We start from the raw sequence: 225,973 nt of genomic DNA on the forward strand, positions 1-225,973 counted from the left end.
TGTCGGCGCTGCGCATCCTGCGCGAGTACGAGCGCGGTGTGGTGTTCCAGCTCGGGCGCTTCTGGCAGGTCAAGGGCCCTGGGTTGATCATCCTGATTCCCGGCATCCAGCAGATGGTCCGCGTCGATCTGCGCACCGTGGTGCTCGATGTGCCGCCCCAGGACGTGATCACCCGCGACAACGTCTCGGTCAAGGTCAACGCCGTGCTGTACTTTCGCGTACTCGACCCACAGAAGGCGATCATCCAGGTCGAGGACTTCCTCGCCGCCACCAGCCAGCTGGCCCAGACCACCTTGCGTGCGGTGCTCGGCAAGCACGAGCTGGACGAACTGCTGGCCGAGCGCGAACAGCTCAACTCGGATATCCGCGAAGTGCTGGACGCGCAAACCGACGCCTGGGGTATCAAGGTGGCCAACGTCGAGATCAAGCACGTCGACCTCAACGAGTCGATGATCCGCGCCATCGCCCGCCAGGCCGAGGCCGAGCGTGAACGACGGGCCAAGGTGATCCATGCCGAAGGTGAGCTGCAGGCATCCGAAAAACTCATGCAGGCGGCGCAGATGCTGGGCAAGGAGCCGGGGGCGATGCAGCTGCGCTACATGCAGACGCTGGGCTCGATTGCCGGGGACAAGAGCTCGACCATCGTGTTTCCGATGCCGATGGATCTGCTCAAGGGGCTGGTGGACAAGCAGCGCTGACGGGGCTGCAGAGCAGCCCCCCAGCACTCGTCAAAGTGGCGCGCGACGCAAGGTAGCGAGAAACGTCGCCGCGCCAATGAACAGTCCGGCAAAGGTACGGTTCAGGCGCTTCTGCTGCTTCGGCGTGCGCAACAGACGCAGCACCCGCGAAGCCAGGCCGGTGTAACCCGCCATCACCAGCAAGTCGACGCTGATCATGGTCACGGTGATCGCCACGTACTGCGGCAGCAACGCCTCGTGCGGGTTGATGAACTGCGGCAGCACCGCAAGCATGAACACCAGCGCCTTGGGGTTGCTGACGTTGACCAGGAAACCACGGAACACCAGGCTCAGCGGCTTGCCGATAGGCCGCACACCGGACTCGTCGCTCATGTCCATCGGCAGGGCTTGCCATTGCTTGTAGGCAAGGTAGACCAGGTAGGCGACGCCGAACCACTTGATGACCTGGAAGGCCGTGGCGGAAGCGGCGAGGATGGCGCCGACACCGGCGGCGATGACGGCGATCTGCACGATCAGGCCCAGTTGCAGGCCCAGGGCGTTCCAGTAACCACGCCAGAAACCGTACTGCAGCCCGCTGGACATCGAGGCGATCGCCCCGGCACCCGGCGACAGGCTGATCACCCAGCACGCGGCAAAGAAGGCCAACCACGTTTCCATCGACATCGCACACCTCGCTCGAACAGCTTTTGCAAACCGCTAAGCTACGGTGCTGGCGAAAAAATGACCAGCGGTTTTTCTGCTTGAAACGATCGCGGGGCAAGCCCGCTCCCACGCCAGCCATCCAATAGGACCCGGGCGTGGGAGCGGGCTTGCCCCGCGATTGCAATAAGCAGCGCCCTGTCAGTCGCTCTCGACAGGCGCCTCTTGCAAGGCCACTGAAGCCTCGGCGCCACGCCAACGGCGCACGGCTTTCTGGAAGAACTGGCTATTGGGCACCTGCACCAGCGCGCCACCCGCTTCCGGCGTTTCCATCAGCGTGGTGTACAGCAGGTTGATGGCGATCACTCGACCCTTCACCCCTGGCTTGTCGAGGGTGTCGACCAGCTCGACCACATCGCCGATACGAAACGGCCCGACGGTGAAGATCAGCACCGCGCACAGCAGGTTGGACAGCACGCTCCAGATAGCGAAGAACGCTACCGCCGCCACCGCGACGAAGCCCGACAGCGCGGTCCACAGCACCGTGGCCGATACTCCCAGGCGCTCGAGCACGAACAGCAGCGCGCTGCCCATGATCAGCCAGCGCAAGGCGCCGCGCACCGGCACCATCAGCTCGTGCGGCAACGGGTAGCGTTCGCCCAGGCTTCTCAACCCGCGAGCGACCATGCGCTGCAGGACGAACGCGGCGATCAGGATCAGCAGAATCTGCAACCCCAGCCACATCGAGTCCATCCACTGCCCCGGCAACAGCGAGCGCAGCTCCTCCATCAGGACAGCGCCTCGAGTTCGGCCTGCATGCTTTCGAGGGTTTCCAGGGCCTCCATCCAGGCCTCCTCAAGCTCGCCTTCGCGTTGCTTGAGCTTGGTCTGGCGGGCCAGCAGGTCGCGCAGTTCGTCCTTGCGCGCGGCCTCGTACACGCCACCGTCGCCCAGCGCGCTCTCGACCTCGGCCAGGTCCTTGTGTACCTGGTTGAGCTCGGCCTCCAGCTTGTCGGCGGCCTTCTTGTGCGGCGCCAACTGCTGGCGCAGGGCCGCGGCCGCCTGGCGCTGGGCTTTCTTGTCGGTCTTGTCCGGGTTGGCCGGCGTGCTGCTCACCGGCGCGTTGCGCTGGCGGAACTCGACCAGCCAACGGCTGTAGTCATCCAGGTCGCCATCGAAGGTGTCGACCTTGCCATCGGCCACCAGCAGGAAGTCGTTGGTGGTGCTCTTGAGCAGGTGACGGTCGTGGGAGACCACCACCACGGCACCCGCGAACTCCTGCAACGCCATGGTCAACGCCAGGCGCATCTCGAGGTCCAGGTGGTTGGTCGGCTCGTCGAGCAGCAACAGGTTCGGCCGCTCCCAGGCGATCAGCGCCAGGGCCAGGCGGGCCTTCTCGCCACCGGAGAAGTTGACCACCGGCTCGTCGACACGGTTGCCGTGGAAGTCGAAGCCGCCGAGGAAGTCACGCAGGGTCTGCTCACGCTCGCCCGGTGCAATGCGTTGCAGGTGCAGCAACGGGCTGGCCTTGTCGTCCAGCGAGTCGAGCTGATGCTGGGCGAAGTAGCCGACGGCGAGGTTTTCGCCACGCACCAGGCGCCCGGACAATGGCTGCAGCTCACCGGCGAGGTTCTTGATCAGGGTCGACTTGCCCGCGCCGTTGGGGCCGAGCAGGCCGATGCGCGCGCCCGGCGCCAACTGCAGCTTGACCTTCTCGAGGATGGCCTTGTCGCCATAGCCCAGGCGGCCTTCGGACAGGTCGAGCAAGGGGCTGGAGATCTTCTCCGACTCACGGAAGACGAAGTCGAAGGGCGAGTCGACGTGGGCCGCCGACAGCTCCTCCATGCGCTCCAGGGCCTTGATCCGGCTCTGCGCCTGGCGGGCCTTGGTGGCCTGGGCCTTGAAGCGGGCGATGTACTTTTCCATGTGCGCGCGCTGCGCCTGCTGCTTCTCGTAGGCTTGCTGCTGTTGCGCCAGACGTTCGGCGCGGGTGCGCTCGAAGGCACTGTAGCCGCCCTTGTAGAGATTGAGCTTGCGCTGCTCGACGTGCAGCACATGGTCGACCACGGCATCGAGGAAGTCGCGGTCGTGGGAGATCAGCAGCAGCGTGCCCGGGTAACCCTTGAGCCAATCCTCCAGCCAGAGGATGGCGTCGAGATCGAGGTGGTTGGTGGGCTCGTCGAGCAGCAGCAGGTCGGACGGGCACATCAGTGCCTGGGCCAGGTTCAGGCGCATCCGCCAGCCACCTGAGAAGTCGCCGACGCGGCGGTCCATCTGCTCGTTGCTGAAGCCAAGGCCGGCCAGCAGTTTGCGCGCGCGGGCGTCGGCGGTGTAGCCGTCGGCACTGTCCAGTTCACTGTGCAGGCGCGCCAGGGCAGTGCCATCGTGGGCCAGTTCGGCGGCGGCCAGTTCGGCCTGGACCTTGCGCAGGCGCACGTCGCCATCGAGGACATAGTCCACGGCGATACGGTCGAGGGTATCGACCTCCTGGCGCATATGAGCGATGCGCCAGTCGCCGGGCAGCTGGCAGTCACCGGCATCGGGCGACAGCTCACCACGCAGCAAGGCGAACAGGCTGGATTTGCCGGCGCCGTTGGCGCCGATCAGGCCGGCCTTGTGGCCGGTGTGCAGGGTCATCTCGGCGCCTTCTAGCAGGCGCTGGGGACCACGCTGTAAAGTGAGGTTCGATAGTCTGATCATGATGGTCGCGGAGTCTACCAGCTTCCCCGATCACTGGCGCGAGTGAAACCATGCACACCGACCTGTGGAATCATGCCCTGGCCCTGTATGCCCGGCCGGGTGTCGAGGCGGCCTGTCTGGCCCTTCAGGAACTGGGCGGCGATGTCTGCCTGCTGCTCTGCGGGACTTGGCTGCAGGCCCGCGGCATAGCCCCCGACGAACAACGGATTGCCACCCTGCAGGCGCTGGCCCGGCCCTGGCAGCGCGACGTTGTGGCGCCGCTACGCGCCCTGCGCCGGCAATGGCGCGAACACGCGCTGGCCGACCCGCAACTGAGCGTGATGCGTGAGCAGGTGAAAGCGCTGGAACTGCAGGCTGAACGCACCTTGCTGGAACGCCTGGAGGCGTTGGCGCGAGAATGGCCGGCGCAAGCGGGCGCGGCGCCGGACTGGCTGGCCTGGCTGGTGCCAGGCCCGGCCAGGAACCACGACGCGCTGCATCAGCTGCGCGCCGCGGCCCGTGGGCTTCAGGACGCCGAAGTCGGCGACTGAGTCGGAGTGCCGGTGGTCGCAGGCATGGTCGCGCTGGCCGCAGACGCCGGGGTGGCGTTGGCGGCCGGAGTGGCTGGCTTGCTTTCGGCAGGCTTGGCTGGGGCTTTGGCAGCGGCTGGTTTGGCTGCTGGCTTGGCTGCCGGTTTCGCGGCGGCCCGGGTTGCTGCTGGCTTGGCCGGGGCCTTGGCGGCAGCAGGCTTGGCTGCTGGTTTTGCCGCTGGTTTGGCGGCAGCGGTCTTCACGGGTGCCTTGGCAGCAACCGGTTTGGCTGCAGGCTTCGCGGCGGCGGCTTTCGCCGGTGCCTTGGCGGCAGCCGGTTTAGCCGCTGGCTTGGCGGCAGGTTTCGCGGCGGCAGTCTTCGCGGGTGCCTTGGCGGCAACCGGTTTGGTCGCTGGCTTGGCGGCAGGCTTCGCAGCTGCAGCCTTCACCGGTGCCTTGGCGGCAGCCGGTTTAGCCGCTGGCCTGGCGGCAGGTTTCGCGGCGGCAGCCTTAGCCGGTGCCTTGGCGGCAGCCGGTTTGGCCGCTGGCTTGGCGGCAGGTTTCGCGGCGGCGGTCTTCGCCGGCGCCTTGGCGGCAGCAGGTCTGGTTGCGGGTTTGGCTGCAGGTTTCGCGGCGGCTTTCGGTGCCGCAGTACGCGAGTCCAGAGCCTTGGCGGCCGCCTCGCGCACCTTGCCGACACCCTGTGCCAACTTCAGGCTTTCCTGGGCATCGCGCTTGAGTTGCTGGATATAAGTACGGGTTTGGCTCTGGCGATCCTTGAGCGAGTCGAGCAAGTCTTCAAGTTCGCCAGCGGCTTTTTGTGCCTTGCCTTGTGCCTTGGCTTTACCGGCCTTGGCGGCGTCCTGCAACTTCAGGCGGGCGTTGTGCAGTTTCTCCTGGGCCTTGCCACGTTGTTTTTCCAACTTGGCCAAGAGTTTCTCGGCATCCGCCAGCGCTTGGGAGCAGGCATCTTCCAAATGTTCGAGCAGGCTGCCCGAAAGTTGCTGGAGCAGGTGCAACGGCGTACTTACTGGCTTCTTTTTGGCCGACATGGTTTACCTCCTGGCTGACGAGAGTGCGGCTCATACTATGCTTCTGCTGCTACCGCCGCTAGGGCATGTTGACAGTCTCAGTAGCGCCGCGTTGCATGCCTGGGCAAAGTTGTTGTCTTGCAGCTGGAAACAAGTGTAGTTGCCCATTAGTGCAGTGCCGATATTTACACATCTCTGGCCAACAACGCTGGCATACTTCGCGCTCATTGCCGCAGGAGACGTCCATGCCTCGTTATCTGATTCTCGGCCTGTGCCTGGTGACGCCGCTCTCCCTGGCCAATGCCGAGACCGCCCCCGCCAACGACAGCGACCTGGCCTATAGCCTGGGCGCCAGCCTCGGTGAACGGCTGCGCCAGGAAGTACCCGGCCTGCAGCTCGACGCACTGGTCGAAGGGCTACGCCAGGCCTACCAGGGCGAGCCGCCACGGATCGCCAAGTCACGCATGCAGGCCATCCTCGAACAGCACGAAACACAAGCCAACGCCGCCGCCGAACAGGCACAGGTGGACAAGCTGGTGGAAGCGGAAAAACGCTTCATCGCCGGCGAGCGGGCCAAGGCCGGAGTACGCGAGCTGCCCGAGGGCATCCTCTACAGCGAACTGGCCAGCGGCAACGGCGCGCAACCCAAGGCCAGCGATCGCGTACAGGTGCGTTATGTGGGGAAACTGCCGGATGGCACGGTGTTCGACCAGAACCTGCAACCGCAGTGGTTCAAGCTGGACTCGGTGATCGAGGGCTGGCAGGTGGCGCTGCCACGAATGAAAGCGGGGGCCAAATGGCGCCTGGTGATCCCGTCGGCGCAAGCCTATGGCGCCGACGGTGCGGGTGACCTGATCGCACCCTATACCCCACTGGTGTTCGAGATCGAACTGCTGGACGTGGCCGACTGAATCAGGCCTGCAGCGCGTCCTCTTCCTTGTGCGCGGTATGCAGCACTTCGATGAGGCAGTCCTCCAGCTCGAAGCGTTCTCGCAACAGGCCGCCCAGCTTGCCCAGCTTGTCCGCGAAGCGCTCGGGGTCGGTGCACTCGCCCTTCTCGCAATGGTCGTTGAAAGCCAGCGCGATCTGGGTGCTGTCATCGATACGCGGGTTGATCTGTGTGGCAAGCTCCAGGGCCTTGGTATCGCCAAAGGCCTTGGCTTCGCTGACCAGCTGCTCGCTGACTTCGAAGTGCCAGGCCGAGACATAGTCGACCAGGAGCGCGCAAAAATCGCGGTTCTTGTCCTTGTCGGCAAAGGCCGGCTTGGCATCGCGCAAGGCGCGGAAGGCATGCACCAACTCCTGGCGCTCCTCCAGCCAACGATCGATCAGCTTGTGAACACCGCCCCAGCGTTCCTGGGCGTTCTGGCAACTATCGAGCATGGCGATCTCTTCCCTTCTGGGTAGATGCCGTTGCACCTCGCGACACAACACCGTGACACAAAGGTGACATCAGCAAACGGCATCGAGCAGTTGTATTTTCGGTATGCGTGCTGGGAGATTATTCCCGCGCGACCTGCCCATCAAGGTACGCAGCAGACTAAGTTCATACAAGCGTTTAATCCCTCTGCCGGCCACCACTGGTCGCGCAATCCCCGGCGCGTTGCGCTGGATCAAGCCACCGCGCCGTGGCGCAATCGATACACCACCAGCCACGACAGCGGTTGCGCGGCCAGCAACAGGAACGCCAGCAGGCTCCATTCAGGCAGGGTCAGGTCGAGAAAGCTCCAGTTGATCGACACACAGTCCGGGCTGCCCAGCAGGAAGGTTCGCAGGATCTCGCCCCATGGGCGCTCCATCAGGTGCGCCAGCGGCAGATGGCAACCGCTGACCGGCAACGGCTCGGCCTGCAACCAGACATGCCGGCCGGCCAGCAAGGCGCCGGCAACCGAGAACCCCAAGGCCAGCCAGGCATGCAAGCGCTGCTGACCGGCGTGGATGACCGCCGCCAGGCAAGCCAGTGCATAGAGCCCCAGCATCAGCCGCTGACTGAAGCACAGCGCGCAAGGGTCTAGGCCAACCACGTTCTCGAGGCGAAACGACGCCACCAGCACAGCGACGGCGGCCAGGAAGGCGGGAAAGAAAAAGCTGCGCAGGCAGGCCAGCGACATGGGCGAAGGTGATCCGAAAAGAGGAGATGTGGTTTGGAACGGTAGAGGAAAGGAGCGCTTTGTATCAAGTCGCTACAGCACAGACAAGTCGCTGAATGGATAGGGAATCATTTTCACAGAAAGTGGGAGTATTCCGACACGAGCGAAGGAAAATTCAGCACCCTTTACCTGCACATCCCAAGGCAACGCCCCACGAGGGCAATGTGCTCTGCGTGGGGCGAAATGCAGGCCCCTCAGGCCCGAACCCCCTCCGGCAACGGCAACGCTAGCAGACGTTCATCCAGCAGCCCCAAGCCTTCCTGGAACAGCTGGTTGCTGCGCTCGGTCTCGCCAAGCCCGGCCAGCAGCCGCGCCAGCTCCGCGCAAGCCTCTGGATTACGCTCCATGCGCAGGCTGCTCTCCAGGTAGTCACGGGCCTTGCCCCACAGGCGATTCTGCAGGCTCAGGCGTCCCAGGGTAAGCAACAGGCTAGGGTCCTGCGGATGCTCCTTCAGCCAGCCCTCGGCCGCCTGCAACTGGCGCGCAGGATCTTCACCGCGTACCAGCCCGTACAAACGGGCCAGATGGCTTTCGTAGCCGCGCTTGAGCGCGCCGCGCAACACCTGCTCGGCCTCACCCTGGGCGCCGACCTGACGCAGCTGCTCGGCATAGGCCGACACCAGCTGCGGCTCCTGGCGCTGGGCGTTGGTCAACTGCTGCCAGGCGCGCTCGAGCGCCTGACGCGCCGCCTGCGGGTCCTCGTCACGGGTCGCCGCCAGGCCCAGGTTCTGGCCCCATGCACGCTGCTCCAGGTCGGCCAGTTCGGCCGCTGGCAGCACCTTGTGCTTGCGCAGGTCAGGCAGCAGGCGGATAAGCGCCGGCCAGTCGCCACGTTCCAGGTGCAGGCGGTGCAGCAGGCGCAGCACCTGCGCATTATGCGGATGGCGCTCCTGCATGGCCTGCAGGGCCTCCAGCGCCCCGTCGCCTTCGCCGCGGTCCATCTGCAACTGGGCATGGGTCAGGGCCACGGCAAGCTCTGCCTGGGGCTGGCGTTCCAGGGCGCGCTCGAGCAACTGGTCACGCTCCTCGACCCGGCCCAGTTCGTTGGCGGCACGGGCGGCGCCGAGGTAGTAAAGCAGTGGCTGGCGATCGGATTCGGCGGCACGCTGCAGGTGGCGCTGGGCACTCGCCCAGCGCCCCTCGGCCAGATCCAGCTGCCCCTGCTCGACGGCGATGCGCTTGCGCCGGCTGCGGTTGCGCCGCGACCACGGGTTGACCACCCCCGAGGACGTCAGCACCAGCCCGATCAGGTAACGCACCAGCAGCAACAGCAGGACGATCCCGACCAGCGCGCCCAGTGCCGCCCACAGCCCCGACTGGTAGCGGAAGCCACCGTAGGCGATCAGCACGTAGCCGCTGTGCTTGGCGATCGCGATGCCCAGCGCCGCGGCGATGACGATCGCCAGCACCGCCAGCAGGTAGACGCGCTTCATGGTTTGGCCCCTTCGGCGGAGGCCGGCAGATGGCGACGCTGAATATAGGCCTGCACCGCGGCCAGACTCTCGCTCAGGTCAGGCGTGACCACCGATACCGGCTGGTCGGCGAGCTGGTTGAGGTTGTCGAGCATTGCCTTGCTCTGCGGATTGTCCGGGTTGAAGTTGGCCAGCAACACACTGCGCGCATCGTCCAAGGCCTGGGTGTAGACCTTGGCTTCGCCATTGAGCGCCGCCCACTGCGCCTGTTCGATGGTCAGGCTCAGCGCCAGGCGCAGCTGGTTGAGCGACTGGCCGGACAGCAGCGGGCGAACGTTGTCGTCGGCATTGAACTCGATCTGGAAGTACTTGGAGATCTCGGCCCACCACTGCGACCAGCGGCTGGCGCCGTCGCCATCGGCGGTCAGCGCGCCCATGGCGTCGGCCTTGCTGTCGAATTCCGGCGACTGGGCACTGAGCTGCTGCACCAGCTCACGCTGCGCTGCGAGCTTGAGGAACAGGCCGGTACGGTCCGGCTGCTGGGTACTGGAAAGCGTCGCCAGGCTGCGTGCCAACTGCTCGCGGGCAGCGAAGGCGCCCGGGTCGCTCTGCTCACGCAGAATTTCATCGGCGCCTTCGACCAACGCCTTGGCGCTGGTGATGTCCTGCAACGCCGACAGGCGCAGGGTGGCCAGGCGCAGCAAGTGCTCGGCCTCGGCCAGGCGCCATTCCTTGCGGCTTTCGCCCAGAACGGTCTCCAGGCGCTGGCTCAGGCGCTGCTGGTCGCCCTGCAGTTGCGCCACCAGGCGGCGGCGGTCTTCCAGTTCACTGGCCGCCGGCAGGCTGGCCAACTGCGCGCTGAGCTGCTGCTCGCGCTGCTGCAGCGCGTCGGCGCGCTGGTTGAGGGCTTGCAAGTGTTCGCCCTGGCCTTGCTCGCTGCCTTGCAGCTGGCGAACCTGCCAGACGCCCCAGCCGCCGACCGCGACGCCGGCGGCGCCCAGCAGCAGGGCCAGCAGCGCCAAGCCGTTGCCGGAGCGTCGGGCGGGCTTGGCGGAGGTGGGTTCCGGCGCTTCGGGCGCCGAGGGCTGTTCGGTGTTGGACAAGACAGTTTCGCTCACGTATCCATCCTTTGCATGGTGGCGCATCGCTCTCTAGCTTAGCGCCTTAAGAGGCAGGCGCAGCGGTTCGCTGCACGGCTGCCAGCAAGGCCGCGGCGCTGGCGCCACGGCAATCCACAATATCCAGCGCCCCGAGTGCCCGGGCCTGTTCGGCTACCCGTGGGCTGGGCACGAACAGCGGCAATCGGGAAAACCGCGACCAGTCCGCAGCCGCGAGTCGATGCAAGTGTTCCAGACCCTGCCCACTGCTGACCACCAGGCCATTGAGGCGTTCCCCATCGATGCGTCGGGCGAGGGTTCCGGCAGGGTAGTCGGGCAGGCAGCGGCGATACAATTGCAGATAATCGACACTAGCACCTTGCTCGGCAAGACGCTCTGCCAGCAGTTCACGACCTCCGACGCCGCGCACGATCAGGACGCGAGGCCTCGCTGAGGCGGCAATAGCCTCGCGCAAGGCGGGCAGCCCGAGCAAGGCTTCGCTGTCGTCACCGGCCGCTGGAAAGGCCACTTGCAGCCCATGGTCCTGAAGAATTCGCGCCGTCGCCTCACCTACCGTGAACCAGCCTGCGCACGGCGGCGTCACTCCCGCCTGGGCGAACCGGTCCAGCAGCAGGCGGGCCGCCGGTTTGCTGACCACGATGATGGCCTGAGCCTCGGCGATCGTCCGCAGCTGCTGCATCTGCGCCGGGGTCGGCGCGAGCGCCTCGATCACCAACAACGGCAGGCTGGCGCTGGCGATACCCGCGTCGGCCAGCGTCTGCGCCAGTGCCGCACAGTCCTCTTCAGGGCGGGTCAGCAGCAGGCGCCAGGGGCTCACGGGTGGCCGGCCTCGCCGTAGACTTCCTTGAGGATCGCCTCGGCGCCCTGCCCGAGCAGGTCTTCGGCGACCTGCACGCCCAGGCGCTCGGCATCGCCACGCGGCGCCCGGGCCTCAGCCACCAACAAGGTGCCGCCGGAGGGCTGGCCGACCAGGCCGCGCAGCCACAGTTGCTCGCCTTCAAGCACCGCGTAGCAGGCGATCGGCACCTGGCAGCCGCCATTGAGGCGCTTGTTCAGGGCACGCTCGGCCACCACCCGGTCAGCGGTGTCGGCATGGTGCAGTGGTGCCAGCAAGGCATGGATCTCGGCATCGGCGCTGCGGCATTCGATGCCAACCGCGCCCTGGCCACCGGCCGGAAGGCTGTCGTCGACGCTGATGGAGGCCGTGATACGGTCTTCGAAACCGAGGCGGATCAGGCCGGCGGCGGCGAGGATGATGGCGTCATACTCGCCGGCATCGAGCTTGGCCAGGCGGGTGTTGACGTTGCCCCGCAGAAACTGAATTTTCAGATCGGGCCGACGCGCCAGCAATTGCGCCTGGCGGCGCAGGCTCGAAGTGCCGACGACACTGCCGGCCGGCAGGGCTTCGAGGCTTGCGAAGGTGTTGGAAACAAAGGCATCGCGTGGGTCTTCACGTTCACAGATGCAGTACAGGCCCAGGCCTTCGGGGAAGTCCATGGGCACGTCTTTCATCGAATGCACGGCGATGTCGGCTTCGTTGTCGAGCAGGGCGGTTTCCAGCTCCTTGACGAACAGGCCCTTGCCGCCGATCTTCGCCAGCGGCGCGTCGAGCAGCTTGTCGCCACGGCTGACCATGGGCACCAGGGTCACGACGAGGCCTGGGTGCGCCTGTTCCAGGCGGGCTTTGACGTATTCGGCCTGCCACAGGGCCAAGGCACTTTTACGGGTGGCAATGCGGATTTCGCGAGTGGACATGAAACGCCCCGAACCAGAGAAATGCCGCCGATGATAACAGCTCTGCCGAGGGGCAAGCAGATGTGGATCAATCGCGGGGCAAGCCCGCTCCCACGGGCCCGACCCGGCTTGTCAGAGTGCCTGCATCATCTTGCGCACACCGGCCACATGGCGCCGGCTGACGGTCAGCGCGTCACCGTCCAGGCCTTTGAGATAGAGCTGGAAATGCCCCAGCGGCGTACGCTGCAGCCGCTCGATGCGCTCGCGGGCGACCAGGGCATTGCGGTGGATACGCACGAAACGCTCGCCGAATTCGTCTTCCAGGGCCTTGAGCGGTTCGTCGAGCAGCACCTCGCCTGCCTCGTGGCGCAAGGTGACGTACTTGTGGTCGGCGATGAAATAGATGACCTGGGGAATGGGGATCAACTCGATGCCCTTGCGCGTGCGGGCACTGATATGGCTGCGTGGGCCGCCGCCGGTGTCGCCTGCGGGGCGGGTCAGTGCCGCCAGCTGGGCGCGGTTGGGCTTTTCGGCGCGACGCAGGGCATCGCGCAGCGCCGGGGGCTGGATGGGTTTCTCGACATGGCTCAGGGTGCTGTCCCTGAACGCTTCGCTGCCGTATTCGTCGTCGCCGGTACAGAACACCACCGCCGGCGGCGACTCGCGCTCGCACAGCCGGGCGGCGACCTGCAGGCCATCGAGGCCCGGCATGCCGATATCCAGCACCACCACGTCGGGCTTGAGGCTTTCGATCAGGGTCAGGGCCTCCTCGCCGTTGGTGGCGCTGGGCTCCATCACGGTGTAACCCTCCAGCTCGCCAAGCAGCCGGCTCAGGCGCTCGCGGGCCAGGGGTTCATCATCAACGATCAGGACATTCATAATTGCGCTGGATTCCTGAGTGAGTCTCGCACGGGTATAGCGTAGACAAGTGTGGGGCGACCGAAACGCGGTCACGCTACAGACCGGTGCGAAGGCCAAAGATTCACTGGCCTGGCAGATTCACCGCCAGTCCTTTGTCCAACTGTAGACGCTCCGTGGAACACTGCCGTTCAATCGTTGAATATGCCGCACCCCCTTGTTACCGGACGATTCTCGCGACCGGCGCCCTGCGGCGGCGGGCGCAACCCTGCTATGATCGCGGCACTTTTTCCGTTCACGCCTTCAACGAGTGAATCCATGAGCACCGACAAGACCAATCAGTCCTGGGGCGGCCGCTTCAGTGAACCCGTCGACGCCTTCGTCGCCCGTTTCACCGCCTCGGTCGATTTCGACAAGCGCCTGTACCGCCACGACATCATGGGTTCGATCGCCCACGCCACCATGCTGGCGCAGGTCGGCGTACTCAGCGACGCCGAGCGCGACACCATCATCGATGGCCTGAAGACCATCCAGGGCGAGATCGAGGCCGGCAGCTTCGACTGGCGTGTCGACCTCGAAGACGTGCACATGAACATCGAGGCGCGCCTGACCGATCGCATCGGCATCACCGGCAAGAAGCTGCACACCGGTCGCAGCCGCAACGACCAGGTGGCCACCGACATTCGCCTGTGGCTGCGCGACGAGATCGACCTGATCCTGGCCGAGATCACCCGCCTGCAAAAGGGGCTGCTGGAACAGGCCGAGCGTGAAGCAGAGACCATCATGCCCGGCTTCACCCACCTGCAGACCGCGCAGCCGGTGACCTTCGGCCACCACCTGCTGGCCTGGTTCGAAATGCTCAGCCGCGACTACGAGCGCCTGGTCGACTGCCGCAAGCGCGCCAACCGCATGCCCCTGGGCAGCGCCGCGCTGGCCGGCACCACCTACCCGATCGACCGCGAGCTGACTTGCAAGCTGCTGGGCTTCGAGGCCGTGGCCGGCAACTCGCTGGACGGCGTCTCGGACCGCGACTTCGCCATCGAATTCTGCGCGGCCGCCAGCATCGCCATGATGCACCTGTCGCGCTTCTCCGAAGAGCTGGTGCTGTGGACCAGCGCTCAGTTCCAGTTCATCGACTTGCCTGATCGTTTCTGCACCGGCAGCTCGATCATGCCGCAGAAGAAAAACCCGGACGTGCCGGAGCTGGTGCGTGGCAAGAGCGGCCGCGTGTTCGGCGCCCTGACCGGCCTGCTGACCCTGATGAAAGGCCAGCCGCTGGCCTACAACAAGGACAACCAGGAAGATAAAGAGCCGCTGTTCGACGCCGCCGACACCCTGCGCGACTCGCTGCGCGCCTTTGCCGACATGATCCCGGCGATCAAGCCCAAGCACGCGATCATGCGCGAAGCGGCGCTGCGCGGTTTCTCCACCGCCACGGACCTCGCCGACTACCTGGTGCGCCGCGGCCTGCCGTTCCGTGACTGCCACGAGATCGTCGGCCACGCGGTGAAATATGGCGTCGACACCGGCAAGGACCTGGCCGAGATGAGCCTGGACGAACTGCGCCAGTTCAGCGACCAGATCGAGCAGGACGTGTTTGCCGTGCTGACCCTGGAAGGTTCGGTGAATGCCCGCAACCACATCGGTGGCACCGCGCCGGCCCAGGTGCGCGCGGCAGTGGCTCGCGGCCAGGCACTGCTGGCTTCGCGCTAAGCAATCTGGGGCCGCTTTGCGGCCCCGACTCCAGTCAGCGCTTGCTCTTGATCATTTCGAGGAACGCTGGCATCGCCGCATCCTTGTCCGCCACGATCCGCGCCATGTGCGGGTTCTCTCCCAGCAACTGCAACAGCGCCTTCGCTTCCGGGAAGTCCGCCAGGAAGTCGACGTTCAGCACCTTCTTGCCCACCGCGCAGGCCAGGTCTACCGAGAAACAGAACATCAGGTCGGCGATGGTCAGCTGCTCACCGGCCACATAAGGCGCGAACTTGCCATTGCGCTTGAGGGTGGCAAAACCCGCCAGCAGGTCGGCCCGCGCCCGCTCCTTGATCAACGGCTCGACCGCAGCGCCAAAGAACGCCTCGGCGTAGCAGGTACGCGCTGGCAGCTCGATATACAGCTCGATTTCCCGCAGCAGCTCGCGCACCTTGGCCTGCCCGAAGGCATCGGCCGGCAGCAGCGCCTTGCCCGACTGGGTCTGCTCGATGTAGTCGAGGATGACACCGGTCTCGCTGATGAAACCGTGCTCGGTCTGCAGCACTGGCACCTTGCCGCGGGGGCTGATGGCCAGGGCTTGAGGCAACTGGCCGCCGAAGAACGGCACCTCTTCGAAGGGCACGCCTTTCTCCAGCAAGGCCAGCTTGACCATGTTGTAGTAGTTGCTGACCGCGAATCCATGAAGCTTGAGCATTGAGACAGCCTCCAAGGCCGTATGGGGTTGGCCCGGCTGTTATAGCGCCCTTGCCCACCCTTGGCCAGTGCCATGCCCGGCGCTGATGGCCGGGCATTGCCAGCGCAGGCGTGGCACACTGTGCGCCTCACCACAGGAGCACCGCCATGAGCGAACCCCAAGACATCGACAGCAATGATGAAGAAGACTTCGCCGAGGCCACCCTGACCCAGGCGATCGAGAACCAGATCGAAAGCGGCGAGCCGCCAGCCGCCAAGGCCACCTTCAACAAGCTGACCCTGGTCGGCTACGAGCGTGAAGACATCCTCAACCTCATGGCCCACGTGCTGGCCATCGAGATCGACGCCATGCTCGACGAAGATCGCCCGTTCGATACCGAGTGGTACGAAACCGCCCTGCGCGCCTTGCCGGAGCTGCCACCTGAGGCGGATCAAGGCGACATCGAATAAGTCTGACTACACTCCTGACTTCCATCCTTGTCTCGAAGTCAGGAGTTGCCCATGCCTTTTACCCCCGAACTGATCGCCGAACTGGAAGTCCTTTCCCAGTTCAACCTGGACAACCACCAGGAAGGCATCAAGGTTAGCAGCGACGCCTCCCCCGCCCTGGTCGCTGCCGCCCAGCGCCTGCATGACAAAGGGCTCACCGACCAACCCGATGGTGGTTACCTGACCAGCCTCGGTAACGATGCCGCTGAAAGCGTCCAGCTTTTGCTGAACATCCTCAAATCGAAAGCCGCCCAGCCGGCCTGAACTCCTGCTCCCGCTCCTGCAGCTCGGCAGACCTGCAGGAGCGGGCTTAGCGTCGATGGCTTGCGCAGGCGTTGCGAATCTGACGTCAAAAAGCCAGCAACCCCTTATCCGACCGCGCCACTCAGGCTAAACTCGCCAGTGCTTCCCCCGGCCTGCCTGAGCGCGCAATGAACCACCCCCACGAAATCCGCCCCGACCTGGAACAAGGCATCGACCGCAAGGAGCTGGCCAAGCTGCGCGCGCGCTTCCTGAAGATCAACCAAGGCCGCCTGGCACGGGCGATGGAAGGGTTATCCACACGCCAGCAGCAGGTCCTCACGCTGCTGCCGCTGTTCTTCCACGTCAATCATCCGCTGCTACCCGGCTATGTTTCCGGCACCACCCCCGCCGGCGTCTCCGGTTTCGAGCCCGACGACGAACTGCTCGCCGAAGCCCAGCGCCTGACCCGCTCGTTCACCTACAAGCCACGCCACGGCAAGCCGCCGCAGCCGATCCACGGCCTGTTCCTGATGGGCAGCCTCGGCACGCTGGCCCAGGCCGAACAGAGCGACATGGACCTGTGGGTGTGCCATGCACCGGACCTGGACGAACAAGCCGTGGCCGACCTGCGACGCAAGTGCCAGTTGCTCGAAACCTGGGCGGCCGGCCAGGGCGCCGAAGCGCATTTCTTCCTGATCGAACCGCGGGGCTTCGTCCAGGGCGAGCGCGATGGCCAGCTCAGCTCCGACGACTGCGGCACCACCCAGCATTACCTGCTGCTCGACGAGTTCTACCGCACCGCCATCTGGCTGGCCGGGCGCACGCCACTGTGGTGGCTGGTGCCGGTGTACCAGGAGCACAACTACCGCGACTACACCCAGACCCTGCTGTCCAAGCGCTTCATCCGTGCCCAGGACGACCTCGACCTGGGGAACCTGGCGCATATCCCGTCAGGCGAGTTCGTCGGCGCCGGGCTGTGGCAGCTGTTCAAGGGCATCGACTCACCCTACAAGTCGCTGCTCAAGCTGCTGCTTACCGAGGCCTACGCCAGCGAACATCCACAAGTGCGCTGCCTGAGCCTGGACTACAAGCAGGCCGTGTTCGCCAACCAGCTGGACCTGGATGAGCTCGACCCCTATGTGATGGTCTACCGCCGCATCGAGCGCTACCTGCTCCTGCGTGGCGAGCCGGCACGCCTGGAGCTGGTGCGGCGCAGCCTGTACCTGAAGGTGAACAAGAAAATCGGCGACTTGGGTCGCAGCCGAAGCGGGGGCTGGCAGCGCCAGTTGCTGGGGCGCCTGACCGAGCAATGGGGCTGGGACGAGCGCCAGCTGGCGCTGCTGGATAGCCGCAGCCAGTGGAAAGTCCGCCAGGTGGCCGTCGAGCGCCGCGAACTGGTGGCCGAGCTGAACCACAGCTACCGCTTCCTGACCCAGTTCGCCCGCCAGCAGAACGCCAACAGCCGGGCCGACCAGCGTGACCTCAATGTGCTTGGCCGCCGCCTCTACGCCGCCTTCGAGCGCCGGGCCGGCAAGATCGAGGTGATCAACCCGGGAATCGCCCCGGACCTGGCCGAGGACACCCTCACCCTGGTGCAATCACCCAACCGCAAGGAACCGGGCACACACCACTGGGGGCTGTACAACGGCAACCTGGGCGTACATGAGTGGGAGCACTTCAGCCCGATCAAGCGCTGCCGCGAACTGCTCGAGCTGCTCACCTGGGCCCACCGCAATGGCGTGATCGACAGCAGCACGCGCCTGGCCTTGCACCCGGGCGCCAGCGACCTGAGCGAGTTCGAGCTGTTCAACCTGATCGGCAGCCTGCAGCAGAGCATTCCCCTGCCTCTGGAGACAGTCAGCGAGGTGCGCCTGCTGCAGCCGAGCGTGGCCGACGAGATCCTGCTGCTGGTGAATGTCGGCGTCGACCCGCTGCGCCATCACCGCGACCTGAACATCCTGATGACCACCGAGCGTACCGACTCGCTGAGCTACGCCGGGGTGCGCGAGAACCTGGTACTGACCCTCGACCAGATCACCCTCAACAGCTGGAACGAGGTGCTGGTCCAGCGCTACGACGGCGAGCACGCACTGGTGCGCTGCCTGCGCGACTTCCTCAACAGCCTGGGCCTGCGCAGCCACCGCCCGCGGGTACGGGTGCGTTGCTATTGCCACAACCGCGCCCAAGCCATCAGCCAGCGGGTCGAGGAAATCTTCGACACCGTGCAACTGCTGCTCGATCAAGGCCTGAATCACCGTTACTTGCTACAGGTGGCCCAGCACACCCACATCCTTGACCTGCAGCCCGGGCAGGTCACCCTGGCCAGCCTCGCCCACCACGACGCCGTGCTGGCGGCACTCGGCGAGGAACGCAGCAGCTACAGCCCATTGCACCTGGACACCCACGCCCTGCAGGACCACGACCTGCCACTGGTCCTGGCCCAGGGCCAACCCGGCTGCATCCAGGTGTTCTACCGTCTGCTCGAAGGCTGGGCCGACCTGTATGTGCTCGACGAGCACAACGCACTCTGGCAGCAGCGGCTGCCGCAACAGGACGAGCCGCACCTGCTGCTGCCGTTGCAGCGCTTCCTGCAAGCGATGGTGATGCGCCGCGATGCCCTGCTGCCCTTGGACAGCCTGCAACAAGCATCGCTGGACATCCTCTACTACCAGTTGCTGCCATCCGGCCCAGGCAAGGCGCGCAGCCTGGAACCCAGGCCGGCACCCGCGGACAGCCAGAACCAGGCCTGTTTCGAAGTCCAGGCGATCCTCCAGGCCGGCACGGGCGATGAGGTGCACGTCACCCTTTACTGCGACCAGCAGGAGTTTTCTGAACTGGAGCATGGCGACCAGCTGTATGCCGTGGTCGCGCGACAGATCCTGCGCCAGCGCCGCGGCAGCGGCAGTTACCGCTGCTACATCACCGACCTCGACCTGTCCGAACTGCTGGAGGACGAGCAAGGGTCCACCAGCCTCTGCCTGCGCTACAAACGCGAGCTGGAACAGGCACTCAACGAAGGGCTGCAACAGCTGCAGGCGCGGCTGGAGCCCTGATCACCTCAGAGATCGAAGTCCCCTGCCGCTTCCGGCTGGTACTCCACTTCCAGCAGCTCGAGCTTGAGCGTCTTGCCGCCCGGCGCCGGCCAGTCGATCTGATCTCCCACCGACAGGCCGAGCAGTGCGCAGCCGATCGGCGCGAGGATCGAGACGTTGCCTTCAGGGCCAGCGTCCTGCGGATACACCAGGGTCAGGTGGTAATCCTTGCCACTGGCAATCTCGCGGCAGTGCACGCGGGAGTTCATGGTCACCACGCCGGCCGGGACTTCCTCGTGACCCACCACGTTCTCGGCGCGGTCCAGCTCGTCCTGCAGGGCGAGCACACCCGGGGTGCTTTCATCGAGGCTGTCGAGCAGACGCTCGAGACGCTGCACGTCCAGTCGGGTGAGGATGAGGGAAGGCTTGGTGCTCATGATCCAGTCAGACTCCTTTGAACAGGCAATTTACTAAAGGCAGATAAAGCAAAACCCCGCCCAAGGGCGGGGTTTGTGAAATGCTTGGCGTCACCGACGCAGACCCTGACACTACCACAGCGGGGCAAATACTCAAGCCCACACCGCCGTTGTGGCTATGCCTGGGCCCCTGCTTTCAGGGCCAGCGCCTCGCGGCAGATCTGCCGGCGCCGTTCGTCATCGGCCGCACGCCACTCGCGGATATGCTCGACGTGGCGGTGGCAACCGGTACACACCTTGCGCTCATCCAGCCGACATATGCTGATACAAGGTGACGGCACCGCCGGGCTCACATTGCTGTAGAGCGGCTTTGGCGGCCTGGGCTGTTCGCTCATTTCAGATCTCGTCGAAGTCCAGCTTCTCGCCGGCCCGCTCCCAGACGATGCGCTCGAGCATTTCGCCGAGCAGTTCTTCGCTCTTCTCGCACACCCACTTGCCGCTCTCTGCGTCGTAGTCGAAGTGGAAGCCACCGGACTTGTCCGCCAGCCACAGTTGGCGCAGCGGCTCCTGGCGGCTGAAGATCAGCTGGCTGCCGTTGTCGAACTTGATGGTCAGGACGCCGGCGGAGTTCTCCATGTCCAGGTCCATGCCGCTTTCATCGAACAGGTCTTCCAGGGCCTGTTGGGTCGCATCGACCAGGTCGTGGAAACGCGCTTCGCTCAAACTCATTGCAGGGACCTCTAAAAATGGCTGTACACACGCAAGCCGGGCACGATAAGGGCGAAAGCTTCAAGCTACAAGCTAATAGCTGTAAGAAAAAGCCGCATGTCCTTCGGTCGCCTACGCCCGCCGAGCGGGGGCGCCCCTTGCATAGGCAATCAGGTGGTCGCTCGGTATACTCGGCCGCAATACTGCATATTTCCAAGGATTTCACCCATGAAACGCCTGATTTCCTCCCTCGCGGCAGTGGTCGCGGTTGCCTGCCTCGTTTCGGCCTGCGGTCAGAAAGGCCCCCTGTACCTGCCGGAAGACGGCAAAGACGGCAAAGGCCCGCGCAAGTCGCACCAGCATGCCAAGCCTGTCCAGCCGCAACCGGTGCTGGAGCAGCAGCAAGAGCAGCCTGAAGAGTCGCCCGCGCAGTAAGGAAATCCCATGGATGCATTCAACTACCGCGGCGGCGAGCTGTTCGCGGAAGGGGTGGCCCTGTCGGCGCTCGCCGAACGCTTCGGCACGCCCACCTACGTGTACTCGCGTGCCCATATCGAGGCGCAGTACCGCAGCTACACCGATGCCTTGCACGGGGTGGATCACCTGGTCTGCTTCGCGGTCAAGGCCAACTCCAACCTGGGCGTGCTGAACCTGCTGGCGCGCCTGGGCGCGGGCTTCGACATCGTCTCCGGCGGTGAACTGGAGCGCGTCCTGGCCGCCGGTGGCCGCGCCGATCGCGTGGTGTTCTCCGGAGTCGGCAAGACCCGTGAAGACATGCGCCGCGCCCTGGAAGTGGGTGTGCACTGCTTCAACGTCGAATCCACCGACGAGCTCGAGCGCCTGCAAGTAGTGGCCGCCGAGATGGGCAAGGTCGCGCCGGTGTCGCTGCGCGTGAACCCGGATGTCGACGCCGGCACCCACCCGTACATCTCCACGGGCCTCAAGGAAAACAAGTTCGGCATCGCCATTGCCGACGCCGAGGCCATCTACGTGCGCGCCGCGCAGTTGCCGAACCTCGACGTGGTCGGCGTCGACTGCCACATCGGCTCGCAGCTGACCACCGTTGAGCCGTTCCTCGATGCCCTCGACCGCCTGCTGGTACTGGTCGATCGCCTGGCCGAGTGCGGCATCCACCTGCGCCACCTGGACCTGGGTGGCGGTGTCGGCGTGCGCTATCGCGACGAACAGCCGCCGGAACTGGCCGACTATATCCAGGCCATTCGCGAACGCGTCGGCGAGCGCGACCTGGCGCTGGTGTTCGAGCCGGGCCGCTACATCGTCGCCAACGGCGGCGTGCTGCTGACCCGCGTGGAGTACCTCAAGCATACCGAGCACAAGGACTTCGCCATCATCGACGCGGCCATGAACGACCTGATCCGCCCGGCCCTGTACCAGGCCTGGATGGACGTCAGCGCGGTCAAACCCCGTGACGGCGAAGGCCGGGCCTACGACCTGGTCGGCCCGATCTGCGAGACCGGCGACTTCCTGTGCAAGGACCGGGTGCTGGACCTGGTCGAGGGCGACCTGCTGGCCGTGCGCTCCGCGGGCGCCTATGGTTTCGTCATGAGCTCCAACTACAACACCCGTGGCCGCTGCGCCGAAGTGCTGGTCGATGGCGACCAGGCCTTCGAAGTGCGTCGCCGCGAGACCGTCACCGAACTGTTCGCCGGCGAAAGCCTGCTGCCGGAGTGAACCCATGCTGCTGCGTTTTACCAAGATGCACGGGCTGGGCAACGACTTCATGGTCCTCGACCTGGTCAGCCAGCACGCACACATCCAACCCAAGCACGCCAAGCAATGGGGTGACCGCAACACCGGCATCGGCTTCGACCAGCTGCTGATCGTCGAGGCGCCGAACAACCCGGATGTCGACTTCCGCTACCGCATCTTCAACGCCGACGGCTCCGAGGTCGAACAATGCGGCAACGGCGCGCGCTGCTTCGCCCGTTTCGTCCTGGACAAGCGCCTGACCGCGAAGAAGCGCATTCGCGTCGAGACCAAGGGCGGCATCATCGTCCTCGATGTGCGCAACGACGGGCAGATCTGCGTCGACATGGGCCCGCCACGCTTCACACCGGCCGAGATCCCGTTCATCGCCGATGAGCAGGCGACCAGCTATGCACTCGAAGTCGACGGCCAGGTGCACCAGATCGCCGCGGTGTCCATGGGCAACCCGCATTCGGTGCTGCGCGTGGACGATGTGCGCAGCGCGCCGGTGCATGAGCTGGGCCCGAAGATCGAGCATCACCCGCGCTTTCCACAACGGGTCAATGCCGGCTTCATCCAGGTAGTCGACCGCCACCGCGCCAACCTACGCGTGTGGGAGCGTGGCGCGGGCGAAACCCAGGCCTGCGGCACAGGCGCCTGCGCCGCCGCCGTGGCGGCGATCAGCCAGGGCTGGATGGACTCGCCGGTGACCATCGACCTGCCGGGCGGGCGCCTGAGCATCGAGTGGGCCGGCCCCGGCAAGCCGGTACTGATGACCGGCCCCGCCGTTCGTGTGTTCGAAGGACAAGTTCGTCTCTAAGCGAGTATCCGCCATGACCGATCAGCCTAACGTTGCATCCCCGCAGGCCAGTGAGCTCGATGCCGAAGCGGTGGTCGCCTACCTGCGCGCCCACCCGACCTTCTTCGCCGAGCACGACGAGCTGCTGGTCGAGCAGCGCATTCCCCACCAGCGCGGCGACAGCGTGTCGCTGGTGGAACGCCAGCTCAAGCTGCTGCGCGACCGCAACATCGAGATGCGCCATCGCCTGTCGCAGCTGATGGACGTGGCCCGCGACAACGACCGGCTGTTCGACAAGACCCGCCGGCTGATCCTCGACCTGCTCGACGCCGGCACCCTCGAGGAAGTGGTGATGGCGGTTGAGGACAGCCTGCGCCAGGAGTTCCAGGTGCCCTTCGTCAGCCTGATCCTGTTCGGTGAAAACGCGGCGCCCGTGGGGCGCTGGGTTTCCGGCGCCGAGGCGCAGCAGGCCATCGGTGGCCTGATCGGCGGCGGCAAGACCATCAGCGGTAGCCTGCGCGAGCACGAGCTGGCATTCCTGTTCGGCAACGATCAGCACAAGGAAGTCGGCTCCAGCGCCGTGGCCACCCTGGAGTACCAGGGCCTGCATGGCGTGCTGGCGATCGGCAGCCGCGACCCGCAGCACTACAAGAGCAGTGTCGGCACCCTGTTCCTCAGCTACATCGCCGAAGTGCTCGGCCGCGTGGTCCCACGCTTCACCCAGACCCTGCGCTCGGTGCGCTGATGGAGCGCCAGCTGGAGGCTTATTGCGCACACCTGCGCAATGAGCGCCAGGTGTCCGAGCACACCCTGCTGGCCTACCGCCGTGACCTCGAGAAGGTCATCGAATTCTGCAACACCCAGGGCATCGTCGGCTGGGGCGCCCTGCAGGTCCAGCAACTGCGTCAGCTGGTCGCCCGCCAGCACCATCACGGCCAGTCCTCGCGCAGCCTGGCGCGCCTGCTCTCGGCGGTGCGCGGGCTATACCGCTACCTCAACCGCGAAGGCCATTGCCAGCACGACCCGGCCAATGGCCTGACGCCGCCCAAGGGTGAGCGGCGCCTGCCCAAGGTGCTGGACACCGACCGCGCCTTGCAGTTGCTCGATGGCGGCGTCGACGACGAATTCATCGCCCGCCGTGACCAGGCGATCCTCGAACTGTTCTACTCGTCCGGCCTGCGCCTGTCGGAGCTGACCGGGCTCGACCTGGAGCACCTGGACCTGACCGCCGGGCTGGTGCAGGTGCAGGGCAAGGGCGGCAAGAGCCGCGTGTTGCCGGTCGGCCGCAAGGCCCGCGAGGCGATACAGGCGTGGCTCAAGCAACGCGGCATCGCCGGCCCGCGGGACTCTGCGGTGTTCCTCAGCCGCCAGGGCAAGCGCCTCGGCCCCCGAGCCATCCAGCTGCGGGTCAAGGCCGCCGGCGAGCGCGAGCTCGGCCAGCACCTGCACCCGCACATGCTTCGCCATTCCTTCGCCAGCCACCTGCTGGAGTCGTCCCAGGACCTGCGCGCGGTGCAGGAAATGCTCGGCCACGCCGACATCAGCACCACGCAGATCTACACCCACCTGGACTTCCAGCACCTGGCCGCGGTGTACGACAGCGCCCATCCCCGGGCCAAACGCAGCAAGGACACGGACTCATGAGCATCAAGCTGATCACCTTCGACCTCGACGACACCCTCTGGGATACCGCGCCGGTCATCGCCAGCGCCGAAGTCGTCCTGCGCGACTGGCTCGAAGCCAACGCGCCCATCCTTGGCGGCGTGCCAGTGGAGCACCTGTTCGCCATCCGCGAGCGCCTGGTGCAGGCCGAGCCGGGCCTCAAGCACCGCATCAGCGCCCTGCGCCGGCGGGTGCTGTTCCACGCCCTGGAAGAGGTCGGCTACAGCGAGAAACACGCCCAGGAGCTGGCCAACGAAGGTTTTGAAGTGTTCCTGCATGCCCGGCACCAGGTCGAGGTGTTCCCCGAGGTACAGCCGGTGCTGGAGATCCTGCGCCATCATTACACCCTCGGCGTGGTCACCAACGGTAATGCCGACGTGCGCAGGCTCGGCCTGGCGGACTACTTCCGCTTCGCCCTGTGCGCGGAGGACCTCGGGATAGGCAAGCCGGACCCTGCGCCCTTCCTCGAAGCGCTGAAACGTGGCGAAGTGGATGCCGGAGCCGCAGTGCACGTCGGCGACCACCCGGGCGACGACATCGCCGGCGCCCAACGCGCCGGGCTGCGGGCGGTGTGGTTCAACCCACAGCACAAGCCCTGGAGCGGCGAACAGGCGCCGGATGCGGAGATCCAGCGGCTGTCGCAGTTGCCCGACGTGCTCGCGCGCTGGCGCTGACATTGAGGAAGCGGCACAAAACCGAAAGGCACAAAAAAGCCCGCAGCGACGGCGGGCTTTTTTGCGTTCAGCCACTCAGATAGGGCGGCTGCCGTACTTGTTGTCCGGCTTCTTGGGCGGATCGGCGACCACGTTGGCCTCCACCTCCTGCACCTTGCCTCCGCGCGAAAGGAACTCTTCCATCGCCTTGGCCAGCGCATCGCGCTCTTTCTGCTTGGCTTCCATGCTCGGCATCTCGTCTACCGAGACCGCCGCCTTGGACTTGCCCTTGGCCGCCGGAGCCGGGCTGCTGTCGTCGTCGCCGGAGTCTTCCGCGCCGTCGTCAGCCGCAGCTTCAAGGCCTTCATCAGCCTCGTCTTCGTCGCCTACCTCGAGGTCATCATTTTCCAGATCGTCGTCGCTCATGTTCTACCTCATGACTTGCGAAAAGCAGGTTAGTTATAGACCGGTGCAGCCGTAGACCGGCAGCCACCAGTGAAAATTCAACTGGCCGTGGATTGGCCACTGCCCTGGGTGTCCACCCCCTCATGGGGGGCCTGGCACCCTGCAGGCCTTGCTCCTGGCAAGGCCTGACAAAATACTTTGAACCCTTGCTGGCCACAGGCTATTGGCAAGCCTAGCAAAGGGTGGCGAAGTGTGTGGACTACTCGTCCAGCTCCCTTCGGCGCGCATTCTAGCGCGCCCGCAGAAAAAGCAAAGCACCAGAAACGCCCAATGACTTGTAAGTTTTCTACCTACGTCGCGATCAAGACAGAGAAACCGTTTGCCCGGCGCGAATCGGCAAACCACAGGCAAAAAAATGCCCGGCGAACCGGGCAAGTTTTCCAGCGTGGCGGTTACAGGTTGTAGCCGCGCTCGTTGTGCTGAGCCAGGTCGAGGCCGACCGACTCTTCTTCTTCGCTGACCCGCAGGCCCATCACCAGGTCCAGGACCTTGAGGATCACATAGGTGACGATGGCGGTGTAGACCACGGTGAAGATCACGCCCTTGGCCTGGATCCAGAACTGTGCGGCGATGTCGGTTACCGCGCCGAAGCCGCCCAGGGCAGGCGCCGCGAACACACCGGTGAGCAGGGCGCCGATGATGCCGCCGATACCGTGCACGCCGAAGGCGTCGAGGGAGTCGTCATAACCCAGCTTGCGCTTGAGGCTGGTGGCGCAGAAGTAGCAGACCACGCCGGACACCAGGCCGATCACCAGCGCGCCCATCGGGCCGACAGTGCCGGCGGCCGGGGTGATGGCGACCAGGCCGGCGACCACGCCCGAGGCGATGCCCAGGGCGCTTGGCTTACCGTGGAAGATCCACTCGGCGAACATCCAGCCCAGGGCCGCGGCGGCGGTGGCGATCTGGGTCACCAGCATGGCCATGCCGGCGGTGCCGTTGGCCGCCGCGGCGGAACCTGCGTTGAAGCCGAACCAGCCGATCCACAGCATGGCCGCGCCCATCAGGGTGTAGCCCAGGTTGTGCGGGGCCATCGGCGTGGTCGGGTAGCCCTTGCGCTTGCCCAGCACCAGGCAGCAGACCAGGCCGGCGATACCGGCGTTGATATGCACCACGGTGCCGCCGGCGAAGTCCAGCACGCCCCAGTCCCACATCAGCGCGCCGTCACCGCTCCAGACCATGTGCGCGATCGGCGCATAGACCAGGGTGAACCACACGCCCATGAAGATCAGCATGGCCGAGAACTTCATGCGTTCGGCGAAGGCTCCGACGATCAGCGCCGGGGTGATGATGGCGAAGGTCATCTGGAAGGTGATGAACACTGCCTCAGGGAACAGCGCGGTGGCCGAGGTCAGGCCCGACGGCGTGACGCCGCTGAGGAAGGCCTTGGAGAAGCCACCGATGAAGGAATTGAAGTTGAGCACGCCCTTTTCCATACCGGCGGTATCGAAAGCCAGGCTGTAGCCGTAGATGACCCAGAGGACGCTGATCAGGCCGGTGATGGCAAAGCACTGCATCATCACCGACAGCACGTTCTTCGAGCGCACCATGCCGCCGTAGAACAGCGCCAGGCCCGGAATGGTCATGAACAGGACCAGTGCCGTCGCGGTGAGCATCCAGGCGGTGTCGCCGGAGTTCAGCACAGGGGCGGCAGTTTCCTCGGCCAGGGCCAGCCCTGGCATTACGAGGGACAATAGGGCTCCTAGCCCTGCGATCTTGCGCAGAGTCATGTTGTTTTCTCCTGGGGCGTTGGGTTTGGTGAGGCTTTGCTTGGCGCTTAGATCGCGTCGGTATCGGTTTCGCCGGTACGGATGCGGATCGCCTGCTCCAGATTGACCACGAAGATCTTGCCGTCGCCGATCTTGCCGGTGTTGGCTGCCTTGGTGATGGCTTCGATCACCCGATCAAGGTCCTTGTCGTCGATGGCGACATCGATCTTCACCTTGGGCAGGAAATCGACCACGTATTCAGCGCCGCGATACAGCTCGGTGTGACCCTTCTGCCGGCCGAAACCTTTGACCTCGGTCACGGTGATGCCCTGCACGCCGATTTCCGACAGCGACTCGCGCACGTCGTCCAGCTTGAACGGCTTGATGATGGCAGTGACTAGCTTCATGAAACTCTCTCCCGATTTGATGGACTTGCCCCAGGAAAACAAACCCGTCTCAAGTCTAAGCGCAGCGCCTGGCTTTGTAACGCGTCGTCGGCTCCATTCTCCCCGCCGACACACGATCCGCCTGTGACGAAGGACCTTGCGGCTCCGCCTGCGCACTGCCTGGTCACAAGGGACTGCATCAGTGCATGGCTCACTCGGATCTTTGCAGAAACCTTGCCAGTTCGCAGAACAAGCTAGAAAACAGTGAGTTGCGTGAATCGGTAGGGATTGGCCAGTTGCCAGCAACGAAAAAGCGCACAAAATCGGTGCGCGACCTTTGGCCGCCCTGCGCGAAAAGCGTGCAGGGCAAGCGGGCAAAAGCCCCGTGCTACACTGCTGCCCTTTCAGTGATCAGCGGATACCAGACATGCTCGCGCCCAAAGCCTTCCTCGATGCCCTGAGCGACCAGGCCTCGCGCCTGTTCAGCGGTGACACCGCCGCGCCCCGCGCCGAACTGGAAAGCCAGTTCAAGGTGCTGATGCAGGGCGCCTTCAGCAAGCTCGACCTGGTCAGCCGCGAGGAGTTCGACAGCCAGATGGTGGTGCTGGCCCGCACCCGCGCCCGCCTCGAAGCCCTCGAGCAGCAATTCGCCGAGCTGGAAGCCAGGATGGCGCCGTCCGCCAAGGAATAACGATCGACACACGGAGTGTTTGCCATGAAAGTCAGTGCCCGTAATGTCTTCGAAGGTACCGTCAGCGCCGTCCAGCCTGGCGCGGTGAATGCCGAGGTCGAGCTGACCCTCGGCGGCGGCGAGAAACTGGTGGCGGTGGTCACCATGGCCAGCCTGCACAACCTCAATATCAACGTCGGCAAGCAGGCCGTGGCGCTGGTCAAGGCACCGTGGGTGGTGCTGATGACCGATGCCGCCGGCTACAGGCTGTCAGCACGCAACAGCCTCGAAGGCGAAGTGCTGCGGGTCGGCGACGGCGCGGTGAATGCCGAGGTGGTGCTGAAGCTGTCCGGCGGCACCGAGGTGTATGCCATCGTCACCCGCGAAGCGGTGCAGGAACTTGGCCTGAAGCCGGGTGTGAAGGCCACCGCGCTGATCAAGGCCTCGCACATCATCCTGGGTGCCAAGCCCTGAGCGAATGCCCGCTTCTACCTTGTTCAGGTAGAAGCGGGATTGCCCCAGATGGCATTACAAGCGCTGCACAGCATTAATTCCCCTCCCAGCAGATGAAACTTGTTTAAGTTACGCCTTCCCGGTTGACTTCCCCGCTATGCTTTGCATAAAGTTCACCCGCCCCGAAAAGCGGGCCTTTATTTCAACTCACGAAGAATTCAATGGACACAGTATCTAGTCGCTGTCTGGCAGCCTTTGCTCGCCAGGCACTTGAACCGGAACTCCGGGCCCGCCCCTAGGTCGGGCAAGCCGCGCCAGAGCCTGCTGCTCCGCCGTAGCTTGCCACCCCGGGTGCCCGCCCGGTCGGAGGCAAGCTCATGAACCTCGTTAGCACTATCCCTCGCCTGCGCGCCTTTGCGCACGAGGCCCCGCACCGTCCTGTCCTTGGCTGGGGCCTGTCCTCATCCCTGGAACCGCCCAGTCGATAGCGCGCCCGTTGCTGCCTGCAGTGACGCGCGCGATGCTGTCCGCTCGCTGAACGGACGCCATTTAAATCGTCAGAAACTTCCGAACTTTAAATAATTAAAGTTTGTTGAAGTTCTATTGCCCGCCATTTAGCAAAGGAATTAACCAACCATGGACTCAGCCAGTAGAAAGTTCGCTGCCGATCTTATTTCCGGCATTCGCCAGCGAACACGTAAACGTCGGAAAAACCACGCCTTTCATTGTTCGAATGATTGCGACACGGGACACGTTCACTCACCTTCCCTACCGTGAGTCGACTGTGTGTCGTGCCGCCTCCTGCGGCAGGAGCACAGCCAAATGACCGTAAAAGACCGCAACCCCCGCAGCAAAGCCGGCGAAGACACCCGCCTGTCCATGCTCGCCGCCCGCGAAGCACGTAATGGCCTGGCGGTGACCCTGGCCAACCTCGACGCCAGCGAGCTGGGCCTGACCGAACACGAAGCCGCCAAGCGCCTGCAGCGCGACGGCGCCAACCAAGTCGCCCATGACAAGCCGCAACCGGCCCTGGTGCAACTGCTCAAGGCCTTGCACAACCCCTTCATCTACGTGCTGCTCACCCTTGCCGGCATCAGCTTCGTCACCGACTACTGGCTGCCGGTACGCGCAGGCAACTTGGAGGAAGCGGACCTGACCAAGGTCATCATCATCATGACCATGGTCAGCCTCAGCAGCCTGCTGCGCTTCTGGCAGGAGTACCGTTCGGGCAAGGCCGCCGACGCCCTCAAGGCCATGGTCCGCACCACCGCCACCGTGCTGCGCCGCGAACGCCACGACCAACCGGCACGCCTGCGCGAAGTGCCGATGAACGAGCTGGTGGCCGGCGATATCGTGCAACTGGCCGCAGGCGACATGATCCCCGCCGATATCCGCCTGATCGAGTCCCGCGACCTGTTCATCAGCCAGGCGGTACTGACCGGCGAGGCGCTGCCGGTGGAGAAGTACGACACCCTCGGCCACGTCGCGCAAAAGTCCGCCGCAGGCAGCGCCAGCGATGAAAGCGGCCTGCTCGACCTGCCCAACATCGGCTTCATGGGCACCAACGTAGTCAGCGGCCGCGCCCGCGCCGTGGTGGTGGCCACCGGCAAGCGCACCTACTTCGGCTCGCTGGCCAAGGCCATCGTCGGCTCGCGCAGCCAGACCGCCTTCGACCGTGGCGTGAACAGCGTCAGCCGCCTGTTGATCCGCTTCATGCTGGTGATGGTGCCGGTGGTGTTCATGCTCAACGGCGTGGTCAAGGGCGACTGGAGCGACGCCTTCCTGTTCGCCCTGGCCGTGGCCGTGGGCCTGACCCCGGAAATGCTGCCGATGATCGTCAGCGCCAACCTGGCCAAGGGCGCCGTGGCCATGGCCCGGCGCAAGGTGGTGGTCAAGCGCCTGAACGCCATCCAGAACTTCGGCTCGATGGACGTGCTGTGCACCGACAAGACCGGTACCTTGACCCAGGACCGCATCATCCTCGAACACCACGTCGACCCCAGCGGCCGCAAGGACCCGCGCCTGCTGCAACTGGCCTGGCTCAACAGCCACCACCAGAGCGGCGTGAAGAACCTGATGGACCAGGCCGTGCTGCGCTTTGCCGGCGAAGACCAGGGCTTCCAGCCACCCTATGCCTACGCCAAGGTCGACGAATTGCCCTTCGACTTCATCCGCCGGCGCCTGTCGGTGATCGTCAAGGATGCCCTGGGCGACCATCTGCTGGTGAGCAAAGGTGCCGTCGAGGAAATGCTGGCCATCGCCACCCATGTGGAAGAAGGCGGCCAGCGGGTCGCCCTGGATGCCGCGCGACGCCAGCAGCTGCTGGCCACCGCCAGCGCCTACAACCAGGAAGGTTTCCGCGTGCTGCTGGTCGGTACCCGTGAGATCCCGGCCGTTGACGGCAAACCCCAGTACCACACCGATGACGAGCGCGAACTGGTGATCCGAGGCTTCCTGACCTTCCTCGACCCGCCCAAGGAAACCGCCGGCCCGGCCATCGCCGCCCTGCGCGAGATGGGGGTGAAGGTCAAGGTGCTGACCGGCGACAACCCGGTGGTCACCTGCAAGGTCTGCCGCGAAGTGGGCCTTGCGCCCGGCCAGCCGCTGCTCGGCCAGGACATCGAGCGCCTGGACGACACCCAGCTCAAGGCCCTGGTCGAAGAGCGCACGGTGTTCGCCAAGCTCACCCCGTTGCAGAAGTCGCGGGTGCTCAAGGCGCTGCAAGCCAATGGCCACACCGTCGGCTTCCTCGGTGACGGCATCAACGACGCCCCGGCGTTGCGCGATGCCGACGTGGGCATCTCGGTGGACAGCGGCACCGATATCGCCAAGGAATCGGCCGACATCATCCTCCTGGAAAAGAGCCTGATGGTGCTGGAGGAAGGCGTGCTCAAGGGCCGCGAAACCTTCGGCAACATCATGAAGTATCTGTGCATGACCGCCAGCTCCAACTTCGGCAACGTGTTCTCGGTGCTGGTGGCCAGCGCGTTCATCCCGTTCATGCCGATGCTGGCGATCCACCTGCTGCTGCAGAACCTGATGTACGACTTCTCCCAGCTGTCGCTGCCGTGGGACCGCATGGACAAGGAGTTCCTGCGCGAGCCACGCAAATGGGATGCCCGCAACATCGGCCGTTTCATGCTGTGGATCGGTCCCACTTCGTCGATCTTCGACATCACCACCTTCGCCCTGATGTGGTACGTGTTCGCCGCCAACAGTGTGGAGATGCAGGCGCTGTTCCAGTCCGGCTGGTTCATCGAGGGGTTGTTGTCGCAGACCCTGGTGGTGCACATGCTGCGCACCCGCAAGGTGCCGTTCTTGCAGAGCACCGCGGCGCTGCCGGTGATCCTGGCCACCGGCCTGGTGATGTGCCTGGGCATCTACATCCCCTTCTCGCCACTGGGGGCGATGGTCGGGCTGGTACCGCTGCCGTGGGAATACTTCCCATGGCTGGCCGCTACCCTGCTGGGCTACTGCCTGGTGGCCCAGGGCATGAAGACCCTGTACATCCGCCGCTTCGGCCAATGGTTCTGAGGGGGTGGGCATGCGCGTACTGATCTGCGCGGGGCGCAACTACACCGACAACCAACGCTGCCGCCAGGCGCTGGACACCCTCCAGCGCCAGCAACCGATCCAGGTGCTGATCCACGGCGGCAGCCAGCACCTGGGCGGCGAGATCGAAGGCTGGGCCCGCGAGCAGGGCGCCGACATCGTGCGCTACCCGCCCAACTGGCAGTTGCACGGCAAACTGGCCGAGCGCCTGCGCAACGTCTTCATGCTGCGCGACAGCCGGCCTGACGTGGTGCTGGCGCTGCCGGGTGGCGACGATACCGAGGAGTTGCTGGCCCGGGCGCGGGGTTCGGGGATTCCGGTGATCTGCGCCAGGCAGCCACGGACGGCGAGCGCCCACAGTCCTGGGGGCCAGGCCGGACAAGATTCGACGCACTCTTCTCGTCCTCCCACCCAGGGACACTACTAAGCTCTGCCGGGCCGCAGGACGCGGCCCCTCACACGCAAACACGGAGTGCCCATGTCCCTCGCCCTCGTCCACAGCCGCGCCCAGGTCGGGGTGCAGGCCCCCGCCGTCAGCGTCGAAACCCACCTGGCCAACGGCCTGCCCACGCTCACCCTGGTCGGCCTGCCGGAGACCACGGTCAGGGAGAGCAAGGACCGGGTACGCAGCGCCATCGTCAATTCCGGGCTGGACTACCCGGCCCGGCGCATCACCCAGAGCCTCGCCCCCGCCGACCTGCCCAAGGACGGTGGCCGCTACGACCTGGCGATCGCGCTGGGCATCCTGGCCGCCAATGGCCAGGTGCCGGTTGCCGCCCTCGACGCCATCGAATGCCTGGGCGAACTGGCGCTGTCGGGGGCATTGCGCCCGGTGCAAGGCGTGCTGCCCGCGGCACTGGCGGCGCGAGACGCGGGCCGAGCGCTGGTGGTGCCTCGGGAGAACGCCGAGGAAGCCAGCCTGGCCAGCGGCCTGGTGGTGTACGCAGTGGGGCATCTGCGAGAGCTGGTGGCCCACCTGAACGCACAACCGGCGCTGCCACCCTACGCCGCGAATGGCCTGCTGCTGGAGCAACGCCCTTACCCGGACCTCAGTGACGTACAAGGCCAGATCGCCGCCAAGCGGGCTCTGCTGGTGGCCGCGGCCGGCGCGCACAACCTGCTGTTCTCCGGCCCGCCGGGCACCGGCAAGACCCTGCTCGCCAGCCGTCTGCCCGGGCTGCTGCCGCCGCTGGACGAGCGCGAGGCACTGGAGGTGGCGGCGATCCGCTCGGTCAGTGGCCATGCCCCGCTCGACTGCTGGCCACAGCGGCCGTTTCGCCATCCACACCACTCCGCCTCAGGTCCCGCGCTGGTAGGCGGTGGCAGCCGGCCGCAACCTGGGGAGATCACCCTGGCGCACCATGGCGTGCTGTTTCTCGACGAGCTGCCCGAGTTCGAACGACGGGTGTTGGAGGTGCTGCGCGAGCCGCTGGAGTCCGGCGAGATCGTGGTGGCCCGGGCCAAGGACCGGGTGCGCTTCCCGGCGCGCTTTCAGCTGGTGGCGGCCATGAACCCCTGTCCCTGCGGCTACCTGGGCGACCCCACCGGCCGTTGTCGGTGCAGCAGCGAGCAGATCCAGCGCTACCGCAACAAATTGTCCGGCCCCTTGCTCGACCGCATCGACCTGCACCTCACCGTGGCCCGGGAAAGTACCGTGCTGACCCACCAGCCCAGCGGCGAAACCAGCGCCAACGTCGGCCAGCGGGTGGCCGAGGCACGGGCGCTGCAGCAGCGCAGGCAGGGCTGCGCCAACGCCTTCCTCGACCTCAAGGGGCTGCGTCGGCATTGCCCGCTGGAGCCGGTCGACCAGGCCTGGCTGGAGCAGGCCTGCGAACGGCTGACGCTGTCGTTGCGGGCCGCGCACCGACTGCTGAAGGTGGCCCGCACCCTGGCTGACCTAGAAGGCGCGCAATCCATCGCCAGAGCGCACCTGGCGGAAGCGTTGCAGTACCGACCCAGCGCCTGAGACTGCCTCGCAAACGCAGCCCACTCCCACAGAAGCTAGCCAAGACGCACTCAATCAGCGTCATAGCGGAAATATATTTTGCGCACTAAATATTTGCGCGCAATATTCACCTCAAGCAGCAAGCAGTCGCCAAGCCCACTCAGCAGAACCCGGAGAACGATCATGACCCTTCGCAAAGCCTTTGCCGTCACCGTCACCACCCTGGCCCTCGGCACCAGCGTCAGCAGCTTCGCCAGCGAAGCCACCCCGTACCGCTACGGCATGGACCTGGACATCGCCAAGGTCGTCAGCGTCGATGCCCCCGCCGGCACCCAAGGCCAGACCAGCACCGCCACCCTGACCTACCGCGACAGCAGCGGCCAGCTGCGCGCCGTGAGCTACGTGCAACCCAGCGTCCTCGCCAACCAGAACTGAGCCTGCGCTCGCCCACCAAAGGAGCTAGAACATGAAACTGTCCCACACCCTGACCGCCGGCCTGCTGGCCCTCGCCGTGAACAGCGCCTTCGCCGCCGGCAGCCCCGGTGTCGAACACACCACCCAGGGCTTCCTCGACGCCCTGGCCGCCGGGGGCGGCAAGCCGCTGGAAACCCTCGCGCCCAAGGATGCCCGGGCAGTGTTGAGCGGCGCCCAGGCCGGGGTGAAGGTCGACCTGTCGGGGATCCGCGTCGAACGCAGGACCATCCAGGCGGACGGCCAGCCGCTGGAAATCCGCGTGGTGCGGCCCGAAGGGTCCAAGGGTGAGTTGCCAGTGTTCATGTTCTTCCACGGCGGCGGCTGGGTGCTGGGCGACTACCCCACCCACGAACGCCTGATCCGTGACCTGGTGGTGGGCTCTGGTGCCGCGGCGGTGTACGTCGACTACACGCCATCGCCGGAAGCCAGGTTCCCCACCGCGATCAACCAGGCCTACGCCGCCACCCGCTGGGTCGCCGAGCATGGCCAGGAGATCGGCGTGGATGGCAGCCGCCTGGCGGTGGCCGGCAACAGCGTCGGCGGCAACATGGCGGCGGTGGTGGCACTGAAGGCCAAGGAGGCCGGCACGCCGAAGCTGCGCTTCCAGGCCCTGCTGTGGCCGGTGACCGACGCCAACTTCAACAATGCGTCCTACAACCAGTTCGCCGAAGGCCACTTCCTGACTCGCAACATGATGCAGTGGTTCTGGAACAACTACACCACCGACCCGCGCCAGCGCGACGACATCCATGCCTCGCCACTGCGCGCCAGCCTCGAGCAGTTGCAAGGCCTGCCGCCGGCCCTGGTGCAGACCGCCGAGATGGACGTGCTGCGCGACGAAGGCGAAGCCTACGCCCGCAAGTTGGGCGCCGCCGGGGTACCGGTGACCGCCGTGCGCTACAACGGCATGATCCATGACTACGGCCTGCTCAACGTGCTGAGCACCGTGCCCAGTGTGCGCAGTGCAATGGATCAGGCGGCGCAGGCGCTGAAAGTCCATCTGCAGTAAGCAGTTGATCGCGGGGCAAGTCGGGCGGCGGCCCGACTTGCCCCGCGATTGATTCAGCAAAGGTTCTACTTTCAGAACGCTGCTTCCTGTGATCCCAGGATTGTCCTGTTTCCCTCCCTACCCGAAAATGCCCGCCTCTTTCATCGATGGCATAAGCTGTTGCATCAAACGCTGCCGCACGCAGTTCAAGGAGTCCGAGCAATGCCACACGAAGGCAGCCTGCTACAAACCGCCGTCATCTTCCTCCTCGCCGCCGTGGTCGCCGTACCGCTAGCCAAGCGCCTGCAACTGGGCGCCGTGCTCGGCTACCTGCTGGCCGGCGTCGCCATCGGCCCGCAGGCCCTGGGGCTGATCCGCGATACCGAGAGCGTCGCGCACATCTCCGAACTGGGCGTTGTCCTGCTGCTGTTCATCATCGGCCTGGAACTGTCGCCACGGCGCCTGTGGTTGATGCGCAAGTCGGTGTTCGGCGTGGGTACCGCGCAAGTGGTCCTGACCGGCGCGGTACTTGGCGCAATCGCCCTGTTCGGCTTCAGCCAGACGCTGCCGGCGGCCATCGTGCTCGGCCTTGGCCTGGCCCTGTCGTCCACCGCCCTGGGCCTGCAGAGCCTGGCCGAGAGCAAGCAGCTCAACGCGCCCCATGGCCGCCTGGCCTTTGCCATCCTGCTGTTCCAGGACATCGCCGCGATCCCGCTGATCGCCCTGGTGCCGCTGCTGGCCGCCAGCGGCCCGGACACCAGCCACGGCGACAGCTTCGAACATGGCCTGAGGGTGTTCGCCAGCATCGCCATCGTCATCGTCGGCGGCCGCTACCTGCTGCGCCCGTTGTTCCGTATCGTCGCCCGCACCGGTTTGCCGGAAGTGTCCACCGCCACCGCGCTGCTGGTGGTGATCGGCACAGCCTGGCTGATGGAAGAAGCCGGCGTGTCCATGGCCCTGGGCGCCTTCCTCGCCGGCCTGCTGCTGGCCGACTCCGAATACCGCCATGAGCTGGAGTCGCAGATCGAACCGTTCAAGGGCCTGCTGCTGGGCCTGTTCTTCATCAGCGTCGGCATGGGCGCCAACCTGCGTCTGCTGCTGGAAATGCCGCTGCTGCTGCTGGGCCTGACACTGTTGCTGATCGGCGTGAAGCTTACGTTGCTGGTCGGCGTCGGCCGCCTGGCCGGCGGCCTGAACAGCGCCAGCGCCCTGCGCCTAGGCATGGTGCTGGCGGCCGGTGGCGAGTTCGCCTTCGTGGTGTTCAAGCTGGGCAAGGACCAGGGCCTGTTCGACACCCAGACCTACGACCTGCTGCTGATGACCATCACTCTGTCGATGGCTGTCACGCCGCTGCTGATGCTCGGTTGCGCCCGCGCCCTCAAGCGCCCGCAGCCTGCCCGCGAGGTGCCCGAGCAGTACAAGGCCATCGCCGCCGGCACCCCGCGCGTGGTGATCGCTGGCATGGGCCGCATGGGCCAGATCGTTGCGCGCATCCTGCGGGCGCAGAAGATCCCGTTCATTGCGTTGGAGACCTCGGTGGACGCCATCGAGATGACCCGCATGTTCGAACAGGTGCCGGTGTTCTATGGCGACCCACTGCGCCCCGAAGTGCTGCACGCGGCCAAGGTCGGCGAGGCCGAGTATTTCATCATCACCATCGACGACCCCGAGGTGGCCATTCACACCGCGGAGCGGGCCAAGCGCCTGTACCCGCACCTGAAGGTGATCGCCCGGGCACGTAACCGCCAGCATGTACACAAGCTGATGGACGTTGGTGCCGACCCGATCCGCGAGACGTTCTATTCCAGCCTGGAGATGAGCCGGCGCGCGCTGGTCGGGCTGGGGCTCACCGAAGCACAGGCAACAGACCGCATCGCCCGGTTCACCGAGCATGACGAGCAGGTGCTCGAAGCCCAGGGGCAGGTACGCGATGACCGCGCCAAGGTGATGCAGACGGCCAAGGAAGCGCGGGTGGAGCTGGAGCGGTTGTTTGCGTCGGATGAGGATTGAGGCTCAGGCGAACGCCAACCGCTCGATAGGTGGATGCTCGCGGTGCGCGGCCTGCCACAGGTCGTAGGCCGCCTGCTCGGCCAGGTACTGACGGGCACTGCCAAGCCCGGCCAGTTCGAGGCGATAGGCCAGGTCGGCTGAAATGGCTGCGTGGCCATTGAGCACTGTGGATAACTGACCACGTGAATAGCCCAGGTGGCGGGCCAGGGAGGAGACGTTCATGCCGATGGCGGGCAGGACGTCTTCGCGCAGGGCTTCGCCAGGATGGGGAGGGTTGTGCATAGGCATGGTTTCAGCCCCTTAGTGATAGTCCAGGTAATTGACCAGTTCGACATCAGTACCGATAAAACGGAACACCAAACGCCAGTTGCCCGAAACATTCACGGCCCAGAAGGTGTTCAACTGCCCCCGCAACGGATGAAGACGGTTGCCTGGACGGTCCAGGTCCGCAGGGCTTTGCGCGACATCCAGCGATGCAAGTAAACGCCGCAGACGTGCTACGTGATCAAATCGGACACCCGAGGTATCACCCCGCAGGTGAAGTGACTTCAGGCCTTTGTGCCTGAAACTCCGAATCATGGTTGAAGAAGCGTAAGGCCACGCCTTACACATATCAAGGCTGCTTGAGTCATGATGCGTCCCTGTGGAATGGAAAGAACGCAGTTTGCTCTCTCAGGCCAACTCGATGAGAGCCCCCGCTCTCTGGGGTTCTTGTCAGATCGTTCCTGAGCTGCTGCGAGTGGCTGGCAACCTCAAATTAGAAAAGCCTCAACCACTTCCTACGAGCTATGCGGACCTTTCCCACTGGGCAGCCTACAGCCCCAAGAAATACCCTACAAAGTCTGTCGATACCCTTCTGATTGTCCGGGGAAATCATGCCCTCTAGGCTGACCGGGTCGCTGTCGGTTCAGCGATCGGGCGTGGAAACCCGGTAGTCCTGAGAAGGTGCCGTAATGGCAGTTGTATGCGGGAGGCCTCTGGCCTACCGGGTGACCTTCTTTCCGGATTTCCACCCCGTGTACAACTGCCGCCCTCTGCGTGGAAACGGACGGTTGCAGTCAAACCTGAAGAAGGAATCTGCAATGAAAAAGATCGTCCCCGACCCACCCCTCCCCGACACCCGCCACCACCCCTTCGGCCAATGCGACGCCGGCCACCCACCGCTGTTCTCGGTCAATCCAGATATCAACGCCCACGACGCCCTGGTGCATGTCGCCGAATACCTGCGCAGCGCCTACAACGTCGGCTACAAGGCGCTGGAGCATATGGATGAAACCGGCAGGAGCCTGCTGTGGGCCAGCCTGCATGGTATCGAGATGGCCGAAGGCCTGACGGAGGCGATGCTGGAGGGAATCGAGTCGTCCTGAGCGACATTGCCTTGAAGGGAATTGGATGAGGGCCACCATCGCCCGGTAGACTGCGCCCCACTACCCCGGCGCGCTGTGGAGATCGCCCCCTTTGGAAGACCTCAACTCCCTCTACTACTTCACCCAGGTGGTCGAGCACGGCGGCTTTGCCCCCGCCGGGCGGGCGCTGGACATGCCCAAGTCCAAGCTCAGCCGGCGCATCGCCGACCTCGAAGAGCGCCTCGGCGTACGCCTGCTGCACCGCACCAGCCGGCACTGCTCGCTGACCGAGATCGGCCAGGCCTACTACAACCGCTGCCTGGCCATGCGCGTGGAGGCCGAGGGCGCCGCCGAGATCATCGAGCGCAACCGCAGCGAGCCACGCGGGCTGGTGCGCATCAGCTGCCCGACCACCCTGCTCAACTCCTGGGTCGGGCCGATGCTCACCCGCTACATGCTCAAATACCCACAGGTAGAACTGTTCATCGAGAGCACCAACCGCCGCGTCGACCTGCTGCACGAAGGCTTCGACGTGGCGCTGCGGGTACGCTTTCCGCCACTGGAGAACACCGACATGGTGATGAAGGTGCTGAGCAACAGCACCCAGTGCCTGGTCGGGCACCCGTCGTTTCTCGAGCAGCTTGCCGAAGGCTTCGACCCGCAGCAGCTCAGCGAGCTGCCCAGTGTGCATTGGGGCAGCGCCCAGCGTGAGTACCAGTGGGAGCTGTTCCAGGGCGAGGACATGAGCCGCAGCCTGGTGATCCCGCACACGCCGCGGATGGTCACCGATGATCTGTTTGCCTTGCGACACTTCGTGGTGGCGGGCGTGGGGATCGCGCACCTGCCCAGGGTGGCGGTGCGCGAGGACCTGGCAGCGGGGCGGCTGGTGGAGATGCTGCCGGACTGGCATCCGCGTTGCGGCATCGTGCATGCGATCTTTCCGTCGCGGCGCGGGTTGCTGCCGTCGGTGCGGTCGTTGATCGATCATCTGGCGGAGGAATTCGCCATCAGCGACATGGCGTAGCACGCCATCGTGGGGCAAGCCCGCTCCCACGTAACCCTACGGTCTCGATGGGAGCGGGCTTGCCCCGCGATCAGGCCATCAGAAGGCGAAGCAGGAACAGCCCAATGCGCCCCAGAAGCCCTGGTAATCGCTCACCGGCACACTGGAATGCCGCGCCTTCTCATGGCTGTGGGCATGCACGCCACAAGGCCCGACACACTGGTGCAGCGCCGCCGCCATCGGCGCACCGGCGCGCCAGTGCCCCGGCACCTTGGCCACCGGCGACCACTCGGGCAACACCGGCACCTGCGCCGGGCCCAGCTTGTCGAACTCGGCAGCGCCGTACACCACCTTGCCGTCGACGATGGTCAGCACCGACTCGATGCCCTTGATCGCCTCTTCATCGACGCTGAAGAAGTCCAGCGACAGCGCCGCCAGGTCCGCCAGCTGGCCGACCTTGATCTGCCCCTTCTTGCCCTGCTCGCTGGAGAACCAGGCGCTGCCATGGGTGAACAGCTGCAGCGCGGTCTCGCGGCTCAGGCCTTGCGGATACAGTTCCAGCCCGCCGACGGTCTTGCCGCTGACCATCCAGTACAGCGACGTCCACGGGTTGTAGCTGGACACCCGGGTCGCGTCGGTACCGGCCCCCACCGGCACACCCATGTCGAGCATGCGCTTGATCGGCGGGGTGTGCTCGGCGGCCTTGGCGCCGTAGCGATCGACGAAGTATTCACCCTGGAAGGCCATGCGATCCTGGATGGCGATACCGCCGCCCAGTGCTCGGACGCGCTCGATGTTCTGTGGGGTGATGGTTTCGGCATGGTCGAAGAACCACGGCAGGCCATTGAACGGGATGTCGCGATTGACCTTCTCGAACACGTCGAGCATGCGCGAGATGGACTCGTTGTAGGTGGCGTGCAGGCGGAACGGCCAGCGTTGTTCGACCAGGTGGCGGACCACCGGTTCGAGCTCTGCTTCCATGGTCTGCGGCAGGTCCGGACGCGGTTCGAGGAAGTCCTCGAAGTCGGCGGCGGAGAACACCAGCATTTCGCCGGCGCCGTTGTGGCGGAAGAAGTCGCTGCCATCGCCCGGCTTGACCTTCTGCGTCCAGTTCTTGAAGTCGGTGAGCTCTTCCTTGGGCTTCTGGGTGAACAGGTTGTAGGCGATGCGCACCGTCAGCTGGTCGTTGTCGGCCAGTTCCTGGATCACCTGGTAGTCGTCCGGGTAGTTCTGGTAGCCGCCGCCGGCATCAATGGCGCTGGTCAGGCCCAGGCGGTTGAGCTCGCGCATGAACTGGCGGGTGGAGTTGACCTGGTACTCCAGCGGCAGCTTCGGCCCCTTGGCCAGGGTGGCGTAGAGGATGGTGGCGTTGGGCCGGGCGATGAGCATGCCGGTGGGGTTGCCGAACTTGTCGCGCTGGATCTCGCCACCTGGCGGATTGGGCGTGTCCTTGGTGTAGCCAACGGCCTTGAGCGCGGCACGGTTGAGCAAGGCGCGGTCGTACAGGTGCAGCAGGAATACTGGAGTGTCCGGTGCGGCCTGGTTGATCTCTTGCAAGGTGGGCATGCGCTTTTCGGCGAACTGGAATTCGTTCCAGCCACCGACCACGCGCACCCACTGCGGGCTCGGCGTGCGCTCGGCCTGGTCCTTGAGCATGCGCAGGGCGTCGGCCAGCGACGGCACGCCCTCCCAACGCAGTTCGAGGTTGTAGTTCAGGCCGCCGCGGATCAGGTGCAGGTGCGAGTCGTTGAGGCCCGGAATCACCGTGCGCTGCTTGAGGTCGATGATCTGCGTGGCGGCGCCCTTGTGGGCCATGGCTTCGGCGTCGCTGCCCACGGCGAGGAACTTGCCGTCCTTGATGGCGACGGCAGTGGCGGTGGGCTTCTCGCGATCAACGGTGTGCAGTTTGCCGTTGATCAGGATGAGGTCGGCGGTCATGGGCGATCCTTGGGTGGCTGCGTGGGCGGAACCGGCGGCGCCGGTGAAGGGTAACGCGGACCAGATGGCGCCTGCCGCACCAAGCACGGTACTGGCGGCGAGGAACTGGCGGCGGCTCTTGTCGTTCGGGTCCTGGGACATGGTGTTCTCCATCGGGATGCGGCAGGCGTCACGGCAGAGCATGCCGGTTGACGCCGGGCCAAGGATTGGATGGATGTGCCGTGGGGCTGATTGAGGTTAGCAACCCCTGGGGCTCGTGCAGGCCGTCCCGCGGAGCAAGCCGGCACCGACAGGCAATGCGCGGGACCTGCAGGACGCTTTGACCGCGAGTGCCATGCACCTTTACCGCTGCACAAACGCCAGCAGGTCTTCGTTCAACTGCTGCGCATGGGTCACCGCGAACCCGTGCGGCGCGCCGGCGTACACCTTCAGTTCAGCCCCACGGATCAGTTCGGCGGCCCGCTTGCCGGTGGTTTCGAACGGCACGATCTGGTCATCGTCGCCATGGATCACCAGGGTCGGCACGTCGATTCGAGCCATGTCCGGGCGGAAGTCGGTCTCGCTGAACGCAGTCACGCAATCCAGGGTGCCCTTGAACGACGCCATCAGGGCGATGTTCAAGGTCTGGGCCTGGACACCCTGGGACACCTGCTGCCCATGGTTGATGCCGTAGAACGGCGCCGCGAAGTCAGCGATGAACTGCGCACGGTCGGCGCGCAGGCCGGCCTTGATGCCGTCGAATACCGCAGTATCGACACCGTCCGGGTTGTCGCCGCGCTTGCCGAACATCGGCGTCACCGCGCCCAGCAGCACCAGGCCAGCCACGCGTTCGCTACCATGGCGGGCTATGTAGCGGCTGACATCGCCACCGCCCATCGAGAAGCCCACCAAGGTCACTTCGCGCAGGTCGAGGTGTTCGATCAGCTGGGCGATGTCATCCGCGAAGGTGTCGTAGTCGTAACCTTCCCATGGCTGGCTGGAGCGGCCAAAACCGCGACGGTCGAAGGCGATGGCGCGCATACCACGACTGGCCAGGTACTCCATCTGCGAATCCCACATGTCGGCGTCCAGTGGCCAGCCGTGGCTGAACAGCACGGGTTTGCCGCTGCCCCAGTCCTTGTAGTAGATCGAGGTGCCATCGCGGGTGACGAGCGTGCTCATATCGGTATCTCCTGAAAGTGGATTTGGCGGTTCGCAAGATTCAGCCACGCAGCCAGGCGGCGCAGCGGCGGGTCACCCAAGGCATGATGTAGAACACCACGGGCAGGATGACGAACAGGTTGGTGATCAAGTTGCCGGTGATCTGGCCACCCAGCAGCGGGTAGCGGGCAAACAGCGGCGCCAGCAGCTGGGGAATGACCAGAGTCATCGGGCAGATCACCAGGTAGGTCAGCAGGGCCTGCTTCCAGCGCGGCGGTTGCGCGGCGCCGACGCTGGGCGGGGTGAACCAGAACTCCGGGTCATCGTGCACCTGGGTCTGGTCGCCGTCCTCCAACAGTGGCAGCACTTCAGTGATCAACGCCTGGCGCTCGGCAGAGTTGACCCAGGCCTGCAGCAGGCCGGCGTCGGCGAAGCGCACCACGGTGGTGAAGTGGCGGCCACCATCGTCCGGGCGGATGACATTGACGTCCAGATGACCGGGCTGTTGCCGAGCGGTGGTCACGGCGCGCTTGAGCCAGGTTTCGTAGTGCGCCAGCGCCTGGGCACGGACCTTGTGCTGGATCACCAGGGTGACGACGCTGCGGTTGCCTTCGGTTGCGCTGTTCATCGCTGACATTCCCTGGAGATGAGTTGGCCTGCATCCACTGTGCAACAGCAGACGGGCGCTGGATTGGATGGGTGTGCTGCCTTGCCTGGCACCTCGCGGGTGCCAGGCTTTCGGCGGCTTACTTGCCGGCGGTCAGGGCGTTATAGCTGGTGATCAGGTTGCGGTAGTCGGGGATGTGGTTGGAGAACAGCGCCGCCAGCCCTTCGACATCGTTGCGCCAGTCGCGGTGCAGTTCACAAGCCACGCCGAACCAGGTCATCAGTTGCGCGCCAGCCTGGCTCATGCGGTCGTGGGCGGCATCGCGGGTCATCTCGTTGAAGGTGCCGGAGGCATCGGTGACCACGAACACGTCGAACTCTTCCTCCAGGGCCGCCAGCGCCGGGAAGGCCACGCACACTTCGGTCACCACGCCGGCGATGATCAGTTGCTTCTTGCCGGTGGCCTTCACTGCCTTGACGAAGTCTTCGTTGTCCCAGGCGTTGATCTGGCCGGGGCGGGCGATGTACGGGGCATCCGGGAACAGTTCTTTGAGTTCCGGCACCAGCGGGCCGTTGGGGCCTTGCTCGAAGCTGGTGGTGAGGATGGTCGGCAGGTTGAAGTACTTGGCCAGGTCCGCCAGGGCCAGCACGTTGTTCTTGAAGCGGTCCGGCTCGATGTCGCGGACCAGGGACAGCAGGCCGGCCTGGTGGTCGACCAGCAGTACGGCGGCGTCGTCTTTGTTCAGGCGGTTGTATTTGAAGTTGTTCATTGCCGGTGCTCCTTGGGTTTCGATCTTCAGTGAGTTGGGTGTTTCGCGTTGATGGGAGAAGATTAAAACCAGGACCTTTGCAGCGGTAGATAGTGAAATTTGGCTATAGCGTTCTATTTTGCGAACGATAGATTGGCGTTGCCTGATCTGGCCTTATCGCGGGGCAAGCCCGCTCCCACGCAGACAGCGATTGCGATACCTCGCATCCAGTCATTGCCCGCCACCCCAACCTGCTCTATTACTACCCACAGCCCTCCCCCCGCACCGAGACCACCATGCTGGCGTTCATCCAGTCGTACCCGCTGTTGCTCGGCACCTTGCTGATCTTTCTCGACCTCCTGTTCTGGCAGTTGATCGCGCTGCACCACAGGGCCTGGCGCATCGCCACGCGGCTGGTGATCTTCCTGCTGTTCAGCGCGGTGTTGCTGACGGCGGGCATGAGCCCGCTGCAACCCGCGCCCTGGGCCGACGACGTGGCACGCAACCTGATGGCCACGGTGCTGGCGATCGGCTGGTGGCTGTTCGGCGCGCGCACGGTAACCGTGGTGTTCGGCCAGCTGCTGGTGGCCCGCGGCAGCCACGGCGGGCGCCTGCTGCAGGATGTGCTCGGGGCGCTGATCTTCCTCGCCGCGGTGGTGGCCGCGGCGGCCTATGTGATGCAACTGCCGGTGAAGGGCCTGCTGGCAACCTCCGGGGTGATGGCCATCGTCATCGGCCTGGCGCTGCAGAGCACGCTGGCCGACGTGTTCTCAGGCATCGTGCTGAACACCACGCGGCCCTACCAGATCGGCGACTCGATCTCCATCGACGGCACCGAGGGCAAGGTGGTCGACATCGACTGGCGCGCTACCCGGCTGATCACCGGCAACAGCAGCCTGGCGGTCATCCCCAACTCGGTGGCGGCCAAGGCCAAGATCCTCAACTTCAGCCGCCCGGCCGAGGTGCACGGCGTGTCGATCAGCGTGGTGGTGCCGGCCAAGGTGCGCCCGCAACGGGTGTTCGACGCGCTGGAGAAGACCCTGCAAGGCACCAGCACCCTGCTCGACAAGCCGGCGCCCAAGGTCACGGTGAAGGCTTCGACGCTGGAGTCGGTGGAGTACGAGGCCAGTGGCTTCGTCGCCGACATGTCGCGCAAGACCGAGGTACGCAACCAGCTCTTCGACCTGGCCCACCGCCACCTGGAAGCCAGCGGCGTGACATGGAACCTGGAGCTTGGCGTGCCACCGCGCAGCCGCCAACGCGAGTTGCTGGAAGAGGTGCGGGTGTTCCGCTCGTTGACCAGCGAGGAACGCGACAGCTTGAGCCAGCGCATGACCACGGTGGAGTACCCGGCCGATCAGGTGATCCTCGGCATCGGCGAACGCTCGGAGCATGTGCTGCTGATCAGCCGCGGCGTGGTATCGGCCGCGGTGCGCGATGGCGAGCGGCTGATCGAAGGTGGGCGCATGGGGCCGGGGGAAGTGTTGGCGCTCGAGGGCCTGGTGGATGACGAGGCCTCGCCTGTCGAGTTTCGTGCCCTGACCGGCTGCGTACTCTATCGCATCGACAAGGAGCAGGTGCGCGGCTGCCTGACCCAGAGCGGCGATGTGAAGTCGGCCTTGGCCAAGCTGCAGCGGTTCCGGCGGCAGAAGCGCGAGTCACTGCTGCTGCAGAAACCGGCAGCGGTGAAGAAAGGCGGGTTCCTGAGCTGGCTGCATAAGTGAGCCTATCGCGGTGGCCCGACTTGCCCCGCGCTAGCAATTACAGCACCACCCGCAAGCACTGCCCCGCGTGATACAGCGAGAAACCCGACTCATAAAACGCCGTGCGCAACGACGGCGCGCTCACCGGCCTCATCGGCGAGAACGGAATCGGCAGGCTGTCCGGGTCATCCTTGAGCAGGAACTCGGCAAACGCCCGGCCGATCACCGTGCCGGTGGTGTTGCCGCGACCGTTGTAGCCGGTCACCGCCACCAGCCCCGGCGCTGGCTCGAACAGGCGCATCAGGTGATCGGGGGTGAAATCGATGCAGCCGGTCCAGTGCATCTCCCACTCGACCTTGCCCAGCTGCGGGTAGTAGTGGCTCTGGATACGGTCGGCCCAACTGCGCACGAACCATGCCGGCTTGTTGTCGACCCGACCAAGGCTGCCGAGCAGCAGGCGACCCTGGTCGTCGCGGCGGATGCTGCTGAGCACGGTGCGGGTGTCCCACGAGCCCTGGCCATGGGACAGGACCTTGTCGGCGGCGGCGCCGTGCAGGGGCTTGGAGGCGACCTGGTAGTAATAGCCGCGGAAAAAGTGCTTCTGCAGGTTGCTCCAGTCGCCTTCGGTGTAGGCACCGGTAGAGATCACCACCTTGTCGGCACGCACCGCACCCTGTGCGGTGCGCACCCGCCAGGCATCGCCGTCGCGCTCCAGCCCCTCGACCGAGGACTGCTGGAACAGCTTGCCCCCCAGCCGGGTCACGGCAGCGGCAAGGCCCTGGGTGTATCCCATGGGGTTGATGGTGCCAGCGCGGCGGTCGAGCAGCGCGGCGGAAATCTTGTCGGTACCGCAGTATTCCTGGCATTGCGCACCGGTCAGCAGCTCGACGTCGGCGCCGCGCCGGGTCCATTGCTGGTGGCGGGCTTCGAGGTCGGCGATGCCGGTGGCATTGTGTGCCATGTGCAGCGTGCCCTGGTGCCGGGCCTGGCAGTCGATACCCAATCGTTCGATCATGGCGAACACTTCGCCCGGCGCCTCGCCAAGCACCTTGTTCAGGCGGCCGCCCTGCTTGTGGCCGAGGGTGGCCTCGACGTCATCGGGGCGGATCCAGGTGCCGGCGTTGACCAGGCCGACGTTGCGCCCAGAGCCGCCATGGCCAATCTTCCAGGCCTCCAGCAGGATCACCGTCTTGCCCTGCTCCAGCAGGTGAATCGCCGCCGACAGGCCGGTGATGCCGCCACCGATCACGCAGACATCGGCCTTGTGCTCGCCGGCCAGGGCCTGGGCGGCAACGGTCGGCTGGGTGACGTGTTCCCACAAGCATTCTTGACGCAGTTCGGACATGACCGGCTCCAGCGATATTATTCTTGTTGCAGGTGAAGCAGCGTGAAGCGGCCTTCGTGGGAGCGGGCTTGCCCCGCGATGGCGTCGTCTGATCGTACGCTATCGCGGGGCAAGCCCGCTCCCACAAGGTTCAATCGAAGACGATACCTTGGGCCAGCGGCAACTCCCGCGAATAGTTCACGGTGTTGGTCTGGCGACGCATGTAGCCTTTCCAGGCATCCGACCCGGACTCACGCCCACCTCCGGTCTCCTTCTCGCCCCCGAACGCCCCGCCGATCTCCGCGCCGCTGGTGCCGATGTTGACGTTGGCGATGCCGCAGTCGCTGCCCGCGGCGCTCTGGAAGCGTTCGGCCTCGCGGATGTCGGTGGTGAAGATGCACGATGACAGGCCTTGCGGTACTTCGTTGTTCAGGCGCAGGGCCTCTTCGAAGTCGTCGTAGGCCAGCACGTAGAGAATCGGCGCGAAGGTCTCGTGGCGCACCACCTCGCTCTGGGCCGGCATCTCGGCAATAGCTGGCGACACGTAGTAGGCGTTCGGGTACTGCTCGGCCAGCTGGCGCTCGCCACCGAATACCTGCCCGCCTTCGTCGCGGGCCTTGGCCAGCGCGCCCTGCATGGCATCGAACGACTGCTTGTCGATCAGCGGGCCGACCAGGTTGTCTTTGCGCGGGTCACCAATGCGCACCTTGCCGTAGGCGGCTTTGACGCGGGCGACCACGTCGTCCTTGATCGAACGGTGCACGATCAGGCGTCGCAGGGTGGTGCAACGCTGACCGGCGGTCCCGACTGCGGAGAACAGGATGCCGCGCACGGCCAGGTCGAGGTCGGCGCTCGGAGCCAGGATCATCGCGTTGTTGCCGCCCAGCTCGAGGATGCTGCGGCCAAAGCGCGCCGCTACCCGTGGGCCGACTTCACGGCCCATGCGGGTGCTGCCGGTGGCGCTGACCAGCGCCACGCGTGGATCGTCGACCAGGGCTTCACCGGCATCGCGGCCGCCGATCACCAACTGCGCCACACCTGCCGGTGCCTCGCCGAACGCTTTCAGGGCTTTGTCGAACAGCGCCTGGCAAGCCAGCGCAGTGAGCGGGGTTTTCTCGGACGGTTTCCACACCACGGCGTTACCCGCCACCAGCGCCAGCGCGGTGTTCCACGCCCACACTGCAACCGGGAAGTTGAAGGCGCTGATCACCCCGACCACGCCCAGCGGGTGCCAGGTTTCACGCATGTGGTGGCCCGGGCGCTCGGAGGCAATGGTCAGGCCGTACAGCTGGCGCGACAGGCCGACGGCGAAATCGCAGATATCGATCATCTCCTGCACTTCGCCCAGGCCTTCCTGGGTGATCTTGCCGGCTTCGATGGATACCAACTCGCCGAGGTCGGCCTTGTGTGTGCGCAACACCTCGCCGAACAGGCGCACCAGCTCGCCGCGGCGTGGCGCCGGCACGCTGCGCCAGGCTTCGAAGGCCTGATGCGCCTGGTCGATGCGAGCAACGGTGTCGGCCTTGCCGAGCAACTTCACCGAGGCGATCTGGCTGCCGTCGATGGGGGTATGGACAGGGTAATCGCCCTGGGTGTGAGCCGCGGCGGCGACGCCAAGGCGCTCGAGCAATCCAGCAACCATCGTGCTTCTCCTTACATCGGGTGAAGGGGTTGAAAATGTCGTGGGTCAGTATTAATCCGATTACTCGGGTGCAACAAACGACCTTTATTCCGCATATCATTCCACCAGGTAATGATTTCAGCCGCCGAGACCGCTTATGTCCAAACGCCTGGTACCGTCCATGACCGCCCTGCAGTGCTTCGAGGCCGCAGCCCGCCACCTGAGCTTCACCCGCGCCGCCGAGGAGCTGCACCTGACGCAGAGCGCGGTGAGCAAGCAGGTGGCGCAGCTCGAGGAGATGCTGCGCCACCACCTGTTCCTGCGCATCCGCCGCCGCCTGCAACTGACGCCGGCCGGCAGCCTGTACCTGGCCGAGGTGAACAAGATCCTCACCCAGGTGGACATGTCCAGCCGCTATGTCCTGAGCTACGGCTCGCAGACCGAAGTATTGAAGGTAGCCACTCAACCGAGTTTCGGCGTGCGCTGGCTGATCCCGCACCTCAAGGGCTTCGGCAAGCGCCACCCGAACCTGCACCTGGACATCCGCAACGAGATGGAGCCATTCGCCCTGCTGCAGGGCTCGGCCGACGTGGTGTTCTTCTATGGCCAGGGCACCTGGCCCGGGGCCACCTGCATCGAGCTGTTCGGCGAAGAGGTTGTGCCGGTGTGCGCGCCGGAGCTGCTGCAAGGGCGCACGCTGCCTGACGCCGGCGCGGTGGCGGAGCTGGTGCTGCTACAGAGCACCTCGCGCCCCCAGGCCTGGCACGAATGGTTCCTGGAGCAAGGGCTGCATACCGACAACAGCTACCATGGGCCACGCTTCGACACCTTCTACATGGCGTTGAGCGCGGCGCAGGCCGGATGCGGAGTGGCGTTGGTGCCCAGTTACCTGGTGGCCAAAGAGCTGGCTGAGGGCAGCCTGGTGCTGGCCTGGGACCATGCGATGAAGAGCAATGGCGCGCATTACCTGGCATATGCCGAGCATGCGGCGGAGGTGCCGAAGGTGCGGGCCTTGGTGGATTGGGTTGCCGAGCAGATCCAGCGGCGCGAGCACTGACGCCAGCGCGGGGCAAGCCCGCTCCCACACAGTTCGTGGGAGCGGGCTTGCCCCGCGATAGGGCCGGCAAGTTCGATCATAAAAGGAATGAAACCCGCACTTTTTTTCGCTTGTATGGCAGCTCCATTCCCAGCTTTCATGTAAGTGTCCTCCACTCACCCAGGAAGCTTGCGATGCCCGCCCACGATTTCGTCAGCCCCGACAGCATCCGTGCGCAGTTCTCTGCCGCCATGTCGCTCATGTACAAGCAGGAAGTCCCGCTGTACGGCACGCTGCTTGAGCTGGTGAGCGAAACCAACCGGCAGGTGATGGCCGCGCAGCCCAAGGTGGCCGAGGCACTACGCTGGACCGGCGAGATCGAACGCCTCGACCAGGAGCGCCACGGCGCCATCCGCGTGGGCACCGCCGAGGAGCTCGCCACCATCGCCCGCCTGTTCGCGGTCATGGGCATGGCGCCGGTCGGCTATTACGACCTGAGCTCCGCCGGCGTACCGGTGCATTCCACCGCGTTCCGCGCCGTGCACGAGCAGTCGCTGCATGTCAGCCCGTTCCGGGTGTTCACTTCGCTGCTACGCCTGGAACTGATCGACAACCCGCAACTGCGCACGCTGGCCCAGGGTATTCTCGACAAGCGACAGATCTTCACCACCCGTGTGCTCGAACTGATCGCCCAATGCGAACACGATGGTGGCCTGAACGCGAGCGATGCCGACACGTTTGTCGACGAAGCACTGCACACCTTCCGCTGGCACCAGGACGCCACCGTCACCGCCGAGCAGTACCAGCAACTGCACGACCAGCACCGCCTGATCGCTGACGTGGTGGCGTTCAAAGGCCCACACATCAACCACCTGACCCCGCGCACCCTGGACATCGACGCGATCCAGCTCGGCATGCCGGCCAAGGGCATTCCGCCCAAGGCGGTGGTCGAAGGGCCGCCCACCCGCCGCCAGCCGATACTGCTACGCCAGACCAGCTTCAAGGCTCTGCAGGAAAGGGTCGCTTTCAGCGATGCCCAGGGCAGCCACACGGCGCGCTTCGGCGAGATCGAACAACGCGGCGCAGCGCTGACGCCCAAGGGGCGCCAGCTGTACGACCGGCTGCTGGATGCGACCCGTGAAGCCTTGGGCGGCGCGCCGGCGGAGGCCAATGCCAAGCGATATATGGCGCTGCTCGCGGAGCACTTCGCCGAGTTTCCGGATGACCTGGGGCAGATGCGCGAGCAGGGGCTTGCGTACTTTCGCTACTTCGCCACCGAGAAAGGCCTGGCCGAGCGCGGGCAACAGGATCGCCCGACCACCCTGCAGGGGTTGATCGACGCCGGGCACGTGCATTTCGAGGCGCTGGTGTATGAGGATTTCCTGCCGGTGAGTGCGGCGGGGATCTTCCAGTCCAACCTGGGGGATGAGGGCCAGGCCGACTATGGCAGCAATGCCAATCGGGATGCCTTCGAGTTGGCGCTGGGGTTGCAGGTGCAGGATGAGCTGGCGCTGTATGCGCAGAGCGAGCGCAGATCGTTGCAGGCGTGTGCGCAGGCGTTGGGCTTGGGGGCGATGTAGAACGTCGATCGCTATCGCGGGGCAAGCCCGCTCCCACGAGCGCACCAAGGCCTCCGTGGGAGCGGGCTTGCCCCGCGATGATGTTGTTTGCTCAATCAGCGCCCAACGCGGAACCGATCCACTTCCTGGCGCAACTGCCCCGCCAGTCCTTCCAGCTCGCGGGCCGTCGTGGCCAGCTCATTGGCCACATCGCGCTGCTCACTGTTGGCCTGGGCGATGCTCTGCAGGTTGCGGCTGAGCACCGTCGCGGTGCTGCTCTGTTCCTGGGTCGCAGTGCTGATCACGGCGAACTGCTCGCCCGCCACCCTGCTCTGCTCGTCGATCCGGGCCAGGGCCTCGGCGACCTTGTCATTGCGCGCCAGGCCTTCCTGCATCAGCTGGTTGCCCTGCTCCAACGTGCTGATGGCATGGCCGGTCTGCTGCTGGATGCTGGCGATCATGCCGGAGATCTCGTCGGTGGCCTGGCGGGTGCGCGCGGCCAGGCCACGGACCTCGTCGGCGACCACGGCGAAACCACGGCCCTGCTCGCCGGCCCGGGCAGCTTCGATGGCGGCATTGAGCGCCAGCAGGTTGGTCTGCTCGGCAATCGAGGTGATCACGCCGACAATGCCGCCGATCTCCTGCGAGCGAGCACCTAGGGTGTCCATCACGCTGGCGGTGCCGCCCAAGGCCTCGGCGATCTGCCGCAGGGAAACCGAGGCTTCGTCCATCGCGCTGCGACCGATGCGGGTCTGCTGGGCGTTGTCGCGGGCCATGCGCTCGGTACCGGCCATGTTGTCGGCGATGTTCATCGAGGTGGCACTGAACTCCTCCACTGCGCCGGCCATGCTGGTGATCTCGCCGGATTGCTGGTCCATACCCTCGCAGGCGCCGGACGACAGACCCGACAACGAGCGTGCGCGGCCACTGACCTGGTCGGAGGCGGTGCGGATATGCTCGACCATGGTCGCCAACGCATCGCCCATCTGGTTGAAGCTGCGGGCCAACTGGCCGATCTCGTCATGGCTGGTGACGCTCAGGCGGGCGTTGAGATCGCCGGCACCCAGGGCTTCGGCCTGGCGCACCAGGTCGCCGAGCGGGCGCAACTTGCGACGCAGCAGCCAGAGGGTCGCGGCCACGGCCAGCAGCATCGCCAACAGACTGCCGATGGCCAGGCGCAGGCCGACGCTCCAGGTCACTTCGCGGATTTCCGCCTTGGGCATGCTCGCCACCACGGTCCACGGACCTTCGGCGAACGGCGCGCTGACACTGAACAGGTCCTGGTCGGCATTGGCCGGGGGGACCAGCCATTGGCCCTGATCGTCCCGAATGGCCAGCGAACCGGTCTGGCCGATGCGAAAGCGCTTGAGATTGGCGAACTGGGCGTTTTGCGCGTCGGTGTAGTCGAAACCGACGAACAGCACGGCGATCACCCGCCCGCCGCCATCGCGCACCGGCACGTAGCGGGTCATGTAGTTGCGCTCGAACAGCATCGCGCGGCCGACATACATCTGCCCGGCCAGCAGCTTGGCATAGGCCGGGTGCTGGCGGTCCAGCTGGGTGCCGATGGCGCGGTTGCCGTCCTGCTTCTTCAGGTTGGTGCTGATGCGCACGAAGTCGTCGCCGCTGAGCACGAACAGCGTCGCGATCCCGGCGGTCATCTGCTGGAATTCATCGACCACCTGGAAGTCGTTGTTCAACAGCCGCTCGCCCAGGTACAGGGCCGGCGTGGCCTGGCCTGCGACCTGCACCGTCTCGCCGGCGTGCAGCATCAGGCCCGAGGCGAACCGCCGCTCGAACAGGCCGCTCAGGCGCTGGGTGTTGTCCTTGAGCGAACCGTGGAAGGTGTCCAGCTGGTCGGCCAGCAGCCGCGCCTCGCTGGCCAGGTGTTCCTGACGGGTGGCCAGGTTGGCGTCGTCCAGCGAACGCAGGGCGAACAGGGTGCTACCGGTGATCACCAGCGCCAGCACGATGGCGAGGGCGATCCCGAGCTGCGAGGCGATACGGGCACGCGGTTGAGACATGGCAAGGCTCCTGGCAAGAGGCCGGGATCGTCCTGATCACGCTGACCGCCCGCTTCCTATCAACGGGGAATCGCGTCCTCTTCCGGGACGCTGGTGCAAGTTGATCGGCGTCTGTAGGAAATACTTGAGTACAGGGCCGGGATATTCGCAAACGTTTTCTTGCTGTGGCCTTTCGGGCGTTTCTAGCCCTGCGCCGAAAGGATATGCACAGCTGGCAAATCCATCGCCTGCGCCTCCTCCTGCAGAAACACGCTGAGCCTGCGCAACCGCTCCCCACCCGGCCGGGTCCTTGGCCACACCAGGTAGTAGTCCATGCCGCTGGCCACCGCGGTCGGCCAGGGCAGGCTCAACCGCCGCTGGGCCACATCCTCGGCCACCATCAGCAGGTCACCCATGGAGATCCCGTAGCCCCGCGCGGCGGCGATCATGCCCAGCTCGAGGGTGTCGAACACCTGCCCGCCCTTGAGCGACACCTTGTCGGTCAGCCCCATGCGCGCCAGCCAGGCACGCCAGTCACGCTTGTCCGGCGTGGGGTGCAACAGTTCGATACCCGCCAGGCGCCGCTCGTCCCAGGGCGCGTCATCGAGCAGGTCGGGGGCGCCCACCGGGATCAGCAACTCGGAAAACAGCCGCCGTACTTCCCAGTCCACCGGGAAGCTGCCATCGCTGAGCAGCACCGCGCAGTCGAACGGCTCCTGGTTGAAGTCAACATGGTCGACGTCCATCCAGGCGCTGGTCAGCTGGACTTCATTGCCGGGCTGCAGATGGCGGAAGCGACTCAGGCGCGCCAACAGCCAGCGCATGGTCAGGGTTGATGGGGCCTTCATGCGCAGGATGTCATCTTCACCGCGCAAGGTTTCGCAGGCCCTCTCCAGCGAGGCGAACCCGTCGCGCACACCGGGCAGCAGCATGCGCGCCGCTTCGGTCAGCTGCAGACTGCGGCCATTGCGCACGAACAGGCGGCAGGCGAAATGCTCCTCCAGGGTGCGGATATGCCGGCTGACCGCGCTTTGGGTGATCGCCAGCTCTTCCCCGGCACGGGTGAATGAGCTCAGCCGAGCGGCAGCTTCAAATGCGCGCAGCGCATAGAGCGGAGGCAGTTGGCGGATCATGATGCACCTGTCATACGGGAGCTGGGTCGGTGCAGAGGATCATACAGGCATGAGTCAGACTCATGGCACTGATCGCATTTATCCTTTTGTGCAAAGCTGACCGAAGCCTCAGAATCGACGGCTCGCTTCCAGAATCATCAAGAAGGACCGCCCCCATGCATGTCGCGCCCACCACCGAACTCAAGGCTTTGCTGCGCCTGGCCGGGCCGCTGATTGCCTCGCAGTTGGCGCACATGCTGATGGTGCTCACCGACACCCTGATGATGGCTCGCATCAGCCCGCAGGCCCTGGCCGGTGGCGGCCTGGGCGCGGCCAGCTACTCGTTCGTGTCGATCTTCTGCCTGGGCGTGATCGCCGCGGTCGGCACGCTGGTGGCCATCCGCAAGGGCGCCAACGACATCGAGGGCGTCACCCGCCTGGCGCAGAGCGGCCTGTGGCTGGCCTGGGGCCTGGCGCTGATCTCGGCGCTGGTGATGTGGAACCTCAAGCCGGTGCTGCTGCTGTTCGGCCAGAAGCCGGAGAACGTCGAGTCGGCGATGCAGCTGCTCACCCTGCTGCCACTCGCCCTCCCCGGCTACATGACCTTCATGGCGCTGCGTGGCTTCACCAGCGCCCTGGGCCACTCGACTCCGGTGATGGTCATCAGCCTGGTGGGCACGGTGGCCAACTACCTGTTCAACCATGCGCTGATCGAGGGCATGTTCGGCCTGCCCAAGCTGGGGCTGATGGGCATCGGCCTGGTCACCGCGGTGGTGACCCTGGGCATGTCCATCGCCCTGGCGCTTTATATTCGCTGGCACAAGGCCTATGCCGCCTACCCACTGCGCAAGGGCCTGTTGCGCCCTTCCCTGCCGGCGCTGCGCGAGCTGTGGCGGCTGGGCCTGCCGATCGGCGGGACCTATATGGTCGAAGTGGGCCTGTTTGCCTTTGCCGCCCTGTGCATGGGCGTGCTGGGCAGCACGGAGCTGGCGGCGCACCAGATCGCCCTGCAGATCGTCTCCACCGCGTTCATGGTGCCGACGGGCCTTTCGTATGCGGTGACCATGCGCGTCGGCCTTTATTACGGCGCCGGCAACCTGCTGGCGGCCCGTAGTGCCGGGCGCGTGGGGATTGGTTTCGGCGCCTCGCTGATGTTCGCCTTCGCCGCACTGTTCTGGTTGTTGCCGGACGCCCTGGTCGGATTGTTCATCGACCGCAACGACCCGGCCTTCGCGGCGATCTTCATGCTCGCGGTGCAGCTGGTGATGGTGGCGGCATGGTTCGAACTGTTCGATGGCGTGCAGACCATCGCCATGGGCTCGATCCGTGGTCTGAAGGATGCCAAGACCACCTTCCTGATCGGCCTGGTGTGCTACTGGCTGGTGGGCGCGCCGAGCGCGTGGCTGTTCGCTTTCAACCTCGGTGGCGGCGCGCAGGGGATCTGGTGGGGGCTGGCGCTGGGCCTGGCCTGCGCGGCGGTGGCGCTGACGTTTGGCTTCGAATGGCGGATGAAGCGGTTGCTGGGCAAGGCCGAGCGTGCGCGGCGGGCGGCGGTCTCGGCTTGAGGGGCTTGGGGCGCTGGGGGATCGCGTGATGGCCGGCAGGTGCCTGGCGCTGCAACTGTGTCGTCGAACACTTTCAGCTAGAACCTACCAAAAACTGTACTACTGTACTGCCTTAAACATCGCCTCTTGCCATCCATTTCCCTACCAACAGCACAAAACCGCACCAAAAAAGTGCGCACCAGTACAGTTTCGCCAATAACCAGTGCAACAGTCGCTTTCAACAGTTAACTGGCCCATCACAATACACTTGAACTGTACCTACTGTTCTGGACGAGAGAGGAGGAAGATGGGCACCAGTTAAATCACTCCCTAATGCCGCCACAAGCGGAAGGATGACACATCATGGAACGTACCCTCAGTTCCGACATGGTTTTCGAAAACGCCCAAGCTTCCAACGCCGCCCTGCCACTGCGCGTTCTGTCCACCCTGGTACTGTGGCAGCGCCGCATGGCCAGCCGCCGCCAACTGGCGCGCCTGGACTCCCGCCTGCTGGCCGACGCCGGTATCAGCGAGTCGCAGCGCTACGAAGAGCTGAGCAAGCCTTTCTGGCGCTAAGCGCCGGCCGCCGGCCCAGGTCGGCACCGTGAACTTTCAAGAACCCGCCGCAGGCAACTGCGGCGGGTTTTTTGTTTTAAGCCGCGCAGTAGAGCACTCGCGCACGCAAGCGTAACAGTTTTATACAATTTAAATTCTATAGATACAGTTACGATTTGATCCGCTTTTCACGCCCAGGCGTAAGAACCGCCGCGTGTTACGCTTGTCCTACGCGCCTGGCATATAAAGTACCGTGACGAGCCAAGCGAGCGTCCGATAACCAGAACCAACCTTGACCCTGTGCAGGAGTCCACCAACATGTCCCGTTATCACCTGATTGGCGCCGCCTTGCTGCTGTCCCTCACCGGTGCCGCCAACGCCACCAGCTTCGTCGTCACCACCGACGCCGTCGTCGGCGCCGTAGCCGCCTCGACCGACGCCACGTCCGATATTTCCTCCTCGTTCCGCGACGACAAGATCGTCAAGGCCGCCCGTGACGATGCCGCCAGCTTCGTCGGCAGCGATGGCGCCATCCGCGGCGCCAAGCTGGAAAGCGCATTCGTGCATATCCGCCAGCAGCTGCCGGCCCTGCAAGCCAGCGATGCGCAGCTGGCGCGCGCCATCCTCGCCATCTGACCCTGCCCTTGCCCCGGATTCACTGGCTCCGAGCCGTGCATCCGGGGTAGCCTTCGCAGCCCGAGACAATCGCCACTTCAAAGCCCATGCGTTATCTATTGCTTTCCTTTGTCGCCCTGGCCTGCATGAACAGCGCCCAGGCGATGGATGCCACCACCCAGAGCCTGGTCATCACGGGCTACGTCACCAGCCAGGTGACGGCCGCCCCCTTCGACCGCAAACGGATCGTCGCGGCCCGTGACGATGCCGCCGTGTTCGTCGCCAGCGACGGCCTGATCCGTGGCGCCCGGCTGGAGGCGGCGTTCGACGCCCTGCGCCACGGCTGCGCCCGGCACTCTGTCGGCGACCGTGAACTGGCCGAAGCGATTCTCGTCCAATAACTACACCCGCTCCCTTGCATTTCCGGAGATGCTCCATGCGTAAACCGCTGATCGCCGCCACCCTCGGCATGCTGCTGCTCGCCGACCTGGCCCAGGCACACACCCTGGTGGCCACCAGCAACATCATCGTCCGCGCCTTTGGCCGGTCGATCGATTTCACCTCCGACACCACCACCTCGATCCGCGACTCGAAAGTGGTGCGTGAAGCCCACGACGACGCCGCCAGCTTCGTCGCCAGCAATGGCGACATCCGCGGCGCGCAGCTCGAAGCCGCCTTCGACACCTTGCGAGCCCGTGTGCCCGAAGCCCGCGACGCCAGCGACCAGGTGCTGGCCGAAGCCATCCTCGCCCTGTGAAGCGCATGCGTGCCTGGCTGCTGGGCTGCGCCCTGACGCTGCTTGGCACGCCCGCCCTGGCCGATCTGCAGCTGGTGCTGCAGACCGACGGCCTTGACCCTTCGCAACGGCAGGCCAGTCAGGTGCTGCTCGACGAAGCCATGGCCAAGCTGCCACCGCGCTTCAAGCAGCAGCTCGACCGGCAGATCCTGGTCAGCTGGACCTCGCGCATGCCCGAGGATGCCTACGGCCAGGCCTCGCCGGTCGCCAGCCTGGATCTCAACCGGCGCCTGCTGCCGGGTCTCGTAGACGGCAGTGCCGCCCGCGAGAAGACCAACCGCCCCCATGGCACGGTCCGCGAAGAACTGCTGGCCACCGTGCTCCACGAGCTTACCCATATCTATGACCGCGCCCGCCTGTGGCCGGACGCCGAACGCCGGCTGATCAGCCGCTGCAAGCGCCAGCAGGGCGCACTTGGCAAGGTCGGCCTGGCGCAGGACTGTCGCGGCCAGGCCGAGCGCCGCTTCACCCTGAGCGACGACCCGCGCCTGCTGGACCTGGCCGGCTGGCCGCAGTACGTCGGCCGGCGCGGCGAGCGCGAGCAACACAATGGCCAGCTGGTGCGCAGCCCGGACCCTTACGAACTGAGTAGCCCGAAAGAGTTCATTGCGGTCAACATGGAGTACTTCCTCCTCGACCCGAGCTACGGCTGCCGCCGCCCGGCACTGAACCAGTACCTGCGCGACCACTTCGGCTGGGCGCCGCACCAGGACGCCTGCGCCAAGGGCCTGCCGTTCCTCAACGCCGGCAACGACTTCGCCCGCCAACCCTTGGGCGAGATCGACCCGGAACGGGTCTACGAGGTCGACTACCTGCTGGCCGAGGCCAACCAGAACTGGGTCAGCCGCTGGGGCCACAGCATGCTGCGCCTGGTGATCTGTGCCCCGGGTCGGCCACGCGGGCCGGCCTGCCGCCTGGACCTCGACCAGAGCCTGGTGCTGTCGTACCGCGCCTTCGTCAACGACGTACAGCTGTCCAGCTGGGATGGCCTGGTCGGCGCCTACCCGTCACGGCTGTTCGTGCTGCCGCTGGGGCAGGTGATCGACGAGTACACCAAGACCGAGCTGCGCAGCCTGGCCTCGGTGCCGCTCAAGCTCAGCCGCGGCGAGATCGAGAACCTGGTGCGCCAGGCCGCCGAGATGCACTGGAGCTACGACGGCAACTACTACTTCCTGTCCAACAACTGCGCCGTGGAGTCGCTCAAGCTGCTGCGCAGCGGCACCGGCAACCCGCGCCTGAACGACCTGGACAGCATCATGCCCAACGGCCTGCTCGAGGTCATGAAGGGCAGGGGCCTGGCCGATACCAGCGTGCTCGACGACCCGCGCGAAGCCCTGCGCCTGGGCTATCGCTTCGACTCTTACCGCGATCGCTACCAGGCGATGTTCGAGGTATTGCGCAAGCAGTTGCCGGTCAGACAGACCACCGTGGAAGACTGGCTGGCACAGGATGCCGAGCAGCGCCGCCAGTGGTTCGACCGCGCCGACCTGCGTACCAGCGCGGCCTTGCTGCTGCTCGAACAGGCCGGGCTGCGGCGCCAACTGTTGCTGGCCCAGGATGAAGTCAAGCAACGCTACCTGAACGGGCGGGCGCTCAAGGACGGCAGTTTCGACAAGGCCAACGAGACCTTGCAGGCGATGCTGGCCAACAGCGGCTTCCTCAGCCGCCCGGCGGAATTGCTCGGGGCAGGGGGCTACGGCCTGCCGCAGCCAGAAGAGCGCAAGCAGCTGGAGCAGGTGAGCAGCGAGCGCCAGGCGCAGCTGCTGCGCCTGAGCACCGACCTGGACCAGCAGGTGAGGGCGCTGCTGGGGCCGGAGCGGGGCAGGGAGATCAAGGCGGTGGAGGCCAATATCAAGCAGGTGGGCGAGCACCTGCGAGCGTTGCACAAGGCGGCCGGGGGGTTGCAGCTGCCCTAGCGCATGGCAGGTCAGCCTCTATCGCCGGCAAGCCGGCTCCCACAGGGATCGCATAACCCTGTGGGAGCCGGCTTGCCGGCGATAGGGCCGGAAGAGGCAGCACAATGCCCTACGGGCTTTCCTCGTCTTCCTCCGGCAACTCTTGGTCCACCTGCAACCACGGCAAGCGGCTCCCCACCCAGATATGCCGATTGGCCGGCACCCGCTCCGGGTGATCCAGCGTCGCCACGGTCACATCGATCGAATCCGGGCTATGGGTCGTCACCAGCGCCACGTGCGCCCCGCAACTGCCACAGAAGTAACGACTGCAGGTTTCCGGCGCCATGTAGCGCTGCGGTGAACCCGCCAACCACTGGAAATCCTTGAAGGGCAGGGTGACCCAGGTCACCAGCGTGCCCCCGCTGACCCGCCGACAGATCGAGCAATGGCAATGGGCGACATCGCCCAGGGCGCCCGACAAGCGATAACGCAGGGCACCGCAATGGCACCCGCCTTCCACGACATCCGACATCGAAACGACCTCCCGTCGCCTGGCGCCAGCCGAAAGCTGGCTGAAAGCTTGCCCACATAGGATAGCGCCACCACCGGCAGCAGACCGGTCAGCCAGGGCACCCGGAAACTTCCGCGCCCGGCCCAATCAACAACAACAATGGTGATTCTGATGTTTTCCTGTGCCCGCCTTTTCGCAGTACCCCTCCGCCTGCTCCTCGCGCAGCGCCTGACGCGCTGATCCGCCCGAATCGTCCTTCCTTTCGCCGCGCCACGCCTGGAGTACCGCCATGCTGACCTTCCTCGGCTTCGCCATGGTCATCACCTTCATGTACCTGATCATGACCAAGCGCCTGTCGGCCTTGATCGCGCTGATCCTGGTACCGATCCTGTTCGCCCTGTTCGGCGGCTTCTACAGCGACATCGGCCCGATGATGCTGCAGGGCATCAGCAAGCTTGCGCCCACTGGCGTGATGCTGATGTTCGCCATTCTCTACTTTGCCCTGATGATCGACTCCGGCCTGTTCGACCCGGCCGTGCGCAAGATCCTCAAGCTGGTCAAGGGCGACCCGCTGAAAGTCTCGGTCGGCACCGCGGTGCTGGCGCTGGTGGTGTCCCTCGACGGCGATGGCGCCACCACCTACATGATCTGCTGCGCCGCCATGCTGCCGATGTACAGCCGCCTGGGCATGAGCCCGCGGATCATGGCCGGCCTGATCATCCTCGCCGGCGGGGTGATGAACATGACCCCGTGGGGCGGCCCGACCGCGCGCGCCGCCAGTGCCCTGCACGTGGACCCTTCGGACATCTTCGTGCCGATGATCCCGGCCATGGCCTTCGGTGTGCTGGCGATCCTCGCAATCGCCTACTGGTACGGCCTGCGTGAGCGTGCCCGCCTGGGTGAACTGCACCTGCCGACCGACGACATCGACCACAGCGAAATCAGCGTGTCGCAGTTCCCGGAAGCCCGCCGGCCGAAGCTGCTGTGGTTCAACGGCGCCCTGACCGCCGCGCTGATGGTTGCGTTGATCGCCGGCGTGCTGCCGCTGCCGGTGCTGTTCATGATCGCCTTCAGCATCGCCATGATCGTCAACTACCCGTGCCTGCAGCAGCAGAAGGACCGCATCGCCGCCCACGCCTCCAGCGTGCTCGCCGTGAGCGGGCTGATCTTCGCCGCGGGCATCTTCACCGGCATCCTGTCGGGTACCGGCATGGTCGATGCCATGTCCAAGAGCCTGCTGGCGGTGATTCCGGAGGCGTTCGGCCCCTACATGGCGGTGATCACCGCACTGGTCAGCATGCCGTTCACCTTCTTCATGTCCAACGACGCCTTCTACTACGGCGTGCTGCCAGTGCTGTCGGAGTTCGCCAGCCACTACGGCGTCACCCCGGTGGAAATGGCCCGCGCGTCGATCGTCGGCCAGCCGGTACACCTGCTCAGCCCGTTGGTACCCTCCACCTACCTGCTGGTGGCCCTGGCCGGCATCGAGTTCGGCGACCACCAGCGCTTCACCCTCAAGTGGGCAGTGCTGGTGTGCCTGTGCATAATGTTCGGCGCACTGGCACTGGGGACTTTCCCGCTGTTCAGCAGTCTGTAATACAAGCGCCTCATCCAACCGCAAAGCGCCCGCCATCAGGGCGCTTTGCCTTTACCGCTCGAAGGAATACACATGGAATGGCTGACCAGCCCGGAAATCTGGGTTGCCTTTTTCACCCTCACCGCGCTTGAGATCGTGCTCGGGATCGACAACATCATCATGATCTCGATCCTGGTCAGCCGCATGCCCAAGCACATGCAGCCGCGCACGCGGATCTTCGGTCTGGCCCTGGCCATGGTCACGCGGATCATGCTGCTACTGTCGATCACCTGGGTCATGCGCCTGACCGACGACCTGTTCCATGTGCTGGGCGAGGGTATCTCCGGGCGCGACCTGATCCTGTTCTTCGGCGGCCTGTTCCTCTTGTGGAAAAGCTCCCAGGAGATCTACCACGGCCTGGAAGGCGAGGACGAAAACCCCGACGAGCCGAAAGGCGCGGGTGGCAAGTTCTTCTACACCATCATCCAGATCGCCATCATCGACATCGTGTTCTCGCTGGACTCGGTGATCACCGCGGTGGGCATGGTCTCCCACGTGCCGGTGATGATCGCCGCGATCATCGTCGCGGTACTGGTGATGATGCTCTGCGCCGGCACCATCAGTGATTTCATCGACAAGCACCCATCGCTGAAGATGCTCGCGCTTTCGTTCCTGATCGTCGTCGGTACCGTGCTGATCGCCGAATCCTTCGATGTGCACGTGCCGAAGGGCTACGTCTACTTCGCCATGGCTTTCTCGCTGGCGGTGGAGGCGATCAACATCCGCATGCGCACGGCGATGGCCCGCAAGAAGGGCAAGGAACACGATCCAGTGAAACTGCGCAAGGACATCCCGGGTCAATAGACCCAGGAAGCGCGGTAGCGAAAGGGCCCTTCGGGGCCTTTTTTTGTTGCCGACGATCAGGCCAGCGCATGTTTCAAATACGTTTCACCCATGCCAAGCTGGCGCCAGCCAGGCAAAACAACTAAAGCTTCAGTGAGCACTGGAAAAACCAGCCCACCCCCGGGCCAGGCTCGCCGCTGCACCCATTGGCCCCGCCCAGGGGCATAGAAGAAAAGGGGGCCCGACCATGCTGACCCTGCTCAATCTGCTCTCCGCCGTGGCGTTGCTGGTGTGGGGCACCCATATCGTGCGTACCGGCATCTTGCGGGTGTATGGCTCGAACCTGCGCCGGGTGCTCGGCCAGAACATGAACAAGCGCCCGCTGGCGTTCATCGCCGGGATCCTGGTCACCGCCATGGTGCAGAGCAGCAACGCCACCGCCATGCTGGTCACCTCATTCGTCGGCCAGGGCCTGATGGCCATGACCCCGGCCCTGGCGATCATGCTCGGCGCCGATGTGGGTACCGCGCTGATGGCCCGGGTGCTGACCTTCGACCTGTCCTGGCTGTCGCCGCTGCTGATCTTCCTCGGGGTGATCTTCTTCCTCTCGCGCAAGCAGACCCGCGCCGGCCAGCTGGGCCGGGTGGGTATCGGCCTGGGCCTGATCATCCTGGCGCTGCAGCTGATCGTCCACGCCGCCGCGCCGATCACCCACGCCCAGGGGGTGAAGGTGCTGTTCGCCTCGCTCACTGGCGATATCCTGCTCGACGCCCTGATCGGCGCGCTGTTCGCCATGATCTCCTACTCCAGCCTGGCCGCCGTGCTGCTCACCGCCACGCTGGCAGGCGCCGAAGTGATCAGCCTGCCGGTGGCCATCGGCCTGGTGATCGGCGCCAACATCGGCAGCGGCTTGCTGGCCTTTCTCACCACCAGCCTGCAGAACAGCGCCGGGCGCCGGGTGGCGCTGGGCAGCCTGCTGTACAAGATCGTCGGCCTGCTGCTGATCATCCCGGTGCTGCACCCGCTGGTGGAGTGGATGGACAGCCTGAGCTTCAGCCCGCAGGAGCTGGTGATCGGCTTCCATCTGCTCTACAACACCTTGCGCTGCCTGCTGATGCTGCCAACGGTGAAACCCATGGGCCGGGTGTGCAGCTACCTGCTGCCCGAACGCGACAGCGGCAATGGCCACCACCAGCCACGCCACTTGGACCCGACCGCTTTGAATACCCCCAGCCTGGCGCTGGTCAACGCCGTGCGCGAGACCTTGCGCCTGGGCGATATCGTCGACAGCCTGCTCGAGGCCATGCTTGGCGCCCTGCGCGGTACCCAGACGGCCTTGCCGCAACAGGTTCGGGCCCTCGGCGAGGATGCCGAGGCGCTGTACAACGCCATCAAGCTGTACCTGGCGCAGATGCCCCGTGAAGACCTTGCCGAGCAGGACAACCGGCGCTGGGCAGAGATCATCGAGGTGGCGATCAACCTCAAGCTGGCAAGCGACCTGATCGAACGGATGCTGCGCAAGGTGCAGCAGCAGAAGACCTCGCAGCGCCGGGAGTTCTCCCAGGTCGGCCTGGAGGAGTTGACCGGCCTGCAGGAGCAATTGCTGGCCAACCTGCGCCTGGGCCTGTCGGTGTTCCTCAGCGCCGACCCGCAGAGCGCGCAGCAGCTGCTGCGCGAGAAACGTCGCTTCCGCGCCCAGGAACGGCGCCTGGCCCACGCCCATGTCAGCCGCCTGCAACGTAAAGTGGTGCAGAGTATCGAGACCAGTTCGCTACACTTGGAGCTCATTGCCGACATGAAGCGTTTGAACTCTTTGTTCTGCAGCAGTGCCTATGTGGTACTGGGCGGCACCGACACCGGCGGGCTGATGCTCGACAGCGTGCCGGACGAAGCCCGCCAGCCTTGAGCCCAGACACCCCGGAGACCGAAGCTCGCCTATGCGTTGCCTGTTGTTCGTTTGCCTGCTGATCTGCAGCCTGCCCACGCTCGCCCTCGACCGCTCGCGAGTCGAGGGCTACCTGTTGCCCAACGGCCTGCAGGTGATCCTCAAGTCCGGCTACGAGCGCGACCATGTGTCGATCCGCCTGGTGGTAGGCGTGGGCCTGGACGACTTCGACTGTGACCAGCGCGAGCTGCCGCACCTGCTCGAGCATTTGCTGTTCAGCGGTATCGACGAGACCGGCGAGGGTGGCCTGGAGGAGCGCATCCAGGCCCTGGGCGGGGAGTGGAACGCCTTCACCAGCAGCGCCGACACCACCTTCGTCATCGAGGCCCCGGCGCGTAACCAGCGCAAGGTGCTCGACCTGCTGCTGGCGGTCATCCGCGACACCCACATCGACGAAAAGGCGCTGGCCACCGCGAAAAAGATCATCGAACGCGAGGACGGCGGCCACTACGGCCGCCTGCAGCGCTGGCTCGATCGTCAGGACATCGGCCACCCGGCCAGCGACCAGCTGGCCACCGAGCTGGGCCTGAAATGCCCGGAGCGCTCCAACCTCGACGACATGACCCTGGAGCAGGTCCAGCAGTTGCGCGAGCACTGGTATGTGGCCAACAACATGTCGCTGATCGTCGTCGGCGGCCTCGACCGCCTGCTGCCGGCCTATCTGGAACGCACCTTTGGCGAGCTGCCGGCGACCGAGCCCGAAGAGCGCCGCAACCTCGAAAGCATCAGCCAGCAGGCCGAGCAGCGTCGTGACCTGACCCGCGGCTGGCTGGGCGACAACGTCAAGTTGCACTGGCTGTTCATCGAGCCGACGCTGGAGGAGGGGCATGACCAGACCCTCGAGCTGCTGTCGCGCTACCTGGACTGGGCGCTGTACGACCAGCTGCGTCTGCGCCACGGGCTGTCCTACGGCCCGTCGGCGCAACGCGAGAGCTTTGGCGACAGCGGGCTGCTCAGCCTCAATGCCGACCTCGAACGCCAGGACCTCGACAAGGCACTCAAGGTACTCGAGCAGCTGTTCGACCACCTGCGCAAGCATGGCCTGGACCCGGACACCTTTGCCCGCATCAAGGAAGCGGCGATTGCCCGGGAAAGCTGGACCACCCAGGGCAATGCGGCGCTCGCCGACTACTACTGGGGGGCGCTGAACGCCTACGAGGACGGGCGCTTCACCGATCCGGTGCGGCAACTGCGCCAGGTCAGCCTCAAGCAGGCCGACGCTGCGCTACGCGAACTGCTCAAGGAGCCGGGGTACCTGCGCATCGAGAAGCCGTTGCTGGGCTATGACGAGCTGTATGGGCTGGTGGCGTTGTTGCTGGGGTTGATCCTGGCGGTCGGGCTGATCCGCCGCCGCCGGCCACACGCCAAGCCCAGCGGTGCTACACGGGCGCCCTGATTCGGCGGTATCCTGTAGGCCTTTCGCCAGCGCTCATCGCGGGGCAAGCCCGCTCCCACGCCGATTTCATGCGTGGGAGCGAGCTTACCCCGCGATGAGGCCGGCATAGCCATCCACCGCTTCCTGTTGCTTGCCTCATGCCCCCGATCCCCAGCTTCATCCTGCGCATCATCGAGCTGCTCAAACGCTACCCCGGCATCATCGCGCTCTACGGTTTCCTCTCGGGGATCGGCAGCTTCATCCTGGTCGATCGCCAGGCCGGCCTGGCTCGCTGGATCGCCATCGTCATGCTGGTCAGCTGGGTCTGGCTGATGCTGGAGAACACCCTCACCGAACTGTTCGCCCGCACCTTCAAGCGCGAGATCCCGCAACCGCTGCTGCGCTTCGCGACGCAGATGATCCACCAGGAAAGCCTGTTCTTCGTCCTGCCGTTCTTCTTCATCACCACCACCTGGAACAGCGGCCAGCTGGTGTTCACCGGCCTGCTTGGCGCCGCCGGGCTGATCTCGATCATCGACCCGCTGTACCACAAGTGGCTGGCGCCGCGGCGTTGGCTGTTCCTGGCGCTGCATACCCTGACGCTGTTCGCCGCCATGCTCACGGCACTGCCGATCATCCTGCACCTGACCACCGCGCAAAGCTTCAAGCTGGCCCTGATCGCCGCCATGGCGCTGTCGTTCCCGAGCCTGGCCAGCAGCTTCCCGATCAACAACTGGCGCCGCGGCGTGGCCCTGGTGCTGGTCACCCTGGCGGTCGGCGGCGGCGGCTGGCTGCTGCGCTCGTGGGTGCCACCGGCCACGCTGTGGATGACCGATGTGGCGATCAGCACCGAAGTGCTCAACCGCCAGCCGGGCGCCTCGCTGGACGAAGTGGCCGCGAGTCGCATCCGCAGCGGCGGGCTGTACGCCTACACCGCCATCAATGCACCGCGCGGGCTGAACGAGCGCATCTACCATGTGTGGCAGCTCGACGGCAAAGAGGTCGACCGCATTGCCCTGGATATCCACGGCGGGCGCAAGGAGGGCTACCGCGCCTGGACCCACAAGCAGAACTTCCCGCCCAATCCGGTGGGCAAGTGGCAGGTGAGGGTGCTGACCGAGGACGGGCAGGTGATCGGGGTGTTGCGGTTCAAGGTGGTGGACTCCTGACAAGATCGCGGGGCAAGTCGCATCGGCGCACCGCCGCTCCCACGCCATGAATCTGGTGGGAGCGGGCTTGCCCCGCGATGGGCTATGATCTGAGTCGCCGATTCCCCAGTCAGATGCATGGAGCCTATGACCGCCCCGAGCGCCACCCTGGACACCACCGAGCAGCCCTCGCGCCTGCGCATCGTCGGCGACTGGACCCTGGCCCACTACGCCGAGCTCAAGCGCGAATGCGAGCGCCTGGGCAGCCAGTACAGCGATGACACCCAGGTCGACCTCTGCCAGCTGGGCCGCCTGGACACCGCCGGCGCCTCGCTGCTGGCCGAGCTGCTGGGCTCCGAGCGCCTGTCGCGCTGCAGCGACGAACTCCCCGATGCCAGCCGGGCCTTGCTGAAGAACGTCTACTGCTCGGTGCAGGACTACTGCATCCCGGTCAAGGAACCGGAGCAGCCAGTGCTGCTGCTCCTGCTGGCGCGCATCGGCCGCGCCGTCGACCAGCTCTGGCAGGACACCAACCAGGTGCTGGGTTTCATCGGCCTGATCCTGCAGACCTTGTTCCTGCGCCTGTTCCAGCCGCATCGCTGGCGGGTCACCCCAGTGGTCGCGCACCTCGAGCAGACCGGCCTGGACGCCGCGCCCATCGTCGCCTTGCTGACCTTCCTGGTGGGCGCGGTGGTGGCCTTCCTCGGCGCCACGGTGCTGGCCGACTTCGGCGCGACCATCTTCACCGTCGACCTGGTGGCGTTCTCCTTCCTGCGTGAATTCGCCGTGCTACTGACCGCCATCCTCATGGCCGGTCGCACCGCCAGCGCGTTCACCGCGCAGATCGGCTCGATGAAGGCCAACGAAGAGATCGACGCCATTCGCACCCTGGGCCTTAACCCGATCGAGCTGCTGGTGGTGCCCCGAGTGCTGGCACTGTTGATCGCATTGCCATTGCTGACCTTCGTCGCGATGCTCTGCGGCATGATCGGCGGCGCGGTGGTCTGTGCCCTGACCCTGGACATCTCGCCGGCCATGTTCCTCTCGCTGCTGCAGAGCGACATCGGCGTGCAGCACTTCCTGGTGGGCATGGCGAAGGCACCGTTCTTCGCTTTCCTGATCGCCGCCATCGGCTGCCTGGAAGGCTTCAAGGTCAGCGGTAGCGCCGAGTCGGTGGGTGCCCACACCACCTCCGCCGTGGTGCAATCGATCTTCGTGGTCATCGTGCTGGACGCGGTGGCCGCGCTGTTCTTCATGGAGATGGGCTGGTGACTGGAGCCGTGATCGAAGCCCGGGGCCTGTGCAACCGCTTTGGCAGCCAGAGCGTGCACGAGAACCTCGACCTGGACCTGTACCGCGGCGAGATCCTCGCCGTGGTCGGCGGTTCGGGCAGCGGCAAGTCGGTGCTGCTGCGCAGCATCGTCGGCCTGCGCCGGCCCAATGAAGGCACGGTAAAGGTGTTCGGCCAGGACCTGGCCACGCTCGACGAAAACCAGCGCTCGCTGGTCGAACGCCGCTTCGGCGTGCTGTTCCAGAAGGGCGCGTTGTTCTCCTCGCTGACCGTTACCGAGAACGTCGCCCTGCCGCTGATCGAGCATGCCGGGCTGTCGCGGGCCGACGCCGAGCACCTGGCCGGGGTCAAGCTGGCCCTGGCCGGGCTGCCGATCAGCGCCGCCGACAAGTACCCGGCCTCGCTGTCCGGCGGCATGATCAAGCGCGCCGCCCTGGCCCGCGCCCTGGCCCTGGACCCGGACATCCTGTTCCTCGACGAGCCCACCGCCGGCCTCGACCCGATCGGCGCCGCCGCCTTCGACCAGCTGATCCTCACCCTGCGCGACGCCCTGGGCTTGTCGGTGTTCCTCATCACCCACGACCTGGACACGCTCTACACCATCACCGACCGGGTCGCAGTGCTGTCGCAGAAAAGGGTGCTGGTAGCCGGGCCCTTGGCCGAGGTCGAGCAGACGGACGACCCCTGGATTCACGAATACTTTCACGGCCCGCGCGGCCGGGCGGCCGAAGATGCCGCCCTGCGCGCCCGCCAGGAGCGCTGACGATGGAAACCCGAGCTCATCATGTCCTGATCGGCCTGGTCACCGTGCTGGTGGTGGCCGGCGCCATGCTGTTCGGCCTGTGGCTGACCAAGTCCAGTGTCGACGACGCTTTCAAGGACTACGAAGTGGTGTTCAACGAGGCCGTGTCGGGCCTGTCCCGCGGCAGCCCCGTGCAGTACAACGGCATCAAGGTCGGTGATGTCAGCAGCCTGCGCCTGGACCCGAAGGACCCGCGCCGGGTCCTGGCCCGCGTGCGCCTGAGCGGCGACACGCCGGTCAAGGAAGACACCCAGGCCAAGCTGACCCTGGCGGGGGTGACCGGCAACTCATTCATCCAGCTCAGCGGCGGCACGCCGCAAAGCCCGGAACTCAAGGGCAAGGACGGCAAGCTGCCAGTGATCGTCGCCTCGCCATCACCCATCTCGCGCCTGCTCAACGACAGCAGCGACCTGGTGACCAACATCAACCTGCTGTTGCACAACGCCAACCAGATGTTCTCCTCGAGCAATATCGAGCGCCTCAGCAATACCTTGGCCAACCTCGAGCAGACCACCAGCGCCTTCGCCAACCAGAAGGGCGGGATTTCCGAGGCCATCGAACAGCTGGCCCAGGTCGGCAAGCAGGCCAATGCCACCCTGGCCGAAACCCAGGCCCTGATGCGCAACGCCAATGGCCTGCTGGGCACCGAGGGCAAGCAGGCCATCGGCAGCGCCGAGCAGGCCATGCAATCGCTGGCCGAAAGCACCGCGACCATCAACAGCCTGTTGCAGGACAACCGTCAGTCCCTGGACGACGGTGCCCAGGGCCTGAACCAGATCGCCCCGGCGATCCGCGAACTGCGCGAGACCCTCAACTCACTCAAGGGCATCTCCCGGCGCCTGGAAGCCGACCCCAGCGGCTACCTGCTGGGCCGCGACAACAACAAGGAGTTCCAGCCATGAAGCTGTCGCTGCGCCTGGCCGCACTCGTTACCGCCCTGAGCCTGGCTACGGCCTGCTCGATCCTGCCGCAGTCCGAGCCTGTGGATATCTATCGCCTGCCGGTGAGCCAGACCGCCCGCAGTGCCGCGCCGCTGGACTGGTCGCTGCGCCTGAACAAGCCACTGGCCAGCGAAGCCCTGGCCGGGCCGCGTATCGCGGTCATTCCCCAGGGGGATGTGATCAGCAGCTACAAGGGCGCCCGCTGGAGCGACCCGACGCCAATGCTGGTGCGCAATCGCCTGCTCGACGGCTTCCAGCGCGATGGCCGGGTGCAGCGCCTGAGTGCCGACGACAGCAACCTGCAGGCAGACTACGAGCTGGGTGGCGAACTGCAGGCATTCCAGAGCGAGTACCGCCCGGACGGGGCGGTGGAGGTGGTGATCCGCTACGATGCACGGCTGGTGCAGGGCCGCAGCCAGCGCATCCTTGCGAGTAAACGCTTCGAAGTACGCCAGGCGCTAGGCGGGCAGCAAGTGCCAGCGGTGGTCGCCGGCTTCGGTACGGCCAGCGACCAACTGGCGCGCCAGGTGATCGACTGGACTGTCAGCCAGGCTCAGGCAAAGAACCAGTAGCAGACGAAGATCGCCGCGATCACCCCGGACAGCTCGGCCAGCAGCGCACAGCCCACCGCGTGGCGCACGCGCTGGATACCCACCGCGCCGAAGTACACCGCCAGCACGTAGAAGGTGGTTTCGGTGCTGCCCTGGATGGTCGCCGCCACCAGCGCCGGGAAGCTGTCCACGCCCTGGGTCTGCATGGTCTCGATCAGCATCGCCCGCGCCGCGCTGCCGGAGAACGGCTTGACCAGCGCGGTGGGCAGGCCCTCGACGAAGCGCGTATCCAGGCCCATCCAGGTCACCGCGTGGCGGATGCCATCCAGCGCCAGCTCCAGAGCGCCGGAGGCACGCAGCACGCCCACGGCCACCAGCATCGCCACCAGGTAGGGCAGCAGCCCCTTCGCCACGTCGAAGCCCTCCTTGGCACCCTCGACGAACGCCTCGTACACCTGCACCCGGCGCAACGCGCCGATCACCAGGAACAGGATGATCACGCCGAACAGCGTCAGGTTGCCCAGGATCGAGGACAGGCTGGCCAGCGCGGCCGCCGACAGCGTGCCGAGGAAGGCCATGAAGCCACCCAGCAACAGCGCACCGGGGATCAGGTAGGCAAGCACCACCGGGTCCCACAGGCGCAGGCGCTGCATCACCGCCACCGACAGCAGGCCGACCAGGGTCGAGCAACTGGTGGCCAGCAGGATCGGCAGGAACACCATGGTCGGGTCAGGTGCGCCTTGCTGGGCGCGGTACATGAAGATGGTCACCGGCAGCAGGGTCAGCGACGAGGCGTTGAGCACCAGGAACAGGATCTGCGCGTTGCTCGCCGTGGTGCTGCTGGGGTTGAGCTCCTGCAACGAGCGCATGGCCTTCAGGCCGATGGGCGTGGCGGCGTTGTCCAGCCCCAGGCCGTTGGCGGCGAAGTTCATGGTGATCAGGCCCAGGGCAGGGTGGCCCGGCGGGACCTCCGGCATCAGCCGGGCGAACAGCGGCCCGAGGACCTTGGCCAGCCATTCGACGATACCGGCCTTCTCGGCGATCTTCAGAAAACCCAGCCACAGGGTCAGGGTGCCGAACAGCAGGACCATGACCTCTACCGAGAGCTTGGCCATGGCAAAGATACTCTCGACCATCGCGGCGAAGATGCCGGCATTGCCGCCCACCAGCCATTGGCCCAGTGCGCTGATGGCCGCAATCAGGAAAAAGCCGAGCCAGAGGCCGTTGAGCATCCGTGTGTTCCCCCGTGAAAAATGCCCGAATGATAGCGTATCGGCACAGCTCAGGCGCCATATCCCGCGCCCACGGTGCGATGCGCAGACAGCAAAAAGCCCCGACTGGTCGGGGCTCTTCGTTCAGCTCAGTGGCTTACTGGTTGACGGTCTTGCCCGCCACCACGGCCTCTTTCTGGCCTTTCTCCAGCACCAGCGCCTTGTAGTACGCCTCGCCCTTCTCGGCGTCGTACATGCCCTGCCACTTGGCGATGACCACCGCGGCCAGGGCGTTGCCGACCACGTTCAGTGCGGTACGGGCCATGTCCATGATGCGGTCGACACCAGCGATGAAGGCCAGGCCTTCCAGCGGGATGCCCACGCTGCCCAGGGTGGCCAGCAGTACCACGAACGATACGCCCGGCACGCCGGCGATACCCTTGGAGGTGACCATCAGGGTCAGCACCAGCAGCAGTTGCTGGCTCCAGGACAGGTCGATGCCGTAGAGCTGAGCGATGAAGATCGCCGCGATGCTCTGGTACAGGGTCGAACCGTCGAGGTTGAACGAATAACCGGTCGGGACCACGAACGAGCAGATCGACTTCGGCGCACCGTACTTCTCCATCTTCTCGATCACGCGCGGCAGCACGGTCTCGGAGCTGGAGGTGGAGTAGGCGAGGATCAGCTCATCTTTCATGATGCGCATGATCTTGATCACCGAGAAGCCGAACAGGCGAGCCACCAGGCCCAGCACCATGAAGGCGAAGAAGGCGATGGCGAAGTACACCAGCAGCACCAGCTTGGCCAGCGGCAGCAGCGAGCTGAAGCCGAAGTTGGCGACAGTCACGGCGATCAGGGCGAACACACCGATCGGCGCGTAGTTCATGATCATGTGGGTGACCTTGAACATGGTCTCCGACACGCCCTGGAAGGTACGCACCAGCGGCTCGCGCAGGTCGGCGTTGAGGCTCGACAAGCCCATGCCGAACATCACCGAGAAGAAGATGATCGGCAGCATCTCGCCACGCATCAGCGCCGCGAAGATATTCGACGGGATCAGGTTGAGCAGGGTCTCGATGAACGCGTGCTCATGCTGCACCTCGGCCGCGGTGGCCTGGTACTTGGAGATGTCGACGGTGCCCAGGGTGCTCATGTCGATACCGGCGCCCGGGTGGAACACGTTGGCCAGGACCAGGCCGACGACGATGGCGATGGTGGTCACCACCTCGAAGTAGATGATGGTCTTCAGGCCGATACTGCCCAGTTTCTTCGCGTCGCCTACCCCGGCGATGCCCACGATCAGCGACGAAATCACGATCGGGACGACGATCATCTTGATCAGGCGAATGAAGATATCGCCGGCCGGCTGGAGGACGTTGCTGATCCACCATGCCTTTTCTGCACTGAAATGATTCAGTAGCGCGCCGACTGCAACGCCCAGCAACAGACCGATGACGATCTGCCAGGCGAGGCTCAGTTTTGCCTTCTTCATGTCATTACCCTTTGTTGTAGTGGTCACGGGCACCTGACGGAAAGTCGCGTTCCAGAGCGCTTCAAAGCTTCTGGGCGGCTGCATGTTCCGTTCCGGGCCCCTCTGTAAGGACACCGCGAGCGAGTATTTCTGGCGCTCGGGCCAAGGAAAAAGGCGGCAACTATTGCGACGTGGGCAGGGGCAGTCTAATGCCGGAAACGACTACCCCATACCGAATCGGCATGAGACCAGAAGCCGAAATCGAGCATCGCCAAAGCCTTGATTTTCAACGTTCGGATTTCCGAACAAGGCCAATGCGCCATTTTTCGGCAGATTTGCAGGTATGAAAGAAGGGGGTTTGATGGCGTGTTCGACAATCCGAATGGCTGAAATGCCACACCGGCTGACCTGTCGGACAACTAAAAAAATTTCGATATACGGTAGCGACAAAATGTGTCTGAAGTAAAAAGTCGCTCGTATGGATAGATAAATCCCTACAGGCGCTTCGGAAGCCAGATCGGTCACGTCCTACATTCCGACCTGATCGACCTGCAACTTCCGATGCCACCCTCTCCTGACCCGGCCCACGCTGGAGGCACTCCCTGTACCCCTAGGCCACTCCGACCCTGCAACAGTCAGAACGGCCCGGCCCCCTGGTCATGCGCCGTCCCTCCTCGGGTCGGCGCATCATAGAAGCCTGAAAGATAAAAAGGTTCAGCTTCTATAGCGTTACAGTGCGCGACCGCCGGTCAGTACCAGTTCGGGTCACGCTTGAGCTGCTCCTGCAGCAACGCTTTCATGCCTTCGTCCGGCTTGCCCAACCAGCGGTAGTCCGCATGGCGGGTCGGTGACTTGTCCGCAGGCAAGCCCTCTGGCACTTCCACGAGCATGCCGAAGGCTTCGTCCTTGTCCCAGCTGAAGGCCACAACCAGGCGCTTGTAGGTGCAATTGCCCTCGGATTCGCAGAGCGGACCAACCAGATACTGGTCGCCGTCCTCGGTCACCGCCGACATCTGCTGTGCCGAGCTGCCGCTGAGGTTGATCACCCATTCGGGCAAGCGCTCTTCTTTCTTTATCGTCTTCTGCCAGGTCTTCTGGTATTCGGGGTCCGAGCCAAGCAACTGGTTGACCCGGACCTGGCCGTCATTGGCGGCCAACACCGACGCACCACTGCCCAGCAGCAGTGCGACGGCCAAGGCTTTCGGGAGCATCCTGCTCATGGTCGTCAACCTCTACCGCGGCCGAAGAAGAAGGAGGCAACGAACAGCACCAGGAAGACGATGAACAGGATCTTCGCGATACCGGTCGCAGCACCGGCGATACCACCAAAGCCCAGAACTGCGGCGATAATGGCGATGATCAGGAAAGTGATAGCCCAACTCAGCATGATGTTTCTCCTTTTCTTGTACGAAATCGGTTAGCAGTGTCAGAACACCCAACGTTGCTGGGGCTCGACGCGATCGAGAACGGCAGGGGCAGCATCGGCGCTGGGCAGTGGCTGGGTGGCCTTGACCAAGGTGCTGGCGTGAGGCGTTGCCCGCAATTGCGTCAACAGCGCGGTCTGCGCCGCCACTTGCTCGGCCAGCCGGGCGGTCTGCCAGCTGTGATGGAACAGGCCGACCGCCAAGGTCAGCAGCAGGGCCATGCCGAGGAACAGCAGCTGCTGCAGGGGTACTACAGCGCTCTGCGTGCGGTTGACGTTGGGGCGATTCATGCCGGCTCCTCCTGCAGTACTTGTTATCCGTTCTTGGGAAGAACAGTGCAGCCTGCATGCCAGCCATAAAACTCTTAATAAATCCTTTTAAATCAATAGTTTATAAAATAAGCCCTTAACAGCGAAGGACGTATCCTGCACGATGCCCCTACAAGGGCTCGTGCGATTTGCACGATCAGCCCTCTACCTTGGTGGCGATCTTCAACAGATCGGCGTCTACGCCGCGCACCCCGACGATCTGCCTGGCGACGTCCACGGCAATGGCCTTCTGCTCGCTGCTGACCACCTCGCCCGATAACCTGACCAGCCCGTCTTCACTGGCTACCTTGATGTTCAGCCCGTCCAAGTTGCGGCTGAAGCGGTAGCTGGCCTGGATCTTGTCGACGATCCAGCTGTCGCTGGGCTGCGGGCCTGCTTGGGCATCGACAGTTTTTTCCCGGGCCTTGGCCAGGGCCGTGCTGTCCAGGCTGACCAGGTTGTTGACCAGATGTACCCCATCGGTGGTGCGCGCCAGCACCCCGGCAAGCTCCTTGGCCTCAGGGCTGTCCACCTTGCCGCGCAGGGTCACCACGCCTTCGCGGCTTTCCACGTCGATAGCGGCCTTCTCGGTAATCCGGCTCCACAGTAGCCGTGCGCGCACCACCGCGCCGAGGGTGGCGTCTTCCAGACGCTGGGCGTAGGCACGCAGCTCCAGGGGCCTGTCCACCAGGCCCGGGTCAATCCGCAACTGGTTCTCCACCTGCTCGATCCCGCGCGTGGCCAGGGCCACCTGTTCGGCCAGCATGCGTTCCACCGGGTTTTCCACTTCGCCCGAAAGCCGTGCCCGCTGGCCATCGACTTCTACCTTTATAGGGAAGGCGTTGAGCATGGCGTTAAGGGACAGGGCCGTCTGCAGGGCGCCTTCAAGGCGCGCGTCCTGCACCGGGTTGGCCTGGGCCTGGGCGACGATCGACAACACACACGCCGCCAGTACGGCCATTCGAGGGTAAATAGACATCACAAAACCTCCTTTCGCATCACTCAACCCATGACTCTCGCAACCGACATGCCAGCTGTTTGCCCACAATCAACTTTAGATTTATCAGCCACTTAGCCATCATGAAGGCATGCGGCTAGCATGCATGGAGCAGAATCAATCAGAATCGACCATGCAACTTGCCCGATTTTTCCGACACTAATTGAGATCAATCCCACAGGAGCGCAGGAAATGGAATCAGCCCAGGACAACCAAGGCCGCATTCTGCTGGTGGACGACGAGTCCGCCATCCTGCGTACCTTCCGCTACTGCCTCGAGGACGAGGGCTACAGCGTGGCGACCGCCAACAGCGCCGCCCAGGCTGAGACCCTGCTGCAGCGCCAGGTGTTCGACCTGTGTTTCCTCGACCTGCGCCTGGGCGAGGACAACGGCCTGGACGTAATGGCGCAGATGCGCATCCAGGCACCGTGGATGCGGGTGGTGATCGTTACCGCCCACTCGGCCATCGACACCGCGGTGGACGCCATTCAGGCCGGCGCCGCCGACTACCTGGTCAAGCCTTGCAGCCCCGACCAGCTGCGCCTGGCCACGGCCAAGCAGCTGGAAGTGCGCCAGCTGTCGGCGCGCCTGGAAGCCCTCGAGGGTGAAGTGCGCAAGCCCAAGGACGGCCTGGACTCCCACAGCCCGGCGATGATGGCGGTGCTGGAAACCGCCCGCCAGGTGGCGACCACCGATGCCAACATTCTCATCCTCGGTGAGTCCGGTACCGGCAAGGGCGAACTGGCCCGCGCCATCCATGGCTGGAGCAAGCGCGCACGCAAGGCCTGCGTGACCATCAACTGCCCGTCGCTGAACGCCGAGCTGATGGAAAGCGAGCTGTTCGGCCACACCCGTGGTGCCTTCACCGGCGCCAGCGAAAGTACCCTTGGGCGAGTCAGCCAGGCCGATGGCGGCACGCTGTTCCTTGACGAGATCGGTGATTTTCCCCTCACATTACAACCAAAGTTGCTGCGTTTCATCCAGGACAAGGAGTACGAGCGGGTCGGTGACCCGGTCACGCGACGGGCAGATGTACGGATCCTCGCGGCCACCAACCTCAACCTCGACGAGATGGTGCGCGAGAACCGCTTCCGTGAAGACCTGCTGTACAGGCTGAACGTGATCACCTTGCACCTGCCACCCCTGCGCGAGCGTAGCGAGGACATCCTGACCCTGGCCGACCGTTTCCTGGCGCGTTTCGTCAAGGAATACTCGCGCCCGGCCCGTGGCTTCAGCGACGAAGCGCGCGCCGCCCTGCTCAACTACCGCTGGCCGGGCAACATCCGCGAACTGCGCAACGTGATCGAGCGCGCCAGCATCATCTGCCCACAGGAACGAGTGGAGATCAGCCACCTGGGCATGGCTGAGCAACCCGTCGGCAACGCGCCGCGGGTCGGTGCGGCGCTAAGCCTGGACGAGCTGGAACGCGCCCATATCGGCGCGGTACTGGCCACCAGCGACACCCTCGACCAGGCCGCCAAGACCCTGGGCATCGACGCCTCCACGCTGTACCGCAAGCGCAAGCAGTACAACCTATGAAATGGCCGATGAAGCTGCGCACGCGGCTGTTCCTGAGCATCTCGGCGCTGGTCACCGTGGCCCTGCTGGGCTTGCTGCTGGGCTTGTTCAGTGTGCTGCAGATGGCAGCGCTGCAGCAGCGCGTGGTGCAGGACACCACCCAGACCCTGGAGTTGGCCCTGAAGCTGCGCCAGAACCTCGGTGAGCAGCTCAACCTCATCCTCGACGAGGACACCGCCCCAAGCACCCTCGTCACCCTGCAGGATCAGTTCCAGACACTGCTCAAGCAGGGGCTGGAACAAGGCGGCGAGCGTACCGGTTTCAGCAAGGCCGCCAGCAACTACCAGGCGTTCGTCCAGGCTTATCGGCAGAGTCCGGCGCCTGCTCGCAGCATGGGTGTGGACCAACCCCTCGGCGCCGCCTTCAACCAGGTGCGCACCGACCTGCTCGACTCGCACCGCCAGGCCCTGGAGCACATTACCCGCAGCGAGGAAGCATCGCGCGACCACGCCTTGCTCATCAGTGGCCTGCTCGGCCTGATGGGCCTCATCGTGCTGGTCCTCGGCTTCATCACCGCGCACAACATCGCGCGCCGCTTTGGCCAGCCGATCGAGGCGCTGGCCAAGGCCGCCGACCAGGTCGGCCAGGGCAATTTCGACGTCACCCTGCCGGTGACCCAGGCTACCGAGCTCAGCCTGCTGACCCGCCGCTTCGGCCTGATGGCCGACGCCCTGCGCAAGCACCAGGCCACCAATGTCGATGAGCTGCAGGCTGGCCAGCAGCGCCTGCAAGCGGTACTGGACAGCATCGACGACGGCCTGCTGATAATCGACCGCCAAGGACGCCTGGAGCACCTCAACCCGGTGGCCCAGCGCCAGCTCGGCTGGGACCCGAGCCGCCTCGGCGCAAGCCTGGCCGAAGCCCTGCAACGCCCCGAGCTGGACCAACAGCTGCGCCAGGTGCTGCGCGGTGGCAGCCTGGACCGACTGCCGGAAGACCTGAGCCTGGAGGTGGATGAAGAGACCAGGCTGCTGACCTATAGCCTGACCCCGGTCAGCCACCCCGAAGGACCTATTCTCGGCGCAGTGATGGTGTTGCACGATGTCACCGAACAACGCGCTTTCGAACGGGTACGCAGTGAATTCGTCCTGCGTGCTTCCCACGAGCTGCGCACACCCGTCACGGGCATGCACATGGCGTTCGGACTGTTGCGCGAACGTGTCAGCTTCCCGCCCGAAGCGCGGGAGAACGATCTGCTCGAAACCATTGCCGAGGAAATGCAGCGCCTCACCCAATTGATCAACGACCTGCTCAACTTCTCCCGCTATCAGAGCGGCTTGCAGAAGCTGGAACTGGCCCCCTGCTCCTTGGAGGAACTGTTCGAACGCGCCCAGGCGCGTTTCGTCGACCAAGCCTCGGGCAAGCAGATCGAGATTATCCGCGAGCTGGAGCCACCGCTGCCACGGATCCAGGCCGATGTCGCGCAGCTCGACCGGGTGCTCGACAACCTGCTGCACAACGCCATTCGCCACACCGCCTCCGGCGGGCGTATCCGCCTGCATGCTCGGCGGCATGCCGAGCGGGTGATCATCAGCGTCGAGGACAACGGCGAGGGCATCGCCTATGGCCAGCAAGGGCGGATCTTCGAGCCGTTCGTGCAGGTCGGGCGCAAGAAGGGCGGGGCCGGGCTGGGATTGGCGCTGTGCAAGGAAATCGTGCAACTGCATGGCGGGCGCATGGGCGTGTTCTCACGGCCGGGGCAGGGGACGCAGTTCTACATGGCACTGCCAGTTTGACATGTCCCCCTTCAGGGCGCGTCAGCCTCAAGGCTCATCATCGATCCGCCGCCCAGCCACGCGCCGTCCGCGGGTAATCAGCTCGGCAAACTGGCGGGCATTCAGCGGATGGGCGAACAGCCAGCCCTGCCCGTAGTTGACCCCCTCACTGTTGAGCAGCACCGCCTGGTCCTCGCACTCGATACCTTCGGCGATTACCCGCAGGTGCAGGTCGTGGGCCATGCGGATGATATGTGGCGCCACGCCGCTGCTGGCGGCGTCATGGCCCAAGGCATCGATGAACGACTTGTCGATTTTCAGGCAGTCCACCGGCAAGGTCTGCAGGTAGGCGAGGCTGCAATAACCAGTACCGAAGTCATCAATCAGCACCTGGTGCCCGACAGCGCGCAGGGCCTGCAGGTTGTCCCGCGCCACCACCACATCGATCAGGCCACGCTCGGTCACCTCGAAGGCGATCTGGCTGGGGGCGACACGATGGTGCGCCAGCAACCGCGCCGCGACCCGGCCTATACGCGGCGCCATGACGTCGCAGGCCGCCAGGTTGACCGAGATATAGAGCTGGCGGTTGGCTCGCAGCAATTGCCCCAGCTGTTCGAGCACCCGTTGCAGGACGAAGTCGGTGATCTGTCGAATCTGGCCGGTGTTCTCTGCCAGGGGAATGAACAGCTCCGGGCTGGTCAGGCTGCCGTCCGGTCGGCGCCAGCGCACCAGGGCCTCGGCACCGACGCAGCGGCGGCTGTCCAGTTCGAAGATCGGCTGGTACAGCACCTGCAGCTCGCCGCGGCGCAGCGCATGCTGCAGCTCCGAGCTCATCGAGCGGCGTTGCAGGATCAGTTGCAGCACCAGCCAGCCGATACAGCCGGCCAATACCAGGCTGCCGGGAAACAGTAACCAGAGCAGCCCGTTGAGCTTCAACGGCAGGCTCGCCCTCGGCGCGATCAGCACCAACTGGTAGTCCGGGGATTTGGTGGACATGCGATAGACCAGGCGGTCGGGCAGCTCGATCAACGATTTGCCCTGCGCGGGCGGCCATTCGGTGGTCGGTGGCCAGGGTTGCGTCGGGCCCAGCACGGGGATGGCACGGGTACCGCGATCCAGCACCACCAGCAGGCTGCCACCGGGCGGCAGGTCGACGACGTCGGTGAGGTGGCCACGGGAGGTGGAGACGACGAAGCGGCCACGGCCCAGCATCAGGGCCGCGAGGTTCTCGTTGGGCTCGGTGGTGGTATTGAGCCAGTAGCTGTAGGTCGGCCCTTGGATATCCGGGCTGCGCAAGGGCTCGATGATCCGCTCGTCGCCGCGGTTGGAACACGCCCGCGTACCTTCCACATAGGACGCTTCGTAGATGAACCGCGACTTCAGCGCCACCTGTTGCAGTTGCGTCAGCATCAATGGATCGCAGCCGCGCAGGGGCTGCGCCTGTAGCTGGTCCACGGCCTCGCGCAACTGGCCGAACACCTGCTCCAGGCGCTCGAGAAAACGCTCGCCCTGGGCATTCATTTGCGCGCTTTCACTTTGTTTCATCTGTTGCAGGGCAACGTTGACGCTGATCGCAAGCAACAGCCCGGCGCTGGCAAGCGCCGCGAGCGCGGCCAACAGCCAGGGACGGTGGAAAAATTGACGCACCGAAGTGAAAAGGGCAAGCATGCGTGGCATCCAGTTGAATACCAAAGGTATAGCAACTGAATCAAAGCTTGGCGCAGCCGCTGGGCGTGTGAATTGGCCCGCTTGCGCGCCAAGCGTCCGAAAAGTTCGGGTCAGCGCTTGCGGTTAAGCACCTGCAACATCGCGGCGGTCTGCGCATCCGGCGTGCCATCGAATAGCCGCGGGCGGAAACGCATCTGGAAGGCCGCGATCACATGCCGGGTGGCCACGTCCAGTTCACCGGTCTGGTCGATGGCATAGCCAAAACGCGCCAGTTGCTGCTGGTACCAGCTGATGGTCGGCGGATTGACCTCGAAATAGGCCTGCTGCCGCGCTACAGAAGGCGCATCCGGCCAGACACCCAGGCCAGCCTCGGCCAGACGCTTCCAGGGGAACAGCGGGCCCGGGTCGAGTTTGCGCAGTGGGGCGATGTCGCTATGGCCGATGATGTGGCGCGGGTCGATGTTGTTGCGCTTGACGATGTCCTTGAGCAAGGCGATCAGCGCTTGCACCTGGGCTTCGCTGTAAGGGTGCCAGACGCGCCCGGTCGGCGTGTCCGTGTAGCCCTCGTTGACGATCTCGATGCCGATGGAGCTGGAGTTGAGCCAAGTGCGGCCCTGCCACTGGCTGTCCCCGGCGTGCCAGGCGCGGCGGTTCTCGTCCACCAGCTGGTAGACCGTGGCCGGGCCGTCGCCGATGAGGTAATGGCTGCTGACCTCGCCATGGGTCAGCAGGGCGAGGGAGCGCTCCAGCGACGCGTTGGTGTAATGCACCACGACGAACTGGATGCGGCTGTCCTGATTGGCCGAGGGGTGACTGCGGTCGATACGCAAGCCACTGGAACAGCCTGCCAGGGCCAACAGGAGCAGGGCGGTGAAAAGTCTTTTCATTGCGGGGAGCACGTCATTGAGTAGGCGACAACAGCGCTACAGTATAACGTGCTCCTGTGCCGACGTTACGCTCAGCGTACGCACAGCAGCAGAAATTCCAGCGAGTTGTCGCCACTGGCGCCTTTCATGTCCACCAGCTGGGTCATCACGCTCAGGTGTTCGATCATGGGTTTGCCGATCACCTTGGCCTGGCCGTGCATCTGCCGGTCATAGCTGCTGGCGTCGATCGGCGACACCGAGCAGAAACCCGGGTCCTGATGCACGATGCGCGGATTGAGTTTCAGCTTGTACTGGGTGAAGTAGTTGGCCTGCGCCTGGCGCTCCACCTGGCTGATCCACTCCGGCCACTGGCGCAGTACCTTGCCGTCAGCCCCTACATGCGCGGTAAGCAGCATGTCCTTGGCCATGGCACTGGTCTGGAAGGCCAGGCTGAGCACGGCCAGCATGAGCCATTTGGTTACATTCATCTTTCAACTCCTTTCACAATCGATCTGTTGGCGGTGCGCTGGAACGTCAGCGCTGGCCAGAAGTGTCGATTGATCCGGGGGCTGGGGGGCGTTAACTATCTATGCCTGCTCGACACGGTTGCGGCCACCGTCCTTGGCCCGGTACAGCGCCTCGTCGGCCCGCTTGAGCACCTGGTCGCCACGCTCGCCGGAGCGGAATGCGCTGAGGCCAATGGATGTGGTGATCACCACCCGCTCACCCTTGAAATGGAAGGGGCAGGCTTCGATGGCCGCACGCAACGCCTCCGCTACCTGGACCGCCGCCGGCGGCGAAGTCTGTGGCAGCAGCAGGACGAATTCCTCGCCTCCGAAACGGGCAATGAAGTCGCGCCCGCGCAGGCGCTTGCGCAGCTGGTCGGCAACGATCTTCAGCACCTTGTCGCCCGCCAGGTGGCCATAGCCATCGTTGATGCGCTTGAAATGATCGAGATCGAGGATGGCCATGGCCAGGTGACCGCCGTTTTCCTGCCAGTCGAGCACCTCGCGCTCGACCTGTTCGCTCCAGGCCGCCCGGTTGGGCAGACCGGTGAGCGGATCAATCATGGCCTTCTGGCGTTGCTCCTCGAGATGCTCGCGATAGCCCAGGGCCTCCTGCTCCATGCTCGCCACGCGCTCGGCCAGGCCTTGCAGGCGGCTGGCCAGCTCATGCTCACGGCGGTCGCGCTCATGCTGGTGATCATCCATGGTCACCAGCAGGCCTTCGAGCCGGTTCTCCAGGATGTGCTTGAGGCTGTCGACATCGGCAGCACCCTGCACACTGCTCTGCAGGCCATCGACCTGCTCGCGCAACTGGCTTTCGAGCTCTCGGGCGGCGGAGCTGTTGTCGGCATGCCCGGCGCTGGCTTCGTGCAGGTGGCTCTGGAAGGTTTCCAGGCGCTCGTTGAGCTGCTGCAGGTAAGCCTCGAACTCGTGCTGGCCGCTGTCGGTGATCGCCAGCATGAGCACGGCCAGGTCATCCAGCACCGGGATCAGCTCGTACCAGTTCAGCCCCCGCGAAACCCGCTCGCGCATCTCCAGGGCCTGGGCCTTGTGGCGCTCGGGCAGGCTCAGGTCGTCGAGCAGGCCGATCAGCGTCTGCTCGATATGGGCGGCAACCTGGCTGTAGGGCGGCTCGACCGCATCGGGCAGGGCATAGGGACCATCATCGACAGTGACCAGCTCCGCCACTGTGTCCGGCTCATCCGTTGTGCCTTGCTCCGTCTCGATGACGGTCAAAGGCTCGGGTACGGGTTCGGCAACCTCGGCCAACGAAGGCTCGGCCTCCTGCTGCGCTTCGGCAATGACCAATGGTGTGGTTTCAACCAGCGCCGGGCCGGGTAATTCGATTTCCGCTTCAGGCAGCTCGACGGGCACCGTTTCATCCACTGCCTGTGCCGCCTCGGGCAAGGCTTGAGGCGCAGGTGCCAGGGCGTGCAGTTCGTCGGCATCCCTGGGCAATGGCTCAGGTGCGATGACGGCGGCTGCAGCGGCTGGCTGCGGTGCGGGCGACGTCGCCTCGACGGCAACAGGTGCGGTCGCCAATTCCCCTTGGGACTCGTCACGGCCACCGAACAGGCGCTGCAGGAACCCGGGGCGAGCCTCGTCATCGGGCTTTTGCACCGCATCCAGGGCGCGCCCCTGCAAACCACTGAGCTCGCCAAGCAAGGGCGGTAGCTCGCGGGACTGGCTGACGCCACCGTCGAGCTTCTTCGCCAGCTTTTTCAACGGACGTGCCACATCGCCCGGCAGCGGTAAGGTCTGCAACTGGGTAACCAGGGCGGTCAGCGCCTCGCTGACCTGGTTCATGCGGGTTTCGCGGCGCTGCTCGGAGTCGAGCACGGCTTTTTCCAGGCGTGGAATCAGCCCGGCGAGGCCGGCGTCCATGTTGTCGCTGCGGATGACCTCGCGCATTTCCTTCATGCACTGGTCAACGGTCTTGTCGCTACCTTCAGCCGCCAGGGTGCTGCGCACCAGGCCACGGCGCAGCAGGTCGAGGCGGGCTTCCCAGCGCCGCTCGAGTTTTTCCTGCTGCTCGATGCTCTTGAGGTATTTTTCTTTCCAGCGCTCGGCTTCTTCGGTCATGCCTGGATCCGCAACGGGTAGTGGCATCTAGTCCTGCAATCACTGGATTTCGGCGGAAAAGCCCAACACTTGAGTGCAGGATTCGCCCAGGCAGGACTAACTCAGGACCGGCAGCGTATCCACAGTCAGGGCATCAGGCAATCGGATCTCGACGGCGACGGGCAGGTGATCGGAAATTGGCTGTGCCAGCACCTCGACGCGTTCCAGCGTAAGGCTCGGGCTGAGTAGGATGTGGTCAAGGCAGCGCTGGGGGCGCCAGCTGGGGAAAGTGGCCTCGACCTGGGGCGCGACAAGCCCGAGATCACGCAAGGGCGAATGGTCGAGCAGGTCGTTGGCATGGGTGTTCATGTCACCCATGAGGATCTGGTGACGATAGCCGCCGATCAGCTCGCGGATGTAGGCCAGCTGCCGGGCGCGAGTCTTGGAGCCGAGCGCCAGGTGCATCATCACCACGATCAATGCATCCGCGCCTTCGCCGAAGCGCACGAGGATCGCCCCTCGCCCAGACGGGCCAGGCAAGGGATGGTCTTCCAGGTGCTGGGGCTTCAGACGGCTGAGCACGCCGTTGCTGTGCTGGGCGAAACGCCCCAGGTTGCGATTGAGCTGCTGATACCAGTAGGGGAAGGCCCCCAGCTGGGCGAGGTGCTCGACCTGGTTGACGAAGCCGGAGCGCAGGCTGCCGCCGTCGGCTTCCTGCAAGGCCACCAGGTCGAAGTCGTTGAGCAGGTCACCGATCTTCTGCAGGTTGCCGGCCCGCCCGTTGTGCGGTAGCAGGTGTTGCCAACTGCGGGTCACATAGTGGCGGTAGCGCTCGGTACTGATACCGACCTGGATATTGAAACTGAGCAGCCGCAGGCGACCATCGGCCGGCAGGCCACTGGCCTGCAGGTGATGTTCGTTGACCTGCGGCTGGTGCAGGCCGACGCTTCGGGTGGAGCGAAAGCGGCCCATGGCATTCGCCGCTTACTTAGCGGCGCGCTCCTTGGCGATCAGCTGGTCGGCGACGTTCAGCACGCCTTCCGGACCGCCGGCGGTACCCAGGTCGAAGCGGTACTTGCCGTTGACCACCAGGCTCGGTACGCCGGTGATCTCGTACTTCTTGGCCAGCTCTTTGGCCTGATTGACCTGGCCCTTGATGGCGAAGGAGTTGAAGGTGGCGAGGAACTTGTCCTTGTCCACGCCCTGGGTGGCCAGGAAGTCAGCCATCTCCTCAGGCTTGGTCAGGCGCATGCGCTTGTTCTGGATGGCATCGAATACCGCGTTGTGGACGTCGTGTTCGACACCCATGGCTTCAAGCGTCAGGAACATCTGGCCGTGGGCATCCCACGGGCCACCGAACATGGCAGGGACGCGCTTGAAATTGACGTCCTTGGGCAGCTTGTCGACCCATGGGTTGATGACCGGCTCGAAGTGATAGCAGTGCGGGCAGCCATACCAGAACAGTTCGACGACTTCGACCTTGCCCGGTACCGAAACCGGAACAGGGTTGCTCAGCTCGATATATTCCTTGCCGGCAGTGGCAGGCTCCGCGGCCTGTACGGCGGCCATACCGAACACGCTGGCGGCGACCAGCGCAGCGCTGAGAATCAGTTTACGCATGCTTTACTCCTGAGCAGTCTTTGGTCGCCTCGACGCGACCTGGTTGAGACAGGCCGGGAAGGGCGCGAGTTCTGTAGTGTAACGGCTAAGAACGAAAAAAAGGGCAGCGCAGGCTGCCCTTTTCATCTTTAGCGCTTGTGCATTAACCAAGTGTTAACACGCACTCAGTGCAGGCCCTGGATGTAGCTGGACAGCGCTTCGATGTCCTTGTTGCTGAGCTTGCCGGCGATGGTGCGCATGGTCATGGCGTCGCCGTCGTTGGTGCGGTTGCCTTCGCGGAAGTCGGTCAGCTGCTTGCTGACGTACTGCGCGTGCTGGCCACTGAGGTGCGGGAACTTCGCCAGGGCGATGCCTGCACCATTGGGGGAGTGGCAACCGGTGCAGGCCGGCATGCCTTTCTCCAGGTTGCCGCCGTTGAACAAGGCACGACCATGCTCGACGAGCTTCGGATCGGCGGCACCCACGCTGCCTTTCTGGCTGGCGAAGTAAGCGGCGATGTCGGCCAGGTCCTGGTCGTTGAAACTGGCCAGCATGCCGGTCATCTCGAGCACGGTACGCTTGCCGTCCTTGATGTCGTGCAGCTGCTTGTTCAGGTAGGGCTCACCTTGGCCGGCGAGTTTCGGGAAATTCGGTGCCAGGCTGTTGCCGTCCGGGTTGTGACAGGCACCACAGACAGCTGTCTTGGCCTGGCCGGCGGCGGCATCGCCTTTGATGGGTCCCGCAGCAGTTGCCGCACCTGCGACCCCCATGGTCAACAGCAGACTCACGACTAGTTTGTTCATCAGCTAATCCAACACGGCTAAGGGTGAAATGTTATGTATCGGGACTGCCGCTCATCCAAAGGATGACCAAACGGTAGTCCTCGGCACTGCAGTCCATGCACAATCCACGCGGCGGCATAGCCTTGAAACCCTGTGTAACATGTACCAGCAGTTGCTCCATGCCTTGCGCCAGCCTTGGCTCCCAGGCCGCCCGGTCACCACTCTTGGGTGCCTGGGGCAGTTGTCCGGCGTGACAGGCCGCGCACGTGCGGTTGTACAACGCCTCGGGATCCTGTGTAGCCTGTGCGCTGAAAAACGGCAGGAACATACCGACAGCAAGCAGCCATTTCGCCATGCGAAACGACCTGACAGGGTTGGGGGCCGCGCTGCGTTCTGTTGCGCGAGCTATTGTTCGACACCCCATGCTCAATTGCCTTCGCTGGGCGAATGAGCACACAAAAACTGGGGCATTATATACTTCCGCCAGCCAAACGGAAACGACACCGCTTGCCAGGCCTGGTCCTACGCCTCCAGCGCTGGGCAACACCCACATCGGAAATCCCATGCAAGTCAAGAACCCCATCCTCGGCCTCTGCCAGAAAGCCAAATTCGCCCTCAGCGCCGCCAAGGTCGAACAATGCCCCGAAGACCAGGGTTACGAGGTGGCTTTCGCCGGCCGTTCCAACGCCGGTAAATCCAGCGCCCTCAACACCCTGACCCACGCCAGCCTGGCGCGTACCTCGAAGACCCCCGGCCGCACCCAGCTGCTGAATTTCTTCAGTCTGGACGATGAACGGCGTTTGGTCGACCTGCCGGGCTACGGTTATGCAAAAGTGCCGATTCCGCTCAAGCAGCACTGGCAGAAACACCTGGAAGCCTACCTGGGCAGCCGCGAATGCCTGCGCGGGATCATCCTGATGATGGACACCCGCCATCCGATGACCGACTTCGACAAGATGATGCTCGACTGGGCCAAGGCCAGCGGCATGCCGATGCACATCCTGCTGACCAAGGCCGACAAGCTGACCCACGGCGCCGGCAAGAACACCTTGCTCAAGGTGCAGGCGGAAATCCGCAAGGGCTGGGGCGATACCGCGACCATCCAGCTGTTCTCGGCGCCCAAGCGTCTGGGCCTGGAAGAGGCGTATCGCGTGCTGGCGGACTGGATGGAGCTGGAAGACAAGCCGGCTGTCTGAAGGCCAAGGGATACTTCGTGGGAGCGGGCTTGCCCCGCGATGACCGTATCGCGGGGCAAGCCCGCTCCCACGGATTTCCCAGGCCTCTGGCCGAATTCCGGGCAAAAAAAACCCCGGACTTCGTATGGGGAGGGGGAAGTTCGGGGTCCAAGTCCGGACCGCTAGGGCGGGGTCCAGATATCTGCCAACACTTAACACAACATAGGAGCATCGAAAGGCTTCACCAGCCATTCAGTACCTCTGAGTGGCGGTTCACCGGTTTAGTTCCGAGCCCCTAGAAACTATTTGCGATAGTTTCATGAAGCGCTCGATCTAAAGCCCGAGGCCTGCGCCGGATCCGCGACACTACGCCGCAGATCCTACACAGCTTTCACGCGGCGTTTAGTGAGCTTCGTCCCAATTCGAGCCAACGCCCGCTTCCACCAGCAACGGCACATCCAGTTGCGCCGCGCCGCTCATGTGAACCCGGATTTCAGCTTTCACCTGTTCGACCAGGTCTTCGCGCACCTCGAGCACCAGTTCGTCGTGCACCTGCAGGATCACCCGCGCATCCAGCCCGCTCTCGGTCAGCCAGTTGTCCACCGCCACCATGGCGCGCTTGATGATGTCCGCCGCGGTGCCCTGCATCGGCGCGTTGATCGCGGTGCGCTCGGCGCCTTTGCGCAAGGCCGGGTTCTTGGCGTTGATGTCCGGCAGGTACAGGCGACGCCCGAACAGGGTTTCGACGAAGCCCTTTTCAGCGGCCTGGGCGCGAGTGCGCTCCATATAAGCCAGCACGCCAGGGTAGCGGGCGAAATAGCGGTCGATGTAGTCCTGCGACTGCTTGCGGTCGACGCCAATCTGCTTGGCCAGGCCGAACGCGCTCATGCCGTAGATCAGGCCGAAGTTGATCGCCTTGGCGCTGCGGCGCTGGTCGATGGTGACCTCTTCGAGGCCCACGCCGAACACCTCGGCGGCGGTGGCGCGGTGCACATCCAGGTCATTGCGGAAGGCATGCAGCAGGCCTTCATCCTTGGCCAGGTGGGCCATGATGCGCAGCTCGATCTGCGAGTAGTCCGCCGCCAGCAATTTGTAGCCGGGGCTGGCCACGAAAGCCTGGCGGATGCGGCGGCCCTCGGCGGTGCGGATCGGGATGTTCTGCAGGTTCGGGTCGCTGGACGACAGTCGGCCAGTGGCTGCCACCGCTTGCTGGTACGACGTGTGGATGCGTCCGGTACGCGGGTTGATCTGCCCCGGCAGCTTGTCGGTGTAGGTGCTCTTGAGCTTGCTCAGGCTGCGGTACTGCATCAGCACCTTGGGCAGCGGGTAGCCCTGTTCGGCCAGGTCATCCAGGACCGCCTCGGCGGTGGACGGCTGGCCCTTGGCGGTCTTGCTCAGTACCGGCATGCCCAGCTTGTCGTAGAGGATCGCGCCCAGTTGCTTGGGCGAGCCCAGGTTGAATACCTCACCGGCAAGCTCGAAGGCCTCGCGCTCCAACTCCACCAGCTTCGCCCCCAGTTCGCCGCTCTGCACGCCCAGCAGCGCGGCATCGACCAGCGCGCCCTGACGCTCGATCTTCGCCAGCACCGGCACCAGCGGCATCTCGATATCCATCAGCACCGGCAGCACGCTGGGCGTCTGGGCCAGGCGCGCCTGCAGCGCGTGGTGCAGACGCAAGGTGATGTCCGCGTCTTCGGCGGCGTAGGGGCCGGCCTTGTCCAGCGGGATCTGGTTGAAGGTCAGCTGCTTGGCGCCCTTGCCGGCGATATCCTCGAAGCCGATGGTGGTGTGGTCCAGGTACTTCTGCGCCAGGCTGTCCATGTCGTGACGGGTGGCGGTGGAGTCGAGCACGTAGGACTCGAGCATGGTGTCGTAGGCCACGCCGCGCATGTGGATGGCCGGGCTGCCATTGGCCAGGATGTTGATGTCGTACTTGGCGTTCTGGCCAATCTTGCCCTTGGCCGGGTCTTCCAGCAGCGGCTTGAGCGCCAGCAGCACGCGCTCGCGGTCCAGCTGGGCGGGAGCGCCTTCGTAGTCATGGGTCAGGGGTACATAGGCGGCTTCATGGGGCTCGACGGCGAACGACAGGCCGACGATCTGCGCCTGCTGGGCATCCAGGCCGGTGGTTTCGGTATCGAAGGCAAACAGCGGCGCCTGGCGCAGCTTTTCCAGCCAGGCGTCGAAGCGGGCCTGGTCGAGGATGGTTTCGTACTTCGGCTCGACCTTCTCGGCAACGGCAGCCTCGACGGCAACGGCGCCTTCACCGGCCTGGGGCGCGCTGCGCTGGACTTCGGCAACCCAGCTCTTGAACTCCATTTCGGCGTACAACGCCAGCAGCGCTTCACGGTCCGGTTCGCCGCAGACCAGGGCATCCACCTCGACATCCAGCTCCACGTCGCACTTGATGGTAGCCAGCTCGTAGGAGAGGAAAGCCGCGTCGCGGTGCTCCTCAAGCTTGGCGGCGAGGGTCTTGGCGCCGCGAATGGCCAGGCCCGGCACCTTGTCCAGGTTCTGGTACACATCGCTCAAGCCGCCACCGATACCGGTCAGCAGGCCCACCGCGGTCTTCTCGCCAACGCCAGGCACGCCAGGGATGTTGTCGACCTTGTCGCCCATCAGGGCGAGGAAATCGATGATGTGTTCGGGCCCGACGCCGAACTTCTCGTGCACGCCGGCGACGTCGAGCACGCTTCCGGTCATGGTGTTTACCAGGGTAACGTGGCCGTCCACCAACTGGGCCATGTCCTTGTCGCCAGTCGAGATGATCACCGGGCGGCCGGCGGCGGCGCTGCTGCGCGCCAGGGTGCCGATCACATCGTCGGCCTCCACGCCTTCGACGCACAGCAGCGGGTAGCCGAGGGCGCGGACGCTGGCATGCAGCGGCTCGACCTGCACCCGCAGGTCGTCGGGCATGCTCGGGCGGTTGGCCTTGTACTCGGCGAACATGGCGTCGCGGAAGGTCCCGCCCTTGGCGTCGAAGACCACCGCGAACAGGCTGTCCGGGTACTGCTTGCGCAGGCTCTTGAGCATGTTCAGCACGCCCTTGACCGCGCCGGTGGGCATGCCTTTGGAGGTGGTCAGCGGCGGCAGCGCGTGGAAGGCGCGGTAGAGGTAGGACGAACCGTCCACCAGGACGAGGGGCGCTTGGCTCATGAGGAGAATCAACCTTTTCGACGGGTCCGGCGCTAGAATAGCCGGATCAATGACGACAAAAGGACTAGGTTATCATGCGCACACTCAATCGCCTGTTACTGCTCGGTCTGCTGGCCACCATGCCAGTCGTCACCCAGGCGGCGGACGAAGCCCCATCGGCCGATCCCGATGTAACCATTCGCACGGAAGGCGATAAAACCATCCAGGAGTACCGTCAGAACGGCTTCCTGTATGCGATCAAGGTCACGCCGAAGAACGGCAAGCCTTATTTCCTGGTACGCGCCGATGGCTCCGAAGGCAATTTCATTCGTTCCGACCAGCCGGACATGCTGATTCCGTCCTGGAAGATCTTCGAGTGGTAAGCTAGTAACGCGTATCGTTCTTATCAACCAGGCACTTCCGGCGGAAGTGCCCGCATGGGCAATTCTTCAACATGTCAGTCTTCACCCCTGTGTCCCGGCCTGAGCTGGAAACCTTTCTGGCGCCATACGAGCTGGGCCGCCTGCTCGACTTCCAGGGCATCGCCGCCGGTACCGAGAACAGCAATTTCTTCGTCAGCCTGGAAAAAGGGGAGTTCGTCCTCACACTGATCGAGCGCGGGCCGGCTGAAGACATGCCATTCTTCATCGAACTGCTCGACGTGCTGCACGATGCCGACATGCCCGTGCCCTACGCCGTGCGCGACCGCGACGGCAATGGCCTGCGCGAACTGTGCGGCAAGCCTGCGCTGCTGCAGCCACGGCTGTCGGGCAAGCACATCAAGCTGCCGAACAACCAGCACTGCGCCCAGGTCGGCGAGCTGCTGGCGCACATTCACCTGGCCACCCGCGAGCGCATCATCGAGCGCCGCACCGACCGGGGCCTGGACTGGATGCTCGAATCGGGCGCCGAACTGCTGCCGAGCCTGAACCAGGAGCAAACCGGGCTGCTGCAGCCGGCGCTGGCGGAAATCACCGCGCACAAGGCGCAGATCCTTGCCCTGCCCAAGGCCAACCTGCACGCCGACCTGTTCCGTGACAACGTGATGTTCGAAGGCACCCACCTGACCGGACTGATCGACTTCTACAACGCCTGCTCCGGGCCGATGCTGTATGACATTGCCATCACCGTGAACGACTGGTGCCTGGACGAGCAGAGCGGTATCGACCTGCCGCGCGCCCAGGCATTGCTGGGCGCCTATGCGGCACTGCGACCGTTCACCGCCGCCGAAGCGGAGCTGTGGCCGGTGATGCTGCGGGTGGCGTGCGTGCGCTTCTGGCTGTCGCGCCTGATCGCGGCGCAGGCGTTCGCCGGGATGGACGTGATGATCCATGACCCGAGCGAATTCGAGGTGCGCCTGGCGCAGCGTCAGCGGGTGGCGCTGAAGCTGCCGTTCGCGCTCTAGAGGGCGATAACGCAACCTGTAGGAGCGGCTTTAGCCGCGATCACCCGCGCAGCGGGTGCCACACAACGTGGCGCCTGCTTCGCGGCTGAAGCCGCTCCTACAACTGCTCCAGGCAGCCGGCGAGGTCGCTGCCCAGCTTCTCCAGCAAGCGCTCATAGCCCTTGCCATCGACCGCATCGCTCCCACCCAGCGCATCGAGCTCAGCCAACCGCACCGGCAACCCGGCCGTCAGCGTCTCGGCCAGGCGCGGCCTCAGCGGCGGCTCGCTGAACACACAGGTCTTGCCCACCGCCTGCAAGCGCTTGCGCATGGCGGCGACGTGCTGCGCGCCCGGCTGCACCTCGGAGGCCACGCTGAACACGCCAGTGTGCTTCAGGCCATAGGCGGCCTCGAAGTAGTCGAACGCCTCGTGAAACACGAAGTAAGGCTTGCCGGCGATCCCCGCCACACGCTGCTTGATGCGCGCATCCAGGGCATCCAGACGCTCGACGAACTGCTTGAGGTTAGCCTGGTAGCGCGGGGCATTGGCCGGGTCGGCCGCTGCCAGGTCGCCGGCCATCTTTGTCGCGATCACCCGGGCATTAACCGACGACAGCCACAGGTGCGCGTCGAGGCTGCCCGGACGGTGGTCGTGGTCATGATCGTCGTGGTCTTCCTCGTCATGGGAGTGGCTGTCCTCGCCGAAATGACGCAACTGCATGCCCGACAGCGACTGCACGGCCACGGTCGGCTTGGCGCGGCTCTTCAGCACGCGGGGCAGGAACCCTTCCATGTCCGGGCCGATCCAGTACAGCAGGTCGGCATCGGCGACCTTGCGCACGTCGGAGGGGCGCAGTGCATAGTTGTGCGGGGAGGCGCCCGGTGGCAGCAGCACATCGGGGCTGCCGACACCGTCCTGAACGGCGGCGGCGATCTGTTGCAGGGGCTTGATGCTGGTCAGCACGCGCACATCGGCATGGGCCGAAAAAGCGATGAAAGCGACAAAGAGGGCAAGGATTCGGGACACGGTGGATACTCGGGTCGTCAGAAACAGGTAACATAATAACGTCTCCATCCTGAACCGTCGCTGCCCATGTCCATCACGCCGCTGGCCCACCGTCCCCACGATCACTCCCATTGCGTCCACAGTGCGCTGGCCGAGGCCGACGCGCTGTGCAACCGTCAGGGCCTGCGCCTGACCGCCCTGCGCCGTCGCGTGCTGGAACTGGTGTGGCAGAGCCACAAGCCGCTGGGCGCCTACGATATCCTCGCCGTGCTCAGCGAGCAGGACGGCCGCCGCGCCGCGCCGCCGACCGTCTATCGCGCCCTGGACTTCCTTCTGGAAAACGGCCTGGTGCACCGCATCGCCTCGCTCAATGCCTTTATCGGCTGCAGCCATCCCGAGCACGCGCACCAGGGGCAGTTCCTGATCTGCCGCGAATGTCACGTGGCCATCGAGCTGGAGCAGAACAGCATCAGCGACGCCATCGTCAGCAGCGCCAGTGCCGTTGGCTTTGCCGTCGAGACGCAGACCGTCGAAGTGGTCGGCCTGTGCGGCAACTGCCGGGGCAAGGCATGAGCGATGCCCTGATCCGCCTCGAGCAGGTCGGTGTCAGCTTCGGTGGCGAAGCGGTGCTCGACAGCATCGACCTGGCGGTGGCGCCCGGCCAGATCGTTACCCTGATCGGTCCCAACGGCGCCGGCAAGACCACCCTGGTGCGCGCCGTGCTGGGCCTGCTCAAGCCGCATCGCGGCAAAGTGTGGCGCAAGCCCAGGCTGCGCATCGGCTACATGCCGCAAAAGATCCAGGTGGACGCCACATTGCCCTTGTCGGTACTGCGCTTTCTGCGCCTGGTGCCCGGCGTAGACCGTGCGGCAGCCTTGGCGGCATTGCAGGAAGTCGGCGCCGAGCAGGTGATCGACAGCCCGATCCAGACCATCTCCGGCGGCGAAATGCAGCGCGTGCTGCTGGCCCGCGCCCTGCTGCGCGAGCCCGAGCTGCTGGTACTCGATGAACCGGTGCAGGGTGTCGACGTGGTTGGCCAGACCGAGCTGTACAACCTGATCACCCGCCTGCGCGACCGCCACGGCTGCGGCGTGCTGATGGTTTCCCACGACCTGCACCTGGTGATGAGCGCCACCGACCAGGTGGTCTGCCTCAACCGCCATGTGTGCTGCTCGGGCCACCCGGAGCAGGTCAGCAACGACCCGGCCTTCGTCGAGCTGTTCGGCCAGAACGCGCCGAGCCTGGCCATCTATCACCACCATCACGATCACAGCCACGACCTGCACGGCTCGGTGGTCGCCCCTGGCACCCATGTCCACGGAGAGCACTGCAAGCATGGCTGATTTTCTTCTCTACGCCCTGCTTGCCGGTGTATCGCTGGCGCTGGTCGCCGGCCCCCTGGGCTCGTTCGTGGTGTGGCGGCGCATGGCCTATTTCGGCGACACCCTGTCCCATGCCGCACTGCTCGGCGTGGCCCTGGGCTTCGCCCTGGATGTCAGCCCGGCGCTGGCGGTGACCGTCGGCTGCCTGCTGCTGGCGATCCTGCTGGTGACCCTGCAACAGCGCCAGCCGCTGGCCTCGGACACCCTGCTCGGCATCCTCGCCCCCAGCACACTGTCGCTGGGGCTGGTGGTGCTGAGTTTCATGCACGATGTGCGCATCGACCTGATGGCCTACCTGTTCGGCGACCTGCTGGCGATCAGCCCTACCGACCTGGCCTGGATCCTCGGCGGCAGCGCCTTGGTGCTGGTGCTGCTGGCGATGTTCTGGCGACCATTGCTGGCGGTGACCGTGCACGAGGAACTGGCGATGGTCGAAGGCCTGCCAGTGACCGGCCTGCGCCTGGCGCTGATGCTGCTGATCGCCGTGGTGATCGCGGTGGCGATGAAGATCGTCGGCGTGCTGCTGATCACCTCGCTGCTGATCATTCCGGCCGCTGCGGCACAGCGTCACGCCCGCTCGCCGGAACAGATGGCCGTGGGCGCCAGCCTGCTGGGGGTTACCGCAGTCTGTGGCGGCCTGGCGCTGTCCTGGTTCAAGGACACCCCGGCCGGGCCTTCGATCGTGGTCTGTGCGGCAGTGCTATTCTTGCTGAGCCTGGCGTTGCCGAAACGCTGAATTTTCAGGGTGCGCGCAGGCGCATCCTGCAACCTTTTCGCAGGTTTCGAGTCTGAGAAGACCTGTTTCCGAGCGTGCGCACCTGGGTGTAGACTTGCTCGCTTTTTGCGCAAATAGAGAGTCGCAGGAATGAAGCCGTTCGCCTCACGTTATCTGCTTGTTGCCGCGTTTTCCCTGTTCCTGGCGGCCTGCTCCAGCAAGCCGGCCGAGCAGCCGGTGGCGCCTGCCCAGCCCGATGCCTGGCAGCAGCTCGAGCAAAGCATCGCCAGCAACGAGCTGGCCACCGCCGAGGATCAACTGGCCGCCTTGCAGGCCCAGGCACCGGATGATTCGCGCCTCGAACCGCGTCAGCGCCAACTGGCCGAGGCCTACCTGCGCCGTAGCCAGATCGTCCTGCAGAAGGGCGATGTGAATGCCGCTGCCACGGCATTGGCCCGCGCCCGGGCGCTGATGCCGCAAGCACCGGCCCTGACCGGCGGCGATGCCGTGGCCCAGGCACGCAAGGCCGAACTGGAAAAGGCCGAAGCGGCGCTCAAGGCTGCCGAGTCCAAGCCCGAGGCCCGGGTTATCGACCCGACCGCGCCCACCACCGTCGTGGCGCTGAAAACCACCGATAGCCGGGCGATGCGTCGCCAGCTGGACGATATCGCGGCGGACGTGGTGAGTTATCAGTGCGAGGTGGTGTTCCAGGTGCCCCGCACCGAGGATGCGCCTTGGCTCAAGACCCTTCTGCAGAAGCGGGTGCGCAAGCTCGACAGTGGCTTTGCGCTTAAGCAGAAGCATGAGATCCAGCGCTCATTGCCGGCGCAGGTGGTATTGATCCCTCATCAGCAGTGAACAATCGCGGGGCCAGTCGGAGCGGCGGTGCGGCGATCCGACTGGCCCCGCGATGCTTTCTAGGCCGGCACCGCCTCGGCAGCCGCCTCCCGCGCCCACACCCGGTGCCCCTCGACGGCCTTGAAGAAGGCCTCGAGGGCCTTCTGGTCATCGCCCAGCAACAGCCCGGCATCTTCCTTGAGCCCTAGCTTGTTCAGCAGTAGCTTGCCCTCACTGGCTACGCCCATGGGCTTGAGATGCTTGTAGGCCTCGAGCAGGAAATGCTTGGCCACGCCGCTGTTTTCCAGCGCCTCCAGCGAAGCCTTGCCCGCCGGCACCCACACGCCATCGAACATCACCGACGGCATGCCCTCCATCGACGCATCCACCGGCAGCTGTTGGCCACCGGCAGTCTTCACCGGTGCCGAGGTCGGCCCCAGCAGCATGGGGCGCGCACTTTGCGCCTCCAGCGCCTTGACCACCTTGTCGACACTCGCATCCTCCACGCCACCAGCCACCAGGATGGCGATCTTGCGCCCGCTGATGCCGATGTCCCCGGGGTGGTTCATCTGGCTCAAGGCCTTTGACTGCGCTGGCTTGCTGTCCTTGACCTTGACCGTGCCGGCCTTAGGCGCAGGCAGCCCGAGGTTGGCCGCCACCGCCGCCGCCAGCTTGAGGTCGATGTTGGCCAGGATCTCGTTCACTTCCCGCGCCCGGATCGTCTCGCGCTCGACCTTGCCCAGCTCGAAGCTGTAGGCCTTGATGATGTGCTGCTGCTCGGTGGGGCTCATGCTCTGGAAGAACAACCGCGCCTGGGAGAAATGATCGCCGAACGACTCGCTGCGCTGGCGGATCTTGTTCGCATCGATACGTTCCTGGTAGCTCTCGAAACCGCCATCCTGCGCGGCGGGCGGCGTTTCCTTCGGCCAGCCGCCATCGATCGAGTTGGGTTCGTAAGAGGCTCGCCCCTTGTCGAGGGTCATGCGGTGCATGGCATCGCGCTGGCTGCTGTGATTGGGCGCGACGGGACGGTTGATCGGGATCTCGTGGAAGTTCGGCCCGCCCAGGCGGCTTATCTGGGTGTCGGTGTAGGAAAACAGCCGGCCCTGCAGCAAGGGATCATTGCTGAAATCGATGCCCGGCACGATGTGCCCGGGGCAGAAGGCGATCTGCTCCACTTCGGCGAAGAAGTTGTCCGGGTTGCGGTCGAGCACCATCTTGCCCAACGGCGTCACCGGTACCAGCTCCTCGGGGATGATCTTGGTCGGGTCGAGCAGGTCGAAGTCGAATTTGTGCTCGTCGGCTTCAGGGACGATCTGCACCCCCAGCTCCCATTCTGGGTAATGGCCGGTCTCAATGGCCTCCCAAAGGTCGCGGCGGTGGTAGTCGGTGTCCTTGCCCGCCAGCTTCTGGGCTTCGTCCCACAGCACAGAGTGCACGCCCTGGCGCGGCTTCCAGTGGAACTTGACGAAGCTTGCCACGCCTTGGGCATTGATCAGCCGGAAGGTATGCACGCCAAAGCCTTCCATCATGCGCAGGCTGCGCGGGATGGCCCGGTCGGACATCGCCCACATGACCATGTGCGCGGATTCCGGCACCAGCGAGACGAAGTCCCAGAAGGTGTCGTGTGCCGAGCCGCCGGTGGGCATCTCGTTGTGCGGCTCGGGTTTGACCGCGTGGACGAAGTCGGGAAACTTGATCGCGTCCTGGATGAAAAACACCGGCATGTTGTTGCCGACCAGATCGAAATTGCCTTCATCGGTGTAGAACTTCACCGCAAAGCCGCGCACGTCGCGCACCGTGTCGCCCGAGCCACGTGGGCCCTGCACGGTGGAAAAGCGTACGAACACCGGGGTGATTTTCTCGGGATCTTGCAGGAAACCGGCCTTGGTCAGCTCGGCATGGCAGCCATAGCTTTGGAAGTAGCCATGGGCGCCGGTCCCACGGGCATGGACGATACGCTCGGGGATCCGCTCATGGTCGAAGTGGGTGATCTTCTCGCGCATGATGAAGTCTTCGAGCAACGAAGGCCCACGGGCACCCGCTTTGAGGCTGTTCTGGTTGTCGGCGATCTTCACCCCCTGGTTGGTCCGCAGGGCCTGGCCACTGGCGTCGCTGCGAAAGGCTTCCAGGCTCTGCAGCTTGGCATTGGTGTTGGCCTTGTCCGGGGTGTCGGTACCGGCGACAGGGCTGGGCTGTGGCGCCTGGGGCTTCTTGCTGGGCATCTTCGGCTCTCCTCATCAGTCTTCAGGCTGCCCGTTCGGGCTTGTTCAATTAGTGACTGGGCCGCCGTCGGATGCGTTCAATCGGATTGCCGACCGTCGCGTTATGCCGATTGGATTGGAGCGTGACGAAATAAATGCTAAGAACACGCAGGGGAAAAGGCTAAAATGCGCGCCCCGGCTAACCGCTGACCCAAATTCCATGCGCCCCACAAGGTTCGCTCAGTGATCGAGTTTCAAAATGTCCACAAGACCTACCGCGTTGCCGGTAGGGATATCCCGGCCCTGAACCCGACCAGCCTGACCATCGAAGATGGCCAGGTGTTCGGCCTGATCGGCCACTCCGGTGCCGGCAAGAGCACCATGCTGCGCCTGATCAACCGCCTCGAGGAGCCGTCCGGCGGCAAGATCGTGGTCGACGGTGAAGACGTCACCGCCTTCGACTCGAACCAGCTGCGGCGCTTCCGCCAGCAGGTCGGCATGATCTTCCAGCACTTCAACCTGCTGGCCTCCAAGACCGTCGCCGACAACGTGGCCCTGCCGCTGGTACTGGCCGGCGAGCTGTCGCGTGGCGATATCGACAAGCGCGTCACCGAACTGCTGGCCCGTGTCGGCCTGTCCGAGCACGCGAAGAAGTACCCGGCGCAACTGTCGGGCGGGCAGAAGCAGCGCGTCGGCATCGCCCGCGCCCTGTCCACCAACCCGAAGATCCTGCTGTGCGACGAGGCCACCAGCGCCCTCGACCCGCAGACCACCGCCTCGGTGCTGCAACTGCTGGCCGAGATCAACCGCGAGCTAAAGCTGACCATCGTGCTGATCACCCATGAGATGGACGTGATCCGCCGGGTCTGCGACCGCGTGGCGGTGATGGATGCCGGGCAGATCGTCGAGCAGGGTCCGGTGGCGGATGTGTTCCTGCACCCGCAGCACGCCACTACCAAGCGCTTCGTCCAGGAAGACGAGCAGGTCGACGAGAACGAGCAACGCGACGATTTCGCCCATGTGCCGGGGCGCATCGTGCGCCTGACCTTCCAGGGCTGCGCCACCTATGCGCCGCTGCTGGGCACCGTGGCCCGCGAAACCGGTGTGGACTACAGCATCCTGGCCGGACGCATCGACCGCATCAAGGACATACCCTATGGCCAGCTGACCCTCGCCTTGATCGGTGGGGACATGGATGCGGCATTCGCCCGCTTCACTGCAGCTGACGTACATATGGAGGTACTGCGTTGATGGACATCCTCAGCTATTTCGCCAACGTCGACTGGGTCGAGATCTGGCAGGCGACCAACGACACCATGGTCATGCTGTTCATCTCACTGGCCTTCATCATCCTGCTGGGCCTGCCCCTGGGTGTCGTGCTGTTCCTGTTCAGCCCACGGCAGATGTTCGAGCACAAGAAGGTCTACGCAGTGCTGGCGACCATCGTCAACATCGTGCGCTCGGTGCCGTTCATCATCCTGCTGATCGTGATGATCCCGATCACGGTGCTGATCACCGGCACCTCGCTGGGTGTCGCGGGCGCGATTCCGCCGCTGGTGGTCGGCACGACGCCGTTCTTCGCACGCCTGGTCGAGACGGCCCTGCGTGAAGTGGACCGCGGCATCATCGAGGCCACCCAGTCGATGGGCGCCACCACCCGCCAGATCATCTTCAAGGCCGTACTGCCTGAAGCGATGCCGGGCATCATCGCCGCCATCACCGTGACCGCCATCACCTTGGTGTCCTACACCGCCATGGCCGGCGTGGTCGGGGCCGGTGGCCTGGGCGACCTGTCGATCCGCTTCGGCTACCAGCGTTTCCAGACCGACGTGATGATCGTCACCGTGGTGCTGCTGGTCATCCTGGTCCAGGTACTGCAAATGATCGGCGACAAACTGGTCGTGCACTTTTCCCGTAAGTAACCCCAATGGGGTCGGCCCAGCCGACCCGTTCGGGGGCCGTCGCGGCCCTCACAAGGAGTGATCAATGAAGAAGCTGCTTGCTGTTGTCGCCGCCGTCGCGGCCTTCTCGGCCAACGCCGAGACCCTGACCGTCGCCGCCACCCCGGTGCCGCACGCCGAGATCCTCAACTTCGTCAAGCCACAGCTGGCGAAGGAAGGCGTGGAGCTGAAGGTCAAGGAGTTCACCGACTACATCCAGCCGAACGTGCAGGTGTCGGAAAAGCGCCTGGACGCCAACTTCTTCCAGCACCAGCCGTACCTGGATGAGTTCAACAAGGCCAAGGGTACTCACCTGGTAAGCGTCGCCGGCGTGCACATCGAGCCGCTGGGCGTGTACTCGACCAAGGTCAAGAAGCTCGACGAACTGCCTTCCGGCGCCGCCGTGGTCATTCCCAACGACGCCACCAACGGCGGCCGTGCCCTGCTGCTGCTGGACAAGGCCGGAGTGATCAAGCTCAAGGACAACACGAACATCCTGTCGACCATCAAGGACATCGCCGAGAACCCGAAAAACCTGAAGTTCCGGGAGCTGGAAGCCGCCACCATCCCGCGTGTGCTGACCCAGGTCGATGCCGCCCTGATCAATACCAACTACGCGCTGGAAGCCAAGCTCAACCCGGAAAAAGACGCCCTGGCCATCGAAGGCAAGGACTCTCCGTACGTGAACATCCTGGTGACCCGCGAGGACAACAAGGACGCGGACGCGGTGAAGAAGCTGGTACAGGCCCTGCACTCGCCTGAGGTGAAGCAGTTCATTACCGAGAAGTACAAGGGCGCTGTGGTTCCTGCGTTCTGATCAACGCCTGAAACAATCGCGGGGCAAGCCCGCTCCCACGTGTTAGTCGTGGGAGCGGGCTTGCCCCGCGATGTTTTCAAGCCCCGATCAATCGCGCTTGACCAGCCCCGGCAACTGCGCCACCAGCTTCTGGTTATTGAACGGCGCACGGATGAACCCGCGCTGGCGCCCGTCCGGGCCGACCACCGCCAGGTTGCCGCTGTGATCCACGGTATACCCGGGCTTGCTGGTATCGGCCGGAATGAACGGAATGCTCAAGGCATTGGCGAGCTTCTGGGTGTCCTCGATCGAGCCCGCCACCCCGACGAAATCCTTGTCGAAGTAGCCCAGGTACTGCTTGAGCTGGTTCGGCGTGTCGCGGTTCGGGTCGACGCTCACCAATACCACCTGCAAACGCTCCAGCGCCTCCTTGGGCAGTTCGCTCTTCACCTGGCGCAGCTGGGCCAGGGTGGTCGGGCAGATGTCCGGGCAGTAGGTGTAGCCGAAGAACAGCAACGACCACTTGCCCTTGAGCTGGTCCAGCACCAGCGGCTGGCCGTTCTGGTCGGTCATTGTCACGTCCGGCACGGTGCGGCTCTGCGGCAGCAGGATGATGCCGGCATCGATCAGTTCGGTGGGGTTCAACTGACCACGGTCGTTGAGCACCTTGTTGACGGTCAGGCCCATGATCAGCGCGACCAGGGCAACGAGGATGAAGACGGTTTTCTGGGTTCGGGTCATAGGTTCAGCAACAGGTAGTGGTCTACGAGCAACGCGATGAACAGGGCGAACAGGTAGCCGATAGAGTACTTGAACGTCTTGATCGCCGCGTGCGGCCGGGTGCCACGGTACAACACCCAGGCCCAGTGCAGGAAGCGCAGGCCCAGCCCCAGGGCACAGGCGAGGTACAGTGGGCCGCTCATGTGGATGGCATAGGGCAACAGGCTCACGGCCAGCAATATCAAGGTGTAGAGCAGGATATGCAGGGCCGTGTAACGCTCGCCATGGGTAACGGGGAGCATGGGAATATCAGCTTTTGCGTACTCCTCCTTGCGATGAATCGCAAGGGCCCAGAAGTGCGGCGGTGTCCAGGCGAAGATGATCAGCACCAGCAGCAGCGGCTCGGCGCCCAGGTGCCCGCTGACCGCCACCCAGCCCAGCAATGGCGGTGCTGCCCCTGCCAGGCCGCCGATCACGATGTTCTGCGGCGTGGCCCGCTTGAGAAAGCCGGTGTAGAGCACCGCGTAACCCAGCAGCGAAGCCAGTGTGAGCCAGGCGGTGAGGGGGTTGGTAAACGCCAGCAGCAAAACCATCCCCGCCACGGCCAGCAGCAAGGCGAACAGCAGTGCCGGCAAAGGCGCGACCCGGCCCTGGGCCAGCGGGCGCTTTTGGGTGCGCGCCATCAGCGCATCGACACGACGATCGACCACGTGATTGACCGCCGCCGCGGCCCCCGCGCACAAGCTTATCCCCAGGTTGCCGAACAACAGGACGCTCCAGGCCACCCCCGCGCGGGTGGCGAGAAACATCCCCACCAGCGAAGTGATCAGCATCAGCACCACGACCTTGGGCTTGGTCAGTTCCATGTAGTCGCGCCATCCGGCGCGCTGGCGTTCCGTGCTTAGAAGCGTCGCCACGAATCGTTCCTCATGTGATGAGTGAGTTGCCCCCCGACCACCGGCGTCAGGCGCCAGCCATGGCCCACGCGAACCTTGTCGACCACGCGGATGCGGTAGTTCACCAGCACCATGGTCAGCAGCAGCAGCGCACCGCCTGCGTTGTGGGCAACGGCCACGCCCAACGGCAGGTGGAACAATACATTGCTGATGCCCAGGCCCAACTGCAGCGCCAGCGCCAGCAATACCAGGCGTGCCAGGCCGCTCAAACCATGGCGGTGCAGCTTCCAGCTGAGCATCGATAGCACCGCCAGCACCAGCATTGCGCCGAGCCGGTGGCTGACATGGATCGCGGTGCGCGCATCGCTGTCCAGTTGCCCGCCCAGGTAATTGGGGCCGACATGCTGGGTCAGGTGGAAGCCGTTGCTGAAGTCCGCCGCCGGCCACCACTGGCCATGGCAGGTGGGCAGGTCGATACAGGCCACCGCCGCGTAGTTGGCGCTGACCCAACCCCCCAGGGCGATCTGGCCGATCACCACCAGCAGTGCCAGCGCCGCGATACGTCGCAGGCTCAGCGGCAGTTTCGGCAAGGGCGCAAAAGCCCGGGATAGACGCAGGGATAGCAGGAAAAGCAGGCTCACCGTGGTGAACCCGCCAAGCAGGTGCGCGGTCACCACCTGGGGCCACAGTTTCAGTGTCACCGTCCACATGCCGAACGCCGCCTGGGCCAGCACCACCCCTAGCAGCAACACCGGCAGGCGGTAGGGCTGGCCGTCGTGGGCATGCCGGCGTACAGCCTGGAAGGCGAGCAGTGCGATCACCATTGCCAGGGTGCCGGCGAAATAGCGATGGACCATCTCGGCCCAGCCCTTGGCTTCTTCTACCGGGTGCTCAGGGAAGTGCAGCTCGGCATGGGCCAGTTGGGCATCGGTCTTGGGCACGCTGATGAAACCGTAGCACCCCGGCCAATCGGGGCAGCCAAGACCGGCGTGAGTCAGGCGAGTGTAGGCGCCGAGCAGCACGACCAGCAGCGCCAGCAGCGTGGCAAACACAGCAAGGCGGAATCCGGGTCTGGCCATGGCAACCTCCTAGCCGATGTTGGACAGCTTGAGCAGGTGACGCAGGTCGTCCAGCACATGCTTGCCCTTGACCTTGGCGTCGTAGCGCAGCACCAGGTTGCCGTGGGGGTCGACGATCCACAGTTGCGGGGCTGTGTCACCGACCTTCTGGATATAGCGCTGGGCGTCCAGCGGGTAGCGTTGCAACTGCGGGTACTCACGGCCCAGCAGTGCCTGGTAGTCGGCGGCCAGCGGCTGGGCCGCCGCCAGGGCATGGCTGGCGCGGCTGGCATCGCGACCCAGGCCGACCTGGATCTGCCGGGCCAGGTACACCAGTTGCTGACACTCCTCGGCACAGGCGCCCGGGGCGCTGACCAGCAGCTGCCAACGCTCGTCCTGGGCATCGATGCCGATATCGGCCCGGCCTTCGCCATTGCCGATCATCACACCGTGATAGCTGCGCCCCTCCGGTACCCAGAACTTGAGCTTGTACATGCTGGTGGCGAGGATCATCGGCCCGAGCACGACGAACAGGATCAACAGCAGTTGCAGGCGCCCGCGGGGCTTGCGGCGGTCAGGCACGTCCAGTGGACTCGTGGCGGCGGCCATGGCGGTTCTCCTTGTCGTTGTGATGCCAGCCGAAATACAGGTAGAGCAGAACCAGCGCGCTGGCCAGGGCGAACCACTGCACGGCATAGCCCTGGTGTTTTTCCGGGCCCATGGCGACCACCGGCCAATCCAGGCGGTAGGCGCCAGGGCCTGGCTGCAGGCGTAGTTCCTGGGCAAAGCCCTCACGGCCCAGCTGCCGCCAGAGGCCGGCCGGGTCGATCGCCGTCAGCAGTTGCGGCCACTGGTCGTCGGGGTTGTCCGGATGCAGTTGGAAGGTCTTGCCCGGCGGCACGTACACCGTGGCGTCCAGCGCCAGCGCCTGGCCCGGCGTATCGAAGCGCACCGGCACGCGACGGTCGGGCCACGGCAGCCAGCCACGATTGACCAGCAACCACAGGCCGCTGGCCTGGTCGTGGAAGGGCTGCAACAGCTCGACACCGGCCTTGCCGTCACGCATCTGGTTGTCCAGCAGCAGGCTATGAGCAGCGTCGAACCGGCCATACAGGTGCACGGGGTAGAACGCAGGGTCCGGCAGCTGGCGCAACCGGTCAGCAGTGACCGACGCCTCGATCTGGCGCTCGGTGTAGGTGGCCAGCAGATCACGCTTTTCGTCGGCGCGCCGCAGTTGCCAGCAGCCGAGCGCGATCAACCCCGGCAGCAGCGCAAGCACCACCAGGGTCGGTATCAGGCCTGGGCGAAACGGCTTCACCAGGGCCTCGTGAGGTCGAGCGCTATACTTGTATCCATCACCGCATCCCCCGGAGTTTCGCCATGCTCAAGGCCGCAATTGTCCTGATGCTGCTGGCCACCATTGCCAGCCTGTTCAGTGGCCTGGTGTTCCTGGTCAAGGACGACGACCAGTCGACCCGCCTGCTCAAGGCCCTTACCGTGCGCGTCGCCCTCGCCACCCTGACCATCGCCCTGGTGGCCTGGGGCCTGATCAGTGGGCAACTGGTATCGCACGCCCCCTTCTGAATTCACGCCATCCCTGTAGGAGCGGCTTCAGCCGCGATCACCTGCAAAGCCGCACTACAGGACATACACAAAGATGAACAGCCCCACCCACACCACATCGACGAAGTGCCAGTACCAGCTCGCCGCCTCGAAACCGAAGTGCTTGTCCGGTTCGAAATGCCCGCGCAGCACCCGGCAGAACATCACGAACAGGATCAGCGTGCCCAAGGTCACGTGCGCACCGTGGAACCCGGTAAGCATGAAGAACGTCGCGCCGTAGATGCCCGAGCCCAGGGTCAGCCCGAGTTTGTTGTAGGCCTCGTGGTACTCGTAGGCCTGCAGGGCGAGGAACGCCAGCCCCAGCAGGATCGTCAGCCCCAGCCACAGCTTCAGCGTGCCACGGTGCCCCTTGCGCAGGGCGTGGTGGGCGATGGTCACGGTCACACTGGAGCTCACCAGCAGGATGGTGTTGATCAGCGGCAGGTGCCACGGATCGATAACCTCCTTGGGTGGCGGGAACAGTTTCGGGTCCGGCGTGTGCAGCAGCGGCCAGACGAACTCGAAGTTGGGCCAGAGCATGTGCGTCACGCCCTTGGCCCCATCGCCCCCCAACCACGGCCCGGCCAGCACCCGCACATAGAACAGCGCGCCGAAGAAGGCCAGGAAGAACATCACCTCGGAGAAGATGAACCAGCTCATGCCCCAGCGGAACGAGCGATCCATCTGCGCGCTGTAGAGCCCGGCGTGGCTTTCCTTGACCACCGCGCCGAACCAGCCGAACAGCATGTAGGCCAGGAACAGCGCACCGACGAAGAAGATCAGCGGCCCGTGGGACTCCGGGTGGCCGGCCTTGAGGTCGTTGAACCAGGTGCCGAGCCCGAACACGGTGATGAACATGCCGATCGTGGCAATGATCGGCCACTTGCTCTGCGCCGGTACGTAGTAATGCTCGTGGCTTGCCATGTTGTATCTCCTTCCCTCAACGGGCGCCCTCGGTCGCGGCTTGGGCGACCGGGGGGTGGCGAGCGGTGATGTCGAACAGGGTGTAGGCCAGGGTCAGGTGCTTCACCGACTCCGGCAGGTCGCGGTCGACGATGAAGCGCACCGGCATCTCGATGCGCTCGCCCGGCTGCAGGACCTGCTGGGTGAAACAGAAGCACTCGGTCTTGTGGAAGTACGCCGCGGCCTCGGCGGGGGTGATGCTGGGGATGGCCTGGGCGCTCATGGGCTGGTTGGTCGGGTTGCGGGCCACGAAGATCATCTGGTTCACCGCCCCCGGATTGACCTCGATCTGGTCGGCAGTGGAGTGGAACTCCCAGCTCATGTCGCCGGCATTGGTCGACATGAACTGCACCCGCACCGAACGCGTAGGGTCGCTGACCTGAGTGCCCGCGTACTGCCCGCCAGTCTTGCCGTTGATGCCGAAGGCCTTGCACATCACGTCGTAGATCGGCACCAGGGCAAAGCCGAAGGCGAACATCACCACGGTGAGCATCAGCAGGCGGCTGACCAGGCGTTTGAGCGACAAGCCGTCCATGGGCGGGCTCCTACTTCACTTCCGGCGGGGTCTGGAAGGTGTGATAAGGCGCTGGGGAAGGGATCGACCACTCCAGCCCCTCGGCGCCGTCCCAGGGTTTGGCCGCTGCCGGCGCGCCACCGCGGATGCACTTGATGACGATGAACAGGAAGAAGATCTGCGTGGCACCAAACATGAAGGCGCCGATCGACGAGACCATGTTGAAGTCGGCGAACTGCAGGTTGTAGTCCGGGATCCGTCGCGGCATGCCGGCCAGGCCGACGAAATGCATGGGGAAGAAGGCCAGGTTCATGCCGACGAACGACAGCCAGAAGTGCAGCTTGCCCAGGGTTTCGTCATACATGTGCCCGGTCCATTTCGGCAGCCAGTAGTAAGCCGAGGCAAATATGCCGAAGATCGCCCCGGGCACCAGCACGTAGTGGAAGTGCGCCACCACGAAGTAGGTGTCGTGGTACTGGAAGTCCGCAGGCGCGATGGCCAGCATCAGCCCGGAGAAGCCGCCGATGGTGAACAGGATGACGAAGGCGATGGCGAACAGCATCGGCGTCTCGAAGGTCAGCGAGCCTTCCCACATGGTGCTGACCCAGTTGAACACCTTCACCCCGGTGGGCACGGCGATCAGCATGGTCGCGTACATGAAGAACAGTTCGCCCACCACCGGAATGCCGACCACGAACATGTGGTGGGCCCAGACGATGAACGACAGGAAGGCGATCGCCCCGGTGGCGTAGACCATCGAGGTGTAGCCGAACAGCGGCTTGCGCGAGAACGCCGGGATGATCGAGCTGACCGCGCCGAAGGCCGGCAGGATCATGATGTACACCTCGGGGTGGCCGAAGAACCAGAACACATGCTGGAACAACACCGGGTCGCCACCGCCGGCGGCGCTGAAGAAGCTGGTGCCGAAATGGATATCCATCAGCATCATGGTCACCACGCCGGCCAGCACCGGCATCACCGCGATCAGCAGGAACGCAGTGATCAGCCAGGTCCAGACGAACAGCGGCATCTTCATCAGGGTCATGCCGGGGGCGCGCAGGTTGAGGATGGTGGCGATCACGTTGATCGCGCCCATGATCGAGCTGATGCCCATCAGGTGGATGGCGAAGATGAAGAAGGTCACGCTGGCCGGGGCGTAGGTGGTCGATAACGGGGCATAGAAGGTCCAGCCGAAGTTCGGCCCGCCACCGGGGCTGAACAGCGTCGAGACCAGCAGCAGAAAGGCCGCCGGCAGCAGCCAGAAGCTGAAGTTGTTCATCCGCGGCAGGGCCATGTCTGGCGCGCCGATCATCAGCGGGATCATCCAGTTGGCCAGGCCGACGAAGGCCGGCATTACCGCGCCGAACACCATGATCAGCCCGTGCATGGTGGTCATCTGGTTGAAGAACGCCGGCTCCACGATCTGCAGGCCGGGCTGGAACAGCTCGGCGCGGATCACCATGGCGAACGAGCCGCCGAGCAGGAACATGCTGAAGGCGAACCACAGGTACATCGTGCCGATGTCCTTGTGGTTGGTGGTCAGCACCCAGCGCATCAGGCCCTTGGCCGGGCCGTGGGCGTGTTCATGACCGTGGGCGTGGTCGTCGATCACTGCACTCATGTCCTGTCTCCTGCAATCCACTGACTGCCGCGGCTAGCCCGGCTCATTGCGCTTCGGCCTGCTTGAGCGCCAGCACGTCCTTCGGCGTGACCATGTCGCCCTTGTTGTTGCCCCAGGCGTTGCGCTCGTAGGTGACCACGGCGGCGATATCGACTTCCGAGAGCTGCTTGCCGAATGCCGCCATGGCGGTGCCCGGCTTGCCGTGGAAGACGATGCCCAGGTGCGCTTCCTTGGGCCCGGTGGCGATCTTCGAGCCCTTGAGCGCCGGGAACATCGGCGGCAGGCCCTGGCCCTCGGCCTGGTGACAGGCTACGCAGGTGGTGTGGTAGACCTTGTCGCCACGCGCCACCAGCTCTTCAAGAGTCCATTCCTTGCTGGTCAGCTCCTTGAGCTTGGCCGCCTCGGCCTTGCGCTCGCCGAGCCAGGTGTCGTAGTCGGCCTTGGATTTCACCTCGACCACCACCGGCATGAAGCCGTGGTCCTTGCCGCACAGTTCGGTGCACTGGCCACGGTAGATCCCGGGCTTCTCGACCCGGGTCCAGGCCTCGTTGACGAAGCCGGGGATGGCATCACGCTTGACTGCGAAGGCCGGCACCCACCAGGAGTGGATGACGTCGGCGGCGGTCACCAGGAAGCGCACCTTGGCGCCCACCGGCAGCACCAGCGGCTGGTCGACTTCGAGCAGGTAGTGCTCGTCCTTCGGTGAATTGTTGTGGATCTGCTCGGCGGGGGTGGCCAGGTTGCTGAAGAACTCGACGTCCTGGCCCAGGTACTTGTAGTGCCACTTCCACTGGTAACCGGTGACCTGGATATCGATGTCCGAGTCGCTGGCGTCGTAGATGTCGATCAGGGTCTTGGTGGCCGGGATGGCCATGGCCACGAGGATCAGGAAGGGCACGACGGTCCAGAGGATCTCGACCCAGGTGTGCTCGTGGAAGTGCGCGGCCTGCTGCCCGGTGGAACGGCGGTGGACGACCATCGACCAGAACATCGCGCCGAACACCACGATGCCGATGATCACGCAGATCCAGAAGATGGTCATGTGCAGGTCGAACACCGCGTGGGAGACTTCCGTCGCCCCGGGCGCCATGTTCACCGTCCATGCTGCCTGTGCCTGACCAAACAATGACCACAGCAACAGGCCCATCCAGACATGTGGATGTCGCATCATTGCGGGTTCCCCTTATCGTTCTTGTAGTCCCGGAGGCGTGGACGACCTGCTACGACAAAGGGGGGAACGGTGGCCAAGACTGCCTGGCTTCGACGACCGAGCCCCCTGCTTAAGGCAGTCGGGCCTCATCAACGAATCACGTTTCAAGCGGAGTATAGACACCGACCAATGGGGCGCAACGCGGGGACTGAAATGATCTTCACGTAACCAAACGTTTGCGCTGAAAGCCGCATGGATACTGGGCCGGGACACAATAATGGCACATTGATATAGCCAATTTCCTACACGCGCCTAAGAGATATAACAAATGCGTCTTAGCGATTCTCGTAAGCAAGCTAACTTAGTGTCTTCCGTTTGTAACGCCTTGTCCCTGGAGTTGTCATGAACATCGCTGCTGTACGCGAGCAGATCGAAAACGCCCATCAACATGAGAGCCGCACAGGCCAACTGAAAAACCGCCTCGAACTGCAACTGCCACACCTGCATCCATCGATCCAACTACCCCAGCAGGATGCCCAGGGTACCTTGGCGCGCTTTGTCGGCGCCTACATCAACGAGGTTCCAGAACTGCTCGAAGCCGCGCACACCGTGGCGCTCGAGGCCGGCATCGAATCGCAGATCAAACCGGTACTGAAGATTGCCGAAGCCTACTTCCTGCAGCCGCCGAGCGTGATGGCCGGGCAGGTCGGGCTGGATTGCCTGTTGGACGAGGCCTACCTGGCGCATCGCCTGGTCGAGGAGGTCAACGACCTGTATATCCGCCATTTCCAGCAGCCGCTGATTCCGGTCGATACCACGGTCGCCAACCTGATCGCCCACCAGCTGATCGGCGAGACCTTCGCCAACCAGCTGGATGAGGTGGTGCATCACTCAGTGGACGAGATGCTCGATGACGAGAGCTTTGCCGTGGAGTCAGTGGAGCGCTATCGCGACAAGCTGTCGAACCCGGAAACCGGAGAGGCCTGGAAACGCTGGCCATGCCTGTCGCGCCAGCTGGGCGTGGAGTTGAGCCAGTCGGCCTGAGTTGACCTGATCCGACCCAGTCGTGGCAAGTCCGCCCCCACGAACTCGATCGTGGGAGCGGGCTTGCCCCGCGATCGGCCGCTACAGACTGGCCCTAAGCGCCAACCCCCGCCGTAGTCCGCAACCGTCCCTCGACCCGCCGCTTCAGACGCCGCTGCTCCAGTACCAGCAGCGAGCCCTTGGCCGCGCCACTGCGCCCCCAATCCTCCAGCAGTTCCAGGCAGGAATGGTCGATATAGCTCAGGTTGCCCAGCGGCACATGCAACGTCGTCCCCTCCGGCACGGTATCCAGTACCTGGGTCAGCGCCGGCACCTTGAGGAAAGTCGCCGCACCACTCAGACGCAGTTCCATGTGCCCCGGCGTGCCCGACGCCACCAGGTTGATCTTCAACCGCGCCGCCTTCAGCGCCAGCTTCAGCAGGGTCAAGGCAAAGCCCAGCAGCACGCCGGTCAACAGATCGGTGAAGATGATCGCCAGTGCAGTCGCCGCATAGGTGAACATCGGCATCCGCCCATAGCGGCCCAGGCCACGGAATGCCTTGAAATCGACCAGCTTCACGCCGGTATAGACCAGCACCCCAGCCAGGCTGGCCACCGGGATCTGCTGCAGCACGCTGCTCAGCACCACCACAAAGGCCAATAACCAGAACCCATGGAAGATCGCCGAGGCCCGTGTCTGGGCGCCGGCCTGGACGTTGGCCGAACTGCGCACGATGACACCGGTCATCGGCAGCGCACCAAGCACCCCACAGAGCATGTTGCCGATACCCTGGGCCGACAGCTCACGGTCGAAGTCCGATCGCTGGCCGCTGTGCATGCGGTCGACGGCGGCGGCGGACAGCAAGGTCTCGGCGCTGGCGATGAAGGCCAGGGCGAAGGCTGCCACCAGCAGGGTCGGGTCGGCCAGCTTGAGCAGGTCGTCCGGGCGCAGCCAGTCGATGGCTTCGGAAAGATCGGCGGGCACCTGCACACGGTTGACCGGCAGCGCCAGCCACAGGCTGACGGCTGTCATCGCCGCCACCCCGAGCAGGGCGCCGGGAATGAAGCGCAGGCGTTGCGGGCGCAGGCGCTCCCAGCCCCACATGATGGCGATGGTGCCCAGGCCCAGCGCACCGGCCTGCCAACCGGCACCTGCGCTTTCCAACGGCAGGGCCGAAGCCAGCGTCGCCGGGAAGCCCAGCAAGTTATCCACACCCGAAGGCTGTGGCGCCGTATCGAACATCACATGCACCTGGGACAGCACGATCAGCACGCCGATCCCGGCAAGCATGCCGTACACCACCGCCGGCGCCGTAACCCGGAACCAGCAGCCCAGGCGCAGGCGCCCGGCCAGCAGTTGCAGCAGGCCGGCCAGCAACAGGATTGGCCCGAGCATGGCCACGCCATGCTGGCGCACCAGCTCGAACACCAGCACCGCCAAGCCCGCCGCCGGCCCGCTGACCTGCAACGGCGAACCCGCCAGGAAACCCACGACGATGCCGCCGACGATCCCGGTGATCAGTCCCTTCGCAGGGGGCATGCCCGAGGCGATGGCAATACCCATGCACAACGGCAGGGCCACCAGAAAGACCACCACCGAAGCCAGCAACTCACGCGGCAGGGCCGCCTTTATCTGTGTCATGTTCACCATGTAGCTCCTTTTCGATTCACGGCCATTCCGCTGGCCGCTAGCACGGGGAACCCTGAATGACGCGCAGGCGCGGGCCGCCAGCGGATCTGCCGGCAAGGCATTCAGGGAGATTCAAGGCAGGCGAAGGCCGCGCCGCACCCATCGGGTGCAGCCGGCAATCAAGGCTTGTTCAGCGTGTTGGGGTCGCTTAGTAGCGGCCTCTCGGTGTGGCAGAAGGGATCGACTCGCCTGCGGTCAGCGGCAGGAAGCGGTCGCTGGCGGCATCGTAGGCTTCGATCTGGCTGGTTTCGATGTCGTAGATCCAGCCATGGATGTGCAACTGACCGGCCGCCAGGCGCGACGCGACCGACGGGTGTGTGCGCAGGTGGTGCAGCTGGGCGATGACGTTTTCCTTGGTCAGCAGTTGCATGCTTTCGTGCTCGCTGCCGCAGGAGCAGTTGTCCTCGATCACGGTCCGCGCTACCTCGGCGTGGCGCAGCCAGGCGGAAACGGTCGGCATCTTGTCCAGCGAATGCGGGTTGAGCACCGCACGCATGGCGCCACAGTCGGAGTGGCCACAGATGATGATGTGGTGCACGCCCAGCGCCAGCACGGCGTACTCGATGGCACTGGATACACCGCCGTTCATCTGCCCGTAGGGCGGCACCACGTTGCCGACGTTGCGGGTGACGAACAGGTCGCCCGGCGAGCTCTGGGTGATCAGCTCAGGGACGATGCGCGAATCGGCGCAGGTAATGAACATGGCACGCGGCTTCTGCGCGGTGGCCAGTTTCTTGAACAGCTCTTGCTGCTCGGGGAAGACTTCAGTGTGGAACCGCAGGAAGCCGTCGACGATATGCTTGAGGGCGGCATCGGCGCTTTCGGCGGGTGCGGCCGGGACAACCTTGGATGGGTCCTTGACGGGCATGATTCATCCTCTTGACGGTTTGAAAGTGAATTCCATGTTACCGGGGAAAGATTGGGGTGACGCGGGGATTTAGATGACACGCACGGGTAACTAATCACAGTCATTGCTGACTCATGTCTCACGCTAGCGTAGGAAACTTAACTGAAACTTAATTGCGCAGGCTCTAGAACGGGCGTTCTGGATAGGCGGGGAGAGCACTGGATAATAGCAAAAAAGCATCAGATGCCAAGCATCATGAGTGAAATTACAGGGTTGTTTTAGTTGCGCTGATGCAGCGCACAGGGTGACAGCAGCCTCTACGCGTGGCGAATGTCGTCAGAAAGCCAACAAAACGCTCTAGTACGCGCTTTCTGACAACATTCATGTCGCTCTTCCGATTTTTTGCAGGCACTTAGCCAGTATAGGATGCGCGTCCTTCGTCACCGCCAGACACGGACCGTCATGCGCCGCCGCACTACCTTGATCCACACCACCTTCCTGGCAAGCCTGTGCATGTGCACGCCATTGCTTGCCGAGCCGCAACGCGCCGAACTGCTGCAGGTCTATCAGCACGCCGTCGAACAGGATGCGCGCCTGAGCGCCGCCCGCCACGAGTTCCAAGCCCTCAGCGAACGCGTACCGCAAGCACGGGCGGGGCTGCTGCCAACCCTCAATGCCGGCGCCACCTTCGAAAGCACCCGCATGCAGCGCGACGAGCCCGCGCTCACCCGTACCCGCAGCGGCATGGTCTACCAAGCCAACCTCAACCAACCGCTGCTGCGCCTGGACCGCTGGTACGCCCTCAAGGCCGCCGAGGCCGGCACGGCACAAGCGGGCCTGGACCTCGCCGCAAAGGAACAGTCGCTCATCCTGCAAACCGCAGAGGCCTATTTCGATACCCTGCGCGCGCTCGATGCGCTGGCCGCGGCCAAGGCCGAAGCCAAGGCGCTCAAGCGCCAGCAGGAACAGGCCCAGGGACGTCTGGCCAACGGCGCCTCCAGCATCACCGATGTGCTCGATGCCCAGGCGGCCTACGACAACGCCAGCGCCAACCGTCAACTGGCGCAACGCAAGGTCGATGATGCCTTCGAGGCCCTGTATCGCCTCACCCGCCAGGACTATGCGCAGATCGCCGGCATCGCCCACCAACTGCCGGTGCAGCCGCCAGTGCCCAACGATGCCAGCACCTGGGTAGATCAGGCGGTGCAGAGCAACCTCAGCCTGCTCTCCAGCGGGCACGCCGTTGATGCCGCCGTGCAGGCCAGTCGCCAACGCAAGGCCGGACATGCTCCCACCCTGGATGCCGTCGCTTCCTATCGCAAGGGCGACAACGACCGTTTCGGCTACAGCAACCCGACCGACTTCGGCCGCAACGGCTACCGCGACGACATTGCCCAGGGCACCTTGGGTCTGGAGCTGAACATTCCACTGTACGCAGGCGGATTGACCAGCTCGCAGGCCCGTGAGGCAGGGGAACGCCTGGCGCAGAGCGAAGACGAACACGAAGACCGCCGCCGCGAAGTGGTGTTGCAGACCCGCAACCTGCACCGGGCGGTCAACGCCGACGTGGAGCAGGTCCAGGCCCGCCAGCAAAGCATCCGCTCCAGCCAGGCCTCGTTGAAGGCCAACCAGGTTGGCCGGGCAATCGGCTCACGCAACACCGCCGATGTGCTCAATGCCGAACGCCAGTTGTACCGTGCCGTGCGCGAATACAACGACGCCCGCTACGACTACATCATCGACTCGCTGAAGCTCAAGCAGGCCGCCGGCAGCCTGGCCCCCCAAGACCTGCTCGAACTGTCCCACTACCTGAGCCGGGACTACGACCCGGACCGCGACTTCCTGCCGCCAGCGGCCAGGCGGCCCATCGCCAGTTAAACACTCGAATGAAATATCAATCATTTGATGATGGCAAGATGATTACAAAATTTTGCAAACTTCGCTAACCTATTGAAATAGTTAGCTTTATCAGGCCGAGTAGGCCTGCATGGACGCGTTATGAGTGAACACCAAACAGGCACCCCGGACACCGGACTGATCTGCCTGCTGATGCTGGCCCGTTTCCACAACGTGGCAGCCTCCGGCGAACAGCTGGCCCACGAACTCACCGATGGCCAGCAAGCCTTCGCCACCGCGCAACTGCTGCTCGCTGCGCGCAAGCTCGGCCTCAAGGCAAAACGCGTCGAGACCCGCCCCGAGCGTCTGGCGCAGACACCTCTACCGGCGATCGCCGCTGATCGCGAGGGCGGCTTCTTCATCATCGCCCGCATGGACCATGGCAAGGTGCTGATCCAGGATCCTCGTGCCGAGCGGCCCGAAGTCATCGACCTGGCCACCCTTGAGCAACGCTGGAGCGGCGAATTGCTGCTGGTACGCAGCGAAGCACTGGCCCCCGGCGAGTCCTCGCGCTTCGACTTCACCTGGTTCATCCCGGCCATCGTCAAGCACCGCAAGCTGCTCGGTGAAGTGACCCTGGTGTCATTCGTGCTGCAGATCTTCGCCCTGCTCACGCCACTGTTCTTCCAGGTGGTGATGGACAAGGTTCTGGTGCACCACGGCCTGACCACACTGGACGTGATCGCCATCGGCCTGCTGGGCATCATGCTGTTCGAGTCGGCCCTGAGCGGCCTGCGCAGCTTCGTCTTCGCCCATACCGCCAGCCGTATCGACGTCGAACTGGGCTCGCGGCTGTTCCACCACCTGATCCACCTGCCGCTGGCCTACTTCCAGGCGCGTCGGGTCGGTGACTCGGTGGCGCGGGTGCGCGAGCTGGAAAACATCCGCAACTTCCTCACCGGCAATGCCATCACCCTGGTGATGGACGTGCTGTTCTCGGTGGTGTTCATTGCCGTGATGTTCTACTACAGCGGCTGGCTGACCCTGGTGGTGGTGACTTCGCTACCGCTGTACGCGCTGGTGTCGCTGCTGATTACCCCGGTGCTGCGCCAGCGCCTGCAGGACAGCTTCAACCGCGGCGCCGAGAACCAGGCGTTCCTGGTCGAGACGGTCAACGGCATCGACACCCTCAAGTCGATGGCCGTCGAGCCACAGGTCCTGCGGCGCTGGGACAATCAGCTGGCGGCTTATGTCGCTGCCGGCTTCAAGACCCAGACCTGGTCGACCCTGGCCAACGAAAGCGTCGGTCTGATCGGCAAGCTGGTGACCGTCGCCACTCTCTGGCTCGGCGCGCGCCTGGTGATCGATGGCCAGCTCACGGTCGGCGAGCTGATCGCCTTCAACATGCTGGCTGGGCGCGTGGCCCAGCCGATCATGCGCCTGGCCCAGCTGTGGACCAGCTTCCAGCAGACCGGCGTGTCGGTGCAGCGCCTGGGCGACATCCTCAACACCCGCACCGAGCTTGCCAGCTCGGCACGCAGCGCCTTGCCGCCCCTGCAAGGCCGCATCGAGTTCGACCAGGTGCATTTCCGCTACCGCGCCGACGGCTCGGAGATCCTGCGCGGGGTCAGCCTGTGCATCGAACCTGGCGAAGTGATCGGCGTGGTCGGGCGCTCCGGCTCCGGCAAGAGCACCCTGACCCGACTGCTGCAACGACTCTATGTGCCCGAGCGCGGGCGGGTGCTGGTTGACGGCATGGACCTGGCCCTGGCCGATGCCTCCTCGCTGCGCCGACAGATCGGTGTGGTGCAACAGGACAACCTGCTGTTCAACCGCAGCATCCGCGAGAACATCGCCCTGGCCGACCCCGGCACCCCGCTGGAAACCGTCATGCAGGCCGCCCGCCTGGCCGGTGCCCACGACTTCATCCTCGAACTCGCCGAAGGCTACGACACGATGGTGGGTGAGCACGGCGCTTCGCTCTCGGGCGGGCAACGCCAACGCATCGCCATTGCCCGGGCGCTGATCGGCGACCCGCGCATCCTGATCTTCGACGAAGCCACCAGCGCGCTGGACTACGAGTCCGAACGCATCATCCAGCAGAACATGCGCTCGATCTGCCAGGGGCGCACGGTGATCATCATCGCCCACCGCCTGTCCGCCGTGCGCAATGCCAACCGCATCGTCGTGGTCGACCGCGGCCAGATCGTCGAACAAGGCAGCCACGCCGAACTGCTCGCGCACCAGGCCGGGCACTACGCCAGGCTGCACCGCCTGCAACAGGGCTGATCCTCTCACCACCCCATACCAAGGAGAGGCCATGTCCGCCTATTCCAGCCTCTGGCAGCGCTACCGCGAGGCCTGGCAGCACGCCTGGCGTCAGCGCAAAGCGCTCGATGCGCCCGTGCGCGCCACCCATGAAGTCGAGTTCCTGCCGGCCGCCATGGCCCTGCAGGAGCGCCCGCCCCATCCGGCGCCACGGGTGTTCACCTGGACCATAATGGGCTTTGCTGCTCTGGCCCTGCTGTGGGCCTGCCTAGGGCAGGTCGAAGTGGTCGCGGTAGCCTCGGGCAAGGTCGTGCCGAGCGGCCGAAGCAAGCTGGTGCAGCCCAGCGAAACGGCGGTGGTCAAGGCCATCCATGTCAGCGACGGTCAGCGGGTGAGAGCCGGCGAGCTATTGCTGGAGCTCGATCCCACCACCGCCGACGCCGATGTACGTCGCAGCGAAAGCGAACTGCTGGCCGCGCACATTGACGTGGCGCGCAGCAGCGCGATGCTCCAGGCCATTGCCAGCGGCCAGCCACCGCAGGGGCTGCAAGGCGACATCGAGCATGCCGACGCGCAGCAGGTGCAGGACGCAGAACGCTGGCTGCAGGGGCAGTACCAGGAATACCGCAACAGCCTCGACCAGGTCGATGCCGAGATCCAGCAGCGCGGCGCCGAGATCCAGGCCGCCCAGGTGCAGGTGGCGAGCCTGCGCAAGACCCTGCCGATTGCCACCCAGCTGGCCCGGGACTACCAGAACCTGCTGGAGCAGCAGTACGTGGCCCGCCACGAATACCTCGACAAGGAACAGGCCCGCCTCGACCTGGAGCGCCAGTTGCAGGTGCAGCAAGCCAGCGTGCTGCAATCGACCGCCGCACAGTCCGAGGCCCGTCGCCGCCGCGAAGGCGTGGTGGCCCAGGCCCGGCGCAGCCTGCTCGACCTGCAGCAGACCGCCGGGCAGAAAGTCGCCAGCCTGCGCCAGGAACTGGCCAAGGCGCGCTACCAGGAAGCCCGCACCCAACTGCTGGCCCCGGTCGACGGCACCGTCCAGCAATTGGCGGTGCACACCGTCGGTGGCGTGGTCACCCCGGCCCAGGCCTTGATGGTCATCGTGCCCGGTGACCAGCCCGGGGAAGTCGAGGCACTGCTGGAGAACAAGGACGTCGGCTTCGTTCAGGTCGGGCAGGCGGTGACGGTCAAGGTCGAGACCTTCACCTACACCCGCTACGGCACCGTGCAGGGCGAAGTGCTGAGCGTGTCGCGCGACGCCATCGAGGATGAACGCCGCGGGCTGGTGTACAGCAGCCGCATTCGCCTGGCCAGCGACCACCTGCAGGTCAACGGCCAAGCCGTCGCGCTGACGCCGGGCATGGCAGTGAGTGCCGAGATCAAGACCGATCAGCGGACGGTGATCGATTATTTCCTGAGTCCGTTGCAACAGCATGCGCAAGAGAGTTTGCGGGAACGGTGATGAGTAGAAGGGGAAGGCACAAAGAATGATACCGAATATTAGCAGCCAAAATATCGCAATCCACAAATGGCTTTTAATTATCCTTTGCTTTTATCTGGGCGCGTGCTCCAACCCTGTAAACATCGTAAAGCCTCTGCATGTATCACGAGCAAATCAAATTGCTAGCGCGCAATTTACCGTGAACAAGCCAGGCAACTATAGATTTGCAGTGCTCTTTGTAAAGGGTAACACACAGGACATCATAGAGGCGCAAAAGAAGACCTGGGGCAATATTGACGAAACGGGTGTTCCGATCCATCTGGAGCTTCGAATATTGAAAGGCAACACACCTGTAGTCGATGAAATATTGGAAACCACGAGGGTTGATTGGGGTCAGTCATTTTACTACCAAGACCGCGAACTCAACACTGCCGTGCGCCTCATAAAAATACAGGAACTCATGCCAGGCGAATATACCGTAAGTATTCGCACTTTGTATGACCTTGAGGCATTCAGACCTATCGAAAGCCTTGTAGAGTTTAGCTATTACAACCCCAAGCATTGAGCAGGAAGCCGCCAGAGCCGTTCTTCCCATCACACAAAGCCACTCGATAACCCAAGATGAATAAAACCCAACACCACGGACAAAAGCTACTGCAAAAATGGCTATTGATCACGATGCTTTTTTGTCTGAGCGCATGCTCAGAACCTGTAGTTATCAGACAACCCCTAGATGTGTCCAAGGCAAATCAGACCGCCACCGCTCAGTTCACAGTGAAAAACACCGGAACCTATCGCTTCGCGCTTATGTTTGTTACAGGCAGCACATTTGATGTGCTTGAGCAGCAATTTGCGATTTTTGGCGATATCCATGAAGAGGGTGTACCTATCGATATGCGTCTGCGAGTACTTCGCGATGGCGTTTCCATACTTGATCAAGATGTGAGGACGGTGGGGACATATTGGGGGGAAGTATTCATTCGCGATGAACGAAGACTAAATACCGCCGTACGGCTTATTCGGATTCTTGAGCTTTCACCTGGGAGCTACACCATAGAGGCCCGCACCACAAGTGATGTGGAATCATTCAGAGGCATCGAAAGCTACGTAGAGTTTAGCTATTACAACCCTAAGCACTGACGCATTAACAACGAGGAAGAAAAGTGACAACAGAAAGGAACTTCAGTGTAACTTATAAAGTCGCAGAGATTGGCGCGGAGTACGAGTACCAAGCCGACAAGAACGCCCACAAGGCGGGAGACACTCACTCGTCCATAGGTGGACATATGTGGTACTCCTTGAGTGATGGTGTTAATCCCGCAACCAGTTATGGATTCGAATCAAAATACGACGAAGCACGTGGCGTAGGACAGGTATCAAGATTTGACGATGCAGGTTATAAAGAAACTGTATTTGAAGTCAGTGTCAAACTCACGGAAGACCAGTACAACAAGCTAAAAGCCTTTTCAAAGAACCCCGAGGTCAGTGGTTTCGATGCGACTCGTTATCGGCTACTCACCAATAGCTGTGTAGACTTCGTCTATGCGTCATTAAAAGCCGTCGGCTACAACGACAAAGGTTTCGAAGGCAACCTTCTGCCGCAGGAAAACATTGATTCGGTCCAGAAGCTCCTGCATACCCACGGCGGCCAGATCATCCGCGACAACCTGACCCGTCACGGTGAATACTACGAGGCCAAGGACGGCCAGCAGTGCCTGTGGCTTGGCGCCGGTGACATCCGCAACGCGCCGCAGGCCTCCGGCCTGATCAACATCGACATCAACCCCTCCCCGCAACCCCAGCAGCACATCCAGGGCGAGAGCAAAGCCCAGCAGGACGTCGCCAACGGCTACATCCAGAACTCGGCCACCCATGGCATCTATGCCCTTGGCGGCATCCTCAGCAAAACCGACTTCACCTCCACACAAATGGCCAGCCTCGCCTCGGGCGGTATTCGCCCAGGTGAAATGCAACTTGACCCCAATGCTCGCCCCAATACCTACCTGTCGCAGTTCTACTCGACGCCGAACGCGACCAAACCGGATTTCAGCCTGCGCAGCGCGGCAACCCTGAACGGCCTGTCGGCAATGTCGACCTTCAACACCTACGTCGACCCGCTGCTGCTGGACCTGACCGGCAATGGCGTACGCATGACCGACCTGCGTGACGGGGTGCTGTTCGACACCGACCACAGTGGCACCCTCAAGCGCAGCGGCTGGGCTGACCGTAACACCGGCATGCTGGTGATCGACGATGGCAGCGGCCAGATCAAGGACGTCAGCCAGATGTTCTCCGAATACTACGGCGGCAAAGCCGGAGTTAACGGTGCAGCGGGCGAGCGGCGTTTCAAGGACGGTTTCGCCGCGCTGGCCAGTGAAGATGGCAACGGCGATGGTGTGATCGACCAGAGCGATCCGATCTGGAGCAAGTTGCGAATCTGGGTTGATGGCAGCCACGATGCCAAGGTCGACGGTGGCGAGCTCAAGACCCTCGCCGAGCTGGGCATCACCCAGATCAACGTGCGTCCAGCCTCGAGCGCCCCACAGACTCGCGACGGCAACAAGGTGCTGGCCAGCGGTTCGTTCACCCTCAACGGCAAACAGCAGGAAATGCTGGCGGTGGACTTCCTCGGCGACCCGGTCAGCAACACCGTGGCCAGCCAAGGTAGCGGTACCCGAGTCATCTCGACCACCAGCGGCAGCAACAGCCGAACCACCAGCGCCTTTGCCAGCCAGAGCAGTGTCGGGGAAACCCTGGACGCGGCCGTGCTGGGGGTGAACAACTTGTACGGTGGCAGCGGCGACGACACGCTGATCGCCGCGCCTTCCGGCAGCTGGCTGGTTGGCGGCGCAGGCAGCAACACCTACAACGGCGGTGCGGGCGACGATGTGTTCGTGGTCAGCGCCTCGGACAATCCGGCCAATATCCACGGCAACGGTGGCCACGACACGGCGATAGTGGTCGGCGACAAGGGCGTGGAACTGAACATGGCCAAGGCCGGCCTGACCATCGCCCAGGGTGGCGATGGCAACGACAAGCTGGTCAGCGGTGGCCACGCCAGCGTCTTCATCAAAGGCGGCACCGGCAATTCGGTGCTGGTGGGCGGTGGCGGTAACGACGTGCTGGTCGGCGGCAGTGGCCACAACACCATCATCGGCGGCAGTGGCAAAGCGGTTATCTACGCCGGCCCACAGGGTGACACCATCTATGCCGCCGAAGGCGGCAGCATCATTCACGCCGGTGGCGGCGCCGACCGGATCTTCGGCGGCGCGGGCAATGACGTGATCGAAGTGGGCCATGGCAATGCCGTGATCGACGGCGACGGCGGGGTCAACCTGGTCACGCTGCACGGCAACCACGGCGAATACCGCGTCACCCGTACCGCAAGTGGCTACGAGGTAGCCGACAAGGTCGCCGGACGCGACGGTACCGTGACTCTGAAGAACATTCAGAAACTGAACTTCTCGGATATCTCGGCCGTCGATCTGCAGACCCCCAACGCTATGCCGGTGGCCGACGTGCTCAGCCTCGACAAGGAGGGCAGGGCCTTCGACCGCAGCCGCACCCACCTGGTCGCCGCCGCCAGCCTGCTGGCCAACGACCTGCTGCTCAATAGCCAGGGCGGCCTGCGCATCGACAACGTCGGCGATGCCACCGGTGGCTCGGTCAGCCTCACCGCCCAGGGCGATGTGCTGTTCACCCCACTGGCCGGCTACACCGGCATGATGGGCTTCAAGTACGGCATCGTCGACGCCCAGGGCAACAAGTCGGCCTCGGTGGTCGACCTGGGCAGCGGCCAGACCGCACCCATGCGCGCCAGCGTGACCCTGCTCGACGCCGGCATGCCAAACGACCCGCTGGCCGCGCAGCAGTGGTACCTGAGCGACACCAACGTGCTGCCGGTATGGCAGGACTACACCGGCAAGGGCGTGCGTATCGCCATGTTCGAGCCGGGCGGCGAGTTCGCCACGGCGCCGGAAATCTTCGACATCCAGCACCCGGACCTGGCCGCCAACGTCGACCAGGCCTGGCTCAAGACCCAGCGTGACAAGGGCGTGCTTCCAGAGCTGGCCTCCAACCACGCGACCATGGTCGCCGGGGTGATGGTGGCCGGGCGCAACGACAAGGGCGGCGTGGGCGTGGCCTATGACGCCAAGCTCAGCGGCTTCTACCTGGCCAACAAGGGCGATGACCTGACCGGCCTGGGCAACATGGTCAGCTACGACGTCGCCAACCACAGCTGGGGCTTCCAGAACGACTTCGCCATCGGCAACCTGCAAAACGGCGCCATCGACACCGCCAGCGCCCTGGCGGCCAACGCTCGCTATGCCGCACACAACGGCCGCGGCGGCCTGGGCACGGTGATCGTCACCGCTGGCGGCAACCAGCGCGCCAAGGGCGGCAGCGCCCAGGGTTCGCTGACCAACAACAACCGCTTCTCGATCGAGGTCGGGGCGATCAACGCCCAGGGCGACCTGTCGACCCTGCAGATCGGCTCGACGCCGTTCTCCAACCCCGGTGCCAGCCTGCTGATCTCGGCCCCCGGCAGCAACGTGCTGTCCACCAGTCGCCTGGTAGAGACCGAGCGCGGCTCGACCTTCGGCAACGACTACACGAGCATGCAGGGCACCAGCTTCGCCGCGCCGATCGTCTCCGGCGTGGCCGCGCTGATGCTCGAGGCCAACCCCAACCTCGGCTACCGCGACGTGCAGCAGATCCTTGCGCTGTCGGCCCGCCGGGTCAACGACAGTGCCACCCGCTGGGACGACAACGGTGCGCGCAACTGGAACGGCGGCGGTATGCACACCAGCCACGACTATGGTTTCGGCGAAGTGGACGCCCGCGCAGCGGTACGCCTGGCCGAGAGCTGGATGACCCGCAACACTGGCGCCGACGAAAGCGTGTTCAGTGCCAGCAGTGGCGCCTTGGGCAAGACCCTGGCCGGTGGCGGCAGCCTGAGCACCTCGCTGCAGATGGATGCCGGGCTGAACGTCGAGCACGTGGAGATCGACCTGGACGCCAGCGTCGGCCGCCTCGGCGACCTGACCGTCACCCTGGTCTCGCCCGATGGCACCCGCAGCATCCTGCTCGACCGCACCGGCAAAGTGCCGCAGGGGATGGCCGGCGCCAGCGACGCCGACATGGGCAGCACGCGCTCCGGGGCCTTCAAGTACAGTTTCATGAGCACCCGCGACTGGGGCGAACGCTCGGCCGGCACCTGGACCCTCGAGGTCAAGGATGCCAGCAACGGCCAGCCGGTGACCCTCAACAACTGGGCCCTGCGCCTGTATGGCAGCAAGGCCGGCGCGGACGACACCTACTTCTACACCGACGAGTACCTCAAGGCGGTGCAGGGCCAGGCCAGCCGTGGCGTGCTGGATGACGCCGGCAACGGCACCGCAGGCGGGCGCAACACCCTCAACGCCGCGGCGGTCAGCGGCGATGTCCAGGTCAACCTGGCCACCGGCGTGGCCAGCATCGGCGGCGCGGCGCTGACCTTGCGCAACCCGAACGGCGTGCACAACCTCATCAGCGGTGACGGCAACGACACCTTGGTGGCCGGCAACGCCGATGCCCTGCTCGACGGTGGCCGAGGCAACAACAGCCTGACCGGCGGTAGCGGCAAGGACTTCTTCGTGGTCCATCGCCGCGAGGGCGGCCAGGACACCGTGCACCGCTTCGAAGCGGCGAAAGGGGAGGTCATCGACCTGGTCGGTTTCACCGGCAAGACCTTCGCCGACCTGACCCTGCAGCAGCAGGGCGCGGATGTCCGCGTCGACCTGGGCAACCGCCAGCACATCCTGCTGAGCGGTCAGTCGCTGGGCAACATCGGCGCGGCGAACTTCCAGTTCCAGGACCGCTTCGTCGCCCCGGCCAACTATGTCGACAGCAGCCGACCAAACATGGACACCGGCGCCGTCGCCGGCACCGTGGTGCTCAACGGCGGTGGCGAGGGCGTAAGCTTCAGCAGTGGCGCCGACGGCCAACTGGTCGCCGCGCTGGCCGGCAAGGTGTACAGCCACGACAGCGCCACCTCGGACCGCTTCGTCATCAGCCACCAGCTCAATGCCAGTGACTACCACAATGCCTTGCGCGGCTTCCGTCATGGCATCGACAAGATCGACCTGAGCCAGGTCGGCGTCACCCGTTTCGAAGAGCTGAGCATCGTCCAGAAGAACCGCGGCACCATCAACGGCCTGTCGCAGATCCATGGCGTGGAACTGAACACCAGCGTGCTGCGTGGTGCCGGCCAGCCGGTCAACCTGGCCTACCTCGACGCCATCGAAGTGGCCCAGCTCGATGCCAACGACTTCATCTTCGCCAGCGCCCACCTGCCGGTGGAAACCGGCCAACCCGCGCTGCCGCCAACCCGCCTGCCGGGGATCGACCTGTCGCTGCCGGACCGGGTCAAGCCCATCGAGATCCCCGACCGGCTCACGCCGATCATCGAGCGGCCTGATATCAAGATTCCCGACGTCCGGGTTCCGGACTTCAGCATTCCGGATCACCGGATCCCGGACCTGACCGACCTGCTCAATCGCGGCACGGACGACTGGCGCAAGCGCTTCGATGACCATCCGAGCGTACCGACCCGGCCTGTCGAGATTCCTGACATCCGGCCAACGCCCATCGAGATCCCGGAGATCAGAATCCCTGACCGACCAGCGGTCGACCTGCGCCCAAGCACCGATATCGACTCGATCTTCGAAGAAGCGAGGCGCCGGCGCGAGCAGATCATGGCGGAAAGCGACCGCCGCATGGAGGAGGTGCGCAAGCGCCTCGATGACCATCCGAGCGTACCGACCCGGCCTGTCGAGATCCCTGACATCCGGCCAACAGTCATCGACCACCGCGACTTCGAGGTCAAGGTGCCGGACATCGACACAAACAGCGATTTCAAGCGGCCCGTGGCCAATACCACGCCAGCCCAGGCCTACCAACTGATCGCTGCGGGCCAGGCCTGGAGCGCCGGTTCACTGGGCGGGCTGTTCGGTCAGGACTTGAAGGAGCAGGCACCCGTCTACCAGGTCAGCCTGGCCGACGGCTCGCCGCTGCCAGCCTGGATGAACTTCGACTCGGCTCAGGCGTCGTTGGCAGGGACCCCTCAACCCGGTCTCGCCGGCACCTTCGACATCAAGGTCAATGCCGGCAGCGAAGCCAACGCCGTGCTGCACCTGATGGTCCAGCCGACGGTGTTGACCGTGCCGACGTTCGACAGCGTCACCCTGGCCGACGACCAGTACGCAGTGAACCTGAGCAACTCGTTCACCAAGGTCACCGCCAACGGCGGTCGTCATCTGGCGCTGCTCGGCAGCGGAGCCACGGCCACCCTGCTGGGCAAGGACGACCAGCAGGTCTTCGCCACTGGCTCGCGGGCCGAGGTAACGCTGGGTGATGGCAACAACACGGTCAAGGGCGGGGTCGACAAGCTGGTAGCAGGCCATGGCAACAACCTCATCGAAAGCACCGGCTCGTCCTCCAACTTCACGCTGGGCGATGGCCGCAACACCGTCAAGGGCAAGCTCGACAAGCTGGTGGCCGGCAACGGCGACAACCAAGTCGAAAGTTCGGGCTCGTTCGCCGAGATCACCCTGGGCAATGGCGGCAACACGGTCAAGGGCGAGTTCCGCAAACTGGTGGTCGGCGATGGCGACAACCGTATCGAGACGTCTTCTTCGTTCGCCAACATCAAGCTGGGCAAAGGCCACAACAACGTCATGGTCGACGGCAACATGGCCGACGTGGAAGTTGGTGAAGGCCACACCGAGGTTGCATTCCGGGGCTCCATGAGCAACCTGCACTTCGGCAAGCCCGTACTGCCCGAACAGCTGTGGTTCCAGCACCAGGGCGATGACCTGCTGATCAGCCGCATCGGCAGTGGGCAGCAGGTCACCCTGCATGACTGGTACGCCAGCTCGCCTGCCCGGGTGCGCGACATCGTTGCCGGCAACGGGCAGCACCTGTCGGACCGCAATGTCGAGCAACTGGTCCAGGCCATGGCGGCGTTCGCGCCGCCCGGTGCGGCTGCCACCAGCTTTGACGCGGCGCAGGCGCAAGCCTTGCAACCGGTGCTCGCCGCCAACTGGCGCTAACGCCTAGCACCTGGGGGCTTGCGAGCCTCCAGGTGCCGGCATCCAGATCAAAACAACGCCATCTGCCCGCCCGGCGGGCAGAATGCGCTGCAGTCCAGCGCCAACTCCTCCCGCCCTTCGAACCCCAGACGCCTGGCCGCCTTGCGAAAGCGCTGCGCCAGCAAGTCAGCGAACACCCCTTCACCGCGCATCCGCGCGCCAAATCGGCTGTCGTACAGTTCGCCGCCCCGGCTCTGGCGGATCAGGCTCAGCACATGCGCGGCCCGCTGCGGGTAGTGATCGTGCAGCCACTGCTCGAACAACGGTGCCACCTCCAGCGGCAAGCGCAGCATCATGTACGCCGCGCTCTGTGCGCCGGCTTCCTTCGCCGCCTCCAGCAGGTGCTCCAGCTCGCTGTCATTTATCATCGGGATCATCGGCGAGCACAACACGCCCACTGGCACACCGGCCTCACGCAGCACGCGAATTGCGCGCAGACGCGCCTTTGGAGCGGCTGCACGTGGTTCGAGGGTGCGCTTGAGCTCATCGTCCAGGGTGGTGAGGCTGATCATCACCCGCGCCAGGCGCTGGCTGGCCAGCTCGCTCAGCAGGTCGAGGTCGCGCAGCACCAGCGAGCCCTTGGTGACGATGGTCACTGGGTGGCGGTAGCGCAGCAGAACTTCGAGCAGGCGCCGGGTCAGCTGTTGTTCGCGCTCGATGGGCTGGTAAGGGTCGGTGTTGGACCCCAGGTTGATCGGCGCGCAGACATAGCCAGGCTTGCTCAGTTGCTGCTCGAGCACCTCGGCGGCGTTGGTCTTGGCGATCAGCTTGGTTTCAAAGTCCAGGCCGGGGGAGAGGTCCCAGTAGGCATGGCTGGGGCGCGCATAGCAGTAGATGCAACCGTGCTCGCAACCGCGGTAGGGATTGATGGCACGATCGAAGGGCAGGTCGGGCGAAGTATTGCGGCTGATGATGGTCCTGGCCGTTTCGATCCGCACCTCCGTGCCTTGGGTGGGTGGGACTTCCTGGTGCCAGCCATCATCCTCCACCACCGACAGACGCGGGGCAAAGCGGTTGTGTGGATTGTGAACCGTGCCACGGCCTCGTTGCGGTGCGGGCGGAATCATGGGAAATCCTTTTTGCTGTATGGATATACAGTACAAGGGATTCCTCGAAGCGACCAGCGCCTTCGGTCAGCGCAAGCCATGCCAGGCAAGGAAGGCGTCAGGGCTTGGCCCACGGCCAAGGAACGCGCGCATGCCCTCGTGCAACGGTCGTGCTGCACCGCTGTCAAGCAGCGCTACCTGCAAAGCCGCCCCAGTGACGCGATCCAGCAGGCCATTGCGCTGGAACCGGGTGAACAGGTCAAAGGCCTGAACATCCGACCAGACATAGGCGTAGTAGCCCGCGTCGTAGTAGCTCAGCAGATGGTCGAAAGCATGCGCCGGATGCTCATACGCCTCCAGCGGCCAGTAACCGCAACGCTCACGCGCCTCCCCCAGGCGCTGACGCAGGCTTCTGCCGTCATTGGGTGTGGAATGCAGGTCGAGGTCGAACAACGCCAGGGCAAGGTCGTTGGCGGTCTGCTCGAAAGCCGCGGCACGCAGGCTCGCCAGCAAGCCCTGCAGCTGCTTGCGCTCAATTGGCCGACCGTCGTCCTTGTGTGCCGAGATACCCATCAGGTAGTCCGCCTCCCAGGCCCAGCGCTCGAACAGTTTGCTGAAGACCTCGACCCCATCCGCTCCCAGGTTACTTACCCCCGAAGCCACGTGAGTGGTGGTGCGCACCAGCAGATGATGCATGGCGTGGCCGAATTCATGGAACAGCTTGAGCAGGCTGGTAGGGTCCAGCAACGCAGGGCTGCCCGGCGGGATGTCGATGAACGCCATCACCACACCGGGGTGGAAGCGGCCTTCCGCATCGACCCGCCGGTTACGGACGTAGCGGGTCGCCACCAGGTCGGGTTGCTTGCCGGGGTACTGCACGGCATCCAGGTAGAAATAGCCCACCAGCGCATGGTCGAGCCAGACTTCGAATGCTCTTACACTTGGATGCCAGACTGGCATTCTGCCGGGCGAGGCATCGGCGACCAGCCTAAGGCCGAACAACTTGCGCACCAGGTCGACCAAGGCATCGATCACCTTGGGCAACGGGAAGAACTCACGAAAGGTATCCCGCGTGGGTAACTGCCTGGCCTGGCGCTCGAGGGTCTGCACATGGCGCCTGTCCCAAGGTTGCAGGGGACCGAGCCCATGCTGGCCCGCCAGCGCCTGCAGCGCCGCGCGCCGCTTGATCATCAGCGGCTTTATACGGGCCGCAAGGTCATGCAGGAAGCGCCGTACCTGTCCAGTGTCACCGGCGCTCTTGGCGCGCAGGCTCAGCGCTGGGTAGTCGCTGAAGCCCAGCAAGTGCGCCTTCTTCGCACGCTCCCGAGCCAGATTGAGCAGGTGGGTGCCATTGTCCTGCTCCGCATCGCTGTTGACGCCCCGCTGATGGTGACGGCGATAGACCATCTCACGCAGGCTGCGGTCGGCCGCTTGATCGAGCAGCGCGTGAGTCGAGGCGACATCCGAACCGATCAGCCAACCCGACATGCCATTGTGCCTGGCCTGCTCCGCAAACTCATCGCGCAGCCTGGCGGGCAGCCCCGCCAGCAAGGCTTGCTCGCTCACATGTGTGCCTTCAAGCCACATGTTGTCGCCAAATTTGCCGACGATTTCCTGGATTTTTCCATTGATCTGCGCAAGCTTGTGCTTACCGGCCTCATCCAGCCGCGCCCCGTGCCTGATGAAGGCCTCGCTGTACCAACGCAGGGTGGCACGCTCGTGGGCATCGAGGTTCACGCCCATTCGAACTGCCAGCTTGTGATACAGGTCCCGCAGCACCGAACTGGCCAGTTTTTCATCGAAACGGGTAAGCAGTTGCCCATAGAACACATTGAGCAGATTCGCCCAATCGTCGCCTTTACAGGTAAGGGGCGAAGCGGCCAAGAGTACCGCATTGAGTTGCGCATCCAGCTCATCCACCGCCAGCACCAAGTCATCCCAGGTCGGCAGACGGCGCTGCTGCTCGACAATCCTGGCAATGCCATCGCGATGGGCCGCGAGTGCGTAGGCAAACGCCTCTCGGGTGTTGTCCAAGGTTACCGCATCGTAGTTGATCGGTATGGCGCTGGCCTGCAGGAGAGGGTTGTCGGAAGACATGGGGGCATCTCGCTCAGTTGAAGGACTGGCGAGCATGGACGGCCACCTGGCAGAGGGTGCGTTGCACACCTACCACCTGGTGGCGCAGGGAACACACGGTCCGGGCAACGATTCCCGGGCCGCACGACGGCCTTACTCGGCCGGTTTCTTCAGCTTCGGATTGGGAAAGAACTGTACGGTCTGCACCTTGGCCGGCGTCGCCTTCGGCGCCAGGTGGTTGACCCGGGTGCCCAGCTCCGAAGGTACCGACAGGCCCTGCTCATTCAGGGTATCGGTGAACCCACAGGCCACGCACTCACGGTGCGGCACGCCGTCTTCGCTCCACATCATCAGCTTGTCCATCTCGCTGCATGCCGGGCAAACCGCCCCGGCAATGAAGCGTCGCTTGCTCTTGCTCACGGCTACCTCGCTCATGCCGCCGCGTCCTCGGTGAGGCCGCTGTGGCGCAACAATGCATCGATGGAAGGCTCTCGGCCACGGAAGTCAACGAACAGCACCATCGGCTCGCGGGAACCGCCACGGGCCAGGATGGCTTCGCGGAAGGCGCGGCCGGTCTCGGCGTTGAGCACGCCTTCTTCCTCGAAACGCGAGAAGGCATCGGCCGACAGCACTTCGGCCCACTTGTAGCTGTAGTAGCCCGCCGCATAACCGCCGGCGAAGATGTGCGCGAAGCTGTTGGGGAAGCGGTTGTAGGCCGGCGGACGCATCACCGAGACCTCGTCACGCACGCCCTCGAGCACCTGCAGCACGCTGCGGCCGTCGCCGTGGGTGGCGTGCAGCTCGAAGTCGAACAGCGAGAACTCCAGCTGGCGCACCATCATCATGCCGGACTGGAAGTTCTTCGCCGCCAGCATCTTGTCCAGCAGGTCCTGGGGCAATGCCTCACCAGTCTCGTAGTGGCCGGAGATCAGCGCCAGGCCCTCGGGCTCCCAGCACCAGTTCTCCATGAACTGGCTCGGCAGCTCCACCGCGTCCCAGGCCACGCCGTTGATGCCGGACACACCGGCATGCTCGATGCGGGTCAGCAGGTGGTGCAGGCCGTGGCCGAACTCGTGGAACAGGGTGGTGACTTCGTCATGGGTAAGCAGCGCGGGCTTGCCACTCGTGGCCGGGGTGAAGTTGCACACCAGGTTGGCCACCGGGCTCTGCAGGCTGCCATTGGCGGTGCGGCGATGGTCGCGGGCACCGTCCATCCAGGCACCGCCACGTTTGTTGGCGCGGGCATAGAGGTCGAAGAAGAAGCGGCCGACATGCTGGCCGTTTTCCTTGATCTCGAACAGGCGCACGTCCGGGTGCCAGCTGTCGAAGCCCTTGAGTTCGTTGATCTCGATGCCGTACAGGCGCTGCACGATGACGAACAGGCCGGACAGCACCTTGTCGATCGGGAAGTAGGCGCGCAGCGCTTCCTGGGACACGCTGTAGCGCTGCTCGCGCAGCTTCTCGCCAAAGTACCCGGCGTCCCAGCTGGCCAGCTCGGGAGTGCCTTGCTCGGCGGCATAGGCCTTGAGCTGCTCCAGGTCCTGGGCGGCGAATGGCTTGGAACGCTTGGCCAGGTCGCGCAGGAAGCTCAGCACCTGGTCGCTGGACTCGGCCATCTTGGTGGCCAGGCTCAGCTCGGCGAAGTTCTGGTAACCCAACAGCGCAGCCAGTTCCTGGCGCAGGTCGAGGATCTCTTCCATCACCGGGCCGTTGTCGAACTGGCCAGCATTCGGGCCCTGGTCGGAGGCGCGGGTGCAGTAGGCGGCGTACAGCTCTTCGCGCAAGGCGCGGTCGCTGGCGTAGGTCATCACTGCGTAGTAGCTGGGGAATTCCAGGGTGATCAGCCAGCCGTCCAGGCCCTTGGCCTGCGCTGCGGCGGCCATCTGCGCCTTGGCCGAGTCGGTCAGGCCAGCCAACGCGGCTTCGTCGGTGACGTGCTTGGTCCAAGCCTGGGTGGCGTCGAGCAGCTGGTTGGAGAAGCGGCTGCCCAGTTCGCTGAGCTTGCTCTGCACCTCGGCGTAGCGCTGCTGCTTGTCGGCCGGCAAGTCGATACCCGACAGGCGGAAATCGCGCAGCGCGTGGTCGATGATGGTCTTCTGCGCCACGTCGAAGCTTGCGGCTTCAGGGCTGGCGGCCAGGGCTTCATAGGCTTCGAACAGGGCACGGTTCTGGCCCAATTCGGTGGAATAGGCGCTCAGGGCCGGCAGGCACGACTCGTAGGCCTCGCGCAGCTCCTGGCTGTTGCACACCGCGTTGAGGTGGCTGACCGGGCTCCAGGCGGCGCCTAGACGGTCGTTGAGTTCGTCCATCGCCAGCACCAGGCCGGCCCAGGTCGGGCTCTTGCCCTGCTTTTCGAGGATCTCGGCAATGGCCTTGCGGTTGTCGGCGAGGATCTGCTCGATCGCCGGCAGCACATGCTCGGCGCGGATCGCCGAGAAGGGCGGCAGATCATGGGACTGCAGCAGCGGGTTGTTCGCACTCACGGTTCGGGTACCTTGGCAGGAGAAACACGGGACCATCTTAATTACAATCGACGCCGACCGCAGCAGGCAGCCTGCCTATCGGCATTGCAGAGGAACACTATCATGGCCCTCCGGACCTTCCAGCAACACACGCCGAAAGTGGGAGCACGGGCCTTTGTCGACCGCTCGGCGGTGGTCATCGGCGACGTCGAGATCGGCGAGGACAGCTCGATCTGGCCGTTGACCGTGGTGCGCGGCGACATGCACCGCATCCGCATCGGCGCGCGCACCAGCGTGCAGGACGGCAGCGTGCTGCACATCACCCACGCCGGGCCCTTCAACCCCGATGGCTATCCACTGATCATCGGCGACGAGGTGACCATCGGTCACAAAGTCATGCTGCATGGCTGTACCCTGGGCAACCGTATCCTGGTCGGCATGGGCAGCACCATCATGGACGGCGCCATCGTCGAGGACGAAGTGATCATCGGCGCCGGCAGCCTGGTGCCACCCGGCAAGCGCCTGGTCAGCGGCTACCTGTACATGGGCAGCCCGGTGAAGCAGGTGCGCCTGCTGAGCGAGCAGGAACATGCGTTCTTCCCCTACAGCGCCGGCAACTACGTCAAGCTCAAGGACCAGCACCTGGCCGAAGGCTACGACCGCCCGGAATGAATTCGACCACAGAGAACACCATGCACCAGCAGAACATCCTCTTCGACCTCGACGGCACCCTGACCGACCCGCGCCTGGGCATCACCCGCTCGATCCAGTACGCCTTGGCCAAGCTGGGTATCGACGAGCCGGACCTGACCCGCCTCGAGCACTTCATCGGCCCGCCCTTGCTGCAGGCGTTCATGCAGTTCTATGCCTTCGACGAGGCCAAGGCCTGGGACGCGGTGAACTTCTACCGCGAGCGCTTCAAGGCCACCGGGCTGTACGAAAACCTGGTGTTCGACGGTGTGCCCGAGTTGCTGCAAGCGCTCAATGGCCAGGGCCGCACCCTGTACATCGCCACCTCCAAACCCTGGAAGTTCGCCCGCGAAATCGCCCGGCATTTCGCCTTCGACCACCACTTCAAGGTGATCTACGGCAGCGAGCTGGACGGCACCCGCACCAACAAGGTCGAGCTGATTCGTCACCTGCTGGATGAAGAACGGCTGGACCCGGCGCAGACCTTGATGATCGGCGACCGCAAGCATGACCTGATCGGCGCCCGCAGCAATGGTTTGCAGGCGGTAGCAGTGGGCTATGGGTTCGGTAGCCGGGAGGAACTGCAGGCCGAGGCACCAGCGTTCCACTTCGAGACGCTGGCCGAGCTGCACCAGGCATTCGTGCGCTAATCCAGCTTTATCGCAGATCAGGCCCGCCCCCACGAGCTGTCGTGGGAGCGGGCTTGCCCCGCGATGAGGCCAGCGCTGCCAACGCCAATTTGCGCTGCTCGCTCGGCAACCTCCCAAGCGCCTCCACCCGCTCATAAAATCGCAGCCAATCCCCACCCACCTCTTTGAACAACTGCGAAAAGGCCGGAACCCACTGGTCATACAGGCCAAACGGCAATAACTTCGCATTGTTCATCGGCCCGTACATCCAGGCATCGAAACGCCGGTCCCCCGCCCAATCCCGATCCCGCACCTCTCGGTATTCGCGCCGCAACCGTTCGAACTCCGCCTGCTTGGCTGCCCGCTTGCCCGCCGCATCCAGCGGCCCGGCATAGATCGCCTGCAGGCGCTCGCGGCTGGCGAGCACCAGACGTATGAAGGCGTCACGTTGCCCGGCGCCATGCTCCTCAACCGTCGCCAGCCCGCGCGCCGCGCGCCATTGCCGGGTGCCTTCCTGCTCGACGAACGACGCGAATGATTCGTTGAACTCGGTATCGTCCGGAACGTAGAAGCGCTGATGCGCCAGCTCATGGAAAATCACCGTGGCCAGGCGCTCCTCACCCCAGCCGGTCATGGTCGAAAGAATCGGGTCGTCGAACCAGCCCAGGGTGGAGTAGGCCTCCACGCCCCCGACATAGACATCCAGCCCCTCCTGGCGCATCAGCGCCGCCGCTCCGCGGGCGGCACCCTGGCGGTAGTAGCCGCGATAGGCCACGCAACCGGCGATGGGGAAACAATGGGTCACAGGTTGCAACGACAGCTCGGGGGTCGCGAACACATTCCACACCACATACGGTCGGCCCAAATCGGCGTACACCCGATAACTGCCGTTATCGGGCAGTTGCAGCTGCGCGCTGGCGAACGCCCGGGCTTTTTCGGCGAACAGCAGCCGCTGACGCAAGGCCGGGCTGGTGGCCGGGTCTGCAATCACCCGATCCAGCGGCTGACGTGCCCGCAACAGCTGCCATTGCCCCTCGGCCAGCTGACCGTAATAGCCCACGCTGGAGCAACCGCTCAGCAGGACACCCAGCGTCACGGGAACAAACCGGGTGAAAACGCGGTCGAGAGCCCGACGGCTGCAGCGCATGAAAAGAAAAAGTCCAAACATCGAGGCTGTCTATCTCGCTCGTCGGCCGAATGCGACCAAGACTATCTCGCCAAGGGGAAGCTTTGCCATGCGTACACTGTTTGCCGTCGGCACGCTCGTGCTGCTGTCCGGGTGTTCCACCTTGCCCGACCCGGACCCGAATCAGGCCTGGGTAGACCTGGCACCGGGTGACAACGATTCGCTGCACGCCCTGCAAGTGGATGAGCGCGACTGGGCCGACAGCCGCTATTTCGAGGTACAGCCCGGCAACCATGAACTGACCGTGCGCTACCAGTTCGCCGTGACGCCCAGCAACATCGGCCCGGTGGAGGAGCCGCTGTGGCGCGACTGCCAGCTCAATCTCACCTTCAAGGACTTCACTGCCGGCCAGCGCTACCAGATGCAAGCCGGCAGCATCGGCTTCCGGCCGTGGATCAAACTCTACGACCAGCGCCAGAAGCTGATTGGCCAGGGCGAACCGGCAGGCTGCCAGCGCACCTGAACACCGCGAACGGCGCTATGCTTGTAGCCTGTGAACCGCGAGCGGGAGTTTCGCCATGCGCCAGCCCATGATGCTGATGGCCCTCAGTGCTTTGGGGGCTTGCGCCAGCCCCTTGCCCCCCGCCGACCCCGGCAAGGCCTGGATCGACATGTACACCATCACCCCCGGCCGCACCCTCATGGCCGACCGCCTGGACGGCAAGCGCCTGGACGATGGCCGCTACTTTCAGGTGACGCCGGGTAAACATGAGCTGGTGGTGCGTTTCGACTACGAGATATACGCCGGTGGCTTCAGTACCGACCCGACCGAGCGGACGTGCTACCTGACCGTGCGCTACAACGATTTCAAGGCGGGCGAGCGTTACCGCCTGGAGGCCCGGGCTCCGGCGATGCAGCCGCAGGTGTTGTTGTACGACGCCAGCCGCAAGGTGGTGGTGAACGAACCGAGCAACGTCACCTGCATTCCTTGAGTGAAACACGGGGCTGCTGCTCAGCCCTTTCGCCGGCAAGCCGGCTCCCACAAAAACGGCGATGACCCTGTGGGAGCCGGCTTGCCGGCGATGGGCCGCAACGCGGCCCCTGTGTTATCGATCATTCTTTTGATAAATGATCTTCTTGGTACCCCCCTCACAACTTCCCACGACCATGCTCCGATCATGGACTTCGCTGTTGGGCACGATCTCCAGCGTGTAGGACGTCACCCCGCGCGCCTGAATCTTCGCTTCGATCTCGGCCTTCAGTTCCTCGCACGGCTTGGGCGCGGCCAGTGCGGCGGTGGCCAGCAGGGAAGCCAGCACACCTAATGCTACGCGGATCATGGAACGGCTCCTGAGGCAGGGCAGACGAGCTGCCAACGCTGGTTAGACTACAGGAAACCGCCGCCGTTGCGCCTCCTAGGAAAGCAGCGTGGCATCAAGGCTGATGGTTGCGTTGAGCACCTTGGACACCGGGCACCCGGCCTTGGCCTTGTTGGCGATCTCCTGGAACTGCGCCTCGCTGGCCCCAGGCACGGTGGCCTTGAGGGTCAGGTGAACGGCGGTGATGGCAAAGCCATCAGCCTGCTTGTCCAGGCTCACTTCGGCGTGAGTGTCGATCCGTTCAGGGGTGAATCCCGCCTCGCCCAACATCATCGACAATGCCATGGAGAAGCAACCGGCATGGGCAGCGCCGATCAGCTCCTCCGGGTTGGTCCCAGGCGTGCCTTCGAAACGGGTGTTGAAGCCGTAGGGCGCTTGCTTGAGCGCGCCGCTTTCAGTGGAGATCTGGCCCTTGCCATCCTTCAGGCCACCTTGCCAGACCGCCGATGCTGTCTTCTTCATGCTGCCTCCTGTCACAGGGTTGGGGTGTCTAAGGTTCTGAGGACCAAGCCCACGCCAAGTTCAGATCAATCCGCAGGAAGGCATTGAATCCAGCGAATATGCCCATACAGAGTCCTGAAGGCCCATGGCCAACCACCTGTAGCGGAGGCTCCAATGACGCACCTGCGAGACCTGAAGATTTCCACCCTCGACCTGGTGCCCGTGCGCGCCGACGGCAGCCCGGCGCAAGCGTTGCGCAACTCCCTGGACCTGGCGCAACACGTTGAGCGTTTCGGCTACAACCGCTTCTGGGTCGCCGAGCATCACAACATGGACGGTATCGCCAGCTCGGCCACCGCCGTGCTGATCGGCTACCTGGCCGGCGGCACCTCGCGAATCCGCGTCGGCTCAGGCGGCGTAATGCTGCCCAACCACGCGCCGTTGGTGGTGGCCGAGCAGTTCGGCACCCTGGCCAGCCTGTACCCAGACCGCATCGACCTGGGCCTGGGCCGCGCCCCGGGGTCGGACCAGATGACCGCCCGCGCCTTGCGCCGCGAGCGCTCCGGCAGCGCCGACGATTTTCCGGACGATGTTGAAGAACTGTCGCGCTACCTGGGCCCGCGCACCGACGACCAGAAGGTCATCGCCGTGCCCGGCCACGACACCGAGGTGCCCATGTGGCTGCTCGGCTCCAGCCTGTTCAGCGCCCAGCTCGCCGGCATGCGCGGCATGCCCTACGCCTTCGCCTCGCACTTCGCGCCGCGCTACATGCACGAGGCGATCCGCATCTATCGCGACCATTTCAAACCGTCGACGACGCTGGACAAGCCTTACGTGATGCTGGGCATTCCGATGGTGGTGGCTGAAACCGACGAAAAGGCCGAATACCTGGCCACCTCGGTGTACCAGCGCATCCTCGCGCTGATCCGTGGCCAGAGCTTGATGCAGCGCCCGCCCGTCGAGAGCATGAATGGCCTCTGGCTGCCCCATGAGCGTGATGCGGTGAGCAGCTTCCTAGGCCTGGCGATGATCGGCAGCCCGCAGAAGGTGCGGGCGAAGGTCGAGGTATTGCTGGAGCAGACGGGGGCGGACGAGCTGATTTTCACCAGCGACCTGTATGAGCACGCCGACCGGATCAGGTCCTATGAATTGATGGCGCAAGCCTTGAAAGTCGAGTGAACGCTATCGCGGGGCAAGCCCGCTCCCACGATTCCGGTGGGAGCGGGCTTGCCCCGCGATGAGGGCAGTCAGCCGCGGCGGTAGACGATTTCCTTGGTCCCACCCTCGCAGCTGCCGATTACCTTGCCGGCCGGCTCGCCCTTGTTGACGATCTCCAGCGAGTACCCCTTCACCCCTTTGGCATCGAGCTTCGCTGCAATCTCCGCCTTGAGTTCCTCGCACGGTTTGCCCGCCGCCATCGCCCCGCCAGCCAACGCCATCAGCCCCACGGCCAGAATCAATTTCTTCATCGATCGCTTTCCTTGTACAGATCAAAGACAAAAAGGGCGCGAAGCACGCGCCCTGCAACCTTGATACCCCAACACGCTGGGCAAGCCTAGCCCAGCTTGGTTTCAGCTGTTGGCGATGCGGAACCCAACTTTCAGCGTCACCTGGAAATGCGCGGCCTTGTTGTCACGGATATGCCCGCGGGTATCGATCACCTCGAACCATTCCAGGTGCTTGATGCTCTTGCCGGCCTCGGCCAGCGCATTGTTGATCGCTTCTTCGATGCTGGTGGGCGAAGACCCGACCAGCTCGATCTTCTTGTAGGTGTGATGATCCGACATGAGCGCTCTCCTTGAGTGGGTAGTGGCTTGAGCCTAGCAGCGCAGGCCCGGTTTACCTGCGAGCGATCGCCGCCGGGGAAAGTTCGATCGCACTTTCATCCACCTGCGCAGTCGCAACCTGTACATCCCCACTCAGCAAGGAGAGTCGACATGGCACGCAATGCGTTGCGCAAAACCTCACTGGAAAGCATGGAAGCCGAGATCGAAAGCCTCCTCAAGACTTTGGAAGGCCTCAAGCACGATGCCTCGGAAGAAACGCAGAAGACCATGAAGACGCTGCGCGGCAACGCCGAAAGCGCCCTCAAGCACTCACGCAGCCTGCTCAGCGATGCTTACGAGGAAGTGAAGACCCGCACCCGCGAAACCAGCGTAGCCACCCGCGACTATGCCCAGGAACACCCCTGGGCCACCGCAGGTGTCGCGGTGGGCGCCCTGGGCCTGCTGGCCGCCTACCTGATGTGCCGCCGCAACTAACCCGCCTGCCGCTGCAGCTCCTGGCGCAGCCATTGCGCCAGTTGCTCGGCGCGCCCGTCCGCGGCACGCCGGGGTACCCACAAGGCCAATGCCGCGTTGGTGGGGGAAAAGCCCCATGGCGCGGCCAGCCGCCCAGCCTTCAGGTCGTCCGCCACCAGCGGTTGCGGGGCGATGGCTACACCCAGCCCAGCCACCGCTGCTTCCAGCAAGTAGTAGAGATGCTCGAATGCTTGCCCGTAACTCAGCGCCTCGGGCGCCAACCCATGCTGCCGCGCCCAGGTAGGCCAAGCCTGCGGCCGCGAGGTCGTATGGAGTACGGCAACATGCTGCAAAGCCACGGCTGGCGAGGCTTTCAAACGATCATAGGCATCGAAGCGCGGGCTCATCACCGGGCCGATTCGCTCTTCGGCGAGCACATGCACCTGCATGTCCGCCGGCCACGGTGGCTCGGCGTAGACCAGCAGTGCGTCCAGCCCCGGGCGTCGCGGATCAAGGTCACCTTCGCCCGCTGACAGGTGCAGGCGCAGCTCCGGCAGGTCGGCTTTCAGGCGTCCAAGGCGGGGGATGAACCAACGCGCCAGCAAACTGCCGGAGCAACCGAGCACGAACGGCGCTTCGTCGGCATCCCGGGAAAGCTCGGCGCAGACACCGCGCAGTCGGTCGAAAGCCTCAAAGCTGGCATCGCGCAGACGCACACCGGCATCTGTGAGTTTGACGCCGCGCCCGTCCTTGACGAACAAGGCTACCCCCAGATGCTCCTCAAGCACCTTGATCTGCCGGCTGACCGCGCCATGGGTGACATGAAGCGCTTCTGCTGCCTGGCTGACGCTGTTCAGCCGGGCTGTCGCCTCGAAGGCCCGCAGCGCATTGAGGGGGGGAAGGTCCTGAGCCATCTTACTTGTGAGTTTTCCTGACAGGTTTGCGCAATCTTATCGGTTTTCAGCCGGCCACGTCGTGGTTAGAGTAAAGCCCATCGAATCTCTACTTCGCCTACGGAGCGTCCCATGACCCAGACCCAATACCGCCCCGGCCCCGACGCCAACGGCCTGTTCGGCTCGTTCGGCGGCCGCTACGTGGCCGAAACCCTGATGCCCCTGGTGCTCGACCTGGCCCGCGAATACGAAGCCGCCAAGGGCGATCCCAAGTTCCTCGAGGAGCTGGCCTACTTCCAGCGCGACTACATCGGCCGGCCCAACCCGCTGTACTTCGCCGAGCGCCTGACCGAGCACTGCGGCGGCGCGAAGATCTTCTTCAAGCGTGAAGAGCTCAACCATACCGGCGCGCACAAGGTGAACAACTGCATCGGCCAGGTGCTGCTGGCCAAGCGCATGGGCAAGAAACGCCTGATCGCCGAAACCGGCGCCGGCATGCACGGCGTGGCCACCGCCACCGTCGCCGCGCGCTTCGGCCTGCCTTGCGTGATCTACATGGGCGCCACCGACATCGAGCGCCAGCAGGCCAACGTGTTCCGCATGAAGCTGCTGGGCGCCGAGATCGTCCCGGTCACCGCGGGCACCGGCACCCTCAAGGACGCCATGAACGAGGCCCTGCGCGACTGGGTCACCAACGTCGACGACACCTTCTACCTGATCGGCACCGTGGCAGGCCCGCACCCGTACCCGGCGATGGTCCGCGACTTCCAGTCGATCATCGGCAAAGAAACCCGCGCCCAGCTGCAAGAGAAGGAAGGGCGCCTGCCCGACAGCCTGATCGCCTGCGTCGGCGGCGGCTCCAACGCCATGGGCCTGTTCCACGAGTTCCTCGAAGAGCCAAGCGTCAAGATCATCGGCGTCGAGGCCGGCGGCCACGGCGTGCACACCGACAAGCACGCGGCCAGCCTCAACGGCGGCGTGCCGGGCGTGCTGCACGGCAACCGCACCTACCTGCTGCAGGATGACGACGGCCAGATCACCGACGCCCACTCGATTTCCGCAGGCCTGGACTACCCCGGCATCGGCCCGGAGCACGCCTACCTGCACGAAGTGAAGCGCGTGGAGTACGTCAGCATCACCGACGACGAAGCGCTGGACGCCTTCCACATGAGCTGCCGCCTGGAAGGCATCATCCCGGCGCTGGAAAGCTCCCACGCCCTGGCCGAGGCGATCAAGCGCGCGCCGACCCTGCCCAAGGACCACCTGATGGTGATCTGCCTGTCCGGTCGCGGTGACAAGGACATGCAAACCGTGATGAACCACATGGCTGCCCAGGAGAAACAGGCATGAGCCGTCTCGAACAACGCTTTGCCGAACTCAAGGCCGAAGGCCGCTCGGCTCTGGTCACCTTCGTTACCGCTGGCGACCCCGGCTACGACGCCTCGCTGAAGATCCTCAAGGGCCTGCCGGCCGCCGGCGCCGACGTGATCGAGCTGGGCATGCCGTTCACCGACCCGATGGCTGACGGCGTGGCTATCCAGCTCGCCACCCTGCGCGCCCTGGAAGCAGGCCAGACCCTGGCCAAGACCTTGCAGATGGTGCGTGAATTCCGTGTGGATAACCAAACCACCCCGATCGTGCTGATGGGTTACTACAACCCGATCCATCGCTTTGGCGTGGAGAAGTTCGTCGCCGAAGCCAAGGAAGCGGGTGTCGATGGCCTGATCATCGTCGACCTGCCGCCCGAGCACGACGCCGAGCTGGCCACCCCGGCCCAGGCCGCGGGTATCGACTTCATCCGCCTGACCACCCCGACCACCGACGATGCGCGCCTGCCGCGCGTGCTGGAGCGCAGCTCTGGGTTCGTCTACTACGTATCGGTGGCGGGTGTGACCGGTGCAGGCTCGGCGACCACCGAGCATGTGACCGAGGCCATTGCGCGCCTGCGTCGGCATACCGACCTGCCGATCAGCGTTGGTTTCGGCATCCGTACGCCGGAGCAGGCTGCGGCTATCGCCCGCCTGGCCGATGGCGTGGTGGTGGGCTCGGCGCTGGTCGACAAGATCGCCCAGGCCAAGGGTGCCGAGCAGGCCGTGACTGATGTGCTGAGCCTGTGCTCGGCGCTGGCCGAAGGCGTGCGCGCCGCCCGCAACTGATGTTGTGGGAGCGGGCTTGCCCCGCGATGGCTTCACTGCCGCCATCGCGGGGCAAGCCCGCTCCCACGGGTTGGCGTCATGCTTTGAAAATCGACAAATCCAACGGCCTGATCGCCCCCATCCAGATCGCATGATCGCGGTGATCCGCCAGTTCATCCCCGGTTTCCGGGTGCAGGAACACCACCAGCCCCTTGCGGTACAGCGCCAGCCACGGCAGCACCACACCCACCACCTCCGGCCCGAAGGCCAGCTGGCAGCTCCAGTCCGGGTGCGGCCCGACCGGTTTCTGGTGCATACGGCCCATGGTCACGGGGAACAGCCGCGTCGCCTCCTCGCATAGTTCACGGGCCTGTTCCAGGGTCGATGCGTCGTAGTACACGTGGGCGTGATAGCCCTTGATCCTTTGCACGGTGGCTCCTGATTGCAGTAATGCGAACATCTTGAAGTCTACGCCATCTCATTACAGGCGCTCCTGCTCCAGCCAATCCACAAACCGCTCGATCAACGCCCCACGCCGCTTGCGTGGCGGCAGCACCACGTAATACCCCCGCGTCGAACGCAAGCTGCCTTGCAGCGGCCGGCACAGCAGCCCCTGCTCGACCAGCCCGTCCACCAGATGCGCCCAGCCGATCGCCACGCCCTGGCCAGCAATCGCCGCCTGAATCAGCAGGGTGTAGTTGTCGAATCGCAGCTGACCGGACGGAGGAGGGCTGTCCACGCCAAGACCACGGAAAACCCCGGCCCAATCAAACCAGCGACTGGCCTGCTCGCCCTTCAAATGCAGCAATGGCAATCGCTGCAAAGCCACGGCTGACAAGGGTTTGCCATGAATCAGCCGCGGGCTGCACACCGGGAAAACTTCCTCATCGAACAGCCAGCGGCTCTCGCCCTGATGGAAGCGCCCATCACCGAACAGCACCGCCACATCGATGTCCGGGCGCAGCATCGCCTGGCTGCGCTCGCCGGTCACCAGGCTCACGTCCACCTGTGGATAAGCCTCGTGGAAACGCTGCAAACGTGGCATCAGCCAGAACGCCGCAAAGGCGAAGTCGGTAGCCACCTGCAGCACCTCGCGCTGGCCGCGCCCACTGGCTTGGGCAACGCCATCGTCCATCGCCTGCAAGCCCTGGTGCACCTGTTCGAACAACAGCAACCCCGCCTCGGTCAGCTCGATGCCCCGGTAAATCCGGTCGAACAACCGCGTGCCCAACTGCGCCTCCAGGCGCTTCATCTGCTGGCTGACCGCCGGCTGGGTGGTGCCCAGCTCCACGGCGGCAGCGGTGAAGCTGCGCAGGCGGGCGGCGGCCTCGAACACGCGCAAGGTGTCGAGGGGCAGGTCGGCGAGGTGCTCAAACATAAGCTTGGCTAATCCCAGTCATTGCCCGGCATGGGCTTTACCCACGTTATCCACAGCACCATGCTGGATTGCAAGCGTTCACCATAACTCCCGACGATGGAAGGGCACCATGAAGCGACCCAATATCCTGTTCATCATGGCCGACCAGATGGCCGCGCCGCTGCTGCCGATCTACAACCCGTCGCCGATCAGGATGCCCAACCTGGCGCGCCTGGCCGAACAGGCCGTGGTGTTCGACTCCGCCTATTGCAACAGCCCATTGTGCGCACCGTCACGCTTCACCCTGGTCAGCGGCCAGTTGCCCAGCCGCATTGGCGCCTATGACAACGCCGCCGACTTTCCTGCCGACATTCCGACCTATGCCCACTACCTGCGGCGTCTGGGCTACCGCACCGCACTGTCGGGCAAGATGCATTTCTGCGGCCCGGACCAGCTGCACGGCTACGAAGAACGCCTGACCAGCGATATCTACCCGGCCGACTACGGTTGGGCGGTGAACTGGGATGAACCGGAGGTGCGCCCGAGCTGGTACCACAACATGTCTTCGGTGTTGCAGGCCGGGCCCTGCGTGCGCACCAACCAGCTGGATTTCGACGAAGAGGTGGTGTTCAAGGCGCGCCAGTACCTCTATGACCATGTGCGCGAGGACGACGGCCGGCCGTTCTGCCTGACCGTCTCCATGACCCACCCCCACGACCCCTACACCATCCCCAAACACTACTGGGATATGTACGAGGCTGTGGATATCCCGCTGCCGCGCGAAGAAATCGCCCAGGACCAGCAGGACCCGCACTCGCAACGTCTGCTCAAGGTCTACGACCTGTGGAACAAGCCCCTGCCAGTGGACAAGATCCGCGACGCCCGCCGCGCCTACTTCGGCGCTTGCAGCTACATCGACGACAACATCGGCAAGCTGCTGCAGACCCTCGAGGAGTGCGGCCTGGCCGACGACACCCTGATCGTGTTCTCGGGCGACCATGGCGACATGCTTGGCGAGCGCGGGCTCTGGTACAAGATGCACTGGTTCGAGATGTCGGCGCGGGTACCGCTGCTGATCCACGCGCCCAAGCGCTTCGCACCGGCGCGAATCAGCGCCAGCGTGTCCACCTGCGACCTGCTGCCCACCCTGGTCGAACTGGCCGGCGGCGCTGTGGATAACCACCTGCACCTGGACGGCCGTTCGCTGCTCGGCCACCTGCAAGGGCAGGGCGGACATGACGAGGTAATCGGCGAGTACATGGCCGAAGGCACGGTCGGCCCGCTGATGATGATCCGCCGTGGCCCCTACAAGTTCGTGTACAGCGAAGACGACCCATGGCTACTCTACGACCTGAGCCGCGACCCGCACGAGCGGGAGAACCTCACCGGCAGCCCGGACCACCAGGCGCTGCTGCAGGCATTTGCCGATGAAGCCAGGCAGCGCTGGGATATCCCGGCCCTGCGCCAGCAGGTGCTGGCCAGCCAACGGCGCCGCCGCCTGGTGGCCGAGGCACTGGCCATCGGCACACTGAAAAGCTGGGACCACCAACCGTTGGTGGACGCCAGCCAACAGTACATGCGCAACCATATCGATCTCGACGACCTCGAGCGCAAGGCACGTTATCCACAGCCCGCACCCCTGGATTGAGAAGAGAGGCCGCCATGCAGAAGTTCTCCACCGCCGTGCTCGCCCTGGCCCTGAGCCTGGGCACGGCACACGCCGCCGACAGCGACGCGCAATGCAACACCGTGAAACTGGCCGACCCCGGCTGGAGCGATATCGCCAGCACCAACGCCCTGGCCCGGCTGCTCCTGGAAAGCCTGGGTTACCAGGTGAAGATCGACAGCCTGGCCGTGCCGATCATCTACGGTGGCCTGAAGGATGGCCGGGTGGATGCCTTCCTTGGCAACTGGATGCCGGCGCAGCAGGGCTTCCATGACAAGTTCATCGCCAATGGCGATGTGCAGCAGCTGGCGAAAAATCTGGAAGGCACCGAGTTCACCCTGGCGGTGCCCGATTATGTATGGAACGCAGGCGTGAAGGACTTCGCCGACCTGCAAAAACATGCCGAGCAGTTCGACAAGAAGCTCTATGGCATTGGTTCGGGCGCGCCGGCCAACCTGTCGCTGAAAGAGATCATCGACAAGAACGAGTTCGACCTGGGGCAGTGGAAACTGGTCGAGTCCAGCGAGCAGGCAATGCTGGCGCAGGTGGACCGTGCGGTGAAGAAACAGCAGTTCATCACCTTCCTGGGCTGGACCCCGCACCCGATGAACGTGAAGCTGAAGATGCATTACCTCACGGGCGGGGAGCAGTGGTTCGGCAGCAAGGGTGATGTGTACACCCTGACCCGCAAAGGTTATCCACAAGCCTGCCCGAATGCGGCGAAGCTGCTGGGTAACCTGAAGTTCTCGCTGGAGATGGAGAACAGCATCATGGCGGAGGTTGTGGATAAGAAGGTGAGCTTCGATGAGGCAGCCAAGGCTTGGGTGAAAACGCATCCTGAGCTGCTGGACGGATGGTTGGCGGGCGTGACAACCAAGGCCGGCGCCGATGCCCGTAAAGCCGTAGAGGCGAAACTGTAACGTGGGAGCGGCGAACCGCCGCTCCCACGCTCCCACTTATCGAGGATCTTGGATAACCATGCCGCGCCTGACCCACCTGCTGCCCTTCCTCACCTGGCTGCCCCGCCAATCGGGCCGCAGCCTGCGCCAGGACCTGCTGGTGGGCCTGAGCGGCGCCATCCTTGCCCTGCCGCAGTCCATCGCCTACGCCCTGATCGCCGGCCTGCCCGCCGAGTACGGCCTGTATGCGGCCATCGTCCCGGTGCTGATCGCCTGCCTGTGGGGTTCGTCCTGGCACCTGATCTGTGGCCCCACCGCTGCTATCTCCATCGTCCTGTACGCCAGCATCAGCCCCCTGGCCGTGGCCGGCAGCGCCGACTATGTAACCCTGATACTGCTGCTGACCTTCCTTGGCGGCATCTTCCAGTTGCTGCTGGGGCTGTTGCGCTTCGGTGCGCTGGTCAATTTCGTTTCCCACTCAGTGGTGCTGGGCTTCACCCTCGGCGCCGCCATCGTCATCGCCCTTGGGCAGCTACCGAACCTGCTGGGGATGGACCTGCCGAGCCAGGCCACTGCGTTGAAGACCGTGCAGGACCTGGCTGGGCACATGGGCGAAGTGGATGTGCCATCGCTGGCCCTGGGCCTGGCCACGCTGGTCATCGGTATTGCCCTGAAACTGTGGCGCCAGCGCTGGCCAAGCCTGTTGATAAGCCTGCTGCTGGTCAGCCTGGTGGCCTGGCTATTGCCCGGCGTGTTCGGCCATGTGCCCAGGGTGGCTGCGTTCACCGGGCAGCTCCCGCCCTTCAGCCCGCTGTTTCTGCTGGATGTGGAGCTGATACTGCGCCTGCTGCCCAGTGCTGTCGCGGTGGGCATGCTTGGGTTGGTCACCAGCCTGTCGATTGCCCGCTCGTTGTCGGCACGTTCGGAGCAACTGATCGACCCTGACCAGGAAATCCGCGCACAAGGCCTGTCGAATATCGGCGGCGCGTTTTTCTCCGGCTACCTGTCCGCAGGTTCCTTCACTCGCTCGGGCCTCAGTTACGACGCGGGTGCACGTTCGCCACTGGCTGGGGTGTTCTCGGCGTTGTGGGTGGCGTTGTTCGCGGTGACCGGTGCCGGGTTGATCGCCCACCTGCCGATACCTGCGATGGCGGGGAGCATCCTGCTGATCTGCTGGGGGCTGGTCGACCATCGCGGCATTCGCGCGCTGTTCCGGGTCAGTCGCTCGGAGTTCCTGGTGATGGTGCTGACGGCGGCAGCGACGCTGCTGCTGGAGCTGCAGACGGCAATCTATGCCGGGGTGCTGGCTTCGCTGTTCTTCTATCTGAAACGCACGTCACGGCCGCGGGTGCAGCAAAGCCGGGAAGGGGAGACGGACATCTTGCGGGTTGGCGGGTCGATCTTCTTCGGCGCGGCGCACTACCTGCAGGTGCGCCTTCAGCGCTGCCAGGGGCCACACGTGGTGATCGATGCGCGCCAGGTGAACTTCATCGATTACTCGGGTGTGGATATGTTGCACCGCGAGGCGCGGCGGTTGATGCGCAGTGGCGGAAGCCTGACGTTGCAGCGGGCAAGGCCGCAGGTGATCGAAGAATTGCAGAAGCTGGAAGGGGCAGCGTTGTGCTCGATCCGGTTTGAGGATTAGTCGCGGGGCAAGCCCGCTCCCACACCGGATCGTGGGAGCGGGCTTGCCCCGCGATCGGGTGCTAGACTCAGCCGCGCGCCAACTGCCGGCGCAGCTCATCCAGCACCGGCCCGGTCTCAGGCCGAACCCCACGCCAAATGAAGAATGCCTCGGCCGCCTGTTCCGCCAACATCCCCAGCCCATCCAGCACCTTCGCCGCACCCAGCTTGCTGGCCCACTGGCAGAACGGTGTCGGTTCCTTGCCATACATCATGTCGTAGCAAACGGTACGCCCCGCCTCGACCAGACTGTCGGCAATCGGCGGCAGCTCACCAGCCAGGCTCGCCGAAGTGGCGTTGATGATCACGTCCACCGGCTCCTGCAACCAGGCAAAACCGCTGGCCACCACCGGCCCCAGCTCATCGAACTCACGGGCCAGCTGCTCGGCCTTCTCCACCGTGCGGTTGGCAATCACCAGCGACTGCGGCTGGTGCGCCAGGATCGGCTCCAGCACACCACGCACCGCACCGCCGGCACCAAGGATGAGGATGCGCTTGCCAGCCAGTTCGACCCCGGCGTTGATGGTGAGGTCACGCACCAGCCCGGCGCCATCGGTGTTGTCGCCTTGCAACGTACCGTCGGCCAGCTTGCTCAAGGTGTTCACCGCGCCGGCACGCTTGGCGCGTGGGGTAAGGCTGTCGCACAGGCGATAGGCCTCTTCCTTGAACGGCACAGTGACATTGGCGCCGCTGCCTTGCTTGAAGAAGCCCCGGGCACAGTCGCTGAACTCGTCCACCGGCGCCAGCAGAGTGGCGTACTCGAGGTCCTCGCCAGTCTGGTCGGCGAACAGGCGGTGGATCAGCGGCGACTTGCTGTGGCCGATGGGGTTGCCGAATACGACGTACTGGTCCATGGGAGCTCCTCGGTTATCCACAGGCTTACTGGGCGAGCCAGTCGCGGTCCTGCAGGAAGTAGTCGGTCAGGCGCGCTTCCTCGCTGCCGGGCTCGGCCTTCCAATCGTAACCCCAGCGCACCTGCGGTGGCAGCGACATCAGGATCGACTCGGTGCGGCCACCGGACTGCAGGCCGAACAGCGTGCCACGATCGTAGACCAGGTTGAACTCGACGTAGCGGCCACGGCGGTATTCCTGGAATTCGCGCTGGGCGGGCGTGTACGGGGTGCCCTTGCGGCGCTGGATGATCGGCAGGTAGGCGTCTACATAGGCATCGCCGATGGCGCGCATGAAGGCGAAGCAGGTGTCGAAGTCCCACTCGTTCAGGTCATCGAAGAACAGGCCACCGATACCGCGCGGTTCGCCACGGTGCTTGAGGTGGAAGTAGCGGTCGCACCAGGCCTTGTAGCGCGGGTAGACGTCGGCGCCGAACGGCGCACAGGCCTGCTCGGCGACGCGGTGCCAGTGCACACAGTCTTCCTCGTTACCGTAGTACGGGGTCAGGTCGAAACCGCCACCGAACCACCACACCGCCTCTTCGCCTTCCTTTTCAGCGATGAAGAACCGCACGTTGGCGTGGGAGGTCGGCACATGCGGGTTGTGCGGGTGGATCACCAGCGACACGCCCAGGGCCTCGAAGCCACGGCCCGCCAGTTCCGGGCGGTGGGCACTGGCTGACGGCGGCAGGCCGCTGCCGAACACGTGGGAGAAGTTGACCCCACCTTTCTCGATCACCTTGCCCTCGCCGATCACCCGCGTGCGACCACCGCCACCGGCATCGCGCACCCAGGCATCCTCGACGAAGCGGGCGCCGCCGTCTTCGGTCTCGAGGGCAGTGCAGATGCGGTCTTGCAGGTCGAGCAGGTAGGCTTTTACGGCCTCGGTGCGGCTGGTCATCGGGTCACCTGGAAGGAGCGGGAAAATTCGCCGCGTAGCATACCACCGGCCGACGCCGCGTCGCAGTTGACGGCGGTCAAGCAAAGGCGTCCGATAGAAGGCCTTTGCGACCCTCGACGACAGGAGTGTGTGATGGCCAAGCGTATCCAGTTCAACCAGCATGGCGGCCCGGAAGTCCTGCAATTGGTGGATTTCGACCCGGCACCACCCGGCCCGCAACAGGTGCGTGTGCGCAACCATGCGATCGGCCTGAACTTCATCGACACCTATTTCCGTGGCGGGCTGTATGCGCCGCCGTCGCTGCCTTCCGGGCTAGGTACCGAAGCGGCAGGGGTGGTCGAAGCCGTGGGCGAGGGCGTCAGCCGGATCAAGGTCGGCGACCGTGTGGCCTATGCCGGCGGGCCGCTGGGGGCCTACAGCGAGGTACATACACTGCCGGAGGCCAACCTGGTCAAGCTGCCCGAGGCGATCAGCTTCGAGCAGGCGGCGGCGGTGATGCTCAAGGGGCTGACCACGCAGTATCTGCTCAAGCAGACCTACGCCGTGCAGCCGGGGGATTTCGTGCTGTTCCATGCTGCTGCCGGTGGTGTGGGTTCGCTGGCTTGCCAGTGGGCCAAGGCACTGGGGGCCAAGCTGATCGGCACTGTCAGCTCGGCTGAGAAAGCCGAGCGAGCCAAGGCGCTCGGCGCCTGGGCGACCATCGACTACAGCCATGAAGACGTAGCCAAGCGCGTGCTGGAGCTGACCGACGGTCAAAAGTGCGCGGTGGTGTATGACGGCGTGGGGGCGGATACCTGGCTGACCTCGCTGGATTGCCTGAGGCCGCGGGGGTTGATGGTGAGCTTCGGCAATGCCTCCGGCGCGGTAACCGGGGTCAACTTGGGGATCCTGTCGCAGAAGGGGTCGTTGTATGTCACCCGGCCAACGCTGGCGAGCTATGCCAACAACGCCGAGAACACCCAGGCCATGGCCGATGACCTGTTCGCGATGATCGCCAGCGGCAAGCTGGTGGTGGATATCCAGCAGCGGTATCCGTTGAGTGAGGCGGCCAAGGCGCAGAGTGAGTTGTCGGCGCGGCGGACTGTCGGCTCGACTGTTCTGCTGCCTTGAAGGCCAAATCGCGGGGCAAGCCCGCTCCCACGCCATGACCAGAGATCGGCGTGGGAGCGGGCTTGCCCCGCGATTGCGTCAGCTCAACCGGTGGATTTCTTGACCACTGGCGCCGACTCGATGCCCTCAAGCATCGCCTCCACCAACCCCTCCGCCATTTCCAGCGAGTGCAGGCTCGACCAATACATGCCTCGCCCCTCGTCGCGCAGGTGGTCGAGGGCCTTGATGCCGGTGTCGTAAGCACAGCGCAGGTAAAGCGCGACGTGCACCAGGGCGTCGTGAGCTTCGATGTTGGGGTTTACGGTGAAGAGCGGTGGGTGGCCGGCGTCGCAGCGGCCGAAGGGGTGGGTGGAGGTGTTGGGGAGGGGTGGATCGGGGACGATCTTTTTCATTTTGAGATCTCACGTCTAGGCCGGCAAGCATCCGTTACCACACGGATGGGTGGCAGCTGCATACGGGGTGGTAAACCGGGAGAGATCTCAAAACCCGGCAGGCACAAGGCCTCCCGCATGCAGCCACCATAGACTGCCAAGATCTCTCCCTACTCGGGTTACCACACCCGATCGCCAAGTTATTCGGCGACGGTCTGGAGCCTAGAGGCAGGTGTTCCCACTGAGAAGGTAATGGCAGTCGACAGGCAACGTAGGATAATTCGCTGATTACAAAATGAGCAGCCTTGGGGAACGGAATCAGAAAATCCTGAGGCTGAAGGCGACCTCCGTGGGAGCGGGCTTGCCCCGCGATCGCGCCAGGAGCTACAACCGCAGCGCCTGGGAGGGCGCTATCGCGGGGCAAGCCCGCTCCCACAAAGGTTCACGGCATGCATCCAGCACTCAGCCCGGGCGCACAACCTCGCCGGTTACCAGGTCGCGAATCAGGCTCGGATTCTTCCGCCCCCCCAGCGCCCCACCCAGCACCATGTCCAGCTGCTTGTGGAAATACTGCTCCACCCGCAACCGGCTCTTGGCCGCCGGGCGCCCGGCCGGGTTGCACGAGGTGGAAATCAGCGGCCCCACCAGCGCGCACAGCTCGCGCACCTGTGGATGATCGCTGACCCGCAACGCCACGGTGTCGTGCTGGCCGGTCACCCACTCGGGCAGCAGGTCCTGGTGTGGCACCAGCCAGGTATTCGGCCCCGGCCAGGTAGCGCCCATGCGGTCGATCCAGTCCTGGGGGAAATCCTCGAACAGGAAGTCGAACTGGCGAATATTGTCGGCGATCAGGATCAGGCCTTTATCCACAGGCCGCGACTTGAGCGCCAGCAGGCGATACACCGCGTCCTCGTTCCACGGGTCGCAGCCCAGGCCCCAGACCGCTTCCGTCGGATAGGCGATCACCGCACCCGCCTTCACCTCACGCGCGGCTTGTTGCACACGCCAACTGCTCACCATTTTCCGTCTCTCCGCATAAACGCCGTGTGCGCAGTGTACTTAGCCGGAACGGGCAAACCAACGCCCGGCTTCATTGCTCACCCGGCCTTCGAGCTCCAGCTCGGTAAGGCTGGCCAGTACCTGGGCTAAAGGTTGGCCGCTGCTGTGCGCAAGGCCTTCGCTGGTGTGGGGTGCGGCGTGGAGCAAGGCGAGCAGGGGATGGTCGGCTTTGCCCACAGGCGCGCCCGGCAAGTTCTGCCAGCCGTGCAGGCTGTCGAGGATCTGTTCCACGCTTTCCACCAGCAGCGCGCCGTCGCGGATCAGTTGGTGGCAGCCCTTGGCGCCAGGGTGGTGGATCGAACCCGGGATGGCATACACCTCACGCCCTTGTTCCGCGGCAAGGCGCGCGGTGATCAATGAACCGCTGGCGATGCTCGCCTCCACCACCAGCACGCCGAGTGACAGCCCGCTGATGATGCGGTTGCGCCTGGGGAAGTTACCGGCCAGCGGCCCGGCATCCAGCGGGTACTCGGAAACCAGCGCGCTGCCGCTGTCGAGCATCGCCCGGGCAAGGTCACGGTGGCGCTGTGGATAAAGTTTTTGTAACCCCGTGCCGAGCACCCCAATCGTCTGCCCCCCGGCTTTCAGCGCAGCCCGATGAGCGGCACCGTCAACGCCCAGCGCCAGCCCGCTGGTGATGGTGAACCCGGCTTGCGCCAGGCAACGCGAGAACGCAGCCGCAGTATCCAGCGCCGGTGGTGAAGCACGCCTGCTACCCACTATCGCCAGCTGCGGATGCTCCAGCAAAGCGGGGTCGCCGGCAACGAACAGCAGGGGTGGCGGGTCGTCAATTTCACTCAGCAATGCGGGGTAGCCAGGCCCGTCCCACATCAGCAAATGCTGGCCCGTACGCTCTAACCAGGCCATTGCAGCCAATGCGCCATCGCGCACCTCAGGGCTGCGACGGGCATCGATACTGGCAGCTGACAACCCCAGCGCACGCCAGGCACTGGCCGGCGCACTGAGTGCCGATGAGGCATTGCCAAAGGCTTCGATCAGGGTGAGAAAGCGGCGCAGGCCGATGTCGGGGAGGCGATGCAGACGCAGCCGCGCCTCCAGTTCGGCAGGCGAGCAAGGCGACGAACGGAGAGTGCTCATGGGTGATCCTCCTTGATCGACAGGGGGCCATCGGCGTGGCACAACCTGTGGATAACTTTGTGGGTAATACTTTGAAAAGCTGTCCATTAAATGGCAGCTATCAAGCCCATAAAGACCCTAGCCGAGCTTTCACAGGTGCCTTGTCCACCTTTTCCCTTTATTATGTGTGCTCAGTTTTCAACCGACCGCACAGTGACTGCCTGACCGCCATGGCCATTTTGAACATTCTCGAATTCCCCGATCCGCGCCTGCGTACCATTGCCAAACCGGTAACGGTGTTTGACGACGCCTTGCGCCAGCTGATCGACGACATGTTCGAAACCATGTACGAAGCCCCGGGCATCGGTCTGGCCGCGACCCAGGTCAACGTGCACCAGCAAGTCGTGGTGATGGACCTGAGCGAAGATCGCAGCGAACCGCGCGTCTTCATCAACCCCAGCGTCGAAGAGCTGACCCACGACATGGGCCAGTATCAGGAAGGCTGCCTGTCGGTACCGGGCTTCTACGAGAACGTCGACCGCCCGCTGCGTGTGCGGGTCAAGGCCCAGGACCGCGACGGCAAGCCCTACGAGCTGGAATGCGAAGGCCTGCTGGCGGTGTGCGTGCAGCACGAGTTCGATCACCTCAACGGCAAGCTGTTCGTCGACTACCTGTCGCAGCTCAAACGTGACCGGATCAAGAAGAAGCTGGAAAAGCAGCACCGCCAGCAAGCCTGATCCCCACCTTCCAGAAGGCTTGCTCCGGCAAGCCTTTTTCTTTTTTGCAGCGAGAACACCATGCGCATCGTCTTTGCTGGCACCCCGGAGTTTGCCGCCGAACACCTCAAGGCCCTGCTCGACAGCCCGTACGAGATCGTGGCCGTCTACACCCAGCCCGACCGCCCCGCCGGCCGTGGCCAGAAGCTCATGCCGAGCCCGGTCAAACAGCTGGCCGTGGCCCATGACATCCCGGTGTTCCAGCCGCCAACCCTGCGCAACGCCGACGCCCAGGCCGAACTGGCCGCGCTCAAGCCCGACCTGATGGTGGTGGTGGCCTACGGCCTGATCCTGCCGCAAGCAGTGCTGGATATCCCGCGCCTGGGCTGTATCAACAGTCACGCATCCTTGCTGCCGCGCTGGCGCGGCGCGGCGCCGATCCAGCGCGCCGTCGAAGCCGGCGACGCCGAGAGCGGCGTGACCGTGATGCGCATGGAAGCTGGCCTGGACACCGGCCCCATGCTGCTCAAGGTAGTCACCCCGATCAGTGCCGACGACACCGGCGGTAGCCTGCACGACCGCCTCGCCGAGATGGGCCCGCCGGCTGTAGTCCAGGCCATCGCCGGCCTGGCCGACGGTTCGCTGCAAGGTGAAGTCCAGGACGATGCCCTGGCCACCTACGCCCACAAGCTGAACAAGGACGAAGCGCGCATCGACTGGAGCCGCCCAGCCGTTGAGCTGGAACGCCTGATCCGTGCCTTCAACCCCTGGCCGGTGTGCCACAGCACCCTCGACGGCGAAAGCGTCAAGGTACTGGCCGCCAACTTGTCCACAGCCCAGGGCGCCCCCGGCGAAATCCTGTCGGCCAGCAAAGATGGCCTGGTGGTCGCTTGCGGTGACCAGGCCCTGAGCCTGACCCGCCTGCAGCTGCCGGGGGGCAAGGCCCTCAACTTCGCCGACCTGTTCAACAGCCGCCGCGAGAAATTCGCCAGTGGCAAGGTACTCGGCCAATGAACCCACGCCTGGCTGCCGCCCGTGCCTTGGCCGCTGTGCTCAGCGGCAAGGCTTCGCTGAACAGCTCGCTGCCGGCGCAACTGGACAAGGTCGAGGAACGCGACCGTGGCCTGACCCAGGACCTGGCCTTCGGCACCGCCCGCTGGCAGCCGCGCCTGGACCTGCTGGCCGTACAACTGTTGCAGAAGCCCTTCAAGGCCGCCGACGCCGATGTGCAGGCGCTGCTACTGGTCGGCCTGTACCAGCTGTTCTACACCCGTATCCCGGCCCACGCCGCCATCGGCGAAACTGTCGGGTGTGCCGACAAGCTGAAGAAGCCGTGGGCCAAGGCCCTGCTCAATGCCGTGCTGCGCCGTGCCCAGCGTGAAGGTGAGGCACTGCTCGTCGACATGGAGCGCGACCCGGTAGTGCGCACCGCCCACCCGCGCTGGCTGCAGAAGTCGCTCAAGGCCTTCTGGCCTGAGCAGTGGGAAGCGATCTGCGCCGCCAACAACGCCCACCCGCCGATGATCCTGCGCGTCAACCGCCGCCATCACAGCCGCGATGCTTATCTAGCGCTGCTGGCCGAGGCCGGCATCGGCGCCAGCGCCTGCCAGTACAGCCGTGACGGTATCGTCCTGGCCGAGGCCTGCGACGTGCGCGGCCTGCCGGGCTTCAGCGAAGGCTGGGTGAGCGTTCAGGACGAAGCCGCGCAGCTGTCCGCCGACTTGCTGGAGCTGGCCCCCGGGCAGCGTGTGCTCGACGCCTGCTGCGCGCCAGGCGGCAAAACCTGCCATCTGCTCGAAGCCGAGCCGAAGCTTGCGCACATGGTCGCCATCGACCTCGAGGCCAAACGCCTGACCCGAGTGCGCGAGAACCTCGACCGCCTCAAGCTCGATGCCGAACTGATCGCCTGCGACGCCCGCGACACCGCCAGCTGGTGGGACGGCAAGCCATTCCAGCGCATCCTGCTCGACGCCCCGTGCTCGGCCACCGGCGTGATCCGCCGCCACCCGGACATCAAGCTGACCCGCCAGGCCGACGACATTCCGGCCCTGGCCGCGCTGCAAGGCGAACTGCTCGATGCCCTGTGGCCGACCCTGGAAGTGGGCGGCATGCTGCTCTATGCCACCTGCTCGAGCCTGCCGACCGAGAACACCGAAGTGATCGACGCCTTCCTCGCCCGCACCCCCGGTGCCCGCGAGCTGGACCTGGCCACCGAGGCCGGCCTGCGCCAGCCCCACGGCCGCCAGCTGCTGGCCCAGGAAGGCGGCCATGACGGCTTCTACTATGCCAAGCTGATCAAGATCGCCGCCTCGCGGTAAGCACAAGAACGTAGGGAGTAGTGGATGAAGATCATCATCCTCGGCGCAGGGCAGGTGGGCGGCACGCTGGCGGAACACCTGGCCAGCGAAGCCAACGACATCACCGTGGTCGATACCGATGGCGAGCGCCTGCGCGACCTCGGCGACCGCCTCGACATCCGCACCGTGCAAGGCCGCGCCTCGCTGCCGACGGTGCTGCGCCAGGCCGGTGCCGACGACGCCGACATGCTGGTGGCGGTGACCAACAGCGATGAGACCAACATGGTCGCCTGCCAGGTGGCCTACTCGCTGTTCCACACCCCGACCAAGATCGCCCGGGTCCGCGAGTCGGCCTACCTGACCCGCGAGGAGCTGTTCGACAACGACCATATTCCGGTGGATGTGCTGATCAGCCCCGAGCAGGTGGTGACCAACTACATCAAGCGCCTGATCGAACACCCCGGCTCCCTGCAGGTGATCGACTTCGCCGAGGGCAAGGCCCAGCTGGTGGCGGTCCGGGCCTACTACGGCGGACCGCTGGTGGGCCAGCAACTGCGCCAGATCCGCGCCCACATGCCCAACGTCGACACGCGCGTGGCGGCGATCTTCCGCCGCGACCGGCCGATCACCCCACAGGGCGACACGGTGATCGAGGCCGACGACGAAGTGTTCTTCATCGCCGCGAAAAAGGACATCCGCGCGGTGATGGGCGAACTGCGCCGCATCGACGAAACCAACAAGCGCGTGGTCATCGCCGGTGGCGGGCAGATCGGCGAGCGCCTGGCCGAGGCCATCGAGAGCCGCTACCAGGTAAAGATCATCGAGATGAATCCGGCCCGTTGCCGCCAGCTCTCCGACACCCTGGAAAGCACCGTGGTGCTACAGGGCAGCGCCTCGGACAAGGACCTGATGCTCGAAGAGAACATCGCCGACGCCGACATTTTCCTGGCCCTGACCAACGACGACGAGGCCAACATCATGGCGTCGCTGCTGGCCAAGCGCCTGGGCGCACGCAAGGTGATGACCATCATCAATAATCCGGCCTATGTCGACCTGGTACAGGGCGGCGACATCGACATCGCCATCAGCCCGCAGTTGGCCACCATCGGTACCCTGCTGGCGCACGTGCGACGTGGCGATATCGTCAGCGTGCACTCGCTGCGCCGCGGCGCGGCCGAGGCCATCGAGGCCGTGGCCCATGGCGATTCGAAGTCGAGCAAGGTGGTCGGCAAGGCCATCGAGGACATCAACCTGCCGCCGGGCACCACCATCGGCGCGATCATCCGCGAGGACGAAGTGATGATCGCCCACGACGACACGGTGATCGAGTCGGGCGACCATGTGATCCTGTTCGTTGTGGATAAAAAGCATATTCGGGACGTGGAGAAGCTGTTCCACGTGGGCTTGAGTTTCTTCTAGGAGGGAAGGGCATGCGTGAATCGCTGGAGAAGATGCTGGCCAAGGGTGTGGATAACCCGCTGCTGCGCTTCGGCCTGGGCAAGGCTTGGCTGGATGAAGGCAACGGCGCCGAGGCGGCGGTGCACCTGGCCAGCTGCGTGAAGCAGGACCCAAAGTATTCGGCGGCGTGGAAGCTGCTGGGCAAGGCGTATCAGTTGCAGGGTGACCTGGCTGGAGCACGCAAGGCCTGGGAGGAGGGGATCGTCGCGGCGCAGGCTCATGGCGACAAGCAGGCCGAAAAAGAGATGACCGTATTTCTGAAGAAGTTGAACAAATCCAGCACCTGAGTTGAAGCAACTTCGTGGGAGCGGGTTTGCCCCGCGATGGCGTCAATGCTGACGACGCCATCGCGGGGCAAACCCGCTCCCACGATAGGCGATGGCCTCAGTACCAGCGCGCCTCTCCCGCCGGGCGCTTCTTGAAGCGCTTCATGCTCCACATGTACTGGCTCGGATACTCGCGCACATAACGCTCGACCACCTGGCTCATGGCCGCCGCCGATTCATTCACATCGGTGCTGTACATGGCCTCTGGCGCCGCCTCCAGGAACACCTTGAAGCCCGACCCATCCGGCAGACGCAGGGCGTGCAGGAACACCCCGACCGCCTTGCCACCGGCGAGCATGTTCGGCACGAACTTGCTGGTCAGCGCCTGGGTACCGAGGAACGGCACGAACACCCCTGCCGACTCGGCAGGCTCCGGGTCGGCGGGAATCCCCACCTGACCACCGCGACGCACTTCCTTGATCACACTGAGAATGCCTTCCTTGGTCGAAGGCGCCACGCGGTTGCCCATCTGCACGCGCTGCTCGCGCAGCAGGTCATCCACCGCCTTGAGCTTCGGCGGGCGGTAGAAGATGATCGGTTTGCACTGGTTGCAGTAGAAGTGGTTGAGCACTTCCCAGTTGCCCAGGTGGCTGGTGATCCCCACCACGCCCTTGCCCGAGGCCAGGGCCTGCTCCAGCACTTCCAGGCCATGCACTTCCTTGACCAGGTCGAGCGAGCGTTGCGGCGGCCAGATCCAGGCGCAGGCGCTTTCGACGAACGACTTGCCGATGTCTTTGAGCGCACGACCGACCAGTTGCTCACGCTCGGCCGGGTCCATCTCCGGGAAGCATTTGGCCAGGTTGATGCGTACGACATTGCGTGAGCCGTTGGGGATTTTCCACATCAGCCAGCCGATGCCGGCGCCGACGCGCTGCACAGCGCCCCAGGGCAGCTTGGCAAACAGGCGCAGCACCCCGACCATCAGGGCGCCCTTGAACTTTTCCACAGGCGAATTCCTTATTTCAGCAAGGCGCGCATTGTACCCCGTCAGCGCACCAGCGCGGCGTAGCGATCGCAGTCGGTGGTGTGGTCCATGACCATGCCGGTGGCCTGCATGAAGGCGTAGCAGATGGTCGGCCCGACGAAGGTGAAGCCGGCCTTCTGCAGAGCCTTGCTCATCGCCTTGGCCTCGTCGGTGACCGCCGGCACGTCGCCACGACCCTGGAAATGGTTGATCTTCGGCGCGCCGCCGACGAACGACCACAGCCACTCGGCGGGGTTATCCACAGCCAGCCAGGCCTGGGCGTTGCGGCGCACGGCCTTGAGCTTGAGGCGGTTGCGGATGATGCCGGCATCCAGCATAAGTGCCTCGATGCGCTCGTCGCTCAGACACGCCAGTTTCACCGGGTCGAAACCGTCCAGCACCTGGCGATAGCGCTCGCGTTTCTTCAATACCGTGATCCACGACAACCCCGCCTGGAACCCTTCGAGCAAAAGCATCTCGAAGAGCAACGCCGGGTCGCGCTGCGGCGTTCCCCACTCGTGGTCGTGATAGGCCTGATACAACGGATCGTCGGAACACCAAAAGCAGCGTGGCATAAGGCTCCAATAACGTAGAGGGCGAGGCGAATCGGGTATACTCCCGCTCTTTACATCCGCATCCCCAGATACAGGTGAATTTCGTGAGCCAGCCTACGCCAGCCGTGCGTACCTTCCAAGACCTGATCCTCGCCCTGCAGAACTACTGGGCAGCTCAGGGTTGTGTGGTGCTTCAGCCCTACGATATGGAAGTAGGCGCCGGCACTTTCCACACCGCTACCTTCCTGCGCGCCGTGGGCCCGGAGACCTGGAACGCCGCCTATGTGCAGCCCAGCCGTCGCCCTGCCGACGGGCGGTATGGCGAAAACCCCAACCGCCTGCAGCACTACTATCAGTTCCAGGTGGTGCTCAAGCCAAACCCGGCGAACTTCCAGGAGCTGTACCTCGGCTCGCTGAAAGCCATCGGCATCGATCCGCTGGTTCACGACATTCGCTTCGTCGAAGACAACTGGGAATCGCCAACCCTCGGCGCCTGGGGCCTGGGCTGGGAAATCTGGCTGAACGGCATGGAGGTGACCCAGTTCACCTACTTCCAGCAAGTCGGCGGTATCGAGTGCTACCCGGTCACTGGTGAAATCACCTACGGCCTGGAGCGCCTGGCCATGTACATCCAGGGCGTGGACTCGGTCTACGACCTGGTGTGGGCCGACGGCCCGTTCGGCAAGGTCACCTATGGCGACGTGTTCCACCAGAACGAAGTGGAGCAGTCGACCTACAACTTCGAGCACGCCAACGTCGAGAAACTGTTCGAGCTGTTCGACTTCTACGAAAGCGAAGCGAACCGTTTGATCAAGCTGGACCTGCCGCTGCCGACCTACGAAATGGTCCTGAAGGCCTCGCACACCTTCAACCTGCTGGACGCCCGCCGCGCCATCTCAGTGACCGAGCGCCAGCGCTACATCCTGCGCGTGCGTACCCTGGCCCGGGACGTGGCGCAAAGCTATCTGCAAGCCCGCGCACGCCTGGGCTTCCCGATGGCCACCCCTGAACTGCGTGACGAAGTGTTGGCTAAGCTGGAGGCTGCACAATGAGTGCTCAAGATTTCCTGGTTGAACTGGGCACCGAAGAGCTGCCACCCAAGGCCCTGGCCTCGCTGGGCGACGCTTTCCTCGCCGGTATCGAGAAAGGCTTGCAGGCCGCCGGCCTGAACTACACCGCCAAGCAGGTCTACGCCGCGCCGCGCCGCCTGGCCGTGCTGATCCGCCAGCTCGACGTGCAGCAGCCGGACCGCAGCATCAACATCGATGGCCCGCCCATGCAGGCTGCTTTCAAAGACGGTGAGCCAACCCAGGCCGCCCTGGGCTTTGCCAAGAAGTGCGGTGTGGAGCTGTCGGACATCGACCAGAGCGGTCCGAAGCTGCGCTTCTCCCAGCACATCCCGGGCAAGGCGACCGCCAGCCTGCTGCCGACCATCGTCGAAGACTCGCTCAACGACCTGCCGATCCCGAAGCGCATGCGCTGGGGCGCCAGCCGTGAGGAGTTCGTGCGCCCGACTCAGTGGCTGGTAATGCTGCTGGGCGATCAGGTCGTCGACTGCACCATCCTGGCCCAGAAGGCCGGCCGTGAATCCCGTGGCCACCGCTTCCACCACCCGGAAAACGTACTTATCACCACCCCGGCCAACTACGTCGAGGACCTGCGCAAGGCCCACGTACTGGCCGACTTCGCCGAGCGTCGCGAGCTGATCAGCAAGCGCACCGCGGAGCTGGCCATGCAGCAGGAAGGCACCGCCATCGTGCCGCCGGCGCTGCTGGACGAAGTAACCGCCCTGGTCGAGTGGCCGGTGCCGCTGGTGTGCTCGTTCGAGGAGCGTTTCCTCGAAGTGCCGCAGGAAGCGCTGATCACCACCATGCAAGACAACCAGAAGTACTTCTGCCTGCTGGACAGCGAAGGCAAGCTGCTGCCGCGCTTCATCACCGTGGCCAACGTCGAGAGCCGCGACCCCAAGCAGATCGTGCAGGGCAACGAGAAGGTCGTGCGCCCGCGCCTGACCGACGCCGAGTTCTTCTTCAAGCAGGACAAGAAGCAGCCCCTGGAAAGCTTCAACGAGCGCCTGAAGAACGTAGTGTTCCAGGCCCAGTTGGGTACTGTGTTCGAAAAAGCCGAGCGCGTCTCCAAGCTGGCCGCCTTCATTGCCCCGTACATCGGTGGCAGCGCCGCCAACGCTGGTCGTGCCGGCCTGCTGTCGAAGTGCGACCTGGCCTCGGAAATGGTCGGCGAATTCCCTGAAATGCAGGGTATTGCCGGCTACTACTACGCCCTCAACGATGGCGAACCGCAAGACGTTGCCCTGGCGCTGAACGAGCAGTACATGCCGCGCGGCGCTGGCGCCGAGCTGCCGCAGACCCTCACCGGTGCCGCCGTGGCCATCGCCGACAAGCTCGACACTCTGGTCGGCATCTTCGGCATCGGCATGCTGCCCACCGGCAGCAAGGACCCCTACGCCCTGCGCCGTGCCGCCCTCGGCGTGCTGCGTATCCTGATCGAGAAGCAGCTCGACCTGGACCTGAATGTCGCGGTCGAATTCGCGGTCAAGCAGTTCGGTGCCAAGGTCAAGGCCGCCGGCCTGTCCGAGCAGGTACTGGAGTTCGTCTTCGACCGCCTGCGCGCACGCTACGAGGACGAAGGCATCGACGTCTCCACCTACCTGTCGGTGCGTGCCCTGAAGCCGGGTTCGGCGCTGGACTTCGACCAGCGCGTGCAAGCCGTGCAGGCCTTCCGCAAGCTGCCGGAAGCAGAAGCCCTGGCGGCGGCGAACAAGCGCGTGTCGAACCTGCTGGGCAAGGCCGAAGGCGCCATCGCCGATCAGGTCGAGCCGAAGTACTTTGACAACGCCAACGAGTTCTCCCTGTACTCGGCCATCCAGCAGGCCGACCAGGCCGTGCAACCGATGGCGGCCGCGCGTCAGTACAGCGAAGCCCTGGCCCGCCTGGCCGCTCTGCGTGATCCGGTCGACGCCTTCTTCGAGGCGGTAATGGTCAACGCCGAGGACGCCAAGGTACGCGCCAACCGTTATGCCCTGCTCAACCGCCTGCGCGGTCTGTTCCTGGGCGTGGCCGATATCTCGCTGCTGGGGTAAGTCGTTGAAACTGCTGATTCTTGATCGAGACGGAGTGATCAACCACGACTCCGACGCCTACATCAAGTCGCTGGAAGAGTGGATCCCCATTCCCGGCTCGATCGAGGCCATCGCGCAGTTGAGCAAGGCGGGCTGGACGGTGGCTGTTGCCACCAACCAGTCCGGCATTGCCCGCGGCTACTACTCGCTGGAAACCCTCGAGGCCATGCATGCGCGCCTGCGCGCGCTGGTGGCCGAGCAGGGCGGCGAGGTCGGCCTTATCGTGCATTGCCCGCATGGCCCGAATGAAGGCTGCGATTGTCGCAAGCCCAAGCCCGGCATGCTGCGGGCGATTGCCGAGCATTACCACGTGCCCCTGGCCGGCGTGTGGTTCGTCGGCGACAGCAAAGGTGACCTGGAGGCGGCCCTGGCCGTCGATGCACAACCCGTGCTGGTAAAAACCGGCAAGGGCGAGAGGACCCTGGAAAAAGGCGTCCCGCAAACTACACTGATTTTCGACGATCTGGCAGCCATCGCCAGAGAACTTATTTAAATGAGTGCGCCAGGACCGGCGCACTTTTCATTAGGCGGGCATGCCCCGCAACGGTACATGCCACTATGTCGATCCTGCAGGCGATCAGAATCTTTCTTTTTTACCTGCTGTTGGGCACCAGTTCGCTGCTGTGGTGCTCGCTGAGCTTCTTCGTCGCGCCCTTCCTGCCGTTCCCCAAGCGCTACAAGTTCATCAACGTGTACTGGTGCCGCTGCGCGTTGTTTTTGGTGCGCACGGTCCTGGGCATCGACTACAAGATCACCGGTGCCGAGAACGTGCCGAAAGTACCTTGCGTGATCCTGTCGAACCACCAGAGTACTTGGGAAACCTTCCTGCTCTCGGCGTATTTCTCGCCGCTAAGCCAGGTGCTCAAGCGCGAACTGCTCTATGTGCCGTTCTTCGGCTGGGCCATGGCCATGCTGCGGCCGATCGCCATCGATCGCAAAAACCCCAAAGAGGCGCTGCGCCAGGTCGCCAAGCAGGGCGACGAGCTGCTCAAGCAGGGCACCTGGGTACTGATCTTCCCCGAAGGCACGCGCGTGCCCCATGGCCAGATCGGCAAGTTCTCCCGCGGCGGTACCGCCCTGGCGGTCAACGCCGGCCTGCCGGTACTGCCGATTGCCCACAACGCCGGCAAGTTCTGGCCGCGTGAAGGCTGGGGCAAGCGCCCGGGCACTATCGAGGTGGTGATCGGTGAGCCGATGTATGCAGTGGGCACTGGCCCACGTGCCATCGCCGAGCTGAACGACCGCGCCCAGGCCTGGAACGAAGCGACCCAGCGGGCCATGGGTTCGCTGCCGCCGCTGGCGGAAAACCCGGAGCAGCAGCCAGCCTGACGTTCTGTGGATAACTTGTTAGCAAGTTTTGCATGGATGATTGTTAAAGCATGCTAAGTGATTGAATTAGCTGTTTATTTCCATGTATGACGTTTTTGCGAAAATCGTGCATAAGTTTTTTCGCGCTATAAAAAAACCGGCTTTTACGCCGGTTTTTTTGTGCACTTCTCAGGACGCGTGGGAGCGGGCTTGCCCCGCGATAGCCATTATCTGAACCGACCCAATCGCGGGGCAAGCCCGCTCCCACGTTACATCTCCAGGGCAATCCTCACACCTTGTCGATATCCACGTCCTTGGTCTCTTTCAGGCAGAAGATCCCCACCACCAGGCTCACCCCGGTGATCAACACCGGATACCACAGCCCATAGAAGATATCCCCGGTGTACACCACCAACGCGAACGACACCGTTGGCAGGAAGCCCCCGAACCAGCCGTTACCGATGTGGTAGGGCAGGGACATCGAGGTATAGCGGATACGCGTCGGGAACAGTTCGACCATGACCGCCGCCAGTGGCCCGTAGGTCATGGTGGCGATCAGGATCATGGCAACGATCAGCACCACCACCATCACCTGGTTGACGTGGGCCGGGTCGGCCTTGGCCGGATAGCCGGCCGCTTCGATGGCGCTGCGCATGGCCGCCTCGTCGAAGCCGTTGATGGTCTTGTCACCGATGCTCACCTGTACTTCGCTGCCGGTAGCCTCGACCGAGCTGTAGGGCAGGCCCTGTTTGACCAGGAAGGTCTTGACCTTGTCGCAGGGGCTGTCGAAACGGGCCTTGCCCACCGGGTCGAACTGGAAGGTGCAGCCTTGCGGGTTGGCGCTGACGACGATGGGCGCTTCCCGGCTGGCGGCGTCGATCTGCGGGTTGGCGTAATGGCTCAGCGCCTTGAACATCGGGAAGTAGCACACGGTGGCCAGCAACAGCCCGACCATGAGGATTGGCTTGCGCCCGATGCGGTCCGACAGCCAGCCGAAGAACACGAAGAACGGCGCGCCGATCACCACGCTGATGATCAACAGGGTATTGGCCTGGGCCGGGTCCATCTTGAGCATCTGGGTCATGAAGAACAGCACATAGAACTGTGCGGTGTAGAAGGTCACCGCTTGTCCGGCGTTGATGCTGAACAGCGCGGTCAGGACCACCTTGAGGTTCGGCCAGGAGGTGAACGACTCACGGATCGGCGACTTGCTGATCTTGCCCTGGGCTTTCATTTTCACGAACGCCGGCGACTCGTGCATGCTCATGCGGATCCAGGTGGAGATCGCCAGCAGGACGATCGACAGCAGGAACGGCAGGCGCCAGCCCCAGGTTTCGAACTGATCACCACTGATGTAACGGCTGGCCAGGACTACGATCAACGACAAAAGCAGGCCGAGCGTGGCGGTGGACTGGATGAAGCCGGTATGGAAACCGCGCTTGCCGGGCGGCGCGTGTTCGGCTACGTAAGTGGCCGCACCGCCGTATTCGCCACCCAACGCCAGCCCTTGGAGCATGCGCAGTATGACGAGGATGATCGGCGCGGCGATGCCGATGCTGGCATAGGTGGGCAGCAGACCGACGGCGAAGGTCGAGAGGCCCATCAATACGATGGTCACCAGGAAGGTGTACTTGCGCCCGATCATGTCGCCCAGACGGCCGAACACCAAGGCGCCGAACGGGCGCACCAGGAAGCCCGCAGCAAAGGCCATCAAGGCGAAGATGAAAGCGGTGGTGTCGTTGACGCCAGCAAAGAACTGCTTGCTGATGACCGCAGCCAGGGCACCATAGAGAAAGAAGTCATACCACTCGAACACTGTCCCGAGGGATGACGCGAAAATGATCTTGCGTTCTTCACGGCGGCTCGGGCTGCTCGCCACCGCGCTCTGTTCCTGGATGTAATCCGACATCGTTGCTGTCCTCGGCCCTTGGGGCCACAGTGATTATTCTTGTTGTTCCACTGCCGGCAGCCGCTGACCGCGCTGCCGCTGTTGCACACACCCCGGTCAGGGCGTCGGTATCGCGTTGCTGTCGCTGAGGTTGGTCTGGGTGTTGGCCCCCTTGAGGATCAGTTGTGCCGCCTTTTCGGCAATCATCAACGTGGGTGAACAGGTATTGCCGGAGACGATCTGCGGCATGATCGAGGCATCCGCCACACGCAGGCCCGGAATGCCGTGCACGCGCAGTTGGTTATCCACAACATCGAGCACACCACTGCCCATGCGGCAGGTACCTACCGGGTGGAAGATGGTGGTGCCGATCTGGCCGGCGGCCTGGTGCAGGTCTTCTTCGCTCTGCAGGGCAGGGCCTGGCAGGTACTCATGGGGTTCGAAGGCGGCCAGGGCAGGGGCCTGGACGATGCGCCGGGTAAGGCGGATGGCGTCGGCGGCCACGCGCAGGTCCTCGGGAGCGCTGAGGTAGTTGGGGTCGATCAGCGGTGCGGCATTCATGTCCGCCGAGCGGATATCGATCCGCCCACGGCTAGCCGGGCGCAGGTTGCATACCGACGCGGTGAAGGCCGGGAACCGATGCAGCGGCTCGCCGAAGCGCTCCAGCGACAACGGCTGGACGTGATACTGAAGATTGGCGGTCTCTTGCTCCGGACTCGAACGGGCGAAGGCGCCCAACTGGCTCGGCGCCATGGCCAGCGGGCCACTGCGGTCGTAGGCATAGCGCAGGCCCATGCCCAGCTTGCCCCACAGGCTGTTGGCCATCTGGTTGAGAGTGCGTGTGTTCTGGATCTGGTAGATCAACCGCAACTGCAGATGGTCCTGCAGGTTGCCGCCGACGCCAGGCATGTCGTGGCGCACGGCGATGCCCAGCCCTTCGAGCAGTTTGCGTGGGCCAATCCCCGAGCGCTGCAGGATGCCGGGCGAACCGACCGAACCTGCGCAGAGAATGATCTCGCGGCGTGCCGCGATCTCATGCCATGCACCTTGCCACAGCGCCCTTACAGCCCGGGCGCGGGTGTTGCCGAGCAACACCTGGTCGACCTGCACGCCGGTCAGCACGGTCAGGTTCGGGCGCTTGAGGATGGGCCTGAGAAACGCTTTGGCCGAGTTCCAGCGCACACCACTGCGCTGGTTGACCTGAAAGTATCCACAGCCGGCGTTGTCGCCCGTATTGAAGTCGTCGATTCTGGCGATGCCGCTCTGTTCGGCCGCATCGCGAAAGGCATCGAGGATCGGCCAACTATAGCGCTGCTGCTCGACCCGCCACTCGCCGTCGGCGCCATGGCTGTCGCTGGCACCGGCATAGTGGCTCTCGCTGGCCTTGAACAGCGGCAGCACATCCTTCCATGCCCAGCCCTCGTTGCCCTGCTCGGCCCAACGGTCGTAGTCGGCGGCCTGGCCGCGCATGTAGATCATGCCGTTGATGGACGAACAGCCACCCAGCACCTTGCCCCGCGGATAACCCAGGGCACGCCCGTTCAGCCCAGGCTGGGCCTCGGTCTTCATGCACCAGTCGGTGCGTGGATTGCCGATGCAGTAGAGGTAACCAACGGGGATATGAATCCAGGGATAGTTGTCACGGCCACCCGCCTCGAGCAGCAACACGCGGCAGGATGGCTCGGCGGACAAGCGATTGGCCAGCAGGCAACCGGCGGGACCGGCACCCACGACCACATAGTCGTAGACAGAATCGGCTGATGGCATGTGCAACCTCGCGCCTGATTATTATTCTTGTCCCGGTCCATCTTATTGATTAATTTCGCGGAGGAAACACGAGATTTCGCGCAGCCGTTGTGCGTTTTAGCACAGCGCCGGAGTAATGATCGGCGCAAATCCTGTAGGAGCGGCTTCGGCCGCGATCCAGCCTCCGCGGTGCTTGGCATCCGCTCCGCGGATGATCGCGGCTAAAGCCGCTCCTACAGTGAATCGGCGCCAATGAACAGCCAAGGGATCAGCATGTTCGACTGGAATGATCTGCGGTTTTTCCTCGAGTTGCAGCGCAGCGGCCGCCTGCTCAGCGCAGCCAAGCGCCTCAACACTACCCACAGCACCGTTGCCCGGCATATCGAGAGCATCGAGAAGCACCTGGGCACCGCGTTGTTCGTGCAACACGCCCAAGGCTACGAGCTCACCCCCTCCGGCCAAGCCCTGCTCAAGCATGCCGAGGCCATGGAGAATGTCGCCCTGCTGGCGCAGGAGGAAATCACCCAGGCCATCACCCCGCTGGGCAAGATCCGCCTTGGGGTGACCGAAGGCATCGGCATCATGTTCTTCACCCCACGTATGAAGGCGCTGTTCCAGCGCTATCCGGGGCTGGAGGTGGAACTGGTGGCCGTGCCGCGGTTCGTCAGTATCCTCAACCGCGAAGCCGAGATCAGCATCCACCTGGAACGGCCCAACGCCGACCTGCTGATTACCCGCAAGCTCACCGACTACCGCCTGGCCCTGTACGCCAGCCAGGAATACCTGGAGCAGGCACCGCCGCTGAACACCCGCGAAGACTTGGCCCGGCACAACTGGATCGGCTACGTCGATGACCTGTTGTTCAGCCAGGAACTGTTGTTCCTCAACAGCTTCTGCCGAGCGCCCAACGTGGTGTTCCGCAGCACCAGCGTGATCGCCCAGCAGCACGCCGCCCAGGCCGGGCTGGGTATCGCCGTGCTGCCCAACTACATGGCCCGCCAAGATCCGAAGCTGGTACGCGTGCTGCCCAGCGAGACCATCCAGCGCAGCTACTGGATCTGCACGCGCCGCGAGCTGCACAAGTCGGTGCGCCTGCGCGTGGTGTGGGACTACCTGCTGGCGCTGTGCGCCGCCGAGCAGGGTGAATTGCTAACCGAGTAACGCCTTGCCGGCGAGCAACAGCGCGGCACCACAGCCCACTGCGGCGAACAGCTGCTGCAGCCGCGGGCCGGCCAGCTTGCTCGCCAACGGCCGTGCCAGCAACAACCCGAGCACTGCGCCCGCGGCAAACGGCGCACCGACCCACCAATGCATCACGCCCGCCACGCTGGCGCTGACCACACTGCCGGTGGAAACCAAGGCGATCACCGCCAGCGAGGTGGCGACGATACTTTTCATGTTCAGGTTGGTATAGCGGTTCAAGGCAGGAATGATCACAAAGCCGCCACCGACGCCCAGCAGGCCAGACAGCAACCCTGACAGCATTCCAGTAAACGCCAGCGCCCGAGCGCAGGGCAGGGTCCAACGCAAGCGCCCCTGCAACGGGTTGAGCACACAGGGCATGATCTCCCGTTCGCCGCAGGGTGACTCGCCGCGCAGCTCACGTGCTGCCTTGCGCCAGATGCGCAAACAGGCGTACACCAGCACCCCGGCGAATACCAAGGCCAACGGTGTGTTGGGCACACGGTGAGCGAGCATCAAGCCGAACGGCGCGCAGGCAATCCCGATCAGCGCGATGAACAGGGCCGCACGGTAGCGCACCAGCCCCTGGCGCAGGCCGAGCACCGCACCGACTGCCGCCGCCAACCCCACGGCCAGCAGGCCGATCGGAGCCGCCTCGACCATGCTCAGCCCCAAGCCGAACACCAGCAGCGGCACCGCGAGGATGCCGCCACCGGCGCCGGTCAGCGCCAACACCGCACCAATGATCGCGCCAAGCCCAGCGCCCAGCAGTTGCTGCTCGATCACTGTTGCGCCTCGACCACCAGAGGTTGCGGCCGGGCCAGCCACTCGCGGCCCTTGAGCATGGCTTTCCAGTACAACGGCGGCAGGATCTGCGCCTTGAGCAGCCAGGCCAGGCGGGTTGGCTTGCGGCCATCGAGCAGCCAACGCGGGAAGCTCGGCGCCAGCTTGCCACCGTAGGTGAACTCGGCCAGGACGATCTTGCCACGCTCCACTGTCAGCGGGCAGGAGCCATAGCCATCGTATTGCGCAAGGGTCGCGAGCCGACCAAGCGCCACCAGCACATTGTTGGCCACCACCGGTGCCTGCTTGCGGGCGGCGGCGGCGGTCTTGGCGTTGGTGGTGTTGGCCACATCTCCCAGGGCATGGATATTGCCGAACTGGCGATGGCGCAACGTGTGCGGGTCGACATCCACCCAACCCGCCGCGTCGGCCAGTGGGCTCTGACGGATGAAATCAGGCGCCACCTGGGGCGGAACCACATGCAGCATGTCGAAGGCTTCGACGCGGGTCTCGGTACTGCCGTCGGGGAGGGTGCGCACGAACGTAGCGCGCTTGTTGGCGCCATCCACCGCCGTCAGACGATGCTGATAGTTCAGGTCGACGCCGTACTTGTCGATGTAGTTCATCAGCGCCGGCACATAGTCCGCCACACCGAACAGCACCGCGCCGGCATTGAAGAAGCTGGCCCTGACTTTGCCCTGGTGACCGCTGCGCAACCAGTGGTCACACGACAGGTACAGCGCCTTCTGCGGTGCTCCGGCGCACTTGATAGGCATCGGCGGCTGGGTGAAAAGGGCGCGCCCCTGCTTGAGGTCCTGCACCAGTTGCCAGGTATAGGGTGCCAAGTCATAGCGGTAGTTGGAGGTGACGCCGTTGCGCCCGAGGGTCTCACTCAAGCCTTCGATGGCATTCCAATCGAGCTTCAAGCCCGGGCACACCACCAGCTGTTCATAGCTGACAGCGCGACCGCCCTCGAGCAGCACCAGTTGGCCCTGGGGATCGAAACCGTCCACCCGCGCCTTGATCCAGCGCACACCGCGGGGCAGGGTGGCAGCCATGGTGTGGGCGGTACTCGACGCCTTGAACACACCAGCACCGACCATGGTCCAGCCGGGCTGGTAGTAGTGCACATCGGCGGGGTCGATCAGGGCAATATCCAGCGACGGGTCACGGGCGATCAGGCTGGAGGCAGTGGCGATACCGGCGGCACCAGCGCCGACTATCACCACCTTGTGGTGGTCGGCACAGGATGAATCGGCAGGGGACAGGGCAGGCATGGCGGTGTTCCTTGGAAATCTCGTTATGGGTACGGCGTGGCTTACAGCTTGTTCAGCGGGATCTTCAGGTAGCTAACACCGTTTTCTTCAGGTTCGGGGAATTGCCCACTGCGCATGTTGATCTGCACCGACGGCAAGATCAGCACGGGCATGTCGAGGGTCTTGTCACGGGCTTCGCGCATCTGCACGAAGCTTTCTTCGCTGACCCCTTGATGAATATGGATGTTGTCGGCGCGTTGCTCGGCCACGGTGGTGACGAAGCGCAGCTCACGGCCACCGGGCAGGTAGTCGTGGCACATGAACAGTCGGGTCTGGTCGGGGAAGGCGAGCAGGCGACGGATCGACTGGTACAGGGTTCTTGCGCTGGCGCCCGGGAAGTCGCAACGGGCGGTGCCATAGTCAGGGGTGAACAAGGTGTCGCCGACGAACACTGCGGTCTCACCCGCATCCTCGATCATGTAGCTCATGCATGCCGGGGTATGCCCAGGGGTGTGCAGGGCACGGGCATGCAGGTTGCCAATGCGGAATCCTTCTTCATCTTCGAAAAGAACGTCGAACTGGCTGCCGTCGCGAGCAAAGCCCGGCTCGGCGTTGAACAGGGTGCCGAAGACTTTCTGTACCTGGGTGATCTGCGCACCGATCGCGATGCTGCCGCCCAGCCGCGCCTTGAGGTAGGCCGCTGCGGAGAGATGGTCGGCGTGCACATGGGTATCCAGGATCCATTGCACCTTGGCATCCAGCGCCTCGACGCGTTCGATCAGCTTGTCTGCCGAATCGGTGCCGGTACGCCCGGACTTGGGGTCGTAATCCAGCACGCTGTCGATCAGCGCGCATTGCCGCGTTTCGCCATCCATGACCAAGTAGCTGATGGTCCAGGTCGCCTTGTCGAAGAACGCTTCAACGTGAAGGTTGTTGCCGATGATCATTGCACTCTCCAGTAATCCCAAGCCTCCTTGAAGGCATAGGCAGTGGGAGGTGCTTTATCAAGATGCATGCCAGCCTTTCAGATAGGCGCGTTTCCCCTGTAGGAACGGTCGTGTGCCGCGAAGGGCGCGCAGCAGCCCTCATTCCAGCGACCCAAAGGTGACAGTTCCTGGCAGTCGACTGTCAGCCGATGGCAGTGTTTGGCAGTCCTTGCTACGCTCGCCAGGTCCTTCCTCTGGTGCTGTCATGCTAGCCGCTTCCCATCCCGCGATCATCGCGCTGGTGTCCTACCTTGAACACGATGTGCTGCCCAGCATCGTGCTGGACACCGACTACAACATCCTCGCCGCCAACGCCGCCTACCGTCGCCAGTTCGGCAACGAGGAGCACGCGCCAATCGGCGACAAGTGCCATCGGGTTTCCCATCACTACGCCGTTCCCTGCGACCAGGCGGGTGAGCACTGCCCGCTGCGCAAGTCGCTGGACAGCAAGGTGCCCGAGCGTGTGCTGCATATCCATCACACTCCACGCGGGCCAGAACATGTGGATGTGGAGCTGCGTCCGATCCTCGACGACCAGGGCAGGGTGGTGGCGTTCGTCGAGCGCCTGACCAGCGTCACCCTGGCATCGGCACAACCTCAACAACAGGGTCTGGTTGGCCGCGCTCCGTCATTCAAGAGCGCCGTTTCCAGTCTGCAGCGTGCCGCACCCGCGCAGATCCCGGTCTTGCTTCAAGGTGAATCCGGGACGGGGAAGGAACTATTTGCCCGGGCATTGCACCTGGGCAGTCCACGAGCCAATGGCCCCTTGGTGGTGGTGGACTGCACCGGGCTGACCGAGTCTCTGTTCGAGAGTGAACTGTTCGGCTATGAGAAGGGCGCCTTCACCGGCGCGACCCAGCGCAAGATCGGCCTGGCAGAAGCAGCTCACGGTGGAACCTTGTTTCTCGATGAGATCGGTGAGGTACCACTGGCCATGCAGGTGAAGTTGCTACGTCTGATCGAGTCCGGAAGCTTCCGTCCGGTCGGCAGCACTCGCACAGTCCATTCAGACTTCCGTCTGGTCTCGGCAACGCACAAGCCATTGAAAGAGATGGCCGCCGAAGGGACGTTCCGCGAAGACCTGTATTACCGCATCAGCGGATTCCCGATTCGCCTGCCGTCACTACGTGAGCGAGTCGAGGATTTACCGTTGCTCTGTGAGAGCCTGCTGCAACGTATGGCCGGCAAGCATGCGCCCAAGGTTACCGCCGAAACACTCGCTTGCCTCAACCTGCATACCTTCCCAGGCAACATTCGCGAGCTCAGGAACATCCTGGAGAGGGCCAGGCTGTTTGCCGATGATGGTTTCATTCGCCCGGAGCATTTGCCCGAGGACATCTATCCAGTGTCAGATCAGAACCATTTCGGCCGTCGCGGACGCAATGAAATGGCCGAGCTGGCACATGCCTTGGAGACCTTCAAAGGCTCACGTAACGAGCTGGCGGCACATCTGGGCATGAGTGAACGCACGCTGTATCGACGACTCAAAACCCTCGGGCTGTGAATGTTCCACGTGAAACATCCTGGAGCTAAACCGTGGTTGCACATAGTCCCAAGCTGGGACTACACTGACAGTCATGAAGATCATCGCCATTAGCCAACTGAAATCCTTTTGGGAAATCCATCCGGACAGTGAACAGCCATTGCGCGCCTGGGTCGATGAAGCCAGGAAAGCCACATGGGTTAACCCGGAAACGATCAAAAGTCAGTACAGAAACGCGAGCATCCTGAAAAGCAGACGAGTCGTGTTCAATATCAAGGGCAATGACTACAGGCTAGTGGTAGCCATTGCCTATCAGTTTGGCGCTGTCTACATTAAGTTTATTGGTACCCACAAGGCGTACGACAAGATCGACGCGAATACTGTGGAGATGGAGTGACCATATATGAATATCCGCCCAATCCGCACCGACGTTGAATATCGAGCAGCACTCAAGGAGATCGCTCCGCTGTTCGAGAATGAGCCTGAGCCTGGAACTGCCGAGGGTGATGCTTTTGAAGTCATGATCACCTTGATCGAAGCTTACGAAGCAAAGAATTTTCCGGTAGAGCTGCCAGACCCGATAGAAGCCATCAAATTCCGAATGGAACAGTCTGGCCTTACAGCAGCCGATCTTGTACCTGCCATTGGCAAGACGAATCGTGTCTATGAGGTACTGAATAGAAAGCGCTCGTTGACGCTCCCTATGATCTGGAAGCTGCACAATCTGTTCGGCATCCCAGCTGAAAGCCTGATCAAACCAGTGAAAGCAGCTTGAAGCTGACTCCAGTTCACACCGATTGTGAACTGCACAAGCAGGCTAAAAGAAAAACCCCGGCGCGAAGGCCGGGGTTTTCATTCACGGCACTTGATGTGCCCATCGACAACTGATCAGAAGTCCAGGTTGGACACCGACAACGCGTTGCTTTCGATGAAGTCGCGACGCGGCTCGACCGCATCACCCATCAGGGTGTTGAACAGCTGGTCGGCGGCGATCGCATCCTCGATGGTCACCTTGAGCATGCGGCGCACGGTCGGGTCCATGGTGGTTTCCCACAGCTGGTCCGGGTTCATTTCACCCAGCCCTTTGTATCGCTGGATAGTGTGGCGCTTGGTGCTCTCGTTCATCAGCCAGTCGAGGGCTTCCTTAAACTCGGTGACGGCCTTGCGTCGCTCACCGCGCTGAACGTAGGCACCTTCGCCCAACAACGTACCGAGTTTTTCGCCGAGGGCGACGACACTGCGGTAGTCATTGCTGCCGAAGAAATCACGGTTGAAGGTAACGTAGCTGGCCAAGCCGTGGGAGGTGGTTTCAACCACCGGCAGCCAGATGTTACGTTCCTTATCCTCGTGCAAGTCAGCCTTGTAGGCCAAACCAGAACGCTGGCTGTTGTCCAGACGCTGCTGGAACGCCTTGAGCCAATCATCCATCTGCGCCTTGTCAGCCAATTGCTCGACGGTAACCTTTGGCAGGTAGATGAAGTTCTCGGTCAGCTCTTCCGGATACAGGCGTGACAGACGCTTCAGCGTTTTCATCACACCGCGGAACTCATTTACCAATGCTTGTAGCTGTACACCAGAGACCGCTGGCGCCGCTTCATCCAGGTGCAGGCTGGCATCTTCCAGGGCCGATTGGGTCATGTATTCTTCCATGGCCTCGTCGTCCTTGATGTACTGCTCCTGCTTGCCTTTCTTCACCTTATACAGCGGCGGCTGGGCGATGTAGATGTAGCCACGCTCGACCAGCTCCGGCAGCTGACGGAAGAAGAAGGTCAGCAGCAGAGTACGGATGTGCGAGCCGTCGACGTCAGCATCAGTCATGATGATGATGTTGTGATAGCGCAGCTTGTCGATGTTGTACTCTTCGCGGCCGATGCCACAGCCCAATGCGGTGATCAGCGTGCCGACCTCCTGCGAGGAGATCATCTTGTCGAAGCGTGCCTTCTCGACGTTGAGGATCTTGCCCTTCAGCGGCAGGATCGCCTGGGTGCGACGGTTGCGGCCTTGCTTGGCCGAGCCACCCGCGGAGTCACCCTCCACCAGGTACAGTTCGGAAAGGGCAGGGTCCTTCTCCTGGCAGTCGGCCAGTTTGCCCGGCAAGCCAGCGATATCCAGGGCGCCTTTGCGACGAGTCATCTCGCGCGCTTTACGCGCCGCTTCACGGGCACGTGCGGCATCGATCATCTTGCCGACCACGGCCTTGGCTTCGTTGGGGTTTTCCAACAGGAAGTCGGCGAAGTATTTGTTCATCTCCTGTTCCACGGCGGTCTTCACCTCCGAGGAAACCAGCTTGTCCTTGGTCTGCGAGCTGAACTTCGGATCCGGCACCTTGACCGAAATGATCGCGGTCAAGCCTTCACGAGCGTCGTCACCGGTGGTGGCAACCTTGTTCTTTTTCGCCAGGCCTTCCTGCTCGATATAGCTGTTCAGGCTACGGGTAAGCGAGGAGCGGAAGCCGACCAGGTGGGTACCACCGTCGCGCTGGGGAATGTTGTTGGTGAAGCACAGCAGGTTTTCGTTGAAGCTGTCGTTCCACTGCAGGGCAATTTCAACACCCACGCCATCTTCACGCTGGACGTTGAAGTGGAATACCTGGGAGTTGACCGGAGTCTTGTTGGTATTCAGGTACTCAACGAATGCACGCAGGCCACCCTCGTACTTGAAGAACTCTTCCTTGCCGCTGCGCTCATCCTTCAGCAGGATACCGACGCCGGAGTTCAGGAACGACAGCTCGCGGATACGCTTGGCGAGGATGTCCCAGCTGAAGTGGATGTTCTTGAACGTTTCAGCCGAAGGCTTGAAGTGAATGTGAGTACCGGTGGTTTCGCTGTCACCCACGACCGCCATCGGCGCTTGGGGCACGCCATGAACGTAGGTCTGTTCCCAGATCTTGCCGCTACGACGAACGGTGAGCACCAGCTGTTCGGAGAGTGCGTTCACTACCGATACACCTACACCGTGCAGACCGCCGGACACCTTGTAAGAGTTGTCATCGAACTTACCGCCGGCGTGCAGCACGGTCATGATGACCTCCGCCGCGGAAACGCCTTCTTCTTTATGCACATCGACCGGAATACCACGGCCGTTGTCACGGACGCTGATGGATTCGTCCGGGTGAATGATGACGGTGATGTCATCGCAGTGCCCGGCCAGGGCTTCGTCGATCGAGTTGTCGACCACCTCGAATACCATGTGGTGCAGGCCGCTGCCGTCATCGGTGTCGCCAATGTACATGCCGGGACGTTTGCGTACGGCATCCAGCCCTTTCAGCACTTTGATGCTGGAGGAGTCGTACGTTTGATTTTCGCTCATGCCTTCACTCCCGATGGTCGTGGGTCTGGGTGATACGGCCTTGTTCCACGTGGAACAAGGCAACTGGCGTTTCCGTTTGCCAGCCTTCCCTCAGAAATTCGTGGTCTACACAGGTGATGAACACCTGGCAGTTCAATTCTTCAAGCAAGCGGCACAGGGCGCGGCGGTGCTGCTCGTCCAGCTCGGACGGCAAGTCATCCACCAGATAAATACACTGCCCGCGACGAACCTGGCTGACCAGGTGCCCCTGTGCAATGCGCAGGGCGCAGACCACCAACTTCTGCTGCCCACGCGAAAGAATGTCGGCCGCATTGTTCGCGCCTAATCGAAGGCGCAGGTCAGCACGCTGTGGCCCGGCCTGGGTGTGGCCCATCTGCTGATCGCGAAGGAGGGAGGTGGCGAGAACTTCATTGAGTTCGCGGTCCTTGTCCCAGCCTCGGTAATAGCTCAGGGTCAGCCCGTCCAGTTCGACCAGTTCGCTCAGGGTCTGCTCGAAGACAGGCTTCAAGGCCTTGATATAGTTGCGACGGTATTCATCTATCTCCGCACTGGCGAGACACAACTCTCGATCCCAGGCGGCTTGCGAAACGGCGTCCAGTGTACCATGCCGCAGCCATGAGTTCCGCTGCCGCAGGGCCTTCTGCAGGCGCTGCCAGGTGGCCATGAAACGGGGTTCCACGTGGAACACGCCCCAATCGAGGAACTGCCGCCGCACTTTGGGCGCACCTTCGAGCAGCCGGAAACTGTCCGGGTTGATCAACTGCAGCGGCAGCATCTCTGCCAGTTGCGCGGCGCTGCGCGCATTCTGTCCGTCGATGCGGATAGTGAAATCCCCCTGGCGCTCCCGCGACACACCAAGGTTGCTCGTACCGCCCTCGGCCAATTCGACCTGGCCGAACACCGTGCAGGTCGGCTGATCGTACTGGATCACCGGGTTCAACCGGGTGCTCCGGAACGAGCGCGCAAGGCCGAGCAGGTGCACAGCTTCGAGCACGCTGGTCTTGCCACTGCCGTTGGCGCCGTAAAGGATGTTGATGCGGGGGGAGGGTGAGAGGGTCACCGGGTGCAGGTTGCGCACCGCGGTGACCGAGAGACGTCGAAGGGACATGTCGCCTGCTACGGGTTACAGACGCATCGGCATGACAACGTAGGACGAGTCGTCATTGCCGGCTTCCTGCAACAGGGCGCTGCTATTGGAGTCCGACAGAATCAGGCGGACCTGCTCCGTAGTCATGACACCCAGCACGTCCAGCAGGTAGCTGACGTTGAAACCAATCTCCAACGAGCTGCCGTTGTAGTCGACGCTGATCTCTTCTTCCGCCTCTTCCTGTTCCGGGTTGTTGGCCTGGATCTTCAGTTGGCCAGCGGCCAGCTGCAGGCGGATGCCGCGGTACTTTTCGTTAGACAGAATCGCGGTGCGGCTGAACGCTTCGCGCAGTGCCTGACGGTCGCCGATCACCAGCTTATCGCCACCTTTAGGCAGAACGCGCTCGTAGTCCGGGAACTTGCCATCCACCAGCTTGGAGGTGAAAGTGAATTCACCGGTGGTTGCACGAATGTGATGCTGGCCCAGAACGATGCTGACAATGCCTTCTGGGTCTGTCAGCAGGCGCGCCAGCTCGAGGATACCTTTGCGCGGCACGATGACCTGATGACGATCAGCTTGGTCGATCGGTGCCTGCATGGCGCACAGCGCCAGGCGATGGCCATCGGTGGCCACGGCACGCAAGGTGCCGGGGGATACTTCCAGCAGCATGCCATTGAGGTAGTAGCGCACGTCCTGCTGGGCCATGGCGAAGCTGGTGCGTTCGATCAGGCGGCGCAGTTTGCTCTGCTCAAGCTGGCAAGTCAGCGAGCCTGGGCCTTCTTCCACGGTCGGGAAGTCATTGGCCGGCAAAGTGGAAAGTGTGAAACGGCTGCGACCGGCCTTGACCAGCAACTTCTGCTCGTCGACCTTGATGTCGATCAGCACATCGCTGGGCAGGCTCTTGCAGATGTCCATCAGCTTGCGCGCCGGGACAGTGATCTCGCCCGGTTCAGCCGGTTCTTCCAGCTGTACGCGGCCAACCAGTTCGACTTCCAGGTCGGTACCGGTCAACGACAGCTGCTGGCCTTGCACGACCAGCAGGACGTTGGACAGAACCGGCAAGGTCTGGCGGCGCTCGACGACGCCTGCGACCAGTTGCAGGGGTTTCAACAGGGCTTCGCGTTGAATGGTGAAATGCATGGTCTAGTCCCTTGCCTTCAAATAGCTGCGTAGACGGCCATCAGGTCGTCAGCGTACGCAGCAGGTTCTTGTAGTCCTCGCGGATGTCCGCGTCGGATTCCTTCAATTCGTTGATCTTGCGGCAAGCGTGCAGCACGGTGGTGTGGTCACGGCCGCCGAACATGTCGCCGATCTCCGGCAGACTGTGGTTGGTCAACTCTTTCGACAACGCCATCGCCACCTGCCGTGGCCGCGCCACCGAGCGCGAGCGACGCTTGGACAACAGATCGGAGATCTTGATCTTGTAGTACTCGGCCACCGTGCGCTGGATGTTATCCACACTGACCAGCTTGTCCTGCAGCGCCAACAAGTCCTTGAGCGACTCGCGAATCAGCTCGATGGTGATGTCGCGGCCCATGAAGTGCGAGTGGGCAATCACCCGTTTCAGGGCGCCTTCCAGTTCACGCACGTTGGAGCGAATACGCTGGGCGATGAAGAAGGCGGCATCGTGCGGCAACTCGACCTTGGCCTGGTCGGCCTTCTTCATAAGGATGGCTACGCGGGTTTCCAGCTCCGGCGGCTCGACGGCGACCGTCAGCCCCCAGCCAAAACGCGACTTCAGGCGCTCTTCCAGGCCTTCGATTTCCTTCGGGTAGCGGTCACTGGTGAGGATCACCTGCTGGCCGCCTTCGAGCAGGGCGTTGAAGGTGTGGAAAAACTCTTCCTGCGAGCGCTCCTTGCGGGCGAAGAACTGAATGTCATCGATCAGCAGCGCATCGACCGAGCGGTAGAAACGCTTGAACTCGTTGATCGCATTCAATTGCAGCGCCTTGACCATGTCGGCCACGAAGCGCTCGGAATGCAGGTAGACCACCTTGGCATTCGGATTCTTTTTCAGCAGATGGTTACCCACAGCGTGCATCAAGTGGGTCTTACCCAGGCCCACGCCCCCATAAAGGAACAGCGGGTTGTAACCATGCTTGGGGTTGTCGGCGACCTGCCAGGCCGCGGCACGGGCCAGCTGGTTGGATTTACCCTCGACGAAGGTCTCGAAGGTAAAGGTACGGTTCAGGTAGCTGGTGTGCTTCAAGGCACCTTCGACCTGCACCGTGCGCTGCTCGGTACGCCCGTTGGCCTTCGGCGCCGGGGAGGTGTCGCTCATGCTGTCGAAGCTGTCGCGGCTCGAAGGCTCTTCGACCTCGGCGGCCTGCGCAGGCTCGGCCACTGGAGCATTTGCATGCTGTACCGCAGCCACCGACGGCTGCGCCTGCGTCTGCTGCGCAAGGGTGGCGGCAACGGCAGCGCTGACAGGTGCGTTGGGGGCAGCACGCGCTGCGGAGCTGCGACGGCTACCGATCAACAAGGAAAGCGCAGGGGCTATGCCGCTGCCCTGTTCACCCAGCAGTTCGAGCAGGCGGCCAAGGTACTTCTCATTGACCCAATCAAGCACGAAGCGGTTGGGCGCATAGACGCGCAACTCGTCGCCTTCGGCTTCGACCTGTAGCGGACGGATCCAGGTGTTGAATTGCTGGGCAGGCAGTTCATCGCGCAGAAGCTCCACGCACTGCTGCCAAAGTTCCACTGACACGGATATCCCCTGAGTTGAAAGCCGGATGAGGCAAAACAAACCGCCATTGTACCGGGCAGACGGCCAGTTATCCACACGTGGTGGCGACCGCGATCACGGTAAAACTGCCAAAAACTGACGTTTTAATCACTCAAGCGCTGTTGATAAGCCCTGTGGATAACGGCACCTGTGGGCTATGCACAACCCTGGGTTGAGCTCTGTGGATAAAACCTCTGTGGATAAACACCCATTCAGCCCACAGGTTGTCCTCATGGCCCGCACAGACAGAGCACCCTTTACGGACAAGGTTGTGAAACTCTGTACAGCACGTAAAACGTGGCCTTGAAAGGCTTATCCACAGAAGGTTGTCCAGCTAAGATCTATAAGTTCTTCAAAAAAGCTTTTTATATGCCTCTTTGTTTTTTCTGTTTGCTTGCGTTTGTCCCCGGGTTAACGGTCATCGTTCGAAGGAAATTCGATCTACCCTGATTCGACCTTCCATAAGGAATAGCTGGTTGGAAATTGACCTATTGCGTTGCTTTCTCTAGAATCGCCGATCTCTTAAAAAGGGGGCCCTTCCGGCCCGTTGTCGACCAACCCAGGTAACACGCCATGAAACGTACTTTCCAACCAAGCACCATCAAGCGCGCCCGCACCCACGGTTTCCGTGCCCGTATGGCTACCAAGAACGGCCGTGCCGTTCTGTCGCGTCGCCGTGCCAAAGGCCGTAAGCGTCTGGCAATTTGATTTTTCGGCACAGGTGGTGAGTCAGGACTTCAGTCGGGAAAAGCGACTGCTTACACCCCGGCATTTCAAAGCGGTCTTCGACTCCCCAACCGGCAAGGTTCCAGGGAAAAACCTGCTTATCCTTGCCCGCGAGAACGGCCTCGATCATCCGCGCCTAGGCCTGGTGATCGGCAAGAAGAGCGTCAAGCTCGCCGTTCAACGCAATCGCCTGAAACGCCTGATGCGCGATTCGTTTCGCCTGAACCAGCAGCTGTTGGCTGGCCTGGACATCGTGATCGTCGCGCGCAAGGGGTTGGGCGAAGTGGAAAACCCAGAATTGCACCAACACTTTGGCAAGCTCTGGAAGCGACTGGTCCGCAGTCGGCCCTCTCCAGCGGTCGCCAATTCCGCAGGGGTAGACAGTCACGATGCGTAAACTGGCCCTCGTTCCGATCCAGTTTTACCGTTACGCCATCAGTCCACTGATGGCCAGTCACTGTCGTTTCTATCCCAGCTGTTCCTGTTACGCCTATGAAGCCATTGAAAACCATGGCCTCTTGCGTGGTGGGTGGCTGGCCGTTCGTCGCCTGGGGCGTTGTCATCCGTGGAACGACGGCGGTTTCGATCCCGTTCCACCTGCTCCTTCCTCCCGAACTTCTTCGATAGCCGAGTAATCATGGATATTAAACGCACGATCCTGATCGTCGCCCTGGCAATCGTGTCCTATGTCATGGTCCTCAAATGGAACCAGGACTACGGCCAGGCTGCCCTGCCGACTCAGAATGCTGCTGCCAGCAATGCTGCCCCGGCCCTGCCGGACACCGTGCCGGCCGGCAACTCCGGTGCAAGTGCCGATGTGCCGAGCGCCAATGCTGAATCCAGCCCAGCCGAACTGGCGCCAGTGGCGCTCAGCAAGGACCTGATCCGGATCAAGACCGACGTCCTGGACCTGGCTATCGACCCGGTCGGTGGTGACATCGTCCAACTGACCCTGCCGAAGTACCCTCGTCGCCAGGATCATCCGGATATTCCGTTCCAGCTGTTCGATAACGGTGGCGAACGTGTGTACCTGGCCCAGAGTGGCCTGACCGGCGCCAACGGTCCGGACGCCCGTTCCACTGGTCGCCCGCTGTATGCCGCAGAGCAGAAGAGCTTCCAGCTGGCCGACGGCCAGGACCAACTGTCGGTCGACCTGAAGTTCAGCGAGAACGGCGTCAACTACATCAAGCGCTTCAGCCTCAAGCGCGGTGAGTATGACCTGACCGTCAGCTACCTGATCGACAACCAGAGCAGCCAGGCCTGGAACGGCAACATGTTTGCCCAGCTCAAGCGTGACGCCAGCTCCGACCCGTCGTCGAGCACCGCCACCGGTACCGCTACCTACCTGGGCGCGGCCCTGTGGACAGCTTCCGAGCCGTACAAGAAAGTGTCGATGAAAGACATCGACAAGGGTAGTTTGAAAGAAAATGTGACCGGCGGCTGGGTCGCCTGGCTGCAGCACTACTTCGTGACCGCCTGGATCCCGACCCACTCGGACAACAACGCCGTCCAGACCCGCAAGGACAGCCAGGGCAACTACATCATCGGCTATACCGGCCCGGCGCTTAACGTGCCTGCCGGCGGCAAGGTCGAAACCAGCGCCATGCTGTATGCCGGTCCGAAGATCCAGTCCAAGCTCAAGGAGTTGTCCCCAGGCCTGGAACTGACCGTCGACTACGGCTTCCTGTGGTTCATCGCCCAGCCGATCTTCTGGCTGCTGCAACATATCCACAGCCTGCTGGGCAACTGGGGCTGGTCGATCATCGTCCTGACCATGTTGATCAAGGGCCTGTTCTTCCCGCTGTCGGCCGCCAGCTACCGCTCGATGGCGCGCATGCGTGCCGTGGCGCCAAAACTGGCCCAGCTCAAGGAACGCTTCGGTGACGATCGCCAGAAGATGTCCCAGGCGATGATGGAGCTGTACAAGAAAGAGAAGATCAACCCGCTGGGCGGCTGCTTGCCGATCCTGGTGCAGATGCCGGTGTTCCTGGCCCTGTACTGGGTACTGCTGGAAAGCGTCGAGATGCGCCAGGCCCCGTGGATGCTGTGGATCACCGACCTGTCGATCAAGGATCCGTTCTTCATCCTGCCGATCATCATGGGCGCCACCATGTTCATCCAGCAGCGCCTGAACCCGACCCCGCCCGATCCGATGCAGGCGAAGGTAATGAAAATGATGCCGATCATCTTCACCTTCTTCTTCCTGTGGTTCCCGGCGGGTCTGGTGCTGTACTGGGTTGTGAACAACTGCCTGTCGATCGGACAGCAGTGGTACATCACTCGTCGTATCGAGGCTGCGACCAAGAACGCAGCCGCTTGACGGGCTGCTACGCTAGCCTGTGAACAAAAACGCCCCCCTGGGGCGTTTTTGCTATCTGTCGTATTCGTTGTAGAGGTTCGAGCATGAACACAGTGCGTGAAACCATTGCCGCCATCGCCACCGCCCAAGGCCGTGGCGGGGTAGGCATCGTCAGATTGTCCGGTCCGTTGGCCCTGCAGGCCGGGCAAGTCATCACCGGCCGCAATACGCTGAGCCCGCGGCATGCCCATTACGGCCCGTTCCGCGATGACGATGGCCTGGTGCTGGATGAAGGGATCGCGCTGTTCTTCCCCGGGCCGAACTCGTTCACCGGCGAAGATGTGCTGGAGCTGCAGGGCCATGGCGGCCCGGTAGTCATGGACATGCTGCTGCAACGTTGCCTGCAGCTCGGTTGCCGGCTGGCACGTCCAGGCGAATTCAGCGAGCGAGCGTTCCTCAACGACAAGCTCGACCTGGCCCAGGCCGAGGCAATCGCCGACCTGATCGAAGCCAGTTCCACACAGGCTGCGCGCAATGCCCTGCGTTCCCTGCAGGGGGCATTCTCCAAGCGTGTGCATGGCCTCACCGAAGCGCTGATCGCCCTGCGCATCTATGTCGAAGCCGCCATCGACTTCCCAGAGGAAGAGATCGACTTTCTTGCCGATGGCCATGTGCTGCGCATGCTCGATGAGGTACGCGACACGTTATCCACAGTTCAGCGCGAGGCGGGGCAAGGTGCGTTGCTTCGCGACGGCATGACCGTGGTCATTGCCGGTCGGCCGAACGCCGGCAAGTCGAGCCTGCTCAATCAGTTGGCCGGGCGTGAAGCGGCAATCGTCACCGATATCGCCGGCACCACCCGGGATATCCTTCGCGAACATATCCACATCGACGGCATGCCGCTGCATGTGGTCGACACCGCAGGCTTGCGCGACACCGATGACCATGTGGAAAAGATCGGTGTGGAACGGGCGCTCAAGGCCATCGGCGAGGCGGATCGTGTGCTCCTGGTAGTCGATTCGACGGCACCGGAAGCCAGTGATCCGTTTGCCTTGTGGCCTGAGTTTCTCGATCAGCGACCCGATGTGGCCAAGGTCACCCTCATTCGCAACAAGGCGGATCTCAGTGGCGAGGTCGTGGGCCTGGAGCAAAGCGACGATGGGCACGTCACCATCACCCTCAGCGCGCGGGACAACGACATGGGCCTGGATCTGCTGCGTGAGCATCTCAAGGCTTGCATGGGCTATGAACAAACCGCCGAAAGCAGCTTCAGCGCTCGTCGCCGGCACCTGGAGGCGCTACGCCAGGCCAGTGCCCACCTCGAGCACGGCCGTGCGCAGCTGACTCTCGCCGGTGCCGGTGAGCTGCTGGCAGAGGATCTGCGCCAGGCACAGCAAGTGCTGGGTGAAATTACCGGCGCATTCAGCTCGGATGACCTGCTGGGGCGGATCTTCTCCAGCTTCTGCATTGGCAAGTGATCCCATAGGGTTCGATTCGCAGCAAAGCCGCTCTCTGGAGCGGCTTTTTTTTGCCTGGGATTCGTGTCGGTACGGGTGATTGCAAGCAGGCCAGCAACCACAGACGGCAGCGCCGCGGAAAATATTTCATCAACAGCTCCCTGCATGCATGGCTAAGCTCTGTGGAAAACTCGACTTCAGCTCCGTTGATAACCAGGCTTTTTTTCTGAGGACAAACCTGCCTGTGGGTAACAGCACTATTAATCCACAGGTTAAACAGCGCTATCCAGAGCCCCCAGGGCTACTTCGACACAGGGTTATGATTCTCTGTACACATTGCCCTATAAGGCCTGTAGAGACTTATACACAGGATGGTGGGTGCCTAAACATAAACATAAAAACAAAGCTTTTTTAAATTTTTCCTCTTTGTTTTCTTTTACCTGCCATTCATCCACAGCCTGGTCAAATTTTGCTCAGAAGGTTTCTTTGAAGGGCGGGAAGTCCCTATACTTGTCCGCTTACCTTCTCTATTCGCAAAAACAGGCACGAGGTGCGTGGTGGATTTCCCTTCCCGTTTTGAAGTGATCGTCATCGGCGGCGGCCATGCCGGTACCGAGGCTGCGCTTGCGTCCGCACGCATGGGTGTGAAAACCCTGCTGCTGACCCATAACGTGGAAACCCTCGGTCACATGAGCTGCAACCCGGCCATTGGTGGCATTGGCAAGAGCCACCTGGTCAAGGAAATCGATGCACTCGGCGGTGCGATGGCGCTGGCCACCGACAAGAGCGGCATCCAGTTCCGCGTTCTGAACAACCGCAAGGGCCCGGCGGTACGCGCCACCCGTGCGCAGGCGGACCGCGCCATCTACAAGGCCGTGGTACGTGAAATCCTGGAAAACCAGCCCAACCTGTGGATATTCCAGCAGTCGTGCGATGACCTGATCGTCGAGCAGGACCAGGTCAAGGGCGTGGTCACGCAAATGGGCCTGCGGTTCTTCGCCGACTCCGTGGTACTGACCAGCGGGACTTTCCTCGGCGGACTTATCCACATCGGTTTGCAGAACTATTCCGGTGGCCGCGCGGGCGATCCGCCCGCCAATGCCCTGGCCAACCGCATGCGTGAGCTGCCGCTGCGTGTCGGCCGGCTGAAAACCGGTACCCCACCGCGTATCGATGGCCGTTCGGTGGACTTCTCGGTGATGAGCGAGCAACCGGGCGATACGCCGATCCCGGTGATGTCGTTCATGGGCAACGCCGACATGCACCCGCGCCAGGTGAGCTGCTGGATTACCCACACCAACGCCCGCACCCACGAAATCATTGCCTCGAACCTCGACCGTTCGCCGATGTACTCGGGGGTGATCGAAGGCATCGGCCCGCGTTACTGCCCGTCGATCGAGGACAAGATCCACCGCTTTGCCGACAAGGAAAGCCACCAGGTGTTCATCGAGCCGGAAGGCCTGACCACCCATGAGCTGTATCCCAACGGTATTTCCACGTCGTTGCCATTCGACGTGCAGCTCGAGATCGTCCGCTCGATCCGCGGCATGGAGAACGCGCACATCGTGCGCCCGGGCTATGCCATCGAGTACGACTACTTCGATCCACGCGACCTGAAGTACAGCCTCGAGACCAAGGTCATCGCCGGCCTGTTCTTCGCTGGCCAGATCAACGGCACCACCGGCTACGAAGAAGCCGGTGCCCAAGGCCTGCTGGCCGGGACCAACGCGGCGCTGCGCGCCCAGGGCCGTGAAAGCTGGTGCCCGCGCCGCGACGAGGCGTACATCGGCGTACTGGTCGACGACCTGATCACCCTCGGCACCCAGGAGCCGTACCGCATGTTCACTTCGCGAGCCGAGTACCGGCTGATCCTGCGCGAAGACAACGCCGACCTGCGCCTGACCGAGAAAGGTCGCGAACTCGGCTTGATCGACGATGAGCGCTGGGCGGCGTTCAGCACCAAGCGCGAAGGCATCGAGCGTGAAGAGCAGCGCCTGAAGAGCACGTGGGTACGCCCGAACACGCCGCAAGGCCAGGCCATTGTGGATAAGTTCGGCACGCCATTGGCGCACGAGTACAGCCTGCTCAACCTGCTTGCCCGCCCTGAAATCGACTACGCTGGCCTGATCGCGGCAACCGGTGGCGAGAACATCGATCCACAGGTCGCCGAACAGGTCGAGATCAAGACCAAGTACGCCGGCTACATCGACCGTCAGCAGGAAGAGATTGCCCGCCTGCGTGCCAGTGAAGACACGCGTCTGCCTGTGGATATCGACTACACGACCATTTCCGGGCTGTCCAAGGAGATCCAGGGCAAGCTCGGCGACACCCGCCCCGAGACCCTGGGCCAGGCTTCGCGCATTCCAGGTGTCACCCCGGCGGCGATTTCCCTGTTGCTGATTCACTTGAAAAAACGCGGCGCAGGCCGCGAATTGGAGCAAAGCGCTTGAGTTCCCTGGTCACCCCGCAACACGCCGAAGAGTTGTCCACAGGTGCGCGCCAGCTCGGTGTCGAGCTGAGCGCGCAGCAGCACGAGTTGCTGCTGGGCTACCTGGCCCTGTTGATCAAATGGAACAAGGCCTACAACCTGACCGCTGTGCGCGACCCGGACGAGATGGTCTCGCGCCACCTGCTCGACAGCCTGAGTGTCATGCCGTTTATCCACAATGACACCCAGCGCTGGCTGGATGTCGGCAGCGGCGGCGGCATGCCGGGCATCCCGCTGGCCATCCTGCACCCGCACAAGCAGGTGACGGTGCTCGACAGCAACGGCAAGAAGACGCGCTTCCTCACCCAGGTGAAGATGGAGCTGAAACTGGACAACCTGACGGTTATCCACAGCCGGGTGGAAGAGGTCCAGCCCGAGCAGCCGTTCTGCGGGATCATTTCCCGGGCCTTCAGCAGCATGGAGAATTTCACCAACTGGACCCGCCACCTGGGTGACGCCCGCACGCAATGGCTTGCAATGAAGGGGCTGCATCCTGCCGACGAACTGGTAGCATTGCCCGCAGACTTCACAGTGGAAAGCGAGCAGGCCCTGACCGTTCCAGGTTGCCAGGGCCAGCGCCATCTGCTGATACTGCGCCGCAAGGCATGACTGGGAACACACGCAACAATGGCTAAGGTATTCGCAATCGCGAACCAGAAGGGTGGTGTGGGCAAGACCACCACCTGCATCAATCTCGCCGCATCGCTGGCCGCGACCAAGCGTCGCGTGCTGCTGATCGACCTCGATCCACAGGGCAACGCCACCATGGGCAGCGGTGTGGATAAGCACGAGCTCGAGCATTCGGTGTACGACCTGCTGATCGGGGAATGCGATCTGGCCCAGGCCATGCACTACTCCGAGCACGGTGGTTACCAGCTGTTGCCGGCCAACCGCGACCTGACCGCCGCCGAAGTGGTCCTGCTGGAAATGCAGATGAAGGAGAGCCGCCTGCGCAACGCGTTGGCGCCGATCCGCGAGAATTATGACTACATCCTCATCGACTGCCCGCCGTCGCTGTCGATGCTGACGCTCAATGCGCTGGTCGCCTCCGATGGCGTGATCATCCCCATGCAGTGCGAGTACTACGCGCTGGAAGGGTTGAGCGACCTTGTGGATAACATCAAGCGCATCGCCGCCCGGTTGAATCCGGAGCTGAAGATCGAAGGCCTGCTGCGGACCATGTACGACCCGCGCCTGAGCCTGAACAACGATGTTTCGGCGCAGCTCAAGGAGCACTTTGGCGAGCAGCTGTACGACACGGTGATCCCGCGCAACATCCGCCTGGCGGAGGCGCCGAGCTTCGGCATGCCGGCACTGGCCTACGACAAGCAATCCCGTGGCGCGCTGGCGTATCTGGCGTTGGCCGGGGAACTGGTTCGTCGTCAGCGCCGTCCATCACGCATTGCACAAACAACTTAAGGAATCCGCATGGCCATCAAGAAACGCGGTCTCGGACGTGGGTTGGATGCACTGCTCAGTGGTCCTTCCGTCAGCGCGCTCGAAGCGCAGGCTGTCAAGATCGACCAGAAGGAACTGCAACACCTGCCGGTCGAGCTGATCCAGCGCGGCAAGTACCAGCCGCGTCGCGACATGGATCCCGAGGCGCTGGAAGAACTGGCGCACTCGATCCGCACCCATGGCGTCATGCAGCCGATCGTGGTTCGCCCGATCGGTGACAACCGCTACGAGATCATCGCTGGTGAGCGCCGCTGGCGCGCCACCCAGCAGGCTGGCCTGGATACCGTTCCGGCCATGGTCCGCGAAGTACCCGACGAAGCCGCCATTGCCATGGCGCTGATCGAGAACATCCAGCGCGAGGACCTCAACCCGCTGGAAGAGGCGCTCGCCCTGCAGCGTCTGCAGCAGGAATTCGAACTGACCCAGCAGCAGGTGGCCGATGCCGTCGGCAAGTCACGGGTCACCGTGGCCAACCTGTTGCGCCTTATCTCGCTGCCCGAGGCGATCAAGACCATGCTCGCCCATGGCGACCTGGAGATGGGCCACGCCCGCGCCTTGCTCGGCCTCGAGGAAGATCGGCAGGAAGAAGGGGCGCGTCATGTTGTCGCACGCGGCCTCACCGTGCGCCAGACCGAGGCACTGGTGCGTCAGTGGCTCAGTGGCAAACCTGAGCCGGTCGAGGCGAGCAAACCTGATCCGGATATCACGCGTCTTGAACAGCGTCTGGCAGAGCGCCTGGGCTCGGCGGTACAAATTCGCCATGGCAACAAGGGCAAAGGCCAGTTGGTTATTCGCTACAACTCCCTTGACGAGTTGCAAGGCGTGCTTGCTCACATCCGCTGAAACAATCCTGTTGTAGCGCGCAGTCGGAAATCACTACCCAAGAGTTGAATAGGGGTTAATCCACCCCTATACTCTGCGCGCATTTTGTCGGCACAAATTATGCCAAGTCATTGTTGACGAGGCGGTCGACTTTCGAGGAGCAGTTGTGATGGAAATCCGCACGCCAAACCGCCTGCCTTTCCATCGCTGGGCGGTTTTTCCGGTACTGCTGGCTCAATTTGTCGTACTGCTGCTGGCAACGCTGGTGTTGTGGCAGTGGAAAGGGGTGGTCAGTGGATATTCGGGCCTCTGCGGAGGGCTGATTGCCTGGCTTCCCAATGTGTATTTCGCCTGGAAGGCTTTTCGCTTCAGCGGAGCCCGGGCGGCGCAGGCCATCGTCAAGTCGTTCTACGCGGGCGAGGCAGGCAAGATGATTTTGACGGCAGTGCTGTTTGCACTGACCTTCGCAGGAGTGAAGCCATTGGCGCCGTTGGCAGTATTCGGCGTCTTCGTGCTGACCCTTTTGGTCAGCTGGTTCGCGCCCCTGCTGATGAATAAAAGACTTTCGAGACCTTAGGGCGTTTGAGGCAACCATGGCAGAAGAAACCGCTTCGGGTTATATCCAGCACCACTTGCAGAACCTGACCTACGGTCAACTACCAGACGGCAGCTGGGGCTTCGCCCATTCGGCTGCAGAAGCCAAGGCAATGGGCTTCTGGGCGTTCCACGTGGACACCCTGGGCTGGTCCGTCGCGCTGGGTCTGATCTTCCTGTTCATCTTCCGCATGGCGGCCAAGAAGGCGACTTCCGGCCAACCTGGCGGTCTGCAGAACTTCGTTGAAGTGCTGGTCGACTTCGTCAACGGCAGCGTGAAGGACTCCTTCCACGGCCGTAGCCCGGTGATCGCCCCGCTGGCACTGACCATTTTCGTCTGGGTGTTCATGATGAACGCCATCGACCTGGTTCCGGTCGACTGGATTCCGAAAGCGGCGGCCTGGATCTCCGGTGACCCGCACCTCGTCTTCCGTGCGGTACCGACCACCGACCCGAACGCGACCCTGGCCATGGCCTTCTGCGTGTTCGCCCTGATCATCTTCTACAGCATCAAGGTCAAGGGCCTGGGCGGCTTCATCGGCGAGCTGACCCTGCACCCGTTCGGCAGCAAGAACATCTTCGTGCAGATCCTGCTGATCCCGGTCAACTTCCTGCTCGAGTTCGTCACCCTGATCGCCAAGCCGATCTCGCTGGCACTGCGTCTGTTCGGCAACATGTACGCCGGTGAGCTGGTGTTCATCCTGATCGCCGTGATGTTCGGCTCCGGCCTGCTGTGGTTGAGCGGCCTGGGTGTGGTGCTGCAGTGGGCGTGGGCTGTGTTCCACATCCTGATCATCACCCTGCAAGCTTTCATCTTCATGATGCTGACCATCGTCTATCTGTCGATGGCTCACGAAGATAACCATTAAGACCGCCTGGCGTGTCTGATAGCCTTCCCCGCCCGTCTGGGGGGAGGGCTTAAAAAGTCCGCAAGGGCATGCTGTACCAAACGATTTGTTTTACCGCTTCAAACTAAAAACCTAACCAATACGACGTAAAAGTCGGGAGGAAAGATGGAAACTGTAGTTGGTCTGACCGCTATCGCTGTTGCTCTGCTGATCGGCCTGGGTGCTCTGGGTACCGCCATTGGTTTCGGCCTGCTGGGCGGCAAGTTCCTGGAAGGCGCTGCTCGCCAGCCAGAAATGGTTCCAATGCTGCAGGTCAAAATGTTCATCGTTGCCGGTCTGCTCGACGCCGTAACCATGATCGGTGTTGGTATCGCTCTGTTCTTCACCTTCGCAAACCCCTTCGTTGGTCAGATCGCCGGCTAATCACTCGTTTTTTACGAGTTGATTGCTGTGATGAACAAAGACCGAGCGAGGTGTTGGCGTGAACATTAATGCAACCCTGATTGGCCAATCCGTTGCTTTCCTGATTTTTGTACTCTTCTGCATGAAGTATGTATGGCCTCCGGTCATCACTGCTCTGCAAGAGCGCCAAAAGAAGATTGCCGACGGTTTGGACGCTGCCAACCGCGCAGCTCGCGACCTGGAGCTGGCCCAAGAGAAAGCGGGTCAGCAACTGCGTGAAGCGAAGGCACAGGCAGCCGAAATCATTGAGCAAAGCAAGAAACGCGCTGCTCAGCTTGTCGAGGAAGCCCGTGAACAGGCCCGCGTCGAAGCTGACCGTGTGAAGGCTCAGGCTCAAGCCGAGATCGAACAGGAACTGAACAGCGTCAAAGACGCCCTGCGTGCCCAAGTGGGTGCCCTGGCTGTTGGCGGTGCTGAAAAGATCCTTGGCGCCACAATCGATCAAAACGCGCATGCGGAGCTGGTTAACAAACTGGCCGCTGAAATTTAAGCGAGGGCGATCATGGCAGAACTGACCACGTTGGCCCGACCTTACGCTAAGGCTGCCTTCGAGCATGCCCAGGCCCATCAGCAACTGGCCAATTGGTCAGCCATGCTCGGCCTGGCTGCTGCGGTGTCGCAAGACGACACCATGCAGCGCCTGCTCAAGGCCCCGCAACTGACTAGCGCAGAAAAGGCCGCCGCATTCATTGAAGTGTGCGGTGACAAGTTTGACGCCAAGGCACAGAATTTCATTCATGTTGCCGCGGAAAACGAACGTCTCCTGCTTCTGCCGGAGATTTCGACTCTGTTCGACCTGTACAAGGCCGAGCAAGAGAAATCCGTGGACGTGGAAGTCACCAGTGCTTTTGCGTTGAACCAAGAACAGCAAGACAAACTCGCCAAGGTTCTCAGTGCACGGTTAGGCCAGGAAGTGCGCCTGCACGCGTCGGAGGATGCCAGCCTGATCGGCGGCGTCGTCATCCGCGCTGGCGACCTGGTAATCGACGGTTCGGTTCGCGGGAAAATCGCGAAACTGGCCGAAGCCTTGAAATCTTGAGTTTGAAGGGGCAGCAGAGCAATGCAGCAACTCAATCCTTCCGAAATTAGTGAAATCATCAAGGGCCGCATCGACAACCTCGATGTCGGCTCCCAAGCCCGTAACGAAGGTACCGTCGTTTCGGTTTCCGACGGCATCGTGCGGATCCACGGTCTGGCCGACGTCATGTACGGCGAAATGATCGAGTTCCCTGGCAGCGTATTCGGCATGGCCCTGAACCTGGAGCAAGACTCCGTAGGTGCAGTGATCCTGGGTGCCTATGACACCCTCGCCGAAGGCATGAGCGCCAAGTGCACCGGCCGCATCCTGGAAGTTCCGGTTGGTAAGGAACTGCTGGGTCGCGTCGTCGACGCACTGGGTAACCCGATCGACGGCAAAGGTCCTCTGGGCAACACCCAGACCGACGCGGTCGAGAAAGTAGCTCCAGGCGTGATCTGGCGTAAGTCGGTAGACCAGCCTGTACAGACTGGCTACAAGTCCGTCGACGCCATGATCCCTGTCGGCCGTGGCCAGCGTGAGCTGATCATCGGTGACCGTCAGATCGGCAAGACCGCCATGGCCATCGACGCCATCATCAACCAGAAAGACTCCGGTATTTTCTGTGTTTATGTTGCAGTCGGCCAGAAGCGTTCCACCGTTGCCAACATCGTTCGCAAGCTGGAAGAAGCCGGCGCCCTGGCCAACACCATCGTGGTCGTTGCCAGTGCTTCGGAATCCGCCGCACTGCAGTTCCTGGCGCCTTACGCCGGCTGCACCATGGGCGAGTTCTTCCGTGACCGCGGTGAAGACGCCCTGATCGTTTACGATGACCTGTCCAAGCAGGCCGTTGCCTACCGTCAGATCTCCCTGCTGCTGCGCCGTCCACCAGGACGTGAAGCGTACCCAGGCGACGTGTTCTATCTCCACTCCCGTCTGCTGGAGCGTGCATCGCGCGTTTCCGAAGAGTACGTCGAGAAGTTCACCAACGGTGCCGTAACTGGCAAGACTGGCTCGCTGACCGCTCTGCCGATCATCGAAACCCAGGCTGGCGACGTTTCCGCGTTCGTTCCGACCAACGTGATCTCGATCACCGACGGTCAGATCTTCCTGGAATCGGCCATGTTCAACGCAGGCATCCGTCCTGCCGTTAACGCCGGTGTGTCGGTATCCCGTGTTGGTGGTGCCGCCCAGACCAAGATCATCAAGAAGCTGTCCGGTGGTATCCGTACCGCCCTGGCCCAGTACCGTGAACTGGCGGCCTTCGCCCAGTTCGCTTCGGACCTGGACGAGGCTACCCGCAAGCAGCTGGAGCATGGTCAGCGCGTTACCGAGCTGATGAAGCAGAAGCAGTACGCGCCAATGTCGATCGCCGACATGGCCCTGTCGCTGTACGCCGCTGAGCGTGGTTTCCTGACCGACGTAGAAGTCTCCAAGGTTGGCAGCTTCGAGCAAGCTCTGATTGCCTACTTCAACCGTGATCACGCCGAACTGATGGCCAAGATCAACGTGAAGGGTGACTTCAACGACGAAATCGACGCTGGCATGAAAGCCGGTATCGAGAAGTTCAAGGCCACCCAGACCTGGTAAGCCGCAGCGGGGGCTCCGGCCCCCGCTTGCTAACCTGATAGGTGATACATGGCAGGCGCAAAAGAGATTCGCAGTAAGATTGCGAGCATCAAAAGCACGCAAAAAATTACCAGCGCCATGGAGAAAGTGGCGGTAAGCAAGATGCGCAAGGCACAAATGCGCATGGCTGCTAGCCGTCCTTACGCGGAGCGTATCCGCCAGGTGATCGGTCATCTGGCCAACGCCAACCCGGAATACCGCCACCCGTTCATGATCGAGCGCCCTGTAAAGCGCGCCGGTTATATCGTGGTGAGCAGTGACCGTGGTCTGTGCGGTGGCTTGAATACCAACCTGTTCAAGGCCCTGGTCAAGGACATGAACGAAAACCGCGAACAGGGCGTTGAAATCGACCTGTGCGTGATCGGCAGCAAGGGTGCGACTTTCTTCCGCATCTTTGGCGGCAACGTCGTAGCCGCGATCAGCCACCTGGGCGAAGAGCCATCGATCAACGATCTGATCGGCTCCGTCAAAGTGATGCTGGACGCCTACCTCGACGGCCGTATCGATCGCCTCTCGGTGGTTTCGAACAAGTTCATCAACACCATGACCCAAAAACCGACGGTCGAGCAGTTGGTACCGTTGGTGGCAACCCCGGATCAGGAACTCAAGCACCACTGGGATTACCTGTACGAACCCGACGCAAAAGAGCTGCTGGACGGCTTGATGGTGCGTTACGTGGAGTCGCAGGTGTACCAGGCGGTGGTCGAGAACAACGCTGCTGAACAAGCGGCCCGGATGATCGCCATGAAGAACGCCACAGACAACGCCGGTGATTTGATCAAAGAGCTTCAGTTGATCTACAACAAGGCGCGTCAGGCTGCGATCACCCAGGAGATCTCGGAAATCGTCGGCGGCGCTGCCGCGGTTTAACGGTTCAAAAATTCAGAGGATCCAGCTATGAGTAGCGGACGTATCGTTCAAATCATCGGCGCCGTCATCGACGTGGAATTCCCACGTGATGCCGTGCCGAGTGTTTACAACGCGCTGAAAGTACAAGGCGCGGAAACCACCCTGGAAGTTCAGCAGCAGCTGGGCGACGGCGTGGTTCGTACCATTGCGATGGGCTCGACCGAAGGTCTGAAGCGCGGTCTGGATGTCGTCGACACCAAGGCTGCCATCTCGGTACCTGTCGGCAAGGCAACCCTGGGCCGTATCATGGACGTCCTCGGCAACCCGATCGACGAAGCCGGCCCGATCGGCGAAGAAGAGCGTCGCGGTATCCACCAGCCAGCGCCTTCGTTCGCTGACCAGGCAGGCGGCAACGACCTGCTGGAAACCGGCATCAAGGTTATCGACCTGGTCTGCCCGTTCGCCAAGGGTGGTAAGGTTGGTCTGTTCGGTGGTGCCGGCGTCGGCAAGACCGTGAACATGATGGAACTGATCCGCAACATCGCCATGGAACACAGCGGTTATTCCGTGTTCGCTGGTGTGGGTGAGCGTACTCGTGAGGGTAACGACTTCTACCACGAGATGAAGGACTCCAACGTTCTCGACAAGGTAGCGCTGGTTTACGGTCAGATGAACGAGCCACCAGGAAACCGTCTGCGCGTAGCGCTGACCGGCCTGACCATGGCTGAGAAGTTCCGTGACGAAGGTAACGACGTTCTGCTGTTCGTCGACAATATCTATCGTTACACCCTGGCCGGTACCGAAGTATCCGCACTGCTGGGCCGTATGCCTTCGGCAGTAGGTTACCAGCCGACCCTGGCCGAAGAGATGGGCGTTCTGCAAGAGCGTATCACTTCGACCAAGGAAGGTTCGATCACCTCCGTCCAGGCCGTATACGTACCTGCGGACGACCTGACCGACCCGTCGCCAGCGACCACCTTCGCCCACTTGGACGCCACCGTCGTTCTGTCCCGTGACATCGCTTCCCTGGGTATCTACCCAGCGGTCGACCCACTGGACTCGACTTCGCGCCAGCTGGACCCGAACGTGATCGGCACCGAGCACTACGACACCGCTCGTGGCGTTCAGTATGTTCTGCAGCGCTACAAAGAGCTGAAGGACATCATCGCGATCCTGGGTATGGACGAACTGTCCGAAGCCGACAAGCAACTGGTTGCCCGCGCTCGTAAGATCCAGCGCTTCCTGTCGCAGCCGTTCTTCGTGGCCGAAGTCTTCACCGGCTCGCCAGGCAAGTACGTTTCGCTCAAGGACACCATCGCTGGCTTCAGCGGCATCCTCAAAGGTGACTACGACCACCTGCCAGAACAAGCGTTCTACATGGTCGGCAGCATCGACGAAGCGATCGAGAAAGCCAAGAAACTGTAATCCCGGCGCCCCGCAAGGGGCGCTAATCAGGTTGAGGCAAGCAGATGGCTATGACAGTCCATTGCGATATCGTCAGCGCGGAAGGAGAGATCTTCTCCGGCCTGGTCGAGATGGTAGTAGCGCACGGCAACCTGGGCGATCTGGGTATCGCTCCAGGCCACGCGCCGCTGATCACCAATCTCAAGCCTGGTCCGATCACGCTGACCAAGCAAGGTGGCGATCGTGAGGTGTTCTACATCTCCGGTGGCTTCCTCGAAGTGCAGCCGAACATGGTCAAGGTTCTTGCCGACACCGTGCAGCGCGCTGCCGACCTGGACGAAGCTCAGGCTCAGGAAGCCCTCAAGGCTGCTGAGAACGCGCTGAACGCGAAAAGCTCGGACTTCGACTACGGTGCTGCTGCCGCACGTCTGGCCGAAGCTGCAGCTCAGCTGCGTACTGTCCAGCAATTGCGCAAGGGCAAGTAACCTGGCCTTGGCCGGTCACTTCCATTGCGATTGAGTTAAAGGGTAGCCTCGGCTACCCTTTTTCTTTTCTGAATTTCCCCTTTGGTCACGTCCCTGACCGCCCAGGATTGGTAGCCAGTCAATGTCCCTCGATATCGTCATTCTCGCCGCAGGCCAAGGCACCCGCATGCGCTCCGCGCTGCCCAAGGTGCTGCACCCGGTTGCCGGCAACTCCATGCTCGGCCACGTTATCCACAGCGCACGCCAGTTGCAGCCCAAGGGTATTCACGTGGTTATCGGCCACGGTGCGGAGCTGGTGCGCGAACGCCTGGCGGCCGACGATCTGAACTTCGTCCTGCAGGACAAACAATTGGGTACCGGCCATGCGGTGGCCCAGGCGCTGCCGGCAATCACTGCCGACACCGTGTTGGTGCTCTACGGCGATGTGCCGCTGATCGAGGTGGAAACCTTGCAGCGCCTGTTGGCCAACGTCAGCGAGCAGCAGCTCGGGCTACTCACGGTGACCCTGCAGGACCCGACCGGTTATGGCCGCATCGTGCGTGATGCCGCAGGCAAAGTGTCCGCGATCGTCGAGCACAAGGACGCCAGTGAAGCGCTGAAGGCGATCAAGGAAGGCAACACCGGTATCCTCGCCATGCCGGCTGCACGCTTGGCCGACTGGATGGGCCGGCTGTCCAACAACAATGCCCAGGGTGAGTACTACCTCACCGACGTGATCGCCATGGCCGTGGCTGATGGCCTGGTGGTCGCCACCGAGCAGCCCCACGACCCAATGGAAGTGCAGGGTGCCAACGACCGTCGCCAACTGTCGGAACTCGAGCGTCACTACCAGCTGCGCGAAGGCCGTCGCCTGATGGCCCAGGGCGTCACCCTGCGCGATCCGGCGCGCTTCGATGTGCGCGGTGAGGTGACCGTGGGCCGCGATGTGCTGATCGACATCAACGTCATTCTCGAAGGCCGGGTAGTCATCGAGGACGACGTGCAGATCGGCCCGAATTGCGTGATCAAGGACAGCACCCTGCGCAAGGGCGCTGTCATCAAGGCCAACAGCCATATCGAAGGCGCGGTGATGGGCGAGGGCAGCGATGCCGGCCCGTTCGCCCGCTTGCGTCCAGGCAGCGTGCTGGAGGCCAAGGCGCATGTGGGTAACTTTGTCGAGCTGAAGAACGCCCACCTGGGTGAGGGCGCCAAGGCCGGCCACCTGACCTACCTGGGCGACGCCGAGATCGGCGCCCGCAGCAACATCGGTGCCGGCACCATCACCTGCAACTACGACGGTGCCAACAAGTTCCGCACGGTGATGGGTGAGGACGTGTTCATCGGCTCGAACAACTCGCTGGTTGCCCCTGTGGAAATCCAGGCCGGGGCCACTACCGCAGCGGGCTCGACCATTACCCAGACGGTTGAAGCCGGACAGTTGGGCGTTGCGCGTGCACGCCAGCGCAATATCGAAGGCTGGAAGCGGCCGGAGAAAATCAAGAAGAGCTGAGTTATCCACAGCGTCTTTTGCACAAGGCCGGCTTATGTGAATAAGTCGGCCTTTTTATTTGCGGGTTACTGCCCGGCTTGACGAATCGATCGACTTAGGTTTTGATTGCAACACTTATCTTTCGAATCGAAACTTAAATCGACATGTCGAAACGAAATACACCACAACGGCGCCACAATATCCTGGCCTTGCTCAACGAGCAGGGCGAGGTCAGTGTCGATGCCCTGGCTAAACGTTTCGAAACCTCCGAAGTGACCATCCGCAAGGATCTGCACGCGCTGGAAGCCAACGGCCTGCTGTTGCGCCGCTATGGCGGCGCGGTGACCATGCCCCAGGAACTGCTGGGCGACACGGTCCAGCCGGTGTCCCTCTACAAGCAGGCCATCGCCCGTGCGGCGGTGGAACGCATCCGAGAACACGCGCGCATCATCATCGACAGCGGCAGCACCACGGCGGCCATGATCCCGCAGCTCGGGCGCCAGCCAGGCCTGGTGGTGATGACCAACTCGCTCAATGTGGCCCGGGCGATCAGCGAACAAGAGCATGAACCCGTGCTGCTGATGACCGGTGGTACCTGGGACCCGCACTCGGAGTCCTTCCAGGGCCAGGTGGCCGAGCAGGTACTACGCTCATACGACTTCGACCAGCTGTTCATCGGTGCCGACGGCATCGACCTGGAACGTGGCACCACCACCTTCAACGAACTGCTTGGGTTGAGCCGGGTCATGGCCGAAGTGGCCCGCGAGGTGATCGTCATGGTCGAGTCGGACAAGGTCGGCCGCAAGATCCCCAATCTCGAGCTGCCGTGGGGCAGCGTGAACACCCTGATTACTGATGATCGCCTGCCCGCCGAGGCACGCGACCGGATTCAAGCCCGCGGCATCACCCTTATCTGCGCCGCTATCAGCTAGGAGCAACATCATATGTGTGGAATCGTCGGTGCCGTTGCCGAGCGCAATATCACAGCCATTCTCATCGAAGGCCTCAAGCGTCTGGAATACCGTGGTTATGACAGCGCCGGCCTGGCTGTCCTGACCCAGCAAGGCACGCTCGAGCGTCGCCGCCGCATCGGCAAGGTCAGCGAACTGGAAGGCGCCGTAACCGCCGACCCGCTGGCCGGCCAACTGGGCATCGCCCATACCCGTTGGGCCACCCATGGTGCTCCGACCGAAGGCAACGCTCACCCGCACTTCTCTGGCCATGGCGTGGCCGTGGTGCACAACGGTATCATCGAAAACCACGAAAGCCTGCGCGAAGAGCTCAAGCAGCTGGGTTATGTGTTCACCTCGCAAACCGACACCGAGGTGATCGTTCACCTGATCCACCACCTGCTCAAGACCATCCCGGATCTGACTGACGCCCTCAAGGCCGCAGTGAAGCGCCTGCATGGCGCCTATGGCCTGGCCGTGATCAGTGCCAGCCAGCCGGACCGCCTGGTCGCTGCACGCAGCGGCAGCCCGCTGGTGATCGGCCTGGGCCTTGGCGAGAACTTCCTGGCGTCCGACCAGTTGGCCCTGCGCCAGGTCACCGACCGCTTCATGTACCTGGAAGAGGGTGATATCGCCGAGATCCGCCGTGACCAGGTACAGATCTGGGACCAGGCTGGCCAGCCGGTTCAGCGCGAGACGGTGCAGTACCACGAAGGCGCCGAAGCGGCGGAGAAGGGCAACTATCGCCACTTCATGCTCAAGGAGATCCACGAGCAACCGACTGTGGTGCAGCGCACCCTCGAAGGCCGCTTGGCCAAGGACCACGTGATGGTCCAGGCTTTCGGCCCCCAGGCCGCCGAGTTGTTCGCCAAGGTGCGCAACGTGCAGATCGTCGCCTGCGGTACCAGCTACCATGCCGGCATGGTCGCCCGTTACTGGCTCGAAGAGCTGGCCGGCATCCCCTGCCAGGTGGAAGTGGCCAGCGAGTTCCGCTACCGCAAGGTGGTGGTGCAGCAGGACACCCTGTTCGTCTCCATCTCGCAGTCCGGCGAAACCGCCGATACCCTGGCCGCCCTGCGCAATGCCAAGGAACTGGGCTTCCTGGGTAGCCTGGCGATCTGCAACAAGGGCATCAGCTCGCTGGTGCGCGAATCCGACCTGACCCTGCTGACCCTGGCCGGCCCAGAGATTGGCGTCGCCTCGACCAAGGCCTTCACCACCCAGCTGGTCTCGCTGATGCTGCTGACCCTGGCCCTGGGCCAGGTGCGCGGCACGCTGCAGGCCGGCGTCGAAGCTGAATTGGTTGAAGAACTGCGCCGCCTGCCGGCCCGCCTGAGCGAAGCCCTGGCGATGGACGGCGTGGTGGAGAAGATCGCCGAGTTGTTCGCCGACAAGCACCACACCCTGTTCCTGGGCCGCGGAGCCCAGTACCCGGTGGCCATGGAAGGTGCGCTCAAGCTCAAGGAAATCTCCTATATTCACGCCGAAGCCTACCCGGCCGGTGAGCTCAAGCATGGTCCGCTGGCGTTGGTGGACAACGATATGCCCGTGGTGACCGTGGCCCCTAACAACGAGCTGCTGGAAAAACTCAAGTCGAACCTGCAGGAAGTTCGCGCCCGTGGTGGCGAGCTGGTGGTCTTTGCCGACGAGCAGGCCGGCATGAGCAATGGCGAAGGCACTCATGTGATCAACGTGCCACACATCAACGATGCGCTGGCGCCGATCCTCTACACCATCCCGCTGCAGCTGCTGTCGTACTACGTCGCCGTGCTCAAGGGCACCGACGTCGACCAGCCGCGCAACCTGGCCAAGTCGGTGACGGTGGAGTAACGCTACTGCTGTTGCACAGGGAGGGCGCCGCACAGGCGCCCTCCCTTTTTGCTGTCTTCCTTCCTTTCAAAGCCTCCCCGCAACCTGTCCGAGCAGGTAAAAACGCATATTGGATATGCAGCGCTGGCGCATCGCGTAATCGAGAAACGTCATATCCTTCTGCTGCTCGATGAAGCCGTGCCTTGCGGCCTAGCGATGCAGCGACACACTGGTCGACCCTGGATGGGCGATCCGACAACAAGAACAAGAGAAGTCATCGACATGGATGTGAGATGTGATCAGCTCAAGACGCTGACGGGCACGCTGTGCCTGGCGTTTGCCACCGGCCTGCCGCTGTCGGCTGCGGCGGCCTATCAGGACACTGGCCGCCTGGGCGACCCTGCCAGCTGGCGCTCGGTCGAATACCAGCAAGACTGGGGCCTGGAGCGCATGCAGGCGAGCCAGGCCTACGCTGCCGGGTTCACCGGTGCCGGGATCAGCATCGGCGCCCTGGACTCGGGATTCGATCCCGCCCATCCCGAAGCCAGCCCCGGGCGTTTCCACGCGGTCACCGCCACCGGCCAGTACCTGGACGGTACTCCGTTCAGTGTGTCCGGGGTGCTCAATGGCGCCAACGACAGCCATGGTACCCATGTCACCGGCACCATGGGCGCGGCCCGTGATGGCGTGGGCATGCACGGCGTGGCCTTCAATGCCCAGGTATACGTGGGCAACACCAACAAGAATGACAAGTTCCTGTTCGGCACCGATCCCGATCCGCGGTATTTCAAGGCGGTCTACGACGCCCTGGTGGATGCCGGGGCGAGGGCGATCAACAACAGCTGGGGCAGCCAGCCCAAGGATGTCAGCTACCAGACCCTCGGCGACCTGCGCGCGGCCTACGCCCAGCATTTCCAGCAGGCCACCTGGCTCGATGCCGCTGGCGATGTGGCGCGTCGGGGTGTGATCAATGTATTCAGCGCCGGCAACAGCGGTTATGCCAATGCCAGCGTGCGCTCGGCGCTGCCGTACTTCCAGCCGGAACTGGAAGGCCACTGGCTGGCGGTGTCGGGCCTGGACAAGAACAACCAGCAGAAATACAACCAGTGCGGCATCGCCAAGTACTGGTGCCTGGCGACCCCGGGGGCGGCAATTACCAGTACCGTGCCCGGTGGCGGCTATGCCACCTACAACGGTACTTCGATGGCCGCGCCCCATGCTACCGGGGCTTTGGCTGTGGTCATGGAGCGTTATCCCTACCTGAACAACCAGCAGGCCCTGCAAGTGCTGCTGACCACTTCGCGCCAGCTCGATGGCTCGCCGACCCAGGCGCCCAGCGAGCGGGTGGGCTGGGGCGTTCCGGACCTGGGCCAGGCCTTGCACGGCCCGGGGCAGTTGTTGGGGGCGTTCAACGTCAACCTGGAGCGTGGGCAGGGCGATACCTGGAGCAACGGTATCTCCGACCAGGCGCTGGTGCAGCGTCAGGCCGAGGACGTCGCGGAACGCCAGGCCTGGCAGCAAACCCTCAAGGATCGCGGCTGGGAGGATGGCCTGGCAGCGGGCGCCAGCCAGCAGGATCGCAGCGACTATGCCCTGGGCATGGCCCGTGATACGGCAGCCGCGCAGCGGGTCTACCAGGGCAGCCTGGTCAAGTCTGGAGCCGGTTGGCTGGTGCTCACGGGTGACAGCAGCTACCGCGGCCCGACCCGCGTCGATGGCGGTTTGCTGGCGGTCGACGGTAGCCTGCAATCAGCGGTGACGGTCAATGCTGGCGGTACGTTGGGCGGCAATGGCCGGGTCGGTACCCTGATTGCCAGCGCTGGGGGCGTGGTGGCCCCGGGTAACTCCATAGGTACCTTGAATGTCGCCGGCAACCTGGCCTTGCAGCCGGGTTCGACCTATCAGGTGGAGCTGTCGCCCACGGCCAGTGATCGACTCGTCGTTGGCGGCCAGGCCAATGTCGCTGGCGCCAATCTCAGTCTGCTGCCCCAGGCTCGGCCGAACCTGCTGGCCGGTGGCCCGGTCACCAGCCTGGTGGGGCGCCAGTTCGACATCCTGCAGGCGGCAGGCGGCGTCGATGGGCGCTTCGCCCAGGTCCAGCCCGGCTACCTGTTCCTTGGGACCATGCTCGACTATTCGGCCAACGGCGTGCAGTTGGACGTAACGCGCAGCGCCGCCACGTTCGACAGCGTCGCCGCCACGCCCAACCAGCTCGCCAGCGGCGCCGCCGTGGAGCGCCTGGGCCCGGGCAATCCGGTGTATGAAAGCCTGCTGCTCACGACCTCGGCGGACCAGGCCCGGGACGGCCTGCGCCAGCTCGCCGGAGAGATCTACCCGGCGCTGGACTCGATGCTGCTCAGCCAGGGCTCGGTGTTGCGTGATGCCTTGGGCGAGCGTGTACAAGGCGCCGCACTGCTTGCCAATGCGCCTGGCATGACGGCGCGCGAGACAGACTCGACCCAGCTCTGGCTCAAAGGTATGGGCAGCTGGGGGCGTATCGAGGGCGTGCAGGGCAGCGAGTCCTATACCAGCTCCCTGGGCGGCATGCTGCTGGGTGTGGACCGGGACTTCGGCGAGCAGACCCGCGCCGGCTTGGCCGCCGGCTACAGCGACAGCTCCCTGGGCATGGGCGGCAGCCACTCCCGCGCCACGGTCGACAGCTATCACTTGGGCGCCTATGTCCGCCACGACATCGATCAGCTGCGCTTGAGCGTGGGTGGTAGCTACAGCTGGCACCGCGCTGAGGTTCGCCGCGATTTGGCCTATGCCGAGGTGTCCGGCCGCCAGCGCGCGCGGATCGATGCCCGCAGCCAGCAGCTGTTTGCCGAGGCGGCCTATCGCCTGACGTTGCCGGCGGTGCAACTGGAGCCGTTCGCCAACCTGACCTACCAGCACCTGGACCGTGATGGCTTCCATGAGAAGGGCGATGCCGCGGCGCTGCAGGCGGGCGACGAGCAGCGTGATGCCTGGTCAAGCACCTTGGGCCTGCGTGGGCGCCAGAAATGGCAAGTGGGCCCGCGACAGGACCTGGAACTGGCGGCAAGCCTAGGCTGGCAGCACCGGCTGAGCGCAACCCAGGACCGTGAGCACCTGGCCTTTGCCGGCAGTGAGCTGCCGTTCCGGGTGGAGACGGCGCCAGCCTTGCGCGATGCCGCGCTGGTCGGGCTCCAGGCACGGGTGGGACTGACCCGCGACCTGGACCTGAGCCTGGACTACCAGGGGCGTTTGGCCAGCCGTGAACAACAGCATGGCGCGGGGCTCAACCTGCAATGGCGTTTCTGAGGCGTCGTGGCGCCAGTTGTCGCAATACGGAGTTCGACCAACGCGGTATTCAATCCATACAACTAAGGAAGGTCGTAGTGAAGCGAGTCAGACAGGATGACAGCGCACTTGGGCAGGGCTGGGCCCTGGCGCCGCTGGGACGGGTATTGATGGGCTGGGCGGCGTTGATGGGCACGGCCCAGGCCGCGCCCTATGTGGAGAGTGGCCGGCTCGGCGACGCCAGCAGTTGGCGCAGCAGCGAATTCAAGGCCGATTGGGGGCTGGGGGCGATCCACGCCGACAGCGCCTATGCCGCCGGTTACAGCGGCAAGGGGGTCAAGCTTGGGATCTTCGACCAGCCGGTGTATGCCGCGCACCCTGAGTTCGCTGGCAAGGACAAGATCGTGACCCTGGTCACCAGTGGCATTCGCCAGTACACCGATCCCTATATTCCGGTGAAAGCCGGTGATGCCTTCCGCTACGACGGCAGCCCTTCGGTAGGTTCGGATGGCAAGCTCGGCTCCCATGGCACCCACGTCGGCGGGATCGCCGCCGGCAACCGTGACGGCGTGGAAATGCATGGTGTGGCCTTCAATGCGCAGATCATCAGCGCCGACAACGGCGACCCCGGCCCCGAGGATGGCATCGTCCTGGGCAACGATGGCGCGGTGTACAAGGCCGGCTGGGACAGCCTGGTGGCCAGCGGCGCGCGCATCATCAACAACAGCTGGGGCATCGGCATCACCGACCGCTTCGCCAAGGGCGGGCGCAACCCGGACTTCCCGCATTTCACCGTGGACGATGCCCGGGCGCAGTTCGCGCAGATCCAGCCGCTGCTGGGCACCTTGCCCGGTGGCGCCTATGACGGCGCGATCGCCGCCGCCCGCAGCGGGGTCCTGACGATCTTCGCCGCCGGCAACGACTACAACCTGAACAACCCCGATGCGATTGCCGGGCTGGGCTATTTCGTACCAGAGATCGCCCCCAACTGGATGACCGTGGCGGCGTTGCAGCAGAACCCCGACACCAGTAGCGCCAACCCGTACGTGATCAGCACGTTCTCTTCGCGCTGCGGCTATACCGCAAGCTTCTGCGTATCGGCCCCCGGCACCCGCATCTATAGCGCGGTGATCGGCGGCACCAGCCTGGAGGATCTGACCCAGGGTTACGCCAACAAGAACGGTACCTCCATGGCTGCGCCCCATGCCGCTGGCGCGGCGGCGGTGCTGATGGAGCGCTTCCCGTACATGAGCGGCGCGCAGATCGCCAGCGTGCTGCGCACCACTGCCACGGACATGGGCGCGCCCGGCATCGACTCCTTGTATGGCTGGGGCATGATCAACCTGGACAAGGGTATCCGCGGCCCCGGTATGTTGGTTACCGAGCAGGATGTTCCCGAGGAGTTGCGTATCGCCGGCGGCTACGGCCCGAGCCAGTTCGTCGCTGATCTGCCGGGTGTCGGCGCCCTGGTGGATGCTGGCAGGCCTACCGAAAGGCGCTGCAACGATCTGAGCTGCGTGCTGGACCTGTGGAGCAACGATATCTCCGGGCATGGCGGCTTGACCAAGCAGGGCATCGGCACCTTGGTGCTCAGCGGTAACAACACCTACTCCGGCCCGACCCTGGTCAACCAGGGGCGGCTGGCGGTCAATGGTTCGCTGCAATCGACGGTGACGGTCAACGACGGCGGTGTGCTGGGCGGCAATGGCCGGATCGGCGCGCTGGTGGTCAGCCGTGGCGGCGTGGTGGCGCCTGGCAATTCCATCGGCACCTTGCGCGTCAGTAACGACGTGACCTTCCAGCCGGGCTCGACCTATGCGGTAGAGGTGGACAGCACCGGCAGCGACCGTCTGGTCAGTGATGGCCAGATAGCCTTGGGCGGCGCGAACCTGGCCCTGGACCTGCAGAACCCTGGCGTTTCGCTGCAGTCCCAGCAGGCCACCAGCCTGGTGGGGCGGCAGTTCGACATCCTGGATGCCGCAGGCGGCGTGCAGGGCAGTTTTGCCCAGGTGCAGTCCAACGCGTTGTTCCTCGGTGGTGGCTTGGCGTATACCGGCAGCGGCGTGCGGCTGGCGGTGCAGCGTAATGCCACCTCGTTCGCCAGTGTCGGCCTGACCGCCAACCAGCGTTCGGTGGCCGCAGCGGCCGATCGGCTCGGCGCGGGCAACCCGGTCTACGAGAGCCTGCTGTTGTCGGCCGATGTCGCCAGCGCCCAGCAGGCATTCGATCAACTGTCCGGGGAAATCCACCCGGCGGTGGGTAACTTGCTGCTCAACGACAGCCGCCAGTTGCGCGACGCCGTGGGCGAGCGGACCCGGTTACAGGGTGTGGAAGGTCAGGACAACGGCCTGTGGGTCAAGGCCCTGGGCGCCTGGGGCAAGGCCGACGGTGATTCCGGACATGCGCGCTATAGCAGTTCGATTGGCGGCATGCTGCTGGGCATCGACGGGCAGATGAGCGAGGACACCCGTGTCGGCGTCTTCACCGGCTACAGCGACAGCTCGCTGAGCATGGGCGATGGCCGACATTCCTCGGCCAGCGTCGACAGCTACCACTTGGGCGCCTATGCCGGCAAGGAACTGGAGCAGCTGCGCCTGAGCGTGGGCGCCAGCCACAGCTGGCACCGTATCGAGACCAAGCGCGAACTGCAGTACAACGAGGTCAGCGATCGCCAGAAGAGCAAGCGCGATGCCCAGAGCACCCAGGTGTTCGGCGAGGCGGCCTGGAAGGTCGAACTGCCGAGCGTGGTGCTGGAGCCGTTCGCCAATCTGGCCTATGTGCACATCGCCAGCGACAGCTTCAGGGAGCATGGCGGCGCTGCCGCGCTCAAGGGTGGGCAGGATAACCGCGATGCCTGGCTCTCGACCTTGGGCATGCGGGCCGGCAAGCAACTGCAGTTGTCCAGCGGCCAGGCGGTGGAGCTTGCCGCCACACTGGGCTGGCAGCACAACCTGAGCTCCACCGGGGCCGATCAGCACCTGGCGTTCGCGGGCCAGGGCGATACCTACAAGGTTCAGGCGCTGTCACTGGATCGTGATGCGGCGGTGGTCGGTGCACGGGTGGGGATCGCCCTGAGTCGCCAGGCCCGAGTCAACCTGGACTACAACGGACTGCTGGGTAGTCGCGACAAGAGCCACGGGGTCGGCCTGACCCTGGATTGGGCGTTCTGACACCAAGGGTTTAGTGTTTTGTAGTCAAAAAGGCCCCTGCACTCGCGGGGGCTTTTAAGTTCTGCAGGTAAGCTTTTTTGGCGCAATGTGAAATCCGTTGCAGTTTGTCGTTGTAGGACGTTTCTACAACCAGCGTCTGGCATGGATCAATGTTTTCTCCCTGAGTTTGCCCTAACGTCCCCCGACCCATCAGTCATCAAGGACGACAGGAAATGCAGACGCTGCAACGAAAGCACGATATCCAGCCATTGGAAGGCAATGAAATGACCCTCCTGGTCAATGGGTTGCCCGCAGTCGCCAGTGCCGGTGAAACTGTACTCAGCGTGCTCAACGCCGTTGGCCTGCGCCAGCTGGCGCGTAACGACCATGGCCAGCTCAGCGGTGCCTACTGCGGCATGGGCGTCTGCCATTGCTGCCTGGTGCAGATCGATGGTCGTCCCAAGCGTCGCGCCTGCCAGACCATCGTCAAGCCGGGCATGAGCATCGAGACCGAGGTCAACCGTGTGCAAGAGGAGGCCCACCCATGAGCCTTCGTCCTGTGATTGTCGGTGGCGGCTCGGCCGGCATGGGGGCGGCCATCGAGCTGGCCGAACATGGCGTGGATTGCCTGCTGTTCGACGAGGCCTCGCGTCCCGGTGGCGTGGTCTATCGTGGTCCGTTGCGCGCCGGCGTCGACCTGGGCTACCTGGGCCCACGCTACACCAAGGCCCTGACCAAGCTGCACGAAGATTTTGCCGCCTGCGCCGAGCGCATCGACCTGCGTCTGAACCATCGCGTGGTGGGTGGTGACGACCAGCGGCTGATGGTCCTCGATGGCGACGAGCGCCTGCACGAGATCGATTATTCCCACCTGCTGCTGGCCGCCGGTTGCCATGAACGCAACGTGCCGTTCCCCGGCTGGACCTTGCCGGGCGTGATCCTGCTCGGTGGTTTGCAACTGCAGATCAAGAGCGGTGTGGTCAAGCCACTGGGCAGTACCCTGATTGCGGGTACCGGGCCTTTGCTGCCACTGGTCGCCTGCCAGCTGCACGCGGCTGGTGCCAAGGTGGCGGGGGTATACGAGGCCTGCGCGTTCAACCGCATCGCCAAGGAAAGCCTGGCGCTGATGAACAAGCCGCAGTTGTTCCTCGACGGGCTGAGCATGCTCGCCTACATGAAGCTCAACGGCATCCCCATGCACTATGGCTGGGGCGTGGTGGGCGCCACGGGGGAGGGTGAGCTGCAGGAAGTCGAGGTCGCACCCTACACCCAGGACTGGCAACCGGACATGAGCCGTGTCCAGCGCGAGCAGGTACGTACCCTGGCAGTGGGCTATGGCTTCATCCCACGTACCCAGCTCAGCCAGCAACTGGGCCTGGCCCATGGTTTCAGCGAGGACGGCTACCTGCGCGCCGAATGCAACGTGTGGCAGCAGAGCAGCCAGCCGAACATTCACCTGGCGGGCGACATGGCCGGTATCCGTGGCGGCGAGGCGGCCATGCTGACCGGGCGCATTGCCGCGGTTTCGATGCTCCAGCAGATGGGCAAGCTCGACGCCGAGCAGGCGATCGAGCGCCGTGAGCGCTACCTGGGCAAGCTGGCGGCGATCAAGCGCTTCCGTTCCGGGGTTGAGCGCTACACCGCCCGTGGCGCCGCACAGGTGGCACTGCCACAGGCCGACACGGTGATCTGCCGTTGCGAACACGTGACGCGCGAGCAGATCGACCTGGCCCTGGAGCAGGGTGTGCAAGACATGGCCAGCCTGAAGATGCGCACCCGGGTGAGCATGGGCGACTGCCAAGGGCGCATGTGTGTCGGTTACTGCAGCGACCGTCTGCGCAGCGCCACCGGGCGCAAGGACGTGGGTTGGCTGCGCCCGCGCTTCCCGGTGGACCCGATCCCGTTTTCCGCATTCGAACAACTTGGCACGGAGGCCTGAACATGAACAAACACTACGACATCATCATCGCTGGCGGCGGGGTGATCGGCGCGTCCTGCGCCTATCAGCTGTCCAAGCGCAAGAACCTGAAGATCGCCCTGATCGATTGCAAGCGCCCGGGCAACGCCACCCGCGCCTCGGCCGGCGGCCTGTGGGCCATCGGTGAATCGGTGGGGCTGGGTTGCGGGGTGATCTTCTTTCGCATGATGTCCTCGCGCAGCAAGCGCGAGGCCAACGGCGCGGCAGTGGTGGTCGATTCGAGCACGCCGCACATCCTGCCGGAATGCTTCTTCGACTTCGCCTTGCAGTCCAACGCTATTTACCCACAGCTGCACCAGGAGCTGATCGAGCGCCACGGCATGGACTTCAAGTTCGAGCGCACCGGGCTCAAGTACATCATCCAGGATGAAGAAGACCAGCTGTACGCCGAGCACATCGTCAAGCAGATCCCGCACCTGGCCGACCAGGTGCGCTGGCTCGACCGCGACGCGCTGCGCGCTTCGGAGCCGGCGGTGACGCTCAAGGCCAATGGCGCGCTGGAGTTTCTCTGCGATCACCAGGTCAGCCCGTTCCGCCTGGGCGACGCGTTCATGGAGGCGGCGCGACAGAACGGCGTCGACCTGTACCCGAACGTGAACATCACCGGCGTGCTGCATGAAGGCTCACGGATCAAAGGTGTGCGCACCGCCGAGGCTGGTGAATTCCATTGCGGTACATTGATCAATGCCGCTGGCGCCTGGGCGGCGGAACTGAGCGAGTGGGCGACCGGGGAGAGCATCCCGGTCAAGCCGGTGAAAGGCCAGATCGTGCTGACCGAGCGCCTGCCCAAGCTGCTCGATGGCTGCATCACCACCAGCGATTGCTACATGGCGCAGAAGGACAACGGTGAGATCCTGATCGGCAGTACCACCGAGGAGAAGGGCTTTGATGTCACCAATACCTTCCCGGAGATCAACGGGTTGGTGCAGGGGGCGATCCGCTGCGTGCCACAGCTGGCGCAGGTGAACCTCAAGCGCACCTGGGCCGGCCTGCGGCCTGGGTCACCGGACGAGCTGCCGATTCTCGGGCCTGTGGATAATGTCCAAGGGTATTTCAACGCCTGTGGACATTTCCGTACCGGGATTCTGACGTCGGCGATTACCGGGGTGTTGCTGGACAAGGTTGTCCACAATGAGGCGTTGCCGCTGGATATCACGCCGTTCCTGGCGTCGCGCTTCCGCGTCGGTGTGGATAAAAAGTTGGCGCATGGTTGATGGATAGGGGGCCGCTTAGCGGCCCCCTAGGCGTCAGATCTGCATCGCCATCCCTTCCACATTCATCGCCGCCTGGCGCAGGGCCTCGGAGCGGGTCGGGTGCGGGTGGCAGGTAAGGGCAATGTCCTCGGCCGAGGCCGAGAACTCCATCGCCACGCAGAACTCGCCGATCATCTCGCTCACGCTTGGGCCGACCAGGTGCACGCCCAGCACCTCATCGGTCTCGGCATCGGCGATGACTTTGGCGAAGCCCTCGGTCTCATGGTTGATCTTGGCGCGGCTGTTGGCGGTGAAGGGGAACTTGCCGACCTTGTAGGCACGTCCTTCGGCCTTGAGCTGCTCTTCGGTCTTGCCGACGCTGGCCAGTTCCGGGCGGGTATAGATGACGCCCGGGATGAGGTTGTAGTTGACCTCATGGGCCTTGCCGGCGATGCGCTCGATGCACGACACCGCTTCGTCCTCGGCCTTGTGCGCCAGCATCGGGCCGGAGGTGACGTCGCCAATCACCCAGATGCCTGGCACCGCGCTGCGGTGATGGTCGTTGGCGAGCATGCCGCGCTTGTCGGTTTGCAGCCCGGCGCTTTCCAGGTTCAGGCCCTGGGTATAGGGGCGGCGGCCGATGGCTACCAGCACGTAGTCGGCCTGCAGGGTTTCGGCGGTACCACCGGCTGCGGGTTCCAGGGTCAGCGTGACGCCGTCGGCCGCGGCCGTGGCCTGGGTCACCTTGCTGCCCAGCTTGAAGGTCATGCCTTGCTTGGCCAGGGCTTTCTGCAGGGTCTTGGCGGTTTCTTCGTCGGTGCCAGGGCAGATACGGTCCAGGTATTCGATCACCGTCACTTCGGCACCCAGGCGACGCCATACCGAACCCAGTTCCAGGCCGATCACTCCGGCGCCGATGACGATCAGGTGCTTGGGCACCTGGGGCAGCGACAGGGCACCGGTGGAGTCGATGATGCGCTGGTTGTCGATGGTCACGCCAGGCAGCGGCGTGGGCTCCGAGCCGGTGGCGATGACGATGTCCTTGGCCTGCAGGGTGGTTTCGCTGCCGTCCTCGGCCTTGACGATCACCTTGCCAACCCCGTCCAGGCGGCCCCAGCCCTTGACCCAGTCGACCTTGTTCTTGCGGAACAGGTATTCGATGCCCTTGGTCAGGCCCGTCACGCTTTCATCTTTCTGCTTCATCATCTGGCCCAGATTGAGGATCGGCTTGACCTCGATCCCCAGGTGGGCGAACTCATCGCCACTGGCTGCCTCATACAACTCGGAAGCGTGCAGCAATGCCTTGGAAGGCATGCAGCCGACGTTCAGGCAGGTGCCGCCCAAGGTCGGGCGACCCTCGACACAGGCCACGCTCAGGCCCAGCTGGCCCGCGCGGATCGCTGCGTTATAGCCGCCGGGGCCGCCGCCGATGATCACCACGTCATAGGATTTCATGGGTTTCGTTACTCCGAGAGTGTGAGGAAGCGAAGAGGGCACAAGGTTAATCTGAGCGAGCAAGATTGTATACAATCTGCTGAATAGGCCGCGCCAGATAGTTCTAGACTATGGTCGTGATTACCGGAAACTTCGTACGAATGAACTACCCTGATGCGGTGACGTCCGAGACATTAAGGCGTGGCGTCCCGTATCAACGAAAGGGAGGGTCATGAATGCTTGCGCAACTTCCACCTGCGTTGCAGAGCTTGCACTTACCTTTGCGCGTCAAGCTGTGGGACGGCAACCAGTTCGATCTGGGGCCGAGCCCGCAAGTCACCATTGTGGTCAAGGAACCCCAGCTCATTACCCAGCTCACCCATCCCAACCTCAACGAGTTGGGATCAGCCTTCGTCGAGGGCAAGCTGGAGCTGGAAGGCGATATCGGCGAAGTCATCCGGGTTTGCGACGAACTCAGCGATGCCTTGCTGCAGGATGAAGATGAGGCTTTGCCGGCACGCACTGCCCATGACAAGACCACCGATGCCGAAGCCATTTCCTATCACTACGACCTGTCCAACGAGTTCTACCAACTCTGGCTCGATCCGGACATGGTCTATTCCTGTGCCTATTTCAAGGAGCCGGACAACACACTGGCCCAGGCTCAGCAGGACAAGTTCGACCACCTGTGCCGCAAGCTGCGCCTGCAAGCCGGCGATTACCTGCTGGATGTCGGTTGTGGCTGGGGCGGGCTGGCGCGCTTCGCCGCTCGCGAGTACGGCGCCAAGGTATTCGGCATCACCTTGAGCAAAGAGCAGCTCAAGCTTGGTCGTCAGCGGGTCAAGGACGAAGGGCTGGGTGACAAGGTCAACCTGCAGATTCTCGACTACCGCGACCTGCCCCAGGATGGCCGCTTCGACAAGGTGGTCAGCGTAGGCATGTTCGAGCATGTTGGCCACGCCAACCTCGAGCTGTACTGCCAACGGCTGTTCGGTGCCGTGCGCGAAGGTGGCCTGGTGATGAACCATGGCATCACCGCCAAGCATGTCGATGGCCGCCCCGTCGGCCGCGGCGCGGGCGACTTCATCGACCGTTATGTGTTCCCCCATGGCGAGCTGCCGCATATCTCGATGATCACTGCACGGATTTGCGAAGCGGGCCTGGAGGTGGTCGACATCGAGAGCCTGCGCCTGCACTACGCCAAGACCCTCAATCACTGGAGCGAGAACCTCGAGAACCAGCTGCATCGCGCCGCCGCGCTGGTGCCGGAAAAGACCTTGCGTATCTGGCGCCTGTACCTGGCCGGTTGTGCCTATGCCTTCACCAAAGGCTGGATCAACCTCCATCAGATTCTCGCAGTGAAGCCTTACGCCGACGGTCACCACGACCTGCCATGGACCCGTGAGGACCTGTATCGCTGACCTGTACAGCGGCGTGCTCGTGCACGCCGCTACGCGTTACAGGATTGGTGAAATCAAGCGTGCGATGCGCATCCCCAACTGCTGCAGACGATGGGTGTCACGGCTGTCTTCAGCGGTGATCTCCCTGGCCTGCTCGAAATCATTCACCAGCATGAGCTCGACCTGATCGGCAAAGGCTCGATCCACCGTGAGCAAGGTGATCTCGAAATTCAGCCGGAACGAACGATTGTCGAGGTTGGCGCTACCGACTGCGCTGACCTCGTCGTCCACCAGCACGACTTTCTGATGCAGGAACCCTGGTTGATAGCGGAACATGCGCACCCCGGCGCGCACCGCTTCGAAGGCGAACAGGCTGGAGGCGGCGTAGACGATGCGGTGGTCGGGGCGCGAGGGAATCAGGATGCGCACGTCGACGCCCCTCAGTACCGCCAGGCGCAGGGCGGCGAAGATGGCTTCGTCGGGAATGAAGTAGGGGCTGGTGATCCATACCCGGCTGCTCGCCGAGTGAATCGCCTCGAGGAAGAACAGTGCGCAGGTTTCCTGGGGATCGGCCGGACCGCTGGCCAGTGCCTGGCACAGCACGCCATCCTCGGGGTAGGCATCAGGCAGGATCAGCGGCGGTAGCTGGCGCGTGGCCCAGTACCAGTCCTCGGCGAAGGACTCCTGCAGGCAGGCCAGCACCGGGCCACTGATCTGCACGTGGGTGTCGCGCCAGGGCGAGAGCTTGGGGTGTGCCCCGAGGTATTCGTCGCCCACGTTGTGCCCACCGAGAAAACCCTGCAAGCCATCGACCACCACGATCTTGCGATGATTGCGAAAGTTGACCTGGAAACGGTTGAACCAGCCACGGCGTGTGGCGAACGCTTCGATCTGCACGCCGCCGTCACGCAGTACCTGGCTGTAACTGGCCGGCAGCGCGTGGCTGCCGACGCGGTCGTAGAGCACGAAAACCCGGACACCTTCGGCGGCCTTGCGCAGCAATAGCTGCTGCAGCTCTTTGCCCAGGGCGTCGTCGTGGATGATGAAGAACTGTACCAGCACGGTGTCCCGCGCCATGTGGATGGCCGAGAAGATCGCCTCGAATGTGGCAGCGCCATCGATCAGCAGTTTCACTTCGTTGTTGGCCAGGCATGGCATGCGCCCGAGCCTGGGCATGGCGCGCAGGGCGGCATAGCTGTCTGACTCGCGGGCGGTCAGCGCTTCCTCCACCCAGGGGCGCCAGTTCAGGTTGGCCATGGCCACATGCATTTCCTGGTTGGCCTGGCGCCGCGCCTGGATGTACGCATAGAAGGAGCGGGCGCCAAATACCAGGTAGGGGATGAGGGTGAGGTAGGGGATGAACAGCAGCGACATGGCCCAGGCGATTGCGCCTTGGGCGGTGCGCACGGTGAACACCGCATGCAGCGCGGCGGCCAGGCCGAGCAGGTGAATCAGACCGAGCACGTAACCGAAAAAGTAGGGGCTGTGGTAATCCATACGCATCCTGCTTGCGAGAGTACTGCTGCTAACAGACCACGTTCGAGGGGGCCACTGCAACCCGCAGGCGAATTCGACGTCTAAAGGCTCAGTCCGGCCGGAGCCGGTATTTCGAGGAGCTTTCATCCATGAAGATTCGTCTGCCATTGCTCGCCCTGGCACTGGGGTTGGGCAGCCCGCTGGTCCACGCGCAGATGTTGCAACCCGGCTTGTGGGAGCTGACCACCAGCAATATGCAGGTCGATGGCAAGCCGTTGCCAGACATGGAATTCATGCTCGGCCAGTTGAAGAACCTGCCGCCTGAACAACGGGCGATGATGGAAGGTGCCCTGGCCAAGCAGGGCATCACCGTGGGCGGCAAGGGTGTGCGCTCGTGCCTGACCGCCGAGCAGGTCAAGACCAATGACATCCCCCTGCAGGACCCGCAATCGGGGTGCACGCAGAAGATCACCGAGCGCAATGGCAATGTCTGGAAGTTCCAGTTCAGCTGCCCGAAGGCCCAGGGTAACGGCCAGGCCACCTTCCTTAGCGACCGTGAGTTCCTGACCAAGGTCAACGGCACGTTCAATGCGTCCGGCGTTCAGCAACAGGGCAGCATGGACACCCGGGCGGTCTGGCTGGGCAACGACTGTGGAACAGTAAAGCCACGCAGTTGAAGTAGCGCTCACCACCGATGTTGAGTAACCGCGACCGCGTCGTGGGCATGCAGGCTCTCTGCATGTTCCACGCGCACGCTGAACCCCGCGACCTCCTCTATCTGCGCCAATGCCAGGTGCAGGCGCCGGGCAGCATCTTCGCAGAACATCAGGTTCTGACCATTGGCCAGGGCAAATGCCTGCTCGTCGGCGCGCTTCACGGCGGTCTGCACTGCTGTGCCCAGCGCAGTTTCCGCTGCGTCGATCAGCCCTGTGAGGTTCAGCGCTTCCCCTGCAAGGCGTACTTGTAGCTTGGCCATGCTCCGTTGGCTATGGGGCGTCGCAACGATCCCGTCGCTGCTGCCCAGCCATTGGCGAATATCGCGCCGATCCAATGGCCGGTGGGCGAAGTCCCTGTCGAACTGCTCCTGGATCAGCTGCCTTGCAAGTGCTGCCGAGCATGGGCACGTCGACGAGTAGGGAACATTTATTGATAGTTCCACGTGGAACATTTCATATTCCAGCTTGGCATCCACGGTCACCGGGTAGCGTTTCCAGCCTGCCAACGGGCTGATCAGTGCCGACCGCTTGAGCAGATGATCAAAGGTCAGCCGTAGATAAGCGTTGTTGGACAGGCCGGTGTGGCTAAGCAGAAACGCCCGCAGTATCTGGCGTAGTAGCGGAGGTGACAGGGGTTGTTGCTCCAGCGCCTCCAATGCCAGGTACAGCCGAGACATGTGGATGCCGCGTGAGGCAGCTTCGTCGAGGCTCACGCCGGCATCGGCGAAAGCGGTGACGGTGCGCCCGTCGAGTTGCAGCGCGACGGCGATACCACTCATGCCCACCCAGTCCAGCGGCAGTGCCTGTTGGTGGCTTTGGGCGGCGACATCGGGAAGGGATAGGCTGGTCATGGAAGGGATCCTGAACGGTTAAAGTCACTGGCAACCGCCGATGAGGCTGCAATGCAGGTTGAAGCGTTGGCCGCTGGAGCTGGAAACACGATTCAGCGAGGTCCATCCAATACGCCGGCTGTAGCCCACCCAAGCCTCGCCGTCGCTGGCCAGGCCGGTGAAAAACGTCAATGCGCCGTGGCGGCTGTTGGTTTGTGCCCACAGCCGCTTGCTCGCAACTTCATACCCGCGCAAATAAAAGGTGCTGCCCTCGGTTCGCACGCTGTAGTAGTTGCCCTTGCTGTCCTGGCAGGCCAACAGGGTTGCGCTGCGGGTGCACCGTGCAAGGTCGGTAGTGGGCATGGCTAAGAGCTGCTCTGAATGGACGAGCAGCAGCAGGGCGATGACGCCAGGTAGTTTCATGACGCTCTCCAGACAACCGTTCGGCGATACGGCTTGGCGAAATTGTATTGTTATAATATAACATTATGCAATGCATCGTTTCGAATGCGCCTGCCCGATGAGGTTCGTCATGTCCAACCGTCTTCCTGTCACCGTGCTGTCCGGCTTCCTGGGTGCCGGCAAGAGCACGTTGCTCAACCATGTCTTGCGCAACCGCGACAACTTGCGCGTGGCCGTTATCGTCAACGACATGAGTGAAATCAACATCGATGCCAGTGAGGTGCAACGCAATGTCAGCCTCAACCGCGCTGAGGAAAAGCTGGTTGAGATGAGCAACGGCTGCATCTGCTGCACTCTGCGTGAAGACCTGCTCGAGGAGGTGGCCCGGTTGGCGGGCGAGGGTCGCTTCGATTACCTGCTGATCGAGTCCACGGGTATTTCCGAACCGCTGCCGGTCGCCGAGACGTTCACCTTTCGCGATGAGCAGGGCCGCAGTCTCTCCGACATGGCGCGCCTCGACACCATGGTCACCGTTGTCGATGGGCTGAACTTCCTGCGCGATTATCAGGCAGCCGAAAGCCTGGCCAGCCGGGGCGAGACCTTGGGCGAAGGTGACGAACGTTCGATCAGTGACTTGCTGATCGAGCAGGTCGAATTCGCCGACGTGTTGCTGCTGAGCAAGATCGACCTGATCAGCCAGCATGAGCGCGAAGAACTGACCGCCATCCTGCGCAGCCTCAATGCACGGGCGCAGATCGTGCCGATGGTGATGGGCCAGGTACCGTTGGCGCGCATCCTCGACACCGGCCTGTTCGATTTCGACCAGGCCGCGCAGGCGCCGGGCTGGCTGCAGGAACTGCGTGGCGAACATGTGCCGGAAACCGAGGAGTACGGCATCGCCGCGACCACCTGGCAGGCGCGCCGGCCTTTCCACCCGCAGCGTTTCTTCGACTTTATCCACAAGCCCTGGAGCAACGGCCGCCTGCTGCGCTCCAAAGGGTTCTTCTGGCTGGCCAGCAAGTTCCAGGAGGCCGGTAGCTGGTCGCAGGCCGGCGGCATGATGCGCCATGGCCTGGCAGGGCGCTGGTGGCGTTTCGTGCCGCGCGAGCAATGGCCGCAGGACGAAGAGAACACTGCGGCGATCCTCAAGCAGTGGTCCGCGGAAGCGGGCGACTGCCGGCAGGAGCTGGTGTTCATCGGGCAGAACATCGACTTTGCTCGGTTATCCACAGAGCTGGAAGCCTGCCTGCTTGATGACGAGGAAATGGAGCTGGGGCCGATGGGCTGGCTGCGCCTGCCCGACCCGTTTGGTCCGTGGCATGAGGACGCTGCAGCATGATCGTGGATATCCGCCAGGTCTTCGGTGAGTCACCCCAGGTGATGACGGAGATTCTCCAGGATGGCGTCAACCTCGCGGTCTGGCAGCGCCGCCTGCCGGCCCAGGTCGAGGACTTCGCCAACCTGGTGCTGAGCCTGGGCCAGCCATTGGCCGATGAGCGGGTGATCGAGGTGGATGAACGCCAGCCGCCAGCGTTGCCCGGGCTGCTCAGAGAAACCGCCGATCTGCATGGCTACGATGGTTTCGTCGCCGATGTGGCCTGGCTGGTGGCGGCCTATACCTGCCTGCTGGGCGCTCGGCGCCTGGGGGTGCGGCTGCGGGTGCTTGAGGGGGCAATGTGCCCGCGCATGCATGTGGACCACGTGCCATTGCGCCTGCTCAGTACCTACGCTGGCGCAGGTAGCGAATGGCTGCCAGAGGGTGCCATCGACCGTACCCGGTTGCAGCTGGCGCCGCCACCTGTGGATAACGTCCGGCGATTGGTGGCGGGAGAGGTAGCCCTGCTCAAGGGCGAGAAGTGGCTGGGCAACGAGGGCGCGGGCTTGGTCCACCGGTCTCCGCAGACACCCGCCGGGGAACGCCGCTTGCTGTTGAGCCTGGACTGGTTGGCATGAATTGCCGGACTCCCCGGTATAGACTGCCATCAAGCCCTTGCGATACCGAGCCATGTTGCAGAACATCCCCACCCATGTGATCGCCGGCCCGCTAGGCGCCGGCAAGACCAGCCTGATCCGTCACTTGCTGGAGCAACGACCGGCTGCTGAGCGTTGGGCCGTGCTGGTCAACGAGTTCGGCCAGATCGGCCTGGATGCCGCCTTGCTCAGCCGTGACGAGGCGGGCATCGCCATCGCAGAGGTGGCGGGAGGTTGCCTGTGCTGCGTCAATGGCGCCCCGTTCCAGGTGGGGCTCGGCCGCCTGCTGCGCAAGACGCGTCCGGATCGCCTGTTCATCGAACCGTCCGGCCTCGGTCACCCACTCGAATTGCTGGAGCAACTGGGGCGAGCGCCTTGGACCGGTGTACTGTCGGTGCAACCACTGCTGATGGTGCTGGATGCCGCCGCCCTTTCCCGAGGCGCTGACATGCCCGAGGCACAGGGTATGGCATTGGCGAAGGCGGGGTTGCTGCTGTTCAACAAGGCGAGTGCCGTGGAGGCTGCCGCCCGCGTGTTGATAACTGCATCCTTGCCTGAAGTCCCGGCGTTGTGGACGGATCATGGCGCGTTGGCGCTCGCCGAGTTGCCTGTATTGCCCGCGGTGCCAGCGGGTTCACTCGACTTTTCCAGTCTGCCTGTGGATAACGGCCCTGTCCCACGGCCCACCCTGTGGGTGGATCCCCGGCAACCGATCTGTCAGTCCCGGTCGGCGGAGGAGGGCTGGAGCGTAGGCTGGCGCTGGCATCCGGTCCAGGTCTTCGATGACATGGCGTTGCGTGGCGTTCTCGAGCAATGGCCGTGGCGCCGGGCGAAGGGGGTTATCCACAGCGCGGCGGGGTGGCAGTCGTTCAATGGCCTGGAACGTGGGGCGCTGGAGTGGCGCCCCAGCGAATGGCGCAGGGACTCGCGCATCGAGCTGATCTTCGATCAGCCACAACCTTTGCAGATACTCCAGGCTGCCATCGGCAACTGTTGCCTGGCGGGGTGATCAATTGCGCCAGCGGTTATGCTCCTGGCGCCACTGCTGCATTTCGATGACGTTGTCGGTGCGCGGTGGGGTATTGATCTCGAACGGGTAGGGCGCAAGTTCGATCTGCATGGTGTGGGCACCGAACTGGGTGACGGTGCCGGGGTGGCGTTGTTCACCGGTGACGGTGAACTCGAAGTTGTAGATGCGCGCCAGGCGTTTTCTGCCATTGGCGTCGCGCACGAAGGCGATGCGCTTGAGTGCCACGGCGTCGTCGAGCAGTTCCAGGTCGAGCTTGGCGCAATGCTGCTTGACCCGCACCAGGGCCTTCTCGCGCAGCCCGTGGTTGTGCCACAGCCAGGCGCCTGCGGTCGCCACCAGCATCAGGACGAAAAGGTTTTCCAGGGTCAGCATTTGCGTAAGCTCCAGACAGGTCGATCCAGCTTAACTGCGTCTCTGGCCTGTCGTACAGATGGCAATCGGGTTCATACTGCGGGCCGCACATTTCTTCACACAGTTTCGGAAGCGCCCTGCATGAAACGTACACCGCACCTGCTCGCCATTCAGTCCCACGTGGTCTTTGGACACGCCGGCAACAGCGCCGCGGTGTTTCCCATGCAGCGGGTCGGGGTCAACGTCTGGCCGCTCAACACGGTGCAGTTCTCCAACCACACTCAGTATGGCCAGTGGGCGGGGGAAGTGCTTGCGCCAGCGCAAATTCCCGCGTTGGTGGAAGGCATTTCCAATATCGGCGAACTGGGCCACTGCGATGCGGTGCTGTCGGGTTACCTGGGCAGTGCCGAGCAGGGGCGGGCGATCCTGGCTGGCGTCGAGCGGATCAAGGCGGTCAATCCCAGGGCTTTGTACCTGTGCGACCCGGTCATGGGCCATGCCGAGAAAGGTTGCATCGTGCCGGCCGAGGTCAGTGAGTTCCTGCTTGAGCAGGCCGTGGCCAAGGCCGATATCCTGTGCCCCAACCAGCTTGAGCTGGACAGCTTCTGTGGCCGTCGCGCGCAGTCGCTGGAGGATTGCGTGGGCATGGCGCGCGGGTTGCTGGAGCGCGGGCCGCAGGTGGTGCTGGTCAAGCACCTGAATTATCCACAGCGGGCGGACGATGCCTTCGAGATGCTCCTGGTGACCCGCGAAGCCAGCTGGCACCTGCGGCGGCCGTTGCTGGCGTTCCCGCGTCAGCCGGTAGGTGTGGGCGACCTGACGTCAGGCTTGTTCCTCGCCCGGGTGCTGCTTGGCGACAACTGGCTGCAAGCCTTCGAGTTCACCGCCGCCGCCGTGCATGAGGTGCTGCTGGAAACCCAGGCCTGCGCCAGCTATGAACTGCAGCTGGTGCGGGCCCAGGATCGTATCGCCCACCCGCGCGTGCGCTTCGAGGCCCAGCGTTTGCTCTACTAGATTGAGTCAGTCTTGAGGTTCTGGTAGCGCTGCTCCAGCTCCTGGCGGATCTGGCGGCGCTGCTGGCCCTGCAGGAAGCGGCGCTTCTCTTCGCTGCTCTGTGGCTGGCGCGGCGGTACCTTCACCGGACGGCGGTCATCATCGACAGCCACCATGGTGAAGAAACAGCTGTTGGAGTGGCGTACCGAACGCTCGCGAATATTCTCGGTGACAACCTTGATGCCCACCTCCATCGAGGTGTTGCCGGTGTAGTTGACCGAGGCCAGGAAGGTCACCAGTTCGCCGACATGCACCGGCTCGCGGAAGATCACCTGGTCCACCGACAGGGTCACCACATAGGTGCCGGCATAGCGGCTGGCGCAGGCATAGGCGACTTCGTCGAGGTACTTGAGCAGGGTGCCGCCGTGTACGTTGCCAGAGAAGTTGGCCATGTCCGGTGTCATCAGGACGGTCATGGTCAGCTGGGCGTTTCCAGGTTCCATAGAGAGCTCACGGTGAATTTGCACGGTATCGGGGCGGGTATCTGCAGACACTTCTGTTTCCCCTCTTTGAGGTTTCCCATCCTGGTACGGGACGTCGGCTGACGCTCCATCGTCACGCCAATATTGCCATCGGCGGTGTCGAATCTGCCGATCTGTTTCTGCATATTGCATTGGCAATTTGCGGCAAGGCGCGATGTTAACCTGACGACGCCCATGCAATGTGGGCTTTCGCGTCAATCACAACAGTATGTGCCTGCTCCGCGCCCAGGGTCTTCCCGGCAGAGGAGCGGTTCGCCCCCAGCATCGAAAACAAGGAGTAACACGCCATGCATGCCATCAGCTTCATCCAGGATCTGGCGGTGATCATGCTGGTTGCCGGGGTGGTCACCATTCTCTTTCATCGCCTCAAGCAGCCCGTGGTGCTGGGCTACATCGTCGCCGGCTTCATCATTGGGCCGCACACGCCGCCGTTCGGGCTGATCCACGACGAAGACACGATCAAGACCCTGGCCGAACTGGGGGTGATCTTCCTGATGTTCTGCCTGGGCCTGGAGTTCAGCCTGCGCAAGCTGTTCAAGGTCGGTGCCACGGCGTTCATCGCCGCCTTCCTGGAAATCGTCCTGATGATCTGGATCGGTTTCGAGATCGGCCGCTGGTTCGGCTGGAACACCATGGATTCGCTGTTCCTCGGGGCGATCCTGGCAATATCCTCGACCACTATCATCGTCAAGGCGCTCAACGACCTGAAGATGAAGAACGAGCGCTTTGCCCAACTGATCTTCGGCGTGCTGATCGTCGAGGATATCCTTGGTATCGGCATCATCGCGTTGCTGTCGGGCATTGCCGTCAGCGGCACGGTGAGCTCCGGCGAGGTGTTCTCGACCGTGGGCAAGTTGTCGCTGTTCATGATCGTCGCGCTGGTCATCGGCATCCTGCTGGTGCCGCGGCTGCTGGCCTATGTGGCCAAGTTCGAAAGCAACGAAATGTTGCTGATCACCGTGTTGGGCCTGTGTTTCGGCTTCTGCCTGCTGGTGGTCAAGCTCGAGTACAGCATGGTGCTGGGTGCCTTCCTGATCGGCGCAATCATGGCCGAGTCGCGTGAGCTGCTGAAGATCGAGCGCCTGATCGAGCCGGTGCGTGATCTGTTCAGCGCTATCTTCTTCGTTGCCATCGGCCTGATGATCGACCCGTCGATCCTGCTCGAATACGCCTGGCCGATCGTGGTCATTACCCTGGCGGTGGTACTGGGCAAGATGCTTTCCTGCGGCATGGGGGCTTTCATTGCCGGCAATGACGGGCGCACTTCGCTGCGTGTGGGGATGGGGCTTTCGCAGATCGGCGAATTCTCCTTCATCATCGCTGCACTGGGCATGACCCTGCAGGTCACCAGCGACTTTCTCTACCCGGTCGCGGTGGCCGTCTCGGCCATCACCACCCTGCTCACGCCCTACCTGATCCGCGCTGCCGACCCGTTGTCGATCAAGCTGGGCAAGGTGGTACCCAGCCGTCTGGCACGGGTGCTTTCGCTGTACGGCGAGTGGTTGCGCAGCATCCAGCCCCATGGCGAGGGCGCCATGCTGGCGGCGATGATCCGGCGCATCCTGTTGCAGGTCGGGGTCAACCTGGCGCTGGTGATAGCGATCTTCTTCAGTGGCGGCTATTTCGCCGGGCGTATCGGCGTCTGGCTGAGCGAGTGGGTAGCGGACGCCGGTCAGCAGAAGGCGCTGATCTGGGGCGCGGCACTGCTGCTGTCGTTGCCGTTCTTGATTGCCGCGTACCGCAAGCTCAAGGCGCTGTCGATGCTGCTGGCAGAGATGGGCGTCAAGCCGGAGATGGCGGGGCGGCATACCCAGCGCGTAAGACGGGTGATCGCCGAAGTGATTCCGCTGCTGTCACTGCTGGTGATCTTCCTGCTGCTTTCAGCCTTGTCGGCGAGCATTCTGCCGACCAGCGAACTGCTGCTGATCATCGCGGTAGTGGCGGCGGTGGTGGTGGCGCTGCTGTGGCGCTGGCTGATCCGTGTGCATACGCGAATGCAGGTGGCGTTGCTGGAGACGCTGGAGAACAGCCGCGATCATTCGCACTGAGGGAGCGGTAACGCTTTCTGCGCAAGATTTCACCGTCGTCCGAGGGGATGGAGCGGTAGCAGTGTCGCCAGGCGCAGAGAGCCTGGCGATTCTACGAGTGATTGGTAGCTATAAGCCATCACTTTGTGCGGGTATTTCTCATTCAGCTTTCCAGCCAGACATCCCGCGCCCAGTGCCAGACCGATTCCCAGCTTTCCTCGGTGACGATTTCCTCTTCACCGGACCACAGCACCACGGTGCCGTCCTCTTCGACGCAGTAGAAATCGTCACCGTCCTGGCAGATCGGGATGAGGTCGCGGGGCACGCCAGAGTCCCAGGCGTTGGCTGCCACTTCCGGCAGGTAGGTGTGGGATTGCGGGTCGGTGACGGTCACCGGCTCGAGGCTGCCGTACACCACGTCACTGACGGTCAGCAGGTATTCCTTGAACACGAAGGGGATGTTGATGAACAGCTCTTCCTCGATTTCGACCAGCTGATCCTCGTCCGGCAGTTCCAGCGGCACCGGTACCGGCTCGTTGGCTTCACGGAGTTGTTCGATCACTTCTTCCACGGTTCACATCCTCTGACCTTATGACAACGCTGCGCGTTATACCCTAGTAGGCCGCTCTGGCAAAAGCAAAAACCCCGGGACAGGCCCGGGGTTTTTTCTGCAACGTGCGACGGTTAACCGTTTTGGCGGATACCGGCGAGCATCCAAGGCTGGTTTTCGCCCTGGGCGCGAACCATGTGCCAGCTTTCGCTGAACGCTTCGCCCTGGTCGAAGCGCGAAGTCTTCGACACGCCACGGAAGGTAAGGGTGGCGTCGGTCTGGTCGGCGCGGTCATCGACGCCGTCCAGTTGCACATCGAGGTCGTCGATGTAGGTGGACTGGAAGCCTTCGCCTTGTTCCGCGCGCTCACGCTTGAGGAACTCGAGCATCTGCGGGGTGACGAACTCGGCGATCTTGTCCATCTCGTTGGCGTCCCAGTGCTGCTGCAGCGACTGGAAGTGCGAACGGGCGGCGGCCAGGAAGCTGGCTTCGTTGAACCAGGCCGGGGCGTTGATCGCAGGTGCGGCAACCGGCGCGGCGGAGCCGCCGAAGATCGACTGCGGGGCGGCCTGCGGCTGGGCTTCGCGCTGGTACGGGGCATGGCCGGCGGCAGCGTGTTGCGGCTGCTGCTGGCGGCGGCGCGCGGCGATGAAGCGGAAGACCAGGAAGGCGATCAGGCCCATGATCAGGAAATCGAGGATCTGCATGCCATCGAAGCCGTCGCCCATGAACATGGAGGCCAGCAGGCCACCGGCGGCGAGGCCGGCCAGCGGGCCCAGCCAGCGCGAAGCGCCGCTGGCGGCAGCGGGTGCGCGGCCTGGCGCGGTCGGGGCGGCGGCAGGGGTGGTCGGGGTTGCCTGGCGGGTCTGGTGGATAGGCGCGGAGCCCGAGCTCTTGCCGCCACCG

Annotated in this window: 212 protein-coding genes and 1 pseudogene (2 of these 213 running past the window's edge); 119 read left to right on the plus strand and 94 right to left on the minus strand. The window is 63.8% G+C overall.

All coding sequences use genetic code 11. The features are described 5' to 3' along the window. Positions 1 to 698: the 3' portion of a slipin family protein gene (locus tag ABZO33_RS02100; protein ID WP_046853696.1), read on the plus strand. Its footprint begins 55 nt before the window's first position; the window shows 698 of its 753 coding nt (coding positions 56-753); the start codon falls outside the window, past its left edge; its stop codon occupies positions 696 to 698. Positions 699 to 728: 30 nt separating this feature from the next. Here ABZO33_RS02100 and ABZO33_RS02105 read toward each other — a convergent pair whose 3' ends face one another. The 3 genes from ABZO33_RS02105 to ABZO33_RS02115 all read right to left on the minus strand — a co-directional run bounded on the left by ABZO33_RS02105 (position 729) and on the right by ABZO33_RS02115 (position 4,036). Beyond that, a complete protein-coding gene (locus ABZO33_RS02105; protein ID WP_046853695.1) occupies positions 729 to 1,361 on the minus strand; it encodes a LysE family transporter in 633 nt (210 codons plus the stop codon). A gap of 177 nt (positions 1,362 to 1,538) precedes the next feature. Then, positions 1,539 to 2,126 carry a mechanosensitive ion channel domain-containing protein gene (locus tag ABZO33_RS02110; protein WP_414534662.1) on the minus strand — a complete coding sequence of 196 codons (588 nt, stop codon included), beginning with the start codon at positions 2,124 to 2,126 and terminating at the stop codon, positions 1,539 to 1,541. Beyond that, the gene (locus tag ABZO33_RS02115; RefSeq protein WP_414534663.1) at positions 2,126 to 4,036 is read right to left on the minus strand and encodes an ATP-binding cassette domain-containing protein; all 1,911 of its coding nucleotides are present in this window, start codon (positions 4,034 to 4,036) and stop codon (positions 2,126 to 2,128) included. The genes ABZO33_RS02110 and ABZO33_RS02115 overlap by 1 nt, the downstream gene beginning before the upstream one ends. A gap of 50 nt (positions 4,037 to 4,086) precedes the next feature. Between ABZO33_RS02115 and ABZO33_RS02120 the strand changes: the two genes are divergently transcribed. After that, on the plus strand, positions 4,087 to 4,566 hold the full coding sequence (locus tag ABZO33_RS02120; RefSeq protein WP_414534664.1) for a TIGR02444 family protein: 480 nt from the start codon (positions 4,087 to 4,089) through the stop codon (positions 4,564 to 4,566). Here ABZO33_RS02120 and ABZO33_RS02125 read toward each other — a convergent pair. Continuing rightward, complete coding sequence (locus ABZO33_RS02125) at positions 4,542 to 5,597, minus strand: AlgP family protein (protein ID WP_414534665.1); 1,056 nt, start codon at positions 5,595 to 5,597, stop codon at positions 4,542 to 4,544. The genes ABZO33_RS02120 and ABZO33_RS02125 overlap by 25 nt on opposite strands. A gap of 224 nt (positions 5,598 to 5,821) precedes the next feature. Between ABZO33_RS02125 and ABZO33_RS02130 the strand changes: the two genes are divergently transcribed. Further along, entirely contained in the window at positions 5,822 to 6,487 is a 666-nt protein-coding gene (locus ABZO33_RS02130) for an FKBP-type peptidyl-prolyl cis-trans isomerase (RefSeq protein ID WP_414534666.1), read from the plus strand. A 1-nt stretch (position 6,488) separates the two neighbouring features. Here the strand turns inward: ABZO33_RS02130 and ABZO33_RS02135 are convergent, their stop codons facing one another. The 7 genes from ABZO33_RS02135 to ABZO33_RS02165 all read right to left on the minus strand — a co-directional run bounded on the left by ABZO33_RS02135 (position 6,489) and on the right by ABZO33_RS02165 (position 12,869). Beyond that, positions 6,489 to 6,959 carry an Rsd/AlgQ family anti-sigma factor gene (locus ABZO33_RS02135; protein ID WP_050703285.1) on the minus strand — a complete coding sequence of 157 codons (471 nt, stop codon included), beginning with the start codon at positions 6,957 to 6,959 and terminating at the stop codon, positions 6,489 to 6,491. Between the two features lie 230 nt (positions 6,960 to 7,189). After that, on the minus strand, positions 7,190 to 7,687 hold the full coding sequence (locus ABZO33_RS02140; protein ID WP_046853689.1) for a disulfide bond formation protein B: 498 nt from the start codon (positions 7,685 to 7,687) through the stop codon (positions 7,190 to 7,192). 233 nt (positions 7,688 to 7,920) lie between these two features. Beyond that, entirely contained in the window at positions 7,921 to 9,159 is a 1,239-nt protein-coding gene (locus ABZO33_RS02145; protein WP_414534667.1) for a heme biosynthesis HemY N-terminal domain-containing protein, read from the minus strand. Continuing rightward, a complete protein-coding gene (locus tag ABZO33_RS02150; RefSeq protein WP_414534668.1) occupies positions 9,156 to 10,256 on the minus strand; it encodes a uroporphyrinogen-III C-methyltransferase in 1,101 nt (366 codons plus the stop codon). Before ABZO33_RS02150 ends, ABZO33_RS02145 begins: the two co-directional genes overlap by 4 nt. A 46-nt stretch (positions 10,257 to 10,302) precedes the next feature. Further along, positions 10,303 to 11,073: a uroporphyrinogen-III synthase gene (locus tag ABZO33_RS02155; protein ID WP_414534669.1), complete on the minus strand. Its 771-nt coding sequence runs from the start codon at positions 11,071 to 11,073 to the stop codon at positions 10,303 to 10,305. Then, a complete protein-coding gene (gene hemC / locus ABZO33_RS02160; protein WP_414534670.1) occupies positions 11,070 to 12,011 on the minus strand; it encodes a hydroxymethylbilane synthase in 942 nt (313 codons plus the stop codon). The genes ABZO33_RS02155 and hemC overlap by 4 nt, the downstream gene beginning before the upstream one ends. A gap of 111 nt (positions 12,012 to 12,122) precedes the next feature. After that, positions 12,123 to 12,869: a LytR/AlgR family response regulator transcription factor gene (locus ABZO33_RS02165; protein WP_414534671.1), complete on the minus strand. Its 747-nt coding sequence runs from the start codon at positions 12,867 to 12,869 to the stop codon at positions 12,123 to 12,125. A 297-nt stretch (positions 12,870 to 13,166) separates the two neighbouring features. Between ABZO33_RS02165 and argH the strand changes: the two genes are divergently transcribed. After that, the gene (gene argH, locus ABZO33_RS02170; protein ID WP_414534672.1) at positions 13,167 to 14,561 is read left to right on the plus strand and encodes an argininosuccinate lyase; all 1,395 of its coding nucleotides are present in this window, start codon (positions 13,167 to 13,169) and stop codon (positions 14,559 to 14,561) included. Positions 14,562 to 14,595: 34 nt separating this feature from the next. Here the strand turns inward: argH and ABZO33_RS02175 are convergent, their stop codons facing one another. After that, positions 14,596 to 15,255 (minus strand): glutathione S-transferase, encoded by a 660-nt coding sequence (locus ABZO33_RS02175; RefSeq protein ID WP_414534673.1) that lies wholly within the window; start codon positions 15,253 to 15,255, stop codon positions 14,596 to 14,598. A gap of 146 nt (positions 15,256 to 15,401) precedes the next feature. Between ABZO33_RS02175 and ABZO33_RS02180 the strand changes: the two genes are divergently transcribed. From ABZO33_RS02180 to ABZO33_RS02190, 3 genes are all read left to right on the plus strand, one after another. After that, complete coding sequence (locus ABZO33_RS02180; RefSeq protein ID WP_046853681.1) at positions 15,402 to 15,704, plus strand: hypothetical protein; 303 nt, start codon at positions 15,402 to 15,404, stop codon at positions 15,702 to 15,704. Between the two features lie 51 nt (positions 15,705 to 15,755). Next, positions 15,756 to 16,007: a TIGR02647 family protein gene (locus ABZO33_RS02185; protein WP_414534674.1), complete on the plus strand. Its 252-nt coding sequence runs from the start codon at positions 15,756 to 15,758 to the stop codon at positions 16,005 to 16,007. A gap of 167 nt (positions 16,008 to 16,174) precedes the next feature. Beyond that, positions 16,175 to 19,039, plus strand: coding sequence for a class I adenylate cyclase (locus ABZO33_RS02190; protein ID WP_414534675.1), 2,865 nt, complete (start codon positions 16,175 to 16,177; stop codon positions 19,037 to 19,039). A 5-nt stretch (positions 19,040 to 19,044) separates the two neighbouring features. Here the strand turns inward: ABZO33_RS02190 and rnk are convergent, their stop codons facing one another. The 3 genes from rnk to cyaY all read right to left on the minus strand — a co-directional run bounded on the left by rnk (position 19,045) and on the right by cyaY (position 20,163). Continuing rightward, positions 19,045 to 19,455 (minus strand): nucleoside diphosphate kinase regulator, encoded by a 411-nt coding sequence (rnk, locus tag ABZO33_RS02195; RefSeq protein ID WP_414534676.1) that lies wholly within the window; start codon positions 19,453 to 19,455, stop codon positions 19,045 to 19,047. Positions 19,456 to 19,610: 155 nt separating this feature from the next. Then, entirely contained in the window at positions 19,611 to 19,829 is a 219-nt protein-coding gene (locus ABZO33_RS02200) for a DUF1289 domain-containing protein (RefSeq protein ID WP_046853678.1), read from the minus strand. A gap of 1 nt (position 19,830) precedes the next feature. After that, a complete protein-coding gene (gene cyaY / locus ABZO33_RS02205) occupies positions 19,831 to 20,163 on the minus strand; it encodes an iron donor protein CyaY (protein WP_414534677.1) in 333 nt (110 codons plus the stop codon). Between the two features lie 207 nt (positions 20,164 to 20,370). Between cyaY and lptM the strand changes: the two genes are divergently transcribed. The 6 genes from lptM to ABZO33_RS02235 are packed head-to-tail and all read left to right on the plus strand — an operon-like array spanning position 20,371 to position 24,984. Then, positions 20,371 to 20,577, plus strand: coding sequence for an LPS translocon maturation chaperone LptM (lptM, locus tag ABZO33_RS02210; protein ID WP_052752569.1), 207 nt, complete (start codon positions 20,371 to 20,373; stop codon positions 20,575 to 20,577). Positions 20,578 to 20,586: 9 nt separating this feature from the next. After that, positions 20,587 to 21,834, plus strand: coding sequence for a diaminopimelate decarboxylase (gene lysA, locus ABZO33_RS02215; RefSeq protein WP_414534678.1), 1,248 nt, complete (start codon positions 20,587 to 20,589; stop codon positions 21,832 to 21,834). 4 nt (positions 21,835 to 21,838) lie between these two features. Then, on the plus strand, positions 21,839 to 22,669 hold the full coding sequence (dapF, locus tag ABZO33_RS02220) for a diaminopimelate epimerase (protein WP_414534679.1): 831 nt from the start codon (positions 21,839 to 21,841) through the stop codon (positions 22,667 to 22,669). Positions 22,670 to 22,682: 13 nt separating this feature from the next. Next, entirely contained in the window at positions 22,683 to 23,393 is a 711-nt protein-coding gene (locus tag ABZO33_RS02225; RefSeq protein WP_414534680.1) for a DUF484 family protein, read from the plus strand. Beyond that, the gene (gene xerC, locus ABZO33_RS02230) at positions 23,393 to 24,292 is read left to right on the plus strand and encodes a tyrosine recombinase XerC (RefSeq protein WP_414534681.1); all 900 of its coding nucleotides are present in this window, start codon (positions 23,393 to 23,395) and stop codon (positions 24,290 to 24,292) included. The genes ABZO33_RS02225 and xerC overlap by 1 nt, the downstream gene beginning before the upstream one ends. Next, positions 24,289 to 24,984, plus strand: coding sequence for an HAD family hydrolase (locus ABZO33_RS02235; protein WP_046853674.1), 696 nt, complete (start codon positions 24,289 to 24,291; stop codon positions 24,982 to 24,984). Before xerC ends, ABZO33_RS02235 begins: the two co-directional genes overlap by 4 nt. A 75-nt stretch (positions 24,985 to 25,059) precedes the next feature. On the opposite strand, the gene sutA is transcribed toward ABZO33_RS02235, so the two are convergent. From sutA to glnK, 3 genes are all read right to left on the minus strand, one after another. Continuing rightward, a complete protein-coding gene (sutA, locus tag ABZO33_RS02240; protein WP_110734080.1) occupies positions 25,060 to 25,389 on the minus strand; it encodes a transcriptional regulator SutA in 330 nt (109 codons plus the stop codon). A 431-nt stretch (positions 25,390 to 25,820) separates the two neighbouring features. Further along, positions 25,821 to 27,155: an ammonium transporter gene (locus ABZO33_RS02245; protein ID WP_414534682.1), complete on the minus strand. Its 1,335-nt coding sequence runs from the start codon at positions 27,153 to 27,155 to the stop codon at positions 25,821 to 25,823. 47 nt (positions 27,156 to 27,202) lie between these two features. After that, on the minus strand, positions 27,203 to 27,541 hold the full coding sequence (gene glnK / locus ABZO33_RS02250; RefSeq protein ID WP_002555808.1) for a P-II family nitrogen regulator: 339 nt from the start codon (positions 27,539 to 27,541) through the stop codon (positions 27,203 to 27,205). A gap of 406 nt (positions 27,542 to 27,947) precedes the next feature. On the opposite strand from glnK, the gene ABZO33_RS02255 reads away from it, so the two are divergent. From ABZO33_RS02255 to ABZO33_RS02290, 8 genes are all read left to right on the plus strand, one after another. Then, positions 27,948 to 28,211, plus strand: coding sequence for an accessory factor UbiK family protein (locus tag ABZO33_RS02255; RefSeq protein WP_102683536.1), 264 nt, complete (start codon positions 27,948 to 27,950; stop codon positions 28,209 to 28,211). Between the two features lie 24 nt (positions 28,212 to 28,235). Then, positions 28,236 to 28,664: a TOBE domain-containing protein gene (locus tag ABZO33_RS02260; RefSeq protein ID WP_031316465.1), complete on the plus strand. Its 429-nt coding sequence runs from the start codon at positions 28,236 to 28,238 to the stop codon at positions 28,662 to 28,664. 801 nt (positions 28,665 to 29,465) lie between these two features. Continuing rightward, positions 29,466 to 32,177 carry a magnesium-translocating P-type ATPase gene (gene mgtA, locus ABZO33_RS02265; protein ID WP_414534683.1) on the plus strand — a complete coding sequence of 904 codons (2,712 nt, stop codon included), beginning with the start codon at positions 29,466 to 29,468 and terminating at the stop codon, positions 32,175 to 32,177. A gap of 10 nt (positions 32,178 to 32,187) precedes the next feature. Next, the gene (locus tag ABZO33_RS02270) at positions 32,188 to 32,622 is read left to right on the plus strand and encodes a DUF2493 domain-containing protein (RefSeq protein ID WP_414534684.1); all 435 of its coding nucleotides are present in this window, start codon (positions 32,188 to 32,190) and stop codon (positions 32,620 to 32,622) included. A 51-nt stretch (positions 32,623 to 32,673) separates the two neighbouring features. Beyond that, entirely contained in the window at positions 32,674 to 34,161 is a 1,488-nt protein-coding gene (locus ABZO33_RS02275; RefSeq protein ID WP_414534685.1) for a YifB family Mg chelatase-like AAA ATPase, read from the plus strand. A 162-nt stretch (positions 34,162 to 34,323) separates the two neighbouring features. Further along, positions 34,324 to 34,575: a DUF2790 domain-containing protein gene (locus tag ABZO33_RS02280; protein WP_414534686.1), complete on the plus strand. Its 252-nt coding sequence runs from the start codon at positions 34,324 to 34,326 to the stop codon at positions 34,573 to 34,575. Between the two features lie 31 nt (positions 34,576 to 34,606). Next, complete coding sequence (locus ABZO33_RS02285) at positions 34,607 to 35,623, plus strand: alpha/beta hydrolase fold domain-containing protein (RefSeq protein WP_414534687.1); 1,017 nt, start codon at positions 34,607 to 34,609, stop codon at positions 35,621 to 35,623. Positions 35,624 to 35,824: 201 nt separating this feature from the next. Then, the gene (locus ABZO33_RS02290) at positions 35,825 to 37,612 is read left to right on the plus strand and encodes a monovalent cation:proton antiporter-2 (CPA2) family protein (protein WP_414534688.1); all 1,788 of its coding nucleotides are present in this window, start codon (positions 35,825 to 35,827) and stop codon (positions 37,610 to 37,612) included. Positions 37,613 to 37,615: 3 nt separating this feature from the next. Here the strand turns inward: ABZO33_RS02290 and ABZO33_RS02295 are convergent, their stop codons facing one another. Both ABZO33_RS02295 and ABZO33_RS02300 read right to left on the minus strand, forming a co-directional pair. Then, on the minus strand, positions 37,616 to 37,900 hold the full coding sequence (locus tag ABZO33_RS02295; RefSeq protein WP_046853662.1) for a HigA family addiction module antitoxin: 285 nt from the start codon (positions 37,898 to 37,900) through the stop codon (positions 37,616 to 37,618). A gap of 12 nt (positions 37,901 to 37,912) precedes the next feature. Continuing rightward, positions 37,913 to 38,191 carry a type II toxin-antitoxin system RelE/ParE family toxin gene (locus ABZO33_RS02300; RefSeq protein ID WP_414534880.1) on the minus strand — a complete coding sequence of 93 codons (279 nt, stop codon included), beginning with the start codon at positions 38,189 to 38,191 and terminating at the stop codon, positions 37,913 to 37,915. Between the two features lie 503 nt (positions 38,192 to 38,694). Between ABZO33_RS02300 and ABZO33_RS02305 the strand changes: the two genes are divergently transcribed. Then, positions 38,695 to 38,979, plus strand: a complete 285-nt coding sequence (locus ABZO33_RS02305) for a DUF6124 family protein (RefSeq protein WP_414534689.1) — start codon at positions 38,695 to 38,697, stop codon at positions 38,977 to 38,979. A 91-nt stretch (positions 38,980 to 39,070) separates the two neighbouring features. Further along, a complete protein-coding gene (locus ABZO33_RS02310) occupies positions 39,071 to 39,982 on the plus strand; it encodes a LysR substrate-binding domain-containing protein (RefSeq protein WP_414534690.1) in 912 nt (303 codons plus the stop codon). A 78-nt stretch (positions 39,983 to 40,060) separates the two neighbouring features. On the opposite strand, the gene ABZO33_RS02315 is transcribed toward ABZO33_RS02310, so the two are convergent. From ABZO33_RS02315 to ycaC, 4 genes are all read right to left on the minus strand, one after another. Beyond that, complete coding sequence (locus ABZO33_RS02315; protein WP_414534881.1) at positions 40,061 to 41,899, minus strand: amidohydrolase; 1,839 nt, start codon at positions 41,897 to 41,899, stop codon at positions 40,061 to 40,063. A 342-nt stretch (positions 41,900 to 42,241) separates the two neighbouring features. Beyond that, the gene (locus ABZO33_RS02320; RefSeq protein WP_414534691.1) at positions 42,242 to 43,060 is read right to left on the minus strand and encodes an alpha/beta fold hydrolase; all 819 of its coding nucleotides are present in this window, start codon (positions 43,058 to 43,060) and stop codon (positions 42,242 to 42,244) included. 40 nt (positions 43,061 to 43,100) lie between these two features. After that, positions 43,101 to 43,667, minus strand: coding sequence for an antibiotic biosynthesis monooxygenase (locus tag ABZO33_RS02325; protein ID WP_414534692.1), 567 nt, complete (start codon positions 43,665 to 43,667; stop codon positions 43,101 to 43,103). A gap of 118 nt (positions 43,668 to 43,785) precedes the next feature. Beyond that, a complete protein-coding gene (gene ycaC / locus ABZO33_RS02330) occupies positions 43,786 to 44,415 on the minus strand; it encodes an isochorismate family cysteine hydrolase YcaC (protein WP_046853656.1) in 630 nt (209 codons plus the stop codon). A 275-nt stretch (positions 44,416 to 44,690) separates the two neighbouring features. Here ycaC and ABZO33_RS02335 point away from each other — a divergent pair, with 275 nt between their 5' ends. Beyond that, on the plus strand, positions 44,691 to 46,118 hold the full coding sequence (locus ABZO33_RS02335; protein WP_414534693.1) for a mechanosensitive ion channel domain-containing protein: 1,428 nt from the start codon (positions 44,691 to 44,693) through the stop codon (positions 46,116 to 46,118). A gap of 37 nt (positions 46,119 to 46,155) precedes the next feature. Here ABZO33_RS02335 and ABZO33_RS02340 read toward each other — a convergent pair whose 3' ends face one another. Both ABZO33_RS02340 and ABZO33_RS02345 read right to left on the minus strand, forming a co-directional pair. Further along, positions 46,156 to 47,442, minus strand: a complete 1,287-nt coding sequence (locus tag ABZO33_RS02340) for an NAD(P)/FAD-dependent oxidoreductase (protein WP_414534694.1) — start codon at positions 47,440 to 47,442, stop codon at positions 46,156 to 46,158. A gap of 130 nt (positions 47,443 to 47,572) precedes the next feature. Further along, complete coding sequence (locus ABZO33_RS02345) at positions 47,573 to 49,063, minus strand: aldehyde dehydrogenase family protein (protein WP_414534695.1); 1,491 nt, start codon at positions 49,061 to 49,063, stop codon at positions 47,573 to 47,575. A gap of 136 nt (positions 49,064 to 49,199) precedes the next feature. Here ABZO33_RS02345 and ABZO33_RS02350 point away from each other — a divergent pair, with 136 nt between their 5' ends. Both ABZO33_RS02350 and ABZO33_RS02355 read left to right on the plus strand, forming a co-directional pair. Then, positions 49,200 to 50,099 carry a LysR family transcriptional regulator gene (locus tag ABZO33_RS02350; protein ID WP_414534696.1) on the plus strand — a complete coding sequence of 300 codons (900 nt, stop codon included), beginning with the start codon at positions 49,200 to 49,202 and terminating at the stop codon, positions 50,097 to 50,099. 173 nt (positions 50,100 to 50,272) lie between these two features. Then, a complete protein-coding gene (locus tag ABZO33_RS02355) occupies positions 50,273 to 51,658 on the plus strand; it encodes a VOC family protein (RefSeq protein ID WP_414534697.1) in 1,386 nt (461 codons plus the stop codon). A gap of 95 nt (positions 51,659 to 51,753) precedes the next feature. Here ABZO33_RS02355 and ABZO33_RS02360 read toward each other — a convergent pair whose 3' ends face one another. The 3 genes and pseudogenes from ABZO33_RS02360 to ABZO33_RS02370 form a co-directional block, all read right to left on the minus strand. Further along, positions 51,754 to 52,623, minus strand: a complete 870-nt coding sequence (locus ABZO33_RS02360) for a methyl-accepting chemotaxis protein (RefSeq protein ID WP_414534882.1) — start codon at positions 52,621 to 52,623, stop codon at positions 51,754 to 51,756. Further along, positions 52,621 to 53,661, minus strand: a pseudogene (locus ABZO33_RS02365) (Cache 3/Cache 2 fusion domain-containing protein); the annotation flags it as partial. The pseudogene ABZO33_RS02365 and the gene ABZO33_RS02360, both read right to left, overlap by 3 nt. Positions 53,662 to 53,843: 182 nt before the next feature. After that, positions 53,844 to 54,773, minus strand: a complete 930-nt coding sequence (locus ABZO33_RS02370; RefSeq protein WP_414534698.1) for a LysR substrate-binding domain-containing protein — start codon at positions 54,771 to 54,773, stop codon at positions 53,844 to 53,846. Between the two features lie 155 nt (positions 54,774 to 54,928). Here ABZO33_RS02370 and ABZO33_RS02375 point away from each other — a divergent pair, with 155 nt between their 5' ends. The 6 genes from ABZO33_RS02375 to ABZO33_RS02400 all read left to right on the plus strand — a co-directional run bounded on the left by ABZO33_RS02375 (position 54,929) and on the right by ABZO33_RS02400 (position 60,178). Further along, positions 54,929 to 56,317 carry a NorM family multidrug efflux MATE transporter gene (locus tag ABZO33_RS02375; protein WP_414534699.1) on the plus strand — a complete coding sequence of 463 codons (1,389 nt, stop codon included), beginning with the start codon at positions 54,929 to 54,931 and terminating at the stop codon, positions 56,315 to 56,317. A 342-nt stretch (positions 56,318 to 56,659) separates the two neighbouring features. Beyond that, positions 56,660 to 56,872, plus strand: coding sequence for a DUF1127 domain-containing protein (locus ABZO33_RS02380; RefSeq protein WP_414534700.1), 213 nt, complete (start codon positions 56,660 to 56,662; stop codon positions 56,870 to 56,872). A gap of 297 nt (positions 56,873 to 57,169) precedes the next feature. Continuing rightward, positions 57,170 to 57,487, plus strand: a complete 318-nt coding sequence (locus ABZO33_RS02385; protein WP_414534701.1) for a DUF2388 domain-containing protein — start codon at positions 57,170 to 57,172, stop codon at positions 57,485 to 57,487. Between the two features lie 86 nt (positions 57,488 to 57,573). Further along, on the plus strand, positions 57,574 to 57,867 hold the full coding sequence (locus ABZO33_RS02390) for a DUF2388 domain-containing protein (RefSeq protein WP_401108226.1): 294 nt from the start codon (positions 57,574 to 57,576) through the stop codon (positions 57,865 to 57,867). Between the two features lie 35 nt (positions 57,868 to 57,902). Further along, positions 57,903 to 58,223 carry a DUF2388 domain-containing protein gene (locus ABZO33_RS02395; RefSeq protein WP_011531558.1) on the plus strand — a complete coding sequence of 107 codons (321 nt, stop codon included), beginning with the start codon at positions 57,903 to 57,905 and terminating at the stop codon, positions 58,221 to 58,223. Beyond that, positions 58,220 to 60,178, plus strand: coding sequence for a DUF4105 domain-containing protein (locus ABZO33_RS02400; RefSeq protein ID WP_414534702.1), 1,959 nt, complete (start codon positions 58,220 to 58,222; stop codon positions 60,176 to 60,178). Before ABZO33_RS02395 ends, ABZO33_RS02400 begins: the two co-directional genes overlap by 4 nt. A gap of 109 nt (positions 60,179 to 60,287) precedes the next feature. Here the strand turns inward: ABZO33_RS02400 and ABZO33_RS02405 are convergent, their stop codons facing one another. Further along, entirely contained in the window at positions 60,288 to 60,689 is a 402-nt protein-coding gene (locus ABZO33_RS02405) for a GFA family protein (RefSeq protein WP_414534703.1), read from the minus strand. 268 nt (positions 60,690 to 60,957) lie between these two features. On the opposite strand from ABZO33_RS02405, the gene ABZO33_RS02410 reads away from it, so the two are divergent. The 9 genes from ABZO33_RS02410 (at position 60,958) to ABZO33_RS02450 (ending at position 71,161) form a co-directional block, all read left to right on the plus strand. Further along, positions 60,958 to 62,265: a CitMHS family transporter gene (locus ABZO33_RS02410; protein ID WP_046853643.1), complete on the plus strand. Its 1,308-nt coding sequence runs from the start codon at positions 60,958 to 60,960 to the stop codon at positions 62,263 to 62,265. 72 nt (positions 62,266 to 62,337) lie between these two features. After that, on the plus strand, positions 62,338 to 63,108 hold the full coding sequence (locus ABZO33_RS02415) for a TerC family protein (protein WP_023629725.1): 771 nt from the start codon (positions 62,338 to 62,340) through the stop codon (positions 63,106 to 63,108). A 226-nt stretch (positions 63,109 to 63,334) separates the two neighbouring features. Further along, positions 63,335 to 64,993: a Na/Pi cotransporter family protein gene (locus ABZO33_RS02420; RefSeq protein WP_414534704.1), complete on the plus strand. Its 1,659-nt coding sequence runs from the start codon at positions 63,335 to 63,337 to the stop codon at positions 64,991 to 64,993. Between the two features lie 31 nt (positions 64,994 to 65,024). Beyond that, entirely contained in the window at positions 65,025 to 66,428 is a 1,404-nt protein-coding gene (locus ABZO33_RS02425) for a M16 family metallopeptidase (protein WP_414534705.1), read from the plus strand. Positions 66,429 to 66,565: 137 nt separating this feature from the next. Continuing rightward, positions 66,566 to 67,576 (plus strand): DUF5924 family protein, encoded by a 1,011-nt coding sequence (locus tag ABZO33_RS02430; protein ID WP_414534706.1) that lies wholly within the window; start codon positions 66,566 to 66,568, stop codon positions 67,574 to 67,576. Between the two features lie 117 nt (positions 67,577 to 67,693). Then, the gene (locus tag ABZO33_RS02435) at positions 67,694 to 68,827 is read left to right on the plus strand and encodes an ABC transporter permease (protein ID WP_414534707.1); all 1,134 of its coding nucleotides are present in this window, start codon (positions 67,694 to 67,696) and stop codon (positions 68,825 to 68,827) included. Further along, complete coding sequence (locus tag ABZO33_RS02440; RefSeq protein ID WP_414534883.1) at positions 68,821 to 69,609, plus strand: ABC transporter ATP-binding protein; 789 nt, start codon at positions 68,821 to 68,823, stop codon at positions 69,607 to 69,609. Before ABZO33_RS02435 ends, ABZO33_RS02440 begins: the two co-directional genes overlap by 7 nt. Positions 69,610 to 69,611: 2 nt before the next feature. Further along, positions 69,612 to 70,550, plus strand: coding sequence for an MlaD family protein (locus ABZO33_RS02445; RefSeq protein ID WP_414534708.1), 939 nt, complete (start codon positions 69,612 to 69,614; stop codon positions 70,548 to 70,550). After that, on the plus strand, positions 70,547 to 71,161 hold the full coding sequence (locus ABZO33_RS02450) for an ABC-type transport auxiliary lipoprotein family protein (protein ID WP_414534709.1): 615 nt from the start codon (positions 70,547 to 70,549) through the stop codon (positions 71,159 to 71,161). The genes ABZO33_RS02445 and ABZO33_RS02450 overlap by 4 nt, the downstream gene beginning before the upstream one ends. Here the strand turns inward: ABZO33_RS02450 and ABZO33_RS02455 are convergent. The 6 genes from ABZO33_RS02455 to ABZO33_RS02480 form a co-directional block, all read right to left on the minus strand. Then, positions 71,143 to 72,372, minus strand: coding sequence for a nucleoside recognition domain-containing protein (locus tag ABZO33_RS02455; protein ID WP_046853634.1), 1,230 nt, complete (start codon positions 72,370 to 72,372; stop codon positions 71,143 to 71,145). The genes ABZO33_RS02450 and ABZO33_RS02455 overlap by 19 nt on opposite strands. 136 nt (positions 72,373 to 72,508) lie before the next feature. Continuing rightward, a complete protein-coding gene (gltP, locus tag ABZO33_RS02460) occupies positions 72,509 to 73,843 on the minus strand; it encodes a glutamate/aspartate:proton symporter GltP (RefSeq protein WP_414534710.1) in 1,335 nt (444 codons plus the stop codon). A gap of 728 nt (positions 73,844 to 74,571) precedes the next feature. After that, on the minus strand, positions 74,572 to 75,042 hold the full coding sequence (locus tag ABZO33_RS02465) for an inhibitor of vertebrate lysozyme family protein (RefSeq protein WP_414534711.1): 471 nt from the start codon (positions 75,040 to 75,042) through the stop codon (positions 74,572 to 74,574). 5 nt (positions 75,043 to 75,047) lie between these two features. Next, positions 75,048 to 75,209, minus strand: a complete 162-nt coding sequence (locus tag ABZO33_RS02470) for a DUF1328 domain-containing protein (protein ID WP_008092060.1) — start codon at positions 75,207 to 75,209, stop codon at positions 75,048 to 75,050. Positions 75,210 to 75,248: 39 nt separating this feature from the next. Then, a complete protein-coding gene (locus ABZO33_RS02475) occupies positions 75,249 to 75,536 on the minus strand; it encodes a hypothetical protein (RefSeq protein WP_414534712.1) in 288 nt (95 codons plus the stop codon). A 175-nt stretch (positions 75,537 to 75,711) separates the two neighbouring features. Further along, on the minus strand, positions 75,712 to 76,533 hold the full coding sequence (locus ABZO33_RS02480) for a BON domain-containing protein (protein ID WP_414534713.1): 822 nt from the start codon (positions 76,531 to 76,533) through the stop codon (positions 75,712 to 75,714). A 210-nt stretch (positions 76,534 to 76,743) separates the two neighbouring features. Here ABZO33_RS02480 and algB point away from each other — a divergent pair, with 210 nt between their 5' ends. Both algB and ABZO33_RS02490 read left to right on the plus strand, forming a co-directional pair. Continuing rightward, complete coding sequence (algB, locus tag ABZO33_RS02485; RefSeq protein ID WP_414534714.1) at positions 76,744 to 78,090, plus strand: sigma-54-dependent response regulator transcription factor AlgB; 1,347 nt, start codon at positions 76,744 to 76,746, stop codon at positions 78,088 to 78,090. Continuing rightward, positions 78,087 to 79,865 carry a KinB sensor domain-containing domain gene (locus tag ABZO33_RS02490; protein ID WP_414534715.1) on the plus strand — a complete coding sequence of 593 codons (1,779 nt, stop codon included), beginning with the start codon at positions 78,087 to 78,089 and terminating at the stop codon, positions 79,863 to 79,865. Before algB ends, ABZO33_RS02490 begins: the two co-directional genes overlap by 4 nt. 27 nt (positions 79,866 to 79,892) lie before the next feature. On the opposite strand, the gene ABZO33_RS02495 is transcribed toward ABZO33_RS02490, so the two are convergent. From ABZO33_RS02495 to ABZO33_RS02530, 8 genes are all read right to left on the minus strand, one after another. Continuing rightward, positions 79,893 to 81,512 carry an EAL domain-containing protein gene (locus tag ABZO33_RS02495; protein WP_414534716.1) on the minus strand — a complete coding sequence of 540 codons (1,620 nt, stop codon included), beginning with the start codon at positions 81,510 to 81,512 and terminating at the stop codon, positions 79,893 to 79,895. Between the two features lie 110 nt (positions 81,513 to 81,622). After that, the gene (locus tag ABZO33_RS02500) at positions 81,623 to 82,399 is read right to left on the minus strand and encodes an N-acetylmuramoyl-L-alanine amidase (RefSeq protein ID WP_046853626.1); all 777 of its coding nucleotides are present in this window, start codon (positions 82,397 to 82,399) and stop codon (positions 81,623 to 81,625) included. A gap of 71 nt (positions 82,400 to 82,470) precedes the next feature. Further along, positions 82,471 to 82,866: a hypothetical protein gene (locus ABZO33_RS02505; RefSeq protein ID WP_414534717.1), complete on the minus strand. Its 396-nt coding sequence runs from the start codon at positions 82,864 to 82,866 to the stop codon at positions 82,471 to 82,473. A 99-nt stretch (positions 82,867 to 82,965) separates the two neighbouring features. Next, positions 82,966 to 84,966 carry a diguanylate cyclase gene (locus ABZO33_RS02510; RefSeq protein ID WP_414534718.1) on the minus strand — a complete coding sequence of 667 codons (2,001 nt, stop codon included), beginning with the start codon at positions 84,964 to 84,966 and terminating at the stop codon, positions 82,966 to 82,968. Between the two features lie 96 nt (positions 84,967 to 85,062). Further along, positions 85,063 to 85,917 carry an endonuclease/exonuclease/phosphatase family protein gene (locus ABZO33_RS02515; RefSeq protein ID WP_046853623.1) on the minus strand — a complete coding sequence of 285 codons (855 nt, stop codon included), beginning with the start codon at positions 85,915 to 85,917 and terminating at the stop codon, positions 85,063 to 85,065. A 12-nt stretch (positions 85,918 to 85,929) separates the two neighbouring features. Continuing rightward, positions 85,930 to 86,565, minus strand: a complete 636-nt coding sequence (dsbA, locus tag ABZO33_RS02520) for a thiol:disulfide interchange protein DsbA (RefSeq protein WP_414534719.1) — start codon at positions 86,563 to 86,565, stop codon at positions 85,930 to 85,932. 164 nt (positions 86,566 to 86,729) lie between these two features. After that, entirely contained in the window at positions 86,730 to 87,347 is a 618-nt protein-coding gene (locus ABZO33_RS02525; protein WP_414534720.1) for a c-type cytochrome, read from the minus strand. A gap of 31 nt (positions 87,348 to 87,378) precedes the next feature. Then, entirely contained in the window at positions 87,379 to 87,681 is a 303-nt protein-coding gene (locus ABZO33_RS02530) for a c-type cytochrome (protein ID WP_414534721.1), read from the minus strand. 208 nt (positions 87,682 to 87,889) lie between these two features. On the opposite strand from ABZO33_RS02530, the gene yihA reads away from it, so the two are divergent. Then, entirely contained in the window at positions 87,890 to 88,522 is a 633-nt protein-coding gene (gene yihA / locus ABZO33_RS02535) for a ribosome biogenesis GTP-binding protein YihA/YsxC (RefSeq protein ID WP_414534722.1), read from the plus strand. Between the two features lie 381 nt (positions 88,523 to 88,903). Here yihA and polA read toward each other — a convergent pair whose 3' ends face one another. Continuing rightward, a complete protein-coding gene (polA, locus tag ABZO33_RS02540; RefSeq protein WP_414534723.1) occupies positions 88,904 to 91,654 on the minus strand; it encodes a DNA polymerase I in 2,751 nt (916 codons plus the stop codon). A gap of 74 nt (positions 91,655 to 91,728) precedes the next feature. Here polA and ABZO33_RS02545 point away from each other — a divergent pair, with 74 nt between their 5' ends. Both ABZO33_RS02545 and ABZO33_RS02550 read left to right on the plus strand, forming a co-directional pair. Next, positions 91,729 to 92,016, plus strand: a complete 288-nt coding sequence (locus tag ABZO33_RS02545) for a DUF2782 domain-containing protein (protein ID WP_046853618.1) — start codon at positions 91,729 to 91,731, stop codon at positions 92,014 to 92,016. Between the two features lie 71 nt (positions 92,017 to 92,087). Further along, positions 92,088 to 93,038 carry a homoserine kinase gene (locus ABZO33_RS02550; RefSeq protein ID WP_414534724.1) on the plus strand — a complete coding sequence of 317 codons (951 nt, stop codon included), beginning with the start codon at positions 92,088 to 92,090 and terminating at the stop codon, positions 93,036 to 93,038. Between the two features lie 97 nt (positions 93,039 to 93,135). On the opposite strand, the gene ABZO33_RS02555 is transcribed toward ABZO33_RS02550, so the two are convergent. Then, on the minus strand, positions 93,136 to 94,092 hold the full coding sequence (locus ABZO33_RS02555; RefSeq protein WP_414534725.1) for a zinc ABC transporter substrate-binding protein: 957 nt from the start codon (positions 94,090 to 94,092) through the stop codon (positions 93,136 to 93,138). 18 nt (positions 94,093 to 94,110) lie between these two features. On the opposite strand from ABZO33_RS02555, the gene zur reads away from it, so the two are divergent. The 4 genes from zur to ABZO33_RS02575 all read left to right on the plus strand — a co-directional run bounded on the left by zur (position 94,111) and on the right by ABZO33_RS02575 (position 96,978). Further along, positions 94,111 to 94,596 carry a zinc uptake transcriptional repressor Zur gene (gene zur, locus ABZO33_RS02560; RefSeq protein ID WP_414534726.1) on the plus strand — a complete coding sequence of 162 codons (486 nt, stop codon included), beginning with the start codon at positions 94,111 to 94,113 and terminating at the stop codon, positions 94,594 to 94,596. Then, the gene (gene znuC, locus ABZO33_RS02565; RefSeq protein WP_414534727.1) at positions 94,593 to 95,366 is read left to right on the plus strand and encodes a zinc ABC transporter ATP-binding protein ZnuC; all 774 of its coding nucleotides are present in this window, start codon (positions 94,593 to 94,595) and stop codon (positions 95,364 to 95,366) included. Before zur ends, znuC begins: the two co-directional genes overlap by 4 nt. Beyond that, positions 95,359 to 96,141: a zinc ABC transporter permease subunit ZnuB gene (gene znuB / locus ABZO33_RS02570; RefSeq protein WP_414534728.1), complete on the plus strand. Its 783-nt coding sequence runs from the start codon at positions 95,359 to 95,361 to the stop codon at positions 96,139 to 96,141. Before znuC ends, znuB begins: the two co-directional genes overlap by 8 nt. Before the next feature lie 129 nt (positions 96,142 to 96,270). Beyond that, a complete protein-coding gene (locus ABZO33_RS02575; protein WP_414534729.1) occupies positions 96,271 to 96,978 on the plus strand; it encodes a PA5502 family lipoprotein in 708 nt (235 codons plus the stop codon). Between the two features lie 59 nt (positions 96,979 to 97,037). Here the strand turns inward: ABZO33_RS02575 and katE are convergent, their stop codons facing one another. Further along, on the minus strand, positions 97,038 to 99,182 hold the full coding sequence (katE, locus tag ABZO33_RS02580; RefSeq protein ID WP_414534730.1) for a catalase HPII: 2,145 nt from the start codon (positions 99,180 to 99,182) through the stop codon (positions 97,038 to 97,040). Positions 99,183 to 99,404: 222 nt separating this feature from the next. Here katE and ABZO33_RS02585 point away from each other — a divergent pair, with 222 nt between their 5' ends. From ABZO33_RS02585 to ABZO33_RS02595, 3 genes are all read left to right on the plus strand, one after another. Then, on the plus strand, positions 99,405 to 100,412 hold the full coding sequence (locus ABZO33_RS02585) for a methionine ABC transporter ATP-binding protein (RefSeq protein ID WP_414534731.1): 1,008 nt from the start codon (positions 99,405 to 99,407) through the stop codon (positions 100,410 to 100,412). After that, positions 100,412 to 101,083, plus strand: coding sequence for a methionine ABC transporter permease (locus ABZO33_RS02590; protein ID WP_023632566.1), 672 nt, complete (start codon positions 100,412 to 100,414; stop codon positions 101,081 to 101,083). Before ABZO33_RS02585 ends, ABZO33_RS02590 begins: the two co-directional genes overlap by 1 nt. 64 nt (positions 101,084 to 101,147) lie before the next feature. Beyond that, positions 101,148 to 101,918 (plus strand): MetQ/NlpA family ABC transporter substrate-binding protein, encoded by a 771-nt coding sequence (locus ABZO33_RS02595; protein WP_414534732.1) that lies wholly within the window; start codon positions 101,148 to 101,150, stop codon positions 101,916 to 101,918. An 87-nt stretch (positions 101,919 to 102,005) separates the two neighbouring features. On the opposite strand, the gene ABZO33_RS02600 is transcribed toward ABZO33_RS02595, so the two are convergent. The 5 genes from ABZO33_RS02600 to ABZO33_RS02620 are packed head-to-tail and all read right to left on the minus strand — an operon-like array spanning position 102,006 to position 105,889. Next, positions 102,006 to 102,638, minus strand: a complete 633-nt coding sequence (locus ABZO33_RS02600; RefSeq protein WP_028688687.1) for an SCO family protein — start codon at positions 102,636 to 102,638, stop codon at positions 102,006 to 102,008. Continuing rightward, a complete protein-coding gene (gene cyoE / locus ABZO33_RS02605; RefSeq protein ID WP_414534884.1) occupies positions 102,635 to 103,483 on the minus strand; it encodes a heme o synthase in 849 nt (282 codons plus the stop codon). Before cyoE ends, ABZO33_RS02600 begins: the two co-directional genes overlap by 4 nt. Positions 103,484 to 103,518: 35 nt before the next feature. After that, positions 103,519 to 104,592 (minus strand): COX15/CtaA family protein, encoded by a 1,074-nt coding sequence (locus tag ABZO33_RS02610; RefSeq protein WP_414534733.1) that lies wholly within the window; start codon positions 104,590 to 104,592, stop codon positions 103,519 to 103,521. A 9-nt stretch (positions 104,593 to 104,601) separates the two neighbouring features. Then, positions 104,602 to 105,180 carry a hypothetical protein gene (locus ABZO33_RS02615; RefSeq protein ID WP_414534734.1) on the minus strand — a complete coding sequence of 193 codons (579 nt, stop codon included), beginning with the start codon at positions 105,178 to 105,180 and terminating at the stop codon, positions 104,602 to 104,604. Next, positions 105,146 to 105,889: an SURF1 family protein gene (locus ABZO33_RS02620; protein WP_414534735.1), complete on the minus strand. Its 744-nt coding sequence runs from the start codon at positions 105,887 to 105,889 to the stop codon at positions 105,146 to 105,148. The genes ABZO33_RS02615 and ABZO33_RS02620 overlap by 35 nt, the downstream gene beginning before the upstream one ends. Before the next feature lie 62 nt (positions 105,890 to 105,951). Here ABZO33_RS02620 and ABZO33_RS02625 point away from each other — a divergent pair, with 62 nt between their 5' ends. Beyond that, the gene (locus ABZO33_RS02625; protein WP_023628968.1) at positions 105,952 to 106,155 is read left to right on the plus strand and encodes a twin transmembrane helix small protein; all 204 of its coding nucleotides are present in this window, start codon (positions 105,952 to 105,954) and stop codon (positions 106,153 to 106,155) included. Between the two features lie 54 nt (positions 106,156 to 106,209). Here the strand turns inward: ABZO33_RS02625 and ABZO33_RS02630 are convergent, their stop codons facing one another. The 4 genes from ABZO33_RS02630 to coxB are packed head-to-tail and all read right to left on the minus strand — an operon-like array spanning position 106,210 to position 110,442. Beyond that, entirely contained in the window at positions 106,210 to 107,097 is an 888-nt protein-coding gene (locus ABZO33_RS02630) for a cytochrome c oxidase subunit 3 (protein ID WP_031314487.1), read from the minus strand. Between the two features lie 16 nt (positions 107,098 to 107,113). Then, a complete protein-coding gene (locus ABZO33_RS02635) occupies positions 107,114 to 107,671 on the minus strand; it encodes a cytochrome c oxidase assembly protein (protein WP_102683000.1) in 558 nt (185 codons plus the stop codon). A 10-nt stretch (positions 107,672 to 107,681) separates the two neighbouring features. After that, entirely contained in the window at positions 107,682 to 109,271 is a 1,590-nt protein-coding gene (ctaD, locus tag ABZO33_RS02640) for a cytochrome c oxidase subunit I (protein ID WP_414534736.1), read from the minus strand. A gap of 43 nt (positions 109,272 to 109,314) precedes the next feature. Then, positions 109,315 to 110,442, minus strand: a complete 1,128-nt coding sequence (gene coxB, locus ABZO33_RS02645) for a cytochrome c oxidase subunit II (protein WP_023628964.1) — start codon at positions 110,440 to 110,442, stop codon at positions 109,315 to 109,317. Between the two features lie 381 nt (positions 110,443 to 110,823). Between coxB and ABZO33_RS02650 the strand changes: the two genes are divergently transcribed. Next, entirely contained in the window at positions 110,824 to 111,465 is a 642-nt protein-coding gene (locus tag ABZO33_RS02650; RefSeq protein ID WP_414534737.1) for a hypothetical protein, read from the plus strand. A gap of 94 nt (positions 111,466 to 111,559) precedes the next feature. Here the strand turns inward: ABZO33_RS02650 and ABZO33_RS02655 are convergent, their stop codons facing one another. Together ABZO33_RS02655 and ABZO33_RS02660 are read right to left on the minus strand one after the other, a co-directional pair. Next, entirely contained in the window at positions 111,560 to 113,095 is a 1,536-nt protein-coding gene (locus ABZO33_RS02655) for a SulP family inorganic anion transporter (protein ID WP_414534738.1), read from the minus strand. Positions 113,096 to 113,282: 187 nt separating this feature from the next. Next, entirely contained in the window at positions 113,283 to 114,002 is a 720-nt protein-coding gene (locus tag ABZO33_RS02660; RefSeq protein ID WP_414534739.1) for a carbonic anhydrase, read from the minus strand. A 441-nt stretch (positions 114,003 to 114,443) separates the two neighbouring features. On the opposite strand from ABZO33_RS02660, the gene ABZO33_RS02665 reads away from it, so the two are divergent. From ABZO33_RS02665 to ABZO33_RS02690, 6 genes are all read left to right on the plus strand, one after another. After that, on the plus strand, positions 114,444 to 115,859 hold the full coding sequence (locus ABZO33_RS02665) for a TolC family outer membrane protein (protein WP_414534740.1): 1,416 nt from the start codon (positions 114,444 to 114,446) through the stop codon (positions 115,857 to 115,859). Between the two features lie 120 nt (positions 115,860 to 115,979). Next, positions 115,980 to 118,106: a type I secretion system permease/ATPase gene (locus tag ABZO33_RS02670; RefSeq protein WP_414534741.1), complete on the plus strand. Its 2,127-nt coding sequence runs from the start codon at positions 115,980 to 115,982 to the stop codon at positions 118,104 to 118,106. A gap of 31 nt (positions 118,107 to 118,137) precedes the next feature. Then, complete coding sequence (locus ABZO33_RS02675) at positions 118,138 to 119,553, plus strand: HlyD family type I secretion periplasmic adaptor subunit (protein WP_414534742.1); 1,416 nt, start codon at positions 118,138 to 118,140, stop codon at positions 119,551 to 119,553. 25 nt (positions 119,554 to 119,578) lie between these two features. Continuing rightward, positions 119,579 to 120,097, plus strand: a complete 519-nt coding sequence (locus ABZO33_RS02680; RefSeq protein WP_414534743.1) for a DUF5625 family protein — start codon at positions 119,579 to 119,581, stop codon at positions 120,095 to 120,097. Between the two features lie 56 nt (positions 120,098 to 120,153). Further along, positions 120,154 to 120,672, plus strand: a complete 519-nt coding sequence (locus ABZO33_RS02685; protein ID WP_414534744.1) for a DUF5625 family protein — start codon at positions 120,154 to 120,156, stop codon at positions 120,670 to 120,672. Between the two features lie 788 nt (positions 120,673 to 121,460). After that, positions 121,461 to 127,625, plus strand: coding sequence for a S8 family serine peptidase (locus tag ABZO33_RS02690; RefSeq protein WP_414534885.1), 6,165 nt, complete (start codon positions 121,461 to 121,463; stop codon positions 127,623 to 127,625). Positions 127,626 to 127,672: 47 nt separating this feature from the next. Here the strand turns inward: ABZO33_RS02690 and ABZO33_RS02695 are convergent, their stop codons facing one another. The 4 genes from ABZO33_RS02695 to prlC form a co-directional block, all read right to left on the minus strand. Beyond that, positions 127,673 to 128,731, minus strand: a complete 1,059-nt coding sequence (locus ABZO33_RS02695) for a PA0069 family radical SAM protein (protein ID WP_414534745.1) — start codon at positions 128,729 to 128,731, stop codon at positions 127,673 to 127,675. A 66-nt stretch (positions 128,732 to 128,797) separates the two neighbouring features. Beyond that, positions 128,798 to 130,807, minus strand: a complete 2,010-nt coding sequence (locus ABZO33_RS02700; RefSeq protein WP_414534746.1) for a M3 family metallopeptidase — start codon at positions 130,805 to 130,807, stop codon at positions 128,798 to 128,800. Between the two features lie 132 nt (positions 130,808 to 130,939). After that, entirely contained in the window at positions 130,940 to 131,221 is a 282-nt protein-coding gene (locus ABZO33_RS02705; RefSeq protein WP_414534747.1) for a YheV family putative zinc ribbon protein, read from the minus strand. After that, a complete protein-coding gene (gene prlC, locus ABZO33_RS02710) occupies positions 131,218 to 133,269 on the minus strand; it encodes an oligopeptidase A (protein WP_414534748.1) in 2,052 nt (683 codons plus the stop codon). Before prlC ends, ABZO33_RS02705 begins: the two co-directional genes overlap by 4 nt. A gap of 102 nt (positions 133,270 to 133,371) precedes the next feature. On the opposite strand from prlC, the gene ABZO33_RS02715 reads away from it, so the two are divergent. After that, positions 133,372 to 133,920 carry a gamma carbonic anhydrase family protein gene (locus ABZO33_RS02715; protein ID WP_414534749.1) on the plus strand — a complete coding sequence of 183 codons (549 nt, stop codon included), beginning with the start codon at positions 133,372 to 133,374 and terminating at the stop codon, positions 133,918 to 133,920. A 20-nt stretch (positions 133,921 to 133,940) separates the two neighbouring features. Continuing rightward, complete coding sequence (locus tag ABZO33_RS02720) at positions 133,941 to 134,588, plus strand: HAD family hydrolase (protein ID WP_414534886.1); 648 nt, start codon at positions 133,941 to 133,943, stop codon at positions 134,586 to 134,588. A 7-nt stretch (positions 134,589 to 134,595) separates the two neighbouring features. On the opposite strand, the gene ABZO33_RS02725 is transcribed toward ABZO33_RS02720, so the two are convergent. After that, on the minus strand, positions 134,596 to 135,735 hold the full coding sequence (locus ABZO33_RS02725; protein ID WP_414534750.1) for an aminopeptidase: 1,140 nt from the start codon (positions 135,733 to 135,735) through the stop codon (positions 134,596 to 134,598). Positions 135,736 to 135,802: 67 nt separating this feature from the next. Here ABZO33_RS02725 and ABZO33_RS02730 point away from each other — a divergent pair, with 67 nt between their 5' ends. Together ABZO33_RS02730 and ABZO33_RS02735 are read left to right on the plus strand one after the other, a co-directional pair. Next, positions 135,803 to 136,216 (plus strand): hypothetical protein, encoded by a 414-nt coding sequence (locus ABZO33_RS02730; protein WP_023628734.1) that lies wholly within the window; start codon positions 135,803 to 135,805, stop codon positions 136,214 to 136,216. A 55-nt stretch (positions 136,217 to 136,271) separates the two neighbouring features. After that, positions 136,272 to 136,685, plus strand: a complete 414-nt coding sequence (locus ABZO33_RS02735) for a hypothetical protein (protein ID WP_414534751.1) — start codon at positions 136,272 to 136,274, stop codon at positions 136,683 to 136,685. 114 nt (positions 136,686 to 136,799) lie between these two features. Here the strand turns inward: ABZO33_RS02735 and ABZO33_RS02740 are convergent, their stop codons facing one another. Together ABZO33_RS02740 and ABZO33_RS02745 are read right to left on the minus strand one after the other, a co-directional pair. Continuing rightward, entirely contained in the window at positions 136,800 to 137,033 is a 234-nt protein-coding gene (locus ABZO33_RS02740; protein ID WP_414534752.1) for a DUF1161 domain-containing protein, read from the minus strand. A 75-nt stretch (positions 137,034 to 137,108) separates the two neighbouring features. Further along, the gene (locus ABZO33_RS02745; protein ID WP_028688713.1) at positions 137,109 to 137,534 is read right to left on the minus strand and encodes an OsmC family protein; all 426 of its coding nucleotides are present in this window, start codon (positions 137,532 to 137,534) and stop codon (positions 137,109 to 137,111) included. 153 nt (positions 137,535 to 137,687) lie between these two features. Here ABZO33_RS02745 and ABZO33_RS02750 point away from each other — a divergent pair, with 153 nt between their 5' ends. Beyond that, complete coding sequence (locus ABZO33_RS02750; RefSeq protein WP_414534753.1) at positions 137,688 to 138,692, plus strand: LLM class flavin-dependent oxidoreductase; 1,005 nt, start codon at positions 137,688 to 137,690, stop codon at positions 138,690 to 138,692. Between the two features lie 68 nt (positions 138,693 to 138,760). Here the strand turns inward: ABZO33_RS02750 and ABZO33_RS02755 are convergent, their stop codons facing one another. After that, positions 138,761 to 138,982 carry a DUF1161 domain-containing protein gene (locus tag ABZO33_RS02755; protein WP_414534754.1) on the minus strand — a complete coding sequence of 74 codons (222 nt, stop codon included), beginning with the start codon at positions 138,980 to 138,982 and terminating at the stop codon, positions 138,761 to 138,763. Positions 138,983 to 139,084: 102 nt separating this feature from the next. Then, on the minus strand, positions 139,085 to 139,300 hold the full coding sequence (locus ABZO33_RS02760; RefSeq protein WP_023632599.1) for a dodecin: 216 nt from the start codon (positions 139,298 to 139,300) through the stop codon (positions 139,085 to 139,087). Between the two features lie 150 nt (positions 139,301 to 139,450). Here ABZO33_RS02760 and ABZO33_RS02765 point away from each other — a divergent pair, with 150 nt between their 5' ends. Next, a complete protein-coding gene (locus ABZO33_RS02765) occupies positions 139,451 to 139,774 on the plus strand; it encodes a DUF883 family protein (RefSeq protein WP_414534755.1) in 324 nt (107 codons plus the stop codon). Here ABZO33_RS02765 and ABZO33_RS02770 read toward each other — a convergent pair. Beyond that, a complete protein-coding gene (locus ABZO33_RS02770; protein WP_414534756.1) occupies positions 139,771 to 140,667 on the minus strand; it encodes a LysR family transcriptional regulator in 897 nt (298 codons plus the stop codon). The two genes, ABZO33_RS02765 and ABZO33_RS02770, sit on opposite strands and share 4 nt — an antisense overlap. Before the next feature lie 111 nt (positions 140,668 to 140,778). Here ABZO33_RS02770 and trpB point away from each other — a divergent pair, with 111 nt between their 5' ends. Next, the gene (trpB, locus tag ABZO33_RS02775) at positions 140,779 to 141,996 is read left to right on the plus strand and encodes a tryptophan synthase subunit beta (RefSeq protein WP_414534757.1); all 1,218 of its coding nucleotides are present in this window, start codon (positions 140,779 to 140,781) and stop codon (positions 141,994 to 141,996) included. Continuing rightward, positions 141,993 to 142,802 (plus strand): tryptophan synthase subunit alpha, encoded by an 810-nt coding sequence (trpA, locus tag ABZO33_RS02780; protein ID WP_414534758.1) that lies wholly within the window; start codon positions 141,993 to 141,995, stop codon positions 142,800 to 142,802. Before trpB ends, trpA begins: the two co-directional genes overlap by 4 nt. 76 nt (positions 142,803 to 142,878) lie before the next feature. On the opposite strand, the gene ABZO33_RS02785 is transcribed toward trpA, so the two are convergent. Next, a complete protein-coding gene (locus ABZO33_RS02785; protein WP_414534759.1) occupies positions 142,879 to 143,211 on the minus strand; it encodes a DOPA 4,5-dioxygenase family protein in 333 nt (110 codons plus the stop codon). Positions 143,212 to 143,262: 51 nt separating this feature from the next. Further along, positions 143,263 to 144,159, minus strand: a complete 897-nt coding sequence (locus ABZO33_RS02790) for a choline sulfate utilization transcriptional regulator (protein ID WP_414534760.1) — start codon at positions 144,157 to 144,159, stop codon at positions 143,263 to 143,265. Between the two features lie 109 nt (positions 144,160 to 144,268). On the opposite strand from ABZO33_RS02790, the gene betC reads away from it, so the two are divergent. Genes betC through ABZO33_RS02805 form a run of 3 tightly spaced genes read left to right on the plus strand, consistent with a single transcriptional unit; the run spans position 144,269 to position 148,348 of the window. After that, positions 144,269 to 145,786: a choline-sulfatase gene (betC, locus tag ABZO33_RS02795; RefSeq protein WP_414534761.1), complete on the plus strand. Its 1,518-nt coding sequence runs from the start codon at positions 144,269 to 144,271 to the stop codon at positions 145,784 to 145,786. Positions 145,787 to 145,800: 14 nt separating this feature from the next. Beyond that, the gene (gene choX, locus ABZO33_RS02800) at positions 145,801 to 146,724 is read left to right on the plus strand and encodes a choline ABC transporter substrate-binding protein (RefSeq protein ID WP_414534762.1); all 924 of its coding nucleotides are present in this window, start codon (positions 145,801 to 145,803) and stop codon (positions 146,722 to 146,724) included. 58 nt (positions 146,725 to 146,782) lie between these two features. Further along, positions 146,783 to 148,348: a SulP family inorganic anion transporter gene (locus tag ABZO33_RS02805; RefSeq protein WP_414534763.1), complete on the plus strand. Its 1,566-nt coding sequence runs from the start codon at positions 146,783 to 146,785 to the stop codon at positions 148,346 to 148,348. Positions 148,349 to 148,415: 67 nt separating this feature from the next. Here ABZO33_RS02805 and aroE read toward each other — a convergent pair whose 3' ends face one another. Continuing rightward, positions 148,416 to 149,240: a shikimate dehydrogenase gene (aroE, locus tag ABZO33_RS02810; RefSeq protein WP_414534764.1), complete on the minus strand. Its 825-nt coding sequence runs from the start codon at positions 149,238 to 149,240 to the stop codon at positions 148,416 to 148,418. Between the two features lie 25 nt (positions 149,241 to 149,265). Continuing rightward, positions 149,266 to 150,177, minus strand: a complete 912-nt coding sequence (gene hemF, locus ABZO33_RS02815; RefSeq protein ID WP_414534765.1) for an oxygen-dependent coproporphyrinogen oxidase — start codon at positions 150,175 to 150,177, stop codon at positions 149,266 to 149,268. Positions 150,178 to 150,309: 132 nt separating this feature from the next. On the opposite strand from hemF, the gene ABZO33_RS02820 reads away from it, so the two are divergent. Next, positions 150,310 to 151,287, plus strand: a complete 978-nt coding sequence (locus tag ABZO33_RS02820) for an NADPH:quinone reductase (protein WP_414534766.1) — start codon at positions 150,310 to 150,312, stop codon at positions 151,285 to 151,287. Positions 151,288 to 151,370: 83 nt separating this feature from the next. Here ABZO33_RS02820 and ABZO33_RS02825 read toward each other — a convergent pair whose 3' ends face one another. The 3 genes from ABZO33_RS02825 to dprA all read right to left on the minus strand — a co-directional run bounded on the left by ABZO33_RS02825 (position 151,371) and on the right by dprA (position 153,815). Further along, the gene (locus ABZO33_RS02825; protein ID WP_414534767.1) at positions 151,371 to 151,679 is read right to left on the minus strand and encodes a hypothetical protein; all 309 of its coding nucleotides are present in this window, start codon (positions 151,677 to 151,679) and stop codon (positions 151,371 to 151,373) included. Positions 151,680 to 152,120: 441 nt separating this feature from the next. Further along, positions 152,121 to 152,678: an L-threonylcarbamoyladenylate synthase gene (locus ABZO33_RS02830; RefSeq protein ID WP_414534768.1), complete on the minus strand. Its 558-nt coding sequence runs from the start codon at positions 152,676 to 152,678 to the stop codon at positions 152,121 to 152,123. Positions 152,679 to 152,717: 39 nt separating this feature from the next. After that, entirely contained in the window at positions 152,718 to 153,815 is a 1,098-nt protein-coding gene (dprA, locus tag ABZO33_RS02835; protein WP_414534769.1) for a DNA-processing protein DprA, read from the minus strand. Between the two features lie 209 nt (positions 153,816 to 154,024). Between dprA and def the strand changes: the two genes are divergently transcribed. Genes def through ABZO33_RS02860 form a run of 5 tightly spaced genes read left to right on the plus strand, consistent with a single transcriptional unit; the run spans position 154,025 to position 158,552 of the window. Further along, complete coding sequence (gene def, locus ABZO33_RS02840) at positions 154,025 to 154,531, plus strand: peptide deformylase (protein WP_038707094.1); 507 nt, start codon at positions 154,025 to 154,027, stop codon at positions 154,529 to 154,531. A 60-nt stretch (positions 154,532 to 154,591) separates the two neighbouring features. After that, on the plus strand, positions 154,592 to 155,524 hold the full coding sequence (gene fmt, locus ABZO33_RS02845; protein ID WP_414534770.1) for a methionyl-tRNA formyltransferase: 933 nt from the start codon (positions 154,592 to 154,594) through the stop codon (positions 155,522 to 155,524). Further along, entirely contained in the window at positions 155,521 to 156,828 is a 1,308-nt protein-coding gene (gene rsmB, locus ABZO33_RS02850) for a 16S rRNA (cytosine(967)-C(5))-methyltransferase RsmB (RefSeq protein ID WP_414534771.1), read from the plus strand. The genes fmt and rsmB overlap by 4 nt, the downstream gene beginning before the upstream one ends. Before the next feature lie 24 nt (positions 156,829 to 156,852). Then, entirely contained in the window at positions 156,853 to 158,226 is a 1,374-nt protein-coding gene (gene trkA, locus ABZO33_RS02855; RefSeq protein WP_217851576.1) for a Trk system potassium transporter TrkA, read from the plus strand. A gap of 11 nt (positions 158,227 to 158,237) precedes the next feature. Then, complete coding sequence (locus ABZO33_RS02860; RefSeq protein ID WP_414534772.1) at positions 158,238 to 158,552, plus strand: tetratricopeptide repeat protein; 315 nt, start codon at positions 158,238 to 158,240, stop codon at positions 158,550 to 158,552. 97 nt (positions 158,553 to 158,649) lie between these two features. Here ABZO33_RS02860 and ABZO33_RS02865 read toward each other — a convergent pair whose 3' ends face one another. After that, positions 158,650 to 159,537: a lysophospholipid acyltransferase gene (locus tag ABZO33_RS02865; protein ID WP_414534773.1), complete on the minus strand. Its 888-nt coding sequence runs from the start codon at positions 159,535 to 159,537 to the stop codon at positions 158,650 to 158,652. 41 nt (positions 159,538 to 159,578) lie between these two features. After that, on the minus strand, positions 159,579 to 160,130 hold the full coding sequence (locus ABZO33_RS02870; protein ID WP_414534774.1) for a DNA-3-methyladenine glycosylase I: 552 nt from the start codon (positions 160,128 to 160,130) through the stop codon (positions 159,579 to 159,581). Between the two features lie 83 nt (positions 160,131 to 160,213). On the opposite strand from ABZO33_RS02870, the gene glyQ reads away from it, so the two are divergent. From glyQ to ABZO33_RS02890, 4 genes are all read left to right on the plus strand, one after another. Next, positions 160,214 to 161,161, plus strand: a complete 948-nt coding sequence (gene glyQ, locus ABZO33_RS02875; protein WP_023629852.1) for a glycine--tRNA ligase subunit alpha — start codon at positions 160,214 to 160,216, stop codon at positions 161,159 to 161,161. Further along, the gene (gene glyS / locus ABZO33_RS02880; protein ID WP_414534775.1) at positions 161,158 to 163,209 is read left to right on the plus strand and encodes a glycine--tRNA ligase subunit beta; all 2,052 of its coding nucleotides are present in this window, start codon (positions 161,158 to 161,160) and stop codon (positions 163,207 to 163,209) included. Before glyQ ends, glyS begins: the two co-directional genes overlap by 4 nt. Before the next feature lie 4 nt (positions 163,210 to 163,213). Beyond that, on the plus strand, positions 163,214 to 163,741 hold the full coding sequence (gene gmhB, locus ABZO33_RS02885; RefSeq protein ID WP_414534776.1) for a D-glycero-beta-D-manno-heptose 1,7-bisphosphate 7-phosphatase: 528 nt from the start codon (positions 163,214 to 163,216) through the stop codon (positions 163,739 to 163,741). Between the two features lie 65 nt (positions 163,742 to 163,806). Beyond that, positions 163,807 to 164,577, plus strand: coding sequence for a lysophospholipid acyltransferase family protein (locus ABZO33_RS02890; RefSeq protein ID WP_414534777.1), 771 nt, complete (start codon positions 163,807 to 163,809; stop codon positions 164,575 to 164,577). A 268-nt stretch (positions 164,578 to 164,845) separates the two neighbouring features. On the opposite strand, the gene ABZO33_RS02895 is transcribed toward ABZO33_RS02890, so the two are convergent. Both ABZO33_RS02895 and ABZO33_RS02900 read right to left on the minus strand, forming a co-directional pair. Next, the gene (locus ABZO33_RS02895) at positions 164,846 to 166,465 is read right to left on the minus strand and encodes an MFS transporter (protein ID WP_414534778.1); all 1,620 of its coding nucleotides are present in this window, start codon (positions 166,463 to 166,465) and stop codon (positions 164,846 to 164,848) included. 96 nt (positions 166,466 to 166,561) lie between these two features. Continuing rightward, positions 166,562 to 168,211 (minus strand): GMC family oxidoreductase, encoded by a 1,650-nt coding sequence (locus ABZO33_RS02900; protein WP_414534779.1) that lies wholly within the window; start codon positions 168,209 to 168,211, stop codon positions 166,562 to 166,564. A 252-nt stretch (positions 168,212 to 168,463) separates the two neighbouring features. Between ABZO33_RS02900 and ABZO33_RS02905 the strand changes: the two genes are divergently transcribed. Then, positions 168,464 to 169,351 (plus strand): LysR family transcriptional regulator, encoded by an 888-nt coding sequence (locus tag ABZO33_RS02905; RefSeq protein WP_414534780.1) that lies wholly within the window; start codon positions 168,464 to 168,466, stop codon positions 169,349 to 169,351. Here the strand turns inward: ABZO33_RS02905 and ABZO33_RS02910 are convergent. From ABZO33_RS02910 to ABZO33_RS02920, 3 genes are read right to left on the minus strand one after another with little or no spacing between them, the layout of a single operon-like run. Then, positions 169,340 to 170,158: a sulfite exporter TauE/SafE family protein gene (locus ABZO33_RS02910; protein ID WP_414534781.1), complete on the minus strand. Its 819-nt coding sequence runs from the start codon at positions 170,156 to 170,158 to the stop codon at positions 169,340 to 169,342. The two genes, ABZO33_RS02905 and ABZO33_RS02910, sit on opposite strands and share 12 nt — an antisense overlap. Next, entirely contained in the window at positions 170,155 to 171,432 is a 1,278-nt protein-coding gene (locus ABZO33_RS02915) for an FAD/NAD(P)-binding oxidoreductase (protein ID WP_414534782.1), read from the minus strand. The genes ABZO33_RS02910 and ABZO33_RS02915 overlap by 4 nt, the downstream gene beginning before the upstream one ends. Positions 171,433 to 171,473: 41 nt before the next feature. Continuing rightward, positions 171,474 to 172,358, minus strand: coding sequence for an MBL fold metallo-hydrolase (locus ABZO33_RS02920; RefSeq protein WP_414534783.1), 885 nt, complete (start codon positions 172,356 to 172,358; stop codon positions 171,474 to 171,476). Positions 172,359 to 172,602: 244 nt separating this feature from the next. On the opposite strand from ABZO33_RS02920, the gene ABZO33_RS02925 reads away from it, so the two are divergent. The 3 genes from ABZO33_RS02925 (at position 172,603) to ABZO33_RS02935 (ending at position 174,655) form a co-directional block, all read left to right on the plus strand. Continuing rightward, complete coding sequence (locus ABZO33_RS02925) at positions 172,603 to 173,901, plus strand: sigma-54 interaction domain-containing protein (RefSeq protein ID WP_414534784.1); 1,299 nt, start codon at positions 172,603 to 172,605, stop codon at positions 173,899 to 173,901. 73 nt (positions 173,902 to 173,974) lie between these two features. Next, positions 173,975 to 174,277, plus strand: a complete 303-nt coding sequence (locus ABZO33_RS02930) for a type II toxin-antitoxin system HigB family toxin (RefSeq protein WP_414534785.1) — start codon at positions 173,975 to 173,977, stop codon at positions 174,275 to 174,277. 6 nt (positions 174,278 to 174,283) lie between these two features. Further along, positions 174,284 to 174,655 (plus strand): helix-turn-helix domain-containing protein, encoded by a 372-nt coding sequence (locus tag ABZO33_RS02935; RefSeq protein WP_414534786.1) that lies wholly within the window; start codon positions 174,284 to 174,286, stop codon positions 174,653 to 174,655. A gap of 113 nt (positions 174,656 to 174,768) precedes the next feature. Here ABZO33_RS02935 and gyrB read toward each other — a convergent pair whose 3' ends face one another. From gyrB to dnaA, 4 genes are read right to left on the minus strand one after another with little or no spacing between them, the layout of a single operon-like run. After that, a complete protein-coding gene (gene gyrB, locus ABZO33_RS02940; RefSeq protein ID WP_110696882.1) occupies positions 174,769 to 177,189 on the minus strand; it encodes a DNA topoisomerase (ATP-hydrolyzing) subunit B in 2,421 nt (806 codons plus the stop codon). A 4-nt stretch (positions 177,190 to 177,193) separates the two neighbouring features. Beyond that, on the minus strand, positions 177,194 to 178,297 hold the full coding sequence (gene recF, locus ABZO33_RS02945; RefSeq protein ID WP_414534787.1) for a DNA replication/repair protein RecF: 1,104 nt from the start codon (positions 178,295 to 178,297) through the stop codon (positions 177,194 to 177,196). A gap of 15 nt (positions 178,298 to 178,312) precedes the next feature. Beyond that, positions 178,313 to 179,416: a DNA polymerase III subunit beta gene (dnaN, locus tag ABZO33_RS02950; protein ID WP_414534788.1), complete on the minus strand. Its 1,104-nt coding sequence runs from the start codon at positions 179,414 to 179,416 to the stop codon at positions 178,313 to 178,315. Positions 179,417 to 179,456: 40 nt separating this feature from the next. Continuing rightward, positions 179,457 to 180,983, minus strand: a complete 1,527-nt coding sequence (dnaA, locus tag ABZO33_RS02955; RefSeq protein ID WP_414534789.1) for a chromosomal replication initiator protein DnaA — start codon at positions 180,981 to 180,983, stop codon at positions 179,457 to 179,459. Between the two features lie 591 nt (positions 180,984 to 181,574). On the opposite strand from dnaA, the gene rpmH reads away from it, so the two are divergent. From rpmH to hcnC, 26 genes are all read left to right on the plus strand, one after another. Next, entirely contained in the window at positions 181,575 to 181,709 is a 135-nt protein-coding gene (gene rpmH, locus ABZO33_RS02960; protein ID WP_003253163.1) for a 50S ribosomal protein L34, read from the plus strand. Between the two features lie 13 nt (positions 181,710 to 181,722). Beyond that, positions 181,723 to 182,124 (plus strand): ribonuclease P protein component, encoded by a 402-nt coding sequence (rnpA, locus tag ABZO33_RS02965; RefSeq protein ID WP_102683383.1) that lies wholly within the window; start codon positions 181,723 to 181,725, stop codon positions 182,122 to 182,124. Next, on the plus strand, positions 182,117 to 182,362 hold the full coding sequence (yidD, locus tag ABZO33_RS02970) for a membrane protein insertion efficiency factor YidD (protein ID WP_011536514.1): 246 nt from the start codon (positions 182,117 to 182,119) through the stop codon (positions 182,360 to 182,362). The genes rnpA and yidD overlap by 8 nt, the downstream gene beginning before the upstream one ends. Before the next feature lie 2 nt (positions 182,363 to 182,364). Beyond that, a complete protein-coding gene (gene yidC, locus ABZO33_RS02975; protein ID WP_414534790.1) occupies positions 182,365 to 184,047 on the plus strand; it encodes a membrane protein insertase YidC in 1,683 nt (560 codons plus the stop codon). Between the two features lie 83 nt (positions 184,048 to 184,130). Beyond that, complete coding sequence (gene mnmE, locus ABZO33_RS02980; protein ID WP_414534791.1) at positions 184,131 to 185,504, plus strand: tRNA uridine-5-carboxymethylaminomethyl(34) synthesis GTPase MnmE; 1,374 nt, start codon at positions 184,131 to 184,133, stop codon at positions 185,502 to 185,504. 536 nt (positions 185,505 to 186,040) lie between these two features. Further along, the gene (gene mnmG, locus ABZO33_RS02985) at positions 186,041 to 187,933 is read left to right on the plus strand and encodes a tRNA uridine-5-carboxymethylaminomethyl(34) synthesis enzyme MnmG (protein ID WP_414534792.1); all 1,893 of its coding nucleotides are present in this window, start codon (positions 186,041 to 186,043) and stop codon (positions 187,931 to 187,933) included. Further along, positions 187,930 to 188,580, plus strand: a complete 651-nt coding sequence (gene rsmG / locus ABZO33_RS02990; protein WP_065864647.1) for a 16S rRNA (guanine(527)-N(7))-methyltransferase RsmG — start codon at positions 187,930 to 187,932, stop codon at positions 188,578 to 188,580. Before mnmG ends, rsmG begins: the two co-directional genes overlap by 4 nt. A gap of 18 nt (positions 188,581 to 188,598) precedes the next feature. Then, positions 188,599 to 189,390 (plus strand): ParA family protein, encoded by a 792-nt coding sequence (locus ABZO33_RS02995; RefSeq protein ID WP_023628558.1) that lies wholly within the window; start codon positions 188,599 to 188,601, stop codon positions 189,388 to 189,390. A gap of 9 nt (positions 189,391 to 189,399) precedes the next feature. Beyond that, positions 189,400 to 190,272 carry a ParB/RepB/Spo0J family partition protein gene (locus ABZO33_RS03000; RefSeq protein ID WP_023628559.1) on the plus strand — a complete coding sequence of 291 codons (873 nt, stop codon included), beginning with the start codon at positions 189,400 to 189,402 and terminating at the stop codon, positions 190,270 to 190,272. 148 nt (positions 190,273 to 190,420) lie between these two features. Then, positions 190,421 to 190,828, plus strand: a complete 408-nt coding sequence (locus ABZO33_RS03005; protein WP_011536507.1) for a F0F1 ATP synthase subunit I — start codon at positions 190,421 to 190,423, stop codon at positions 190,826 to 190,828. Positions 190,829 to 190,844: 16 nt separating this feature from the next. Then, a complete protein-coding gene (gene atpB / locus ABZO33_RS03010) occupies positions 190,845 to 191,714 on the plus strand; it encodes a F0F1 ATP synthase subunit A (protein WP_046857652.1) in 870 nt (289 codons plus the stop codon). Positions 191,715 to 191,858: 144 nt separating this feature from the next. Beyond that, a complete protein-coding gene (gene atpE / locus ABZO33_RS03015) occupies positions 191,859 to 192,116 on the plus strand; it encodes a F0F1 ATP synthase subunit C (protein WP_003097235.1) in 258 nt (85 codons plus the stop codon). A gap of 58 nt (positions 192,117 to 192,174) precedes the next feature. Next, complete coding sequence (locus tag ABZO33_RS03020) at positions 192,175 to 192,645, plus strand: F0F1 ATP synthase subunit B (RefSeq protein ID WP_023383136.1); 471 nt, start codon at positions 192,175 to 192,177, stop codon at positions 192,643 to 192,645. A gap of 12 nt (positions 192,646 to 192,657) precedes the next feature. Continuing rightward, complete coding sequence (locus ABZO33_RS03025; protein ID WP_023628561.1) at positions 192,658 to 193,194, plus strand: F0F1 ATP synthase subunit delta; 537 nt, start codon at positions 192,658 to 192,660, stop codon at positions 193,192 to 193,194. 21 nt (positions 193,195 to 193,215) lie between these two features. Continuing rightward, positions 193,216 to 194,760, plus strand: a complete 1,545-nt coding sequence (atpA, locus tag ABZO33_RS03030; protein ID WP_038707082.1) for a F0F1 ATP synthase subunit alpha — start codon at positions 193,216 to 193,218, stop codon at positions 194,758 to 194,760. A 48-nt stretch (positions 194,761 to 194,808) separates the two neighbouring features. Next, a complete protein-coding gene (gene atpG / locus ABZO33_RS03035; RefSeq protein WP_028690020.1) occupies positions 194,809 to 195,669 on the plus strand; it encodes a F0F1 ATP synthase subunit gamma in 861 nt (286 codons plus the stop codon). A 27-nt stretch (positions 195,670 to 195,696) separates the two neighbouring features. Continuing rightward, positions 195,697 to 197,073, plus strand: coding sequence for a F0F1 ATP synthase subunit beta (gene atpD, locus ABZO33_RS03040; RefSeq protein ID WP_023628563.1), 1,377 nt, complete (start codon positions 195,697 to 195,699; stop codon positions 197,071 to 197,073). Positions 197,074 to 197,117: 44 nt separating this feature from the next. After that, positions 197,118 to 197,537 carry a F0F1 ATP synthase subunit epsilon gene (locus ABZO33_RS03045; RefSeq protein WP_011536500.1) on the plus strand — a complete coding sequence of 140 codons (420 nt, stop codon included), beginning with the start codon at positions 197,118 to 197,120 and terminating at the stop codon, positions 197,535 to 197,537. 121 nt (positions 197,538 to 197,658) lie between these two features. Continuing rightward, positions 197,659 to 199,026, plus strand: coding sequence for a bifunctional UDP-N-acetylglucosamine diphosphorylase/glucosamine-1-phosphate N-acetyltransferase GlmU (gene glmU, locus ABZO33_RS03050; RefSeq protein ID WP_414534794.1), 1,368 nt, complete (start codon positions 197,659 to 197,661; stop codon positions 199,024 to 199,026). A 143-nt stretch (positions 199,027 to 199,169) separates the two neighbouring features. Further along, the gene (locus tag ABZO33_RS03055; RefSeq protein ID WP_046857650.1) at positions 199,170 to 199,937 is read left to right on the plus strand and encodes a DeoR/GlpR family DNA-binding transcription regulator; all 768 of its coding nucleotides are present in this window, start codon (positions 199,170 to 199,172) and stop codon (positions 199,935 to 199,937) included. 12 nt (positions 199,938 to 199,949) lie between these two features. Continuing rightward, entirely contained in the window at positions 199,950 to 201,785 is a 1,836-nt protein-coding gene (glmS, locus tag ABZO33_RS03060) for a glutamine--fructose-6-phosphate transaminase (isomerizing) (protein ID WP_414534795.1), read from the plus strand. 261 nt (positions 201,786 to 202,046) lie between these two features. Continuing rightward, on the plus strand, positions 202,047 to 205,046 hold the full coding sequence (locus tag ABZO33_RS03065; protein ID WP_414534796.1) for an autotransporter domain-containing protein: 3,000 nt from the start codon (positions 202,047 to 202,049) through the stop codon (positions 205,044 to 205,046). A 149-nt stretch (positions 205,047 to 205,195) separates the two neighbouring features. Next, a complete protein-coding gene (locus tag ABZO33_RS03070) occupies positions 205,196 to 208,195 on the plus strand; it encodes an autotransporter domain-containing protein (RefSeq protein WP_414534887.1) in 3,000 nt (999 codons plus the stop codon). A gap of 212 nt (positions 208,196 to 208,407) precedes the next feature. Then, on the plus strand, positions 208,408 to 208,722 hold the full coding sequence (gene hcnA, locus ABZO33_RS03075; RefSeq protein ID WP_414534797.1) for a cyanide-forming glycine dehydrogenase subunit HcnA: 315 nt from the start codon (positions 208,408 to 208,410) through the stop codon (positions 208,720 to 208,722). Beyond that, entirely contained in the window at positions 208,719 to 210,113 is a 1,395-nt protein-coding gene (gene hcnB, locus ABZO33_RS03080) for a cyanide-forming glycine dehydrogenase subunit HcnB (RefSeq protein WP_414534798.1), read from the plus strand. Before hcnA ends, hcnB begins: the two co-directional genes overlap by 4 nt. 2 nt (positions 210,114 to 210,115) lie before the next feature. Continuing rightward, positions 210,116 to 211,366, plus strand: coding sequence for a cyanide-forming glycine dehydrogenase subunit HcnC (hcnC, locus tag ABZO33_RS03085; RefSeq protein ID WP_414534799.1), 1,251 nt, complete (start codon positions 210,116 to 210,118; stop codon positions 211,364 to 211,366). 33 nt (positions 211,367 to 211,399) lie between these two features. Here hcnC and lpdA read toward each other — a convergent pair whose 3' ends face one another. Next, positions 211,400 to 212,800: a dihydrolipoyl dehydrogenase gene (lpdA, locus tag ABZO33_RS03090; protein ID WP_414534800.1), complete on the minus strand. Its 1,401-nt coding sequence runs from the start codon at positions 212,798 to 212,800 to the stop codon at positions 211,400 to 211,402. 215 nt (positions 212,801 to 213,015) lie between these two features. Between lpdA and cfaB the strand changes: the two genes are divergently transcribed. Beyond that, entirely contained in the window at positions 213,016 to 214,200 is a 1,185-nt protein-coding gene (gene cfaB, locus ABZO33_RS03095; RefSeq protein ID WP_414534801.1) for a C17 cyclopropane fatty acid synthase CfaB, read from the plus strand. Between the two features lie 36 nt (positions 214,201 to 214,236). On the opposite strand, the gene cls is transcribed toward cfaB, so the two are convergent. Beyond that, entirely contained in the window at positions 214,237 to 215,676 is a 1,440-nt protein-coding gene (gene cls / locus ABZO33_RS03100) for a cardiolipin synthase (protein ID WP_414534802.1), read from the minus strand. 128 nt (positions 215,677 to 215,804) lie between these two features. On the opposite strand from cls, the gene ABZO33_RS03105 reads away from it, so the two are divergent. Beyond that, positions 215,805 to 216,332, plus strand: a complete 528-nt coding sequence (locus ABZO33_RS03105; protein WP_414534803.1) for a DUF3617 domain-containing protein — start codon at positions 215,805 to 215,807, stop codon at positions 216,330 to 216,332. Positions 216,333 to 216,340: 8 nt separating this feature from the next. On the opposite strand, the gene folE2 is transcribed toward ABZO33_RS03105, so the two are convergent. Next, positions 216,341 to 217,222, minus strand: a complete 882-nt coding sequence (folE2, locus tag ABZO33_RS03110; protein WP_414534804.1) for a GTP cyclohydrolase FolE2 — start codon at positions 217,220 to 217,222, stop codon at positions 216,341 to 216,343. A gap of 24 nt (positions 217,223 to 217,246) precedes the next feature. Continuing rightward, positions 217,247 to 217,624, minus strand: a complete 378-nt coding sequence (locus tag ABZO33_RS03115; protein WP_414534805.1) for a glutamine synthetase — start codon at positions 217,622 to 217,624, stop codon at positions 217,247 to 217,249. A gap of 109 nt (positions 217,625 to 217,733) precedes the next feature. On the opposite strand from ABZO33_RS03115, the gene zigA reads away from it, so the two are divergent. Genes zigA through ABZO33_RS03130 form a run of 3 tightly spaced genes read left to right on the plus strand, consistent with a single transcriptional unit; the run spans position 217,734 to position 220,583 of the window. Further along, on the plus strand, positions 217,734 to 218,942 hold the full coding sequence (zigA, locus tag ABZO33_RS03120; protein ID WP_414534806.1) for a zinc metallochaperone GTPase ZigA: 1,209 nt from the start codon (positions 217,734 to 217,736) through the stop codon (positions 218,940 to 218,942). Continuing rightward, complete coding sequence (locus ABZO33_RS03125; protein WP_414534807.1) at positions 218,939 to 219,556, plus strand: DUF1826 domain-containing protein; 618 nt, start codon at positions 218,939 to 218,941, stop codon at positions 219,554 to 219,556. The genes zigA and ABZO33_RS03125 overlap by 4 nt, the downstream gene beginning before the upstream one ends. A 52-nt stretch (positions 219,557 to 219,608) precedes the next feature. Then, positions 219,609 to 220,583: a CobW family GTP-binding protein gene (locus ABZO33_RS03130; RefSeq protein ID WP_414534808.1), complete on the plus strand. Its 975-nt coding sequence runs from the start codon at positions 219,609 to 219,611 to the stop codon at positions 220,581 to 220,583. Here ABZO33_RS03130 and ABZO33_RS03135 read toward each other — a convergent pair whose 3' ends face one another. Further along, a complete protein-coding gene (locus ABZO33_RS03135) occupies positions 220,584 to 220,976 on the minus strand; it encodes a DUF3301 domain-containing protein (protein ID WP_414534809.1) in 393 nt (130 codons plus the stop codon). A gap of 120 nt (positions 220,977 to 221,096) precedes the next feature. Between ABZO33_RS03135 and pdxY the strand changes: the two genes are divergently transcribed. Next, positions 221,097 to 221,969 (plus strand): pyridoxal kinase PdxY, encoded by an 873-nt coding sequence (gene pdxY / locus ABZO33_RS03140; protein ID WP_046857627.1) that lies wholly within the window; start codon positions 221,097 to 221,099, stop codon positions 221,967 to 221,969. Here pdxY and ABZO33_RS03145 read toward each other — a convergent pair. Beyond that, positions 221,966 to 222,451: an acyl-CoA thioesterase gene (locus ABZO33_RS03145; RefSeq protein ID WP_023629682.1), complete on the minus strand. Its 486-nt coding sequence runs from the start codon at positions 222,449 to 222,451 to the stop codon at positions 221,966 to 221,968. The genes pdxY and ABZO33_RS03145 overlap by 4 nt on opposite strands. Positions 222,452 to 222,777: 326 nt before the next feature. Here ABZO33_RS03145 and ABZO33_RS03150 point away from each other — a divergent pair, with 326 nt between their 5' ends. Then, a complete protein-coding gene (locus ABZO33_RS03150; RefSeq protein WP_414534810.1) occupies positions 222,778 to 224,538 on the plus strand; it encodes a cation:proton antiporter in 1,761 nt (586 codons plus the stop codon). Between the two features lie 142 nt (positions 224,539 to 224,680). Here ABZO33_RS03150 and ABZO33_RS03155 read toward each other — a convergent pair whose 3' ends face one another. Continuing rightward, a complete protein-coding gene (locus ABZO33_RS03155) occupies positions 224,681 to 225,088 on the minus strand; it encodes an SMI1/KNR4 family protein (protein ID WP_414534811.1) in 408 nt (135 codons plus the stop codon). Between the two features lie 113 nt (positions 225,089 to 225,201). Next, positions 225,202 to 225,973: the 3' portion of a Tim44 domain-containing protein gene (locus ABZO33_RS03160; RefSeq protein ID WP_414534812.1), read on the minus strand. Its footprint extends 77 nt past the window's final position; the window shows 772 of its 849 coding nt (coding positions 78-849); its start codon lies off the right edge, out of view; its stop codon occupies positions 225,202 to 225,204.

Origin of the sequence: Pseudomonas sp. CAM1A (assembly GCF_047501685.1) — a bacterium.
Lineage (GTDB): Bacteria > Pseudomonadota > Gammaproteobacteria > Pseudomonadales > Pseudomonadaceae > Aquipseudomonas.

Bases quoted from the DNA above. Each gene is read 5' to 3' on its own strand.
- ABZO33_RS02105 (WP_046853695.1), bottom strand. From the start codon at position 1,361: ATGTCGATGGAAACGTGGTTGGCCTTCTTTGCCGCGTGCTGGGTGATC.
- ABZO33_RS02110 (WP_414534662.1), bottom strand. From the start codon at position 2,126: ATGGAGGAGCTGCGCTCGCTGTTGCCGGGGCAGTGGATGGACTCGATG.
- ABZO33_RS02115 (WP_414534663.1), bottom strand. From the start codon at position 4,036: ATGATCAGACTATCGAACCTCACTTTACAGCGTGGTCCCCAGCGCCTG.
- ABZO33_RS02120 (WP_414534664.1), top strand. From the start codon at position 4,087: ATGCACACCGACCTGTGGAATCATGCCCTGGCCCTGTATGCCCGGCCG.
- ABZO33_RS02125 (WP_414534665.1), bottom strand. From the start codon at position 5,597: ATGTCGGCCAAAAAGAAGCCAGTAAGTACGCCGTTGCACCTGCTCCAG.
- ABZO33_RS02130 (WP_414534666.1), top strand. From the start codon at position 5,822: ATGCCTCGTTATCTGATTCTCGGCCTGTGCCTGGTGACGCCGCTCTCC.
- ABZO33_RS02135 (WP_050703285.1), bottom strand. From the start codon at position 6,959: ATGCTCGATAGTTGCCAGAACGCCCAGGAACGCTGGGGCGGTGTTCAC.
- ABZO33_RS02140 (WP_046853689.1), bottom strand. From the start codon at position 7,687: ATGTCGCTGGCCTGCCTGCGCAGCTTTTTCTTTCCCGCCTTCCTGGCC.
- ABZO33_RS02145 (WP_414534667.1), bottom strand. From the start codon at position 9,159: ATGAAGCGCGTCTACCTGCTGGCGGTGCTGGCGATCGTCATCGCCGCG.
- hemC (WP_414534670.1), bottom strand. From the start codon at position 12,011: ATGTCCACTCGCGAAATCCGCATTGCCACCCGTAAAAGTGCCTTGGCC.
- ABZO33_RS02165 (WP_414534671.1), bottom strand. From the start codon at position 12,869: ATGAATGTCCTGATCGTTGATGATGAACCCCTGGCCCGCGAGCGCCTG.
- argH (WP_414534672.1), top strand. From the start codon at position 13,167: ATGAGCACCGACAAGACCAATCAGTCCTGGGGCGGCCGCTTCAGTGAA.
- ABZO33_RS02175 (WP_414534673.1), bottom strand. From the start codon at position 15,255: ATGCTCAAGCTTCATGGATTCGCGGTCAGCAACTACTACAACATGGTC.
- ABZO33_RS02180 (WP_046853681.1), top strand. From the start codon at position 15,402: ATGAGCGAACCCCAAGACATCGACAGCAATGATGAAGAAGACTTCGCC.
- ABZO33_RS02185 (WP_414534674.1), top strand. From the start codon at position 15,756: ATGCCTTTTACCCCCGAACTGATCGCCGAACTGGAAGTCCTTTCCCAG.
- ABZO33_RS02190 (WP_414534675.1), top strand. From the start codon at position 16,175: ATGAACCACCCCCACGAAATCCGCCCCGACCTGGAACAAGGCATCGAC.
- rnk (WP_414534676.1), bottom strand. From the start codon at position 19,455: ATGAGCACCAAGCCTTCCCTCATCCTCACCCGACTGGACGTGCAGCGT.
- ABZO33_RS02200 (WP_046853678.1), bottom strand. From the start codon at position 19,829: ATGAGCGAACAGCCCAGGCCGCCAAAGCCGCTCTACAGCAATGTGAGC.
- cyaY (WP_414534677.1), bottom strand. From the start codon at position 20,163: ATGAGTTTGAGCGAAGCGCGTTTCCACGACCTGGTCGATGCGACCCAA.
- lptM (WP_052752569.1), top strand. From the start codon at position 20,371: ATGAAACGCCTGATTTCCTCCCTCGCGGCAGTGGTCGCGGTTGCCTGC.
- lysA (WP_414534678.1), top strand. From the start codon at position 20,587: ATGGATGCATTCAACTACCGCGGCGGCGAGCTGTTCGCGGAAGGGGTG.
- dapF (WP_414534679.1), top strand. From the start codon at position 21,839: ATGCTGCTGCGTTTTACCAAGATGCACGGGCTGGGCAACGACTTCATG.
- ABZO33_RS02225 (WP_414534680.1), top strand. From the start codon at position 22,683: ATGACCGATCAGCCTAACGTTGCATCCCCGCAGGCCAGTGAGCTCGAT.
- xerC (WP_414534681.1), top strand. From the start codon at position 23,393: ATGGAGCGCCAGCTGGAGGCTTATTGCGCACACCTGCGCAATGAGCGC.
- ABZO33_RS02235 (WP_046853674.1), top strand. From the start codon at position 24,289: ATGAGCATCAAGCTGATCACCTTCGACCTCGACGACACCCTCTGGGAT.
- sutA (WP_110734080.1), bottom strand. From the start codon at position 25,389: ATGAGCGACGACGATCTGGAAAATGATGACCTCGAGGTAGGCGACGAA.
- ABZO33_RS02245 (WP_414534682.1), bottom strand. From the start codon at position 27,155: ATGACTCTGCGCAAGATCGCAGGGCTAGGAGCCCTATTGTCCCTCGTA.
- glnK (WP_002555808.1), bottom strand. From the start codon at position 27,541: ATGAAGCTAGTCACTGCCATCATCAAGCCGTTCAAGCTGGACGACGTG.
- ABZO33_RS02255 (WP_102683536.1), top strand. From the start codon at position 27,948: ATGCTCGCGCCCAAAGCCTTCCTCGATGCCCTGAGCGACCAGGCCTCG.
- ABZO33_RS02260 (WP_031316465.1), top strand. From the start codon at position 28,236: ATGAAAGTCAGTGCCCGTAATGTCTTCGAAGGTACCGTCAGCGCCGTC.
- mgtA (WP_414534683.1), top strand. From the start codon at position 29,466: ATGACCGTAAAAGACCGCAACCCCCGCAGCAAAGCCGGCGAAGACACC.
- ABZO33_RS02270 (WP_414534684.1), top strand. From the start codon at position 32,188: ATGCGCGTACTGATCTGCGCGGGGCGCAACTACACCGACAACCAACGC.
- ABZO33_RS02275 (WP_414534685.1), top strand. From the start codon at position 32,674: ATGTCCCTCGCCCTCGTCCACAGCCGCGCCCAGGTCGGGGTGCAGGCC.
- ABZO33_RS02280 (WP_414534686.1), top strand. From the start codon at position 34,324: ATGACCCTTCGCAAAGCCTTTGCCGTCACCGTCACCACCCTGGCCCTC.
- ABZO33_RS02285 (WP_414534687.1), top strand. From the start codon at position 34,607: ATGAAACTGTCCCACACCCTGACCGCCGGCCTGCTGGCCCTCGCCGTG.
- ABZO33_RS02290 (WP_414534688.1), top strand. From the start codon at position 35,825: ATGCCACACGAAGGCAGCCTGCTACAAACCGCCGTCATCTTCCTCCTC.
- ABZO33_RS02295 (WP_046853662.1), bottom strand. From the start codon at position 37,900: ATGCCTATGCACAACCCTCCCCATCCTGGCGAAGCCCTGCGCGAAGAC.
- ABZO33_RS02300 (WP_414534880.1), bottom strand. From the start codon at position 38,191: ATGATTCGGAGTTTCAGGCACAAAGGCCTGAAGTCACTTCACCTGCGG.
- ABZO33_RS02305 (WP_414534689.1), top strand. From the start codon at position 38,695: ATGAAAAAGATCGTCCCCGACCCACCCCTCCCCGACACCCGCCACCAC.
- ABZO33_RS02315 (WP_414534881.1), bottom strand. From the start codon at position 41,899: ATGACCGCCGACCTCATCCTGATCAACGGCAAACTGCACACCGTTGAT.
- ABZO33_RS02320 (WP_414534691.1), bottom strand. From the start codon at position 43,060: ATGAGCACGCTCGTCACCCGCGATGGCACCTCGATCTACTACAAGGAC.
- ABZO33_RS02325 (WP_414534692.1), bottom strand. From the start codon at position 43,667: ATGAACAGCGCAACCGAAGGCAACCGCAGCGTCGTCACCCTGGTGATC.
- ycaC (WP_046853656.1), bottom strand. From the start codon at position 44,415: ATGAACAACTTCAAATACAACCGCCTGAACAAAGACGACGCCGCCGTA.
- ABZO33_RS02335 (WP_414534693.1), top strand. From the start codon at position 44,691: ATGCTGGCGTTCATCCAGTCGTACCCGCTGTTGCTCGGCACCTTGCTG.
- ABZO33_RS02340 (WP_414534694.1), bottom strand. From the start codon at position 47,442: ATGTCCGAACTGCGTCAAGAATGCTTGTGGGAACACGTCACCCAGCCG.
- ABZO33_RS02345 (WP_414534695.1), bottom strand. From the start codon at position 49,063: ATGGTTGCTGGATTGCTCGAGCGCCTTGGCGTCGCCGCCGCGGCTCAC.
- ABZO33_RS02350 (WP_414534696.1), top strand. From the start codon at position 49,200: ATGTCCAAACGCCTGGTACCGTCCATGACCGCCCTGCAGTGCTTCGAG.
- ABZO33_RS02355 (WP_414534697.1), top strand. From the start codon at position 50,273: ATGCCCGCCCACGATTTCGTCAGCCCCGACAGCATCCGTGCGCAGTTC.
- ABZO33_RS02360 (WP_414534882.1), bottom strand. From the start codon at position 52,623: ATGGGCGATGCGTTGGCGACCATGGTCGAGCATATCCGCACCGCCTCC.
- ABZO33_RS02370 (WP_414534698.1), bottom strand. From the start codon at position 54,773: ATGATCCGCCAACTGCCTCCGCTCTATGCGCTGCGCGCATTTGAAGCT.
- ABZO33_RS02375 (WP_414534699.1), top strand. From the start codon at position 54,929: ATGCATGTCGCGCCCACCACCGAACTCAAGGCTTTGCTGCGCCTGGCC.
- ABZO33_RS02380 (WP_414534700.1), top strand. From the start codon at position 56,660: ATGGAACGTACCCTCAGTTCCGACATGGTTTTCGAAAACGCCCAAGCT.
- ABZO33_RS02385 (WP_414534701.1), top strand. From the start codon at position 57,170: ATGTCCCGTTATCACCTGATTGGCGCCGCCTTGCTGCTGTCCCTCACC.
- ABZO33_RS02390 (WP_401108226.1), top strand. From the start codon at position 57,574: ATGCGTTATCTATTGCTTTCCTTTGTCGCCCTGGCCTGCATGAACAGC.
- ABZO33_RS02395 (WP_011531558.1), top strand. From the start codon at position 57,903: ATGCGTAAACCGCTGATCGCCGCCACCCTCGGCATGCTGCTGCTCGCC.
- ABZO33_RS02405 (WP_414534703.1), bottom strand. From the start codon at position 60,689: ATGTCGGATGTCGTGGAAGGCGGGTGCCATTGCGGTGCCCTGCGTTAT.
- ABZO33_RS02410 (WP_046853643.1), top strand. From the start codon at position 60,958: ATGCTGACCTTCCTCGGCTTCGCCATGGTCATCACCTTCATGTACCTG.
- ABZO33_RS02415 (WP_023629725.1), top strand. From the start codon at position 62,338: ATGGAATGGCTGACCAGCCCGGAAATCTGGGTTGCCTTTTTCACCCTC.
- ABZO33_RS02420 (WP_414534704.1), top strand. From the start codon at position 63,335: ATGCTGACCCTGCTCAATCTGCTCTCCGCCGTGGCGTTGCTGGTGTGG.
- ABZO33_RS02425 (WP_414534705.1), top strand. From the start codon at position 65,025: ATGCGTTGCCTGTTGTTCGTTTGCCTGCTGATCTGCAGCCTGCCCACG.
- ABZO33_RS02430 (WP_414534706.1), top strand. From the start codon at position 66,566: ATGCCCCCGATCCCCAGCTTCATCCTGCGCATCATCGAGCTGCTCAAA.
- ABZO33_RS02435 (WP_414534707.1), top strand. From the start codon at position 67,694: ATGGAGCCTATGACCGCCCCGAGCGCCACCCTGGACACCACCGAGCAG.
- ABZO33_RS02445 (WP_414534708.1), top strand. From the start codon at position 69,612: ATGGAAACCCGAGCTCATCATGTCCTGATCGGCCTGGTCACCGTGCTG.
- ABZO33_RS02450 (WP_414534709.1), top strand. From the start codon at position 70,547: ATGAAGCTGTCGCTGCGCCTGGCCGCACTCGTTACCGCCCTGAGCCTG.
- ABZO33_RS02455 (WP_046853634.1), bottom strand. From the start codon at position 72,372: ATGCTCAACGGCCTCTGGCTCGGCTTTTTCCTGATTGCGGCCATCAGC.
- gltP (WP_414534710.1), bottom strand. From the start codon at position 73,843: ATGAAGAAGGCAAAACTGAGCCTCGCCTGGCAGATCGTCATCGGTCTG.
- ABZO33_RS02465 (WP_414534711.1), bottom strand. From the start codon at position 75,042: ATGAGCAGGATGCTCCCGAAAGCCTTGGCCGTCGCACTGCTGCTGGGC.
- ABZO33_RS02470 (WP_008092060.1), bottom strand. From the start codon at position 75,209: ATGCTGAGTTGGGCTATCACTTTCCTGATCATCGCCATTATCGCCGCA.
- ABZO33_RS02475 (WP_414534712.1), bottom strand. From the start codon at position 75,536: ATGAATCGCCCCAACGTCAACCGCACGCAGAGCGCTGTAGTACCCCTG.
- ABZO33_RS02480 (WP_414534713.1), bottom strand. From the start codon at position 76,533: ATGTCTATTTACCCTCGAATGGCCGTACTGGCGGCGTGTGTGTTGTCG.
- algB (WP_414534714.1), top strand. From the start codon at position 76,744: ATGGAATCAGCCCAGGACAACCAAGGCCGCATTCTGCTGGTGGACGAC.
- ABZO33_RS02490 (WP_414534715.1), top strand. From the start codon at position 78,087: ATGAAATGGCCGATGAAGCTGCGCACGCGGCTGTTCCTGAGCATCTCG.
- ABZO33_RS02495 (WP_414534716.1), bottom strand. From the start codon at position 81,512: ATGCTTGCCCTTTTCACTTCGGTGCGTCAATTTTTCCACCGTCCCTGG.
- ABZO33_RS02500 (WP_046853626.1), bottom strand. From the start codon at position 82,399: ATGAAAAGACTTTTCACCGCCCTGCTCCTGTTGGCCCTGGCAGGCTGT.
- ABZO33_RS02505 (WP_414534717.1), bottom strand. From the start codon at position 82,866: ATGAATGTAACCAAATGGCTCATGCTGGCCGTGCTCAGCCTGGCCTTC.
- ABZO33_RS02510 (WP_414534718.1), bottom strand. From the start codon at position 84,966: ATGACCGAAGAAGCCGAGCGCTGGAAAGAAAAATACCTCAAGAGCATC.
- ABZO33_RS02515 (WP_046853623.1), bottom strand. From the start codon at position 85,917: ATGGGCCGCTTTCGCTCCACCCGAAGCGTCGGCCTGCACCAGCCGCAG.
- dsbA (WP_414534719.1), bottom strand. From the start codon at position 86,565: ATGCGTAAACTGATTCTCAGCGCTGCGCTGGTCGCCGCCAGCGTGTTC.
- ABZO33_RS02525 (WP_414534720.1), bottom strand. From the start codon at position 87,347: ATGAACAAACTAGTCGTGAGTCTGCTGTTGACCATGGGGGTCGCAGGT.
- ABZO33_RS02530 (WP_414534721.1), bottom strand. From the start codon at position 87,681: ATGGCGAAATGGCTGCTTGCTGTCGGTATGTTCCTGCCGTTTTTCAGC.
- yihA (WP_414534722.1), top strand. From the start codon at position 87,890: ATGCAAGTCAAGAACCCCATCCTCGGCCTCTGCCAGAAAGCCAAATTC.
- polA (WP_414534723.1), bottom strand. From the start codon at position 91,654: ATGAGCCAAGCGCCCCTCGTCCTGGTGGACGGTTCGTCCTACCTCTAC.
- ABZO33_RS02545 (WP_046853618.1), top strand. From the start codon at position 91,729: ATGCGCACACTCAATCGCCTGTTACTGCTCGGTCTGCTGGCCACCATG.
- ABZO33_RS02550 (WP_414534724.1), top strand. From the start codon at position 92,088: ATGTCAGTCTTCACCCCTGTGTCCCGGCCTGAGCTGGAAACCTTTCTG.
- ABZO33_RS02555 (WP_414534725.1), bottom strand. From the start codon at position 94,092: ATGGAGACGTTATTATGTTACCTGTTTCTGACGACCCGAGTATCCACC.
- zur (WP_414534726.1), top strand. From the start codon at position 94,111: ATGTCCATCACGCCGCTGGCCCACCGTCCCCACGATCACTCCCATTGC.
- znuC (WP_414534727.1), top strand. From the start codon at position 94,593: ATGAGCGATGCCCTGATCCGCCTCGAGCAGGTCGGTGTCAGCTTCGGT.
- znuB (WP_414534728.1), top strand. From the start codon at position 95,359: ATGGCTGATTTTCTTCTCTACGCCCTGCTTGCCGGTGTATCGCTGGCG.
- ABZO33_RS02575 (WP_414534729.1), top strand. From the start codon at position 96,271: ATGAAGCCGTTCGCCTCACGTTATCTGCTTGTTGCCGCGTTTTCCCTG.
- katE (WP_414534730.1), bottom strand. From the start codon at position 99,182: ATGCCCAGCAAGAAGCCCCAGGCGCCACAGCCCAGCCCTGTCGCCGGT.
- ABZO33_RS02590 (WP_023632566.1), top strand. From the start codon at position 100,412: ATGGACATCCTCAGCTATTTCGCCAACGTCGACTGGGTCGAGATCTGG.
- ABZO33_RS02595 (WP_414534732.1), top strand. From the start codon at position 101,148: ATGAAGAAGCTGCTTGCTGTTGTCGCCGCCGTCGCGGCCTTCTCGGCC.
- ABZO33_RS02600 (WP_028688687.1), bottom strand. From the start codon at position 102,638: ATGACCCGAACCCAGAAAACCGTCTTCATCCTCGTTGCCCTGGTCGCG.
- cyoE (WP_414534884.1), bottom strand. From the start codon at position 103,483: ATGGAACTGACCAAGCCCAAGGTCGTGGTGCTGATGCTGATCACTTCG.
- ABZO33_RS02610 (WP_414534733.1), bottom strand. From the start codon at position 104,592: ATGGCCAGACCCGGATTCCGCCTTGCTGTGTTTGCCACGCTGCTGGCG.
- ABZO33_RS02615 (WP_414534734.1), bottom strand. From the start codon at position 105,180: ATGGCCGCCGCCACGAGTCCACTGGACGTGCCTGACCGCCGCAAGCCC.
- ABZO33_RS02625 (WP_023628968.1), top strand. From the start codon at position 105,952: ATGCTCAAGGCCGCAATTGTCCTGATGCTGCTGGCCACCATTGCCAGC.
- ABZO33_RS02630 (WP_031314487.1), bottom strand. From the start codon at position 107,097: ATGGCAAGCCACGAGCATTACTACGTACCGGCGCAGAGCAAGTGGCCG.
- ABZO33_RS02635 (WP_102683000.1), bottom strand. From the start codon at position 107,671: ATGGACGGCTTGTCGCTCAAACGCCTGGTCAGCCGCCTGCTGATGCTC.
- ctaD (WP_414534736.1), bottom strand. From the start codon at position 109,271: ATGAGTGCAGTGATCGACGACCACGCCCACGGTCATGAACACGCCCAC.
- coxB (WP_023628964.1), bottom strand. From the start codon at position 110,442: ATGATGCGACATCCACATGTCTGGATGGGCCTGTTGCTGTGGTCATTG.
- ABZO33_RS02650 (WP_414534737.1), top strand. From the start codon at position 110,824: ATGAACATCGCTGCTGTACGCGAGCAGATCGAAAACGCCCATCAACAT.
- ABZO33_RS02655 (WP_414534738.1), bottom strand. From the start codon at position 113,095: ATGGTGAACATGACACAGATAAAGGCGGCCCTGCCGCGTGAGTTGCTG.
- ABZO33_RS02660 (WP_414534739.1), bottom strand. From the start codon at position 114,002: ATGCCCGTCAAGGACCCATCCAAGGTTGTCCCGGCCGCACCCGCCGAA.
- ABZO33_RS02665 (WP_414534740.1), top strand. From the start codon at position 114,444: ATGCGCCGCCGCACTACCTTGATCCACACCACCTTCCTGGCAAGCCTG.
- ABZO33_RS02670 (WP_414534741.1), top strand. From the start codon at position 115,980: ATGAGTGAACACCAAACAGGCACCCCGGACACCGGACTGATCTGCCTG.
- ABZO33_RS02675 (WP_414534742.1), top strand. From the start codon at position 118,138: ATGTCCGCCTATTCCAGCCTCTGGCAGCGCTACCGCGAGGCCTGGCAG.
- ABZO33_RS02680 (WP_414534743.1), top strand. From the start codon at position 119,579: ATGATACCGAATATTAGCAGCCAAAATATCGCAATCCACAAATGGCTT.
- ABZO33_RS02685 (WP_414534744.1), top strand. From the start codon at position 120,154: ATGAATAAAACCCAACACCACGGACAAAAGCTACTGCAAAAATGGCTA.
- ABZO33_RS02690 (WP_414534885.1), top strand. From the start codon at position 121,461: ATGGCCAGCCTCGCCTCGGGCGGTATTCGCCCAGGTGAAATGCAACTT.
- ABZO33_RS02695 (WP_414534745.1), bottom strand. From the start codon at position 128,731: ATGATTCCGCCCGCACCGCAACGAGGCCGTGGCACGGTTCACAATCCA.
- ABZO33_RS02700 (WP_414534746.1), bottom strand. From the start codon at position 130,807: ATGTCTTCCGACAACCCTCTCCTGCAGGCCAGCGCCATACCGATCAAC.
- ABZO33_RS02705 (WP_414534747.1), bottom strand. From the start codon at position 131,221: ATGAGCGAGGTAGCCGTGAGCAAGAGCAAGCGACGCTTCATTGCCGGG.
- ABZO33_RS02715 (WP_414534749.1), top strand. From the start codon at position 133,372: ATGGCCCTCCGGACCTTCCAGCAACACACGCCGAAAGTGGGAGCACGG.
- ABZO33_RS02720 (WP_414534886.1), top strand. From the start codon at position 133,941: ATGCACCAGCAGAACATCCTCTTCGACCTCGACGGCACCCTGACCGAC.
- ABZO33_RS02725 (WP_414534750.1), bottom strand. From the start codon at position 135,735: ATGTTTGGACTTTTTCTTTTCATGCGCTGCAGCCGTCGGGCTCTCGAC.
- ABZO33_RS02730 (WP_023628734.1), top strand. From the start codon at position 135,803: ATGCGTACACTGTTTGCCGTCGGCACGCTCGTGCTGCTGTCCGGGTGT.
- ABZO33_RS02735 (WP_414534751.1), top strand. From the start codon at position 136,272: ATGCGCCAGCCCATGATGCTGATGGCCCTCAGTGCTTTGGGGGCTTGC.
- ABZO33_RS02740 (WP_414534752.1), bottom strand. From the start codon at position 137,033: ATGATCCGCGTAGCATTAGGTGTGCTGGCTTCCCTGCTGGCCACCGCC.
- ABZO33_RS02745 (WP_028688713.1), bottom strand. From the start codon at position 137,534: ATGAAGAAGACAGCATCGGCGGTCTGGCAAGGTGGCCTGAAGGATGGC.
- ABZO33_RS02750 (WP_414534753.1), top strand. From the start codon at position 137,688: ATGACGCACCTGCGAGACCTGAAGATTTCCACCCTCGACCTGGTGCCC.
- ABZO33_RS02755 (WP_414534754.1), bottom strand. From the start codon at position 138,982: ATGAAGAAATTGATTCTGGCCGTGGGGCTGATGGCGTTGGCTGGCGGG.
- ABZO33_RS02760 (WP_023632599.1), bottom strand. From the start codon at position 139,300: ATGTCGGATCATCACACCTACAAGAAGATCGAGCTGGTCGGGTCTTCG.
- ABZO33_RS02765 (WP_414534755.1), top strand. From the start codon at position 139,451: ATGGCACGCAATGCGTTGCGCAAAACCTCACTGGAAAGCATGGAAGCC.
- ABZO33_RS02770 (WP_414534756.1), bottom strand. From the start codon at position 140,667: ATGGCTCAGGACCTTCCCCCCCTCAATGCGCTGCGGGCCTTCGAGGCG.
- trpB (WP_414534757.1), top strand. From the start codon at position 140,779: ATGACCCAGACCCAATACCGCCCCGGCCCCGACGCCAACGGCCTGTTC.
- trpA (WP_414534758.1), top strand. From the start codon at position 141,993: ATGAGCCGTCTCGAACAACGCTTTGCCGAACTCAAGGCCGAAGGCCGC.
- ABZO33_RS02790 (WP_414534760.1), bottom strand. From the start codon at position 144,159: ATGTTTGAGCACCTCGCCGACCTGCCCCTCGACACCTTGCGCGTGTTC.
- betC (WP_414534761.1), top strand. From the start codon at position 144,269: ATGAAGCGACCCAATATCCTGTTCATCATGGCCGACCAGATGGCCGCG.
- choX (WP_414534762.1), top strand. From the start codon at position 145,801: ATGCAGAAGTTCTCCACCGCCGTGCTCGCCCTGGCCCTGAGCCTGGGC.
- ABZO33_RS02805 (WP_414534763.1), top strand. From the start codon at position 146,783: ATGCCGCGCCTGACCCACCTGCTGCCCTTCCTCACCTGGCTGCCCCGC.
- aroE (WP_414534764.1), bottom strand. From the start codon at position 149,240: ATGGACCAGTACGTCGTATTCGGCAACCCCATCGGCCACAGCAAGTCG.
- hemF (WP_414534765.1), bottom strand. From the start codon at position 150,177: ATGACCAGCCGCACCGAGGCCGTAAAAGCCTACCTGCTCGACCTGCAA.
- ABZO33_RS02820 (WP_414534766.1), top strand. From the start codon at position 150,310: ATGGCCAAGCGTATCCAGTTCAACCAGCATGGCGGCCCGGAAGTCCTG.
- ABZO33_RS02825 (WP_414534767.1), bottom strand. From the start codon at position 151,679: ATGAAAAAGATCGTCCCCGATCCACCCCTCCCCAACACCTCCACCCAC.
- ABZO33_RS02830 (WP_414534768.1), bottom strand. From the start codon at position 152,678: ATGGTGAGCAGTTGGCGTGTGCAACAAGCCGCGCGTGAGGTGAAGGCG.
- dprA (WP_414534769.1), bottom strand. From the start codon at position 153,815: ATGAGCACTCTCCGTTCGTCGCCTTGCTCGCCTGCCGAACTGGAGGCG.
- def (WP_038707094.1), top strand. From the start codon at position 154,025: ATGGCCATTTTGAACATTCTCGAATTCCCCGATCCGCGCCTGCGTACC.
- fmt (WP_414534770.1), top strand. From the start codon at position 154,592: ATGCGCATCGTCTTTGCTGGCACCCCGGAGTTTGCCGCCGAACACCTC.
- rsmB (WP_414534771.1), top strand. From the start codon at position 155,521: ATGAACCCACGCCTGGCTGCCGCCCGTGCCTTGGCCGCTGTGCTCAGC.
- trkA (WP_217851576.1), top strand. From the start codon at position 156,853: ATGAAGATCATCATCCTCGGCGCAGGGCAGGTGGGCGGCACGCTGGCG.
- ABZO33_RS02860 (WP_414534772.1), top strand. From the start codon at position 158,238: ATGCGTGAATCGCTGGAGAAGATGCTGGCCAAGGGTGTGGATAACCCG.
- ABZO33_RS02870 (WP_414534774.1), bottom strand. From the start codon at position 160,130: ATGCCACGCTGCTTTTGGTGTTCCGACGATCCGTTGTATCAGGCCTAT.
- glyS (WP_414534775.1), top strand. From the start codon at position 161,158: ATGAGTGCTCAAGATTTCCTGGTTGAACTGGGCACCGAAGAGCTGCCA.
- ABZO33_RS02890 (WP_414534777.1), top strand. From the start codon at position 163,807: ATGTCGATCCTGCAGGCGATCAGAATCTTTCTTTTTTACCTGCTGTTG.
- ABZO33_RS02895 (WP_414534778.1), bottom strand. From the start codon at position 166,465: ATGTCGGATTACATCCAGGAACAGAGCGCGGTGGCGAGCAGCCCGAGC.
- ABZO33_RS02900 (WP_414534779.1), bottom strand. From the start codon at position 168,211: ATGCCATCAGCCGATTCTGTCTACGACTATGTGGTCGTGGGTGCCGGT.
- ABZO33_RS02905 (WP_414534780.1), top strand. From the start codon at position 168,464: ATGTTCGACTGGAATGATCTGCGGTTTTTCCTCGAGTTGCAGCGCAGC.
- ABZO33_RS02915 (WP_414534782.1), bottom strand. From the start codon at position 171,432: ATGCCTGCCCTGTCCCCTGCCGATTCATCCTGTGCCGACCACCACAAG.
- ABZO33_RS02920 (WP_414534783.1), bottom strand. From the start codon at position 172,358: ATGATCATCGGCAACAACCTTCACGTTGAAGCGTTCTTCGACAAGGCG.
- ABZO33_RS02925 (WP_414534784.1), top strand. From the start codon at position 172,603: ATGCTAGCCGCTTCCCATCCCGCGATCATCGCGCTGGTGTCCTACCTT.
- ABZO33_RS02930 (WP_414534785.1), top strand. From the start codon at position 173,975: ATGAAGATCATCGCCATTAGCCAACTGAAATCCTTTTGGGAAATCCAT.
- ABZO33_RS02935 (WP_414534786.1), top strand. From the start codon at position 174,284: ATGAATATCCGCCCAATCCGCACCGACGTTGAATATCGAGCAGCACTC.
- gyrB (WP_110696882.1), bottom strand. From the start codon at position 177,189: ATGAGCGAAAATCAAACGTACGACTCCTCCAGCATCAAAGTGCTGAAA.
- recF (WP_414534787.1), bottom strand. From the start codon at position 178,297: ATGTCCCTTCGACGTCTCTCGGTCACCGCGGTGCGCAACCTGCACCCG.
- dnaN (WP_414534788.1), bottom strand. From the start codon at position 179,416: ATGCATTTCACCATTCAACGCGAAGCCCTGTTGAAACCCCTGCAACTG.
- rpmH (WP_003253163.1), top strand. From the start codon at position 181,575: ATGAAACGTACTTTCCAACCAAGCACCATCAAGCGCGCCCGCACCCAC.
- yidD (WP_011536514.1), top strand. From the start codon at position 182,117: ATGCGTAAACTGGCCCTCGTTCCGATCCAGTTTTACCGTTACGCCATC.
- yidC (WP_414534790.1), top strand. From the start codon at position 182,365: ATGGATATTAAACGCACGATCCTGATCGTCGCCCTGGCAATCGTGTCC.
- mnmE (WP_414534791.1), top strand. From the start codon at position 184,131: ATGAACACAGTGCGTGAAACCATTGCCGCCATCGCCACCGCCCAAGGC.
- ABZO33_RS02995 (WP_023628558.1), top strand. From the start codon at position 188,599: ATGGCTAAGGTATTCGCAATCGCGAACCAGAAGGGTGGTGTGGGCAAG.
- ABZO33_RS03000 (WP_023628559.1), top strand. From the start codon at position 189,400: ATGGCCATCAAGAAACGCGGTCTCGGACGTGGGTTGGATGCACTGCTC.
- ABZO33_RS03005 (WP_011536507.1), top strand. From the start codon at position 190,421: ATGGAAATCCGCACGCCAAACCGCCTGCCTTTCCATCGCTGGGCGGTT.
- atpB (WP_046857652.1), top strand. From the start codon at position 190,845: ATGGCAGAAGAAACCGCTTCGGGTTATATCCAGCACCACTTGCAGAAC.
- atpE (WP_003097235.1), top strand. From the start codon at position 191,859: ATGGAAACTGTAGTTGGTCTGACCGCTATCGCTGTTGCTCTGCTGATC.
- ABZO33_RS03025 (WP_023628561.1), top strand. From the start codon at position 192,658: ATGGCAGAACTGACCACGTTGGCCCGACCTTACGCTAAGGCTGCCTTC.
- atpA (WP_038707082.1), top strand. From the start codon at position 193,216: ATGCAGCAACTCAATCCTTCCGAAATTAGTGAAATCATCAAGGGCCGC.
- atpG (WP_028690020.1), top strand. From the start codon at position 194,809: ATGGCAGGCGCAAAAGAGATTCGCAGTAAGATTGCGAGCATCAAAAGC.
- atpD (WP_023628563.1), top strand. From the start codon at position 195,697: ATGAGTAGCGGACGTATCGTTCAAATCATCGGCGCCGTCATCGACGTG.
- ABZO33_RS03045 (WP_011536500.1), top strand. From the start codon at position 197,118: ATGGCTATGACAGTCCATTGCGATATCGTCAGCGCGGAAGGAGAGATC.
- glmU (WP_414534794.1), top strand. From the start codon at position 197,659: ATGTCCCTCGATATCGTCATTCTCGCCGCAGGCCAAGGCACCCGCATG.
- ABZO33_RS03055 (WP_046857650.1), top strand. From the start codon at position 199,170: ATGTCGAAACGAAATACACCACAACGGCGCCACAATATCCTGGCCTTG.
- glmS (WP_414534795.1), top strand. From the start codon at position 199,950: ATGTGTGGAATCGTCGGTGCCGTTGCCGAGCGCAATATCACAGCCATT.
- ABZO33_RS03065 (WP_414534796.1), top strand. From the start codon at position 202,047: ATGGATGTGAGATGTGATCAGCTCAAGACGCTGACGGGCACGCTGTGC.
- ABZO33_RS03070 (WP_414534887.1), top strand. From the start codon at position 205,196: ATGGGCTGGGCGGCGTTGATGGGCACGGCCCAGGCCGCGCCCTATGTG.
- hcnA (WP_414534797.1), top strand. From the start codon at position 208,408: ATGCAGACGCTGCAACGAAAGCACGATATCCAGCCATTGGAAGGCAAT.
- hcnB (WP_414534798.1), top strand. From the start codon at position 208,719: ATGAGCCTTCGTCCTGTGATTGTCGGTGGCGGCTCGGCCGGCATGGGG.
- hcnC (WP_414534799.1), top strand. From the start codon at position 210,116: ATGAACAAACACTACGACATCATCATCGCTGGCGGCGGGGTGATCGGC.
- lpdA (WP_414534800.1), bottom strand. From the start codon at position 212,800: ATGAAATCCTATGACGTGGTGATCATCGGCGGCGGCCCCGGCGGCTAT.
- cfaB (WP_414534801.1), top strand. From the start codon at position 213,016: ATGCTTGCGCAACTTCCACCTGCGTTGCAGAGCTTGCACTTACCTTTG.
- cls (WP_414534802.1), bottom strand. From the start codon at position 215,676: ATGGATTACCACAGCCCCTACTTTTTCGGTTACGTGCTCGGTCTGATT.
- ABZO33_RS03105 (WP_414534803.1), top strand. From the start codon at position 215,805: ATGAAGATTCGTCTGCCATTGCTCGCCCTGGCACTGGGGTTGGGCAGC.
- folE2 (WP_414534804.1), bottom strand. From the start codon at position 217,222: ATGACCAGCCTATCCCTTCCCGATGTCGCCGCCCAAAGCCACCAACAG.
- ABZO33_RS03115 (WP_414534805.1), bottom strand. From the start codon at position 217,624: ATGAAACTACCTGGCGTCATCGCCCTGCTGCTGCTCGTCCATTCAGAG.
- zigA (WP_414534806.1), top strand. From the start codon at position 217,734: ATGTCCAACCGTCTTCCTGTCACCGTGCTGTCCGGCTTCCTGGGTGCC.
- ABZO33_RS03125 (WP_414534807.1), top strand. From the start codon at position 218,939: ATGATCGTGGATATCCGCCAGGTCTTCGGTGAGTCACCCCAGGTGATG.
- ABZO33_RS03130 (WP_414534808.1), top strand. From the start codon at position 219,609: ATGTTGCAGAACATCCCCACCCATGTGATCGCCGGCCCGCTAGGCGCC.
- ABZO33_RS03135 (WP_414534809.1), bottom strand. From the start codon at position 220,976: ATGCTGACCCTGGAAAACCTTTTCGTCCTGATGCTGGTGGCGACCGCA.
- pdxY (WP_046857627.1), top strand. From the start codon at position 221,097: ATGAAACGTACACCGCACCTGCTCGCCATTCAGTCCCACGTGGTCTTT.
- ABZO33_RS03145 (WP_023629682.1), bottom strand. From the start codon at position 222,451: ATGGAACCTGGAAACGCCCAGCTGACCATGACCGTCCTGATGACACCG.
- ABZO33_RS03150 (WP_414534810.1), top strand. From the start codon at position 222,778: ATGCATGCCATCAGCTTCATCCAGGATCTGGCGGTGATCATGCTGGTT.